Here is a 230686-nt window from a genome sequence, read left to right on the forward strand (position 1 = left end):
GTGGGAATAGGGAGCAGCTTGATACGATTTTCATAGGCATTCGCTAACTCTTTTATCAGCTCAGTGGTAGAGACATCATCATCATCCGAGACCAAAAATGTCTGATTGGCTGCTGAAGGGTGCTCAAGACAACAACAAATAATATCAATCAAATTTTCAAGGGAGATAAGGCTTCGCTGATTATCGATCGCCCCGAATGGCAAAGGTAGAGCAGTTTGACTCAATTTCATTAAAGCAGCAAAGTTCGCTTTGACTCCGGATCCATAGACCAAAGGTGGGCGTATGATAACAATTTCCATACCGGTATCTTCCGCAAGTCCTGCTAGCGCAACCTCTGCTTCATACTTACTAATCGCGTATGGGTCAATAGGAGACCTGACAACAAACTCCGTCATCGGGTGTCCTAGCTCACTGCGTTCGCCATTCACTTTAGCAGTGCTGATGAATATGAATCGCTTTACACCTGCGGCTGCGGCTTGTTGAGCCAGTCTAATTGTCGCATGTGTGTTCACTTCCCTATATTCGTTTATCGGACTCTGAGCCGCATCATTCAGAATATGTGCACGAGCAGCGCAATGAACAAGCACTTCTACTTGTTGTGCACGTAAAGCTTTCGCTACTTCAAACGAGGTTGATAGATCAATTTCGATTGTATCGTTAGCACAACCCTTTCGTATCATTGGTACTGGAGTATACTTAGGAGATTGCTTTAACGTCCTCACCAGAGCTTTGCCCAGAAAGCCAGAAGCTCCAGTAACCGCGATGTTATTCACACTTATTACGCTCATTGTCTACTTTGCTGTGTATTATGCCTCAAAACCACAAAATTGCTTAGCTAAGTCCTCACTCAAATGAACCTAATTGTATTTGTGAACCACTCGTCCTCCTTTTTAGCTGACTCCCTAGCAGCTCTCATCTAGCTAGTTTAACTAACAACAGGTAGAATATAGAAAAACATCATAATACACTCTTTCGCGGTCAGGTTTATCATGCTATCTCACACGCCTTTCAATTTCCTTCTCACGGCAGACAGAAAACTAAAGCGAGCAATAACAATAACATACGATATTATTGCTATTGCATTTTCTTTGTATCTGGCGATTGCGCTTCGCCTTAACGTGTACGTTTTTGAGTTACATACTCCTGAAGTTCTGAGTCTTGTTAGTACTATCATTGTTACCATCGTCTGCTTCATAAATTTAGGCATGTACCGCGCGGTATTACGCTATATGATGTTACCGGCTCTAAGTACCATTTTCTTTGCTGTTTTTCTCTCAGCAATGACGCTCGCCCTCTCTGGTTTCTTTTTTCATACCTTTATTCCAAGAAGTGTTCCTTTTATCTACGCTGGCTTGGCTATTTTGACGCTTGGCGGGCCGCGTGTTCTTATTCGCTCCGTGTACTATCAAGTCTACAAACGTAAAAAGCCCAACGTGTTCATTTATGGTGCAGGCTCAGCTGGTCGAGACCTCGCGAGTGCCCTCATCCAAGGCGCAGAGTTTCATCCTGTTGCCCTCCTTGATGATGACCCTGAAAAAGTTGGACAAATACTTTATGGTATTCGTGTTTATCACAGCTCTGAATTCGATGAACTGAAAGGATTATATAGTCCCGTAAAAGTGTTATTGGCCGTCAATAACTTAGGGAAAGGGGAACGTTTAAGGTTACTTGAGAAGGTATCGCATTGGCCGGTAGAGATATTATCCGTTCCATCGGTGGAAGATATAGCCATGGGGAAAGCAGACTCGACAGAAGTTAAGGATTTGGATATCGCAGATCTTCTTGGTCGTGAAGCCGTTGCACCTGACATGACACTAATGGCAAAAAACATTGAGGAAGCAAGTGTCATGGTAACGGGAGCTGGTGGTTCGATTGGCTCGGAACTTTGCCGGCAAATTCTTCGCCTTAAACCACGCTTATTGGTTATATTTGAGCTCAATGAATACAACTTGTATAAAATTGATCAAGAGCTCAATAGTATCAAAGAACGTTTAAATCTCGATGTAACTATCGTTTCGGTCTTAGGCTCAGTCCAGCGTCAGAATCGTTTGGAAAAAGCCATGTTAGTTAACCAAGTAAATACGGTTTTTCACGCGGCTGCATACAAGCATGTACCTTTAGTAGAAAGTAATATCGTTGAAGGAATACGCAACAATGTATTCGGTACCCTATATTGCGCACAAGCAGCCATCAACTGTAATGTCGAGCACTTTACCTTAATTTCCACAGATAAAGCAGTGCGACCAACTAATATTATGGGTGCGACAAAACGAATGGCCGAGTTAGTGTTGCAAGCTCTCGCTGACAAACAAAGTACCACTAATTTTACGATGGTGCGTTTTGGTAACGTGCTAGGTTCTTCAGGATCCGTAGTGCCACTTTTCAAAAGGCAGATTCGTGAAGGCGGTCCAGTCACTGTAACCCATCCTGATATCATTAGATATTTCATGCTTATTCCTGAAGCTGCTCAGCTTGTAATCCAAGCTGGTGCGATGGGAAATAATGGTCAAGTTTTTGTGCTCGATATGGGAGAACCAGTTAAAATACTAGAGTTGGCGCGGCGGATGATTCACCTAATGGGCATGAAAGAGCATATTGTAGAATGTGGGCAAGAAGGGGATATAGAGGTCAAATTTACGGGTTTGAGGCCTGGAGAAAAGCTTTACGAAGAATTACTAATTGGTGATAACGTAGAAGGTAGTGGTCATCAAAAAATAATGACGGCCAAAGAGAATATGTTGACATGGGAAGAAATGGATATTCTTTTGGAAAAACTAGATGAATGCTGTCATGATTTTAATGAAGATTGTATAAAACGCATACTACTGGCAGCTCCTACTGGTTACCAATCTCCTGAAAAATCATGAGCACCTAGGTCAATAAAGGCGCTAGCACCTTCAAAAGAAACTGAGAGCGCAGCGCACTCATCACTCTTTTATGTTTAATGCTCGTTTTCAAAATTGTTTCATTCTTCAGAGTGTTTAAACATATTTTTCTAATCATTGTGAAGCTTTCTGTACTCTCATCTGTTCGTTTTCGACAAGTATTTTAACCAAATGTTGTATCTAGAGACCAATACTTCGATTCAACTAACCGATATGAATACGTTACGCCTGACAGACATTTAACACTCAAACCCGTATTCGTTAGTTTCTTGTCTACCACATGCCTTTTCCTATGTGCTGTAAGAATCATTATTATCGTTTTGTAACATACTTATATTAAATAATTATCGAACGCTTGTTCCAAATAGCCTTAATTGACTTTTACCGCCAACAAATAATCAGCGTTTTTGTCTGCCCCATGGTATCAATAGCCACCAAACTACTTTATACCAAAGAGTTCGATCGACTCTGGAATGGTAGTGATTTCATTGCTTTTTCCGTAATCCCTGTGCTCTCCAATGCTCACTCCATTTACTGTCTCAAAAACCTTCACCAAATGGATATCACACAGACCGCAAGAGTCACCAGGAGAGCCCCTGACTATTTTACCGCTAATGACAATGGCTCAACCTATAGTTAGCTCACTGCCATCCTTCATTCAATGAAACATTTTGTGTTCGAGTCCACACTAACCATATCTATCGCTCTGGTAATCGTCGACATCAAAGTAACGCCTTAACTAAAATCACCAAATCGCTTAAATAAGCCCAACTTAGATTCACCATAAAGGCTAATCACTTTCCCGTCATCTTGATCAGAAAGTACAACACAGATTACTAACAGAATGATGCCGTTAACTTAGTACTCGACTTTACCTTGCTGTCAATAGTCTGGAATGACATCGCAATACATAAATGAGTGCTAGTTACTCATCGTTGAACCTCCAGTTTGCAAATGGAGGCATTAGAAACACATTGAAAATGTTCTACAAATCGATCATCAAACAATTAGTTGTTATGTAATAACGCGAACTTGTGAAGCTCAAAGACTGAGGAATCAATACATCACGAACCATTTAAATATAGACATGTATGTGATTTCCCTCTGATATTTAGGTACATTTATCTCGTCATTTAACAATGATGAAGCCTCTGAATGATTACTCAATGGCCAAATATGGATCAAGTGCGCTGCATTACATAGTTTCTGTCAAAGGAGCTTGGTGCCCCCCTTACAACAATTCTTGGCTTAGCGAAACGCATGATTCATCTGATTGAAATTAGAGAGTACGCTGTAGATGGAGAGTAAGTTGGCGGTAAACACCCGATTGCAATACAAAACGGAAGGTGATTAGCCTTCCACTACTTTGTTACTTAGCGGGTTTTAAGCCCTCAATGTTCCACGGCATCAATGCTTCTAAGTTATCAGGTTCGACCGCCAGTCGCTCAAAGCAATGGGTTAGAGACTTTGCTGGCACTAACCCATTCGCCTTGGCGGTCTCAACTAAGCTATACAAAATGCAGCTGCTACATGTGCCACACTCACTTTTAGCAAATAACCACTCATAAACGGACGAATTGTTCGCTCGCCTATGTTGTTATCGATACTAAGTCGACTATCGTCAATATGGCCCATCAGTTTATCCCACTGACCCAATGTGTAATGGACCACTTTCCCTAAGGGACCTTGCTTGAAGAAACGAAGTACCGTTTTGTCCAACCACTTTTGAACTTTTTGAGCTCAACTATTGAGCTGGTTTAACGTTTGTTGTATTGCACTGCCATTGAGCTATTACGCTCTTTGAACAGAGCTTCTGTGCGATAGAGTTTTTGATTTGAGTTAACGCAACACGCCCCCACCACCTTCGTCATTATCTGGCACTTTTTTGGCATCGATAAATTTACGGCATGCGTGAGCCTAGCAGCCCGAGAGAATGCCATCAGTATCACTGATAATCTTTGTAACCATCAACATGTAGTTACCACTTATATCCATTAAGAAAATTGGATATATGTTAACCAGAGCGGCACATTTGATGGTCGCACAAAACTATGTTACCAGCGTTTTCAGGCTCTGGACTATCAGCGCCCGAGCAATATAACCACATGTAGGCTTTGCTCTTGTCACTACCTAGCACTCTGACGGGCGTTTTTCCTGCATTGAGAGCGCTTGCTTTAAGCAGATGGCTTCGAAGGTGTATCCAAACGAACTCTAATATCTCCGCCCCCTGAACATCCTAGTCAGTCACCGTTTCGACGACTGATATAGATACCCCAAACACTAAATAGCTGCGCAATACGAGTTAACGGTAAGCCATATTGGAACTTCATTGCTATGACCTAGGCAATGAAACTTGGTTTTGCAAAACTTTTTGGGAAGACTGTTGCTAGCATAGAGGCTCGATAGACGACGGTTGTTTCACTTTGTTGTTTGCTATGGCGGCAGACACACTTAGGTCGAACGTATTGCTCAATCTCCACCTTTGCTGGACTAGAATAAACCTCTCAGAGGTGCCTTCCTCAATGGTATGGAGCTCACCACCACAATCGGACAATCTGTTTACTCTGGATCATGGCGAATCATGACTCTGGGTAAGTCTTTAGATAAGGGAGCGTTTGGGACTACGACTGTTTCTGATGAATGTTCAGTGGTTGATTCAGCTTCAACAAGTTCTTCTTCAATATTAAAAAGTTCACCTTGACCGGTATCGACCTCAGAGCTTGCGTCAAAACAATGTGTCGATCTAGACGCAGCTCTTCAAGCACTTGATAGTAAAATTCGTCCCACTCTAAGGCAAGGTGCTGCATTCATCATCTCTGGCTCGTAAAGAGTATACTGAGATTCTAAGTGTTCAGTGAGAGGATTACTCATCGTTTTCATGGGATCGATCACACCATAAAATCAACCATTAACTGGTTAGTTCTGTTGGGCTTTACCGCTTATTCCACACAAGGCTTTCAACGAGCACCTCGCAGTGGACCAATGCGTTCAGCTTATGATTCGCTAAAAAATCGTTTTTGTGCCTTTTGTCCACCAATAAAACCTGTCACGGCCTAAACGTTTATACCACAATGCGAAGCCAGTTCTATTCCGGTACAACGCTTTCACTTTATAATTAAACTTATTGCATAAGGCGAAAAGCACGGACTGGAATGGGTCAAGCGTTATCGTTTGCTCGGCTAGGTAGGCTAGCCATCGATGGATTTACGAAAATCAACGGATATTGGGTATAGGTAAAGTTAGTCAAATTCAGAGAAGGCCTTCACGCGTTTACCTCTCGAATAAGCTGCGTAACTCACAGAGATGAAGTTCAACCTCAAAAACTGATGCTAATGTGGACAATCGTCAAAGAAATGGATAACGTTCTATCGATAAGGATTGATAGAACATTATGTGGAGCTTCATGACTTGCATTGACCTTAACAAATTCTTCAACGTCTTCTTGTAAGGTTTTCAGTTCATGCGATTACGATGTAGATAGAATGCTTGTTGATTAATTGTGTTCTGACGACGAAATTTCACGCTGGGTTCGAATCATCGTTGCCCACTCTTCATCAGTTCTATTAGGATAGGTTTGGCATTGCTCACCCCTTTTTAGATATTGGAAGCAATGAGCATATCGAATTTGGAATAGGATTATTAGATAGGGTTTACCGCCAGCTTACGATGGAGAACATGAAGGTAATATTATAATTCAGGTCACCGTTCCTGGAGCTTGATGGGAAATTGTATTAAACGAGTCCTTTTAAACTCACCTACAGGGTTTAAGTCTGTCAATGAAAATGCTCCAGAACTAGCAAGGTTTTAATAGGAATCTAGCTATCAAGCTATCAAGCTATCAAGCTATCAAGCTATCAAGCTATCAAGCTATCAAGCTATCAAGCTATCAAGCTATCAAGCTATAGTCTTGCCCAAACTAATCGACGTAACAAGTATTTACAACAATGAAACAATGCAGAATATAGATTAGGCTTACCAAAACGCCTAAACGTGTCCACATATGCTTTTGCTTGCATTAAATCGAACTTACTCCTTGACACGTTACTCTGTACATAGGTCATTAAGCACTGTTCTACGCCAAGTATTGAATACCCGTCTTTAAGAATACTCAGCCACAGATTGTAGTCCTCTAATCTAACATCTGAGAACATATACTTCGTTACTAGGTCTTTCTCAATGATAACTGTCGAACAACCAATTTTATTGAGTGCTAGCGTTTCACAAAAATTAGAAGTCCGAGGTACACGCCTTGTATGTTCTGCACCATTAACAGCTTTGACAATATAGTTTGTGCAACTAAAAGGGGACGCTGCATCAATCATTTCCCTTAGTTGTATTTCTAGCTTGTTTGGCTCCCAATAATCATCACTATCCAAAAACGCAATGTATTTACCTGTCGCCCTTGATATACCCTCGTTTCTTGGCTGTGCTGGTGAGCCAGTATTATTAGGGAGTGCATAGATGTGGAGGCGTGGATCATTGTACGAGTTAAGTATATCTAGCGTGTGATCTTGAGAACCATCATCGATAACCCATAGTTCAATATCTTGATATGTTTGATTCAATACAGAGTCGACACTCCGACGAATCACGCATTCAGAATTAAAGCTTGGTATCACAATACTTATTAATCGACTCTGCATAAACAACTTACTAACCGTCTAACTACAAGTAAAAAGTACTTTCTTAACTAACAGGAGAGTTTGATAAACCGCATCAAACTTCTACGCTTACAAATCCAAATATTGAAGAATTTTTTTTGTTGAGGTGCCATCGCATTGATTCAAATACTTATTCTTGTACGAATTAAAGTCACAACCTTCACTTGTCATGACGATAGTTTCCAATAAATGCGTCTCGTCTTTAACAACATTGCTTGTCACTTCTTCCAGTTCGATGTAAAAGCCGATTTCTTTTGTATATCTATCTACATCGGGAGTGAAAAGAATGAGCCGACCATTAGGGTTTGCAATCATATATTCCATGGCAAGCGAGCTGTAGTCTGTAACCAATATATCCACAAGATGGAGTATCGCCGAAAGAGTATGCTTTAAGGGAAAAGAGTTATTATTTATAGCCTCGTGTGGGTGCGGAACTACGAAAGGTAAATAACCTTCTCCTAATTTATCAAAAACTCGGTTAACAGAGGGGATAGGGCTAGGGTCGACATTAAATGGCTGTCCTCTATATGTTGGAGCATAAACAACTATTTTTTTGTCATCTATATCGGGGTAGTCACTCCTAAAGTTAACTTCCGCCGTTATCTTCCTGTATTCGTCAAAGTAATAATCTGTTCTACTTAGTCCCAGAGCTTTAACCGTCTCACAAGCAATTCCCATAAAATTAGAAATCACCTGAACGCAGTTTTCTGCACTTACAGTAACTAAGTCATAGTTCTTATAATTAGACTTACTTATCAAACGAGAAAACTGTGAGTTACATATGTCCAAACCCGTTCGCTTGAATAACCCACAGCTATGCCAAAGCTGAATTACACTAGCACTAGAAAACCAATTTCCTTTGATACAAAATGATACTGGTAAAAAGGTATCATCCAGGAAAACAAAATCAGCCTTTCTGTATTGACAAAAGAAATGATAAATATTTTCTATTTTCTTTCTAGCACTTAACTGGCTATAATTCACTAGGTGATAGTCTAATATTAAACCCTTGCTCTCTAATTCAGGAATCAAACTAATAAACGAAGTTGTAGAGTGACTACAACGAGAATTAACCAACAAAGCAATTTTCTTGTGCTGTCCAACCTCCTTTGATGAAGAAAACCAAGAAAATACTTGTATAACTGGTACCAGAATTTTTGCTAGAGCAAACTTTATAAGTGGATACAAATAATTATAGTTACTACGACCTTGCATCTGATATTAAATCTACCATGTGTTGAGTAATTCTACGGCTAGCATTTCCATTTTCTACGCAACCTCTTGCTTCTAAAAATACTTCGCGCTTCTCTTGATATATACTATCATCAAAAGTTGCTATATTACCTAATAACTCTTCTATACTAGACGCTATCGGAAAAGGAGTACTTTCAAATGGGAAATAAAGTCCACGCTCATAGTCCACAAACTTCTTGTCTTGATGCAGAATAAAACCGGGCTTACCCGTAAATAAATAATCAAATATCCAAGAAGAAAAATCTGTTATACCAGCATCAGCTATTAAAAGTAAATCCTGCATATCACAGACTGAAGTTACGTTAATAACTTCTTCCGATATATTGATTTTACTATTCATCTTAGAGGACATATATCTAGGATGTAATCGAAATAGTACAATCCACTCACCTCCAAACCTTTTTTTGAACGCTGAAATAATACTTGAAAAATTATAGTCTACAACAGGATCACTCTTGCCATCATAGTGGCTTGGAGCCATTAGAATAGTACTTTTACCCTCTATCCCTAGTCTCCTCTTTAGCTTTTCCGTTTTTTGAATAGCTTCACTTGTTCCAATAGAAAAAAGGATATCGTTTCGAGCATGTCCGTAGGGCAAAATTTCCACAGTTGGCCAATAGGCTGATTTGAAAACATCTGTTTCGAACTGACTATTTGAAATACAATAGTCTGTTTCTTTATTTGCTAACCAGCGTCTTATCTTCCATTTATATCCATTAACAACTGGACCATCTAAACGTTTAATTCCTAATGAGCCATGCCACGTTTGGTAGATAACTTGGGATTTCTTTTTTCGATAAAGCAAACGTTGCAAGCCAATTGTATTTTCAACGATTATTTTTGATGAGGCTAAATAATAGAAAAACTCAAAAGTACCAGCATAAACGGACTTTACTCCTTTTGGTATATCATTCTCCTCCCTAGGACGTATCACCCATATAATTTCAGGGCTTGCTTTATCATTCTCTAAGAAATTTTCAGTAATACCTTTTGGGTTACAGCAATAAACCCCCTGAAAAGTATTGAATAGTATTCTATTTGGTTGAACCCGTACAAAGCGGGTCCAAACATTAACAACTATAAATCCAATACTTTTACTCAATAGAGACAATACAGTATAACTCAAGCGCTGAATACCCTTAAGTAATAGCTTATCTAGCTTACCTTGAGAAATAAAAGCAATGATTGCACTTGCTCTGCTTATTATTAGTTGTTTCATAGCGTTCTATATCTGTTGAATAAAGTTCTGTAGCTCTCTTTTTGTACTACACTTTAGTGCATTTCGGGCTTCAACATTGTATGCAAAATCTTTTGAATTAATTAACTTTGATACCATTAGATCAATATCAATTTCGTTCTCTTTAAAATACATTTCACGCTGCTTTGTTAGTTCAGCGAGACGAGTCGTCTTTTCATTCCAAATCAGCCCTACTACCGGAATATCTAAAGCATAGGCTGAAATACAGGCGTGCATTCTCGCACCAAATATGATATCGAAGTTACTCACCATTTCAACCAATTCTCGCGGAGATTTTGGCACTGGAAGCAAATTATCTTTGATTGGCATACCTAATTCAGTAAGAATTTGGCGCCCAAATACTTGGTCTGCTTTCATCCCGTTGGAAAATAGTATCCACCTTACTCCTTTTCCATCAAGTTTAAGAATTAGTTTCTTGTAGATTTCTTTCAACTCATCAAAAGTAAGGTTATTTCCGTAGTCGCGGTAAATATTTCCTCGGATTACGTTTATACCTATTACAGGCTCTTTATTAATTTTTTTCTCAATACCATAACACTCAGGAACCCAGAAGGCTGGGTCACCTACCTGAGCTCTGTGCACAGTTAAATCCTTAAGATAGTCATTTTCGAGTATCTCTATAAAGTCACGGGTTGTTACTGACTTGATACATTTGCTAGCAAGGCTAGCTTTTAGCTTGACGCAACGAGTATCATTTAGATCAAACCCCTCTATTCCTACACCACAAAACATAACGGGTATATCCTTACGTTCACAAATCTCAACAATCTGTTCAACATAGTAGTTCAAGCCCTGATTCTTAAACTTTAAAAACCCTCCACCAGTAAATACAATTGCATCGAGATCTTCTAATACCCTTTCGTAATAAGAAGCAAGTCTTAACCTCCATGCTATATTTTCTGCGTGATAACGAAACCTAGTACCATTAAAAAGCTTAAATAGTTTCGGATACAAGTATCTAATTAGAAATACAGATACCATATACTTCAGACCATCTATTCCTTTATAGGATTCCTTTTTCCTCGGAACAGCATCCACTTCAACAATATCTAAATTATTATTATTTTCATCAAGAATATGTCTAGTTGTCTCACATATCAAAGGGTCTCCCATATTTTTAATACTGTAAAGACCTACTAAACCGATTTTTTTACTCATATTCATTCTCTATAATAGATTTTTTTGCGTTATTAATTGATGTATTAAGTGATGTATTCAACTTTAAACCAGCAGCTTTAGCTTTAGTTGTATCTAATACATATTTCGCGCTTGCGGGGTAGCCATTAATCAAGTTAGGCGTTTCTCCCTCTATAATAACCTCGATACTATCATTAGCAACAGTTTCTTTTATTCTGTAAGCCAGTTCTTTAATTGTCGATGTGCTGTTCTCATTACACACATTGAAGACTTCTAAGCCCTTTTGTCTCGACGCAAACCAAAGTAGTGCGTAAGCACAATCGCTGATATCACAAAAATTGGAAATCGACATTCCGTCAGTTTTTATCTTAAGATCCTTGTTTTGAATAGCATTTTTTATAAATTGGGCAAATACTCTATTTTCGGATTTCAAAATACCTGAACCAAATGTTTGAGCTAACCTAATCACCGAGATATCTATGCCGTATTGGGAATGGTAAGCAGCACACAAACTTTCGGCCAACAACTTACCTTGTGGATAACAATTTCTGACGATTAAAGGATTAATTACTCCCACTTGTTCTTCAGATACTTTCGTTAACTCCTTATAACCATTGTAGACCTCCATCGACGAAAGGTAGATCAGCTTCTCGACATTGTTATTAACACTGAAATCTAAGATATTTTGTGTCCCATTAACAATGCTTCTTATACTATCAACCGGAACATTAACCAACTCCTTAGAGGTGGTTGGTGATGCAAGGTGCATTACAATATCAATATTATAATTACAAATATCAATTCTATTCGAAACATCTAATTCAACGAAATCAATATGTTTTCTAAATTTCTTAGGATAGTTTTCATTTATCTTATTGACATTTCTATATCCCGCCAGAACTGAGCCATTAAAATACCCTTGCTCTTTTGAATATGCTAAAAACTTACAAACCCAACTACCTATGTATCCTGTTGCTCCAGTAACAAGGATTGTTTTATTATTTAGCCTTGAGAAGTCCACTCTCTTAATTAAATCTGAATAGTCATCAATTAACACTGAGCTAGTCATTATGATAAGTTCCTTCTAGCAGGTTTTTCGCCATAAGATAGTCATCAAATGTCGTAATTTTAATATTTGAGTGATGTCCTTCAACAAACTTCGCACTAATACCGTACGCTTCCATTAATGAGTAAGTATCAACAAACTCTAACTTGCTTTCATAAGCAGCTTCTGCAAATGGAAGCACTTCATTAATTCTGAAACACTGCGGAGCTCTAGCAATAATACATCGATTACGGTCTAGCGCACTATAGCCATTTTTTTCTTCGCTAGTTTGATATAATATAGTTTCTTTGCAAGAAACAACTGTAACGGAACTACCATATTCTTTAGTAGTGCTAATATTATTCGAAATCAGCTCATCATCAATAATTGGCCTAACACCATCATGTATAAGAATAGTGTTATTTTCTTCATTAATTTCCTTCAGTTTTCTCAGTCCAATTAATATAGACTCTTGAGCTGTTTTTCCTCCAGGGAGGATATCGACAACTTTTCTAACATTACTTTTTTGTAATTGAGATTTTAGTCTTTCTATGTGCTCTTCAACGCAAACAATCAAAACCCCATCAATATCATTGTGATCGGAGAATTTTTCTGTCGTTAAAACAATGATAGACTTACCTTGTATCTCTAGAAACTGTTTAGGTACGTCGCCATAGTTCATCCTTGAGCCAACACCACCAGCAAATATAAGTGCGTAATTCAATTAATACCTCGTCCACTTAAGTTAAAAATTTGTTGTATTTAAGCACATGTCACAATTCTATTGTCCGTGTACACACTCTTTGAATCTGTTTGGCATTATGAGATACGAAAAGCACACTTTTATCACTGCCTGTCATTTTTTCAACTATACATCGCTCAGCCTTTTTTTTGAACGCTGCATCTCCGACGGCAAGTACCTCATCTATCATCAAAAGGTCTACCTCTGATATAATTCCAGCAGAAAATCCGAGTCTCGATTTCATTCCCGAGGAATACGTTTTAATTGGCTGTTCGAAAAAGTCACCAAGCTCAGAAAACTCCTTAATGTTGTCGGCGATTTCTTCAGCATCTTTCATAGAAATACCATTGAACATGCAACTCAATATAGCATTGTCTCTTCCTGTAAGTTCGTTGTTAAACCCAAGTCCTATTGAGAGAAGTGAGCGAGTAGTACCTGTTGGCATCCAAACGCTACCAGAATCCGGCTCCATGACGCCTGATAGAATTCTCAACAATGTGGATTTCCCCGCACCATTTTTTCCGACTAACCCAACAACTTCCCCTTGAAAAACATCAAAACTAACATCATTCAATGCTTGATGGCTGAAGCTGGATAGTATACCAGTTCTCGTGCGATATTCGAGACTTATATTTCTTACCTTTAGTAACAACTCACTCATGAAAATAGTGCTCTCGATATACTGTTGTTATATTTAGAAATAAACCACAAACTAAAACCAATTAAGAGACAACTTATGAATAATGAAGGTAGCATTAACATGTAACTAGGTTCTACCTGATGCATCAACACATCCCGAAAAGCATCTATTATCATCGACAATGGATTGTAAAGTAACAATATTTCTCGAGTGTGCTCGTCTTCTATAGATTTTATGTCCCAGAAAACACCTGACATAAACATCATTCCCATCATACTAATTCTAATTAGGTTCATAAAATCCCGCGCGAAACTAACAAGCAACGAGCCAACAAAGCTTAGAGCGCAGATCAATAAAGTCATTAATAAACTGAGAGGAATTAAATGAATATAAGAAACTGTGGGAGGAAAACCATTAAGCCATAGCATTATAAAAAGTACTGCAAACGAAATACTGGTCTTATAATAAGACTCTAGTATATTGACTATTGGAAATATCCATTTTGGAATATCACGCTGACTAATTATATTTTTATTTTCTATCATCCCTTTTGAAGCTGAAATTATAGTTTTTGAGAACCAAAGGTATACTGTCTTGCCAATTACTAGAAAAGAAAAATAATCTTCACCACCTCGCTTAAGCAAATATTCAAAGACGACATAGAACATTAATACAAAAAGTAAAGGTTCAAGCACCCACCAAAGATAGCTTAAAGTCAATTTGTTCGATTGAGACTTTAACTTCATTCGAGCTTGTAGATTGGCGAGCCGAATGTAATGGGCTACTCCAAAGTCTCTTTTTATGTTGTCGATGTTCATAAATTAACTAGCAATAGTAACAGCTTTTTTCTAAAAATAGGAGGCAGACTTTAATGCATATCGCTTCAAAAGACAAGATTTTCACCCACGGAAAAATCATGAGCACCTAGGTCAATAAAGGCGCTAGCACCTTCAAAAGAAACTGAGAGCGCAGCGCACTCATCACTCTTTTATGTTTAATGCTCGTTTTCAAAATTGTTTCATTCTTCAGAGTGTTTAAACATATTTTTCTAATCATTGTGAAGCTTTCTGTACTCTCATCTGTTCGTTTTCGACAAGTATTTTAACCAAATGTTGTATCTAGAGACCAATACTTCGATTCAACTAACCGATATGAATACGTTACGCCTGACAGACATTTAACACTCAAACCCGTATTCGTTAGTTTCTTGTCTACCACATGCCTTTTCCTATGTGCTGTAAGAATCATTATTATCGTTTTGTAACATACTTATATTAAATAATTATCGAACGCTTGTTCCAAATAGCCTTAATTGACTTTTACCGCCAACAAATAATCAGCGTTTTTGTCTGCCCCATGGTATCAATAGCCACCAAACTACTTTATACCAAAGAGTTCGATCGACTCTGGAATGGTAGTGATTTCATTGCTTTTTCCGTAATCCCTGTGCTCTCCAATGCTCACTCCATTTACTGTCTCAAAAACCTTCACCAAATGGATATCACACAGACCGCAAGAGTCACCAGGAGAGCCCCTGACTATTTTACCGCTAATGACAATGGCTCAACCTATAGTTAGCTCACTGCCATCCTTCATTCAATGAAACATTTTGTGTTCGAGTCCACACTAACCATATCTATCGCTCTGGTAATCGTCGACATCAAAGTAACGCCTTAACTAAAATCACCAAATCGCTTAAATAAGCCCAACTTAGATTCACCATAAAGGCTAATCACTTTCCCGTCATCTTGATCAGAAAGTACAACACGGATTACTAACAGAATGATGCCGTTAACTTAGTACTCGACTTTACCTTGCTGTCAGTAGTCTGGAATGACATCGCAATACATAAATGAGTGCTAGTTACTCATCGTTGAACCTCCAGTTTGTAAATGGAGGTATTAGAAACACATTGAAAATGTTCTACAAATCGATCATCAAACAATTAGTTGTTATGTGATAACGCGAACTTGTGAAACTCAAAGACTAAGGAATCAATACATCACGAACCATTTAAATATAGACATGTATGTGATTTCCCTTGACGCTACCGCCCTTGAGTAAAGCCCTCAAAAGCTTGGATTTCTATGTTGTGAGCCTTGACTATGTGGGTATCACAAAGTTAATTTGCGAAGATTATATAGGAAACCACGTTGATTCGCGATAGGTCAAACATTAAACCGTAGATAAGAAAACCAGACTCAGATAAACACTATTAACTGCTAATCAATAACTGTCGAATGCAGGGATGAGCGAATTTCGCAACTAATTAGCATCATTTCAAGTTCAAAAGCTACTATCCGTTCAAGTTCACTCTAACGCTAGATTTTGTCTTCATAGCAATTGGCGGTATGCTCTTTTCGCCCTCAAATTTCCATCGCTGCGAATATTATTCATTAGAAATACTAATATAAATCTCTCTATATAAACTAGCTTTATGACAGCATGAGGTAATTCAAATTTACACACTTATGACATTGAAGCTCGAACTCCACATACCTCTCAACGCTGATGAAGGCTAAATCAAGAGCCTGAACTATAAGTGACGTTCATTTCACTACTTCCACATTTACTAATTCTTTTTTGAACGACCTCGCAAAAATCCACCTTGACTATACTCTCTCTATAAACTGGGTGTAATTGTTTTGAGTACTTCGTACCACCTTTTACAAGGATATTGTCAACGTGTGCTGAGTAACCTGACATTGTATGAATCGTTACATTAGGTGCTAGTGCTATCTATCCAAACTTGTTTCTTGCCCATTTGAATATCGCGACTTACGTCTCATTCGCTTGATAACCTCAGAACTCCTTATCTGTTCATCAATCTGACAATATAGCTCTTAGATAATCAACTGTTTTACCTCCTTGGCACATACCAGATGCCAAAATGACAAGCATAACTTCTTGTATTGACGCTAATTGATTCATCACGCAACAATGTTCTTGATGACTTTTATTAACAACACACTACAAGAAATTCAAACGTTGGCGACCTTGTTGAATCTTCAACTCAGCTTCTTTAGACCACAACTTACGATAACATCATGGAACCAAGCAAGCCGTTGCATGGACAGGGTAGATAGACTCACGAACCCCTGCGGCAAACAACCACGGTAACCTGCCAATATGACCGATGTGGGCATGCGTCAGAATCAAAGCACGCACATGCTTTAAGCTGAAATCGATCTTCAGAGCCTGATTGTAAGAATCCGCTCCTTGAAAAAGCCCACAATCAATCAGCACAGATTCACCATTTATTGCCAATTCATGGCAGGAGCCTGTCCCCGTGTCTTTGCCTCCATGATGTGTTACTTCTACATTTGGTGCTAACTGCATACCTATCTCCAGTGTCATGCCTATAAACATAGACCTACTGTAGGCCGCTAGCGAACGTCAACGCTCTAGTTCATAACATTCTAACTTCTGTCGCATAGAACCAAACAATTGTCAGTCTCAGAGTAGAACCTGCGTCAACATGCTTTGGAAAAGCATTAATTTCTACTCTGGTACTTCCTGAGAACTTAGTTCCCTTGCTTTGAAGCTACGTGGAAATCTTATATACTCAACTGAATTATCCTATTCAAATGGAACCGTTTTATGATCATTGTAACTGGCGGTGCTGGCATGATTGGCAGCAACATTATCAAAGCGCTTAACGAAGCAGGCTTAAATGATATTCTGGTAGTCGACAACCTTAAAAATGGACGTAAGTTCAAAAACTTGGTTGACCTTGATATTACAGACTATATGGATCGCGATGACTTTTTAACGCAAGTTATGGCTGGCGATGATTTTGGACCTATCGAAGCGGTATTCCACGAAGGAGCATGTTCAGCTACGACAGAGTGGGATGGTAAGTATGTGATGTTGAATAACTATGAGTATTCAAAAGAGTTACTTCACTACTGTCTAGAGCGTGAAATTCCGTTCCTTTATGCCTCTTCTGCGGCAACTTATGGTGAGACGACTGTATTTAAGGAAGAGCGCCAGTATGAAGGTGCACTAAACGTTTACGGTTACTCTAAACAACAGTTCGATAACTATGTCCGTCGTCTAACTGCTGACGCGGAAGCACACGGCGAAAAACTGTCACAAATTACTGGATTCCGTTACTTCAACGTTTATGGCCCACGTGAGCAGCACAAAGGCAGCATGGCTTCTGTGGCATTCCATTTGAATAACCAAATGAATGCTGGAGAGAATCCAAAACTATTTGAAGGTAGCGCCCAGTTTAAGCGCGACTTCGTTTATGTTGGTGACGTAGCTAAAGTAAATCTATGGTTTATGGAAAATGGCGTTTCGGGCATTTTTAACTGCGGTACCGGCAATGCAGAGACATTTGAGGCTATTGCAGAAGCGGCGATCAAGCATCATGGTAAAGGGGAAATTGAAAACATCCCATTCCCTGACCATTTAAAAGGTGCATACCAGAAATTTACCGAGGCTGATTTAACCAACCTGCGCGCTGCGGGTTGCGATGTGGAGTTTAAAACTGTAGCTGAAGGTGTTGCTGAGTATTTGGCGATTGTGAACGGTAAGTAGCAGGGTCATATCGTTAAGCGATGTGCAATGACCACTCTCTACGTCATTCCCTTGAAAAAGGGAATCTCATAAAGCGCGCAGTGAAGTAATATGACCTTGCGTGATTCAGTCTTATTCAATAAATTCACTTGCTGTGGGAGATCCTCGCATTCACGAGGATGACGCAAACGTTAACAACATAGAAGATATTTATTAATGAACATTCTGATGGCCCTTTCTCAACTTGAGGTGACTGGAGCTGAGGTTTATGCGACAACAGTCGGAAACGAGTTAACCGCTCGGGGTCATAATGTGTTTTATGTCTCTGATACGCTAACGAAGCCCCATGATGGGCCCTTTTTCTCATTGCGATTTAACAAACGTAGTGTGCCGCGTCGTTTTTGGCATGTGGGTTATCTCATATACCTAATCAAAAAACATAATATTCAGTTAGTCCATGCTCACTCTCGTGCATCAAGCTGGAGCTGCCATGTGGCCTGTAAGCTAACTGGTACCCCTATGGTAACAACTGTGCATGGTCGTCAACCTGTGCATGCATCGCGTAAGAAGTTTCATGCTATGGGTGATAGAGCGCTACCCGTTTGTGAGGCGATTCGTGATCAACTACACAACGATTTAGCGGTACCTTTAGAGCAGATGGAGGTGAGTCGCAATGGTATTGAGACTGACAACTTCAAATGGGTTGAAGCACCTGACAACGCAAAACCCGTGATTACTATTGTGGGTCGTTTGACGGGGCCGAAAGGTGACTTATGTTATCGTCTGCTTGATGAGTGTTTAAACGCTGACGAATACGACATTCGTGTGGTCACTGGCTCTAAGTTTGAAACAAGATTCGAAAAGTTTAAATCAACCGTCAATTTTGTTGGTTATACCAATGATGTACCGACAATGCTAAGTGAAGCAGACTTAGTGATTGGAGCTGGACGCGTTGCGATGGAATCCTTGCTTTGTGGCCGCCCTACTCTGGCTATCGGTGAAGCGAAGTGCATTGGTATGGTCGACGAAACAAATGTTTCAGAGGCGATGGCCACAAACTTTGGCGATATAGGGCCAAAAGATCTCGATATCGACTTTGGCTCGATTTCTTCCTTTGTAGAGCAAGGACTCACGACTGCACATTGCTCAACGGCCACCAGCGATACTATACGCGAACACTATACTCTCTCTTCGATTGTTGACCAAATAGAGAGCATTTATCAAGACGTCTATGTCACTACACTAAAGCGTGAAATGCCTGTAATCATGTATCACCGCTTTATTAAAGATGACAGTGGCAAAGGCGTTCACGGTACCTACCTGCATATCGATATGTTTGATAAGCATATGGCTCTATTGAAAAGGATGGGATTTGAAACACTGACGTTTGAGGATCTTCAGGATGGGCGTTTAATTCGCAGGCTCGAAGCGGGTAAACGTTACATCATGTTGACGGTCGACGATGGCTATGTTGATAACTTAGATCTAATGCTTCCTGTTTTACAAAAGTACGACTTCAAAGCTGTAGTTTATGTGGTGACGGGTGAAACTTTTAACCGCTGGGATGTTGAAAACCCAAGTAATCCTGAGAAGTCTGTGCCATTAATGAATAGCGAGCAAGTATTACAGCTCGCAAAATCTGGCCATATTGAAATTGGCGGACACACACTTTCACACCCAAAACTTGATACGCTGAGCGAGCAACAGCAACAACACGAGATTGTTGAGAATAAGCAAGCGCTAGAATCCATCTTAGGTAAAACCCTAACCTCTTTTGCCTATCCATTTGGTGAGCATAATCAAGCCTCAAAAGATATTGCTAAAGAAGCCGGTTATCAATATGCGGTTGCGACCAATTCGGGGCCACTGCAGTTTCATAAAGACCCTTACCAAATCCGCCGTATTGCTATTTTTCCAAAAACTGATGTGTTTGGGTTATGGCGTAAAGTTCGTGGAAACTATCTATTTAGAAAGGTAAAGCAATAATATGAGAAAGCTTATCTCTCGCTTACAGCTTTTAAGAGATCAAATTCGACACCATTTAGGGGTGATGTTGTTTGATAAAACACGACAAACTTCGGCTGTACAGCCGGATTCCTTCAAGCACATTGTTTTTTTGCGTACCGATGCCAAGCTAGGCGATGCTTTTGTCTCCTCCTTTGTGTTTAGAGACATCAAAGCTCACAACCCCAATATCAAGCTCACCGTCGTAACAACACCCAATATGCGTTCGCTTTTTCAAGAACATCTAGGCGCCGATAACGTTGTAGAGCTAAAAAAGCGACCAAGTTATAGCGAGATAACCAAAGCCTGTATTGCAATTGGGTCTTGCGACTTGTTGGTTTCACTCAACCTAAATCCAAAAATGAAGGATCTGTTCTTTCTTAGCCAATGTAAGGCAAAGCATATTGCAGGGCTAGATGACTCACTACAAATAGTGGACATAAAGCTTGGAGAAAAGACTCGTGACTTACATTTTGCTGAACGATTTGCAACGCTACTTAAAGAAATTGGTATTGAAGCACATCATCAGAACTATATTATTCCACAAACGACTGAGTCTAAACAAACCGCACAGAATTTCATCGAAAGGCATGAGTTAACAAATTTTGTTGTCATTAATGCTTATGGCAGTGGCAACTCTCGAAAACTGAATGCTCAGTCTATCAAGAGACTTGTTGGCATAATTCATAAACATGCCCCTGAGCTTACTATTGTTTTACTATCATCGCCAGAAACGTATCAGCAGACTGAACAGGCAATCGAGAACCATAAGTTAATAGCCATCCACTATGATACGAGTAAAAACATCTTTGATGTAGTAAGTTTGGTTGCTCGTGCGAAGTTTACTGTTTCAGTGGATACTGCCATAGTTCACATGGCCGCAGGGTTGAAGGTACTACAGCTAGCCTTATATAATCCAGATCCTGAAAACTTCACACAATGGCATCCAAATTCTGTTCAAGCTTTGACGAGTAAAGCAAACCACAGTTCAGTGCCTGATATTAATAGGCTAAACTGGCCAGATGTAGAGCAAAAGCTATTGCAGCTCATCCAAGAGAAATAAGATTTATAACTATGAAAATCCTTGTTATAGGCCCTTCCTGGGTAGGCGATATGGTAATGTCGCAAAGTCTCTACAAAGAGATCAAACATCGCCATCCAAATGCAGTTATAGATGTTCTTGCCCCAGCTTGGTGTGAGCCTATCCTTTCTCGAATGCCCGAAGTTAATCGCTCGCTAGAAATGCCAATTGGTCATGGTGCCTTTGATCTAAAAGGTCGCTGGAAGATAGGTCGAGAACTTAAGTCTGAAGGCTATACTCATGCCTATGTCTTACCTAACTCAGCAAAATCTGCCTTGATCCCGCTGTTCGCCGGTATACCTAACCGTATTGGCTGGAAAGGCGAGATGCGATATGGTTTACTGACTGATCTGCGCCCTGATAAGCACTTATTTCAATTCTATGTTGAACGATTTGTAGCTCTGGCGAGCAGCAAAGAAAAGATGAAGAAAGATGTGCAGTTCAAGAATTGTCCTCGCCCTAGCTTGACAGTCGACCCCAACGAACAAAATAGGACACGCGAAAAATTTCAACTCAACATCTTACGCAAAGTCATAGGCATGTGTCCCGGTGCAGAGTTTGGTCCAGCGAAGCGCTGGCCTGACACACACTATGCTAAAGTTGCCCAACATGCTATCGAACAAGGTTGTCAAGTGTGGCTGTTTGGATCGACAAAAGACCGGGAAGTGACCGAGAAAATTCGCTCACAGCTTAACGATGGTGCGCAACAACACTGCTATAATATGGCTGGTTCCACATCGTTAACCGAAGCTGTGGATTTGCTAGCAGCTTGTAATACAGTGATCAGTAATGACTCTGGGCTTATGCATATTGCGGCAGCTGTTGGCTGCAACGTTATTGCCATCTATGGTTCGAGCTCACCGGATTACACCCCGCCACTCACTGATAACTTACACACAGTACATACCAATATCGAATGCCGTCCTTGTTTCAAGAGAGAATGTCCATTAGGTCACTTGGACTGTTTAAAAAAACTTAGTGCGCAAAGTATTATTGACTGTATTGATTAGAGAACCTTGATGATAAGTAGCCAACTATATTCACGCTTAACCTGTTTCACCGTGAGCTTCACCTTTTTAACCTTATTCACCTCAAAGGCCGGTGTAAATATTGCGTTCGGGCTCATTCTCGTGACTGCCGTCATAGGGGCTACCAGCAAGCAGCCATTACTTTCTGAAAACACAGAACTACGTAAAGCCTCTTACTTGAGCTTTGGACTGTATGCGTTAGGGCTAATTGTAACCTTTATCACCCCACTAGGGCTGACTGATCTGGCTTGGTTTGCTAGAAAGGGGGCGTTTTTTCTCCTATTGCCATTCTTGTTTCCGATGCTCGAAAAGCATGACCGCATTGCCATGAAAGCTTTACTGTTAGGTGCTGTCGTCGCAATGGGGTACGCTCTATACCTATATATGACAAAACAAGTTGCAGGCCGGATTAGTAGTTTTTGGGATATCGGTCGCTGGGGCGAGATTCTCGCGTACCTCTGGGCATTATTACTTCCTACTTTTTATTTGTATTCTTTCGAGAAAAGAGGTCAATATTTAGCATTAGGACTCATCGGAGCTAGTACTATCATTGCATTAGTAGCAAGTGGCTCCAGAGGACCAATGCTATTCGCTGCTTGCTCAACCCTACTGTTTCTCCTATTTACTAGCCGACAACTGTTTTTAGGCCTTATTTTTGTTGGCGTTATTTCGTTGTTCCTGATGAAAGACTCTGCCTACTTTCATTCTACATATGAGCGAATTGCAAGTATTGCAGCAAGTGACAATAACTCTAACAACGCTAGATTGGCCATGTGGCGCTACGGATTGGGGATGACGTGGGAACATATCACTTCTAACCCTCTTCTGTTTTTATTCGGTACAGGGGACAGTGAGTTACCGAATATTTTCACTCACTATTTGTCCACTGTCGGTTCAATAGAAGAAATACAACGCTCTGTAGGAAACCAAATATCTTACAGTGATCTTCATAGTCTCTATGTTGACAACCTAGTCCGAATGGGGCTGATTTACAGTTTCTCGTATCTAGCTTTCATCGCTTTTTTGCTCTGCAGAGCTATCAAATTACTCAGACAGGGCTCCTCATTGGCCTGGGGTATGATTAATCTAATTACCACTTACTTGGGCATCGGCTTGGTTTATAGCAATAATCTGGAATTCCAAACATCTATATTCTTGTTTATGCTGAGCTTAGCTTGGGTACAAGGTATAAAAAAGAAAGAACAAAGAGGTTAACTATGACTTACAATATTGAGGTCATCATGGCCGCATACAACAACGTCAAAGATATGAAATTGGTATTAGATGGTTACTTGCGCCAAACCGACAGTGCCTTTAATGTATGTATTGCTGATGACGGGTCGACTAGAGAAGTAGCAGATCTAGCGCGTTTATATACCAATCTAGGACTGTCCATTAGACACATCTGGCAGGAAGATAATGGCTTTCGAAGAGCTGAAATAGTAAATAAAGCAGTTGCAAGCTCAGAAGCTAGCCAAATAATTCTAACAGATAATGATTGCATTCCCTCTCGGCATTTTATTGGTGACTATAAGAAAGTCTTCTCTGAAGGCCCTGATAAAATTATCTTAGGACGTCGAGTTGACATGTATGACGGCTCAAGTGCCTTGCTTCGAAGTGGTGCTGTATCTTTTGAAAGTCTAGAAAACCCGTTTTGGCTCCTATCACAAGCGGCAAAGAAAGGATTAAAACGGCCAGAGATGGCAATTCGCTTCCCTGAATGGATCTGTAATATTTGGAATAAAAAGAAGCGAGGTGCTATTGGGGCTAACATGGGCATGCCCAAAGAAGCCCTAATGAAAGTAAACGGCTTTGACGCAGATTTTCAAGGCTATGGTATGGAAGAGACCGATTTGCTTAGAAGACTTAATGCTGCTGGATACCAAAATCGTACGGTATTGGGTCGATGTGCTTTATATCATCTCTACCACATCGAGAAAATGCAAAGCCAGGAAGCTTGTGTCATGTACGAAAAGAAAAAAGCACTGAGTAATATTGTATGTACTAATGGCATAATCAAGCTCAATAAAATCGAGTGATAAGATTACTGCACTTGTTGTTCAACTCTCCGCTACACTATGTTTGAATGGCACGAAAAACTGTAAAAGAGGACTTTTTTCAAGGCAGAAGGTATCATTTGTATCCCATTAAATAACTGACAAAGTAATTAGTATTGCAAAAAGAGTGTATTTGTAAATGATTCAGCCTACTGCTAATAACATCCAGAGGATGCGGATTTTTGTCATAAGCCTCCCACACGCTGCAGAGCGACGTGAACGCGTAAAGAGCATATTCGAAGCAACAGATTACGAGTTCAGTTTTTTTGATGCCGTCGATGGTAAGGAAGGCTTACCTGAACGACTGGAAAACAGAATCAATGATAGATACCGTATGATTTTTCGAAGTCGGCCTCTATCACGAGGAGAAAGAGGCTGCTTTGCTAGCCACTTCTTACTCTGGGAAAAGTGCGTCGAGTTAGACCAGCCGATCATTATATTGGAAGATGACTTCGTCCCAACAAAGCACTTTGTTCATGCGCTCAATCATTTGAGCGAACTCATCGACGGTTTAGACTATCTGAAATTGGAGAGGCGCCGAGCGAAATGGTTGATGTTAGATAAGGTTGCTGGCTTTGAACGTCGATTTGTTTACGACAATTCATGCGGTGCTACTGGCTACATTCTTACTCCCAATGGTGCAAAAAAACTACTTAGTCATTGTGAACAGTGGCTTTGTGCAGTTGATAATTATATATCTGAATGCTTCCGACATAGCATGCCAAGTTATAACATCAATCCAGGGGCGATACAGGCACTTCACGACATGCCTAGCTTCATTCAAGTGGATAGTAAGACTTCAGTACCGATATACTTCAAACTAACTAGAGAGCTTAACCGCTTCTATCGTTTTTTAAGAATGACTGTAAGTAACCAGCGTATCATTAACGGCATTAAAAAAACTCAGCCTCAAAAGATGAATCATAACTCCTAAAATAGTTTGAAGTTATGAGTATCTGGCTATGTAAGCAATGGTGCTATAAACCAAACAGTAAACAACACTCTGATCTACAACCCCAAACAGCTTGACTAAGGATTTCCTGTGTACAAAAAACTAAAGGCTATTGTTGAAACCTTTAAAGGAGAAGCTTCTAGGCTCGCTTTTCTTGTAGCTAAACCATTTTTGAAACAGGAACGAGTTTGGCTGTTCTCTGAAAGTGAAAATCAAGCACAAGAGAATGGCTATACTCTTTATCAATGGGTAAAAAAACATCACCCAGAGATTAAGTCTATGTATGTTTTAGGAAAAAACTCTCCCGTGAGAAGTAAGTTCAATGGAGATAGCAACCTCTTGACCTATGCAACACTCCGTCAATATTTCTATGTTTTTAAAGCGGAGCGAATCATAAGCACGCATGGTTTATGGATGATTCCTGACGGCATTGGGCTGCAAAAAAAGATAAACCGCAAACATCTAAAGGCAAAAAAAGTGATGCTTAATCACGGTATTGGTTTTTTGAAAAATGGAATCGACTTCTATCATAAAAGTCGTTTCCCACTTAATGACTTTATTATGTCACTGTCAACCAAGCATCAAGACATATTTACTCAAGTATATGGCTATAATAAAAGTGAAGTTCCTATTGTTGGCTATCCACGTTTTGACAATATGATCGACAAGTCAAAAAGCGTTGGAATGTCAGAAATTTTACTAATGCCTACATTTAGAGACAAGCTACAAAAAATGGGGGGAAAGTTCTCTGAAACAGAACTTTTTCAAAGAATAGTTGACCTAGTCGTCGACGAAAGAATGAAGAAACTACTCGAAAACAGTAACTCGAGATTAATCATTTACCTTCATCAAGAGAACCAAGATAGCTCCTTTTGCTTTGACGAATATGTTTGCAAACATATTGCCATATGCACCCAAAAAGATTTTTCTGTAACCGAGCTTCTCACTCGTTCTAAATTGTTGATTACCGATTATTCTAGCGTGCTATTTGACTTTGTTTACATGAAGAAGCCTTTTATTTCTTATCAGTATGATAGAGAGAATTTTTTAAACACTAGAAGACATAAGCCTATGATAAACATAAAAAACGACCTACCAGGCGAAGTCGTCGATACACATGAAGAGCTCATTAACTGCATTGAAAATACAGTTAATCGCCACTTTACACTTCGCAAGGAAGATGCTGACGCCATCAGTAACTTTTTTCAGTACACTGATAGAAATAACTGTCAGAGAGTTTTTCAATTTATCAATGAGATTTAACTAGGACATACTATGAAAAAAATAGGCTATACTACTGGCGTATTCGATCTATTTCATATAGGGCACCTTAACCTGCTTAGACGAGCTAAACTAGAGTGTGATTACCTTATAGTTGGCGTAACTACTGATGAGCTTAGTTTAAATGGCAAAGGTAAACAACCAGTCATTCCGTTTGTAGAGCGTTTCGAGATTGTTGAATCGGTTAAGTTTGTCGACCAAGTTTTACCTCAAGACTCTTATAATAAGCTCCAAGCTTGGGAGAACATAAAGTTTGATAAAATGTTTGTTGGTGATGACTGGAAAGGCTCTAAAAAATGGAATCAGCTCGAAAAAGAGTTTGCCGATAGAGGAGTAGAAATCGTCTATTTCCCATACACTACTCATACTTCTAGCACACTGTTAAAAAGTGTTCTAGAAAGCCTGTCCGGTTAGAGTAGCCATAACTTATGATTCTATCAGGTACCTGAGTGATAATGAGTTTTAGCAGCAAGGCGTCAACATGTTAACCAAAAATACAAATAACAATCCAACCATTTCCATAGTTTGCCCTTGCTATAACGAGCAAGAGGTTTTAGGGAGCTTTATGAAGCGTATCAGCCAAGTCCTAGCTGATACTAGCTACTCGTACGAGGTAATACTAATTAATGATGGTAGTAAAGATAGTACCCTAAAGGTCATGAAGCAGCTTCATGAACAGTACCCACAAGTTAGGGTTATTAACTTATCAAGAAATTTCGGTAAAGAGGCTGCACTGACAGCTGGAATAGACGTCGCTCGCGGCGAAGTGTTGATTCCAATTGATGCAGATTTACAAGACCCGCCGGAGTTGATACATAAATTCTTGCAAGAGTGGGAAAAAGGGTTTGACGTTGTGGTAGCTAAGCGAGTTGATAGAAGTACCGATTCGTGGGCAAAAAAGCTAACTGCTGAGCTGTTTTATAAATTTCACAATGCCGTAGCACAAGTTGAAATTCCAGAAAATGTAGGGGATTTTCGTCTTATCAACCGTCGAGTGGTCAATGCGATTCAATTGCTACCCGAGAACCAGCGTTTTATGAAGGGCATCTTCTCATGGGTTGGATTTAAAACATCAGTAATCGAATACAAGCGTGAGGCTCGCGAGGCAGGTGAGACTAGTTTTAACGGTTGGAAGTTATGGAACTTCGCCTTAGACGGCATCACTAGTTTTAGTACAGCGCCTTTGCGAATCTGGCTTTACATTGGTTCGTTAATTTCCGCTCTTGCATTTATTTATGGGAGCTTTACCATAATTAAAACATTGATGTATGGGATTGATGCACCGGGTTATGCATCGACGATCACTATAGTGCTATTCCTTGGTGGCGTGCAATTAATTGGCATAGGTGTCATGGGAGAATATATAGGTCGCCTGTACATGGAATCAAAGCGTAGGCCAACTTATATCATCGAAGAAGACAGCTACCTCAATAGTACGCCAACCAATAAAAATAGCAAAAAATGATGTCCACTCTGATTGAGCGTCTATTACAGTATAGGCTTGTCCGGTTCGCATTGACCGGTGGCTTAGCGACTGCTATTCATGTTGGCGTTGCTTTTATGTATTTGCACCTCATGCAAGATAACGTATTTGTCGCGAATGTCTTTGGGTTCAGTTTAGCATTTGTTTTTTCGTATTTTTCGCAAACTCTACTGGTCTTCAAAAATCGCGTAAACTTTGGAAACGCACTACGCTTCTTCATAGTTCAATTTGGTGCATTACTAGTGGCTCAAGGAATCAGTGAACTGTTCTCTGACCTCAATAGTTATCTGAGAGTAATTATGGTTGTGTTTATCCTACCAATCGTAACCTACATCATCCATAAGGTTTGGACATTTTCAGACAACCAGCCTTCACAACACACTAAATAAGTGAGAACAATCGAATGTCGTTAAACTCAAAAGTCGATCGCGCTTTTACTTGGCTTTATGCATTAGGATTTTCTCTAGGTCTGCTTTTTTGCTTTATGTACGCTCAAAACCAGATCATTACGGGCGACCAAACCCAGATGCTCTACAAGGGCTATTTGGGCGTCTACCAAGGCACCTGGCTAAACTTTGGCAATGCAGCAAGCGCTGTAGGGAACGTTCCAGGTTCACTATCTACTTGGTTAATTGGAGGTCCATTATTATTGTGGGATTCACCATGGTCGCCTATGTTCCTCTTAATAGCTTTACGCGTTGTTTCTTTGATATTGCTTGATAGTGTTATTAAAAATACGTTTGCCGGTAAACATTGTCAGCTTGCCCGACTAATATTTCTGGCCTTATACTGGTTAAACCCTTGGTTTCTTTACGATAGTATACTTTATAACCCTTCATACCTCTGCTTATTTGCTGCCATGCATTTATGGTCAGCTTCCAAAATGAGGATAACCAGATCTTTTGGTTATACATTCATACACGTCCTCTCTATCGGCCTTGCAATGCAGCTCCACTATTCTTGGCCAATCTTAGCAGTGATATCGGGTTATCTTCTGTATCGTGATATGGGAAAAGTCTCTTGGTTTGGCGCTATTGCAGCAGTTCTTACAATTGCAGCATCACTGATACCCTACTTACAAGAAATTGCGAATCAGAGTTCCACCTCTCATGAAAGTGACCGCTATATCGGTTATGGCCTAGTGCATGTTTACCCCGTCCTTAAAGCTATACTCTATTGGCTACGTTATGGTTCAATGCTGTTTTCTAACAAAGTAATTGCTTATAGTGAGTTTGATTGGTTGACACAGATTGAACTCCTCAAACTGACCGCCTTAACTTTGTGGAAAGCATTTATATTCTTGGTCGGCGGCATCAGTGTAATTGTTTCAGCTCGATTAAATTGGCTTTGGTGGAAACGGATCAAACCAATTATTCTACGTTCGAAAGATGACATCACCTCGATCGCTTGGCTAGAGCTTTATGCCTTTGGGGCAATAGTTGGGGTCATTATAAGCGCAGCGCTATCTCCAATCACTTTCTCATACTGGCATCTAATTCTTGTTTACCCATTTGCGATTATTCCTATTTCGAGTGGCGTTTTCAGATTTCTAACCCAGCAAAAGCGAGCAAACATAAAAAAAGTTTACTCTGACTCGAAGTTCTCACGTTGGGTTGAGCGGTACAGGTTTACTAGAGCAATTCGAGACACTTTCTCAAGTGATAAAAAGCTGCGAATTATGCTAATAGCAAGCTTCGGCTACTTACTAGCACTTAACGTGCTAGCCTCTCAAGATAGCCTAAAGTATTCATATAAGAGTGACTATGTGTCTCAGGTAAACAATTACTTGCTCAAAGAACGGTTATTACCTAACAGGAAGTAATATATGCTACGTTTTATATATACCGTACTGTTAACTTTGGTCTCTCCTTTTTTCTTATTTAGTTTATTTAAGAAAAAGCACGGCAGGCCGAGTGTAGGAAAAAGGTGGCGTGAGCATTTTGGCCTAACGCCACCATTGACAAACAAATCGTTTCAGCCCGTAGTTTGGTTTCATGCTGTCTCGGTTGGGGAAGTTTTAGCTGTTACTCCTTTAGTGCGCCAATACGCTTCCGAGAATCCAGAACATAAGATCCTCGTGACTACAACAACCCCAACAGGCGCAGAACAAGCGCTCAAACTTTCATCCATTGCAGAACATCGTTATATGCCGCTCGATTTTGGTTTTGCTATTCGTCGTTTCTTGAGAGTAGTAAAACCGACTAAATTGGTGATTATTGAGACAGAACTTTGGCCAAATACACTCACCGAAGTGAGCAAAGCCGATATTCCTATTATTGTGATAAACGCAAGGCTTTCCGAGCGTTCATATCGAAGCTATAGCAAAGTTCGCCCTTTCTTCTGGTTAGCCGCTCAGCACATTACTCGATTGTGTTGCCAGTTCAAGGAGGACGCTGAAAGATTCCGGCGCTTAGGAGTGACATCAGACAAAGTATCTATCACCGGTTCAATTAAATTTGATATAAAAGTCAATGAACACACGCTTTATCAAGGAAAAGAACTACGTACAATTTTGGGTTCCGATAGACCAGTTTGGATTGCAGCAAGTACCCATGAAGGTGAAGATATTCAAGTGCTGGCCGCTCACAAAAAGATACTAGAAACAAATCCTAATATATTGCTTGTTTTAGTACCCCGCCACCCTGAAAGATTTAATGACGTTGAGCAACTTTGTAAGAAGCAAAATCTCTCAGTAGTACGACGCAGTCAACACCTACATAAACTTCCAGAACACGCTCATGTGTTTTTGGGTGATACCATGGGTGACATGATGATGTATCTCGCTGCAAGCGATGTATGCTTCATGGGAGGAAGCTTATTGGGTAATAAAGTAGGAGGACATAATCTCCTTGAGCCCGCAGCAATCGGAGTTGCCACTGTTACTGGGCCTAGTTACTTCAACTTCTCTCAGATAGTAAAAATGTTATTGGAAGTTGATGCTCTAGAGGTCATCAATGATGAACATGAGCTAGCGGAGAGTGTTGAGAAACTGCTCAATGATGATAGCCTCCGTCTAGGGCGAGTAAACGCAGCAAATAAAGTTGTAGAAGAAAGTGTCGGCGCACTTAACAGTACCTTGTCATACATTAGAGAAATGCCCTAACTTGCGGTAAATGATACAGAGCTACTTTTCAGTCCTGTATCATTGCATTTCTTTAAGTAGCACAGAAAAACAATCCGGAGCAAAGTGTATACTTTCCCTAGCCACTTCCTTATCAAAGGAACGACGTAATCTTCTCAAGTTATCCTGCTTCCAGGTATTACCTGATTGTTGGCGACATTTATCAAAGTCAATAATCCAAATTCTCCCCTGATCATCAATTAAGATATTATGAATATTGAGATCTGTGTGATTCACCTGTGCTTGATGCATCTTACGAATTTCTTTACCAATCTTACGATACATTGACTCTGGTAACGCCTGCTCCCGCAAAATAGAAACAAGATCTCGAGCATTGGGGATTTTTTCACTCAGCAAATCAGCTTTGTAATAAAAGCCTATTTTAGTTGCCTGCGCAGCGATCGGCCTTGGCACATTGACCCCTCCTTTAATCAAGGTTTGAAGCAATTGAAACTCTTGATAGCTGCGAGTTTTGTCCCAGCTCGAAAACCAATACTGGTCTTTCACCAATTTACCGAACAAGCCTCCACGGCGATAATGACGTAGTGCCCCCTCGATAGTTTGTGTTTCTACAAACCACGTTGTTCCGCGCCCTTGAGCGCTACCAATGACTCGGTTATTGTCTTGCCAATATTGGGGGTCAAACACCTTTTCGATCGGCTCCTTCAGCAAGCTTTCATCAAACCAGTAAGTTGTGTTGTTGTTTTTAACTGTTTTCAATTTCTTGCTCCAATATAAGGGGGCTGCATGAAGATAGAGAGTCATTTTCCATCCATCTGATTTTACATTCATTCCGCCCCCCTGCATAATCTTTACATCTGTCTCTAGCTTTGCGATTTTATGGCACTTTTTGATACCCCACCTCAATCCATATGTATTTTGCGCCTGTCTGCCATTGGTGATGTCTGCAATACCATTGCAGCCGTGCAAGCCATTCAGACCTCTTGGCCCGAGACTAAAATCACTTGGATTACCGGTAAACTTGAAGCTCAGTTACTAGAGAGCATTACTGGTATCAAGGTTGTTGTATTTGATAAAAAAGCTGGTTGGCAAGGCTACAAGCAGCTTTGGCAGCAATTGAAAGGACAGCAATTTGACGCTCTTTTACACATGCAATACGCATTTCGCGCTAGCATTGCGACATTAGGCATCAAGGCAAAATATAAGCTTGGTTTTGATGGAGAGCGTGCGCAAGACTTTCAAGGGCTATTTACTAATGTAAAAGTTCCTTCCCCGAGAAAAATGCACGTTCTTGATGGGCTAATGGCTTTTACCGAAACGCTGGGAATACTAGCCACAGAACCTACATGGCAACTTCAATACTCTGAAGAAGATCATGCCTGGGCTAAGCAATATGTTGCCGATAAGCGCAATTTGGTCATCGTGCCCGCGGCAAGTAAAGGCTATAAGAACTGGACCGCCGACGGCTATGTGGATGTGATTGAACATGCGATACAGCTAGGCTGGAATATACTACTCGCGGGAAGCCCTGCTCAGATCGAAATTGAGCTTAGTGAAAAGATTGAGAAAAGTCTCTCATCGCCTATTACTAATCTGGTTGGTAAAAGTAGCTTGCTCCAAATGCTTGCCCTTCTTGATCTAGCCGATTTAGTTATTGCACCAGACACTGGTCCTACTCATATGGCTAACGCCATGGGAACTCCAGTTATTGGCCTGTATGCTCACCATAACCCTAAGCGCACCGGGCCGTATAATTATCAGGATTATGTAGTGTCTGTATATGAAGAGGCGATTTTAGCTGAGACGGGAAAACCTAGTGCAGAACTGAGTTGGCGCGCTCGAGTTAAGGATAAGAAAGCAATGCAGCGAATTTCGTCAGATAACGTGATTGAAATGTTCGATCGGGTTATCGAGGCGGAAAGATTAGGTTAATCCAAGGAGTAAACCCACTGTCATGCCCTTGAAAAAGGGGAGCTCATGAAGCGCGCTGTGGAGTTGAGTACGTTTTAATTACTATGCCGTTAATCACGTCGTCGCTCGCTTTGGGAGATCCTCACTTTCGTGAGTATGACGAGATAATTGGGGACGGCGAAAATTTACGAATTACATTATCCCTCTATAATAACCGGGGGTACAAACCAAGGACCATTACCGTGACCAAACCAACACTTGCTGTCGCAATGATTGTAAAAAACGAATCCAAGCACCTACGTGCCTGTCTCGAGTCTGTGCAAGGCTGGGTGGATGAAATCGTCATTATGGATTCTGGTAGTACTGATGATACCGCGGAAATAGCAGCGGAGTTCGGTGCGAAGTTTCATGCAAACCCTGAGTGGCCGGGGTTTGGACCACAACGACGCTTGGCACAAAGTCATGTAGAGTCAGACTTTGTATTCTGGCTTGATGCCGATGAGCGAGTTACTCCTGAACTTAAGCACAGTATTGTAGAGACTGTAGAAAAGAACCTACCTTCCACTATCTACCAATTTGCCCGCCTTAGTTGGGTATTTGGGCGCTTTATTAAGCATTGCGGTTGGTATCCTGACAAAGTATTGCGTCTTTATCCAACCAAACTAACTCAATACGATGATTCTTTGGTTCACGAAAAAGTTGAAACGAATGGCGACATGCAAGTTGAGACGTTGAAAGGTGACTTAATCCACTACACCTACGATGATATCCATCATTATTTAGTCAAATCTGCTGGCTACGCAAAAGCTTGGGCAGAACAACGAGAGAAACGTGGAAAACGCTCAAGTATCTCTCAAGGGATCATTCATGCTATTGCTTGCTTTGTAAAAATGTACATTATTAAAGCTGGATTCTTGGATGGTAAGCAGGGCTTTTTGTTATCAATTTTGTCAGCGCACTCCACCTTTGTGAAATACGCTGACTTGTGGGTTAGGACAAGTACTCAGCCGCCCAAGGATTAAGCTCCGCTGCTACCTGAACTAAATCAATGCGAGTCATATTCTCTTGGCTCGCTTTGTCCTCAGCTTTTGGTGGACAGAAAGCAATGTGCCTGCCATCTGAATTCAAAGGCTTCCAACGCAGCGGTGTTGCTGAACGCTTAGCGGGGAAAAAACCAACAGTTGGAACATCTAAAGCCGCCGCGATATGTAATGGACCTGTCGAACCAGCAACAAACAAGCTTGCACATGCGAGTGAGCATGAAAAATCCACCAGCCCGTCATTCTTATCATAAACCACACTGCGAATATCGTTGCTCGCAAGCAGTTGTTGTAGCACTCTTGCCTTGTCTTGTTCTCCGGGCCCAGCAGTCAGCACGATTTCAGCACTGTGTTTGATACCTGCAATCAACTCGCAATATTGTTCTAAAGATAGATTATTGGCTGAGCCACCACTTCCAGCATGTACGTAGATCCATGGTTTAGCTTTATTTAGTTCTAGTTGAGAAGAGAGTTTTTCTTTTTGCTTAGCTAACGTATCAAGGGAGAAAGAGAAATATGGTGCGCGAGGCTCGACAATATCGATTTTTTGGTCTTTTAAAAATGCTCGAATTAGATCTAGGTTATATTCGTATTCTGGCTTAGCACTTTGCGAGCGCTTTTGTTTGATGCGTTTGTTGTAGAAGATTTGCGCTAACTTAGTTGCAGGGGCGAGTCGGTATGGGATTTTTGCTTTCCAAACCAATAAAGCGTTATATGTCGTTGAGAATAAATTAATCGATGCATCGAATTTCCCACCTTTTAAGGTATTTACGAGTGTTGCCTGAGTGTGTTTATCCGCCTTTTCTCCACAATCAATAATCACTTCATCAATCCACGGACATGCTTTCGCTAAAGCGACAGTATAACTGGGTACAAGCGCAGTAATGCGGCATTCCGGCATAGACGCTTTTAGCATAGCGAAGCTCGGCCAAGCCAACATAAAATCACCGATTTTATCGTTTCGAACTACCAGAATGTTTTTCATGTGATCTTTCTCTTTTATCTCGTATACCTAGCAACTCAGGATAATAGCAAGTCATTGGATTAATGATAACTGTTGCGTGCCTGTTTGTTCGCATCTATAAAATGTTACACTGAACAAAATTTCTTACTAGAGCAAACATTGTGACCCAAAAGCGTTTATCTCGAGTTATCTACCCGGGTACATTTGACCCTATCACCAATGGCCACCTTGATCTTATTGAACGAGCGGCCACTATGTTTGATGAAGTGATCATAGCGATTGCAGCAAGTCCAAGTAAGAACACCATGTTTACGCTGGATGAACGTGTAGAATTCGCTCGCGAGGTCACCAAGCATTTAGAAAATGTTTCAGCCAAAGGGTTTTCTGGACTACTGGTGAATTTTGCTGAAGAACAGAAGGCCAATGTACTTATTCGTGGTTTACGAACCACTGTCGATTTTGAGTATGAATTCGGGTTGACTAATATGTACCGACGTTTGCTACCCGGTTTAGAGAGTGTGTTTCTAACTCCGGCAGAAGAGCATGCCTTTATTTCTTCAACCTTAGTTCGAGAAGTCGCCATCCATGGCGGTGATGTTAGTCAGTTTGTACCACCTTTAATTGAAAAGGCACTTCAAACTAAAAAAGTCGTCTAACTGTGGAACTTTGTTTATAAAATTACACTCCCTAACAATAGATTGATTGCCAATTTATTGACCTACACTTAAAGAATGTGTGAGACTTCGTGAGTTTTTATTTGGCAGGATGATATAGCTATCATCCTGTTTTGGTTTGTAACAGAGACCCTGTTATCTGTTTTGGCGACAAGTTGGAGCTAACAAAATGATTAATAAAGAGCGAACGCTGTGGACCTTGCTGATTGGTGCGTTGCTCATCCGCCTACTTTCTCTTGGACTTTATCCACTTATGGATACGACCGAGTCACGTTATGGAGAAATGGCGCGAATGATGGTGGAAACCGGAAACTGGTTAACACCTCTGTTTGATTATGGAGTGCCTTTCTGGGGCAAACCACCGCTATTCACTTGGATGAGTGCGGCAAGTGTCGAACTGTTTGGCCTATCTGAGTTTACGTTACGTCTTCCACATTGGCTGGCTGGGGTCATAGTAGTGTGGGCAGCGGCATGGTTCGCGAAAAAGAATGGTTATAACCCGCTTGTTGCAGCTGTTGTGTTATCTACGACGCTCGTGTTCTCCATTTCTGCCGGTGCAGTAATGACGGATATGGCGCTTACTGTAGGTTTAACGCTAGCGATGATTGGCTTCTATCAATGCTGGCGTGGTGAGACTCTCTGGGGCTACGTTGGCTTTGCGGGTCTCGCGATTGGCTTGCTGGCTAAAGGACCAGTGGCCATCGTCTTATTTGGTCTGGCGATCTTCCCGTGGATGGTAGTTCAACATGGCATTATTGGTGCGTTTGTTGAACTGTGGCGTCGCTTCCCGCTCATCAAAGGTACATTGTTAATGCTTGCCATCGCTTTGCCTTGGTACATCATGGCTGAACGCGCTACACCAGGCTTTATCGACTACTTTATCGTTGGCGAACACTATAAGCGTTTTGTTGAGCCGGGTTGGACAGGTGATCTATACGGGTCTGGTCATGAGGAGCCTAAAGGAAAAATCTGGTTCTTCTGGCTATTGGCGGTACTACCATGGTCAATCATTCTGCCTATTTTAATGCTAGTTCGCGCCAAATTTGGTTGGGAGCAAGCAAAGCAGAATCACGGTTTTACCAGTTTTGCAATTTGGTGGGCGTTGTCTCCGTTGATTCTATTTACTATGTCGAGCAATATCTTGCCAACCTATGTTCTCCCAGGCACACCAGCTATCGGTATTTTGTTGGCCATTTTCTGGAGGAAGAAGGACACCATTTGGTTGGCCATTGCATCACTGATTGTTCCAGTGGCGCTGATTGCAGCAACTTATATGCTCGCTACAGGTAAGATTGCTGATAACAGTGATAAGGCGATCTTTGAAACTATCGATCCTAATGTCCGTACTTTCTACGTCTACCCTAGATCATACTCAGGCCAGTACTACAGTAACGGTCAAGCTAAGGTGTTTGAGTCGGATGACCAAGTGAAAGGGTTAAACGAGTTCTACATCATCTCGTACAAAGATAGACAGCGTGACTTTATTCCATTTAAGGAAAAGTACGACTGTAGCAAGCAAGCTGTAGCCGAGAGTCACGATAGAATGGCGTTACTTTGTAAAATAAAGCCAAGTAACTAAAAAATAAAAGGGTCGGTATGCAAGCATACCGACCCTTTTTTAACTTTGCTAATAGTTAGATACCGTACTCTGCACGATACGCTTTCACTGCCTCTAAGTGCTCAGCGTTATCACCTTTCTCTTCAAGGAAAGTTACAAGGTCAGTTAAGCTTACAATCGAAATGACCGCACAGCCGAAATCACGTTCTACTTCTTGAATCGCTGATAGCTGGCCTTTACCCTTTTCTTGACGATCAATAGCAACAAGTACGCCAGCTAGATCAGCGCCATTGGCTTTAATGATTTCCATCGACTCGCGAATTGCTGTACCAGCGGTAATCACATCATCAACCAACATAATACGGCCTTCTAATGGGCTACCAACCAAGTTACCACCCTCACCATGGTCTTTTGCTTCTTTACGGTTGAAGCAGTAAGGAGTGTCCACATCGTGGTGGTCAGCCAGCGCAACTGCTGTCGTTGTCGCAATAGGGATGCCTTTATATGCAGGGCCAAACAGCACGTCATAGTCAATGCCAGAATCTGCTAACGCTGCTGCATAGAAACGACCTAAACGTGCAAGGTCACGGCCAGTATTGAAAAGCCCAGCGTTAAAAAAATAAGGGCTTTTACGACCAGATTTAAGGGTAAATTCGCCAAATTTTAGAACTTCTTTTTCTAGTGCAAATTCAATAAATTCACGCTGGTATGCTTTCATTTTTTCTCTCTCGGTTGTTGTGTTTAGGTATGCCATTGTCATACCTGATTTAGACAAAGGTCTCGTCAAAGTTATCGCTCGCTTTGAGTAGATTCCCATCTTCGTGGGAATGACGTCCGACGTTAGCCTGTATCTTACTCAAAAAAATAGCCCCCTTACGGGAGCTATCAATCAATCTTCTAATGCCAGCTTCTGAGCTGCAACGATCTCGGCAATGCCTTTATTTGCTGACTCCAGCAATGCCATTAATTCTTTGTGAGTGAACGGTTCGCCTTCAGCGGTCCCCTGAACCTCAATCATTCGGCCGTCTTCAGTCATTACCACGTTCATATCGGTATCCGCAGCTGAGTCTTCGGTGTACTCAAGATCGCATAGGATGTCTTCGCCTAAAATGCCGACAGATACTGCAGCAACGTGGCCTTTCATTGGGTTCGCTTTTAGTTTGCCTTTCGCAACTAAGTGAGCGAACGCATCCGCCATTGCCACACTTGCACCTGAAATAGACGCCGTACGTGTGCCACCGTCCGCTTGAATCACATCACAATCGACAGTGACCATGATTTCACCCATTGCTTCCAAATCAACAACAGCGCGAAGGCTGCGGGCGATTAGGCGTTGGATTTCCATAGTACGTCCGCCTTGCTTACCACTCGAAGCTTCACGGCGCATTCTTGAATGTGTTGAGCGTGGTAGCATGCCGTATTCTGCCGTTACCCAGCCTTTACCTTGGCCTTTTAGCCAACGAGGGACATTTTCCTCTACCGTTGCATTACACAACACTTTGGTATTGCCGAACTCGACTAATACAGAACCTTCTGCATAAGCGGTATAGTTGCGAGTAATTTTTATTGGGCGCACTTGGTCTGCTGCGCGATCATTTGGACGCATGGACATTACCTTTGTTGGGGAAGAGGATTTGGTTGGGCGAGGATTATAGCGAAGATGGCTTTACGGGTCTAGCATCCTAAGTGCTAGAGACAATTCAATACATCCACCATTGGATATCTCATCGTGTATGACTTAGCGCACCTCACTATGCTAACATGAAGACAGTTTGAACAATTTATCAATCCAAGGAAATCAATCCATGATCTACAGCATGACCGCATACGCGCGTAAAGAAGTCAAAGGTGACTGGGGTAGCGCAGTATGGGAAATCCGCTCAGTAAACCAACGTTATCTAGAAACTTACTTCCGTCTTCCTGAGCAGTTTCGTGGTCTAGAACCTGTACTTCGTGAACGTTTCCGCAAACGCCTAGCACGCGGTAAAGTCGAATGCCACTTGCGCTTCGAAGCAAACCCTGCTGCAAAAGGTGAGTTAAGCATCAACGAGACACTGGCTCAGCAAGTAATTGGTGCAGCAAAGCAAGTTATGACAATGACAGGTGAAGATAGCCGCCTAAATCCATTCCAAGTGATGCAATGGCCTGGTGTAATGGAAACACCTGAACAGGATATGGATACCATCAATAAAGCATTGCTTGAGGGTTTCGAACAAGGTCTTAGCGACTTCATCGATGCTCGTGCTAGCGAAGGTGAAAATATGAAGGCGCTTATTGTTCAGCGTCTTGAAGCGATCACTGCTGAAGTAATCAAAGTACGTGCTCGCATGCCAGAAATTCTTGAGTGGCAACGTGAGCGCCTACTAAGCAAGTTTGAAGAAGCAAAAATCGAGCTTGATGCCTCACGCGTAGAGCAAGAACTCATTCTACTGGCACAGAAATCAGACGTTGCTGAAGAACTGGACCGCTTAGACTCTCACGTAAAAGAAACAACCAGCATCTTGAAGAAAGGTGGCTCTGTAGGTCGTCGTCTTGATTTCATGATGCAAGAGTTCAACCGTGAGTCAAACACACTGGCGTCTAAGTCTATTAGCACCGATATCACAACTTCTGGCGTAGAATTAAAGGTTCTTATTGAGCAAATGCGCGAGCAGATCCAGAATATTGAGTAAATCTGTTGAATGATAAAAAAGCAGGCCTCGGCCTGCTTTTTTATTGTTTGAATATCACAAGTTGGGAGTTAAATTGACCGTCACCATTGCGCAGGTAGGGGTATACTCAACACGCGCACTAAGCCCAAAAAGATTCTTGCGGGCACAGATGCACGGCTCATGAAATAACATTGCTGTGAGGAGCTCTGCCAACTAAAGTAATTACAGCAGCGCTAAATACGCCATAAACACCACAGACAGCACATAAATCACAGGATGCACCTGTTTCCCTTTCCCTGCCACAACCATACTAAATGCATAACTGATAAAGCCCATCGCCATACCATTTGCTGGTGAGAAGCTTAATACGGTAAACATAATGGTGAAGAAGGCAGCGATGCGAGACTCTTTCTTTTCCCATTTAATATCGCCTAAGCGACCAATCATATAGATACCAACCACGACCATAGCTGGCGCTACCATTGCCGCAGAGAATAGCGAGAACAACGGGTATAGGAAGAGTGATAGTAGGAATAGTCCCGCTACGACGACTGCAGCTAAGCCAGTTTTTGCACCTTGCGATGAGGCAATACCAGACTCTGAGAATGCCGTGACTGATGTGGTACCGAACACTGAACCCATTACTGTACCGCCTGCATCTGCAATCAGCGCTGAGCGTGCGTTAGGCACCTTACCATCTTTATCAATGATACCGGCATCACGACCTACCCCTACGATAGTACTGAGCCCATCGAAGAAATCGACAATCAAAAAGATGATCATAATAAACAGCAGATCAAACATCTTCTCTGCGGTAATCCCTGAGAAATCGAAGATGGCACCAAAGCTGCTCGCCATGCTTGGTGGCATTGCCACGAGTTGTTCTGGGATTGGCGCATTGTTGGTTCCCATGAAGGTATCAGCCAGAATCGTAAGCACGATGGCGGACACAAAAGAGATAAATGTCGCCAACTTAATATCGCGAACCATACAGCCTAATGCGATAAAGATACTGATATAAGCGATGATGACTTTCGGGTCAGAAATATCGCCCATACTCACGAGAATAATTGGGTTGGATACGATAATACCCGCATTCTTAAGACCAAGAAACGCAATAAATAAACCAAGAGATACGGTAATAGCGAGTTTCAAATCTTCTGGAATCGACTCAATCATCGCTTTGCGTATTTTAGTTAGCGATAAAATAAGATAGATAACACCCGAGAAGAAGATGCCAAGCAGCGCTTCATGCCAAACTAATGCCACTGAGCCACTTAGTAGCATACCTTTAAAGAAACCATTCATGCTCATGCCGGGGGCTAGCATCACTGGGTAGTTTCCAAAAATACCCATGATTAGCGTAGCGAAGGCCGCAGCCAAAGCCGTTGCTGTAAATACAGCGCCACGGTCCATTCCAGGAATGTCCCCCAAAATGGCTGGGTTTACCGCCAAAATGTAGCTCATAGCGAGGAAAGTGATAAAGCCAGCATATACTTCAGTACCGATAGTGGACTTACGCTCACTCACTTTGAAGGTGGATTCAATGATAGTAGGGCTAGCTTGGCGTTGCCCGGTTAGTTCTGCACTCACAGTAGGACCTATAGCGATAAAATGGGAGACGCAAACGTATGCGCGATAGAAATATTGGCGCGAATTCTAATCAGACTCAGGAATAAATCAATGCTTTTGTGAGTTATTTTTATCTCTTTAAAAACAAAATGTTGATATTTAAGCAAACGTTTGCTTTCAGGCAAAAAGAACAACTGGCTTCTGCGGTGTTTTTGCTCCCTTTTAAAATGCAACCACACGTTCCCTGAGCACTCACCGGATGACTTGTCGAGCTCCTAGCAAACATGATACTCTTCGCCTCCATTTTTCTGGCCGATTTTTAAACGCTTTGGTCAGTGAACGTATAGAATAGAAGTATCAAATAACGATATTCTCTACCCCTTCAACCAAGATGTGGACTCTGAAAAATGATAGGTAAAGGTACGCTTTATATCGTGTCAGCACCAAGCGGTGCTGGTAAATCGAGCTTAATTTCAGCAATGTTGGAAAAAAACCCGACATACGCAATGAAAGTATCAGTGTCTCACACGACTCGTGGTATGCGTCCTGGTGAAGAAGATGGCGTTCATTATCACTTTGTTGAGAAAACCGATTTTGAATCGTTGATCGAACAAGGTGCGTTTTTGGAATACGCCGAAGTCTTCGGAAACTACTACGGTACTTCTCGTCTATGGATTGAAGAGACGCTAGAAAAAGGCATCGATGTATTCTTGGATATCGACTGGCAAGGCGCTCGTCAAATCCGCGAACAAATGCCAGAAGCGAAAAGTGTCTTTATTTTGCCACCATCTAACAGTGAGTTAGAGCGTCGCTTGAACGTACGTGGCCAAGACAGTGATGAAGTGATCGCCAAGCGCATGAGCGAAGCGAAGTCAGAAATGTCTCACTACAATGAGTACGATTACGTCATTGTCAACGACGACTTCGACGGCGCACTTGTTGATTTTAAAGCTATTTTGCGTGCTGAGCGTCTTAAACAAGACAAACAAGCGGTGAAATACAAAGGTATGTTAGACGCCCTACTCGCCGAGTAAGGTAGATTTTAACCACTTCCTTGCAAAGTGAGGCTCCAAATAGGGTCTCACCCTAAGCAAATAATGCAATAAACCAGAAGTAACAGTAGCTAATAGGATCATTTGTGATCTAGAATCTAAACGTAATAGCCTGTATACTTTCTCGTCATCAAAAATTTAGTTAACTATTGGAGTTCTTATGGCACGCGTAACTGTTCAAGACGCTGTTGAAAAAGTTGGTAACCGTTTCGACCTAGTTCTTATTTCGGCTCGCCGCGCACGTCAGATGCAAATCGGTGGTAAAGATGCATTAGTGCCAGAAGAAAATGATAAGCCAACGGTTATCGCACTTCGCGAAATCGAAGAAGGCTTGATCACGAAAGAAGTACTAGATGCACGTGAACGTCAAGAGCAGCAAGAGCAAGAAGCTGCAGAACTAGCGGCAGTAAGCAGCATTGCTCACAACCGTTAATTCCTAGTACCTAATCAGAGTTCCATCGACTTTCGGGCCTAAAATTTGTACCTATTCGATAGCCTTAAAGACGTTGCCCAAGAATACCTAACAGAGCCTCAAATTGAGGCTCTGCGTCAATCTTATGTGGTAGCAAGAGATGCCCATGAAGGGCAGACCCGCTCTAGCGGTGAACCATACATCATCCACCCTGTTGCTGTAGCTCGTATCCTCGCGGAAATGCGTCTGGATATTGAAACGCTACAAGCAGCACTGCTGCATGATGTTATTGAAGATACGGAAGTCACCAAAGAAGAGCTAGAAGAACAATTTGGTACGACGGTGGCGGAACTCGTCGACGGCGTATCTAAGCTCGATAAGCTTAAATTCCGCGATCGTAAAGAAGCCCAAGCAGAGAACTTCCGTAAAATGGTTCTCGCTATGGTGCAGGACATTCGCGTTATTCTTATAAAGCTGAGTGACCGTACCCACAACATGCGCACGCTTGGGGCTCTTCGTCCTGACAAAAAGCGACGCATTGCTCGTGAAACCCTTGAAATCTATGCGCCACTTGCGCACCGATTAGGTATTCACAACATCAAAACCGAGCTTGAAGAGCTTGGCTTTGAAGCACTTTACCCAAACCGTTATCGCGTACTAAAAGAAGTAGTGAAATCGGCACGTGGTAATCGTAAAGAGATGATTCAGCGAATCCATAGCGAGATCGAAGGACGACTTAATGAAGTTGGCCTCAACGTTCGCGTATTGGGACGTGAGAAAAACCTCTTCTCTATCTACAACAAGATGAAAACCAAAGAGCAGCGATTCCATACCATCATGGATATCTATGCTTTCCGCGTCATCGTAGATACTGCAGACACTTGTTATCGAGTCCTTGGTCAAGTCCACAGTCTGTATAAGCCACGCCCTGGTCGCATGAAAGATTACATCGCGGTACCAAAAGCGAACGGCTATCAATCCTTGCACACCTCAATGGTGGGCCCTCATGGCGTTCCAGTAGAAGTACAAATTCGTACTGAAGACATGGATCAAATGGCGGACAAAGGTGTTGCAGCGCACTGGGCATACAAGGGTAATGGCGACCGTACTGGCACCACTGCACAAATTAAAGCGCAGCGCTGGATGCAAAGCCTACTTGAACTACAACAAAGTGCTGGTAACTCCTTTGAATTCATTGAAAACGTAAAATCGGATCTGTTCCCAGACGAAATTTACGTGTTCACACCAAAAGGTCGTATTGTTGAACTGCCGCTTGGCGCAACCGCAGTAGACTTTGCTTACGCTGTCCATACCGATGTGGGTAACACCTGTGTGGGTGCGCGAGTGGATCGTAATCCATACCCACTTAGCAAAGCACTGAAAAACGGCCAAACCGTCGAAATCATCAGCGCACCAGGTGCAAGACCTAATGCCGCATGGCTTAACTATGTGGTGACTTCACGTGCCCGCACTAAGATCCGTCAGGTTCTGAAGACAATGCGCCGTGAAGAATCTGTAGTTTTAGGACGCCGCCTGCTGAACCATGCTCTAGGCCGTCACTCTGTTGATACTATCTACCCAGAAAACATCAACGAAGTGCTAACCGATCTCAAGCTGGGCAGTATTGATGACCTGCTAGCCGCTATCGGCCTTGGTGAGTTGATGAGTATCGTTATTGCTCGTCGTCTACTTGGCGATACCGATGAACTGACGCAAACCAGTTCAGTGCCAACGTCGGGTAAACGCTTACCGATCCGTGGTGCAGAAGGTATCTTGCTGACGTTTGCGAACTGCTGTCACCCTATTCCAGATGATCACATCATCGCACACGTTTCTCCGGGCCGCGGTTTGGTGGTACACAGAGAAACTTGTCCGAATGTTCGTGGTCACCAGAAAGAGCCAGATAAGTACATGGCGGTTGAATGGAGTGACGATTACGAGCAAGAGTTTACTGCTGAGCTAAAAGTTGACCTGCAGAATCACCAAGGCGCGCTCGCAGAGCTGACCAATGTGATTGCCAAGACAGGCTCAAACATTCACGGTATCTCTACAGAAGAACGCGATGGCCGTTTGTACACAGTCACTGTACTACTAACAACCAAAGATCGTGTTCACCTAGCTGGTATTATGAAGCGCATTCGTGTAATGCCACATGCACTGCGTGTTAGACGCCGTAAGAACTAACACAACTGCTTGATCTAATACGGGTTCGATAATTATCGAGCCCGTTTTATTTGGAACCTATTGATGAACTTAGAACGCTACACTCGTATCCAAGAAGTGCTTAAGGCACGCCAACCTGACCTGACTTTACTGCTAGAACAAGTCCACAAGCCCAATAATGTCTCAGCGGTCATTCGTACTGCCGATGCTGCTGGGGTACATAAAGTTCATGCAGTTTGGCCGGATGAGAAAATGCGTACTTTAAGTCACACCTCCGCAGGCGCTAGAAACTGGGTTGAGGTTGAAACTCACGATACTGTAGCTGATGCCGTTCGCACGTTAAAATCTCAAGGTATGCAAGTATTGGCCACTAACCTTTCCGAAAACGCTGTCGACTTTCGTGATATCGACTACACCAAGCCAACCGCGATTATTCTTGGTGGCGAGAAGCACGGCATCACCCAAGATGCACTCACCGAAGCAGATCAGGACATCATTATTCCTATGGTAGGCATGGTGCAGTCCTTAAACGTCTCAGTCGCCAGCGCACTGATTTTGTTTGAAGCTCAAAGACAACGCCAGAATGCCGGCCTGTACGATCGCGATGTCAGTGCTCTGCCCGAAGAAACCATCCATCGAATCCTATTCGAACGCGGCCACCCCGTACTGGCGAAAGTTGCCAAGAAAAAACGCCTCCCTTATCCGCCACTCGATGACCAAGGCCAAATTGTAGCGACAGAAGAGTGGTGGCAGGAAATGCAGAAAAAATAGAACTGAGTATGGTTTAAGGCTGGTTTATAGTTCCTTTGAAGCGCTTCGGCAATCACACACCAGACCTCGCTAAAAACTGTACAAAAAGACAGTAAAATGCTTGAATATCTGCATATAACATTTTGATGGATGGTAAATATGGCTCAGCTGTTATCGGCAATTTCTCTTTCTTCGCTTTCTGGCGTAGGAGCTAAAGTCGCTGAAAAACTGGCGAAAGTCGGCTTACACTCGGTTCAAGATTTACTGTTTCACTTACCTCACCGTTATGAAGATCGTACTCGTATCTATCCGATCGTTCGTTTGCATCCTGGCCTTTGGGGATCGGTGCAAGGGAAAGTCATGAGTAGTGATGTGGCTTTCGGGCGTCGCAAGATGTTGACGGTTAAAGTGAGCGATGGCAACGGTACTATTACACTACGCTTCTTCAATTTTACCGCAGCGATGAAGAACAACTTCTCTGAAGGTCGCCTTATTGTCGCTTATGGTGAAGTAAAGCGTGGTAACCATGGTCTTGAGATCATCCATCCAGAATACAAATTTCAAACCGAAGGTAAAGCGCCAAAGCTAGAGCAAACCTTAACCCCTGTTTACCCAACCACGGAAGGATTAAGGCAGCTCACACTGCGTAATCTCACAGACCAAGCGCTTGAGCTCATGGACAAAGCAGCAGTAGACGAATTGCTTCCAAGCGGTCTGTATAACCAACAAATTACCCTCGCCGAGGCGCTACACACTATCCATCGTCCACCACCAACGATTAACTTGGACGACTTTGATGAAGGTAAGCACCCAGCTCAGCAGCGACTGATTATTGAAGAGCTGATGGCACAAAACCTTTCTATGCTTGCGGTACGCCATAAAGGTCAACAAGATGCAGCCATTGGCTTAGCGCCTGTTGAAAAGCTAAAAAATCAGCTACTTGAGCAACTGCCTTTTTCCCCTACAGGTGCGCAATCAAGAGTGGTGCAAGAAATCGAAACTGATCTTGCTAAACCTATTCCTATGATGCGCCTAGTTCAGGGTGATGTGGGTTCTGGTAAAACCTTGGTAGCCGCGCTCGCTGCTGTTCGTGCGATAGAACATGGCTATCAAGTGGCTATGATGGCACCGACCGAATTACTTGCAGAGCAGCATGCCATCAACTTTGCAGGTTGGTTTGAAGCCATGGGGATACAAGTTGGTTGGTTATCAGGAAAACAGAAAGGCAAAGCTAAGGAAGCGGAGTTGGCACGTATTGCCAGCGGTGAAGCTCAAATGGTCGTAGGGACGCACGCCCTATTCCAGGAGTCGGTTGATTTTCACAACCTTGCGCTGGTTATTATTGATGAGCAACACCGTTTTGGTGTCCACCAGCGCTTAGAGCTGCGTGAAAAAGGTGCTAAACAAGGTTTCTACCCTCATCAGTTAATTATGACTGCCACGCCAATCCCAAGAACCTTAGCCATGACGGCATATGCCGACTTGGAGACCTCGGTAATCGACGAACTGCCACCAGGAAGAACCCCGATTCAAACCGTTGCCATTCCTGATACAAAACGCGACGACATCATTGAGCGTGTCAAAAATGCTTGCTTACACGAGGGCAAACAAGCGTATTGGGTTTGTACATTAATCGATGAATCAGAGGTATTAGAAGCACAAGCAGCAGCTGAGACCGCCGAAGATCTGCAACGTAAACTGCCTGATCTTAAAATAGGTTTAGTTCATGGTCGAATGAAGCCGGCTGAAAAACAACAAGTGATGAAGCAGTTTAAAAATAACGAGCTGCACCTTCTGGTTGCAACCACCGTCATTGAGGTCGGTGTGGATGTCCCTAACTCCAGTTTAATGATCATCGAAAACCCAGAGCGCCTTGGTCTAGCTCAATTGCATCAGTTACGGGGCCGTGTTGGCCGTGGTAGCGTGGCAAGTCATTGTGTGCTGTTGTATCACTCCCCACTCTCTAAAACCGCTCAGAAGCGCTTAGGCGTACTGAGGGAAAGTAATGACGGCTTTGTTATTGCCCAAAAAGATCTAGAGATTCGTGGCCCTGGTGAGCTACTTGGCACCAAACAAACTGGACTGGCTGACTTTAAGATTGCTGATTTAGTGCGGGACCAAAGATTAGTACCGGAAGTTCAACGAATTGCGCGACATGTGCACGAACAGTACCCCGAGAATGCCAAGAAAATTATAGATCGCTGGTTAGGAGACAGAGAGTTTTACGCCAAAGCATAAGACGCCTGCTCTCTATATCATCGCCACTCTACAAAATAACGCCGTCATCCCCTTGAAAAAGGGGATCTTCTTCAGCACGCCGCTTACGTAAAGCAAACCTTCTGCACAACCTAGAAGTCCTCTACCTCAAACCATTCTTAGCTACAGGGAAACTTACTTGTGCCTTCAGTCCACCAGCACTGCGATTCGAAATACTCACTGAGCCGTGATGCTGACTAATAATCCGCTTCACAATCGCCAGCCCTAGACCTGTCCCTTCACTGCCTCGTGCGGTATCACCTCGTGTGAAAGGTTCGAATAGACGACCTATTTGGCTCTCTTCGATACCAGGACCATTATCTTCAATAGTGACCCAAGCCAGTTTGTTGTCCGCCGTCATACCTGTGGTTACTTTCACCCAACCATTGCCGTAACGAACCGCATTAACCACCAAGTTGGTAATAGCACGTTTAATCGCAATTGGACTGCCTTCAATATCTTTGATAGTTGCCATTGGGGCATATTCTATCTGGATCTCATATCCGCCTTCCGATGAGACAATATCAGAAGAAATGTCATTCAGGCTCATCGGTTCAAATGACTGAGTATTAACCGGTTTTAGGTAATCCATAAACTGGCCAATGATTTCATTACACTCTTCAGTGTCGCTGATGATGCCCTCTGCTAAGTAGCTATCTTCGGGCGACATCATTTCTGTCGCAAGGCGAATTCGCGTTAATGGGGTGCGAATATCATGGCTGATGCCCGCCATTAATAAGGTACGGTCTTGCTCAAGCTCTTGAATACCTTTTGCCATTTGGTTAAAGGCACGCGTAACCGAGCGAATCTCAGACGCCCCCTTCTCAGGTAAAGGTGGCGGGATTTCCCCTTTACCCACCAAATTGGCTGCATTTTCGAGTGCGGTAAGTGGCCGGTTTTGCAAGCGAATGAATAGCCAACCACCCGCAATCACCAATAGCGCCATAATCAAACTGTTTCTAAACAGCGGCGCAAAGTCTTCTTCCTGCAACTCTGACAGCGGAATGCGTATCAACGAGTTGGGCAGTGCGTCTATCTTCATCCAGAGGATGTAGCTTTCAGCTCCCAGAATCAGCCTAACTTCAGTTTTTGAATCCAGCTCATCACTCATCTCCTCGCTCATCAGGTCGATAGGCATCGCATGGTTAAACTCGTTCGCCATCGCACTGTCATCAGCATGAATAGTGACACCCAACTGCTCCAATACACGTCGGCGTAAAGGAGCATCCATTTCAAGCTGCTCATCAATCGCTTCATTGTCTTCCAAGAAAAACGATAGCTCATGCGCCAGTATCTTATTGAACTGCTGCAAACTAGGTACAAGAGCGTAGTTGTACACGGCGTAATAAGAAAAAACTTGGCTAGCAATCAAGAGTGTAAAAAATAGCAGAATGGATTGCGTGAAGGAGCTACGAAATCGCATAGGTTTTCCTTAGAGGGCGAAGATGAGAAGAATCCGAGGTAGATAATAAACAAAAGGCCCTGAATCCATCCAGAGCCTTATCGACATTTCTGATTATGCTTCTTTGCCGTCCGGCACAAACACATAACCTAGACCCCACACAGTTTGAATGTAGCGAGGTTTGCTTGGGTCGATTTCCAGCATACGACGCAGACGAGAAATCTGTACGTCGATAGAACGTTCCATTGCCGAGTACTCACGACCACGAGCCATGTTCATCAGCTTATCACGGGACATCGGCTCACGTGCGTTGGTCACCAAGGCTTTTAGTACTGCAAATTCACCAGATGTTAGAGGCATTGCCTCTTCACCACGGAACATTTCACGTGTACCAAGGTTCAAACGGAAATCACCGAACTCAACCACTGACTCTTCTTGGCTTGGCGCGCCAGGAGCTTCAATAGTTTGACGACGTAATACCGCTTTAATGCGAGCAAGTAGCTCACGAGGATTAAATGGTTTCGGTAGATAGTCATCCGCACCGACCTCTAGGCCGACAATACGGTCAACTTCATCACCTTTGGCTGTCAGCATCAGAATCGGCAACATGTTGTTGGCGTTACGTAAACGACGACAAATCGACAGGCCATCTTCACCTGGTAGCATTAAATCCAATACCATAAGGTGAAAGTTTTCACGGGTTAACAGGCGGTCCATCTGCTCACTGTTAGCAACACTGCGTACTTGGAATCCTTGCTCTGATAAGTAACGCTCTAGTAATGCACGTAGACGTGCATCATCATCAACAACTAAAATCTTGTGATTTTCTTGCATATTCGATTCCACCACTAAAAAGCAATTTACCGACCCCTCCGTCAACAAAAAGTGTGTCAGAAGAGTATCTGCACTAAATGTAACATTTCATGGCCAATAATTGCGCAGAGAATTGTTAACGTTTATTAATTATGGCTCATATCAGACACATTCGTCACTGCTCTAAGTGATATAAGTGATGTATATCTAATGTTGCCTAATTTTACTTGCTGCAACTTCGTTAACCTGCACGCTAACTATTCAACGTCTACTAACCCTTTGTAACGTTTTAAAATATGCTTTTGTGCGCCCCACCAAGCCCATGTCATATAACCTAAGTAAACTATCACTAGTTTATCGAACTCAAGGAGAGATTATGACATTTGAAGCACAATCGGAGAGTCCGTTTTCACGCGATAACTTCGCACAAGCACTGAAGTATTGGCGCAATTTTAATGGCATGTCTCAATTGGAACTGGTTGAAGCGCTGAGCTTATCCCATCGAGCATTTCAAGGGATAAACCAGCCAATGCTCAGTAAGTGGGAGCATGGCAACGGACAGCCTTCATTGATGCGCCGAATCGGGGTCGCCACGTTTTTCCAGCAAAGTTACCATTATTCAGAAGATGAACGTCGCATCATTCAAGGGGTCGAAAAATATGATGACTTCTTTAGAGGGTTTGACACGCTCTACCCTTATACGATTGATACTTATGAAAGCTATCGTTGGGATAATCTGCCAGAGATCTATCGAGAGCAAATCGTCTACGCACAAGAGCACTATCGTTTTATCACGTTTCAAGAGCTGATAGACGTCATGTCCATTCAAGAAATCAACGTGGTTCTTGCTAAGCACCGGGACGCGGTGGTTGGTCATATTGTGCATGGTAAGGATATTAACGGGCAGAACTGCCTACTTAGCTATGTGGCGCTTAATAAAGACTTGCATCGATTAGTGCATAACTACGCGTGTGAGTTGTTTGAAGGTAAAACCTTACTCATCACCGCGATCAAGCCTTACGCTAAAACTCTGATCTCGGATATCTATATTCCTGAAAAGTACCAAAGCGGACATATTACTGTGTATGAATGCCAAGTCGACACGCTAGCCGCCAATCCGTTTTTCGACCAAATTCACGATGAAGGGCGAATCCTAACGTTACTGAGCCATCATCAGAAGATTCAACGTAACCGCCGCTCAGCTCCCACACACAAAACGGACGAGTTAGCTCTGTCATAAATCACAGCACGCAATTTGAGCTCTCAAGGACATACCACTTTAGGAGCTCAAATCGCTCTATTTATTCAGAGTGCTGTTGGTAAGTGATGGAGTTAATAAACCACTCCTTATCTCCTTGAGGGGTCTTCACCACTACCTCATCATCCACTTGTTTTTTTAGCAGCGCCCTCGCCATAGGAGAATCAATCGATATATAACCTTTTGCATCACCGTAAATCTCTTCGGGACCAACAATCCGGAAATGCATGGTTTCACCTTCTTCATTCTCAATCTCCACCCAGGCACCGAAAAAGACCTTACCTTCTTGTTGAGGTGAATAATCAACGATGGTGACCTCAGGTAAGAACTTGCGCAGAAAGCGAACACGGCGATCGATTTGGCGAAGCAAACGCTTATTGAAGGTATAGTCGGCGTTTTCAGAGCGATCACCTAGACTCGCCGCCCACGTCACTATCTTAGTGACTTCAGGACGTCGCTCATTCCAGAGGTAATCATGTTCTTGTTTCAGTTTGTTGTAGCCTTCACGCGTGATCAATTTGGTCTTCATTTTGCTCTCTATTAATAGCAACTGCTGCTGAGAGATTATAACGAACTATTTGACTTTGTATGAACCCAAAATCCTCCCACCTTGTACACCAACGAATTGCTGAAATGATAGTAAACCGTCAAAACACCGTTTTAAACTACCTAATTATCAACATGGTTACCCAATGATTTATATCGTTTTTATTTTTTATTAGGACTTATTCTTTTACTTACCCCCTTAACTAATACCAATAATGAATTCTCAACGCATCACTTTCGAACATTCACTGTTAAGGAAAACATCATGTTTAGAAATAAAGCCTCTTTTCTACCTCCACTTAAACTTACCAAAAGAGATCTTCAATTAGAGGATATGGAGCAATTAGGCGTACATTTTGTTCATGGCACTAATTCAAGCGCTTTAGAAGGGTTGGTAAAATTCCGAGCGTTATTATCGGCTGAGGATATAGACTGTACCCCTTGGTTCCATCGAGCCGACGGACTAAAATCTGGAGAAAGGGGGAATACATTTAACAACTTGTATCGCAATCAACCCATAAGCCAAGGGGTTAGCCTTCATTACACTCGCAACTACCACGAATGTCTTAATCATTATGCCAAACTCGGATTACTCAGCGAGGACAACTATGAAGTACTAATCGGTTTAGACTCATTTGTCCCGCTGCGTGCTAAGTTTACCTCACATCCCGTTAGTATCGGTGGTATTAGCATAATGCGAATCTGCGCAATTTATGTTCCTGCACAATATGTTTCAGACGTAAGAGAGATGTTCCAAACAATTCCCTCTTTAGTCACCAAAGTACGAAGTTTTAGATAGTTGACCAACATTTTCGTGAAGATAAACCCCATAGAGTGCTGAAGATATCACTTCGCTTGGCACTCTTTCTTAAAAGGTGTTGACTTCTTTTTATTTATCAACTTTAGAAGCATATTTCAAATAAATCCGCCAACCAACAACTAATCCAATTGTTGAAAAACCTCCCATATCAAACCACAAACTAATACCAAATTCTAATATTTGACTTTCAGTAGTTTCTCTCTCAAGTTTGTTTATTTTAGTGCAATAGGCTCTACAGCTGGCGAAAAGCTCAACATCAACAAGAATTGGTACTGTATAAAAATACAGTACCAATTATAAATAACTGATATAGCTAACATTTTACTTTTTATAATCATTTATTAGTTAACTGGGTTCCAAAAAAACAATAAATTTCGTCTCGAATCAGAACACACTGACATTCATATTTAACCTTACTCAAGCAACAAACTATTTAATTTGGAAAATAACTCATGACTCTTAACCTAACAAAACAAACTCTAGCTAGTAGCATTGGCCTTATATTAGCGCTAAGCACATCATCAGTGATAGCTTCAGAGCAAGCTCTTCCATATGGCAACTTCTATCACTCTTTTGACAACGTAAAAGACCGAAACACGGAAGAGAAAGGTTTCATAATAGACATCAAAGGGAAATTGGTTTATGACGGACCTATTTGTTCATTTGATTTTAATACTAATCATATTTTCAACGTTAATTTTGAGGAAATACAACTAACCAACGAACAAAATTTTACTACCGCAACAGAAAGCATAGAATTAAATTTAAATGGCAATGGCTGTGACATGGCATTTTTTAATATTACCACAGGAGGGAGAAAAGCACATAAAGGGCCCACTGACGATAAAGGGCCCGCTCACGATCTTTGGATTGACCAGTATGGTCATAATTGGTTTACACTAGGAGGCGATCATGGCGTTATCTTTGCCACTGTGCTCAATAAGCAAGATCAAAAGGTTACAGCAGACGTAGTAGATCAAAATACTGGAGACATCAAAATCTCTAATGCTCACAGAATTGAAACGGCCAATGCAGAAGCCGACTGGCTCCGAGTGAAAGAATTTGCTACAAATAATGCTCTTACATTAACAACGATTATGAAGGTTGACCATAGAAAATTTTCCATTTGGAATCACACTGAAGATTTCGAATTTACTGATAAAGCGATGACTTTTACTACTAAGATTCTATAACTCTTATTTCAAACCTGTCTTTGGAGTAACCATATACTCCAAAGACATAAAGATGTAAACATATAAAGATGTACAAAATGAAAACGTGTATATTACTAATACTAATTCTATCAAACACTTGTTATGCCGTTGCTATTCCTGGTTCTAGAGTCGTTTATATTGAAGGGAGTAAATTTTTTCAAGGGGATCTCGTTAATAACTCAGAGTCTAATACGCTGGTACAGCTTTCCATATTAAATGACAGCTTTGAAAAAGAGACGCTACCGATAATAACTCCGAATATCATTCTATCTAAAGCGGATAGTCGCTCAGGATTCAGAATCTATAATTTAGAATCAGTAATGGACTCTAATGAGGTAGAAACATATCGGACTCTTAGTGCTGTCTCTATAAAAGAGCAGTCAGATACTCCATCAGATGTCGTTGCTAGCATGGATATGCATTACAAGTTATTTATCAGACCAAAGTCCATTGCAACAGTAACCATGGAAGACGCTGTAAAGAAACTCGTTATTAGCAAACAAGGTGATGATTTCAATGTAAAAAATGAATCTCCATTACACATCACGCTCATCTCTATTGAACAAGGAAAAGAAAAGACGATGGTAGTAGAAATGATTGCCCCTTATCAGGAGATCACATTTACTAAAAGTAGTAACTTTAACCCCAAACGTTCTTTTGAATTGAATTACATCAACGACATTGGATTACTTGCTAAAGATAAACGCTCACTATAGAAATATTACCCATGTTACGCTCCCTAATTCTGTTCTTTCTGACGACTCCTTTACTATCTTTTGCAGGAGGCTTTGATCTTTCTCTCCTTAATGGCATCTCTAAAGATGCCTCCTTCGGCAGCTTGGTTAATCACATCCCTGATGGCAACTATGACTTTAAAATTACCGTCAATAAAAGGCGAACGTATTTTGAATCCATTCGCTTCTACAGCAATGAGCAAGGAGAAAGCAGGCCATGCTTCTCAGAACAGCAATTAAGTGAGTTCGGCATTAAACCGGATATCAACTTAAAACAGGGCTCGTGTGTGCTAAGCAGCGAAATTGGCTTGGATATTGATTTTGGCAGTTTCGAAATAACCATGAACATTCCTTCCAGATTTTTGCTGTCAGAAAAGCAGTATGCTCTGGCTCATTATGATGATGGTGTCACAGCATTAATGTTACCGTATTCGGCTGGAATGACGACTAGGTTTGACGATAACTACCAAGCGTACGGTTCAGCAAGCCCACAATTCAATGTGGGACGGTTTCGCTTCAAGAGTAGCCTCTCGGCTTCTATGATGAATCAAAAGACGACAATGTCCAATGGATATCTCTATGGATATACCAACATTCCTTCACTGCGCAGCAAGTTTATGTTTGGTGAGCTTAGTCAAAGCACAGCAGTCATGGGGTCGGTCGATATGCAAGGCGTTAGCTTGAGCAGTAATAGCCGTTTGTATCAATCAGGGCAAATGACGGACACCACGACCATTCGTGCCAATGCGGAAACGAATGCCGAAGTGCGTGTTTATCAAGACAACGAACTGATTCACACCGAATACGTGGCGGCCGGCGAATTTACTATTAACGATATGAACATTCGCTCCAATAGTGATTTCGTGGTCAGCATTAAAGAAGAAGATGGACGTGAAGCGGTTTTTTCAGTTCCTAGTCAATTGGTACTCAGTGTCCTAAAGCAAGGCACTAGCGAACATAGCTTATTTACAGGGCTGCAACGAACCAACTCACACGCCTTTTTAGGAGGAGAATTGATCTATGGCCTAACGGATACTCAATCTTTAACTACTGGGCTTTTTGTCGAGCGCGACTATAGTAACCTATCTGTGGCTAGTACGATGAATTTCGACCTATTAGGTGGTGTTCGCTTATCGGCTGCACATTCTACTTACCTACCAACGGGTCAGTCGGGGACTAAAATCAATTCAAGCTTAACCAAAAGCTTGCCATTCTGGTCGCTGAATTTTCAGACCTCTCTGAGTCATTTTTTGGGAAATGGGTACCGAGATATCAATAGTAGCCATATTGCCGATACGGTTAGAAAAGGCTATCAGTTCTCTACATCAGCGAGTAGCGACCTGCCCTTTCAACTTGGAAGCGTCAGTCTGTTTCAGTCTCTGGGAGGATCAGACAAAGCACAATTCCAAAGCTTTGGCTTAGGGTACTCATTTGGTAATGAATACTATCGATACTCCGTTAGCGCGCTAAAGGCCTATTCTAAAGAGAGTAACCAGAATAACTTTGCCGTCGACAATCGACTCTCAATGAATTTTTCGATGCCGCTCAACTGGGGAAAATCGCGTGTAAGCCTATCTCGCTCACACAGCAGTGGTCGCCCTGCGAGTACCTCGTTGTCTAGTGGTATGAGGTTCGGCGACAGTAGCTCCGTATCAGGCTCTCTGCGTCTCGATGATAAGAAGGGCATTGTTGGGCATGGGTTGTCTTTATCAAGCAATAGTGAATATAACAATTATTCTCTGCAATACTCCAACTCTCAATCGGGCTCACAGGTTAGAGGCACCGTGAAAGGTGGCTTGGTCGTTGCGGAAAATACCGTGCTTCCCACTCGGCGTCTATCTGACACCAATATATTAGTCAGAGTTGACGATGTGGAAGGGTTAAAAATAAGAAATGCCGGTAAAACAAACGCGGATGGCTTTGCGCTCATCCCTTCAGCCTCTGCGTACAGTCAAAATCGAGTTTCAGTCGAATCCAAGTCGATTCCTGATGGAGTCTACCTTGACAATACCGTCGCAAATACGATTCCAAGTGAAGGCGCTCTCACCTTAGTCACTTATCACGTTAAAAAAGGGCGCGACACCATGCTTAAGCTGAGGCAAGAGGTTTCATTAGGAACTAAGCTTTATAGTAATGATGCCCCGATTAGTAGCTACTTTGACAGTGATGGCCGTGTATTTATTGCGGCATTTGACAAAAATGAGGAACACCTAAGTGTTCCTATGCTCAGCTGTGACGTAAACATTATTGAAGACAGCTATATCGATATGTCGGGCTTAGATTATTATGAAGCCGAGTGCCTGTCCCCAAGTAAAAGAAGCTAAATCATGACACCAACCACAAATATAACCTTGAACCCGAATAATGGTCACCTGGCGGAAGATGGGCTTACTATCGCCAAATTAAACAACAGTGAGCGACTTATCCTAGAAGCTCTTTGCAATGCTCAAGGGCACCCATTAACCAAGCAACAGTTATTGGACGTTGGCTGGCCTGGCAAGATTGTAGTCGCTAATTCGCTCAATGTCGCCATCCGAAATATTCGGACAGCGTTGGATAAAGTTGGCTTAGTGATGTGCTTAGAAACCGTTCCAACTATTGGTTTTCGGTTAGACCCTAATGTCATTTTGATCACAAATGACGTGCCTTTTGTCAGCGTGAACGTAAGTTCAGCCAGCGCTAGTGACAATGACGCCAGCTCTTCTGAACTAGCCGCTCAGCCAGTCGAAGAATGCCCTTCACCCAACGACACAGTTGCGACACCAACTCGGTTTGGTTTAGTCAAAAAGGTGCCCTTAATGGCACTTTATGCCGCCTTGTTGTTTTGTGCTTTAGTGATTTTTTACGTGTCATCGATAAAGCCAAGTATGCACACCTATCAGCGTGGCAACACCACTTTGGTCGGCTCATTCTCTCTGCCAGATAACACGGTACACGCCCTCTCTAAAGAGACGGAGGGTCATGTGGTGTATTTTCGGGATACTTCTGATGAAGATGGCATTATTCGCTTGGTCCCAATAGAACACTGAACCGAGATTTTAGCTTCGAATAGTAAGGAATACTGAATGCGCTCTACCAATGCTATGGCCAACCTGCGAACAATAGCGACATCAAAATGCTTCGTTGCTTTGCTGCTAATGGTTTCTGTTGTTTGGCTATTGTACCCCTTCGTTAATGGCTTGGGATGTAGCTATAGGTTTACTCATGATGGTGAGCTCAACTTGCAAAAAGGCAAATGCCGCTCGGGCGTGTTGTCTGTGTATATTGAAAATAAAGCCAGCGGGAGGGTCATTAATAAGACCATGCTTTGGGGTAAACGAGGGTCGGAGATTTACACGCTATTTATTAGTCAGAGAGAGGTAAAACCTGCAGTGGCCACCGATAATCAAGCACTGTATGCCGATACGTTTTATGATAATCAGCTGTTAATTGTTGGGCTGTTGCTCGAGACAAAACAGCCTAATCAGTACATCTCTGTGTTTGATTACCCTTTTGATATCGGCTACGACATCACCTTGTTTGGCAAGACCAGTTTTTTTGATTAATACGAGAAGGTATTGAGTTTAGTTTGGTCGTTCTCAGGCGGGTCGTGGAAAACTTACCTGAGAACGTACTTTTCTATCCTGAAGGCGTACGCTAGATACTTACACCAATGTTACTGACTCCCTCTTCCTTAAGCTCAAGGCGAAGATCTTTAATCAGCTCTATATCACGCTCAGTGCAATCACGTAGTGGACGGAAAATAGCCCACTGAACATCCCATTCTTCACACACAGCTTCGTTTTCTTTTTGGTTCTCATTGGTGATTTCCACACCGGTTTCTGCTTGCTCAAGCTGAGCCACAGTCGCGACAGACTGTTGACTGATCTTAAGCGTTGATTCCAGTAAGTAATCACGATCGAGCAAACCATGCAGTAAAGTCGATAAGGCAAAACACGCATCAATCGCTGGATAGACGCCGTAGATATCAAAATCTTCTGAGTTCGGAATGACCTCTTCTAGCTTTTCTAGCTGCTTTTCGAAGTTGATTTTGGCGGTTTTCACCGTCAGCAGTTCCCATACAGCATCCAAAATATTGCGGTACACGCGCGCTTCAGCAAACTCGGTTTGCTCACAGAACATAGCGAAGTTGGGGTACATACGCTCGCACAAACAGGTCATAAAAGTGATATGCTGCCAAGGCTCAAATTTTTCGATACGTACCTGAATAGGGTTCTTTAACATGGTCGCTCTGCCGTAGTGAATATAGTCTGCGGAAGTGTAACCAAACGGATAGGGAATAGCCAGAAATGACGACGCAAAAGCATCGCTTAGCACTTGTGACGGACAACAATCAACACTACCTGCCACTGCTTGAAGCAAAACAACTGCCTGATTTGGAGATTATCTCTGAGTTGAGTAATGCCACTATTGTACTGGCAGCGCCGCCAAAGCTTGCTTCCGAACTCGATAGTGCTGAGCAGTTACAGTGGGTTCAATCTACCTATGCTGGCATTGATGCCTTACTTGGCGAATCTCTGCGTAAAGACTACAAACTCACTAACGTAAAAGGCATTTTTGGTCAGCAGATCAGTGAGTATGTGCTGGGTTACACCATCAATTACTTCCGTCATTTCGATCTCTATAAACAACAGCAGCAAAAACGTGACTGGCAGCCACACAGCTATCAATCGCTGATTGGCAAACGTATGGTGATTTTTGGTACGGGTGCGATTGGTAGTCATCTGGCGAATACCGTCAAGGTACTGGGTATTGTGCCTATCGGTGTCAATCGCACCGGCATTCCTCCTCGCCAAAGTGCGTTTGCAGAAACTTTTCATATCAACGAAGCAGAAAAAGCGCTTGAGCACGCAGATATTATCGTCAATACCTTGCCCAACACCCCGACGACAGATGGACTGTTCAACGAACCACTCTTTGCGGCCTGTCGTCATGCTTTGTTCTTCAATGTAGGTAGAGGCCAAACCGTTGATAGTAATGCCCTACTTAGTGCGCTGGATAAAGGTCACTTGGTCCATGCTTTCTTGGACGTATTTATCAACGAGCCTATTTCTCAAGAGTGCCCTTACTGGCACAACCCAAATGTCACCGTAACCCCACATATTGCTGCCATCAGTTTTCCTGAGCAAGTGGTCGAGATTTTTGCGGAGAACTATTTGCGCTGGCGTGATGGGTTTCAGTTGCAGAATTTGGTGGATTTTGAGCGTGGGTATTAAAGGGGGATGCTATAGCGTTATCAGGCATAACTCTCAAAAAAGTTGTCACTCCTGCGAAGGCAGGAGTCCTCTCAACGCACGCACTAAGCCTCAAATAGATTCCAGCCTTCGCTGGAATGACGTGAGTTGTGAATCAGTCATACTAAAGAACAGTCACACCACTCGCAGCTAGTGGAATGACGTAAGCTGTTGGTCCATCAGACTCAAAATAGTCGTCACTCCTGCGAAGACAGGAGTCTTCTCAATGCACACACCAAGCCTCAAGCAGATTCCAGCCTTCGCTGGAATGACGTGAGTTGAGAATTAGTCACACTAAAAAATCGTCACAACACTCACAGCTAGTGGAATGACATAAGCTGTTGGTTCATCACACTCAAGATAGTCGTCACTCCTGCGTAGGCAGGAGTCTTCTCAATGCGCGCACCAAGCCTCAAACAGATTCCAGCCTTCGCTGGAATGACGTGAGTTGTGAATCAGTCATACTAAAGAACAGTCACACCACTCGCAGCTAGTGGAATGACGTAAGCTGTTGGTTTATCACACTCAAGATAGTCGTCACTCATGCGAAGGCAGGAGTCTTCTCAATGCACACACCAAGCCTCAAGCAGATTCCAGCCTTCGCTGGAATGACGTGAGTTGAGAATTAGTCACACTAAAAAATCGTCACAACACTCACAGCTAGTGGAATGACATAAGCTGTTGGTTCATCACACTCAAGATAGTCGTCACTCCTGCGTAGGCAGGAGTCTTCTCAATGCGCGCACCAAGCCTCAAATAGATTCCAGCCTTCGCCGGAATGACGTGAGTTGAGAATTAGTCACACTAAAAAATCGTCACAACACTCACAGCTAGTGGAATGACATAAGCTGTTGGTCCATCAGACTCAAAATAGTCGTCACTCCTGCGAAGGCAGGAGTCTTCTCAACGGACGCACCAAACCTCAAATAGATTCCAGCCTTCGCTGGAATGACGTGAGTTGAGAATTAGTGATACTAAAAAATCGTTACAACACTCACAGCTAGTGGAATGACATAAGCTGTTGGTCCATCAGACTCAGAATAGTCGTCACTCCTGCGAAGGCAGGAGTCTTCTCAAAGCACACACCAAGCCTCAAACAGATTCCAGCCTTCGCTGGAATGACGTGAGTTCTGAATCAGTCATACTAAAAAATCGTCACAACACTCACAGCTAGTGGAATGACGTAAGCTGTTGGTTCATCACACTCAAGATAGTCGTCACTCCTGCGTCGGCAGGAGTCTTCTCAACGGACGCACCAAGCCTCAAATAGATTCCAACCTTCGCTGGAATGACGTGAGTTGAGAATTAGTCATACTAAAAAATCGTCACAACACTCACAGCTAGTGGAATGACATAAGCTGTTGGTCCATCAGACTCAAAATAGTCGTCACTCCTGCGAGGCAAGAGTCTTCTCAAAGCACGCACCAAGCCTCAAACAGATTCCAGCCTTCGCCGGAATGACGTGAGTTGAGAATTAGTCACACTAAAAAATCGTCACAACACTCACAGCTAGTGGAATGACATAAGCTGTTGGTTCATCACACTCAAGATAGTCGTCACTCCTGCGTAGGCAGGAGTCTTCTCAACGGACGCACCAAGCCTTAAATAGATTCCAGCCTTCGCTGGAATGACGTGAGTTGTGAATCAGTCATACTAAAAAACAGTCACACCACTCGCAGCCAGTGGAATGACGTATGTAGTAAGCCACCTGACACAGATAAACTATTTTGTAGGGTATTCTTCAAACATCTTGTGCACCTGCTCTTGCACAAACACATCTCTATCTGCGGGCTCCATGGTTTCAGTCAATTGGCGCTGTGACACCGAGCGCCATACCACATCATTCGATTTGGCATCAATAAGCTCAACGCTTAGTTTACCGAACTTCTTCTCTTTCACTCGAGTTGGCGTCCTAACCCCTACTCCATAAGCACTGTTGTATCCACCTGACCCGATACCGAAACCAAAACTTGGCCCGTCCGCCAACAACTCTGTACCTTCTAGGATGTCATAATACACCAGCACATCGGCATCTTTATCCACCAGCGTCAGTCCTCGCAATGCCATTTCATTGTCGACCGCTTTTTTGATGCGGGCTCCATCAAGGCTAACAGGATCTGCACTGTTTTCTTGATATTGATAGGTTTTGAATGCTGAGAAGTTAGTACTTGAGTCGTAATCCGTCGCCACATCAGAGGCGCAACCAATGAGAAAGAGCAGCGAAGTAAGGAATGGGGTGACCACTTTAAACATAATCAGTCCTCTTAACGAGTGCCTCTGTTTAGCTTAGTCAAAAAAAGAAAAAAAGCCGTCATCTGCTTAAGATGACGGCTTTAAAAAAACATTAACTTGATTTACTTGTGATACGGTTTAGATAACTCGTGCACCGCTTCAACAAATACACCTGCATTTTCAGGTGGCACATCTAGATGAATACCATGGCCTAAGTTGAAGACGTGACCAGTGCCACCATCACCGAAGCCTTCCAGAATGGTCGCAACTTCTTCACGAATGCGCTCTGGCTGAGCGTAAAGCATTGATGGGTCCATGTTACCTTGCAGTGCTACTTTGTCGCCGATACGCGCTTTAGCGTCCGCGATGTTAATCGTCCAGTCTAGACCCACTGCATCACAGCCTGTCGCTGCGATTTGTTCAAGCCACATGCCGCCATTCTTAGTAAATAGTGTCACTGGAACACGACGACCGTCGTTTTCACGAATAAGACCATCAACAATCTTGTGCATGTACTGAAGTGAGAACAAGTTGTAATCACGAGGTGTCAATACGCCGCCCCATGTATCAAATACCATAACCGATTGGGCACCTGCTTTAATTTGCGCATTAAGGTACTCAATAACACTGTCCGCTAACTTATCCAGTAGTGCGTGCAGAATTTGTGGCTCTGCGTACATCATCTTTTTGATCTTAGTGAAGGCTTTCGAACTGCCTCCTTCAACCATGTATGTCGCCAGCGTCCAAGGGCTGCCAGAGAAACCGATAAGTGGTACATCGCCATTCAAGTCTTTACGAATTTGACGTACTGCATTCATTACATATTGCAGCTCACCTTCTGGATCAGGTAAACCAATTTTGTCGACGTCTGCTTTGCAAGTAATAGGACGTTCAAACTTAGGACCTTCACCCGCTTCAAAGTGTAAACCTAAGCCCATCGCATCTGGAATAGTCAGGATGTCAGAAAACAGAATGGCAGCGTCGAGTGGGAAACGACGAAGCGGCTGTAGCGTCACTTCAGATGCTAACTCGGCGTTCTTACACAAAGACATAAAGTCACCAGCCACAGCACGTGTTTCGCGATACTCAGGCAGGTAACGTCCTGCTTGGCGCATCATCCATACTGGTGTGTAATCTACAGGTTGCTTTAACAACGCTCGAAGATAGCGATCGTTCTTTAATTCCGTCATTCTTTTTTCTCCAATTCGAAAGGCGTTAGTTTAACGCTAATCGTTGACCGTGTGCAGCCATAGATAACAATTCTTTTACCAAAATTTGAGGGCTATCCGGTCTTATGCTTGAACGCTCAAAAAAGAGTCACTTTGCAAGCCAGATCATATTATTAATGACCAATCTAATAGCGAATTTGCAACCCATTAATAGGAATGTTAAAAGTTTGTTTGCTAGCGAAAATTACAATAATACAACTGAGTATCGCACTCAGCATCTCATAACGACATCTTACTTACCCCCTCCGCTTGCGGAGGGTTTTTTTTATCCTACTTAACTTGCTCTACCGTGGCATTGATCAATGCTCGGGCAATGGTCCCTTCTGGTGCCACTAGAGGCAGTGCATTGGTTTCAAACCACTGCGCATCTTTCAGCTCAGAGAAGTCTGGTTTAATTTCACCACTCTCATAATCAGCCAAAAACGCCATCATCATGCTTGATGGAAACGCCCAAGGTTGGCTGCCGAAATAGCGAATGTTCCCCACCTTAATGCCCGTTTCCTCTTCCACTTCGCGTGCGACACATGTTTCTAGGGTTTCGCCCACTTCTAAAAACCCAGCAATCACGGTATACATGCCGCCTGCATGGCGATTATGCTGAGCTAATAGAATCTGCGACCCTTTGCGGACGGCCACAATAATGCATGGGAAAATTCGTGGATAATGTAGCGTTCGGCAATCTTGGCATTGCATCGCCAGTTGATTGTGATTGAGATGATTTCGTCCACCACATTGAGGGCAAAAGCGCATCGACTGACTCATGTAGCCATATTGGATAGCTTTGGATAACTGGTAGAAAAGCGCCTCTGGTAAATGCAGTAACTCACGTAAAGAAGTAAGTGGTCGCTCACCGTCTAGGTCTGAATCATTGAGCCACATTACCGGTGTACCTTCAAACTCTCCAACCTGAATAGCCTGCGCCGCTGGGAGTTGAAATTGCTCCGCCGAACCTTGCGGCACCTCACCGTCTACAAGCCATAGTTCGTTCCCTGACACCACACACCAATAAGCTTGATGAATGTGGTTTTCACTTTTTTTTAACATCATGAATCCTCATTGCTTGCAGTTCGACCATTTTACTGGCAATCTAAATTCATACCAGCTAGAAAAACGAAATTCTAATTCTGGTACCATGAGAAACGACTTCTCAGTAACTCTTTGTCATTACAAAGCTAGAGACTGCCTATTGCGGTCCCGATCATGAGGACATGGTCATGTTAAATAAATTCAAACAAGTACAAGAACAATGGGGTGGCTCCAGCGAAGTCATCGACCACTGGCTAGAAACTCGCCAAGCGCTTATCGTCGAATACTGTAAGCTTGGTTCTCTGCAACCTTCTCAAGCTCAATCCAACGTCGTCGAGCTGCCTTCTCCTAAAGACATCGGTTCCTTTTGCGACCATCTTGTCGACTATATCTCTGAAGGTCATTTTAAGATCTACGATATGGTCATGGATAAGTGGAAAGCGACTGGATTCAAGACCAACGATGAGATTGATGCCGCTTACGCTAAGATTGTCCTGACCACTGACCCACTGCTTGAATTCAACGATAAGTACAAGAAAGTGGATGATGAGATGCCTAGTTTCGAACAGGACATGTCAAAAGTTGGGGAGATCTTAGAGTTACGCTTTGCGGTAGAAGATAAGCTGATCCAACTGATTGCTGATAGTTTAGCGATTCCACCAGGGGCGTAGAGGACGCGATTGTTAGCAACAATAGGCTTATAGCTTTGACAGGCCCGCAGTGAGGGTCTGTTCTGTTGCGTCTTCGCCTTCTATACCATCATCACCCTAGACTTTCGTCACCCTTGCGAAGGCAGGGGGCTACTCAACGTGGGTCTCTAGGCCTCAGCTAGATTCCTGTCTACACCGGAATGACGGTAGCTATGAATTAGCCTATTTAAAAATTATCGCACCTGAAACCATCGTCCCCCGAAACCATTGTCATCTAAGACTATCGTCACCCCTGCGAAGGCAGGGGTCTACTCATAAACTAATACCAAGTCTCAGCTAGATTCCTGTCCGCACAGGAATGACGGTAGCTATGAGCTAGCCTATTTAAAAAATATCGTACCTGAAACCATCGTCACCCCTGCGAAGGCAGGGGTCTCACCAAACCTCAGCCAGATTCCTGTCTGCACCGCAATGGCAATAGAGCAAAATTCAGATACAAAAAAGGCGCCTTTCGGCGCCTTTTGTCATTTCTTTCTACGATTACTCGTCAGAAGAGAAACCTGCGTTTAGTAGCGCAGCTAGGTTATCCGTCGCTTGTTCAGCTGATGGACCTTCCTGAGCTTCGTCACGCTTAGCTTGACGGTCTTGGTGATACGCAAAACCAGTACCAGCTGGGATCAGACGACCCACGATAACGTTCTCTTTCAGACCACGTAGGTCATCACGCTTACCAGATACCGCAGCCTCTGTTAGTACGCGCGTCGTTTCTTGGAACGATGCCGCAGAGATGAACGATTCTGTCGCTAGAGATGCCTTAGTGATACCTAGTAGGTCACGCTCAAAACGTACAAGTTCTTTGCCTTCAGCTTCTAGCTGACGGTTTGCGATCTTAACGCTTGAGTATTCAACCTGCTCGCCTGGTAGGAACTCAGAGTCACCTGCATGCGTGATTGTACACTTACGTAGCATTTGACGAACGATAGTCTCGATGTGCTTATCGTTAATCTTAACACCCTGTAGACGGTATACTTCTTGAACTTCATTCGCGATGTATGCTGTTACAGCGTGAATACCACGTAGACGTAGAATGTCATGCGGAGTTTCTGGACCATCAGCGATTACGTCACCACGCTCAACGCGCTCACCTTCGAACACGTTTAGCTGACGATGCTTAGGAATCATCTCTTCGTAGTTATCGCCACCATCACGAGTGATGATTAGACGACGCTTACCTTTCGTCTCTTTACCGAATGAAACGGTACCAGAGTGCTCAGCAAGAATTGCTGGCTCTTTTGGTTTACGAGCTTCGAATAGGTCCGCAACGCGAGGTAGACCACCGGTGATATCTTTGTTACCGCCAGATTTTTGTGGGATACGTGCTAACGTGTCACCCACACCTACTTCTGCGCCATCTTCGATGTTCACAATCGCTTTACCTGGTAGGAAGTAAAGTGCTGGCATTTCTGTGCCTGCGATCATTACGTCTTTACCATGCTCATCAACAAGTTTGATAGCTGGACGCATATCTTTACCTGCTGCTGGACGAGCGGCTGCTTCTGTTACTTCGCTTGAAGATAGACCTGTTAGGTCATCTGTTTGACGAGAAACAGTTACGCCATCGATCATGTCTACGAATTGGATACGACCCGCTACTTCAGTAATGATTGGCAGCGTGTGCGCTTCCCAGTTCGCTACTGTTTCACCAGCTTGAACTGCATCGCCATCACCTTTAGTTAGCAATGAACCGTAAGGAAGTTTGTGCTTCTCTTTAGTACGGCCAAACTCATCGATAATCGTCATTTCTGACGCACGAGAGGTGATAACCAGTTTCTTATCTTTGTTGATAACAAACTTAGCGTTGTGAAGCTTCACAGAACCTGTGTTCTTCGCCTGGATGCTGTTCTCTGCAGCTGCAGTAGATGCCGCACCACCGATGTGGAACGTACGCATCGTAAGCTGTGTACCCGGCTCACCGATAGACTGAGCAGCGATAACGCCCACTGCTTCACCTTGGTTCACTAGGTGACCACGTGCTAGGTCACGACCGTAACACTGTGCACAACAACCGAAGTCTGCATCACAGGTAACTACTGAGCGCACTTTCATGCTATCTACAGAGTTATCTTCCATGATCTGACACCACTTCTCATCAATTAGAGTGTTACGTGGAATCAGAACATCTTCAGTACCTGGCTTAAGAACGTCTTCAGCAACTACACGACCAAGCGCTAGCTCAGAAAGTGCAACTTTAACGTCACCACCTTCGATATGAGGCATCATATCGATACCTTCGTGCGTACCACAGTCGTGCTCGTGAACAACTACATCCTGAGCAACGTCTACTAGACGACGAGTTAGGTAACCCGAGTTCGCTGTCTTCAGTGCCGTATCCGCAAGACCCTTACGAGCACCGTGCGTTGAGATAAAGTACTGAAGTACGTTTAGACCTTCTTTAAAGTTCGCAGTGATCGGTGTTTCGATGATTGAGCCATCTGGACGAGCCATCAGACCACGCATACCAGCTAGCTGACGAATCTGAGCTGCAGAACCACGAGCGCCCGAGTCAGCCATCATATAGATGCTGTTGAATGACTCTTGTTGCTCTTCCGCACCTTCACGGTTAATTACCGTTTCAGATGAAAGGTTGTCCATCATCGCTTTCGCTACGCGATCGTTGGTCGATGCCCAAATATCGATCACTTTGTTGTAGCGCTCACCCGCAGTTACAAGACCAGATTGGAACTGTTCTTGAATTTCGCGAACTTCTTCTTCCGCTGATTCGATTTCGTCGTACTTCGCTTGAGGTACAACCATGTCATCGATACCAACTGATACACCAGAAAGTGCAGCGTATGCAAAACCTGCGTACATCACTTGGTCAGCAAAGATTACTGTATCTTTCAGACCCAGCTTACGGTAAGCCTCGTTAAGTAGGTTAGAGATTTGCTTCTTACCTAGCTTTTGGTTTACCAAGCTGTATGGAAGACCTGCAGGAACGATTTGCCACAGCATTGCACGACCGATAGTCGTATCGACCATCTTCGTTTCTGTTGTGCTGTTGCCATCTTCGTCCACTACCGTTTCAGTGATACGTACTTTAACGCGAGCGTGTAGCTCTGCGCTCTTAGTACGGTATGCCTTCTCAGCCTCTTCAGGGCCAGCAAGGTACATACCTTCACCTTTCACGTTGATCTTTTCACGAGTCATGTAGTAAAGACCCAATACAACGTCCTGAGAAGGTACGATGATCGGATCACCTGACGCTGGCGACAGAATGTTGTTTGTCGACATCATCAGTGTACGAGCTTCAAGCTGTGCTTCTAGAGTTAGAGGCACGTGAACCGCCATTTGGTCACCATCGAAGTCCGCGTTATACGCCGCACACACTAGTGGGTGTAGCTGAATCGCTTTACCTTCGATTAGTACTGGTTCGAACGCCTGGATACCAAGACGGTGAAGTGTTGGTGCACGGTTCAATAGTACTGGGTGCTCGCGGATTACTTCGTCTAGGATATCCCAAACGATCGCTTCTTCGCGCTCTACCATCTTCTTAGCTGCTTTGATTGTCGTCGCCATGCCACGAGTTTCTAGCTTGCTGTAGATAAATGGTTTAAATAGCTCTAGTGCCATCTTCTTAGGAAGACCACACTGGTGCAGACGAAGGTATGGACCTACTGTGATTACAGAACGGCCAGAGTAGTCTACACGCTTACCAAGTAGGTTCTGACGGAAACGACCTTGTTTACCCTTGATCATATCAGCAAGAGATTTCAGAGGACGCTTGTTCGAACCTGTAATTGCACGACCGCGACGACCGTTATCTAGAAGGGCATCAACAGACTCTTGCAGCATACGCTTTTCGTTACGTACGATGATGTCTGGAGCCGCTAGCTCTAGAAGACGCTTCAAACGGTTGTTACGGTTGATTACGCGACGGTATAGATCGTTCAGATCAGACGTTGCAAAACGACCGCCATCTAGTGGTACTAGAGGACGTAGATCTGGCGGAAGAACCGGAAGCACAGTTAGGATCATCCACTCAGGATTGTTACCTGATGCGATGAACGCTTCAACTAGCTTCAGACGCTTAGTGATCTTCTTACGCTTAGTTTCTGAGTTAGTAGACTCAAGTTCTTCGCGCATCATCTCTGCTTCAGCGTGCATGTCCATAGTGGCAAGCAGATCTTTGATCGCTTCTGCACCCATCTTAGCAGTGAATTCGTCACCCCATTCTTCTAGACGATCAAGATACTCTTCTTCAGTTAGCATCTGACCTTTTTCTAGATCCGTCATACCTGGTTCAGTTACTACGTACATTTCGAAGTAAAGAACACGCTCGATATCACGTAGCGGGATGTCCATTAGCAAACCGATACGAGATGGTAGCGATTTTAGGAACCAGATGTGAGCGACAGGAGACGCAAGCTCGATGTGGCCCATACGGTCACGACGAACTTTAGTTTGCGTTACTTCAACGCCACACTTCTCACAGATAACACCACGGTGTTTCAGACGCTTGTATTTGCCACAAAGACATTCGTAGTCTTTAACTGGACCAAAAATACGCGCACAGAACAGACCATCGCGTTCAGGTTTGAACGTACGATAGTTGATCGTCTCAGGTTTTTTAACTTCACCAAAAGACCATGAACGAATCATGTCTGGTGAAGATAGACCGATTTTGATTGCATCAAATTCTTCGGTCTTATGCTGTGCTTTTAGAAAGTTTAATAAGTCTTTCACAATCAGCTCCTGTAAGGAGTTTAAAAAGGTGCTCGCTTGGTCAGCAAACCTGCGCGAGCCCCTTTTCTACCAGATAATCCTGATGGATTATTCGTCTTCTAGCTCGATGTTGATACCTAGCGAGCGGATCTCTTTCAACAGTACGTTGAACGATTCTGGCATGCCAGGTTCCATGCTGTGGTTACCATCGACGATGTTCTTATACATCTTCGTACGGCCGTTAACGTCATCAGACTTAACCGTTAGCATTTCTTGAAGCGTATATGCTGCACCGTATGCTTCTAGTGCCCATACTTCCATCTCACCGAAACGCTGACCACCGAACTGAGCTTTACCACCAAGTGGTTGCTGAGTTACTAGGCTGTACGAACCAGTTGAACGAGCGTGCATCTTGTCATCAACAAGGTGGTTCAGTTTCAGCATGTACATGTAACCTACAGTTACAGGACGCTCAAACGCATCACCAGTACGACCATCAAACAGAGTTAGCTGACCAGATTCTGGTAGGTCACCCAGTTTTAGAAGTTCTTTAATAGACTTCTCAGACGCACCGTCAAAGACAGGTGTAGCAATCGGTAGACCGCCACGTAGGTTCTTAACCAGAGTACGTACTTCGTCATCAGACAGTGATGCAATATCAACGTTCTGACGAGTACCACCTAGATCGTAAACCTTCTGCAGGAATTCGCGGAATTTCGCTAGCTCTTGCTGCTCTTTAACCATCTGGTTGATCTTGTCACCGATACCTTTCGCTGCCAGACCTAAGTGAACCTCAAGGATCTGACCGATGTTCATACGCGAAGGTACACCCAGTGGGTTAAGTACGATGTCGACAGGTTGACCCTTCTCATCGTAAGGCATGTCTTCAACAGGGTTGATCTTAGAGATAACACCCTTGTTACCGTGACGACCCGCCATCTTATCACCAGGCTGGATACGACGTTTAACCGCTAGGTAAACTTTAACAATCTTAAGAACGCCAGGCGCTAGGTCATCACCTTGAGTGATCTTACGACGCTTAGTTTCAAACTTCTTATCAAAGTCTGCACGTAGCTCGTCGTACTGCTCTGCAAGTTGCTCAAGCTGAGATTGCAGTGCATCGTCTTCTAGCGTTAGTTCTAGCCACTTCTTACGATCGATAGTATCTAGTTTAGCGTCAGAGTAACCACCTTGAAGTAATACAGCTTTCACACGGTTTAGAAGGCCACCCTCAAGAATCTGGAATTCTTCAGTTAGGTCTTTCTTCGCTTCTTTCAGCTGCATTTGCTCAATTTCTAGAGCACGCTTGTCTTTCTCTACGCCATCGCGAGTGAAGACTTGAACGTCAATGATGGTACCTGAAACAGAGTTAGGTACACGTAGTGAAGTATCTTTAACGTCAGATGCTTTTTCACCGAAGATCGCGCGTAGTAGCTTCTCTTCAGGAGTTAGCTGAGTTTCACCTTTAGGCGTTACTTTACCAACTAGGATGTCACCACCCTTAACTTCAGCACCGATGTAAACGATACCTGACTCGTCTAGTTTAGACAGAGCAGACTCACCTACGTTTGGAATATCCGCTGTGATCTCTTCAGAACCCAGCTTAGTATCACGTGCCACACAAGAAAGCTCTTGGATGTGGATAGTCGTGAAGCGGTCTTCTTGAACTACGCGCTCAGATACTAAGATCGAGTCTTCGAAGTTGTAACCGTTCCAAGGCATGAACGCGATACGCATGTTTTGACCAAGCGCTAGTTCACCAAGGTCTGTTGAAGGACCATCAGCAAGAACGTCACCACGTGCTACTGGTTCACCAGGTAGTACAGTTGGGCGCTGGTTAATACAAGTGTTCTGGTTAGAACGCGTGTACTTAGTTAGGTTGTAAATGTCGATACCTGCTTCGCCAGGGATCAGCTCGTCTTCGTTAACTTTGATAACGATACGAGAAGCATCTACAGACTGAACTGTACCGCCACGTTTAGCTACTGCTGTAACACCAGAGTCAACCGCTACATTGCGCTCGATACCAGTACCAACTAGAGGCTTGTCAGCCTTAAGCGTTGGAACAGCCTGACGTTGCATGTTCGCACCCATCAATGCACGGTTCGCATCATCGTGTTCTAGGAACGGGATAAGCGATGCAGCGATAGATACTACTTGGTTTGTCGCAACGTCCATGTAGTTAACATGGTCGCGTGGGTGAAGACCAGATTCACCTTTTTGACGTGCAGTGATTAGCTCGTCAGCAAAAGTACCTTCTTCAGTTAGCGCAGCGTTAGCCTGTGCGATAACGAATTGGCCCTCTTCGATTGCTGATAGGTAATCAACTTCGTCAGTTACTACACCATCTACAACGCGACGGTATGGAGTTTCTAGGAAGCCGTACTCGTTACAACGCGCAAACGCAGATAGAGAGTTAATTAGACCGATGTTCGGACCTTCAGGTGTTTCGATAGGACATAGACGACCGTAGTGAGTTACGTGTACGTCACGTACTTCGAAGCCAGCACGCTCACGAGTAAGACCACCAGGACCCAATGCAGAAATACGACGCTTGTGCGTTACTTCTGAAAGCGGGTTATTCTGGTCCATAAACTGAGAAAGCTGTGAAGAACCGAAGAATTCTTTAACTGCCGCAGAAATAGGCTTAGCGTTGATTAGGTCTTGAGGCATGATTGCATCAAGGTCACCTAGACTCAAACGCTCTTTTACTGCACGTTCAACACGTACAAGACCAACACGGAATTGGTTCTCAGCCATTTCACCTACAGAACGGATACGACGGTTACCTAGGTGGTCGATATCATCAACTTCACCAATACCGTTACGGATCGCGATAAGCTTCTTCATCACTTCGATGATGTCTTGCTCATCAAGCGTACCCTGTTCTAGGCCATCTTCACGACCGATAGAGCTGTTAAACTTCATACGACCAACAGTCGATAGATCATAACGCTCTTCAGAGAAGAATAGGCTTTCGAATAGTGCTTCTGCAGCTTCTTTTGTTGGCGGCTCACCAGGGCGCATCATGCGGTAGATTTCTACCAACGCAGAGATGCGGTCTACCGTGCTGTCGACACGTAGTGTGTCAGACATGAACGGACCGTGGTCTAGATCGTTCGTAAATAGAACTTCTAGTTTCTTAACGCCTGCCTGAGATAGGTTCGCTAATGCTTCTAGGCTGATCTCTTGGTTTGCACCAACGATGATCTCACCTGTCGCTTCATTGATGTAGTCTTTAGAAGCTACTTTACCTACGATGTACTCGACAGGTACTTCAATGAACTCAACGCCATCTTTTTCAAGTTGACGGATGTGACGAGCAGTAACACGACGACCAGTCTCAACATAAGTCTTGCCATTGGCTTCGATATCGAATGAAGCAGTCTCACCACGTAGACGCTCAGGTACCAACTCCATAAGTAGAGTTTGGTCTTTCACTTCGAAGTTTACTTTTTCGAAGAAGATATCGAGGATTTCTTCCGACGTCTTACCTAGTGCACGAAGAATGATCGATGCTGGTAGTTTACGACGACGGTCAATACGTACGTATAGGTTATCTTTCGGGTCAAACTCGAAGTCGAGCCATGAACCACGGTAAGGAATAACACGTGCGTTATAAAGAACTTTACCTGAAGAGTGAGTCTTACCCTTATCGCTGTCGAAGAACACGCCTGGGCTTCGGTGCAGCTGGGATACGATAACCCTCTCGGTACCATTGATAACGAAGGTACCATTGTCAGTCATAAGCGGAATTTCGCCCATGTAGACTTCTTGTTCTTTAATGTCTTTTACAGTACCTGCCGGTGCGTCTCTATCAAAGATAACTAGGCGCAGTTTTACGCGTAGTGGTTTTGAATAGGTAACGCCACGAATTTGACATTCTTTAACGTCAAATACTGGCTCACCAAGACGGTAGCTAACGTATTGCAGCTCAGAATTGCCGTTATAGCTCTGAATCGGAAATACAGAACGAAAAGCAGCTTCAAGTCCATATTGTCCTTCAGGATCCTGTTCGATAAATTTGTCGAACGAATCGAGCTGGATCGATAGCAGGTATGGAATGTCCAAAACTTGTGGACGAGTACCAAAGTCCTTACGGATGCGCTTTTTCTCGGTATAAGAGTAAACCATGGGGTTCCTCAGCTCGCTGATAAGTGACCCAAACTGCCCGTCCATCCTAGTTACTTAAGGTGGAGTATGGGGCAGTGACTAACAACTGTTTACTGTAGTGACGTTAACTCAAGCGTCGAGCAACGTTTTTTGCATGGTGCGTAGATGCTTAAACAGCAGGAAAATTCATCTACGCCCTACAGCGCAAAAAGGCCGGTGGTCAATAAACCACCAGCCATTAGCCTGTTAGGCTAAGAAATTAAGTAATAATTACTTAACTTCAACAGAAGCACCAGCTTCTTCTAGCTGAGCTTTAAGAGCTTCAGCTTCAGCTTTGTCAACGCCTTCTTTTAGAGGTGCTGGAGCTGAGTCTACAAGACCTTTAGCTTCTTTAAGGCCTAGACCTGTTGCGCCACGTACCGCTTTGATAACAGCAACTTTGTTACCGCCAGCAGCAGTTAGGATTACGTCGAATTCAGTTTGCTCAGCAGCAGCTTCGCCACCAGCAGCACCGCCAGCTACAACAGCAGCTGCAGCAGATACGCCAAATTTCTCTTCCATAGCTTCGATAAGCTCAACAACTTGCATTACAGACATTTCTGCAACTGCGTCTAGGATTTGCTCGTTAGTAATAGACATAACAATTCTCTTTTAAGTCAACAATAAGTTTATTTTGCAACCAGTAAAAAGCAAGCTGATTAAGCAGCTTCTTCTTGCTTCTGGTCGCGTAGTGCAGCGATAGTACGTACCAGCTTGCCTGCAGAAGCTTCTTTCATGCACATCATTAGGCGTGCAATTGCTTCGTCGTAAGTTGGTAGTGTCGCTAGTACTTCAGCATCAGTAACCGCGCCTTCAAATGCAGCAGCTTTGATCTCGAATTCTTTGTTCTCTTTAGCGAAGTCTTTGAAAAGACGCGCTGCAGCACCTGGGTGCTCGTTAGAGAATGCAAGTAGAGTTGGACCAGTGAAAGTGTCAGTTAGACACTCATACTCAGTACCTTCTACTGCACGGCGTGCTAGAGTGTTACGAACAACTCTCATGTAAACACCCGCTTCACGCGCTTGTTTACGTAGAGAAGTCATCGCGCCTACTTCAACGCCACGAGAGTCAGCTACAACTGCAGAAAGTGCACCACTGGCTGCTTCGTTGACTTCAGCAACAATTGCTTTTTTGTCTTGAAGGTTTAAAGCCATCTTGGATTTACTCCTGGTTGTTTTTACACCACCCGAAATCTTCACGATTTTGGGAGTTCATACGGTGCTTTTTCCAGAAGAAAGATAAACGTTAAGTTCAACTTCCTTTCAGTCTGGCACCATCTACGTAGGTATGATTAAGTTCTTTTCAGAACGCCTACGGTCTTGGACGGAGGCTAAATTCCCTAAGGAGTTTCAGCCCCAACCACAAATTTGATAGGCGCAAAATTATACATAATTTCTGCGCCTATGCAAGCAATTAAGCTTGAGTGTTTAGTGTAGATTGATCTACAGAAACACCAGCACCCATAGTAGTAGAGATGCTTACTTTCTTCAGGAAAGTACCTTTCGCTGAAGACGGCTTCGCTTTCTTAAGCGCAACTAGTAGAGCTTCTAGGTTCTCTTGTAGTTGGTTCGCTTCGAAATTCACTTTACCGATAGTAGTGTGAATGATGCCGTTTTTGTCGTTACGGTAACGAACCTGACCAGCTTTAGCGTTCTTAACAGCTTCAGCAACGTTAGGAGTTACAGTACCAACTTTAGGGTTTGGCATAAGACCGCGAGGACCTAGGATAGTACCTAGTTGACCAACAACACGCATTGCATCTGGAGAAGCAACAACTACGTCGAAGTTCATTTCGCCTTTCTTAACTTGCTCAGCAAGATCTTCCATACCAACGATGTCTGCGCCAGCTTCTTTAGCTGCTTCAGCGTTTGCACCTTGAGTGAACACTGCAACGCGGATTTCGCGGCCAGTACCGTGAGGTAGTACAGTTGCACCACGTACGTTCTGGTCAGATTTACGAGCATCGATGCCTAGGTTAACAGCAACGTCTACAGACTCAACGAATTTAGCAGTTGCTAGTTCTTTAAGAAGAGCTACAGCTTCGTTGATTTCGTATTCTTTAGTTACTTCAACTTTTTCGCGGATAACGCGCATACGCTTAGTAAGTTTTGCCATGATCTTAACCCTCTACCACTAGGCCCATTGAACGAGCAGTACCCGCAATAGAACGCTTCATCGCTTCAATGTCAGCACCAGTCATATCAGCAGCTTTAGTTTCTGCGATTTCTTGGATTTGAGCGTCAGTCACTGTACCCACTTTTTCAGTGTTAGGACGACCTGAACCAGACTTAACGCCAGCAGCTTTCTTAAGAAGAACAGCAGCAGGTGGAGTCTTAGTTACGAACGTGAAAGAACGATCGTTGTAAACAGTGATAACTACTGGAGTCGGTAGACCTTTCTCAATAGATTCTGTTTTTGCGTTGAACGCTTTACAGAATTCCATGATGTTCACACCGTGTTGACCTAGAGCAGGACCAACCGGTGGACTTGGGTTTGCCATACCAGCTGCAACTTGCAGTTTGATATAAGCTTCAACTTTCTTAGCCATGATATTTCCTAATTTTGGGTTCAAACGCTATCCGAGTGGAAAGCTCCCCGTGTTTTGATAAAACTTTCTACAGCCAGTGCTGTAAAAAGGCGCGAAATTATAAGCATAATTCGCGCCCTATTCAACCCTAAAAAGGTGATTTTTTATACTCTTTAAAATCGAGTATTAGTCAAGCTTATCCACTTGACCGAATTCAAGCTCAACTGGTGTTGCACGACCAAAGATCGATACAGACACTTTTACGCGGCTCTTATCGTAATCCACTTCTTCAACAGTACCGTTGAAGTCAGCAAATGGACCTTCATTGACACGTACCACTTCACCCGCTTCGAACATTGTTCTTGGACGAGGCGCTTCACTAGCCTTCTCTAGACGATTTAGGATAGCGTCAGCTTCTTTATCAGTGATAGGTGCAGGACGGTCAGAGGTACCACCAATGAAGCCCATGACACGTGGCACACTGCGTACTAAGTGCCAAGACTCATCGTTCATGATCATCTGAACAAGAACGTAGCCTGGGAAGAACTTACGCTCGCTTTTACGGCGTTGGCCTGCGCGCATTTCCACAACTTCTTCAGTCGGTACTAGCACTTCGCCAAAGTACTCTTCCATTGCGTGCATTTTAATATGTTCGCGAAGAGACTGAGCCACACGTCCTTCAAAACCAGAAAAGGCTTGAACTACGTACCAGCGTTTTTTCGGAGCTTCACTCATGAATTAACACCCTCTATAACCCGGTTATGAATGCAACAAGACGAACCATAATGCCGTCGATACCCCATAACGCAAGCGCCATTACAATACTTACTGCAAGGACAATCAGCGTAGTTTGCATTGTTTCTTGGCGTGTAGGCCAAACTACTTTGCGAACTTCTACGCGAGCTTCACGTGCGAACGTGATCGCTGCCTTACCTTTTGTTGTTGTAGCTGCTACACCAAGTGCCGCAGCAATCAATACAACTACACCTGCAGCGCGAAGAACTACAGAAAGTTCTCCATACAGGTAATTACCCACAACAGCGGCGGCTAGCAGAGCAAAAGCGACAATCCACTTCATTACATCTGCTGCATTTGAGCTATCAGGAGTTTCAGCGTTTGCTTTCATAAAACCAACCTGTGACAAGTCTAACTAGACGACAACAACCCCGCTGCTGCAGGGCTTATTCCTTTAATGTTGATTAAATTTGAGTCAAACCAACATTTTAGCCAAAGGCTCAGGTAGAAATTACTTTCCAACTCAACCCTTAAAATCCTTTCTAAATTCATACAATGAGCAGTCACTGAATGAATTTTGCGCCTCTATATATAGTAGCGCAGAAAAAGGGCATCAAATGATGCCCTTTTTAGCATTGCTTAGTCAAATCTTATTCAAAGATTTTCCCAGAGCTTGCGACAATTCGAAGAATTAGTCGAAGATCTTAGCAACAACACCAGCACCTACTGTACGGCCACCTTCACGGATAGCGAAACGTAGACCTTCGTCCATTGCGATTGGAGCGATTAGCTCAACTTGCATTTGGATGTTGTCACCTGGCATTACCATTTCTACGCCTTCTGGTAGAGAGATGTCACCAGTTACGTCAGTTGTACGGAAGTAGAACTGTGGACGGTAGCCTTTGAAGAACGGAGTATGACGGCCGCCTTCGTCTTTAGAAAGTACGTATACTTCTGACTCGAACTTAGTGTGTGGGTTGATTGAGCCAGGAGCTGCAAGAACTTGACCACGTTCAACTTCGTCACGCTTAGTACCACGTAGAAGTGCACCAACGTTCTCACCAGCACGACCTTCGTCAAGAAGCTTACGGAACATCTCAACACCAGTACAAGTAGTAGTTGTAGTCTCTTTGATACCTACGATTTCTACTTCGTCACCTACGCGTAGGATACCGCGCTCGATACGACCAGTTACAACTGTACCACGACCTTGGATCGAGAATACGTCTTCGATTGGTAGTAGGAACGGTTGGTCTACTGCACGCTCTGGCTCTGGGATGTAAGAGTCTAGTGCTTCTGCAAGCTCAACGATTTTCGCTTCCCACTGCTCTTCGCCGTTTAGTGCGCCTAGTGCAGAACCTTGGATAACTGGTAGGTCATCACCTGGGAAATCGTACTCAGATAGAAGTTCACGAACTTCCATTTCAACTAGCTCTAGAAGCTCTTCATCATCAACCATGTCACACTTGTTCATGAATACGATGATGTAAGGGATACCAACCTGACGGCCTAGTAGGATGTGCTCACGAGTTTGAGGCATTGGACCATCAGTAGCAGCAACTACAAGGATACCGCCGTCCATTTGCGCAGCACCAGTGATCATGTTTTTAACATAATCCGCGTGTCCTGGGCAGTCTACGTGTGCGTAGTGACGAGTTGGAGTATCGTACTCAACGTGAGAAGTTGCGATTGTGATACCGCGCTCACGCTCTTCTGGAGCGTTATCGATAGATGCGAAGTCTTTCGCTTCACCGCCGTACACTTTTGCAAGAGTAGTACAGATTGCAGCTGTTAGAGTTGTTTTACCGTGGTCAACGTGGCCGATAGTACCAACGTTTACGTGCGGTTTCGTACGTTCAAATTTTTCTTTAGACATGAGTTGTCCCTCTAGGTACGGATTTAGGTGGCTTTGAAGACCACGCAACCAAAAAATCTTGGTAATAAAGCTTCTCTTAGCCTCTAAACATAGTTGAGGCAAAAGAAAGTATCAAAAGGAAATATTGCTTTGAGAGCTGGTGCTGATAGGCAGACTCGAACTGCCGACCTCATCCTTACCAAGGATGCGCTCTACCACCTGAGCTATATCAGCACTCTAAATGAGTTGGAGCGGGCAGCGGGAATCGAACCCGCATCATCAGCTTGGAAGGCTGAGGTAATAGCCATTATACGATGCCCGCAACACGTAACTCTGAGAGCTATTCCCTAAAGAATATGGTGGGGGGGGACGGATTCGAACCATCGAAGGCAGTGCCGGCAGATTTACAGTCTGCTCCCTTTGGCCACTCGGGAACCCCCCCAAATTTTACTTACCATTTTCGTCATCATTGCCCTAGGCAAAGTGAAAATGGTGCCGACTACCGGAATCGAACTGGTGACCTACTGATTACAAGTCAGTTGCTCTACCTACTGAGCTAAGTCGGCATAAGTGGAGCGCATTCTATTGAATGAATCTTGCTGATGCAACCGTTAAATCAAAAAAAATTTCGTTTTTTCACACATTCTTCCTTTTTGATGACTTTTTGTACACATTTCGGGGAATTACGCACGCAGTGTCGCATGAAATATTTGATTTATCCCTTTGTTCAGGTATGTTCAGCACTCTACGTGTATGGAAACCTTAAGTTAGGTGAGTTATGAGCCCTTTTATGTCATTTAGTCGCGAGCAGTGGTCTGCACTTCGCAACGCTGTCCCTATGACATTAACAGAAGATGATCTGAAAGAGCTTCAGGGTATTAATGAAAACCTGACGATACAGGAAGCCACTGATGTTTACTTGCCTCTTTCTCGTCTGCTTAACCTGTACGTTGCCGCGAGACAGAGTCGCAACTCCGTTCTTCAAGAGTTCTTGGGACAAAGTGACCATACGCCACCATTCATTATTGGTATTGCCGGTAGTGTTGCGGTCGGGAAAAGTACTACGGCTCGCTTGCTAAAAGCCTTGCTCAGTCGCTGGGAAAACCATCCTAAGGTAGAGCTTATTACGACTGACGGTTTTCTTCATCCTAATAAGGTACTGTTAGAAAAAGGGTTAATGGCGAAAAAGGGCTTTCCCGAGTCCTATGATATGCGTCGCTTGGTGCAGTTTGTTTCCGATGTCAAAGCGTGTAAGCGTAACGTTGTCGCTCCCGTCTATTCACACTTAACTTACGATATTACTGATGAGCAGAAAGTCGTCGACCTACCTGACGTGCTAATCATCGAAGGTCTCAATGTCCTGCAAAGTGGCATGGACTACCCTCACGATCCACATCGCGTGTTTATCTCTGATTTTCTCGATTTTTCTTTGTATGTCGATGCAGACAGTGAACGCATTGAAAACTGGTATGTGCAGCGCTTTATGAAATTCCGCCAAGGCGCCTTTACTAAGCCTGGCTCTTACTTCAGCCACTATACCCAGTTAAATGAACAAGAAGCAAAAACTAAAGCGAAGAATATTTGGGCATCGATTAATGGGATCAACTTAGTGCAGAATATCTTGCCAACCAAAGAGCGAGCTCAATTGATTTTACAGAAAGGTAAAGATCATAATGTTGAGACGGTTTATTTGAGGAAGTAGGCTGTTTTGATGAGGGGTTATGTGCGCCAAAGGTAGATCCCTGCCTACGCAGGGATGACAACATGCGGTGTGGTGACAATATCTAGTGTGGTAACAATATTTGATGCAGTAAGTGAAGTTGCTAAATTAGTGATAAGTTAAGCCACATCAGTTCAGTTTGCGCAGAGAGATCTCACCACCAATAAATGGTTGAATACCCGCTTCTGTTTCCAGCAAAACGGCGCCAGTGGCATCAATGCCGCGCACAATACCTTGAATGTCTCGATTGCCCATCACCAGACGAACTTCTCGATCCAAAAAGTTATCATGACGATTCCAACGTTCAACAAAACCGTGTAAGCCACACATTTCGTAATCTTCTAGAGCGTTCTGCCAAGCCTTGATAAAGGCTACCACCAAATCGTTACGGCTAAATGGTTGGTCTGCCACTTCATTGAGCGAGGTCCAAGGCTGATCGATGCCTTCTACTTGTTCACTCATATTTAGATTCATACCCATACCCATGACTAGGTTTGCCGCGCCACCAGCTTGGCCTGACATTTCAACCAAAATGCCGGCTAACTTCTTGTCATTAAAATACAGGTCATTCGGCCATTTAAGTTTTACACCATCAATCCCAAGTTGTTCTAAGGCTTCGACTATCGCCACGCCAATCACCAGACTCAACCCCATCGCCGCTGCCATTCCTGCTTCTAACTTCCAATACATGGAGAGATAAAGGTTACTACCGAATGGTGATACCCATTGGCGGCCACGGCGGCCACGGCCTTTAGACTGGTACTCAGAAATGCACACCGCACCCGACTCTAAGCTGTTTTGTTTGTCGAGTAAGTATTGATTGGTAGAGTCGATAATAGGAATCAACTCAAATGGTGAGGTAACAGTTCGCGATAGTTTCTCTTTGGACAACAGTTCCATAGGAGCCGCTAGTTGATAGCCTTTCCCCTGAACGCGAAAGATATCAACCCCCCAATCACGAATGCCTTTAATGTGCTTACTTACAGCGGCACGAGAAATACCTAGCTGCTCACCCAACATCTCACCCGAATGAAATCCGCCTTGAGAAAGCTGCTCTAAAATCGCCAATTTCACATGATGCTCTCTCATAGCAGGTCCTTTAAATACACTTCTTGTTGAGCGCCCATAAAGCGTACCTCATGCTCAAGCTCTACATTAAATTTCTTCAGCACACAGTCGCGGACATAAGCGGCAAGGTTAACAATATCCTCCGCCTTGGCATTATTGGCATTCACCAATACAAGAGCCTGTTTAGGATGCACCATGGCCCCCCCCTGAGTATGCCCTTTCAGACCACACTGATCGATAAGCCAACCAGCAGCCAACTTCATCTTGTCACTCGATGGATAAGCCACTAGCGCTGGGTATTGCGCTTTGAGCGTTTCATACTGTTCGATACTGACAATCGGGTTTTTAAAGAAACTCCCAGCATTACCAGTCACAGTAGGATCAGGCAGTTTCTCTTTTCTCACTTTTACGACCACATCAAACACTTCTTTTGGCGTGGTCGTATCTGGGTCAAGAGACTGTAACGGACCATAACTTAATATAGGCTGCCATGTTTTATTTAGCTTAAGGCCAATGGCGGTCACGAGCGCCTTATCTTTCAGCTCGTGCTTAAAAATGGAGTCACGATAACCAAAACGACATTGATTATTAGACAGCCGCTTTATGGTATAGCTGTCTAAACAAAGGTACTCCACATAATCACATACTTGCTGAAGCTCTATGCCATAAGCACCAATATTCTGAATAGGTGCGCTACCAGCACAGCCAGGGATTAAAGCCAAATTTTCAACGCCAGCGTACCCCTGCTCTACACACCATTCAACCAAACTCGGCCAGTCTTCACCCCCTGATACATGCAAAAGGTGTTCAGTCTCAGAGCTGGAGTACGAAATACCTTGCAATCGATTAATGATAACAACGCCCTGATAAGGCTCCGTAAATAACATGTTGCTGCCCTTACCTAACATTAGTTTAGGTAGCGCTTGCCAGTCTGGGTTTTGGTAAATCGCAATTAGGTCGTCGACCGATTCAGCTTCTACTAGCACCTGACACTGCTGTGAGATACCAAAGGTGTGAAATGGGCGAAGTTGGGCATTGTTTTCAGTTTGCATGGGCGTTCATTGATGGCTTACACTGCCGCTATTCTATCCTTTTGAGACGAGCATTGGCTATGGATACGTTAAAATTCGGTATGCTAGACCCCATTAAACTGCCGATTGCCAAAAAACTGTATAAAGCACACTACCCAGCTGGCAAACCAAAAAGTGATGAACGTATTCTCACTCTTAGCCAAGGCCACAGCCTCTGTGCCCTCGTACGATTTCGCACCATCGAGCAGTATCGATTGATGACCGGCATGCTGGTTCTTCCAGACTTCCGCCAACAAGGTGTCGGTCATCATTTCATGGCACAACTGCGACAAAATGAGCTGACCAACAACGATTTTTGTTTTGCGCTAGAACATTTACAGGGATTTTATGGGCAACATGGCTTTAAAGTGATTGCCCAAGAAGAGCTACCAGGTCCTCTTAAGCAACTGTTTTCTCGTTATATTCACGGCGGAAAAGCACTGGCAGCTATGCGATACATTGATCCCCGTTAAACTTATCAACGCTTTACTACCCATTTAGGGCAAGAGTTTGGTAAAATTCTAGGTTCGCAATTTTGCAATGACCAAAGGTACAGTCCCTCATATGATGGCTCTTAGGAACTCTTTTGAACAGCTTCCCTCAATCGCGCAGGATCCCAATGCATTGGATGTATTGTATTCCGCCAAAGATTATCGCGAGTATTTAATTCAAGCGATACGCGAAGCACAATCAAGAATCTACCTAGTCGCTTTGTATTTAGAAGATGATGACGCTGGACGCCAAATCCTGACTGAACTTTATCAAGCAAAGCAAAAGAATCCGGCTCTCGATATTGCCGTTTGTGTTGACTGGCACCGTGCACAACGTGGTCTGATTGGCGCAGACCAGTCTGATGGCAACGCAGTGATGTATCGCGAGTTTAGACAAAATCACGAGCATGCCGTTCCTGTTTACGGTATTCCAGTGCGTGGCAGAGAAGTATTTGGGGTCTTGCACCTTAAAGGCTTTATTATCGATGATAAAGTGATATACAGCGGCGCTAGTCTTAACAACATCTACTTAAATTACGATGAGCGTTACCGATTCGACCGCTACCATGTTCTGAACAACTCTGAACTAGCAAATAGTATGGCTCAGTTTGTTGCAAACGAACTGATTGCCAATCCTGCCGTCAACGACCTGTCATTGCCAGAAAAGCCAACGACAAAAGATATTAAGGCAGAAATCCGGCAGCTACGTGGTTCACTGTCTCAGGCACGTTATCAATTTAACGCTCAGCCGAGTAATGAGCACCAAGTAGCAGTGACACCTATTGTTGGTATTGGTAAGCGTCGTAACAAGCTTAACCAAAGCATCAATCAGCTATTAGCTAGTGCTAAAGACGAGATTTTTATTTGTACCCCTTATTTCAACTTCCCTAAGTCGGTAGCAAAAGAAATCAAGCGTGCCCTGAAACGCGGTGTTAAAGTGAAAATCGTGGTGGGTGATAAGACGGCGAACGACTTCTACATTTCTCCAGAGGAAGACTTCAAAACCATTGGTGGTTTGCCTTACCTCTATGAAATGAATCTGCGTCGCTTTGCTAAAGCTAACGAAGCACATATCGCGAGTCGCAATCTGTGCATTCGCCTATGGAAACATGATGACAACAGCTTCCACCTAAAAGGCATTTGGGTCGATAAGCGTTATATGCTGATTACAGGCAACAACCTAAATCCACGAGCTTGGAGCTTGGATTTAGAGAATGCCATTTTGATTCAGGACCATTACTCGCATCTTGTCGACAAGTTTGAGGCAGAGGTGGAAAACATCCTTGAACACACCCAGTTAATCTGTACCTATAAGCAGTTGGAAAAAGTGGAAAACTATCCAGCGCCTGTACAAAAACTGCTAAAGAAAATTACTCGAGTTCAAGCTGATAGAGTATTGAAACAGTTACTTTAAGTTATTCAACCTGTAACGTCTTCGAAAAAGCAAACACAAAAAAACCAGCCTCGCGGCTGGTTTTTTTACATCTCATCTAAATCAATTAAGACTTAGCTTCGCGACTTGCACGCTTACGATCGCTTTCCGAAAGGAACTTCTTACGGATACGGATGCTTTCAGGTGTTACTTCTACTAGCTCGTCATCATCGATGAACTCAAGTGCTTGCTCTAGAGTCATAATGATTGGCGGAGTAAGAACCTGTGCGTCATCAGTACCAGAAGCACGAACGTTAGTTAACTGCTTACCTTTAAGCGGGTTAACCGTTAGGTCGTTGTCACGGCTATGGATACCGATAACCATGCCCTCGTAAACCTCAATACCATGACCGATAAACATACGGCCGCGCTCTTGTAGGTTAAATAGTGCGTTCGTTAACGCTTTACCAGCACCGTTCGAGATAAGTACACCGTTTACACGCTGACCAATCTCACCGCCCTTGAATGGACCGTAGTGATCGAACGTGTGGTATAGAAGACCAGAACCAGACGTTAGTGTCATGAATTCAGTTTGGAAACCGATTAGACCACGAGATGGCATCATGAAGTCCATACGAATACGACCTTTACCATCTGGAGCCATGTCCGTTAGCTCACCTTTACGTAAGCCGATAGCTTCCATGATGCTGCCTTGGTGCTCTTCCATTACGTCGATAGTTACAGTTTCGTATGGTTCTTGCTTCTGACCATCTTCTTCTTTGATGATAACTTCAGGACGAGAAACCGCTAGCTCAAAGCCTTCACGACGCATGTTTTCGATCAGGATAGATAGGTGTAGTTCACCACGACCAGATACACGGAACTTATCTGGATCATCCAGTTGCTCAACGCGTAGTGCTACGTTGTGTACCAGTTCCTTCTCTAGGCGCTCAAGGATGTTACGTGAAGTCACGAACTTACCTTCTTTACCTGCGAATGGAGACGTGTTTACTTGGAATGTCATGGTTACCGTTGGTTCGTCAACAGACAGCGCTGGTAGCGCCTCCACTTCACCCTGTGCACAGATAGTGTCAGAGATTTTTAGCTCGCCAAGACCAGTGATTGCGATGATGTCGCCTGCAGTTGCTTGCTGAACTTCGTGACGCTCAAGGCCTAGGTAACCTAAAACCGTACCTACTTTACCGTTACGAGTCTTACCATCAGCACCGATAACCGTTACTTGTTGGTTCGGCTTAACCGTACCACGAGTCACACGGCCTACACCGATAACACCAACGTAAGAGCTATAGTCTAGCTGAGAGATCTGCATTTGCAGTGCACCCTCTGGGTCAACAGCAGGTGCTTCAACGTTATCAACGATAGCTTGGAACAATGGTTCCATGTTCTCGCCTTCTTCGCCCTCTTCCAACGTTGCCCAGCCGTTTAGCGCTGATGCGTAAACTACTTGGAAGTCTAATTGTTCGTCAGATGCACCTAGGTTGTCGAACAAGTCAAATACTTGGTCCATAACCCAATCAGGGCGAGCACCTGGGCGGTCGATTTTGTTGATAACAACAATAGGCTTAAGGCCATGTGCAAATGCTTTTTGCGTTACAAAGCGAGTTTGCGGCATCGGACCATCTACAGCGTCAACGATAAGCAGTACAGAGTCTACCATCGACATAATACGCTCAACTTCACCACCGAAGTCCGCGTGTCCCGGAGTATCTACGATGTTGATGCGGTGATCATTCCAGTTGATCGCTGTGTTTTTAGCAAGGATCGTGATACCACGTTCCTTTTCGATATCATTCGAGTCCATAACTCGCTCTTCAGTTTCACCGCGAGACTCTAGAGTACCGGATTGCTGAAGTAGCTTGTCAACAAGGGTAGTTTTACCGTGGTCAACGTGCGCGATAATCGCAATGTTTCTTAACTTATCAATCTGTGGAGTTGACATAGATTTCTTTCACTCAGTCAAGAGTCGCCGCACGATAGCCGCTGACTCGATTAAAAAAACGCCCGCAATATACCAGAAATTACGAGAGTTGTGATCTTCTTCGTTGAAATCTTGCTTAAACATAGTCGGTTTAAGCTAGTTTTGCCGTAAATATCGGGAGCTAGCGCCAAATTCACTATTTTAGCGCAGCCGATCTGCTCATCGTAGGATTACAGTTGACACCGATTCAAAAACCATGCTGAATGTATGGCATCATTGATTCAACTTGGTGCAGAAATTTAACATTGCACCATAAGAGTGCGCGCAATGATCATTTTGGTGCATCATCTTGCTCCATTATGATGAGTAATTTTGTAACACTATGAAAAATAATGGATTTATTTTTTGGCACGGTTTTAGCTTTAGTAAAATCAGCATCGATTAACGCACTTCAATAAGCAGACGTTAATCAATGCCGATTAACACTAATCGAGTACTTAACCGCTTTAATAACACTGGAGGTTTTCCAAGATGTCAGTAGAAAATGTTCTATCGCTGATCCAAGAGAACGAAGTTAAATTCGTAGATCTACGCTTTACAGACACTAAGGGTAAAGAGCAGCACGTTTCTATCCCTGCACACCAAGTAGATGCAGACTTCTTTGAAGAAGGCAAAATGTTCGACGGTTCATCAGTTGCTGGCTGGAAAGGCATCAACGAATCAGACATGGTAATGATGCCTGACGCGGCAAGCGCAGTTCTAGACCCATTCACTGAAGATGCAACTCTGAACATTCGTTGTGACATCCTTGAGCCTGCAACAATGCAAGGCTACGACCGTGACCCACGTTCAATCGCTAAGCGCGCAGAAGACTACCTACGTTCTACTGGCATTGCAGATACTGTACTTGTTGGTCCAGAGCCAGAGTTCTTCCTATTTGACGATGTTAAATTCGCAACAGACATGTCTGGTTCATTCTTCAAGATTGACGACGTAGAAGCGGCTTGGAACACAGGCACTGACTTCGAAGGTGGTAACAAAGGTCACCGTCCAGGCGTTAAAGGTGGTTACTTCCCAGTAGCTCCAGTTGACTCTTCTCAAGACATCCGTTCTGCAATGTGTCTAGTTCTAGAAGAAATGGGTCAAGTTGTTGAAGCTCACCACCACGAAGTAGCAACAGCGGGTCAGAACGAAATCGCTACTCGTTTCAACACGCTAACGGCTAAAGCGGACGAAATCCAAGTTTACAAGTACGTTGTACACAACGTTGCTCACGCATTTGGTAAGACAGCGACATTCATGCCTAAGCCTCTAGTAGGTGATAACGGTTCTGGTATGCACGTTCACCAATCTCTAGCGAAAGACGGTGTTAACCTATTCGCTGGCGACAAGTACGGCGGCCTATCTGAAATGGCGCTTTACTACATCGGTGGTGTTATCAAGCACGCTAAAGCAATCAACGCATTTGCCAACGCATCAACTAACTCGTACAAGCGTCTTGTACCAGGCTTCGAAGCACCAGTTATGCTTGCTTACTCTGCACGTAACCGTTCTGCTTCTATCCGTATCCCAGTGGTACCAAGCCCGAAAGCGCGTCGTATCGAGCTACGTTTCGGTGACCCATCAGCAAACCCATACCTATGCTTTGCTGCAATGCTTATGGCTGGTCTTGACGGTATCAAGAACAAGATCCACCCAGGTGAAGCAATGGACAAAGACCTTTACGATCTACCAGCTGAAGAAGCTGCAGAGATCCCAACAGTGGCTTACTCACTAAAAGAAGCGCTAGAGTGTCTAGACGCTGACCGTGAGTTCCTAACTTCTGGCGGTGTATTCTCTGATGACTTTATCGATTCTTACATCGATCTTAAGTCTCAAGACGTAGAGAAAGTAAACATGACAACTCACCCACTTGAGTTCGAACTATACTACTCAGTATAATTCAAAGGTTTACAACCAATTATTAGGCTCGCCTCGCAGGCGGGCCTTTTTTATGTCCGTGTTATTTCTTGCAGCATTACCATCAGGACTCTTAAGTAAAGCAAGGTTCCGCTAACATGAAATCTGCCCTGATATTGATACTGTGTATCTTGAGTCCCCTATCTTGGAGTATAGAGATCTACACCTGGGTCGATGAAAAAGGTGTGCAGCACTTCAGTGATCATCCTACTAACCCGCAATCGTCATTAATTGTGTTGCCTGAGCCTCCCGTCCCTTACTCCAGCAATGACGTTTCCCCAGCAACAAATTCTTTCTCAGAAACGCCAACCCCCAAGCCTATCAGGCTAAAAGTCAGCATCCGCAATCCCACTCACGATGCCACCATTCGCAACAACGCTGGTAATTTCGATGTTATTGGTCACATAGATGGTAAGCTTCACGTCGCAGCCAAGCTGCAACTTCTTCTCGATGGCAAGGCATATGGTGCACCGAAAACTACTCCTCATTGGTCATTAACCGCCATTGACCGAGGAACTCACACCTTAACCATTCAAGCACAACAAAACGGCAAGGTTATTGCATCGTCCAATACGATAACAGTGCATTTACATCGTGCATCGGTGCAATCGCCATAGCCATCAGCGTTTACGCTTTTACTCTATAAAAAATTGCGCCATACTTGGAATTATCAATGCACCATTTTAGTGCATAAACAAAAGACATTGCGTGCAGCGCACCATCATAGAGCAACGCAATGCAAAATCGATTAAGGATAGCGTGTGGCAAACTGTGAACTCACCAGTGCAATACTCAATAATGTGGTAACGGCGACCTTGATGCTCAATGAGGGATTAACAGTTCAATACGCTAACCCTGCCGCAGAGCAATTGTTCTCGCAAAGTTCCAAGAGACTGCTTAATTGCCACCTTTCTCAATTTATTCAACACGCTTCTCTAGACTTGGCTTTACTTACTCAGCCTCTACAAAGTGGCCAAAGTATTACCGATAGTGATGTCACTTTAGTTGTTGATGGCAAACCGCTGTTATTAGAGGTGACTGTTAGCCCCTTATCTTGGAATAAGGAACTGATGCTTTTGGTGGAAATGCGTAAGATTGGTCAGCAAAAAAGGCTGACTCAGGAGCTCAACCAGCATGCTCAACAACAAGCTGCAAAGTTGCTGGTAAGAGGCCTCGCTCATGAGATAAAGAACCCGCTTGGTGGCCTGCGAGGTGCGGCACAACTTTTATCAAAGATGCTGCCTGATCCCTCACTTAATGAGTACACCAATATCATCATTGAACAAGCAGACCGATTAAGAGCGCTGGTCGATAGGCTTCTTGGGCCACAACGTCCAGGAACGAAAAAAGAAGAAAATCTGCACCTCATTTTAGAAAAGGTACGTCAGTTGGTAGAGCTTGATGCAGGAACCAGCCTGACCATAGAACGAGACTATGACCCTAGTCTACCGGCGATCTTGATGGATACCGACCAAATCGAACAAGCGTTATTGAACATTACCAGTAATGCCGCGCAAATATTAAAACAACAAGATAATGGGCAAATCACCTTGCGCACGCGCACTGTGCATCAAGCCAATATTCATGGACAGCGCCATAAACTCGCTGCTCGGATAGAGATTATTGACAATGGCCCCGGCATTCCGGCCGAACTCCAAGATACGCTGTTCTACCCCATGGTAAGTGGCAGAGAAGGCGGAACGGGTCTTGGGCTGTCCATTTCGCAAAATTTGATCGACCAACATAATGGAAAAATAGATGTAGAAAGTTGGCCAGGTCGCACCATTTTTACTATTTATCTGCCTATTTAACCTCAAGGAGAAAGAGGACTTAATATGGCTTGCTGTAAGGAAGTTTGGCTATGAGTAAAGGATATGTATGGGTCGTCGACGACGACAGCTCAATACGATGGGTAATGGATAAAACCCTTTCATCAGCAAATATCAAATGCGAGACATTTGCCGATGCAGAAAGCGTGCTAATGGCATTGGAGCGGGAAACACCGGATGTATTGGTGTCCGATATCCGTATGCCCGGTATTGACGGCATTGAACTGCTAAATCGAGTTCAAGAAAGCGCCCCAGATTTACCAGTCATCATAATGACCGCACACTCTGATCTCGATGCGGCGGTAAACGCATACCAAAAAGGCGCCTTTGAGTACCTACCTAAGCCTTTTGATATCGATGAGACCCTCACTCTGGTCGAGCGCGCTATTACTCACAGCCTAGAGCAGAAAAGTGCTCTTTCACAGGAAGAGGTGATCGCAGCTGATGCACCGGAAATTATTGGTGAAGCGCCCGCTATGCAAGAAGTGTTTCGAGCAATTGGCCGTTTATCTCGTTCCTCCATTTCTGTACTCATTAATGGTGAATCAGGTACGGGTAAAGAGCTTGTCGCGCACGCCTTACATCGCCATAGTCCTCGCTCTAGCAAACCTTTTATCGCACTCAATATGGCGGCAATTCCCAAAGACCTTATCGAGTCAGAGCTATTTGGCCATGAGAAAGGTGCATTTACTGGTGCAAATAGCGTGCGCCAAGGACGTTTTGAACAAGCCAACGGTGGGACCTTATTCTTAGATGAGATTGGTGACATGCCATTGGATATTCAGACTCGATTGCTGCGCGTCTTAGCCGATGGACAGTTCTATCGTGTCGGTGGGCACTCTGCAGTCAAAGTGGATGTACGTATCGTCGCCGCGACTCACCAAAACCTCGAAAAGCTGGTGACCGAAGGCGAATTCCGTGAGGATTTATTCCATCGCCTTAACGTCATTCGTATCCATATCCCATCTCTTCGAGAACGCAAACAGGATATTGAAAAGCTGACATTGCATTTCTTGTCTTTAGCAGCAGAAGAACTCGGTGTGGAGACCAAGTCTCTTAATCCGGACACAGTGGATATCTTAAATAAGCTCGACTGGCCGGGAAATGTGCGCCAGCTTGAGAATACCTGTCGATGGCTCACGGTAATGGCCAGCGGCAGTGAAATTCTACCAAGTGATTTGCCTACCGAGTTATTAGAAGAGCCAAGACGCATTACTGATATCGGTGCTGGGGATTGGCAGTCACTACTCTCTTCATGGGCTCAGCAGGCCCTTGAGTCTGGTGAGACAGAAATACTTAACCATGCACAACCGCAATTCGAGCGTATATTGCTTGAAGCAGCTCTTAGCCACACCAATGGCCATAAGCAAGATGCAGCGAAAGTGCTCGGCTGGGGACGGAATACTCTTACTAGAAAGCTAAAAGAACTCTACTAACAAAGTTCTTATTAGATCATCGACTTGCCTAACGCACCGCCATTATTTAGGTCATTTAGTCTCAAATGACCTAAATAATTCTATCAATCGGCCGATTTATAACTATTGATTATTAATACGTTACGGCAAAGCCTCAGGCCTATCTGCGAGCTCGTTGCCACACAACATCAGAGCATATGCCAGGTTTACTGAAAATCTCCTTCAAGAAAGCCCTAATCACACCATTTATTTTGGTGTTTCTGTGCTCGATCGGCACCATTTTGTGGCTACAGAAAGAGCACTACGACGACCTTGCGTTGGAGATAAGTGAAAAGCAGCTTACTAGCTTAAGCTACAACGTGATTCAGAGCTTAGATATCTATCTTGAAAGGCCGATGGCAGTGGCCGACGCATTAGCTCATGCGATTGAATACCATCAGCTGTATTCCGCCAATGATGCCCTAGCTATCGAAGATTATTTGCTGTCCAGTTTTAAATCCCTTCATACTGAGTTTTCGCAAATTGACTTATTGGGTTTTGGCGGCGAGTTAGGTGAATTCCTTGCCATACGAGATGCAAAGTCCATTCATACCCCAAACGGTTACTCTTTGATGGTAAAGGACGCGAATACTGGTGAGCAGCTTAATATCTACCAAGGTGAAAACCGACAGTCTCAAGTCATCGATACCATAAAACCTTATGACCCAAGATTGCGCCCTTGGTACCAGCCGGTCAAAGAAAACCCCGTGGCTATGTGGTCAAAGCTGTATGCCAACGCCGACGCGGAACAAGAAGTGACAATTTCTGCTCTCGCTCCGGTATTTAGCTCAGACGGAGACATTCGAACCTTCGTTGGAGTGGCTGCTGTTGATGTACAGATCGATACTTTTAGTCTCTTTCTCAATGAATTAAAACACGCCCATAACGCGCAAGTCTTTATTATTGATAACCAGCGTCAGCTCATCGCACAAGCCGATGATGAATCGATTCTCGATGCTAACGGGCAAAGGCTATCAATGGCTGACAGCTTGCATCCTGCTTTGACCTTTCTTGATCAAACTTTAGATAATACCGAACTGACTGAACCTCACTTATTCGCCTTTCCTTACCGGGGAGACACCCATTATGTGATGGTTAGTCATTATCAAACTAATACCAATTTAAGTTGGTACGTTGTGGTGTCTATCTCCAATCACGCTCTGCTTGGCGATATACCCATGATTAGTAACCAAACGCTAATCGCGGGCTTGATTTTAGGCGTGCTGGGGTTACTTGTTGGTATCGTCATCATCAACCGACTGATTCTGCCTATGTCTGAAACCGCTGAGGCGGCAAAACAGATTTCTAATGGCTCTTGGGACTACCCATTACCCAAAAACAATCGTATCAAAGAGATCTCGCTGCTCGTAGAAAGCTTCTCCGCCATGCGCTCACACTTGCAAGCATCGTTTCATACTTTGCGAGAACAGCTCACCCGTGACAGCTTGACCAAGCTGTATAGCCGACAAGGCTTTATTGAGACCTGCAATGCAATGAAAAGCAACAGCGGCTGTATGATGCTGCTCGGTATTAATCAATTTAGAGATATCAATGACAGCTTAGGTCACCATCAAGGTGATATTTTACTCTCCGTCATTGCAGAGAGACTCAAAGCGTGGGTGTTGCTTGAAAATGGTGTGCTAGGGCGAGTTGCCGGTGACGAGTTTGCCATCTACCTACCTGATGTGAAGCCACAGCAACAGATGTGTTATCAACATCGAATTAGACAGATATTCAGCGCCCCCTTCGTGATGCAAGGTGAGCCATTAATGTTACAGGTCTCTATTGGTATCGCACCTATTACCGGAGAGGACACAACAGACACAACGCTGCGAAATGCAGGCATTGCCCATAGCCACGCAAAGTTTGATTGTCAGCGCTGCTGCATTTATACCCCCGACATGGCAGAGAGTTCGAAAAAGAAAACGCGCTTGTTAGCGACATTACGTCATGCCATTGATAACAATAAGTTTGAGGTGCATTTCCAACCCATAATTGAACTCGACAATGGCCAAACTTTAGGTGCTGAAGCTCTACTGCGACTTCGTGATGATGAAGGACAATTCATTTCTCCTTTGGATTTCATTCCTATTGCTGAAGGTTCGGGACTGATTAGCAGTATTGGTCGGATTATGGCAGAGAAAAGCCTCGAAACCGTTGTCAAAGCTATCAAACAACAACAGTTACCTGCGCACTTTCAATTGCACATTAATGTCTCAGTCATTGAATTAGCGAGCGCAAGCTATGTGGATGAATTGTCAGGACTGCTCAAACGAGCAGGTTTTCCGGCAAGTCAGCTTACTGTCGAAGTGACGGAATCGCGACTGGCTGACAATGATCCAATCACCCTTGGCAACCTCAGCAAAATTAGAGCGCTTGGCGTTAATATTGCTATCGACGATTTTGGTACTGGCTATTCTTCCCTCGCCTATCTCCACAAGCTGCCATTTAATAGCCTGAAGGTCGATAAAGCCTTTGTAGATAGACTGACTCCAGACAATGCTGAGCAGAGTGTTGTTGCAGCAATCACTAAGCTATCAAGCAGCTTTGGGTTTACGCTCGTGGCTGAAGGGATTGAAACACCACTGCAAGCTAAGCTCGTTCATGACCTTGGCTGTCATCATGCACAGGGGTATTTGTATGGTCGACCGACACCGTTAGAACAATGGCCGCAGCAGGCTGCTACGACCAAAATGAAAAATCCGGTAGGTATTAAATAACGCGGGAGAACTGTTGCTGACGCGCTTTTTGACGTAGATATTTGTCAAAACACATACAGATATTACGAATCAATAAACGACCACGCAGTGTCACTTCAATCGAATCGTCTGACACTGCAACTAATTCATCATCAATAAACGTTTGCAGCAATTTCATATCTTCAGCGAAATAGCTTGAGAAGCCAATGCCAAAGGTCTTTTCTATAAATGTTTTGTCGAGCTTGAAGTTACAGATAAGCTGCTTGATCACTTCACGGCGAATCAAGTCATCTTTATCAAGGACCACACCTTTCCACAGTGCATGTCTCAAATCATTCACTTGAGCGTAGTACTTTTTCAGCTCTTTCTGGTTTTGTGCGTAGCTGTCGCCAATCATAGAAATCGCAGAAACACCAAAGCCAACTAGGTCGCAATCACCTTGCGTCGTGTAACCTTGGAAGTTTCGATGCAGCTCACCCGCACGCTGTGCAACCGCTAGTTCATCTTCAGGAAGAGCGAAGTGGTCCATACCGATAAACTGATAGCCTGCGCCTGTCAACGTCGCAATAGTATCTTGCAAGATCGCCATTTTTTCTTCAGCTTGAGGAAGATCCTCGTCTTTAATTTTACGCTGCGCGGCAAATAAGTTTGGCATGTGAGCATAGTTAAACACCGATAAACGTCCTGGACGCATGGTCAGAACCTGCTCAAGTGTCTCGGCAAAACGCTGTTTCGTTTGCTTCGGTAAACCATAGATAAGGTCGAGGTTGGTTGAACGGAAACCTAGTTGTTTGGCGCGCTCAGCCATGGCAAAGATAAACTCTTCATCTTGCTCACGATTCACCAGCTTTTGCACTTCTTTATTGAAGTCTTGAACGCCGATACTCAGGCGGTTAAAGCCTTCTGAGCGCAGATGGTCCAACATATCCAACTCAATTTCACGCGGATCAACTTCGATACTAATCTCAGCACCTTCTTGGAAGAAGAACTCACCACGAAGAATTGCCATCAATCGACTGATCTGGCTTTTGGTTAGGAAGGTTGGCGTACCGCCACCAAAATGCAACTGAGTCACTTTACGACCCTGAAGCAATGATGCACGCTGACGAATTTCGTGTTCGATAACATCGAGATACTCATCGGCTTTGTGTGCATGACGGGTAATCACTTTATTACAGCCACAGTAATAGCAAAGCTTATGGCAGAACGGAATATGAACGTACAGCGATAGTGGACGTTCTGGATATTGAGTACACGCCATGTCGTAATCAGAGATGGTATAAGCTTCGTGGAACTCGACAGCGGTCGGATATGAGGTATAACGAGGACCCGAGTAGTTATACTTATCGAGAATCGCTTGATCCCAGACTATCTGTTGCTTAGTTTCTGATTGACTTTGAGACATGGTAATACTTCCAATAAACATGTGTTTCTTGACGCCCCAATCACAACCTAACAAACGCAGATTGGCGGTACGTCAACTAGGCGCTATTTTGCCACAGGAATATGACAGCGAGCGCCGTTAACTGCATTTTTGCTCAAATCGTCAACAAAAATGCTAGCTTGATCACTAGTCATGACCAACGAAACGAAAAGGCTATCCTACAAGCTTAATATCAATGGCATTGTTCAGTGGCTTAACCTTCTGCTGAAGGTCTTTGAGCTCTTCGATAATTGCGTCATTCAAACGCGCTTCTGCCTTCTGACGTGTAAGGTTATCCCGCATTCGGTCTTGCTTTTTCATCTCTTGTCGCGCATCACCGCGTGGCATATCTTTAACGATATGATATAGCTCAGAAGTCGCAGGGTAGCTCTCATCAAAATCGACACGGTCATTACCTTGAACGTAGTCCATGATGTTGTAGAGTCTAATCGCCGCTTCTGATACATCACATTGCCCTTGAATCGTCGCTAAACAAATCGTATCGACGCTTTCAAAAATGTTGGCATTTCGCTTTTGGATAGCCAAGTCGCGATGCTGCTGTTGCAACTCCTTTTGCTTTTTAAGTTGCAGTAGCAAATAGCCCGCATAACTAGCCAAGCCGACAATAATGATGGCACCAGCAATAGCTAACAGTGTGAAGGTATTCATCTACTCTACCCTTATTAATCCTTGAATTGGTCGATGTCTAGCTCTTCAAATTGAGACAACAAATCAGCATCGCTGCTTGCTTTGCCCTTTGTCTGACGAGGTTCTTCAGCCATAGATGATTCAAACTCATCTTCGATCTCTGGCTCCATTAGGCCAAGACGGTTCATCAGTACTTCAATTCGGTCAAGTTTCTCGTCAACGTATTTTTGCAGACCTGCACCCAAGTTTTCACCGCTTTCAATACGATCAAGCAATACGTTAAGCTGTGCATCATTTTCGAGCATTTCAAGTTCTTGCTCAGCAGATAAACGACGCTCTTGTTTACTTGGCTTTTTCTTATCATCAACGATAAGTGGGATTTTTTTCTTGCTACCTAAACGCGGGTCTAGCTTTGCTGCGCTGCCTGCCTGTTTGGTTTTTGAAACTTCTGAATGACGACTGCCAGACTTCTGGCCTTTGCGCTTTTTCAAACGCTTGCGTAAGCGACCTTCCACATCCGATTCAGTGCGGTTGCGTGTAACAATTACAGGCTCTGGATTCGCGCCTGGCTTTCTCGATTTTTTCTTACGACTCATTACGTAAGCTTCCTCAGTAAAATGACATCATTACCAATGAATTCTAACTCCAGCCCATCTCTTTGTGCCAAATACACAAAGGTGGCTCGACTAAAGAATACAACGTGGGTTTGGTCGTTCTTGTAGTGCCATTTGGCAAAGGCATCCACATCAACCACCATTTTAGTCATTAAGCCTAACCATCCCGCAGGCTTAATGAGCGATAACCATTGTTGCCAAACTAAGTCTGGCTCATACAAGTGCTCAATAACTTCCGTTGCTGTGACGAAGTCATAGCTATTATCTAATACCGAACTCTCTGGATAATAGTACAAATCATACAGCGACATGTCATAGCCTTGCTCTTCGAACATCAAAGACAAGGTTGGGCCCGGGCCACAGCCAAAATCGAGACCTTTTGAGCCTTGTGATAATCGTTCTTGTAGTGGTGAGACTAGTCGAGATAAAAAACGTCGATAGCCAGCATCACTAGGATCATTGATATGAAGGTCATAAATCGCTTTTTCCGCGCTCGCATCAAGTCGTTGCTGCCTTGGTACAAACACCAACTGACAGGAACCACATTGCAAGTAATCTCGCTTCTTATCGCTGTGATAATGGTGTACAGAAAGTCCCGCACACAGTGGGCAAGCTTCCACAATTTATCTCCTGAACGATACAAGGGTGCGAAACATACCAGAAAGTGAGCACGGTGGGGAGTGGAGACGGGTATTTTTTCTACAATTTCATCAAAAACGCGTAGAATTTAAGGCAGAGAAGTCGTTTGCTTATCTGCCTTAGTGCTATTACATCCAATCAGTGTTGCGAATAATACCAACCGCAACCCCTTCAATAGCAAGGTGCTGAGCAGTTAGATCGACTTCAATCGGAGAAAACTCTTCGTTTTCTGCATGCAGCAATACGGTCGCGCCTTTGCGCTCGAGTCGTTTTACCGTCACATCGTCATCGACACGTGCAACCACCACTTGTCCATCACGAACATCCTGCGTTTTATGTACTGCAAGTAGGTCGCCGTCCATAATACCGATGTCCTTCATACTTTCGCCATTAACACGCAGCAGAAAATCAGCTTGTGGTTTAAACATGCTCGGATCAACTTGGTAGTGTGCTTCAACATGCTCTTGCGCCAAAATAGGCTCACCCGCAGCAACTTGACCAATCAATGGCAGGCCGGCGTCTTCGTTCGCTGCATCTTCAAGCAGAATACGAATGCCTCGAGATGCACCAGGGATAATTTCAATGGCTTTTTTACGTGCTAGAGCTTTTAGGTGTTCTTCTGCCGCATTCGCAGAGCGGAAACCCAACTCTTTCGCGATCTCGGCACGAGTAGGTGGCATACCTACATCGTCTATTTTGCTTTTGATTAAATCAAAAACTTGCTGTTGTCGTGGCGTTAGCGGCTTCATAATTCACCTGTCTGTTTATACAGTTAACTGTGAGTATATCCAGTAATGGTTTAATTGCAAAGACAATTGGTTGTTTTTTTAGCGGATTAACACCATATCTAACTCAGACAGAGCAAAAAACACCGAATTAGGATGTAACGAGTTTTTTCATTAAAAGGTAAGACCAGTTTCTGGTATGCTTGCACCGCTCTAAATATAGTGCCTAGGATTAACACACTACAATTCATAGTATGTGTGCTTCTCAGGCATTGTTTCTTTCGAACAAATTGAGGCTGTGAACCTTTATGTCTTCAGGACAATCACTGTTCCGTTCCTTTCTTAAACTGCCAATGTCGGTATTGGTAAAAGGGACGGCGATTCCATCTAACCCTATCGAAGACCACAATATCGATGCAACGAAACCTGTGGTGTACGCCCTTCCGTTTAGCTCCAATGTCGATCTGCTCGCATTACAAGAGCAAGCCTTGGCCGTTGGGTTACCGGATCCATTAGAGCCTATCGTGCTCAATGGAGAAGAGCGTAGTCGCTTTGTCTTCATCGCCTCAAGACCAACTCTCATTAGTAGCGACCAGAACGTTCCGAACGAATCCATCGCACTGTTTTCTGACTTACTTAAAGAGCACGAGAAAGACCGTGAACTTGATGTTCAGGTTATTCCGACCACCGTTCTTTGGGGCCGTAAACCTGGTAAAGAAGAAACACCAAAGCCTTACCTGCAACCGATGAACGGTCTGCAAAAAGCCTTCGCGGTTATTGCTTCAGGTCGGGACTGCATGGTGCGCTTTAGCCCAGTAGTGTCGCTACGCTATATGGCAGATTCACATGGCACGGATGAATCTATCGCTCACAAACTGGCGCGTGTTGCGCGTATCCACTTCTCAAGACAGAAGTTCGCTGCCTCTGGCCCTAACCTGCCAAACCGCCAAGTACTATTCCATCGTTTACTCAACTCCCAAGTGATTGAGCAAGCGATCACAGACTACGCGCAAGCTAACGATATTAGTGAACAAAAAGCACGCAAAGAAGCTCATCAAATCATGGATGAAATTGCTGCTGACTTCTCATATAAGCTGATAAAAAGTGGCGACCATATCCTTCATTGGCTGTGGAACAAACTCTATCAAGGCATCAACGTCAATAACGCTTCTACCGTGCGCCGTTTAGCGCAAGACGGTCATGAAATTGTTTATGTACCTTGTCACCGTAGTCATATGGACTATCTATTATTGTCCTATGTTCTTTACCGTGAAGGCATGGTACCACCGCACATTGCTGCGGGTATTAACCTCAATTTCTTCCCAGCAGGGCCTATTTTCCGTCGTGGTGGCGCGTTCTTTATTCGCCGCAGTTTCAAGGGAAATAAGCTTTATTCGACGATTTTCCGCGAATATTTGGCAGAGTTATTTGCCAAAGGCTATTCCGTTGAATATTTCAGCGAAGGCGGTCGTTCACGTACTGGCCGTTTACTGCAAGCAAAAACCGGCATGCTGGCAATGACGATTCAAGCAATGTTGCGCGGCCTCAACCGCCCTGTCACTCTAGTTCCCGTGTACATTGGTTATGAACATGTGATGGAAGTGAGCACCTACGCCAAAGAGCTACGTGGTAAGCGCAAAGAAAAAGAGAATGCAGGCCAAGTAATCAAGACCATTCGTAAACTGCGCAACTTTGGTCAAGGCTATGTGAACTTTGGTGAGCCAATTCCACTCAATCAATATCTCAATGAAGCCGCGCCAAACTGGACGCAAGACATTGATCCAATGGGCACCAGTAAACCACAGTGGTTGGTACCTGCAGTAAACGATCTTGCGACCAAGATGATGACTAACATTAACGATGCTGCGGCAACTAATGCATTAACGCTGTGTGCCACAGCCTTGCTTGCCTCACGTCAACGGGCGTTATCTCGTGACAGCTTGGTGTCACAGATTGATTGTTATCTGTCGCTGCTTAAGCATGTTCCTTATTCACAAACTAGCACGCTGCCTAACGATTCAGCAGAAGAATTGGTAGCTCACGCCGAGTCATTGGACAAGTTTGTCATTGAATCTGATACCTTAGGTGACATTATTTCCCTAGATCGTCACCAGTCGATTCTGATGACCTACTATCGCAACAACATCATCCACTTGTTTGCATTGCCATCTTTGATCGCACAAATGTTGATTCGCCAACATAAATTGTCACTTGAAGCTATCAAGTACAATGTGGAAAAGCTTTATCCTTTCCTCAAGAAAGAGCTGTTCTTGAATCTAGACCAGGCAGAGTTGGAACAGGCCGTCGACGGCATCGTTGCAGAACTTGAGCGCCAGCAACTGGTCGTGGTGGAACAAGGTTTTGTCTCAATGAACCAATCCAAAACTCAAACCTTGATGTTACTAGGTAGAACGATTTCCGAGACGCTTCAACGTTATGCGATTTCACTTAATCTACTGGCCAGCTACCCTGAACTAGGCAAGAGTGACTTGGAACAGAAGAGCCAAGAAATTGCCCAGCGTCTTGGTCGTCTTCATGGCATTAATGCTCCGGAGTTCTTTGATAAAGGAGCCTTTGCAGCTCTGTTCAGCACCCTGAAAGAACAAGGCTACCTTGATGTAGAAGGTAACTGTGATAGCGCCGCTACCGAAACGTTAGCTAGCCTACTATACAGCTTGCTCTACCCTGAGGTGAGATTAACTATTCAGGAGAGTGTGCATCAAAGCGATGTAGAAAATGCTATAGAAGAAGCACCTACTTCTGAGTAAATCCCATAAATAACAAAGGCGCTATTCAATAGCGCCTTTGTTTTATTCTCTATCTTGCTACGGCCAAAATGCTACTAGCAAACCGATCGTCACCACCATGCCTACATAGTTGTTATTGAGGAAAGCTTGGAAGCACGGCATTCGCTCACGCTGTCTAATGAGCCATTGTTGATAAACAAACAATGCCCCAGCCACCAGCAAGCTCCAATAATAACTCGCACCGAGTTCATACCATCCACCCAATGTGTACAGCATAAGTAACGTGGCAAACTGCAATAAACCAATGATGAGTTTGTCACGGCGACCAAACAAGATTGCCGTCGATTTGATCCCTACTTTTAAGTCATCGTCACGATCAACCATGGCGTATTGAGTATCATAGCCAATGGTCCAAAGGGCATTAATCACAAAGACAAACCAAACCATAGGTGGTAGCTCATTTGCTTGTGCAGCCCACGCCATCGGAATCGACCAACTGAAAGCCAGTCCTAAAAACAATTGCGGTAGATGGGTATAGCGCTTCATAAATGGATAAATAAACGCTAAAAATAGTCCAACAAACGACAGCTGTATCGTCAGAGTATTCATCGTCAATACAAGGATAAACGACGCAATAGCGAGGAAAAGGAACAGCGCTATGGCTTCTCTTGATGACACCAAACCTGCTGGAAGCGGTCTAAGTTTGGTGCGTTCTACATGACCATCCACCTTGCGATCTGCAAAGTCGTTAATCACACAACCTGCACTTCGCATCATGATCACCCCCAATGAGAAGACCACTAATACATGCAAATCTGGTATCCCTTCGGCTGCAAGAATCAGCGCCCAAAGTGTTGGCCAGAGCAGCAGTAACGAGCCGATGGGTTTGTCCATTCGCATTAACTGCCAATAGGCTTTTGCCTTTGCCGAGGTCATTATTCACTCTCCATGTTATAGACCGGCGAGTCGGGAAGAAAAAGCTCCGCGACCAATATTGGATGTCCTGAGACCCACAAACGAGAACGACGAGCAAACAAGTCCCCTTGCGGAGTCGAGATCATAGCCACTTGCAGTGCATCACGCTTAGTATCTGAACTTGAAAACACGGTGACCCCAATAGGTACAGTTCCTTGTTGTGAAATGTCGTATTGGCTTCTATCCATGGCATCGAGCGACATCAATGTGCGACCGATGACCCAAGGCACATCATCGCCTGATAGCACCACCTCTCGTAGCCAGCAGGCTTCGTGATCAAGTAACTCCACTTCTTCATGTGACATGCATTGTGGAGTACTGGCTTCGTTGCGCACAACTTCTACTGCGAAGTGATCACAATGAGCACTTAATTTATGTGACAAAGAGCCCTGCTCTGTTAACCATTGCAAGACATTATCATTGGTAAATCGAAACTGTTCTGGAGATTGCCATTGAGCGTGGCTTAATACTTTCAGATAATCGAAAACTGAATCATTCATTTTGCTATTCAATAACACGCGCTTAAGGCGTACAATCATTATTCTTCTGAATGGCGTATTGTACCACTCGAAGAGGCCATAAACTCTAGTTGTATCGTGCTATTGTAACAAAATTAGGCTTATGGAATATCGGCTAAATGGAGTTAGAAAGAGAGAAATATGCGTAAACGTTACCTAAGCCAGTTTTTCCTTATCATGGGCTTGACTGTCACATTCCCTGCTCTTTCGGCAGATTCTACTGCTCCTAGCCTCGCTTATTTTACTTTAGAACCAGAGTTGACGACGAACTTTTATACTGAGGGCAATCGACTCGGTTATGTTCAAGTACGAATCGACGTTATGGTCGCAGATGCCAGCGACCTTGTTATTATTGAACATCATCAACCACTTATTCGTGATGCGGTTGTAGAGCTACTCGGTCGTCAAAATGCGGATGTCATCAAATCTCTGGCTGGTCGAGAAGAAATTCGTCACGCCTTAGTTGAGAATCTCAATAACCTACTGTTAGCAGAAACCGGTAAGGCCGTCATCGCCGACCTTTTATTTACCAAATACTTATACCAATAGGAAGCGCAACCTAACGCGCTTTCAAACGCTGGCTGTCCACCAATCCTAATACGATACCGCTTACTAGACCAGTTAAGTGCGCCATATTGGCAATCGCCAAGAAAGGTTGGAAGAAACCGAGAATAAGCCAAACTAACATAAAGCCTACGATCGGCTTTTGAATGATGAGACCAAGCTCAGGTCGTTTCCAAGTGAGCATCCAAAGATATCCCACCAACGCATAAACTACGCCTGACAGACCGCCAAAGTTTGCTCCCTCAACCCAGTATTGTCCGGTTCCAGACACCGCAGCCGATATCAAAAATATCTCAATAAGCTTCACAGAGCCAAGACGTTTCTCAATATCGCCTCCGAGCTGCCACCACCACAATAAGTTAAAGATGATATGTAATGCCGAGAAATGCAGCAGTGCGTGAGTAAACCAACGCCAGATTTGCCATTGCTGTCCGTCGAGAGCAGGGAAATGCAAAGATGCAAAGATCGCTTCCCCCCAACCAAGCTGCTGCAAGATAAAAATCACTGAACAGATGAGCATGATACTCAAAGTCGCCACGCCGGCTTTTGCCTTAAGCAATGACATAAAGCTGGGTGTCTGATAATGGAATTTATTCTGACGCGTCTCTGCCATGTCCCAAGAAGAGGCTTGGTACTTCGGATGATTAGGTTCGGTCAGGAATTGCTTGAGTTCGGCCTCCGCCTCGACTTGGTCTTCACTATGTATCAGCCACAAGGCAAATTGACCACTTCCTTCAGGCATCATTTGTACATCAATCTTTCTCGATGCCATATAATCGATAAATGCCTGACCCATTCTCGGGTTTTGAATCGTGATCAATCTAATCATAGTTATTTCTCTATTGGTAATTCGGCGCGCTGCCAAGCCTCAAAGCCACCATCAACACTATATACCTGCTCAAAACCTTGGTTTAGCAAATATTGCGCCGCACCTTGGCTACTGATGCCGTGATAGCACATAACCAACACTGGCGACTCAAACTCCACTTGCTGCATGAAATCAACAATGCTGTCGTTGGTAAGATGAAATGCACCCGAGGCATGCGCCACGGTAAATGCCTGAATATCACGAATGTCCACCAATCGTGCTTCTGAGTCACTGCTCAGTAGTTGATGTGCGTTGACCACATCGATGTGTTGAAACTGCTCCATAGAGTCTAAACCTTCACTTTCTTTGTGCACCAATCAATATCAAATTTAGTTTGGATTCGATGCTTTTTATACGTTGTTATTTCACGTCTGATAGTATCACTATTCAGTGTTGTCAAAGTACCGATAATCAATAAGGTTATCCACTTAAGCTTAAAAAACCACCATCTGTGTGTAACTCTGTGGATTGCGTTGATAAGGTGCTTTTAGATCCAACGATCCACAACATCTAGGTATGATCTTGATCTATCTGTGTGTAAAGCAAAAGGTATCCCCAGTACCAAAAGCGCTTCAATCGACCGTTTGTCGCTGCTTTCTGACAGTTGGTAAATAATTTTGTCACAGACTTATCCACAGACCACAAGTGAAAAATGTGATCACATAATTCGATCGTTTTGATTCTCAGATCAAAAGTAAAAAGGCCGAGATCTCTCGATCTCGGCCTTAATCATTTATTCTGCTTTAAATTAAGCTTAAAACTCGCCGACGGCTGCCTTAAGTTTCTTCATTGCGTTCTTTTCTAACTGGCGAATACGCTCCGCAGACACACCGTAGGTATCGGCTAAATCTTGCAACGTAGATTTGTTGTCATCCAACCAACGAGAACGCACGATATGTTGGCTACGCTCATCAAGCGTCGCAAGCGCGTGGCCTAAACGGTTATTGGTGTGAGTTTCCCAGTTCTGAGCTTCAAAGTCTTCTGCGAGATCTGAGCTCTTATCTTCAAGATAAAGCGCAGGTGCAGTGTATGAACCGGTATCGTCATCATCGTTTTGCATTTCAAACGTTGAATCTTGAGCCGCGAGACGTGATTCCATCTCTCTGACTTCTGATGGCTCGACTCCCAGCTCTTTTGCTACCGTTTCTACTTCACCATTGTTGAACCAACCTAAGCGTTTTTTCGACTTACGTAGGTTAAAAAACAGTTTGCGCTGAGCTTTAGTCGTCGCAATCTTCACGATACGCCAGTTACGTAATACGTATTCATGGATTTCCGCTTTAATCCAATGCACCGCGAAAGATACCAGTCTTACCCCTACTTCAGGGTTGAAGCGCTTCACAGCTTTCATCAGACCAATATTGCCTTCTTGAACTAAGTCAGCCATAGGAAGCCCATAGCCAGAATAGCCACGAGCAACATGAACAACAAATCGTAGATGAGACAAAATCAGCCCTTTCGCTGCCTCTATTTCACCATCATAGTGTAATCGCTCTGCTAGTTCACGCTCCTCATCAGCCGTCAGCATTGGGTAGCTGTTGACTGAGCGGATGTAGCCATCAAGGCTATCTTGTGTCACTAATGCCATTGGATACGCTTGGTTTGCCATTCACTTCCTCATTCGTGTCGAGTGGGATTAACGCCTTCTCAATCCATCAATACTGAACCTTAATAGGCTGAGATTCAAGAAGGGGTTAGTAATTATGCATAATCAATTGGTCTAAACAAGGGTAAATGCCGATTAAATTTCATTCATTAATAGGTATTTTCTGCCCAGATGGGACTGAGCTCCCACTATCTCACTGAATAACTACATAATTATTAATAGTCACGTACAAGCGAACAATTGTTACACTCTGCGTCAGGATTGAGCAGCTTTGCCGCTCAATCAATATTCTGACCTGAGTTTTCTAGACCGGTTCAATTTCTTTTAAGTGACGCTTAGCTGAAATTCTTGCTGCGCCTGTCCCCAAGAATAGTCCGAGCATCAGGATTAGCAAGGTCTCGTCCCAGCCGAGGCCAAGGAGTCGGAAATCACTATCATACAGAGTAGCAAGGTCGGTCACAGCGCTATTGAGTAGGACAGTAATCAACGCCGTCAACAACCAAGCAACAACCGCACCTAACAACCCAAACCACATACCTGAATAGAGATACGGCCTCAAAATATAAGCATCTGTCGCACCAATCAATTTCATGGTTTGAATGGCTTCTTTATTGGCTAATACGTTAAAGCGCAATGTATTGCCCACAATCAAAAATACAGAAACCAACATCAGCACCGATAACGTCACGACTAATGTTGAGGCTAAGGTTTTGATTGCATCAAATCGACTCAACCAATCTTCATCGCGGCGAATATCGGTAATCTCTTCTTGAGTACGCAGTTTAGCTACTAAGTCTCGGTCAGTCTGTACGTCGGCATTCACTGGAATAATGGTAAGCACCCCAGGAAGCGCATAACCGTCAAGCAAACTCAGAGCCTGATCCAGACCAGAGTGCTCACTGAGATCAGCTAAACCCTCTTGCGGCGTAATGTACTTAACCGAACTGACCTCTTCCCAACCTTCAATTGCGTCTTTAAGTACCAACACTCTTGCATCTGGCACACCGACGGAAATAAACGCGGTGACTTGCGATTGGCTCGCCACGTTAGAGGTCACTGCCACAACATTCTTACCTAGCAGGTAAAGACAAGCTGGCATGGTTAGCGCCATAGAAATAACCGCCAGAGTTAGAATGTTACCCAATGGACGCTGCCACATCTCTACTAAAGACGCTTTTGCCTGCTTCCAATGCACAGTAAAGAAATTATCCGACTTTAAACGATGCTTTTTTGGCTTGCTACTTTTACGTTTAAACACCATCACTGACCTCACTTAAGAATCCTTGGTTCAGTTCAAGGTAACGATATTGAGGTCTAGAGCGAACCAAATGGATATCGTGTGTCGCCAACAAAATGGATACGCCTGCGCGGTTAAACTCTTCAAACAGCTTTAACACTTTGTTGGACAATTCAGGGTCTAAGTTACCGGTAGGCTCATCTGCTAATAGCATAGTAGGTCGGTTCACAACTGCTCGAGCAATACCCACGCGCTGCTGCTCACCACCAGACAACTGACTCGGTAGACATTTGGCCTTATCCAGTAAACCCGTTTTATCTAGTGCTGCGGAAACTCGACGCTTGATTTCATTTTCAGAGATAGATTCGATACGCATTGGCAGCGCCACGTTATCAAATACACTGCGATCCATTAGTAATCGATGGTCTTGAAATACGATACCAATGTTACGACGAAGGAAAGGGATATCCTTTGATGGCAAACGGCTGATGTCGTGATCGTTAAAAAGGATACGACCATCGGTTGGTCGTTCAATTGCACAGATCAGTTTTAACAGCGTACTTTTACCTGCGCCAGAGTGGCCACCTAAAAACGCCATTTCGCCGCGTCGAAGGTGAAAATCCACTTTTTGCAACGCTTGTCTACCACCGCGGTAAGCCTTGCTCACTTGCTCAAATTTGATCACCGAATCATTCCCCTGATTGGATGCCTATTTTTGACAAGGGATGCTGCGCATCCCTTGAGTTTTACTTAGTCTTCTCGGCTAAACAGTGCGTCGATAAAGTCTTGTGTTTCAAATGGTCTCAAATCGTCAATACCTTCGCCCACACCAATATAGCGGATTGGGATTTGGAACTGGTCAGCTAAGGCAAAGATAACCCCACCTTTCGCGGTTCCGTCTAGCTTCGTCAGCGTAATGCCCGTCAGCGGTGCTACGTCGCTAAACAGTTTCGCCTGGCTAATCGCATTTTGACCGGTGCCAGCATCTAGCGTTAGCATGATTTCATGCGGTGCCGACTCGTCAATCTTCTTCATAACACGGACGATCTTGCGCAGTTCTTCCATTAGGTTGGCTTTGTTTTGTAAGCGACCTGCGGTGTCAGCAATCACAACGTCAACGCCGCGCGCCTTTGCTGCTTCAATGGCATCATAAATAACTGACGCACTATCTGCGCCAGTATGCTGAGCAATAACCGGTACGTCATTGCGTTCGCCCCATACTTGAAGCTGCTCAACAGCTGCAGCACGGAAGGTATCACCCGCAGCCAGCATGACTTTCTTACCTTGGGCTTGATACTGCTTAGCAAGCTTACCAATGGTGGTTGTTTTGCCAACACCATTAACCCCTACCATCAGTATAACGAAAGGCATCTTAGTACTATCAACTTCCAGAGGCTTCTCAACATGGCTTAGAATCTCTGCCATTTCCTCTTTAAGCAGACCATACAGAGCTTCACCGTCTTTAAGATCAGCGCGAGAGGCTTTTTCAGTTAAGCTATCAATAATCTTAACCGTGGTGTTCATACCAACGTCAGCAATTAACAGCTGCTCTTCAAGCTCTTCAAACAGCTCATCGTCGATCTCTTTGCCTTTGAATAAGCCAAAGAAACCTGCACCAATATTGGCTTTTGTACGACTTAGGCTACGCTTTAGGCGCGCAAAGAAACTCTCAGTTGGCTTCTCTTGCTCTTGAACTCGAGCAATCACTTCTGCTTCTGCTTCTGCTTCTGCTTCTGCTTCTGCTTCTGCTTCTGCTTCTGCTTCTGCTTCTGCTTCTGCTTCTGCTTCTGCTTCTGCTTCTGCTTCTGCTTCTGCTTCTGCTTCTGCTCTTTCAGTGTTGATTTCCGCTTCAGGTATTGCAACCTCTTCCGCAGTTGTTGGTTCCTGCTCTACCGTTTCAGGTGCTGTTTCTGCGGTGACCTCAACATCACTACTTTCTTGCTGCGGTTGTTCGGCTTCAACGTCAGCAGATGTCTCTTGTTGTTTTTGCGGTGCTTGCTCTTCATCACCAAAGCCAAGCCACGAGAGTAACCCGCGTTTTTTCTTTTCTGTCATCTGAAACTATCCTGAATACTGTCTTTTCAAATGGTCTTAAATTCGGATTTGCTTAAAACGCTATCTATTTACGACAAGCGATGCAAAAAATAATTGCGACAAAGCAGTGAAAACTTTTGTCAGAGATTGGTACACTTCGTCACTTATCCAATTAAGCTCTTTAATGAGCCCGTTATAGTAACACTTAATTGTCGGTCAAAAAATCTATGGTTAGACGTCGCAAGCAAACTCCATCACAAAAACCGTCCCAGAAGACGACATCTCGTTCAGGCGCCACTCGCGGGGGTAAGGCACCAATGGGGAGTGTGCGCATTATTAGCGGACTGTGGCGCGGACGAAAACTGCCGGTTCACGATGCAGAAGGACTCCGTCCAACCACCGATCGAGTCAAAGAAACGGTGTTTAACTGGTTAGCGCAAGATATTCCACACGCTAAGGTATTAGATCTATTCGCTGGCTCAGGCAGCTTAGGATTTGAAGCGGCTTCTCGGCAAGCTGCGCAAGTCACTATGATTGAGCTCAACGACAAAGCTCACCAACAGATTATCAGTAATGTAGCGCTTGTTAAGGCAGACAATATCGTCACCCATCACGGCAATGCACTAAGCTTTTTAGACCAACCAGGACAACCACACGATGTGGTGTTTATTGATCCTCCATTTCGTCAAGGCTTGCTACCAGAAGTGATTCAAAAACTTGAAGATAATGGTTGGCTTGCCGACAATGCGTTAATCTATATTGAAACGGAAAAAGAATTACAACTCGACGTCATCCCTGAGCACTGGGATCCATTAAAAGAAAAAACGGCAGGTCAGGTTTGTTATCGATTATTTGAGAGGGAAACAAAATGAAAGCACTGTTAATGCTGGCGAAGATCGCCTTTGGATTTGTTTGGTTTGTATTGATACTGAATATTTTCCATCCATTCCCAGGAAAAGGTGCGATAGCGCTGTATATCATGACAGCCTTTCTGTTCTTAATGCATGGTGTGCAGATGGCCATTTTCCTTGGCGCCTTTGGTGACAAGCTCAAGCTAGGCACATGGGAAAAATACTCTATTCTAGCGTTCGGTATTTTCGCTCTGCTCGATATTAGACAAAAACACATGATGGGACCTGCTCCCGATAAAGCAGAAGGTACTGAAAACAAATAAGAGAAAAGCCGCGAATGTTATATATAGTAACTTAAAAGGTGTATATTGTGTATTAAGGCAGAGAAATCTGCCTTTTTATTGCACAATCAACATTGTAGGTATACAGTCAATTATGTGTATTATATGTATAAGGAAAGCATTATTTGTCATCAGTAAAAGTCAGAGCGACGATTGTAGAGGACAATACGGGCATCAAAAGCCAACTGCCTATCTTGCTAACTGAGCAAGGAGAGTTAAGTACGGTCACGGACTACCTACTCAAGCTAGAGGCGGACGGTGTGAGTAACTCCGTCATGAATGGATTTCTTCAAGCGGTGTCCTTGTTGCTGGATTATATGGAAGCTAACAGAGGGTTGTTTGACGATCCGAAGTTACTCTTTCAGACGTTTGCTAAGCGCTTATATACAGGAACGATTGGTGAAGATGGACTTGACCCATCAGGTTTGTATTGGGTGCCAAGCTCAACCGATAACGTGAATAAGCATATTCATCGATTGACGGCATTTACCGACTGGTTGGCAAACAAGCACAGCACTGCGTCCATGAATCCCTTGCGTGATGCTACCCCGCATGAGCAGCGATTGAATTACGCCGCATGGTATCGCAAAAACCAAAATGATTTCCTCGGTCACATCGAAGATAAGACTGTGAACAAAACCATCCGTAAGGCGCGAACCATCAAGGGGCGCACTCCTCTCACTAAAACCGAAGATGACGCTATCGCCTTTCCTGAAAAGCATTGGGAAGACTTTTATATTAATGGCATCGGTGGCGCGAGCGATCCGCGAGTGGCACTCAGGGATAAGTTAATACTCCTGCTTATGCACGGTGGAGGGTTACGCGAAAGTGAAGCTTTAACGCTTTGGGTGACAGATGTACTTGAAGACCCATACACCTCTGATAGTGCTATCGTTCGGATTTACGACGAAATCGATGGTAAAGCGCCAAGTGACCCTGAAGTGCGTTCTAAAAAACAGAATAGAGAAACGTACTTAAAAGAAAAGTATGCGCGTATCCCTCGCCAACGCATGAAAGGCACAGCGCATCTTGGTTGGAAGAACCGTGTGGTTGACCATAAAGATAACTATATACAGGTTCAATGGTTTCCCACCGACTATGGCAAAGTGTTTATGTCACTTTGGAAAAATTATCAAAAGTACCGCGCCAGCATCGACTGTCACCATCCTTATGCGTTCATTTCGTTTCATCACAGCGCGTTAGGCAACCCTTACACCATCAACGCTTTCCATGATAACTACGCCAACGGCTTAAAGCGTATTGGTTTAGAGCCGAGTAAGGCAGAAGGCAAAGACCCTCACGGGCACCGACATAATTACGGCAGACGACTAGAGCGTTCTGGTCTGAACCCTTTGGTGATTCGACGCTGTATGCACCATAAGTCCCTAGACTCACAAATCCCCTACACAGGCAAAGGTCAGCAGGAAATCTCTGACGAACTGACCCAAGCCACACAGCAACTGGCGAACCCTAACTCCAAAGTTAACGCGCTCGACTGGAAAGCACTGGTTGAACACGGTTTTGACGACATCGATCCACAGGGCTACTTCACTGGCAAACATCCAAAATTGAGAGGTAAGTAATGGCGAAAAAAAGAAAACGTGACGGACGTTCATCGGATTTAACCTTCTCATGGATGTTGACCACACTTGGTGCAGAGTGGCAACAATGGCAGGAATTGGCCGCAGAGTGGATGGTGACACAAAAAACTGGTACTCAACACAAGCAGAAGGCGTTAACCCGCTTCTTTGAGTCTTATGTTGCTGAATATGTGACTTATGCGGTTGCCGATATAGATTTGTTTTTTAAGGGCTACAAAGGACATCAATGCTCCAGTGAAGAGTTGGAGAAACTAGCAAAAGCTCGATTTACAGATGCGTATGAAATTTCAGCGAGCGTCAATATCCCTTGCGACTTCATCGACTTTGTTATTGAAAAAGTGTTCTCCGAGGAAGATGATAATGGCAACCTTGTGCCACTGGTTCAAAATCCTCTCACCAAAATCAAGCGGCAAGATAGTAGGACGGAAACCGTCCGCAATCCCTTGCCGTATCGATACATTCAGGACTTGCGTCAAATCCTCTGTCCGTTACCTGACAAAACTGAACTCACCGTCATTGAGCAAAATCTCAAGGACAATGAACCCATGCTTCCAGCTTATCACTACCGTCATTTCAAGCACTGGACATGGGCGCAGCAGCAGACAGGACAAGGACAAACTCAAAGCGGTGACTGGTTTGAAGTGGAGCCTGAGCTGATTGACAAGTCCGACCCCGACTGTGTGTGGCGCAGCAAAGAAGTGACTCGCAAAGGTAATAAAATCACCATTCATCAACTCTGGTCGCCTGTCAAAGCGATGGTGATTTTTATGAAGCTTCACCTACCACTGCGTACCTATCAGGTGCGTATGCTGGACAGCGGGGAAGCGGATACATGGCGCTATGAAAACGTTCAATGGGTAGTAAACACCCAACATGATTTTGCCGTTGGCAGTGAAAAACGTCCATTTGGCAAAGGCATTTTCCGCCGTATTCACGACACCATGACAGGGCTGTATTCCACAGGCTTGTATATCAATACCAACAAAACCGCTGACCAAAATAAAGACGAACTGGAACGTGGCTACATCATTCCTTGGCAAAATGAGGAAGTGCTTTACTGGCTGGAAAAATTGCGTAACTGGCAAGAAAAATACAACCCCATTGCAAAGCCCATCGACTGTACTACATTGTTGAAAAAGCACACTCATGATAAGAAATCGGACAAACAGCTAGAAAGCATGGGTGAAATTGCGTTTCTGTTTCGCGATGCATCAGCAAAAGGTGAAGATAAGCACAAGCCAATAGTGTTTAGTGGAATTCCAACTTTCTGGTATCAACTCCTATTGACACTGGAAAACCAACTGGCAGAGCAAGGAAATACATTGGATAACGGCGAACGCTTAAAACTGGTTGTGGATTACCCAGAAGGTACTGTTGAAAGACGCAAGGTTGCCACACTCTTTCCATTGCACAGTTTACGTGTCTCACTCATCACGGCTTACACAATGGATACACAATTGCCATTGCCTGTAATTTCTAAACTATTGGCGGGTCATACACGCCTGTTGATGACCATCTACTACAACAAAATCACCCCGTCGGTGATGGCAGAAAAAATGGATGAAGGACATGGTGAGCTGGATGCGAAATCCAAACAATCGGTACGCAATTTCCTTAAAGATGCCTCAATGGAGCAAATACAGTGCAAGATGGTGTATCACAATGATGACAGTATTCAGGCAGCACTGGTCAATCGTAATCCGATTGGATGGGAAGAACGTTCGTGTGGTCTGTGTTTGGTTGGTGGTAACACCGTCAAATCGGATGAAATCAGTACCCTTGGTGGTTGCTGGAACGGTGGTGCGTTGACTAATGATGCAAAAAGCGCTGCCAACCGTATTTACGGCAGCGTACCTCATGGCCCCGAAAACTGTCCTCGCTGCCGCTGGTTTATTACTGAAGCTTATTATCTTAAGCCACTCAATGCCCAGTTCAATCAACTGAGTTACAAAGCGCATCAGGCGGCTAACCTGTCTGTAGAAATTGAGGGTGAGCTGGAAGCCCTCAAAGACGAGCAGTTCTTTTGTGAAAAGCAAGGTAAGCCATTTATCAAGCACGATGAACTGCAAGCCCTACAGCGCCGCTATGAAAAACAGCAAATCGAAACCGATGAATACACAAAAGACCTGGTAGCTTGCTTTGAACTCATTATCAAAATTATGCGGGTCGAAGAAGCCAGAAATGACGATGACACCAAAGATAAACTGATTGCGGTTGGCTCTGAGCAAGATGTCAGCCATGCCTTGAAGTTTGTTGAAACCGACTCTGAGTTGCTGCATCTATCCCTGATTTGTGATGACGCGGAGTTCTACCCTGATTTGCAGGACGAACTGCGTAAAACGCCTGCGATAGAAAAACGCTCTCGCCAACTTAGTCGTGTGCTAATGAAAAAAGGCTTTGAGCCGATTTTTATGGAAATGGACGACAAACAACAACTCATCGCTGCCAATGCCATGCTGCGCCAAATGGCGAAAATCGCTGACCCTGATGATAAGCTCGAAGGCTACCGCAAGGTAGCGAACTACATCGAAGCGGGTGAATACCTAAACGACAATAAGCTGTTGTCTGGCGGTATTCATGCTCTGAGCAATAAAGTCATCAACCTAGATGGCATCGCACTACAGAAGTTATTGGAGGACTAATGGAACTCGATATTGATGTCATTCTGGCGGACTTAAAAGAAGGTAAAGTGCCTCGCACTCGGCAAAACCTCGATAAGCTCAATGACACGCTGAAAGCCTATGCAGAATCAGGTCAGCGTGACTTCTCCATCACGCAAATTGGACGGGTGTCTGCCGAAAATGGCGGATTGGCGTATGAGGCTTTGCGTGCTACCCGTAACAAGCACTACCGAACACTCATTGAAGCATGGGCGGCAAAGTACAATACCAATACCAAAAAACCGCTATCCAACACCTCACGGTCTAAATCCATCCCTGCGGATAATAAACTGTTGGAGCGCATCCCAGACCCTGCGGTACGCGCCTTGTTTGGTCAAATTATTGCCGAGCGAAACCGTTACCGAAAAGAGGTGAATTTACTCAAGCAACACGCCAATATTACCATCGACAAACGCCCTGTGCGCCAGTTTGACACCACCGCAGAACCAAGCGTGGAAGTGCTGCCATCCCTATCAGGCGTACTCACCGAATCAGAGAAAAAAGCCTTAGCGTACGCCATTTCTGACGAGTGCATGGAAAAGAACGACTGGCAAACTACTCAGGCGGGTCAGGTAAAAGACATGGAATACAACAGCGAAGTATTCCCTAGAGGCTTTGTCACAGGACTTCGCAAGCTCTTGGGTGAGGTAGATGACTAATGGCAAGTGGGCAGCAGAAAGCGCAACGAAACCTTGAGGCATTTGAGGTCTGGAAAGCCACGCAGACGGACGATGAGTTTAAACAAATCGTATTCAGGGGGCAGCTTAATAAAATCGAAGTGGCAAAGGGCATTGGTTGTGGCAAATCGGCGTTAAACCAAAATCCTGCCCTTAAAAAAGCACTCAAAGCCTTAGAAGATGAACTGCGCAGTAAAGGTGTCCTGCCACCGTTGACTGACGCTGCCAAGAAGAATGAGGGCAAACCTCAAGCCTACGATAACACTGCAAATCGAAAGCTTCTCGATACAAAGCGGGTGTCGTCACTAGAAGCTGAGAACATTGAATTGAAAGCTAAGGTCAGGGAGCTTGAAAAGCGACTTGAGCGCTTTGGTGAACTATCTGAAACCTTATCCGAAATGGGGTTGATGCCACGATGAATACCGCTTTGCATGAAGACCAAATGCGTGTAACCAGTATCCCTTATCGCTCGACCAAGATGGTGATATTCAGCGGTGTACCGCTGGCGAAAGACTCTTACAAAACCAATAGTGGGAAGTATTACGTCACCATCAAAGCCGACCCCGATAGCATCCCTGTGCTTCCAACGCTGGGTCAGCATTGGTCAGTCAAAGGCGCTCGCCAGATAGAAAATATGGAGATGGGTGATTATGTAATGCAGCAGCACACTTATGAATCACCCAAGCATATTAAATGCACTTTACCCGAAACAGGGGAGCAACTGATTCGCTTTATCGCCAGAGAAAGTGACTTCAAGGGTATTGGCGAAAGCAAAGCTAGGGCGCTCTGGCAGCTCTTAGGTAAAGACTTTCATGCCACACTGAAAAATGACACCCCAGAGTCCAGAAAGCGTCTGGCATCTGTTCTGAGTGAAGATTCAGTGGGGGCGCTCTATAGAGGGTACGCCAAATACAAAAATTTGGCGTATTGCAACTGGATGAGTGAGCACAACATCCCCGCCAGTGTGCAGCAACGGCTGCTCAAGCATCACGGTGAAGCCTCCATCGATGTTATCAAGGATAATCCTTATGCTCTGATGGGCTTTGGTCTTTCGTTCAGTGCCATTGAAGACATTATCAAGGTAACGGATTTTAAGAGCGATGTTGCGAAGGATGACCCAAGAAGGCTCAGCGCTGCTATGGAAATGGCGATTCGCAAGGAGATTGAAAAAGGTCACACCTATACCACTCATGCCAATGTGCGCCCTTACCTCAACAAGCTACTGAAAGACAAAGCACTGGTCACTCAGGCGTTCCAATCAGGTCATGATAAAGCTCAGTACATTTTAAAACCCGACACAGGAACCTACCATCCAACGGCGCAACTTCTGATGGAAAGTGTCGTTGCCAAGCGCTTAAAAACACTGATTAAGCGAAATGACTTGTTTGATGAAAACGCCAATGCTGCGTATTGCTCTGCAGTTGCGGAGCTTCCCTACGAATTAACTCCTAAACAAATCGAAGCCGTCACAACGTGTCTGGATAATTCGGTAAGCTGTATTACGGGCGGTGCAGGTACAGGCAAGACAACGGTACTCAGAACGGCTCTCAGGGCATATCATCAACTTGGATTTGAAATACACGCCGTTGCGCTCAGCGGTCGTGCTGCAATGAGACTTCATGAGTCCATCGGTTTTGTTACCTCAACCATTGCCAAATTGCTGCGTGAAGACCCCATAGAACCCAGTGTAGAGAAAACAAATCACCTACTGGTGATTGATGAGGCAAGCATGATTGACTTGCCAACCATGTATCGTCTTGTGAATCACATTCACCCCTCTGTACGATTAATATTCACTGGCGACCCCGACCAACTTCCACCAATCGGCTGCGGCAAGGTGTTGGCAGACATCGTTGAAGCAAAAGCGGTGGCTAATACGATGTTAGATATCGTCAAGAGACAGGAAGGTTCAACGGGTATCCCCGAATACTCAAAGCTCATCAATCAAGGTGTGATGCCTGATCGATTAAGTACGGGAGCAATACACTTTCACGAAACCAGTAAAACAGACATTGCCAAAGTCTGTTGTGAGCTTTACCAACAGTGTCCTGAAAACAGTCGTGTCATGGCTCCAACCAAGGCACTCGTATCAGAAATCAATAAACTCACCCAACAAGCCGTTAACCCAGATAGCACTAGCCTTGAGTTCGAAATCAATGGTGATAAGTTCTTTTTGCCACTTCGCATAAATGATGCGGTGTTATTTACGCAGAACCATTATGACAAAGGCATTCAGAACGGCTCACTAGGTATGCTAACCAACGCCAAACCTTCTGGTGATAGTTACGGTGAAGTGACGCTAGATACAGGTGAAAAGGTCGAGATAACACAATCCGTTCTCGACTGCATGGAGTTGGGTTACGCAATCACCCTACATAAAGCTCAAGGGTCACAGTTTCCACGCATCATCATCGCTCTGCAAAACGGAAGAATAGTAGATAGAGCATGGCTCTATACGGCAATCACGAGAGCTGAAAGTGAAATCCATATCGTTGGTAGTCGTGATGATATGAAGCAGATCACCGAGGCACCTAGTCACTCTCATAAGCGGAATAGCTACCTAAAGAAACTGTTGAGTTAGCAATTTCAAACTCGTTTATGCCCCAAACCTTCTTAGAACCTGCTTACTTTTAGATAAGAAAGAGTAATGTTCTTGGTTGCAATCAAATTGGGCTACAGCTTGTTGCCCAATTTGAAAGTAGTCTAATGCAGCAAATGTCCAACAGCCTGTTGGACAAACTCCGATCCCAATTTTGCAACAGCCTGCTGCAAAAATCACTATGAAGCACTTCTGCTCCATTCAGCGTTACAAATCCATCACACACAGTGCGTGATGCAGCTTGAGTGATGAACTCAGTTTTGCCCCATTCCGTTTTGGCAACTAGGAAGGATTTCTTCTCAGTTGCTTTCCAATCCACAAGTATTCCTCGCAGTTGAACAGTTGCCAAATTTGCAACAGTTGCCTGAGTTGTGAAATCGTTCAGTTGTTGCAGATTATGCAACAACTTCCGCCGGATCCAATTGTGCAACAGCTTGTTGCACAAATCAGCCTTAGGTACTTCCCAAAAACATGTTGAGATAGCAGTAGGTCTTCGTAAGACTAATTTGGTCAACAGGATGTTGGACAAACTCTAGTGTTCAATTATGCAAGAGGGTCTTGCACAATTGCGAAACAAGTTGTTTCGTAAGTCATCTCTGCCCCAAAGTTTGCTAGCTTAACTTGGGGCCGATAAATCCAGTCAGGAATTCCCGAACTTTTTCTAATACCTAACGAGAAGAAAGGCATGCTCGTTCTAGGGCGACAATCATCAACTTTGCACCAAAGCAATGCATTGATTGTAAGCTGTCTAGCTAGACAACTTGCTATAAAATGGCATATAGCAATATGAAATATTAAGGTGTCTATTTTGTTTAAAATCGAATATAAAATTTTCTTTTTGTCCCTTGAACTCACTTTTCGTTGTCCCTATTTTCCTAATCGGGAGAGTACTACATAGCTCTACCCATCACCATTATGTCTTTTATGTTTAACAATTGTAGGAGGCTAACCTCATGAATATTCGTCCTTTAAATGATCGGCTGATAGTCGAAAGACTCGAAGCAGAATCCCTATCTGAAGGAGGAATTGTCCTTACGTCTCAGTCAGTACAAAAATCAAATCGAGCGAAAGTCGTCGCTGTTGGTCTAGGTCAACGACTGGAAAATGGAGATCGGGTTTCTATGGACGTTAAAGTCGATGACATTGTCATTTTTAATGACGGCTATGGTGTCAAAACAGAAAAAATCGATGGTTCAGAGTACCTTATTCTCTCCGAATCTGATGTGTTAGCAATCGTTGAGTAATTGAGTTTTCATTATTTTTTGAGGAGATAATCATGACTGCAAAAGAAGTTATATTTGCTGATGAATCGCGTCAAAAGATGCTTAATGGGGTAAACCTGCTGGCTGACGCCGTTAAGGTTACTTTAGGTCCTAAAGGTCGAAATGTTGTACTAGATAAGTCATTTGGAGCTCCAACCATCACAAAAGATGGGGTCTCTGTCGCGAAAGAAATCGAGCTTGAAGATAAGTTCGAGAACATGGGCGCACAAATGGTAAAGCAAGTCGCATCGAAAGCGAATGATGAAGCTGGTGATGGAACAACAACCGCAACGGTGTTGGCGCAATCTTTGATCAATGAGGGATTAAAGGCCGTCGCGTCGGGCATGAATCCAATGGATTTAAAGCGAGGTATAGATAAAGCAACGGAAGCTGCTGTAGAGAAACTTCGTGAGATATCTCAGCCTTGCAGTGACAAAGAGTCGATTACTCAAGTTGGCAGCATTTCAGCAAACAGCGACAGATCGATTGGTGACATTATAGCGGAAGCGATGGAGAAGGTTGGTCGCAATGGTGTCATCACGGTTGAAGAAGGTCAGGGCTTAGACAATGAGCTTGCGGTAGTTGAGGGTATGCAGTTTGATCGCGGGTATCTTTCTCCGTACTTCATCACCAATCAGGAGAGTGGCTCTGTAGAACTGGATAATCCTTATGTGCTTTTGGTGGATAAAAAGGTAAGCAATATTCGTGAGTTACTACCTGTACTAGAAGAAGTCGCCAAACAGTCTAGATCGCTGCTTATTTTGGCTGAAGATATTGAAGGTGAAGCTTTAGCAACACTCGTCGTCAACAATATGCGTGGTATTGTCCGAACTGTTGCGGTCAAAGCCCCAGGGTTTGGTGATAACCGCAAAGCAATGATGGAAGATATTGCAGTCCTAACCGGTGGTACTCTGATTTGCGAAGACCTAGGTCATGAGCTTGAAAAGACTACGCTAGAGCAATTGGGTAGCGCAAAGAAAGTCACGATAACAAAAGATACAACCACAATTGTCGGTGGTGTAGCGAATGAACAGGTTATCAAAGACCGAGTTAGAACGATAGAAAATCAAATCGCATCATCCACTTCTCAATATGACAAAGAAAAGCTTCAACAGCGAATAGCGAAACTCTCAGGAGGTGTTGCAGTGATTAAAATTGGTGCTGCGACAGAAGTTGAAATGAAGGAGAAGAAAGATCGTGTCGATGATGCATTGCACGCCACAAGAGCTGCTGTGGAAGAAGGTATCGTTGCCGGGGGAGGCGTCGCTCTTGCTAAGATCAGCAAAGAGTTGGTTGACCTTGCTGGAGACAACGAAGACCAAAATGTCGGTATTCGAGTAGCGTTACGGGCGATGGAGGAACCCCTTCGTCAAATTGCCACCAATGCGGGTGATGAAGCGTCTGTCGTCGCGAACAATGTCAAAGCAGGTGATGTGAACCACGGCTTTAACGCGGCTACAGGAAAATACGGTGACATGTTTGAAATGGGTATTCTTGATCCGACAAAAGTTACGCGCTCGGCACTTCAATATGCGGCGTCTATAGCTGGGTTAATGATTACAACTGAAGCTATGATTTCCGAACAAGTAAAAGATAAACAACCAATGAATCATATTTAGTAAAGAAACTAAGCGGGCAAGGAAGTCCGCTTAATTATTAGGTATAGATAATATAAACTCAAAGCTTTCTTATTATTAAATGATCTTTCAATCATGCCAGTTATAAGGAGGTTTTATAAATTACAGCTTGAAAAAGGATTTATAAAATACTATAAAGTCATTGTAAAAGTTGTCTAGATAGAAACTTTTATATCTATTGTTTTTATTTTGTATTGCTTCTTATGGAGGATATATTATGAACTCAATCGACCTCACTCCACTATATCGAAATAGTGTAGGATTTGACCGCTTAGCATCACTGCTAGACCATGCGTTAACTAGTGAAACAACTGTTGGCGGTTACCCCCCATACAACATAGAAGTTCTTAGCGAAAACCGTTACGCCATTACATTGGCTGTAGCTGGTTTTGTGCAAGAAGAACTTGATATTCAAGTTGAGAAAGGCGTACTGACTGTGCGCGGCAATAAGAGCTCTGAACCGGAAAGCAAATATCTTTATCAAGGTATAGCCAACCGTACATTTGAGCGTAAATTTAACTTAGCAGATTATGTTGAAGTTACCGACGCTGATCTCTCTCATGGTTTATTAACTATTACTTTGGTTAAAGAAATTCCTGAAGAAATGAAGCCTAAATCTATCGCCATTAATCAGGGTGGTAATATTCTAGAGCATAAATCTGAAGGTGATGATGACCGTAAAGTTAATAAAAAATAACTAAATAGAGGGTGTGTAGCGCACCCTCTGTATTATTGGTTATGAATATTGCCTAAATTGGGAGGGTATTTTATGAACATTGAAAAACTAAATCCATGGAATTGGTTTAAACATAAAGAAGATTCAAGTAACCAAATCCCACTATTTCAGAATGAAGCATTTTCTGAAGCTCGTACTAGTGGCACTACTTTAGTATCACCACAGCAAAGATCGCCTCTCCAACTACACGAAGAAATGGACCGTTTGTTTGATGACATATGGCAGTCACTAAGGATGCCAAGTTCCTCACACTTGTCCCGCGCCAGCTCATTGCTCATCAGTAACCCGTTGAGCGATAGATTACTCTTTGCAAATCGATCAAAACTTGATGTATCCGTCAGCGAGAATGAATATAAAATTTCAGTTGAGCTCCCTGGACTTTCAGAAAACGATATTCAAATTGAATTGGGTCCGAATACATTAATTGTGAAAGGACAAATGAAGCAGGATAAAGAGTCTAAAGGTAAACAGTATTACTGCGTTGAACGTAGTATGGGTGCATTTCAACGTACTTTGTCTCTACCTGAAGATGTAGATCAAGATGCAATCTCAGCAACGATGAAAAACGGTCTTCTGGTCATTAAACTCCCAAGAAAAACAACTGCAAGGAACAGCATCAAGCGTGTCTCTATTTCGTCTTGAATAAGCTTGGAGGCAAGTCCTTTTCGTCAATTAACCCAGTAAACTAGGGCAACGCGTGGTTAGTTTACATATGATCTGATATACATCTGAGCCACTACTATTTCATCCTCGGGAAGGAGGGCCATGACCAATCACAGTTGCAATAACAAATTGCTGAACAACGTTCTTCTAATTTGTAAAACAAGTACAAGTACTGAAGGTTTCGCTAGGCTGTTCGACAGCTATAATTTTTCCGTGGACATTCGTCATGATAACCTGAAGGATATTGATTTTGGTCAGTATGGTGCGGTTGTACACATTACTAACTCCTCTGACTCCCTGACAGAGCTACTAGGCCGCAGAATCGAGTCAATAAAAGATGAGGAATGGATACTAATTTCAGGTGATGATGAAGACTTGCATTGTAATGTTCAGTTGACTGTGCTCGCGTCTGAGGAACTGAAACTATACGTAAGAACGCTTTGGGCCAAGTTCAATATCACGTAAGTTTGTTATACCTCAACTTAGTTCTCCTCAGCAGGTTATTCTATATATCGTGCTCTATTAAGGGTACTCAATAGGATGACGTTACCTTATTTGTTTAAATTTTCTAACGGTATCTTCTTCAGGCACTGTTGTGAGCCTTGCCTGATTAAGTTTTGCAATACTAAAAGTTATTTGAAGGGCTGCTCGTTGCCCTAGCACCAACTCACTTCTGTCCAAAGTCGTGTCAGGCCAACTATTTCTGGCACGAGCTTGCCCCATTGTGTGCTATCGCTAAACTCACCCAAATTTCAATCATCGCAATTTGGATTAGTTCTACTTATGGTATAGAACTATACTGCGTTACCACTTTCACCGCACCATTGCTATAAACCATTTGCGTTTAATCTATGCAAAGTAACTACTCTTTCAAGTGGTCCCAGTGACCGATAAGGCACTACAAAATTAGTTTGCGACTGAGTTTTGCGTTGACAACACAATGCCGTTCCAAATAGTCTTTTTGCACGTTAGCGAAGGAAATTGGTATGTAACTTTATGCTAGGAAAGAGCTTTCTACAGTGACGCAAAGGTCGACAAACTAGATAACGGCTATGTAACACTAATTCTCAAATTATACTTCAGTGGTCGTATCAAACCTGACCCATGGATATCACCTCTGCATTCAATGCAAATTGTTCATACTAACGTTGGAGAGTCCCAATGAAACTAGCACCGTTCAAGAGTGTTGGTCTATACACAGTTAGTATCCTTTCCCACTAAAGCTACAAGTTTATCGGAGAGTTACGATGCATTTCTCATTTCTACAAGTGACCACATAATATTCATAGTCTACTTGATGCTCTTTGACTTTAAAGTAAATAGTGCTCTTTTTTAAACCATCTTGAAAAGCATAGATAAATTCAGCGTCACTTATGCTCAAATCTTCTTTTTTGAGATGCTCTGCTATCGAAAGTCTCGCCAACTCAATAATTCTTTCATCCTGCAATGGACTGAGCGACGCCAGCGCGAATACGGGGATGAGTGCGAAAATAAGGATATGAATTGTCTTCATCTAAGGCCTCAATCAAGTTGGCATAATCACCACAATAAATATCGGGAGAGAGGGAGTTTATAACCAAACAGCAGTGACTCGTAGAAATGGTTACAACTGTGGGATGAGGTTATTCTTAAAAGATCCTGTTGGGCTGTACGTTGGGATATTTGCCCATTTTTATGAGGTTGCATCATGGTTAATATTTCTAGGTACATAGAAATAGTCCTTACTCATAGGTACCTCGGTCGTAAAATCAGAAGGAGCACTATATGTTGCAACTCTCAATCCACTGCTAGGATATCTTTTTAATTCTTCTCTCAACTAAATAATTCATCAGAGCGTCCTCAAAGTCTCTTTTTATCAGTGGTTTGGCTATCACAGTGTCTACACCGCTGTCCACGAATTCTTCTCTACTCTCACTAATAACATCAGCGGTCCAACCAAATATAAGTATCTGCTCTCCATAACGTTTCCTTAACTCTGATGCCGTCGTCGGTCCATTCATTACTGGCATATGGTTGTCTAGAATAACCAAATTGAATCGTGCAGGATTAAACATCTCAAGACACTCCGCACCATTTGAGCAGCTCTCTACTTTGATACCCAACGATTGACAAAATTTCGCTGCAACTATCCTGTTTATAGCGTTGTCATCAACGAGTAGAACACGATAAGGGGAAAAGTCGACGTGTGCGACCTCATAGGCTTCCTCATTATTCTTTTCGTTAACAATGGAGGGGAGTGGGAGCAAAACTGTGAATGTCGAACCTCGTCCTACTTTACTGTCAACCAGAATTTCACCTCCCATAAGTTCGACGAGGCTTCTGACAATCGATAGTCCCAAGCCTGTCCCTCCGAATTGGCGCGTAGTAGACGCTTCAGCTTGTTCAAACTTCTCAAAAACACTATCTAATCGATCTGGTGTAATACCAATGCCTGTATCTTTTACTTCGAACTGACACATCCCACCGTCAGTGACTTCAACGTTTATAACGATACTTCCTTTTTGTGTGAACTTTAAAGCGTTACCTACCAAGTTGAGCAGAATTTGTCTCAACCTTACTTCGTCACCGATGAACTGAGTATTTGGAGGTGTATTGTCGATGACTTCAAATAGTAGTCCTTTTTCAGAGCAGAGACTTTGGTACGTATTGTTAACTGGCGATAGAACCTCTGTCATTTTGAACGGAGATCGCTCTAGTGTGAGAGCCTCATTCTCGATCTTAGAAATATCGAGTATATCGTTTAAAATGGAAACTAGGTGATTGCCTGAGCTCAAGATTAACTGTAGAACCTCTCGATGGTTAGGGTCTGTAATTTCTTTCTCTAGAATTTGAGTAAGTCCCAAAACGCCGTTCATTGGCGTCCTTATTTCATGACTCATGGTTGCTAGGAAAACGGACTTAGCCTCATTAGCTGCATTAGCATCTCTGGCCGTATTTGTAAGCTCACTCTCAAGCTTCTTATACTCTGTTACATCTCGTTCAATAGCAATAAAACGGTCAAGGTCACCGTTTTCATCAGAAATAGGAGTGATATCGATGTCAACCCAATACTCTTTACCTTGTGAATCATAGTTTAAAATCTCAGCTTTAATTGGTATGCCTTTAGCCAATGATTTAGCAATCCTTTGTCTAGTCGACTCTTCGGTTTTTTCTCCTTGGAGAAAGTGCCCCGGCTTTTTACCTTGAACACTTTCTAGTGCGTAGCCTGTCATTTCCTCAAATGCACGGTTTACCCACTCTATAGTTCCCTTTTTGTCTGTTATAACAATGGCATCTCGTGCAGCTTTTACAACGGTAGCGAGTAACTTGCTCTCTCGTTCTCTTTCCATTAATTCAGCGTTTTTTTGTGCAAGTTGCTTTTGAGATGTTTCTAGTTCTCGGTGTGGATTTACGAGAACTTTATTACCGGCAAACAGCACTAATACAAAGCTGACTCCAATCACGATCGCTATTGCCTCATAGATGCGAGTCATAAAGTTATCGACTTGTAATTTGATGAAAGCTGGATTGAGACCTTGCATTAGAGTTAAACCAGCGGTGGCGATTTTCACATCGTTCACAAGCCAAGACTCAAGAGCATTTTGGTGTACGTAGTCTGAAACGGAACCTTGTGTCAGCGCGTACCAGCGCTCCTTGGGATCAATGAGTTCCCCAAAAAGCTCGTCATAATCAACAGGAGTCTCACCAAATACCATCCCGATAAATTCGCCACCTTTCATTACGGGCATGAATATTTTAATGCAGATATGCTCAGTATCATTGTGTAATAAGTAGACCGGTGGAGGATTCAATAAACCAGACGCTTGAGTTTTCATTTTATTAAAAATGTCAATTTCGTTGGCTCGAGAGGGGTGTCGAAACTTGTCTTCATAAAGCACTTTTCGGTCTTTGTTAAAGACTGCGAACAGAACTGATCGGTTGTCACCCTCATAGCGATGTAGCGTTGCATCTAAGTTTATCTCTTTGTCCTTGCTGAGAAGAGAAATAATATCTTTATTGCTAGATGCTAATTGAACACGAGCTTTGGCGTTATCAAGGTACTCTTCTACAAACAGTTTAGCTGCGTGCAGTTCTAATCTGATTCCATTATTCTGGAGAGAGCTAATAGCGCTCTGTGCCTCACGACCTAAAATGCCAATGGATGTAATGGTAAAGACGCATATCACAAAGATTGTGTAGATTAGTACAAGAGTCTTTCCACTTAGTCCTTTGAGCGCCATCACGTTACTCACCTTTTTTCGAGCTTACTGACTTTAATTTAGGATATTTGAAGTGAGAAGCAATAACTTCTGATTGGGATAGGCTGCAGGTAGTCACCTTACGCGAAGTAATCCACATATATCTAAATTAGCAGTTTCACTGACACGGAAATGTCCAGAAACGTTTTTCAGCGGGTGGTCAAGACAGCGGGTGGTCAAGAAAAATCATAAATGCCTAGCGAGTAGTGAGCTGTGCGAGCGTAAGGAGTGGCTTTATTATTTTACTTTACCATCACTTCCCTTAAATACCCTTTTGGCAGGGTGATGGTTTCACGCAGTGATGCCATCGCCTTGCTAAGCCTTCAGGGATAAAAAAGCGTACACACCAAATACATAGTATGTACGCTTTACATATCAACAAGAAGTATTGTCAGTAAAGGGCTGTCACTCACTCACACGCAAATAGACATGGTTTTTACTGTATACTCCTTGCGCGGCTTTTCTTTATTAACTTCCCAAGTAGCTCTTTATCCCATCTAAGAACATCTGTGTCGAAATCATAACGAGCAGTAAGCCCATCAATCGCTCGACCGCTTTCAGACCTCTTTCTCCTAACAACTTATGGAAGAAGCTATAGAACATCAAAATAAAGAAAGTAGCGCCCCAAGCGATGAGAACTGCAAACGACAGGTCCGTCAGACTGTCGGGGTTTTGTGTTGATAACAACAGAATGGAGGCGATCACTGAAGGCCCAGCAATCATCGGGATAGCCATAGGAACAATAAACGGTTCGTCACCCGCCGCCAAGCCAGCCACACTACCCGCCTGTGGGAAGATCATTCTTATCGCAATGATAAATAGAATGATACCACCAGAGATACTCAGCGTTTCTGGTTTAACATGAAGGAAAGTCAGTATGCTCTGCCCCGCAAAAAGGAACAACATCAGAATGAGTAGAGCGAAGCATAACTCGCGTACTAGAACTTTCCGTCTTCGTTTCGGATCTAGGTGTTTTAAGATGGAAAGAATAATAGGGAGATTGCCGAGCGGGTCCATGATGAGGAACAACATGGTCGCCGCGGAGAGTATATCCATGAATACAGCCTGCTAACGATAGATTTTCGTGAAGTATAGCAGGCTTAGTTGTCGTCTTTTAGTCGAAACAATCTCGTCTAATGAGAACAAACTCTCTCTATGTTTAGCTCCCATACTCCCTGATTCTCAATCACTTTCTGCTTTTCAACAAAAAAGGCCAACAGCGAATCAAGGTCAAAGCCTTCACGGCTGCAAGTGCGGAAACGAGCTTCAGTTCCAAATTGCTCGATAACGGTTTGTTCTAACTGTTCGCGTGTCATTGGTTGTTCACGTAACAGATTAAGCACTTTATGAGCATGGATAGCAGCGGTCATTTGGTAATCCTCATTAAATCAACGATTGAATATTAACGTTAAAGTGGTCCCTTCCGTGATGATCTACCTCAATCGCACACTTTTTTGTGCTAGCTAATCGCAGAAGCCACGATTAACGCATGAGCTAAATAATAGCTGCCAGAGATGGCATAGCGCGCACGGCGCGAGTGAAAACGATATGTATCTAACGCCAATAACATGGCAGATAGGGCCATGGTGAGCGCTCCCAAGAAGCCTAATAAAGATGACATGCCACTTTGTGCTAACCAGGCTTCACCTGCTGCACACACTAAATGCACTAAAGAAATGCCCATCACGGTCACTGGAACCAGAAATGAGTCAAGGCGAGGCAACAGTAGAAAAAAGGTGACTATAGCGATACATAGCATCAAAGCGGGCAACCACAGCACAAATTGGCTATTCACCTGTCCCCACATCGCCCAGCCATAGAGAGATTGAGCAATTAGATACCCAACAAAACTAAGCTTGGCAAACCGAGTGTATTGACCAGAAGCATCACTAAATAAGAAGACAACTAACCCCAGTAGCACCAAAAGCTCATACTTGGTTTCTAAACCTGAAGTCGCCAACAGCACAATTAGTAAACTATGAGTCAAAGCGCTAAAAAGCACACTTCGAGACTTATCGCCTTTTTCTACAGCAAAAATAAACAGCAAACACGATAAAGCTATCGCCAGCCAACTCCACATACACACACCTAATTCTTGTTATCCACGCCAGTGTATGGAGCTCACTTTTGCTGTCCAGTAGTAAGGTTGAAAAGTTGGACTTGCTTTAAATTAAATAAGATTGCCGTTGACAGTGGGCCAGATCATCGAAAATGAACTGACTCTTGTTAATCATTAGCTAAAAAACAAAAGCAAACGTTTTCCCTTTAACATAGAGATCGGAAGTCAGTTTCCACTAATGAACTAAAATCAGCGAAGAGAACTACGAAACAAAAAGTCACTAATATCTTTATATTTCAATACTTAAAAGATGACAACCAAGAGTCCACTGCACTTAGACTATAGTTCAAATTGCAACTTTTCTTCTCTTATTACTAAGAATTTTTTGCCCCTCACTCTCACTGAACAAGATTTTCTTCAACATCCTGACCACTTACCAACACAAATCTCACTTAGACCAAACAAAGCGATCGAAGACAATATAATCCAAAGCTTTAATAATAATCAATTTTGTGATCTATATTTTTTCTTTAATATCATTAAGTTAAAAACAACAAACCATCAAAAACACAACATTGAACAGATTTAAAGCTACGAAAATACACTGTTTTATTGACCATTAATCGCTAGTTAATGGAAAGAAAACTGCAAAAAATAGAATATATTCACTTTCTAACTTGCCAAACATTAAAAAACAGTGCTATTCTGTTTAACAAGATAGGAATTCAAGAAAGGAGCAGTGTTATGATTTCATCTTCTCAGAAGCAGGGTCTAGTGATGATAGCCGTCGTGGTTGGATTAATGACACTGCCGATTCTTTACTAGCCAACGCTAGAAAGACAAAAAAAGGGACGCTTTCGCGTCCCTTTTTCATTTTAACTATTTACTTAGATAAGATATGGAGCACTTTTTCCCAGTGCACATAGTAAAAGCCCATCGCAAGCAATGTGATCAGTGCCATCAGCCACATGGCTGTGCGCCAAATGAATCGGCTGCTCCTCGGGGTTAACTCCTGTTCACACTCATCACAAGCTCTCATGAAACCAGATTTATCGTCTAGCTCATAATCATCTTCATGGACTATTTTATTGCGGATAGTGGCAATATATCTCAGTTTGCTAATGACATCATGCGGCAGCCGTTCTTCGCAGCTTGAGACAAGTTGATGCAAACCTTTTCCATCAGCACGATATTGCTGCCTCAATAACTTCTCTAAGCGTCTCGTTCGCAACACTACACTTTCAATGTCAGACATAAGCATCCCTCCCACAACCAGCAAAAATGTGAAAATAGGTGCGCTGGCTACTATCCAAAGATTTCATTCACTCCATTGTTAACTATCTGTATTAAGAATTCGACAATTGTTAGGTAAATTCAAGTAAAGATTTAAGCCTAAAAATGCGATTTTTTGTGTGATATGACCCTAAAATTGACTCGATGGTCGGGAGTTGCAGATTATTTTCTTCTGAATATGTGCGATCTTAGTTCCAGGCCACTTAGACATACGAGGTATACATGCCTATATCACTGGTTATTATTCTCATCGTTTTGATCATCCTTGCTGGCTATCTTTTTGTTTATGTACAAAAAAAGCACACTGTGGGTGTTAATGCTCCAGAGAGAAAAGCGGCAGTCACTATCTTAGATAAACAAATCGTCGTTACCGACGATCCTACCCAAGAAGATGAATATTGGATTTACATCCAGAAAGGAACATTTGGTCCTAAACGCGAATTTCAAATTGGTGTTCATTACTATCACCACCTCAACCCAGGTGATAAAGGAGAGTTAACCTATCAAGGGGACAAATTCCTACACTTCTCACTAACTCGCTAATTTATTTAGCTTTGCTAGTAAGACTCATGCTAGCTTTAATTATCTAACTAAACATGGAAGTGACTCATGGATCTGCGAGTAAAGCTAGGTCAGCATTTATCTGTTGCGCTTATCACCATTTTGTCGGCTGGTTGCAGCGCAGCCTATCAAGGAAGAGTCAACGACGCTGAAGTCCATCTTGTCGACTACTTTCAGCGTTCAGAAGGCGCTCAAGCTCTGATAGATAACATGGATAAGCTAAATATCGAACACGCCTATGTTATGGGGCTACCTGTTATTAAGAAGTGGGATGCTTCTGCTCCTAAAGCACCGCGTTTTGTCTATGGCGATGATACCCCGGTCTACTATTATTCGCACACAGACGAATTGATTGCCCGCGAAGTTGAAGCGTTACCCGCGGTAAGCCAAGCCAGATTACATCCTTTCCTGAGCGGCTTTAATACTACCGATCTCAATGCCGCAGAGCTTATTGAAAAGGAACTCAAGTATCGACCTGGTTTCTGGCAAGGTATTGGCGAAGTGATTACTAGACATGATCATTTAACAGCTTTGACTGCCGACGAGAAACCGCGCGCTAATCACCCTGCGTTGCAAAAAGTGTATCAGCTCGCCGCACAATACGACTTGCCCGTGCTGTTGCACACCAATATCACGTCGCAAAGAGAAGATAATCCACTTTATTTACAAGAACTCGAGCAAGCATTGAGCACCAATCCAGACACCCGCTTTCTATGGGCTCACGCAGGTACCACGTCCACTCTTACTCGCACTATTAAAATGAAGTTTCTCTATGAAACCGTCTCAGATTTACTCAGCGAGCATGATAATCTCTATATTTTGGCGTCGTGGACTCTGATCGACGTCATGATGCCTGAGGGCAAATTGGATCGACGCTGGCTAGCACTTATTGAGGCTTACCCTGATCGATTTATGGTTGGCAGCGACGTAGTTGGAGCATTTGGTTATCAGCAAACCGCATTAAGCACTTGGCATCCCATTTTGTCAGCGCTGCCTAAGAACATCGCAGACAAAATGGCCTACCAAAATATGTTGGACGTACTTCCCAAGACTCGCTAGCTAAGCGATTGCATTTTTTGACTCCAGCGCTGCGCATCTGCCAGCGCTGAGAACACCTCATTTTGCGACAAGCCTAAATGCGCTCGATGACGCTCCACACCTTGCCAATCTGCCATTTCAAAGCACTCTCCTAGAGACAATAAACAGCCATACGGACCTTCACGCTCCAGAAGTGCGCCTTTAATCTCATTAGAGAGAGGAAGCTGATGCAGCAACTTATCTAAGGAGAGGTCCATCAAAGCATCTAAGATAGAAAACAAACCAATCATAAAGGCTTGATCCCGGTGCTGTTTGAATTGAGGATGTTTGGTCATCAAACGGCAAAATTGAGCTCGTTGCAATGAAAGTTCATACAGTGCCTTCGGCTTATTACTAGAAATAAAGGATGCAACCGTAAGAGAGACAAACAATTTAAGCTTCTCTTGACCGAGATAAATAAGTGCCTGGCGAAAAGAGGAAATTTCAGAATCTAAGCGAGGACTGAGCGTATTCACAAATTGCAGCAGCTTATAAGAGAGCGTCACGTCTTTGGAAACAATTTGCTCAACCTTATCAAAGTCGACTTCAGGTACACACACTTGCTGGAAAAGCTCCATGGCCACCAACTGCTCAGAGCTGATGTAAACTTGCTTCTCCATAATAGGCTTACTAAAAAAGAAACCTTGGAAAAACTTAAAGCCCGCTTGTTTAGTCTGTAGAAACTCTTCTTCAGTCTCAACACGTTCAGCAAGGTAGTGACGAGGGCTTCCTTTCGCCTTTTGTTGTATAACAAAAGCACACGCTTTCTCTACACCCATCGCCATAATGTCGAGCTTTACAATCTGCACAAACGGCAAGAATCGCTCCCAAGCCTCTCTGTAGACAAAATCATCAAGCGCTATCATATAGCCCAATTGATGAAGTTCTTTGACAACCTGATAGAGCTCGTCGTTAGGCTGGCAAGTCTCTAGGATCTCAATCACCACGTTCTGCTTGGGCAAAATTAACGGCAAGCGACGTATAAGGCTCTGGTGTGGAAAGTTAATAAAACATCGCGACGCAGTGATGCTAGGGTTGGTCCCTAATGACAGATAGTTCTCTGCTATCAATCGATAGGTAGCCCTATTCGCTTCAACGTGTGCAGGAAACGCGTTTTTTTCGCCATCTCGAAAAAGAAGCTCGTAGCCTAGTGTATGACGACGAGCATTAAAAATGGGTTGGCGAGCAACGTAAGTAGCGTACATATCTAAGCCAATCAGGCTATGATTTTGCGGCGGCCAGCAGCGCACCACAACCGACAAACATCGAACCAAACACCTTGTTTATCTTCGCCATGATACGGTCAGAACGAATAAAGCGTCCCATTTGTGACGCTAGAGTGGTATAGCCAAGCATGACCATTGCATCAATCGCCACCGTGGTCACACCCAGAATGGCCAGCTGTGTTACTTGATCGCCATTCGGATCAATAAACTGAGGAAATAACGCCACCAGAAACACGATAGATTTGGGATTAGTCAGGTTGATAAAAACCGCACTGCGCATCAAGTTCCATGCACTGCGATTGTCCTGTTCCGCCATTGCGGTAACCGACGATGTATCACGCCATTTTTGAATACCCAACCAAATCAAGTAGACCACGCCAATCCATTTAATCACGCTAAAAGCAATTGCCGATTGAGCCACTAATGCCCCAATGCCTGCACCAACGAGCACGATATGTATCGCTAAGCCTATCTGCAGTCCAGCAATCGCGGCTAACGATTTACGCGTCCCATAACTGATACCATTGCTAATCGAGTTCACCGTGCCAGAACCCGGCGCTAAACTAAAAACAATCGCAGTTACGACGTACGCTAACCAAACATGATAATCCATTGTATTTCCTTACCACTGATTTACTCGTATCCTAGTAATGAGGATAGTGGGCAAAAAGCATTCTATTCGATTCAAAAATATCGAAAAAACAGCATATTACACATAATGCACCAGATAGGCTAATTTATGAGCAAATTAAACGCTACCGATGTCACTTATACTCAAGAGCCACAATTTGAGCAAGTTATAAACTCACAAATTGCTCAATTATGGGAGAATCGACAAGAAGGTACGCTAAAAGCAAAAGACGGCACCAAGCTCTTTTGGTGTAAGTTAACTCGCCCGGAACATCAAAAAGCACTTGTTGTTGTGAATGGCCGCATTGAATCGGCTTGGAAATACCAGGAGCTGTTCTACGACTTCTTTCAGCAAGGCTATGACATCTATTCCTTTGACCATCGTGGACAAGGACTCTCAACTCACCTAGCGCCTAACCCTGAAATGGGCCACGTCCATGAGTTTGATGACTATCTTGACGATATGCAGATGATATTGGATACGTTCGAACTTGAGCGCTATCAGCAACGCCACCTACTTGCCCATTCAATGGGCGGAAACATTGCCACACGTTTTATTCAAACTCGCCCTCATCATTCATTCGATAAAATAGCGCTTAGCGCTCCTATGTATGGCGTGAGTGTGCCATGGTACCTCAAGCCCATTGCGACCCTAGTTGCGCAGATTATGACCGCTATCTACCCGAAACCAACGTTTGCACCAGGATATCAAGGTTATGTCGCTAAACCCTTCGATATCAACCCTCTTTCACAAAGTGAAGTACGCTATCACTGGTTCCGAGACCTGTACGAGAAAATGCCAGAACTGAAAATTGGTGGACCAAGCACTCGCTGGGTTTGGCAGGGGTTAATGGCTGCAAAACAGTGCATTCAACAAACTCGACAAGTGAAAATACCGCTTCTCCTCGTGCAAGCAGGCGCGGATCAAATTGTTAGCAATCAAGACCAAAGCAAGTTCATCAATAAGCTTTCACGTACTAATCACCAAGCTCAAATGATCACAGTTCAAGGGGCTAAACACGAAGTACTGTTTGAAAAAGATGAGTATCGCAATCAAGCAATGGATGCAATTTTCCATTTCTTTAGCGCCGAGAAGTGCTAACGCAACTGGTAACAGTTTGGGTAAATGAGGAAATATTTCTGTAACCCATTTACCCTCTTTTTCTGGTTTAATATCCCCTACAATAGAGCCATTCCACAATGCTGCGAATTCACCCTATCCTCCAATGACAAAGAGAGAACTATGACCCTTAACCGCGATTCCATTAAAATTGTTGCTTCTGATTTAGACGGTACACTACTGGCAACGAACCACCAGCTTAGTGATAACTCCAAACAAACACTTAAGGAACTTCACGCGAAGGGATATACGTTTATTTTTGCCACTGGTCGTCACCATGTTGATGTGGCTGGGATTCGAGAATCAGTGGGTATTCCTGCTTACATGATCACATCAAATGGTGCACGTGTTCACGACCAAAACGATCAATTGCTGTACAGCCAAAACGTGCCTGAGGAACTGGTACAACCGATTGTTGGCGTGCTAAGTACAGACAGCGAACTATTTGTTCATATGTATCAGGATGAAAAGTGGCTACTCAATCAGGAAGATGAATACTTACGTAAATTCCATACTGAAACTGGATTTACTTACCACCTATTCGATGCGACCCAAGCACCGACTTCTGGTATTGCAAAAATCTTCATTACTCATCCAAAGCAAGACCATGAACATTTAGTGGAATTTGAAGATGCTTTACGCGCCAAGTTTGGTGATTCCCTAAACATCGCGTTCTCCACACCTTGGTGTTTAGAAGTCATGGCAAAAGAGGTGTCGAAAGGTGACGCTCTGCAAGCCGTGGCAGAAAAACTTGGGTTTGGCTTAGAAAACTGCATCGCTTTTGGTGATGGGATGAACGATGTGGAAATGCTAACCATGGCAGGCCATGGTTACATTATGGAAAATGCGCACGACAAAGTGAAACGTGCTCTACCTAACAATGAAGTCATTGGTAGTAACGCCGATGATGCCGTCGCTGAGTTTTTAAAACAAAACCTTATCTAACGCGACGATTTCAACCGTCAAATACTCCCATTCTCGTCCCTATGTAGCGCATATCCTAGCTATCGAGAATGGGAGTTTTGTTATCTGGCGACTCGGCTTAAGATAGCTTGCCATTCAGATTCAGTAACGGGCATCACTGAAAGTCGATTGCCTCTTTTCACCAAAGGCATCTCCATTAACTCCGGCATAGTTTTAAGTACGCTCAACGGCAACACGCGCTTAAACTTTTCGCCAAACTCAATGTCTACCATTAACCAGCGAGGATTTTCGGGATCAGACTTCGCATCGTAATAATCGCTTTCAATATCAAACTGAAAATGATCGACATAAGCCTCTTTGGTGATCGTCGCTAAACCAGCTACACCAATTTGCTTACATGAAGAGTGATAGATCAATACCAAATCACCCACCTTCATCTCATCACGAATCATGTTTCGAGCTTGATAGTTGCGAACGCCCTCCCAACAGGCTGTACCTTTGACACGTAATGTATCAATCGAAAATTCGTCCGGCTCTGTTTTAAATAACCAATATGCCATAATGGTCCTTGTATCTGTGTTTCTTGTAACTTTGACTGACTAAGGAAGAGATTAATGAAAATGTCGCGTTTACCGCTCGCATTTGCTCCACTCATATTGCTTCAAGCGTGTTCTTCTTTCAACACTACTGATTCAAGCAAGGACAGTCAGGTTCCTCAAGCTGAACTGTCTCGCCCAGAAACTATCACACCGCAAACCTATGTGATGCGTGGCCAAGCGGTTATCGGGCACGAAACTCGCACTATTCAGCCGTGTGGTAGCCAACATCAATATTGGCTTCAATTACCGAAAGAAGTGCGAGAACAAGCAGAAAAACTCACACAAAGGCCCTACCAACCAGTTTATGCTGAAGTCATTGGTTATTTAGAACCACCAAGTCATCGTGGGTTTGATTCTGATTACACGGGTCGTTTTGTCGTGAAACAGGTCAATATGATCACTGCAGAAAACCCAAAACGCTGCGAGCAGCCACTTCGTTCCACGCAAGTGTTAGGGAACGAACCATTTTGGTCACTAAAGTTTGATAATGCGCAACAAGCCAGCTTCACCTTATTAGGTGAAGATAAGCAAACCCTAAAGCTGAAAGACACCGCCATTACTCAAACCACACGTCGCTATGAATTTGATAATGCTAATCTGCAAATGAGCAGTAAGCCGTGCAGCGATACCATGAGTGACACCATCTATGGATGGAGTGCGGCGCTCACCATGGGTGAAGAGACAAGACAAGGCTGTGGCACCTTATCGAATAGTGACAACACCCTTAAATGGACAGGCGAGTATCTTGCGCAATCCACAGAGACCGCTGGTTTTACAGTCTCTATGACGCTACTTCCTGATCATACAGCCATTACCCGCTATGAATACCCAGACAACTCACCCGCAACGGAAGAACGCGGATTTTGGCAGCAACTCAACAACCAACAGGTTCAAGTCATCATGACTCGCCACCAACAGCAGTACCTTGTGTCACAGCGAATTTTCACGCTGTCAGATAACCAGTTAACAGCAACTCAAGAAAAAGTTGGTGATGTACTCTATCCGATCGCTAATGGCGGCTTAGTGTTGTTCAAGAGTAATTAACCATGACGCAAGTGTGCACAACTTGTGGCTTTATCCACAATTGCTACTGTGAAGCGATCCCGACGATCGCTTCTGATCTTTGTTTTACCCTACTAACTCATCCTAATGAATTGCAGCGAGAAACTAATACCGGCAAGCTTGTTGGGCGGGTAATCAAACAGGTCAATATCCGCGAATGGCAGCGTAAGCAGCCGGACCCATACTGCCTACCTGAAAGCAGCGTATTAACACCAGTCTTGGTGTTTCCTGATCAAGACAGCATGCCACTGACACAGTGGCAAACGCAGCATCCCTCAGCAAGTAATTTCATCGTACTGGACGGAACGTGGCAAGAAGCGAAGAAAATGTTGAATCGCAGCCAGTGGCTACAAAACTTACCTAAAGTTCATCTTGAAGCGACGCAAAGCTCTCAATATCAACTAAGACGTAATCAGGAAGTGGGTAATCTGTGCACGTTTGAAGTGTGTGCACAAATGGTCAGAGAGCTAGAAAGCAGTGATGACTCCAACGCAATGCTGACGTTCTTTGAACAGTATTTGCAGTGGTTTCAAGCAGAGCGCAGTGGGCACGCTCTGTCTAGTAGTTCTCAATAAAGCACGTTATAACTTAAGCTCAATTAACTGTTGGATATGATTAATTTCAATATCTGGCAGTTGCTTGAGACGCACCGTCTGCCTTGGCGATTTTGCTTTGTCGTTAAACCAGCAAGCACTGAAGCCATTACGTATCGCTCCAGCAACATCAGTGATCACATGATCTCCAACATGCAGGATATGACGACGTGGCATGGCTAGGTGTTGTGCCGCTTTATCAAACATATCGGGGTAAGGCTTAGCTCGTCCATCGGGACCCGCTTTAAGGATCAGATCGAAGTACTGACTGAGCCCTATCTTCTCCACGTCTACATTACCATTGGTGATAGCTACTAATGGGATCTGTTTACTCAACGCGGACAGCACGTCATGTGTTTCATGTGGAACATCGAAATCGCTACGCCAAATCAATACCTTTTCTATCAGCGTTTGTGCAGCCTTGGTTGCTTTTAGATCATCGTAACCCAAATGCTCCAAACCCTGTTTAATCTGCTGATATCGCCATTGGGTCACGTCGTGTTTTAACGCAGGATTCGCTTTAACCAATGCCATCTTAAACTCATGCCACTGCTTTTTATCCCAACGCTGACTAATTGGGTGCTGTTGATATAACCATTGTGCCGCTTGCTGTTCTACGCGGATTATCACCGGGAAGTTATCGTAAAGCGTATCATCAAGATCGAATGTCATGGCCTCGATAGGGGCAAAGCTACGATAAAAACGCATTTACTCGTCCTCTTTCTTTTTGGGCGTACCATTCTTGTGGGCACGAGGGTGTGCCTGATCATAAGCTTGAGCCAAATGTTGAAAGTCGAGGTGAGTATAAATCTGAGTGGTCGAGATATTTTCGTGGCCAAGCAGTTCTTGCACTGCTCTCAGGTTATTACTCGACTCGAGCATGTGCGTAGCAAATGAGTGACGCAGTTTATGTGGACTAACATGGCTAGCAAGAGACTGCTTCTGCCCCCATTCCGCCATACGCTTTTGCACACTGCGATGAGAGATCCTAGTACCAAGCTTAGACACAAATAACGCTACCTCACCTGGCTTGGCTAGTTCTCCACGAACTTTGAGCCATTTCTTCGCCCACTCAGTGGCGTAGCCTGAAAATGGCACCTTGCGTTCTTTGTTACCCTTACCAATAACGCGAAGCTCGCCGCTGGATAAGTTCAGGTGTTTGACATCAATACTGACCATTTCTGCCAAACGCAGTCCAGCACCGTACATCATTTCCATCATGGCGCGATCACGTACCGCCAGTGGATCATCTTCATCAACCTCAAGCAGTTGGTTCACTTCATCAACATCGAGGTTTTTCGGCAATGGACGTTGCTTACGCGGTGCACTTACACCCTTCGCTGGGTTTGCTGTGAGCTCGCCACGTAAAATCAGAAAATCAAAGAAGCTTCGCAGCGATGAAAGCCTCGTGGCGATGCTGCTGGCTTTCATGCCCTCACGCATGCCTTTACCCGCAAGCTGCCTTACCCAGCCTGCATCGACTTGCGTCCACGCACCAATACCCATTTCATGCAAGTGCATGCCCATGGTTTCTAACTGTTGACGGTAGTTACGTTGCGTGTGGAGACTTAACCCTTTCTCACTACGAAGGTACTCGTAGAAACGCTCTAGCGGCTTTTGCAACCCGCTAGGCAGTACTTGGTCTGACATCGTCTTCCTCTTGCGCCTGCCACTCTAAACTTTCACAAAGATAGGAGACGACCAGCGCTAAGTGTCTTAAAAATAAGGTATCCATCTCCGGCTGAAAATGACCGCCATCCTCGCTAGAAAAAATCAATAAACCTTGGGCGAATTGACGCTTTAATGGCAATACTACATACGAACCGAGTTCAGGAACTTTTCCGTTGGCAATCTGCTGCTCAGTAAACAGCATGGTTCTATCGGCTTGACGAAGACGACCTAGATAAGCGTCTTTTCCATTGAGATGATTGGTAGTAAAACGCTGCCAACTTTCCATAGAAAGCGGGTCGGCGCTTTGTTCATCAATTAGCTTCAAGTAACCATTTAGGTTAAGCCCTTGAGCCGTTTGCTTAATCGCATTTACAACACTTTGCAGATCTCGGCACTTAAGCAGATTCTCTTGCAGTGACATAAACTCATAAAAGGTTTTGTCATTGCGAGCGGCCAGAGACATCAAGGCCGTAATTTCTTCTTCCAGCGCTTCAATACGTTCGCGCTGTCGTTGTAATTGGATACCTACGAGAGAAACAGCACCTTGCTGTTGGTGCGGTAGGGAAAGGGATTCAACTAGCGACTCTCTACCCCTAAAAAAATCTGGATGATCAGAAAGATATTGTGCTACCACTTCTGCTGTAAGGTGGTTCGCTTCAAACTCAGACAAAATGTTTCCCTTTATTCCCTGTCAGTAGATAAAAAATGGCGGGCCTATTTCTAGGACCCGCCATTAGTATATACCCAAGTGACCTCAAGGTGCATTGACTAGCAAGAAATCTGCCCATCAAACACGTGAGTTGCAGGTCCCGTCATAGTTAACGGGTAGCCTTCACCTTTCCAGCTAATCTTTAAGTCGCCACCCGGCAGGTGCACTGTGACATTCTCATCCAGTAACCCTTGGACAATACCAACTGCGACAGCACCACAAGCGCCACTACCGCAAGCTTGAGTTTCTCCCGCTCCACGCTCGTACACACGAAGGTTCACTTCATGGCGGCTCAGTATCTGCATGAAGCCTGCGTTAACGCGTTCAGGGAAACGTTCATGCGACTCAAGCAATGGACCGAGTCTATCAACATCAGCTTCTTCAGTGCTATCGACCACCGTTACAACATGTGGATTACCCATACTCACCGCACCACAGAACAGCGTATGCTCCCCAGCGCGTAAGATATAGGTTTTCTCTTTTTGCTTCGCTTTGAAAGGAATCTTGTTTGGCTCAAACTCAGGTTGTCCCATGTTCACAGTCACTAAGTCGTTCTCTTCCAACTTCAAGACCATTTTGCCTTTCTTGGTGCTAACACTCACGCTGTACTTATTGGTCAAACCCTTCATCTGCACGAAACGCGCAAAGCAACGCGCACCATTTCCACACTGCTCAACTTCACTGCCATCGGCATTAAAAATGCGATAGTGGAAGTCAGTTTCTGGATCATACGGCGCTTCAACAATCAAAAGCTGATCGAAACCCACACCAGTATGCCTATCCGCCAAGCGACGAATGAGATCGGGTGAGAAAAATACGTTCTGGGTAATACAATCAACAACCATAAAGTCGTTACCCAAACCGTGCATTTTAGAAAAGTGGAAATGCATAGTGGTTCTATTACTCCGGTAAGATGCTTTCTAATTCCCAAAGACTTTGCAGAGATTCGCGCTGACGCACGACATGCGCCTTATCTCCATCGACAATGATTTCTGCAACACGTGGACGCGTGTTGTAGTTCGAAGACATAACGAATCCATAAGCACCTGCTGAGCGAACGGCGAGTAAGTCGTTTTGCTCTAAGACCAAAGAACGGTCTTTACCGATAAAGTCACCCGTTTCGCAAATAGGGCCAACGAGGTCGTACGTTATCGCTTCACCCTCTCGTGGTGAAACCGGAATAATGTCTTGCCACGCTTGATACAATGCAGGTCGCATCAAGTCATTCATCGCCGCATCAACAATCGCAAAGTTCTTATGTTCGGTATGTTTTAGGAACTCAACTTTGGTCAACAGCACACCAGCATTCGCCGCTATAGCGCGACCTGGTTCGAAGATAAGCTCAAGCTCTGGGTGATTCTCTAATCGAGCTAATAGCGCTTTCGCATAATCTGAAGGCTGTGGCGGTAATTCATCACGATAAACCACACCTAGGCCACCACCAACATCAAGGTGCTTAATATTGACACCATCAGCACGCAACTGGTCAATAAGAGCAAGCAGACGATCTGTCGCATCAATAAACGGTTCAATATCAGTAAGCTGTGAACCGATATGACAATCGATACCATGGACTGCAAGGTTTGGCAGGCTTTGAGCAAACTTGTACACTGCTGGAGCGCGATCAAATGCGATACCAAACTTATTGTCACGCAGACCCGTCGAGATATAAGGGTGCGTGTTAGCATCTACATCCGGGTTAATTCGCAATGAAATCGGCGCAACTACACCCATTTCACCGGCGACTTGATTAAGTCGTTCTAATTCAGGTTCAGATTCAACGTTAAAACACTTAATGCCTAGCTCTAGAGCACGGCGCATCTCTTGTGCCGTTTTGCCCACACCAGAGAATACTACTTTGCTTGGCTCACCACCTGCTGCCACAACGCGTTCTAGCTCACCGCCAGAAACGATATCAAAGCCAGAACCAAGACGTGCTAGCGTATTTAACACACCTATATTGGAGTTCGCTTTTACCGCGTAGCACACGAGATGTGGGTGGTCGCCCACCGATTTATCAAACGCATTCCAGTGACGTTCTAGCGTCGCTCGTGAATAGACGTATAGCGGAGTGCCGTATTGCTCGGCAAGTTGCGTAAGTGACGTTTCCTCGGCCCAAAGCTGGCCATCGTCCTGATAGTTGAAATAATCCAAATCCTGTATCCCTTTACACTGTATCGATGGCGGTGATTATTGAGCTTGCTCGTTTGCTGGTGCGTCATCAGCAGGAAGGTAAAGTGGTCCCGTTTGGCCACATCCCGCTAATGTCACTACGACGAGCATAAAAAATGCGGTAATCGTCTTTTTCATTTTGCATATCGTGATTATTGAATCAATGCCCCCTATAATCGCACCACGAATTAGAAAAGCAATAGGATTACAAAATGAACGACACGGAATTTCACCAATTAGTCGATGAGCAGATGCAAAACATCGAAGAAGCAATTGATGATTCAGGTGCAGATATCGACTATGAAGTGTCTGGCAATGTCATGACTTTGGAATTTGAAGACCGTAGCCAGATCATCATTAACCGCCAAGAGCCGATGCACGAGATTTGGCTCGCGTCTAAATCCGGTGGATTTCATTTCAAACTGATTGATGGCGCTTGGACCTGTTCAAAAACCAATGTTGAACTTATGGACATGGTCAAAGCCGAGTGTGTGAAACATGCCGGCGAAGACATTGATTGGGTTTAAGCGTTCACCGCTTTAGACGTTTTAGAGTTTGGAGAGCCATCATTACGATAAGGAATGATATAAGGTTCTCCCTCTTCAGGATGAATCAGTTGGTAATACTGCGGTAAGTTGAAGTTAATTAACTTCGATGACATTTCACTATCAACGTTAGACGTGTAGAAGCTGTTTACACTCGCAATCATCTCATCTTTGCTACCACGCATCTGATGATACACTTCTACCTGGTTAGATTCGTCAAGCACGTAGATGTTGAAACCATTATCGGTATCTTCAAAGAAGAACTGAATCAAGCCTTCACTCGCAAAGCCATCCACTACATCGGGTAGTTGGAACTCTTCTTCACGATCCAGCATAAGAAGTGGTGAGCCCTGCAATTTGTTGGTCGAGATACTACGATAGAAATCTACTGAGTTTTCCAGTTTTTGTACTGACACGCCGCGACGCTCAAAGAACAAGCCATACATTTGGTTCGCCACTTTAATCGCTTTAAAACGACGACGTTTCTCTTGATCAACAGGTTTTAAGCGTAGCTCAATACACTCTGCAAGTAGTTGATAGACGGTATTTCGTAGGACACCACGCAAGTTTTTGCTGTAGCAGAACACATCCACAGACTCAGGTGGTAACGCATCTTGGTGCATCTTACCTAACACTGTTTTTAATGCGTCAAGCATCGCCGTTTCCCCTTCAAAATGAAGAGTACGAACTTCATGCCACGAATTACGGTAAACCAGATCTACTGAACCGATAAGACTTTTTCCTTCCTGTCCAAAACTCAATATATCAACGTTTTTCAGGTCGACTTTGGACGTTTTGGCGGACAGTTCAGAGGTTGGGTCGTTTTCAAAATTGATAAACATCGCCAACTGGCTGATTTCACAAGGACTACCAAGCGCTTGCATACTTGGACGACGTTTACGTAATGAGAAAGTATTACGCAGATCACTCACCATCTGATAGAACTTATCGATGTCGATATGCGCTTCACGCACCACAGAGTTGAGGTGAGTCGATTCGGTAATCAAGCCGTTGAAAAACGCCCACGCCACCAACTTACTCAGGTATTCATTATGCTCAAGAGCAGGTTGCCCTAAGATTCGATGCGGAATGAGTGGTTGCTTATAAAGGTACCAGCCGGACTTGTAGCTCTTGCCCTCTTTAACCTCGATAAAGGTCAAATCTGGTTCGTGCAAATCAGGAGAAATCTGGGGATTGAGCAGTGTCACCTTACCAGGCAGAACCTCAAAAGCAGCGTAAAGCTTACGCGCTAGAATACTGATGTCTTGAGGACTGATGGCAGAGGTAATGTCGTTACGACGAGCGAACTGAATCAAATTACGGTAACTGAGCATTAAGGCATCTAGCAATGCATTGTGCACCACCATCACTTGCTCTACCTTCCAGTTACGGCGACTGTCTAGCTCCTGCAATACTTCTTGAGACCACTGCCATTGAGCAGTCATTTCACTTAACGCTTCACGACGCCATGGCACTGAGCCTATACCAGGCTCACGAGATAGCTTCTCATGGGTTTTAAGGTAGAAACAACGACGCACTAAATCTAGGCGTGTCGTGTCACCAATACGTTCTAGATAACGCGTCACCTTTTCAAGCATCAGGTAATACGCATCCATACCATATAGGTCGGGCGCATCGGCAAAGAAACGTCGCTTAGTATCGATACTGAGTAACTGAGTATGTGGATATTCCCACGAGTATGCCTCTAACAGAATCGCTTTTAATACCGATTTGTAAGGCGAATCGATACTCTTGTACAGCTGCCATAAGCTTGAGCCAAAGTACTCTTCTGCAGGAATTCGATTGAGTCGACCGAAATCAATCCACTCATCACAATTGATGTATCCATTTTGGCAAAGCTGCTCGACATAATCTTCGTAGCACTCTTCCATTTCCGGTGGCACGATTTGCCACAACAATCTTTGACCACCTAAACGCACGGCTGAACGGTAGAACTCATCCAGCAACAATAAGTGCTGCGATGAACCACAGTTATCACCGGTCATTTCTTCGGAAATATTGCTGCGAAAGCGCTCTTCATCCATTAGGAAGAAATTTGCTTCAACACCCAAGCCTTTGGCCCAATCGGTGATCAACAAGCACTTATTGCTCAGCTTTTCACGAGCTTCGGTCGGCATCTCTGGAGAGATACAAACCCAAATATCCAAATCACTTGATGTACTTTGGCCGATCGACGAAGTGCTGCCCATGGTGTAAAGGCCTAGAATATCGCGTTGACGCGGCTCTGGCAGCGGTTGCCCCAAAGCTAATGCAATATCATCAAGGAACTGACGTTGAACGTCATTTGCTTCAAAACCGTAAAGACCACTTGGGCTGTCAGTTTCAAAGAAGCCGGGAATAATAGGATGGTTGAAGTGGAAAAGCGCTGGAATCAGTTGGAAAACACGTTGTCCTTGCATATCCATAAGCGCCAGCGCGCGTTCAATTCGCTGCTGGTTGAGATTATCAAGTCTCTGGATAAGGGTATGAGTGTATGCCTGCAAGGGTGATTCCTAGGTCTAATCTAACTGCTATATTGCGTAGGTTTTAAACAAACAAGCGTTCAAAACGTGATCAATGTATCATTTTTATTATAGGCGGTAAAGCAATACTCGGCACTACAGCCCCTCACAGCACAACATCGAGGATTTGGTTTTGCCTTCCAAATCATAGCGGACAATTCTAACAGTAGTCGCAATAACAAATGCGATTAACCTCACACTATTAACAATATTTGTGACAAGCAAAGTTGTCGTTTGGGAGAGCCCTAGGGAAATCACTAAGCTTTTCATAGAGACAGTGTTAGGATTGTGCCACGACCAAAAACAAAGAAATGCTTACGAGAACGATATGACGCAAACTCAGCCAATCCGAATCGCTACCCGAAAAAGTCCTCTTGCCCTGTGGCAGGCTCATTATGTCAAAGATGCCCTTATTGCAGCGCACCCAGGACTGGAAGTTGAGTTAGTCACTATGGTCACCAAAGGCGATATCATTTTAGATACCCCGTTGGCGAAAGTGGGCGGTAAAGGCTTATTTGTTAAGGAGCTGGAAGTCGCCATGCTTGAAGGGCGCGCCGATCTTGCTGTGCACTCAATGAAAGACGTTCCTGTAGACTTTCCAGAAGGCCTAGGCCTTGTCACCATTTGCGAACGTGAAGACCCTCGTGACGCTTTCGTTTCCAATACTTACACTAACATTAGCGAACTGCCTCAAGGCGCTGTGGTAGGTACTTGTAGTCTTCGCAGACAATGTCAGTTAAAAGAACAGCGCCCTGACTTAGTCATTAAAGAGCTTCGAGGCAATGTAGGGACTCGTTTAGGAAAACTGGATAACGGTGAGTATGACGCCATTATCCTTGCTGCCGCAGGCCTGAAACGTCTAGAACTTGAATCACGTATTCGCAGCTTTATCGAACCTGAAGAATCCTTGCCTGCAGTTGGTCAAGGTGCGGTTGGCATTGAGTGTCGCCTTGATGATGAACGATTGATTAAATTACTCGAACCTCTTAATCACGCTAATACGGCCGATCGTGTTCTGTGCGAGCGAGCCATGAACTTAACGTTAGAAGGCGGCTGCCAAGTGCCGATTGGTAGCTACTCACTGATCGATGGCGACGAGATTTGGTTACGAGCTCTTGTCGGTGAACCAGATGGTTCAAAAATCGTTCGTGGTGAAATTCGTGGTAAACGAGCGGATGCAGAAGCCTTAGGCGTCCAATTAGCGAATCAACTGCTGGATGATGGCGCAAAAGAAATCCTAGAAAAGCTCTATCAAGAGCACGAGTAATGACTGATGAGAGTATTGGTTACACGCCCTGAAAATCAAGGCGCAGAACTTTGCAATCTCATAGAAAAAATGGGGGGCATTGCCCTCCATCAACCACTTATTGATATTCAGGACAATCTGCAGCTTTGTTTAGATGACGACCAACTGCAACGTTCGGATATCATCATTGCCGTCAGCCAATACGCCGTCTATGCCTTCCATCATATTCTCTCTCATCAGCAACTCTCGTTACCTGACTCCTGTATTTATCTAGGGGTTGGTCAAAAAACAGCACATGAATTAAGCAAACTCAGCCAACAAAACGTAAACTATCCGACGGTAAGTGATAGTGAACACCTACTGGCATTACCAGAGTTGGCGAATGTGTCAGGAAAACATGTCATCATTCTTCGAGGCAACGGCGGCCGAGAACTCATTTATGATCAGCTCTGTGCACTTGGTGCAGATGTTCAATACCTAGAAACCTACCAACGCAGATATCTGCCACTAAAAATAGACGCGATAAAACAATGGCGCTCAATGGGTATCGACACTCTGGTCGTTACCAGTGGTGAACAACTTGAGTTTTTATTGTCTCAAGTATCAGAACCAGAATTGAACTGGTTAACACAACAACAGCTATTGGTTCCGAGTGAACGAATTGCTACTTTAGCGATGACAAAGGGATTTAATAACGTTACCAATACCCAAGGTGCATCGAACTCTACAATATTTGCTGCTCTCCAGCGTCTAGAAATAGGACTTAACAATGACCAACAAAAATAAAGACGAGCAAATCCAGTCTGAAGAACAACAAGACGTTAAGGCTTTAGCCCCAGAAGCTGATACATCGAAAGCTAAACAAGAAACTTCTCAACACGAACAAGCTAAACCACCAACGACTGCACCGGAATTCGAAGAAAAACAGGGCAAACGTGGTGTTAAGCTTGGTGCGGTAGCCATTGTTTTAGCAGTTATTTTTGGTGGTGGTCTCAGCTACCAAATGCAAAAGCAGGCCAGCGATTATGAAGCTCGCATCGCCAAGTTAGAGTCACAACTGAAAGCGACAACAAGTAGCTTAAGCAGCGAAATGCAGCAAGTGCAGTCGGACACACTTAAACAAGCAAAAACAGTGACACACAAAGCCGAAGTCGTGTTAGGCCAGCAACAAAAAAGTATTGAAAGCCTGCAACTTGCGGTTGCCGACGTTAAAGGTCGTCGCCCTAATGATTGGCTTCTGGCTGAGGCCGACTATTTGGTTAAACTCGCGGGTCGCAAACTGTTCTTGGAGCACGATGTGGTAAGTGCGACACGTTTGATGGAGAGTGCTGACCAGCGTATCGCTGCACTCAACGATCCAAGCTTAGTATCTCTGCGCCAGTCAATGGCAAATGACATCACCAAGCTACGTACTGTTCCACTTATTGACCGTGACGGACTCGTACTGCGACTAACTTCGCTACAACAAGAGGTTGATAAGCTACCTCTTGCCAACGCCATCCTTCCTGATGCACCTGCTGTCGAGAAACGCCAAGTTTCACAAGACATCTACGATTGGCAAGATAACCTTATGACGTCGTTAAAAGACTTCTCAGAAAACTTTATTACTTTCCGTACTCGCGATGGCAATGTAATCCCACTGCTTTCACCTGAGCAGCACTTCTATCTCAAAGAAAACATCAAATCTAAGATAGAAACTGCGATTCGTGCGGTATACAAAGAACAAGGCGAGATCTATAAGATGTCGTTAGAAACCGCAGAGAAATGGTCAGAATCGTTTTTTGATATGGACAACAATAGCGTTAAAGAGTTTAACGCTGCGCTAGGCAAACTGAGCCAACAAAATATTCAAGTTAACTATCCAGTCAAATTGGAAACTCAAGCTCAACTATCCGATGTCATCAACGAACGTCTGCGCCGTGAAGTCACCACCATCATCACGGAGGAGAAATAATGATTCGATTAATCTTTCTCTTCGTCGTACTTGGTGCGGGTCTATTTGTTGGTACCCAGTTTTCGGGCCAGCAAGGTTATGTACTGATCTCAATTGCCAATAAAACCATCGAGATGAGCGTTACAACCCTAGTCGTGTTTGTTATTGCAGCTTTGTCGGGGCTGTTTCTGCTCGAATACATCATCAAGAAAGTGCTTTACACCAGCGTCACGACATTTAATTACTTCAGCGTTCGTAAAATGCGTCGTTCACGCCGCTATACCAATGAGGGTATCGTTAAGCTGCTAGAAGGTGATTGGAAACTTGCAGAGAAAAAGGTAACACGTTGGGCTAACTATCACGATATGCCGCTTTTATGTTATCTCGTCGCTTCTGAAGCTGCCTTAGGGCAAGGTGACAAAGCGAAGCGTGACCATTATCTAGCGCTGGCCGCTAAACAAGAAAACTCCAATCTTGCCGTTCAGCTAACCAGAGCGAAACAAGCGGTTCGAGAAGAGGAATGGGAAGTTGCCGCGAGTACTTTAGAAACTCTCAAAGCAGAACACCCAAACAACTCCATTGTTTTGAGCTTGCAAAAAACAACCTATCGAGAACTTGGCGAGTGGCAAGCCTTAATTGATTTACTGCCTAAACTCCATAAGGCAAAGCTCATCGATGAACTAGAGCAAAATGAACTGAACGAACGCGCTCAATGTGGATTGCTAGAAGATATTGCTAGTCAGCAAGGCAGTGAAGGTTTAATCAATCATTGGAATAAGTTGCCACGTAAAACACGCCAAAGCACCCACTTAGTGGGCTGTTTTGGTAAACAGCTTATCGCTAGAAAGGCTGATGCAGAAGCGTTTACTGTAATTAAAGAAACGTTGAAAAAACAGGGTCATGATGACTTGTATAAGGTATTACCAGAACTAAACCTTGCAGATACACACCCTGTTGTTGTGCTACTTGAAGATGTTGTTAAAAAGCAACCGGATACACCTGAAGCACAAAGTGCACTAGCGCAATTCTACTTCCGAGAAGAAAAGTGGCCAGAAGCGCAACGTCATTTCGAGCGTGCCCTATCGCTTCGTCCTGATGTTTCTGACTATGCCTATCTAGCTGATACTTTAGAAAAACAGAATTTATCTAAAGCAGCAAGTGAAGTGTCGAGAAAAGCGTTGACACTTATTGAGAGTAAGTAGGCACTATTGCTGTTAAAAAGCTCCTAACGGAGCTTTTTTTATAACTGAAAATCATCTAATGCTTGTTGAGTAAACTTGCTGGTAAATGCATTAATTCTACTGTGATCTGGACTCCAGCCTAGCAAGAAACGTTGATAGTCAGCCCAGGCCAATCCAAATAGTGCGCGCCACTCCTCGCAAACACGGTTAGCATTAATTTCCGGTTTAAAATGTTCTATCGCTGAGTGCAGCTGTATGAAGTAATAGTCAAGGTAACCCGCTACGTTTAAGTCAGCCGTTGAAAAGTCTAATGTTGTGGTAAAGAACAAAGCGACATCTTTAACCCCTACACCACCCCCTACGTATTGAAAATCTACCGCAGATACAGCATTGCCTTGTTTATTGAAACAGAAGTTAGCCAGCTTTGCATCCCCATGTACCAGCGTTTGGTATGGACACGCGTTTAACTTATCATCAATGATGTGCGCGGCTTGTTTAAAGCGTTCATCTTGCATTGCTTGCCATTCGTCAGGACGAGTCGCTAAGTGCCAGTAAGTACCTTGTTTCCAAAGCCCATTCGTATTCGCTCCAAGCCAAAAAGCATGAAACTGAGCAAGCCATTTTAGAACGCTTTTTATCTCCATCTCTGTTGCGGTTTTCACTACTCTAGCGCACTCTAATGACTTCAGGTCCTCAAGAATGAGCTCAAGGTGAGATTGATACTTATGAGCAGAGAAACACTGTGGAGCCCAGCCTGAGGGCATTGTCGATACGAACTCCTGATACCAAGAAAATTCTACTTGATACGACTGGAGCTTTCTTTGATGTGAAAGTTGAGTATTCCACCCTTTAGGGTGGCTAGCTGGTACTTCATCTGGTAATTGAATCGCTTTGACAATAACACTAGATAAATGGGATTGTGCGAGCTCAAGTCTAACTAAATGCCCATAGCCACTCCATAGAGTCTGAATAAGCTCACAGGAGAAAACCTGAGCCTCATTACCAATAACTTCTCGAAGGGTTGGAGTGACCGTAAAGTCAGATAATATCAAAGTAGACTTCCTAGGTTGGCTGCCATAAAACGGACTCTTACTTTGACAGAGTTAGTGATGAAACGAAAGATCAGCGTTTCTCAAGATGTAAAAAAGCCCGCTGATTGCTCAGCGGGCTTTTTAATGTGGCGGAGAGATAGGGATTTGAACCCTAGATACGCTATTAACGTATGCCGGTTTTCAAGACCGGTGCTTTCAACCACTCAGCCATCTCTCCACAATATGTAATCGTCCTAAAGTCTTACTTTAATTGCTTTAGTTCGATGTTGTTCAAAGCCTGGCGATGTCCTACTCTCACATGGGGAAGCCCCACACTACCATCGGCGCTATTGCGTTTCACTTCTGAGTTCGGCATGGAGTCAGGTGGGTCCACAACGCTATGGTCGCCAAGCAAATTCTTAATTCGGAAAACTGATTTAAAAGTCTAAATACACATTCAAAGTTCTTGCTTTGAGTCCATCAAAACCCTTTGGGTGTTGTATGGTTAAGCCTCACGGGCAATTAGTACAGGTTAGCTCAACGCCTCACAACGCTTACACACCCTGCCTATCAACGTTCTAGTCTCGAACAACCCTTTAGGACGCTTTAAGCGCCAGGGAAGACTCATCTCAGGGCTCGCTTCCCGCTTAGATGCTTTCAGCGGTTATCGATTCCGAACTTAGCTACCGGGCAATGCGTCTGGCGACACAACCCGAACACCAGAGGTTCGTCCACTCCGGTCCTCTCGTACTAGGAGCAGCCCCCTTCAATCTTCCAACGCCCACGGCAGATAGGGACCGAACTGTCTCACGACGTTCTAAACCCAGCTCGCGTACCACTTTAAATGGCGAACAGCCATACCCTTGGGACCGACTTCAGCCCCAGGATGTGATGAGCCGACATCGAGGTGCCAAACACCGCCGTCGATATGAACTCTTGGGCGGTATCAGCCTGTTATCCCCGGAGTACCTTTTATCCGTTGAGCGATGGCCCTTCCATTCAGAACCACCGGATCACTATGACCTGCTTTCGCACCTGCTCGAATTGTCATTCTCGCAGTCAAGCGGGCTTATGCCATTGCACTAACCTCACGATGTCCAACCGTGATTAGCCCACCTTCGTGCTCCTCCGTTACTCTTTGGGAGGAGACCGCCCCAGTCAAACTACCCACCAGGCACTGTCCTCATTCCCGATTAGGGAACCAAGTTAGAACATCAAACATACAAGGGTGGTATTTCAAGATTGCCTCCACGAATACTGGCGTACTCGCTTCAAAGGCTCCCACCTATCCTACACATGTAGGCTCAATGTTCAGTGCCAAGCTGTAGTAAAGGTTCACGGGGTCTTTCCGTCTAGCCGCGGGTACACTGCATCTTCACAGCGATTTCAATTTCACTGAGTCTCGGGTGGAGACAGCGTGGCCATCATTACGCCATTCGTGCAGGTCGGAACTTACCCGACAAGGAATTTCGCTACCTTAGGACCGTTATAGTTACGGCCGCCGTTTACCGGGGCTTCGATCAAGAGCTTCGTCCGAAAACTAACCCCATCAATTAACCTTCCGGCACCGGGCAGGCGTCACACCGTATACGTCATCTTGCGATTTTGCACAGTGCTGTGTTTTTAATAAACAGTTGCAGCCACCTGGTATCTGCGACTCTCGGTAGCTCCATCCGCAAGGGACTTCACCACTAAGAGCGTACCTTCTCCCGAAGTTACGGTACCATTTTGCCTAGTTCCTTCACCCGAGTTCTCTCAAGCGCCTTGGTATTCTCTACCCGACCACCTGTGTCGGTTTGGGGTACGATTCCTTACAATCTGAAGCTTAGAGGCTTTTCCTGGAAGCATGGCATCAATGACTTCACTACCGTAGTAGCTCGACATCGTGTCTCAGCCTTAAAAGGTCCGGATTTACCTAAACCTTAAGCCTACGCACTTGAACCTGGACAACCGTCGCCAGGCCCACCTAGCCTTCTCCGTCCCCCCATCGCAATTGTAAGAAGTACGGGAATATTAACCCGTTTCCCATCGACTACGCCTTTCGGCCTCGCCTTAGGGGTCGACTTACCCTGCCCCGATTAACGTTGGACAGGAACCCTTGGTCTTCCGGCGAGGAGGTTTTTCACCCCCTTTATCGTTACTCATGTCAGCATTCGCACTTCTGATACCTCCAGCAGACTTTACAGTCCACCTTCAACGGCTTACAGAACGCTCCCCTACCCAATGTGTAAACACATTGCCGCAGCTTCGGTGTATAGCTTAGCCCCGTTACATCTTCCGCGCAGGCCGACTCGACTAGTGAGCTATTACGCTTTCTTTAAATGATGGCTGCTTCTAAGCCAACATCCTAGCTGTCTAAGCCTTCCCACATCGTTTCCCACTTAGCTATACTTTGGGACCTTAGCTGGCGGTCTGGGTTGTTTCCCTCTCCACGACGGACGTTAGCACCCGCCGTGTGTCTCCCGGATAGTACTTACTGGTATTCGGAGTTTGCAAAGGGTTGGTAAGTCGGGATGACCCCCTAGCCTTAACAGTGCTCTACCCCCAGTAGTATTCGTCCGAGGCTCTACCTAAATAGATTTCGGGGAGAACCAGCTATCTCCAGGTTTGATTGGCCTTTCACCCCTAGCCACAAGTCATCCGCTAATTTTTCAACATTAGTCGGTTCGGTCCTCCAGTTGATGTTACTCAACCTTCAACCTGCCCATGGCTAGATCACCTGGTTTCGGGTCTATATCCAGAGACTGAACGCCCAGTTAAGACTCGGTTTCCCTACGGCTCCCCTAAACGGTTAACCTTGCCACTGAATATAAGTCGCTGACCCATTATACAAAAGGTACGCAGTCACACCACGAAGGTGCTCCTACTGCTTGTACGTACACGGTTTCAGGTTCTATTTCACTCCCCTCACAGGGGTTCTTTTCGCCTTTCCCTCACGGTACTGGTTCACTATCGGTCAGTCAGTAGTATTTAGCCTTGGAGGATGGTCCCCCCATATTCAGACAGGATATCACGTGTCCCGCCCTACTCGATTTCACTGATGATGAGATGTCGGTTACGGGGCTATCACCCTGTATCGCGGCACTTTCCAGAGCCTTCACCTGTCTCATTAAAAGCTTAAGGGCTAATCCAATTTCGCTCGCCGCTACTTTCGGAATCTCGGTTGATTTCTCTTCCTCGGGGTACTTAGATGTTTCAGTTCCCCCGGTTCGCCTCGCTGAGCTATGTATTCACTCAGCGATAACTGCTTATGCAGTTGGGTTTCCCCATTCAGGGATCTCAGACTCACAGGTTTTTACTACCTAATCTGAGCTTATCGCAAGTTAATACGCCTTTCATCGCCTCTGACTGCCAAGGCATCCACCGTGTACGCTTAGTCACTTAACCATACAACCCCAAAGGGTCTTTGTTACGTAACCAAAGTTGTCTGCATTTTTATACATGTGCAGACTCGATTTTGCCGGACTCAAATATGAATTACTTTCGTAATTCCCAAGAACACTTGAATGTGTGTTGGTACCTAATCTTTCGATTAGGATTTGAGAACTTTTAAATGAATAACATTAATCAAATGTTATTCGTCAGCTTTCCAAATTGTTAAAGAACGAGATTTCTTTCGAAACCATTTTTAAGAACACTTAAGCAAATGCGCTTAAAGATGGTGGAGCTAAGCAGGATCGAACTGCTGACCTCCTGCGTGCAAGGCAGGCGCTCTCCCAGCTGAGCTATAGCCCCATCAGTGTTGATGCTTACCGCCAATCATCTGGGAGGAAGATTGGTGGGTCTGAGTGGACTTGAACCACCGACCTCTCGCTTATCAGGCGAACGCTCTAACCACCTGAGCTACAGACCCAAGCATCGTCTTTAATCTAAACCTAATCAATCTGTGTGAACACTCATCGCAATAATCTATTCGTATAAGGAGGTGATCCAGCCCCAGGTTCCCCTAGGGCTACCTTGTTACGACTTCACCCCAGTCATGAACCACAAAGTGGTGAGCGTCCTCCCGAAGGTTAAACTACCCACTTCTTTTGCAGCCCACTCCCATGGTGTGACGGGCGGTGTGTACAAGGCCCGGGAACGTATTCACCGTAGCATTCTGATCTACGATTACTAGCGATTCCGACTTCATGGAGTCGAGTTGCAGACTCCAATCCGGACTACGACGCACTTTTTGGGATTCGCTCACTTTCGCAAGTTGGCTGCCCTCTGTATGCGCCATTGTAGCACGTGTGTAGCCCTACTCGTAAGGGCCATGATGACTTGACGTCGTCCCCACCTTCCTCCGGTTTATCACCGGCAGTCTCCCTGGAGTTCCCGACATTACTCGCTGGCAAACAAGGATAAGGGTTGCGCTCGTTGCGGGACTTAACCCAACATTTCACAACACGAGCTGACGACAGCCATGCAGCACCTGTCTCAGAGCTCCCGAAGGCACACCTGCGTCTCCGCTGGCTTCTCTGGATGTCAAGAGTAGGTAAGGTTCTTCGCGTTGCATCGAATTAAACCACATGCTCCACCGCTTGTGCGGGCCCCCGTCAATTCATTTGAGTTTTAATCTTGCGACCGTACTCCCCAGGCGGTCTACTTAACGCGTTAGCTCCGAAAGCCACGGCTCAAGGCCACAACCTCCAAGTAGACATCGTTTACGGCGTGGACTACCAGGGTATCTAATCCTGTTTGCTCCCCACGCTTTCGCATCTGAGTGTCAGTATCTGTCCAGGGGGCCGCCTTCGCCACCGGTATTCCTTCAGATCTCTACGCATTTCACCGCTACACCTGAAATTCTACCCCCCTCTACAGTACTCTAGTCCGCCAGTTTCAAATGCAGTTCCGAGGTTGAGCCCCGGGCTTTCACATCTGACTTAACGAACCACCTGCATGCGCTTTACGCCCAGTAATTCCGATTAACGCTCGCACCCTCCGTATTACCGCGGCTGCTGGCACGGAGTTAGCCGGTGCTTCTTCTGCAGCTAACGTCAAACGAATACGCTATTAACGTACCCGCCTTCCTCACTGCTGAAAGTGCTTTACAACCCGAAGGCCTTCTTCACACACGCGGCATGGCTGCATCAGGCTTGCGCCCATTGTGCAATATTCCCCACTGCTGCCTCCCGTAGGAGTCTGGACCGTGTCTCAGTTCCAGTGTGGCTGATCATCCTCTCAGACCAGCTAGGGATCGTCGCCTTGGTGAGCCATTACCTCACCAACTAGCTAATCCCACCTGGGCATATCCTGACGCGAGAGGCCCGAAGGTCCCCCTCTTTGGCCCGAAGGCATTATGCGGTATTAGCCATCGTTTCCAATGGTTATCCCCCACATCAGGGCAATTTCCCAGGCATTACTCACCCGTCCGCCGCTCGACGCCGTTAACGTCACCCGAAGGGTCAGTTAACTCGTTTCCGCTCGACTTGCATGTGTTAGGCCTGCCGCCAGCGTTCAATCTGAGCCATGATCAAACTCTTCAATTTAAGATTTTGTTCGGCTCAATGAATACTGACTTTAAACTACCTTAGTAATCTAAAGCTATTATCGTTCCAACAGAACGATAATGAATTGACTGTGCCAAGTCTTTTGACTTGATTGGTCACTCAGTTCATTGAAAACCTAATTTGAAACCGAAGTTTCTAATTTGATTATCATCAACGAGTGCCCACACAGATTGATAGGTTTATATTGTTAAAGAACAGTACTTCAATGGACTAAACTATTATTTTTAAGCTTTTCAGCTTTCCGTTGAAGTGGGCGGCCATTTTAACTAGATAACTTGTCGTGTCAACCACTTTTTCAAATTATTTTCGTTAAGGCTTTTGCCCTTCCAGACCTTTCAGGCTCTTGCTTTGCTGCCTTCCCGTCTGGTGGTGCGCATTATAGGGAGTTCCACTTTTGGCGCAACCCCTTTTTTAATATTTTTTGGAAAAAAAGCGCTTTTGCTGAAAATTGCATCATAAAAGCAAAAGGAGAGTATAAAAACTCTCCTTTTGGCCACAAAACTCTAACATTTAGATAAATGCGTAAGCATCACCAAACATATGATCAGACTTTGCTTGCTTGGATTGCGTGAACTGCTCACGAGCGGCACCAGCCATTTCAAATCGGCCTGCTATATAGATATCAAAATCCGCTAACGTCTCAAAATCTTCACTCACAGCTTGCAACACATTACCTTTTTTCCCAGACCACTCCACTGACACATCTTCAATAACCGGAATGAACTGAATACGTTGATGCTGCTTAGCAATTTCCATCAGCTCTTTTTTGGCATAGAGCTGAGCTTCATCGCGACCGCCCCAGTAGAGGTGGATCGGCTGTTCGATATTTTGGCTGATGCAGTGATCAAGAATCGAGCGCACATAGCTAAACCCAGTACCGCCAGCAATCAATAGTATAGGTCGCTGGTTATCTTCACGAATCCAAGCCTCACCATGAGGTGCATCAATAGTGATGTCACCACCGTTCGCTAGCGCTTGTTTCATTGATTCGACGACTTCGATAGCGTAAGCATTATGCTCAGCCGCACCAATATGGAGTTCGATCTCGCCTTCGTGACGACAAGGGCTACTAGCAATAGAGAATGGGCGCTTATCTGCTTCTCCCATTACTACCATTAAATACTGACCAGCTTTAAAGCTCACTGGTTGCTCCGGGTGCAGCAAGATTTGATAGGTGTTTGCTGCTAAAGGCTCAATCGACTTTACTTTACATTTTACTGTCATGTTTTATCTCTTTTATTCGTCACTGAAAGTAATCACCAGATCGCTTTCAGCATAAGCAAGGCAAGAGAACATCCAACCTTGCTGTTTTTCTTTTTCAGTTAACATTGGCTCTAAGTCATAACTGACTTGTCCTGACTCTATTCGACATAAGCAAGAAGCACAGGCCCCGACTCGGCATCGATGTGGAAACGCGAGGTTTTGGTTGAGCGCTGCCTCTAAGATGGTTTCCCCATCACTCACCGTAAATTCAAGATTCTGAGGCTTTAGCCTTACATGCTTGGTCATAAGATATTAAGCTGATCCCAAATAGCGTCTATCTTCTCGACCAATTGCGGATCTTTCTTTATTGGAATACCCCACTCCCGCTCAACTTCTGTTTCCAGCTTGTTGGTGGCGTCTAATAGTGCTCGAGAACTCACATCGTTGGTCATGACAGTATCACGAGCAGGATCCATTCTTGTAGTAATTGCCCAGATTACGTCATTCCAGTCTCTAACATTGACGTCTTCATCACACGCTACCATAAACTTAACGTCAAAGTAGCAAGCAACCGATTCAGCAATACCCTTCATTACTTCCACTGCCTGACCTGCGCGTTGCTTATTTAATGTTAGTAACACCATACGACTTGTACCTGTTCCAGGCGCAACATACAAATCTATAACTACAGGATACTGAGCAACTATCTCGCTTTTCAATGCATTTTCATCAAATGCATGAGCTGTTTCGATGGTACCTGAAGGTCCAAACTTATTCTCACCAAGAGCAACTTCTGCATCCCACTTTATCGTCGCATCCAATCCCATCTTGGAACCAAGCCCAACAACCGGAGAGGCAAAGTCCAACGAGTCAATGGGAGTGCTTTCAATCATCAACGTATCTCGACCTGGCAACATATGCTCATTCATGGCCTGAGTGACATCAGTCCAATTACGAGCATTAACACTCTCATCGCACACAATGACAAACTTGGTATACATAAATTGTCGCAGGAATGACCACACTCCCATCATTACTCGTTTAGCATGACCGGGATATTGTTTCTTTATAGTCACCACTGCCATACGGTACGAGCAACCTTCCGGTGGAAGATAAAAATCTTCTATTTCAGGAAATTGCTTTTGTAAAATTGGCACAAAAACTTCATTAAGCGCCACACCCAATACAGCAGGCTCATCAGGTGGACGTCCAGTATACGTGCTGTGATAGATAGGATTCTGACGCATAGTAACGTGAGTAATGGTAAACACATGGTGTTTTTCTACTTCGTTGTAGTAACCCGTGTGATCACCATAAGGTCCCTCATCCGCAAACTCATTAGGGTCAATGTAGCCTTCAAGAACGATCTCCGCACTCGCTGGAACCTCTAAATCGTTACTAATGGATTTGACCACTTCGGTTTTTTCACCCCGTAATAAACCAGCAAACGCGTACTCTGACAACGTATCTGGTACAGGAGTTACCGCCCCTAAGATAGTGGCGGGGTCAGCACCGAAAGCAACCGATACTGGAAAAGGTTTACCTGGATTGGTTTCCATCCAATCACGCAGGTCCAACGCTCCACCTCGGTGAGCAAGCCAACGCATGATGATTTTATTCTTGGCAATCTTTTGTTGACGATAAATGCCCAAGTTTTGTCGTTTCTTATTTGGCCCTTTGGTTACGGTCAGCCCCCAAGTGAGTAATGGCGCAACATCGTCTGGCCAGCAGCTCATTACTGGAATTTTGTCAAGATCGACCTCTTCACCTTGCCAAACTATTTCTTGGCACTTTGCCTTGCGTAGTCTTTTAACTGGCATATTGAGGACTTGTTTAAAGACAGGAATCTTATCGATCGCATCTTTAAAACCTCTCGGTGGCTCAGGCTCTTTTAGGTAAGCCAATAACTTACCTACTTCACGAAGCTCCGAGACTTGCTGGCGCCCCATCCCAATGGCTACTCGTTCAGAAGTACCAAATAAATTTGTTAGCACAGGAACATCATAGCCAATGGGGTTTTCGAACAACAATGCCGGCCCCCCCGCTCGTAATGTGCGGTCACTGATCTCAGTCATTTCATAGTCTGGGTCGACAGGGTGAGAAATGCGTTTAAGTAGCCCTTGGCTTTCCAAGTGCTGAATAAAGTCTCGTAAATCCTTAAAATTCATAGGGGTAACATCGCCTTGAAAGATGCACGCATTATATACGCAAACCCACCTATGAGTGAAATTTGCGCTTCAAACACTGGACGAAACTAGTTGGACAACGCCTGCAGAATTAAGCTAGCTTTTACTTGGCTATTTGACGAAGCGACATCTCTAACCCAACCACTATGACCATTTTGCGCTAATTGAGTGGCAACGAAACTGGCATCATCAACACTTGTCATACGGGCGACAAGAAAATTCTTTACGTTTTCAGGCAATGGATTAATGCTTGCCAATTCTGTAATGGCTTGTTGTTTTAAGCTAGGGTTACGGGATGCTAACATGATCTGATGCATCGCAAATGGAGACTTCACTTGAGCCAAACGTTCAAGCTCAGCTTGGCTATGGTAGTCCGCACGCATTTTCCACAGCAGTTCATACAACTTTTCATCCTGATTGACCTGCGCCATACGCACTAATACTCGAGTTGAAGGTAGCCATTCTGTAATCGTCGCTTCAGTCAGTTGCTTGGTCAAATAGGCGTTGGCTTCTGGTGACAAACTATCAAACTCACGAACCAATAGATCTTCACGAATTTGTCTATCGTAATCCGTCCCTTCAGATAACCAGTCTCGCAAAACAAGCTCTTCTCGCTCGACTTGTAGTATGAACTCCAAAGTTTTTTGGTCGCTATTCCAGCTTTTGATCAGACGGGCAGAGATGGCAGGATAATTAAAGGCGGGTATCGAAAACTCGTAACTATCGCCACGCTCCAGCATAGTATAGGTCGTAGGAAGAGATTTCTGACTTTTTACGAAAATAGCCATTTTAGGCGTCAAGATGATGCTGCGCTGCTCGATTTCTTGCAACAGCACATACCGAGCTACCTCTTGTTGAGGTAGAGCTAAGCGATTGAGAGCAAACTTTAATCCGTCAATATCGTCCTTCATCACCAGATCCATATATTCAGTGACTTTCTGCTGAACAATAGGATTGCTGATCCATTGATTGACTTCTTGTTGCGTCATCTCCTTCGACGCGAATGCTGGCTGCGACAACAACGCAGCAAATACTAGGAGAAGAGACGCTAACCATCCTTGTAGCATATTAACCTCCTGTTAACACTTTTGATATTGTGCGCTGGAAAGAGGTTAAGTGCAAACAAAAACGCCACCCATATTGGGTGACGTTTAAAATCTGAGATTTGCTGTCAGCTTAAAATGTATTACTGACGACGCATCGCATCAAAGAACTCATCGTTCGTCTTCGTCATTGCTAACTTATCAATGAGGAACTCCATTGCGTCTGTTTCGCCCATAGGGTGAACAATCTTACGTAGAATCCACATTTTCTGTAGCTCATCCGACTTAGTCAGTAGCTCTTCGCGACGTGTACCTGAACGGTTGAAATCGATCGCAGGGAAAACACGTTTTTCAGCAATCTTACGGTTTAGGTGCAGTTCCATGTTACCTGTACCTTTAAACTCTTCGTAGATAACTTCATCCATCTTAGAACCAGTATCAACCAGTGCCGTTGCGATGATAGTTAGGCTTCCGCCTTCTTCTACATTACGAGCCGCGCCGAAGAAACGCTTTGGACGATGCAATGCGTTAGCATCAACACCACCAGTAAGGACCTTACCAGAAGAAGGTACTACTGTGTTGTATGCACGCGCTAGACGAGTGATAGAGTCTAGTAGGATAACCACATCTTTCTTGTGTTCAACAAGACGCTTCGCTTTCTCAATCACCATCTCAGCAACTTGAACGTGACGAGACGCTGGCTCATCAAACGTCGATGCAACAACTTCACCTTTAACTAGGCGCTGCATCTCTGTTACTTCCTCTGGACGCTCATCGATAAGTAGAACCATCAATTCACATTCAGGGTGGTTGTGAGCGATGCTCTGAGCGATGTTCTGAAGCAACATTGTCTTACCCGCTTTTGGCGGAGCAACAATCAGACCACGCTGACCTTTGCCAATTGGTGATGCAAGGTCAAGAACACGAGCGGTAATATCTTCTGTTGAACCGTTACCACGCTCCATTGTCATGCGCTCATTCGCATGCAGAGGTGTTAGGTTTTCAAATAGAATCTTATTACGTGCGTTATCAGGTTTGTCGTCATTAACCGTGTTAACTTTTAGCAGAGCAAAATAGCGCTCACCGTCTTTTGGTGGACGAATTTTACCAGCGATTGAGTCACCTGTGCGAAGGTTAAAACGACGAATCTGACTTGGAGAAACATAAATGTCGTCTGGACCCGCAAGGTACGAGCTGTCTGCGCTACGCAGGAAACCAAAACCGTCTTGAAGAATCTCTAAGACCCCGTCACCAAAGATATCTTCACCACTTTTCGCATGGGCTTTTAAGATGGCGAAAATGATGTCTTGCTTACGCAGACGAGCTAAATTTTCCAGACCAAGAGATTCGCCAAGTTTAACGAGCTCAGAAACAGGTCTGTTCTTCAATTCTGTTAAGTTCATTGTGGTGGATGTTTGTTTAGTCAAAATAGGATCTGTTTTGTTGTTAAGAAGGATTTGGTCTCAGGATCGACCAAGAAGTGAACACTTGTTTATTTAACGTGCGATAAATTATCACTAAAACTGAGTCTAGTCTAGCTTTGAAAAAAACAAAACCGTGTATTTGTTAAGATACACGGTTTTCGTTACTTTTCATTATAGATTCGCATCCAAGAACTCTTTAAGTTGAGTCTTTGATAGCGCACCAACTTTCGTTGCTGCTACGCCACCATCTTTGAAAAGAAGTAGCGTTGGGATACCGCGAATACCAAACTTAGGTGGAGTACCTGCGTTTTGGTCAATGTTAAGTTTACCGATAGTGAGTTTGCCTTCGTACTCATCTGCGATTTCATCGAGGATTGGGGCAATCATTTTACAAGGACCACACCACTCCGCCCAGAAGTCAACAAGAACCGGGCCTGCAGCGTTAATTACGTCAGTTTCAAAACCGTCATCCGTCAGCTGCAAAATCTTTTCACTCATCTTTCACTCCGATATTTTTTGTATTGATGAGATAATCACCAACAATTAGATCTCCTATTGGAATGTATTTACCTTCGTATTGCAAGCTTAAGCTGATATTCTATACCGATGAAAAAGACGCATATCACAGAGCAAAAGTTCGCCGAATTAGATTTGCAGCCGCAAATCATTGAAGGATTGGAAAAAAAAGGGTTCGAATATTGTACCCCTATCCAAGCCTTGGCGTTGCCGGTACTGCTCGCCGGCCGAGATATTGCAGGACAGGCCCAAACCGGGACTGGAAAAACGCTCGCGTTTTTAACTGCTACCTTTAATCACCTACTAACAACGCCAGAACATGATGGCCGCAAGCCAAACCAGCCGCGTGCGATTATCATGGCTCCAACTCGCGAACTTGCTATCCAGATCCAAAACGATGCCAAGCCGTTAATTGAGAGTACAGGGTTAAAGACTGCACTCGCCTATGGCGGCGACAGCTACGATAAACAGCTGGCTAAACTCGAAGAAGGCGTCGATATCCTTATCGGTACCTGTGGTCGTATTATCGATTTCTACAAACAGCGTGTTTTCAATCTCAACAACATTCAAGCAGTGGTATTGGATGAAGCCGACCGCATGTTCGATCTTGGTTTCATTAAAGACATTCGCTTTTTGTTCCGTCGCATGCCTGAGCCAAAAGACCGTTTGAACATGCTGTTCTCTGCAACATTATCTTATCGCGTTCAAGAACTGGCATTCGAACACATGCACAACCCTGAGCACGTCGTTGTCGAGCCAGAGCAAAAAACTGGTCACCGAATTAAAGAAGAGCTGTTCTACCCATCGAACAATGAAAAAATGGCTCTGCTACAGACACTCGTGGAAGAAGAGTGGCCAGACCGCGCTATCATCTTTGCTAACACTAAACACAAGTGTGAGAAGGTTTGGGGGCACCTAGCTGCCGACGGCCACCGTGTCGGCCTGCTGACTGGCGATGTTCCTCAGAAGAAACGTGAGAAAATTCTAGAGCAATTTACTCGTGGTGATGTCGATATTCTGGTTGCGACCGATGTGGCAGCTCGTGGTCTGCATATTCCTCAAGTAACTCACGTATTCAATTACGACTTGCCTGACGATTGTGAAGATTACGTTCACCGTATTGGCCGTACTGGCCGTGCTGGTGCAAGTGGTCACTCCATCAGCTTTGCTTGTGAAGAATACGCGATCAATTTGCCAGCAATTGAAGAGTACATTGAGCACCAAATCCCCGTCTCAGACTACGATTCCAGTGCACTACTTACAGAACTGCCTGCGCCACTAGTTCTGAAAAGCCGTAACTCAGGTCAGCGCCGTACCAACACTGGTGGCTCAAGACCGTCAAACAGAAAGCCTCAAAGAAGGCCAAGAGCGCAACGATCTTAACAGGAAGTAAGCAGTATTTATGAGTCTCGCAGTGAATTCTTCGCCACTCTACGCTGCCATTGATTTAGGCTCCAACAGTTTCCATATGTTGGTGGTTCGTCATATTGATGGCAGTGTTCAAACGATGGCTAAAATTAAACGGAAAGTTCGTTTAGCCGCTGGTCTAGATGCCGAGTTAGCGCTTAGCCAAGAAGCGATGCAACGCGGTTGGGAATGTTTAAGCCTCTTTGCGGAAAGGCTACAAGACATCCCGAAAGAAAATATCCGTATCGTTGGGACCGCGACTCTTAGAACCGCGACTAATGTGGATGTTTTCTTAGAGAAAGCCAATGACATTCTTGGTTATCCAATACAAGTCATCTGTGGTGAAGAAGAAGCTGCAACCATCTACAAAGGTGTCGCCCATACCTCGGGCGGGACTGGCCGTAGATTGGTGGTCGATATTGGTGGCGCAAGCACAGAGCTTATTATTGGTGAAGGTTTTGAGCCTAAAGCTCTCACCAGTCTAAAAATGGGCTGCGTGACTTGGCTTGAGCATTACTTCAAAGACCGACAGCTTAATAAAGCTAACTTTGAACGTGCCATTGAAGGAGCTAAGCAAGCACTCGCACCGATTCTCGACAATTACCAGCGTATTGGTTGGGATGTTTGTGTTGGCGCTAGTGGTACCGTGCAAGCTCTACAAGAGATCATGCTGGCTCAAGGTATGGATGAAGTCATCACTCATGCCAAACTAAAGCGTCTTCAAAAACAAGCCATGCAAGCCGATCATTTGGAAGAGCTGGATATCGACGGCCTAACTCTAGAACGCGCACTAGTATTCCCTAGTGGTTTGTCCATTCTGATTGCCATCTTTGAACTTCTTAACATTGACTCTATGACACTGGCCGGAGGCGCACTGCGCGAAGGCATGGTGTATGACATGGTCGAAGAGTTGCAACAAGATGACATCCGTGCTCGAACCATCAATAGCGTTCAATCGCGCTGTCAGTTAGATGTGGAATATGGCGAACAGGTCGCAACTACGGCTCTGCAACTGCTCAAAGATTGTGGTGGTGATACCTGGCTCGAGGAGCCACAAGCACCAGCTTTGCTTGAATGTGCATCCAAGCTTCATGAAATTGGTCTTACTCTTGATTTCAAAAAGGCTGGCGAACATAGTGCGTACTTACTAACCAACTTAGATTTACCGGGTTTTACTCGTGCACAAAAACACCTGTTAGCGGAAGTTGTACGTCGATATAAGGATCAGCTTAGTCCTTTGCCAGCACAACATGCGCTGTCAAATAAAAGTGCCGAGCGTGTACTACGACTATTACGTTTAGCGGTAATTATCACTCATAGACGTAAGCGAGAATTACAGCCGAATATCTCAGTAGCATGCAAAGATAATCGACTTACCCTTTCGATAGATAAACTGTGGCTAGAGCAAAACCCATTGTCTGCAGCAGAATTAGAAATTGAATCGAACCGTCAGTCCGACATGGGTTGGCCGCTCGACATTCAAGCGCTATAACAGATAGTACGAAGATTAAAAAAAATCCCGAACATCACAGGTTCGGGATTTTTTTATTTGTCTGCCGATTAGGCGTTCACACCAGTAACCGAAATATTCGGGTTTACAGCGGTTAACTTCTTCACTAAGAAGTTCAATAGCACACCATACATAGGCACAAATAAGCCAAGACTGATCACTAACTTAAAGCCGTAGTCGACTAAGGCGATTTCTGTCCAATGTTCAGCCATAAATGGATCTGGACTCTGGTAAAACGCGATAGCAAAGAAGGCTAAGGTATCAAGCGCATTACCAAATAGTGTCGAACAGGTCGGTGCCACCCACCATTGCTTCATTTGACGTAAGCGGTTGAATACATGAACATCAAGAATCTGTCCTAATAGATATGCCATAAAACTTGCCGCCGCAATACGCGCGACAAACAAGTTAAACTCTCCCAGATGACTCAATCCTTGAAACTGACCTTCAAAGAACAGTACCGATAGCGCATACGACACCGCTAAAGCTGGCAGCATAACTAGGAAAATGATTCTACGCGCTAACCCAGCACCGAAAATACGGACAGTCAAGTCGGTCGCTAAGAAGATAAAAGGAAAAGTAAAAGCGCCCCAAGTGGTGTGGAAACCAAAAATAGTAAAGGGTAGCTGCACTAGATAATTACTGGACGCAATAATCACTAAGTGAAAGAGAACTAAAAATGTTAGGGCTTTGCGCTGTTGCGCAGGAGAAAACGGGCTCATATTGTACCTTTTTCGTTTTGCTTGGGGTTGAGGGAACCCAAGGTGAGGCACAGCCTCTGGTTACTAAAATTAAATGTTTGTTGGCTACTTAAGTAGCGGCGGGCGATTATACATTAATCAATTTTAGGTGCAATAGTTCGATATAGAGCAAACGTTTACTGATGAAAATAGACTAAAATCCGCGTCGAAATATACTCGCAAGAAAATCAAATTCGTCTTTGCTACCAGTAACATCTAGCGCCTCAAACCACATGAGTTCACTGTAATGCTCGCCCTTTAATAACATTCGGCAGCCTTCAAAATCCACCAGCCACGTGTGAATATCCGCATCCCATTGTTTCTCAACCACAGTGGCAGATAACTGAGCGACTAAAGAACTGGCTATGGTATCAAAATTGTCAAAATCAAAGCTTGGTGTAACAAGCACCAACTTCCCTTCCGCCTCGATATAATCTCGCAAACCAAAATCAGCCATGTTGGGTCAAATGCTCCTGTATTAGATCAAGGAAAGGGTCAGCATACTTCTCTAATTTACGTTCACCAACGCCGTTCACTGCCAGCATTTCACCGTAAGAGGTGGGCAGTATTTCTGCCATATCAATCAGGGTTGCATCACTGAAGACGACATAAGGAGGTAAACCATCTTCGTCGGCAATCGACTTACGTAGCTTACGCAGTTTGGCAAACAGCTTCTTATCGTAATGCTTAGAAGCAAGTTTGTCAGATTTGGCACTTCGTGCAGCCGTATCCAATCGAGGCACTGCCAACTCTAGGCTGTTTTCTCCACGTAACAGAGGGCGAGCCTCTTCGGTCAGCTGCAATGTCGAGTTTCGGGTGATATTTTGGCTAAGCAAACCTTTGTGTATTAGCTGCCTAAATATGCTCACCCAGTAATCATGACTATGATCACGTCCAATGCCATAAGTCGTCAGCTTGTCGTGTCCATGTTCACGAATACGAATGTTCGACATACCACGCAACACTTCAACCACATAGCTAATACCAAAGCTCTGGTTGACACGATAGACACAAGACAACGCTTTTTGCGCTTCTTGCGTCGCATCAAAATGTTTCGGAGGGTCGAGACATATATCGCAGTTGCCGCATGGCTTCTCACTATACTCACCGAAATAATTCAACAGCACTTGGCGTCGGCATGTCTGTGCTTCGGCAAACGCATTCATGGCGTTGAGCTTATGACTTTCTACCTGCTTTTGTGGCCCTTCTTCTTTTTCATCCAACATACGGCGCAGCCAACCAATGTCGGCAGGGTCATAGAGCATCATTGCTTCTGCTGGCAATCCATCACGCCCCGCTCGCCCAGTTTCTTGGTAGTAAGACTCAATATTACGAGGAATATCAAAATGCGCGACGAAACGCACATTGGGTTTGTTAATCCCCATACCAAAGGCGACTGTCGCAACAACTACTTGAATATCATCACGTTGAAACGCGTCTTGGACATAGGCTCTTTCATCCATATCCATGCCAGCATGATAGCCTGCAGCACGCACATGGTTGGCGCACAGCTTCTCGGTCAACATCTCGACTTTCTTACGGCTGCCGCAATAGATGATGCCACTGCCTCCTTTATTCTCCCCTAAGAAGCGCACTATCTGAGAAACTGGCTTATGTTTCTCCACTAGCGTATAGCGGATATTAGGACGGTCAAAACTGCCAAGATATTCATGGGGATTATTGAGATTAAGACGGTGGATAATGTCTTTACGAGTTGCATCATCTGCAGTGGCAGTCAGCGCCACCATAGGAACAAAAGGGAACCACTCCTTTAAACGGCCCAAGGCTGCATATTCTGGCCTAAAGTCATGTCCCCATTGAGAAATACAGTGCGCTTCATCGACCGCTATCATCGACAACTCAAGATGCTCTAGACGTTCAATGAAGTCGTGCATTAACACTCGTTCTGGCGATACGTAAATCAGCTTCAGTTGACCGTTGTTCATACGGCGGTAGATATCAATCAGGGTTTCTTTAGATTGGGTTGAGTTAATGCACTCAGCAGCAACGCCATCAGCCTTTAACTGATCCACTTGGTCTTTCATCAGCGAAATAAGTGGAGAGATCACCAGCGTAATACCACTGCGAACTAAGGCCGGAATCTGATAACACAGAGATTTACCACCACCCGTGGGCATAATGACTAGGCCATCATTGCCCTCAATGGCGCTATCGATAACTTCCTGCTGTCCAGGACGAAATTCTTGATAGCCGAACACCGATTCCAAAACAGACTGTGAACTTGGTTGAGATTCAGATTGTTCAGCAAGTAACACAGCGGTCATGCAATATCCCGAGAAAATGGTAGGTCGAAAACGCTACATTGTAGAGATGTTCCTATGGGAAAGAAACTCATAATCATGGCCAACACTAATAAAAAACGTCCGCTAAACGCGCAATAATTAGTCCAATGGATGACAACACGTTATACTCAAGACCTTTCCTCCCTTTATGGCCTTCATGGCCCGCTCTTGAGAAAATTTGCATGTCACTAGAAGAACAACAAAAAGCCAAACAAGGCGTACTATTAGCGATCGGTGCCTATACCATGTGGGGTATTGCCCCTATTTACTTCAAAGCGCTGTCTGAAGTATCGCCGCTAGAGATTTTAAGTCACCGTGTTATTTGGTCGTTCTTTTTATTGACTGCACTACTGCATTTTGGCCGTCGTTGGCGCAGTGTGAGAGACGTATTTCGTTCTAAAAAAAAGATGGGCTATTTGATCACAACCGCTTTGCTCGTCGGTGTGAATTGGCTGATTTTTATTTGGGCGGTAAATGCAAACCACATGCTTGATGCTAGCCTTGGTTATTACATCAATCCATTGATTAATGTGATTCTAGGGATGTTGTTCTTAGGAGAGCGACTAAGAAAGCTACAGTGGTTTGCGGTCGCTCTGGCAACCATCGGAGTACTGATTCAACTTATTGCCTTTGGCTCGGTACCTATTGTTGCCCTTGCGCTAGCGATGAGCTTTGGTTTGTATGGTTTATTAAGGAAGAAGGTCAGTTTGGATGCACAGACGGGACTGTTTATCGAGACCTTAGTCATGCTGCCAGCTGCCGCAATTTATGTGTTGTTCATTGCCAGCACCCCAACCTCAAACATGTTGGCAAATCCAGCCACACTGAACATACTGTTGATTTCTGCCGGTATTGTGACCACACTGCCTTTGTTGTGTTTCACGGGTGCGGCGACACGTCTGAAGCTATCGACACTCGGCTTTTTCCAATACATCGGCCCTAGCTTGATGTTCTTGCTAGCCGTGCTGGTTTACGGTGAAGCGTTCACTTTAGACAAGGCGCTGACGTTCGGCTTTATTTGGGGTGCACTGGTCGTGTTCAGTTTTGATGGCATTAAAACCAGCCGAACCAACAAAAGAATTAACGCTCAGTAATCCTATAGGGTGTCCGTTTTTTACAAGACGCCTTATGTCTCTGAACGATAAACTGACACCATTGGATTGATATTAGGAGGTTATTTTGCAGCAGATTAGTTACCTGTCTTCGCCAATCCCTGATATCAATTTAATCAGTGGTTGTTACAAAGAGTTTGCGTTTCAGAAACACTATCATCTCGATTATCATTTTGGCTTGATCGTCAATGGCCAACAGCAATTTCATTTAAAAGGTCAAAGCTATACCAGTGGACCTGGAGACTTGGTATTGATGCCACCGGATGAATTGCACGATGGCCAAGCTCGCTTTGATGAAGGCTATGAAGTCAAAGTACTTGCTGTATCACCACACTGGTTATCACAACTCAAGCCCAGCAACCACCAAGGTCAATTGGGCTTTCACAGTCCAATTGTTCAAGAGCCAGTGCTGTTTCGTGCCTTACTTAACACCCACTTAGCGTTGAGTGATGAAAACATCAGCGCTCTCGCGCGTGATTGTTTACCGCATGAAAGCTTTGAGCAACTGCTTAATAGGCACGCTAAGCCTACTTGTGCTTATGTACAACCTATTGGTACTAAACAGCTAACGCAAGTTCGTGACTATGTGATGAGTCATCTTGACCAACCAATCCGTTTGGAGCAGTTGGCTAAAATGTGCGACCTCAGTGAAAGGCAATTCCAGCGCCTTTTTAAGCAAGCGACTGGTATGTCTCCACACGCTTGGTTAACTCGCCTTCGCTTAGAAAAAAGTATGGCGTTAGTTAAAGCTGGTCAGCCCTCCGCTCAAGTTGCATTGCAAACTGGCTTTTATGACCAAGCGCACTTTAGTAAGGCTTTTCGTAGCGTCTACGGCATTTCACCTTCCCATATCAACTAACAAGCTATATCCAACATGAACGAAATCACAATCCTGATGACACTGGCAACAGTTCATTTCATTGCCCTCATGAGTCCTGGCCCCGACTTTGCTTTAGTGGTACAAAATGCCACGCGGTTTGGTCGTCAGACTGGCTTCTACATCGCTTTGGGCTTGTCATTTGGCATCTTATTGCATTCCATCTTAAGTTTAACTGGTGTGAGCTATGTCGTTCACCAACACCCAACACTGTTTGCCATGGTCCAAATCGCAGGTGGTAGCTATCTGCTCTATCTGGGAATCGGTGCATTACGCTCTGTTGTCTCACGCTGGGGATTGCGCCACCAGCCAGCGGAGTTAGCTAACGATCCGAGTTTATTGCTATCGAGTCGACGACAAGCTTTCTCTCGAGGCTTTACAACCAATATCCTCAACCCTAAAGCCTTGGTGTTTTTTATTAGTTTGATGTCGACGTTGGTGCCATCTTCTATGTCGGTTCCAGGTAAATTGATGGCGTTAGCCATTCTATGGTCATTATCTCTTGCGTGGTTTTCGTTTTTAGCTTGGGCACTTTCGACAAAACGTATGCAACGTAAGTTAGGATCCGCCTCAATCTACATTGATGCTTTGTGTGGATTACTCTTTTCTGGCATTGGTTTGACGATCTTATTGCAGGTTCTGCTGTCGCTGTAAGAGCAACTTACTCCATTCGACACTCTTCGTGTAAGAGATCTCTCACAAAGCGGTAGGTCATTATCGCTTTGTACTCCAAGACTTAGACCAAGATTAACAATAAGTTATTGATTTTGAATAATTGTCGATTTTTCTCATTGATAAGATACGGGACTTTTTCGCCTCAACGCGATTGCTCTAAAGCGAGTATCATTTAATATTAACCATGTCGGAAGGAATCTGACACGGAACAGGAAACGCTCAGGGATTTGGGCATCTTCAGGAAGAAGATACGGTTATTCAGGATGAATGGTCGGCACGGAAAGCAAATTGGACATTGAATGGACGCAATAGTAACTAGGATAGTTACTACTAAGGAAAGACAATGGACACCTCTGGATGAGGCAAGGACTTAACATCAGGAAGATGTCAGGGACACCGCTCAGGGATCAAGTGAAGTGCGCTAACGAGGATTGTTAGCAGGTCAGGATAAGACCAATGGACACCGCTAGGAAGGCGACGAAAGGAATACGCTGAAGGAATACAGCACACTATCAAGGATTAGATGCATGGAGCACCTATAGTAGCCGGATTGCTGCGAGTAAGACCATAACCCCGCAGGGCGTAAGCCCTCGGGGTTTTTCTTTATCTGTATCCCAGATTAGAACTGAACTCGTAAAGCACGAATAAAAAAACAGCCTGAGCTGCTTTTTTAGTATTTGGATCATGGGGAACCTAAAGCTGTTCAAGCTTCGCATATTGAGTAACCAACCACTTAATCCCTTCGCCATTGAAGGCTACTTGAACTCGACTTTGCGGCCCACTACCTTCGAAGTTAATAATCGTTCCTTCGCCGAATTTCGGGTGCTTCACTCGCGCTCCTAAATTAAATCCGGTTTCATTGAAGTTGTTCTTCACCTCAGTTTGACTGAATCGCCCCGAGCTTGTTGGTCTGCTGACCTGTGCTTTCATTCGTACTTCTTGCAGACATGTTTCCGGCAGTTCACGAATAAATCGCGATGGCTTGTGGTATTTGTCTTGACCGTACAGGCGACGCATTTCTGCATAGGTTATAAAGAGTTTTTCCATCGCACGCGTCATGCCTACGTAACACAAGCGGCGCTCTTCCTCTAACCTGCCCGCTTCTTCTGCTGACATCTGACTTGGGAACATGCCTTCCTCTACCCCAACCATAAATACCATTGGGAACTCTAACCCTTTAGCACTGTGGAGCGTCATTAATTGCACTGCATCATCAAACTCATCTGCCTGACCTTCACCCGCTTCGAGGGCGGCGTGGGTTAGGAATGCGGTCAGTAATGTCATATCTTCAGCCTCTTCCGGCTTTTCGAATTGACGAGTTGCGGTAACCAGTTCCTCCAAGTTTTCAATACGTGCCTTGGATTTCTCACCTTTTTCCTGCTCATACATCAAGAACAAACCTGAGGTTTTGATAACATGGTCGGTTTGCTCATGCAGTGCCGATTCAAAGGTATCGTCTTCTAATGCATTAATAAGTTCGATGAAACGCGATAACGCTCCTGCTGCGCGCCCGGCAAATACCTTCTCTTCCAGCAATGCATTACTCGCTTCCCATAATGTCGCACCGCGATCTCGCGCAGCGAAACGAATGGTATCCAGCGTTTTATCTCCAAGGCCACGAGTTGGGGTATTTACGATACGTTCAAACGCTGCATCATCATTGCGGTTGGCAATCAATCGTAGGTAACCAAGTGCATCCTTGATTTCTTGACGCTCGAAGAATCGCATACCACCGTAAATTCGATACGGCAGTTGAGCTTGAATAAGCGCTTCTTCTAAAACACGAGACTGGGCGTTATTTCGATATAGCATCGCGCAGTCCGTTAGACTACCGCCTGTTTCCTGCCATTCTTTGATTTTATTGACCGCAAAACGCGCTTCATCTAGCTCATTGTAAGCAGAGTAAACGGAGATTTTTTCGCCTTCATTACCGTCCGTCCACAGCTCTTTACCCATACGCTCTGTGTTATTGGCGATCAGTTCATTGGCAGCTTCGAGAATGGTCTTAGTTGAGCGATAATTCTGCTCGAGACGAATGGTTGTCGCGCCCAAATATTCATCGAGGAATTTCTGGATGTTCTCGACTTTAGCGCCGCGCCAGCCATAAATAGATTGGTCATCATCACCAACAATCATCACCTTACAATCAGGGCCCGTCATCATTCGTAGCCAAGCATATTGAATGTTGTTGGTGTCTTGGAACTCATCCACCAAAATGTGTTTAAAGCGAGCTTGATAGTGCTCGCGAACAAACTTGTTGTCACGTAGTAGCTCATGAGCGCGCAGCAAGATTTCGGCAAAATCCACCAGCCCTGCTCGGTCGCACGCTTCTTGATAGGCGGTATATATTTGCAAATAGGTCTTCGTTACAGGATCTTGATAGCTATCAATGTGTTGAGGCCTCAAACCTTCATCTTTCTTACCATTAATCCACCATGCAGCCTGACGTGCTGGCCACTGTTTCTCATCTAGATTCTGAGCTTTTATCAATCGCTTCAGTAGGCGTTGCTGGTCATCAGAGTCTAGAATTTGAAAATCTTCTGGCAGCTTCGCATCAAGATAATGAGCGCGCAGTATACGATGGCAAATACCATGGAAAGTACCATTCCACATCCCCGACGAACTGCCCATCATCAACTCTTCGATTCGCCCTCTCATCTCTGCAGCAGCTTTATTGGTGAAGGTCACTGACATGATGGAGAACGGAGAGGCATTTTCCACCGACATTAACCAAGCGATACGGTGAACAAGTACGCGTGTTTTGCCACTACCAGCACCAGCTAGCACCAACATATGCTCTAAAGGAGCTGCAACAGCTTCACGTTGTTTGTCATTAAGGCCGTCGAGAAGAAGAGATGGATCCATGATACTTAGCTACTGGTTATTTATACATATCGATTGATTATAACTCAAACAGTGTTCTGGTTTCAGAAAAATATCAGTTTTTTTATTTTGATTTAAATTCTTTAAAATCAAGTAAATAAAATAATATTTAACACTTTTTTAAATATTTTGTGAATAAATTGAAAGATTTTCGAAGCCCTTCCTATCCTATTGAATAAGCAAGTCGCAACTAAGCGCTTGTGAAAAGAAACCACAAGGATCAAGTCTCGAGGAAGTTACTATGAAAACTACAAATCTAGCTATCACTGCTGCAGTTACCGGTCTAATCGCTCTAGGTGGCACTATGCTTACTGCCGCTCCAGCTCATGCTGCAGAAAAAGAGAAATGCTACGGCGTATCAAAGGCAGGTAAAAATGACTGTGCTACAAAAACAAGCTCATGTGCTGGTACAGCCAAAGAAGATAATCAAAAAGACGCGTTTGTCGTGGTACCAAAAGGGCTATGTGGCAAGCTTACAGGTGGTAGTACTGAATCTGCATAGAAAGCCTCCAAAGCCGAAAGCAATACTGCTTGCAGCTTAGCTTATTTGTAACTTTGTTTGTTCATCCATTTTCAAGTTACAAGCTACACGAAGGGGCGTCATCGAGCGCCCTTTCACTTTTCTACAGCTTACTCACAATACGCAACAGATCAGGGAGATCACAATGGATCGAAGTCAGGCATTTCAATTAGTCGGTGTGGGTCTACGTACACCTCACCTCGACTACTTCGAACACAATGCTAATCAAGTTGGTTGGTTAGAGATTCATAGTGAGAATTACTTCCAAACAAACAGCACGGAGTATCAGCAGTTATTGGCAATTCGAGAACAGGTAGAGATAAGCTGTCATGGTATTGGCTTGTCACTCGGCTCTACCAGTAAAGTTAACCAATCGCATTTACTGTCACTCCAACAATTAATCCGTGAAATCCAGCCGTTCGTTGTTTCCGATCATCTAAGTTGGAGTGAGCATGGTGGTCACTATTTCAATGACCTATTACCTCTGCCTTACACTGAAGAAGCATTACAACTTTTTTGTCGTAATGTACAGCAGGTTCAAGACGCCATTCAACGCCCACTGTTAATTGAGAATCCGTCTAGTTATCTTCGTTTCAATCATTCGACGATTCCCGAGTGGGAATTTCTGGCGGAAGTACAGCGGCAAACAGATTGTCGTTTATTACTCGATCTAAACAATGTGCACGTCTCCTGCTTCAACCATCAGTACGATACTAATCAGTACTTGGCGGCCATTGACCCTGCCACTGTCGACGAAATTCATCTAGCCGGATTTACTCGTAAGCAATTAGAACAAGGAGAGATTTGGATTGACACACACAGCGCCCGAGTATCCGATGAGGTTTGGCAGCTCTATAAAGACTGGAATCGTATTAATACACCAGTTCCAACCTTGATCGAATGGGATTTAGACATCCCTGCTCCGCAAGTTCTATTAGAAGAAGCCAATAAAGCCATCGACATCTTACTTGAAGTTCCCCTTACTCAAACGCTAAGGAGTGCATAACAATGACGCTTAACGAGCTCCAACAGCGATTCAGTCAGGCACTCCTCTATCAAAGCACCGGAGAGGACTGTGACATTTTATCCGATCATTTTACCGCGATTGATCGAGTCCAGATCTACCGAAATAACTTTGTTGTTAGCTTATCTGAGGTACTAGCAGCTTGCTATCCTATAACACGCCAACTGGTTGGTGATGAGTGTTTTGATTCGATGGCAAAGCACCATATTACTCAACATCCTCCGCGCTCCGGTAATGTTATGAGTTATGGAGCCGGGTTTGCTGACTCTGTGAGCCAACTTGAAAACATCACGCTTGCTGTGCCATATCTGCTGGATGTGATGGCGATTGAATGGTCATTAGACGAACAGCAAAGAGCACAAGACGTTACTTTAAAAGAAGGTCTGGAACCTATCATCAATTTGGCGTCCGTGCCAGAAAGTCAACATTCAGACTTAGTGTTTCATGTGAAACCTTCTAGTCACTTAATCCACTCGAATTATGCCATCGGTAGTCTTTTCCAAGCAGTAAAAGACAACGAATTCGATAACTTAGACATTAACCAAGCCGAAACGCTACTCATGGTTAAACGAGGTTCTGCTCAACCAACGCTGCACATTCTGAATGATCAACTTCAACAGCTATGGGTCGAGATAAGCCATGGCAATCCATTAAAGCGAATAAATCCCGCTCTACTATCTGAACTACCAAACTTGCTTACGTGGGACGTTGTAGCCGGGTTCACTCTATTCAACGAAAGCAATCCAAGGAGTATGTTATGAATACGAAAGTAACACACTGGCTCACGACTTATGACAACCTTATCGACGCGCTACAACGCGGTTTTGTTCCCTTACTATTAGTATTTTGTCGGCTTTGGGTATCATGGGTGTTTTTTAATTCGGGACTCACCAAGATTGCTTCCTGGGACAGTACTCTCTACTTGTTTGAGTATGAGTATCAAGTTCCCCTTATTCCTTGGGAGCTAGCGGCTTATATGGGAACAGCAGCAGAATTGGTGTTACCTGTCTTCATGGTTCTCGGTTTGTTTACCCGCCCAATGGCAGCAATATTATTTGTGTTTAATATCATTGCGGTTGTTTCTTACCCGCTACTTTGGGAAAAAGGCTTTTATGATCATCAATTATGGGGACTAATGACCTTGATAGTTGTCGTTTGGGGACCGGGACCAATATCTGCAGATAAACTTATCCGCTCTAAATTCAATTAGCATTAATAAGAATGGAAAAAATAACCCCGCTTAGATAAGCGGGGTTATTTGAGATGTGATTTATTTATTCGCCAGAAACTCTTTAAGTTCTTCTGCGGAAATACCTTGGTCAGAAAGTTCTTTCGCTAATAACTGAACTTGTTCACCTTTGCGAGACTCAATGACTCTCTGAAATTGATACACGATATCACGCAACATGTGGATTGGTACTTGTTTAGCGGCACTGCGGATGCGCTCTTCGCTCTGATTGCCTAGTTCATTAAGCAATTTACCAAACATGATTTTTTCTGGAGACTCTTCCATCTGCTCGAGAATGCGAGCCATTTCGTAAGTTGTCAAAGACATTACTGCGTTTATCCAGTTAATAATTAATACGGTGTGTTTATTGCTAAATATACACCTGTTTCTTTAATTGGAAAACAAAATCGTTTTTTAATTAGCCGATTTTTACAGTTTGATGCCAACCTTTGCCAACTTTCGATCTTAGGATAAATAACGCAGGCAACACTAACCACATTTGCATTGCGATCATATACGGCGCATCAAGACCAGCTCTTTGCATCGTCCCCACGAGTAATCCAGAGCCACTCATTTGAAACAGCCCCAACAATGCTGCAGCTGTACCTGCTTTATCTCCAAATGGTGCCAACGCTTTACCTGCGGAAGCTCCTAGAATCAACGCGAAGCCAATTGACGACATAATCACAGGAAGCATAAATGATGCAGGTGTTGCAAAACGTGCACCCCACGCCATTAACCCACCAGCAACTAATAGTGTGGTAATACCTAATTGTAGTGTTTTGTGAGTACCTATATTATCCATAATCTTAGGCGCTAGCATACATGCCGCAATGTTAAAGACCGCATTCAGACCAAACCAGTAGGTAAACTCATTCATCGTTAGTCCCATCTTGTCCATCAGAACCACTGGGGCTGAGGTGACATAAGCTAAGATAACACCCATGGCTAATAAGCATAACGACGCATGGAAAACGAACGTCGGAGTTCGCAGTACATCGATGTAGCGCGACAGCGCAAAGTACTGCTGTCCTTCTTGTTTAGGGTTGGTCTCCCGCATGTTGAATAGCACTAAAACACCAACGAACAGCGCGAAGCCGGCCATAAAGCTAAAGTTAGCACGCCAGCCATATTGTTGGGTTAGGTAACTGCCCAAGATCGGTGCTAACGCAGGAATAAAGCAGATAGCGCCATTAAGATAACTGATCACCTTGCCGCTTTTCTCTGGCCCATACATGTCGCGAACGGTTGCAAAGGCTGCCACAGATGTCGCGCACGCACCTAAGCCTTGCAGCAACCTAGCAGCAAGCATCCAATCAATTGATTGAGCCGCCCACGCCAAGCAAGCACTCAATCCATAGATAGCTATACCGCCGAGAGCAACCGTTCGACGTCCAAGTTTATCCGCAAGCGGACCTGCAAACACTTGTCCTACACCCATAGCAAATAGGAACCACGTAATCGTATCTTGCGCTAACGTATGCTCTACATCGAAAGCCGTAGAGATTTGTGTTAGCGCTGGAAGATAAATATCGATAGCCAGTGGGCTAAAGAATACCAGCATAACTAACGCTGCGATTTGGATTTTTGACGGTGCCGTTTGCAAGGTATTTGCCTCTTACAGATAAGATAACTTTAGATTGTTTGCGCAGAGTTTAGTCTTGTTATGATATGAACAGAAATGGTTTATACTCATTAGTATTATTCCCAATAGGAATGTCTTAACATGAACCTCGAAAAGCTGAGCCGAATTGATCTTAACTTATTGTTGTGTCTGAATGTGTTGCTTGAAGAATGTAACGTGACTCGCGCTGCGAACCGCTTATGCCTAAGTCAATCGGCCGTTAGTAAATCACTTGCCAAACTCAGAGTGCTTTTCGACGACCCATTATTTACTCGCCATGCACATGGTCTGGTACCTACACCACGGGCATTGCAGCTCAAACCTAAGCTCGAAGTTCTAGTGACTCATATGCAATCGATAACTGAACCACCCGAATTCTCGCCCACTACCAGTGAATATCGATTCCATATTGCGGCGGTAGAAAGCGTTTATCCGCTTATTATGCCGCACTTCTTACCAGCTATTTTTGGACAAGGACCAAACCTCAGCATTAGCACCCACTCTTGGACTGAGCTGACGTTTGAGAGAATGCAAAAAGGTGAACTTGATTTAGGGATTACAGGTAAAGACATCGATATTAGAGATGCAGTTCGAACCATGTATCCACCTGATGATATCCAAGAGCTTGAAGTGTATCGTGACAACCAAATGTGTTTAGTCCGCGCAAATCACCCTGTGCTGTCTAAGACTTGGAATTTGGAAACCTATTTGTCGCTTCGCCATGTACAAGTTCGTTGTGATGGAAGTGATCGATGGTTATTAGACTACAAACTCTCAGATATGGGCAGAGAGCGCGATATCGCCATCACCGTTCCTGACTTCAATAATGCCGCAGCACTTTGTAGTTACACCGACTTCGTTTTTACCGCACCTCGACACTTCGTACACCTAGTCGCGGAACAGATGGGGCTTACCGTGCTTCCTTTACCTTTAGAGTTTCCTCCGATGGCGTACACACTCTTTTGGCATAAGGACAGAAATCGCGATCCCGCGTTAACTTGGCTGATTGATATTATCCGTCAGAAGACATTACACCTGAGATAACCCGTATAACCTTTAACGTCGGGTTGCGATTGTTGGAACCTTATTTCGCGGCCATCGGAATCGATTGTATATGGGCGCCAAAAGCGCTAGCTTATAGGGCAAATACTACCAGGTGACTTGTTTCGCCATGATGAAGGAATAACAGATGCAGGAACAAATTTCTCGCCGAGTTGAGCTGGTTCAAGCTTGGCTCGTTGCAAACGATCTTGATGCGTTTATCGTCGCACACGAAGACGAGTACTTGGGCGAATATGTACCCGCTCATAATGAGCGTCTACATTGGCTAACACAGTTTACTGGTTCAGCAGGCGCTGCTGTTGTGACTCGCGAAAATGCGGCCATTTTTGTCGATGGCCGTTATACGGTGCAAGTAAGAAAACAAGTACCTGATGGTATTTTTGAATACTGCCACCTCATTGAGCAACCACCAACTAAATGGGTAACCGAGACACTTCCTGTCGGTTCTCGTATTGGTATAGACCCACGCATGCACCGTGGCAGCTGGTATCAAGGTGCCTTAGTTCAATTGGGTAGTAAGTTCGAACTGGTCGCAACAGAACAAAACCCAATCGACATTAATTGGAGCGATCGTCCAAAACCTCAGCTAAGCCAAGTTCGTTTAATGCCTATTGAGAAAGTAGGACAAAGTAGTCAAGACAAGCGTACAGCTCTAGGGCAATCACTAGTGGCCTCTGACGCTGATGCCGCTATCATTACTGAATTGGATTCGATTTGCTGGCTTCTGAACGTACGTGGGCTTGATGTATCTCGTCTGCCAGTCTTACTGGCGCATGCCATCCTCTACTCCGATGGCTCAACAAAGTTCTTCATTGATGAGTCACGAATTGACGACCGTGCGGCATTCGACGTTCACGTAGGCAACGGAGTTGAAGTATGTAGCCCTAGCGATTTAGAGCGAGCTCTTGAGGCTCTATCTGGCAAAAAAGTCACCTTGGACCCAGCAACCAGTAATGCTTGGTTCCAACTAAAGCTTGAGGCTTTCGGAGCGAAACAGTTACAACTTGCCGACCCTTGTCTAATGCCAAAAGCGGCTAAAAATGATGTAGAAATCGAAGGAATGAAAGCTTGTCACATCCGAGATGGTGCTGCGATGGTTAAGTTCCTCTCTTGGTTGGACAAAGAAGTGGCTAGCGGAAATCTCTATGATGAAGCTATTCTCTCCGATAAGTTAGAATCATTCCGTCAACTCGATAGCTCACTCGTAGACCTTAGCTTTGACACGATTTCCGCCTCTGCAGGAAATGCAGCGATGTGTCACTACAACCATGAAAATCAAGAAGTCCCTGGTGCGATTATTAAAGATACTCTATATCTGGTTGACTCAGGTGGCCAGTATCTTGATGGTACTACCGATATCACAAGAACAATCGCTATTGGTTCGCCTTCAGAAGAAATGAAGCGCCAGTTTACATTGGTGCTGAAAGGTCATATTGCTCTTGCATCCGCCCTATTCCCCAACGGCACCTGTGGTCACCAGTTAGATGTTTTAGCTCGTCAGCATTTGTGGGCAAATGGTTTTGACTATGATCACGGCACTGGCCATGGTGTTGGACATTTCTTAAGTGTTCATGAAGGACCACAACGCATTGCTAAAGCAGTGAATAACACTCCACTCATTGCCGGTATGGTACTGTCAAACGAACCTGGGTACTATCGCGCTGATGAGTTTGGCATCCGTATTGAGAATTTGGAACTGGTTATCGAGAAGTCGACACAAGGTGATGCTAGCATGCTTGGTTTTGATTCGTTGACTCGTTGCCCTATCGATAAGCGAAATATCGTTAGCTCATTGTTAACGGATGAAGAAATCAACTGGCTGGATTCGTATCACCGTAAAGTGTTTGATGAGGTAGCGCCACTTGTTGAAGGTGAGCCGCTTGATTGGTTAGAGCAAGCCTGCGCACCGCTTGTTCGCTAGCTTACCCGAGAGATTAAAAAGGAGCTGTTTAACAGCTCCTTTTTTTGTTTCACGTGAAACACTTCATAGACTATACCGGTTTATCCTGAATAGGATTGGTGCCAATCTTTCCAAACCGGTTCCATTCCAACTTGCTTGACAGACTCAGCAACAAGACGAGCGCTACGTTCATCACTAATAGCAAACTGTTCAAGCTCTTCTTCTTCATTAGCGTAACCACCAGGCTGTGTTTTTGATGCCGCACTGATACTGGTGATTCCTAGTGGATAAACATGGTCTCGAAAAGTTGGAGATTCACGTGTAGACAGAGAAAGTTCAACTTCATTGTTAAACAATCTATAAGCACATATTAGTTGCACTAACTGTTTATCTGTCATTACAGATTTTGGTTGCAACGCACCTTCACAGGGTCTTAGTCTTGGAAAAGAGATAGAGTAACGAGACTTCCAATAACGGCCTTCTAGGTACTGTAAGTGCGCTGCTACAAAAAAGCAGTCCGTGCGCCACTCTTCTAAGCCGATCAACGAGCCAATACCAATCTTATCGATACCTGCTTTCGCTAATCTATCAGGTGTATCTAACCGATAATCAAAATCCATCTTGTTGCCACGCAAATGATGTTCGGCATAGGTTCTGCGATTATAGGTTTCTTGATACACCATAACCGCATCCAAACCACTATGCTTTAGCTCAGCATACTCATTTTGGTCCAAAGGTTGAACTTCCATTGCTAGGTAGCTGAAGTGCTTTTTGATTGCTGGAAGAACTTGCTTGAAATACTTCATCCCTACTTTGTTTTCATGCTCTCCCGTTACCAATAGAATATTGTCAAATCCCATAGATTTAATCACATTGCATTCAGCATTGATTTCCTCTTCAGAGAGTGTCTTACGTTTGATACGGTTTTCCATTGAGAAACCGCAATAGGTACAAGCATTGGCACAGAGATTAGACAGGTACAATGGAATGTACATCGACATGGTATGTCCAAAACGCTTACGAGTGAGCGCAAAAGAGCGCTGCGCTAATTGCTCTAAGTACGGCTCTGCCGCCGGAGAAACTAACGCCTTAAAGTCTTCAAGATCTAACTTGGTTTTACTCAAAGCACGCTGAACGTCTCTTTCTGTTTTCGAGTATATTGATAGACGAACGTCGTCCCAGTTGTACTTAGCGTGTTCCTCAACAAAACTCATCGTTTCACCTTTATCTATCAAGCTCACATTGAATCAAGAAAAGCGGTTAGCGGGCTGGATGCCACCGCGTGGTTTACCGTTCCTGCTAGGCCACTTTCATAGGCCAAGCGCCCAGATTCGACTGCGAGCTTAAATGCACGAGCCATTTGAACTGGATCTGCCGCCGCGGCAATCGCTGTATTCACCAACACAGCGTCTGCGCCCATTTCCATTGCCAACGCAGCATGAGAAGGCGCGCCGATTCCGGCATCAACTACCACTGGTACGTTAGCCTGCTCGATTATAATTTCTAAGAAATCACGACTTACCAAACCTTTGTTACTACCAATGGGTGCTCCCAAAGGCATCACCGCGGCACAACCCACTTCTTCTAGATGCTTGCATAACGTAGGATCTGAGTGGCAGTAAGGAAGCACAACAAACCCGTCTTTTACTAATTGCTCCGCCGCCTTCAAGGTCTCAATAGGATCTGGTAGCAAGTATTTTGGGTCTGGATGAATTTCAAGTTTCAGCCAATTTGTGCCTAACGCTTCGCGCGCTAAGTGCGCAGCAAAGACGGCATCTTTTGCGTTCTTCGCCCCAGATGTATTAGGTAATAGGTTTACATTATTACCAATAAGTGGACTTAGGATGTCGTCATCTTGTTGGTTTAGGTCAACACGTTTAAGTGCCATGGTTGCCAACTCTGACTGACTTTCAGCAATAGCTGCAATCATGAGTGACTTATCGGCGAACTTTCCCGTTCCAGTAAACAAACGTGAGTTAAAGGTCTTTCCTGCGATAGTGAGCATATTAGCCTCCTGCGATAGCTTGGAAAATATTGATGGACATGTTGGATTTGACTGTGAAATCCGACCATTTGGCTCTTGGTATAATTTCATCGTCTACTGCTACCGCGCAGCCTTGCGTTTCAATATCTAGCTCTTTAAGTACGCTAATGAGGTTAAGCTCGTGAGAGGTTTCTTTCGGTACGTTATTTACGGTAAATTGGATCATTTTTGATTCCTGTTGTTATCTTCGAATCACGGCAAACCGAACACGTCTCATCATGAGAAATCTTAAGAGACTGCCACTGTCCAGTTAAGCCATCAAATAGCTTCAATTCAGGGTGACTGCTGTTACCTAAGTCTGTAATGACCTTTAGCGCCTCTAAAGCTTGATAGACGCCCATCATCCCCACTACTGGTCCCATTACACTCGACTCAGAACATTTCATTGCCCTATCAAGTTCTTCGAATGGATAGAGGCAGTGATAACAAGGTGTGGCTAGTTTAGAGAACTGAAATACCGCCAATTGACCGCTCCAACCTATCGCGGCGGCAGTCACTAGAGCTTTGCGATTCTCAACACAGGCTTTGTTTATTGCCTGCCGAGTTTCTATATTGTCAGTACAGTCAATCACAACATCTGCCAAGGACACCTCGAGCGCTAATTGGCTACCGTGCAAACGGCGCTTAATGGTCCTAACATTAATGTCTGAGTTTTGTGCCTTGAGAAAATCAGCCAGAGTTTTTACTTTGGATTGCCCAACCTCATTTGAACGATAGGTAATTTGTCTCGGTAAGTTCGACAGCTCGATATCATCATCATCAGCGATAACGATTCTTCCTACTCCCGCTCCAGCTATATACATGCTTGCTGCTGTTCCTAATCCACCACACCCAACAATTAGTACATGACTTTCACAAATCGCCGCTTGGCCGTTTTCACCGACATTGGGCAAGCTCAACTGCCTTAGATATTGTTGAAACTGTTTATCGGAGACCATCACGCTCTCCTGCCATTATTAGTGAGAACTCATCGATAACGTGCTGAGTATCAGCCGCTAATGTTAACGCTCTCACTACCGCTAGGCTGGTAACGCCACAATCCCAAACAGGTTTAGCGGTTTGCAGATCAATACCGCCAATAGCAACTGTCGGGTAACCAAGCTTCTCTCCATATTGAATAGAGTCGATCAATTGCTGATACAGAGCGAGTCGTACCAACCCCTGAGGTCTTGATGGCATGACTTTAGTGGTTGTCGGAAAGATGTGACCTAATGCGATGTAGCTGGGATGAATTTGGACCACTCGAAGCAGTTCATAATAGCCATGGGTAGAAAGACCAAGCGCGATATTGTTGGATGCCAACAAGGTAAGGTCTGCAGTCTCTATATCTTCTTGACCTAGATGTACACCAAAGGCGCCATACTCAATAGCCAATTGCCAGTAGTCATTGATAAATACTTGCGCGTCATACTGCTCACCCAATTGAATAGCTTTCTGAATCTGCTGAGCAAGATTAGGGTAATCAGGGTCTTTGATTCTTAATTGAATCGTCTTTATACCTTGTTTCAGTAAGCGCTCAATCCGCTCTACGTTATCAACAACCGGGTACAGCCCAAGACTGCTTTTAGATAACGTCGGAAATACGGATGTGGAGGCTCTCACTGCCCATCCCACTTTAATAGCTAGATGAGAGTTTTCTATCACCGGAGTGAAGAACTGCTCCCTTGTTGATGGCCATGTTTCACGTGAAACACTTCCTGCTCTAGCTAACATAACAGCATCTTCAAGAGGAAAATCCAACACAATAGAGACAATAAACCAAGCAAAGTGCTCTTGAGCATCAGTTAACGATAGCGCTCCCGATGACGCCTTAATCACCTCTTCACGACAAGACCATATATCCTTGCGTTCAAACTCCGAATGAACATCAATATAAACGTCTCCAAGCGTCATTGACTGTATCACCTTGGGGAAATCGCTTTCTACAAAACCATGGTGATAGTGAAGTCGATAGTCCGCCTCATTATTCATTTGCACTGATAGCAGATCAGAACTGATGATTTGGCGACGTTCAGAGTCATCAATGTGAATAACATCCGACTCTTTGACTTCTGATATCTGAATATCGTCAATATCAAAGCCTACACTCTGCGCTAACAACAGAACATGACGAACGCGTTCAATAAGATCTTGATGATTAGATGGGATTAAAAGTGTCAACGGAAGCTCCTTCGCTTACTCTTCAGTTACGGCTGGATGATAAAGTTCGGCGCCCGTAGCTCTGAACTCTTTAGATTTTTGACGCATACCTTCCAATGGATCATCAATCAATTTGATGTCGATGCTCTCAACCCCTTGCTGCTCTTTGGCGTATTCTCTAACTTCTTGAGATATTTTCATTGAGCAGAATTTAGGTCCGCACATAGAACAAAAGTGAGCGACTTTTCCGGACTCCTGAGGGAGAGTCTCATCGTGAAATTGACGCGCGGTATCAGGGTCTAATGACAAGTTAAACTGGTCTTCCCAACGGAACTCAAAACGAGCCTTTGACAAAGCGTTGTCTCGAATTTGTGCACCAGGATGCCCTTTAGCTAAGTCGGCAGCGTGAGCGGCGAGCTTATAGGTGATAAGCCCCGTTTTTACATCGTCTTTGTTTGGTAGACCGAGGTGTTCTTTGGGAGTGACGTAGCACAGCATAGCGCACCCGTACCAGCCAATCATAGCCGCACCAATACCTGACGTAATGTGGTCATATCCTGGTGCAATATCTGTTGTGAGTGGACCCAACGTGTAGAATGGTGCTTCGTGACAATGCTCCAGTTGCTCTTCCATATTCTCTTTGATCATATGCATTGGAACATGGCCTGGACCTTCAATAATTACTTGTACATCGTGTTCCCAAGCAATTTTAGTGAGTTTCCCAAGTGTGCGTAATTCGGCAAACTGAGCTTCATCATTGGCATCCGCAATAGAGCCAGGGCGTAAGCCATCTCCTAAGGAAAGAGCCACGTCATAGCGTGCACATATCTCACAGATTTCTTTGAAGTTGGTATAGAGGAAACTCTCCTCGTGGTGGGCAAGACACCACTTAGCAATAATGGATCCGCCGCGAGATACGATTCCAGTAACACGTTTAGCAGTCATCGGAATATGACTCAGAAGTAAGCCAGCATGTATAGTAAAGTAGTCAACGCCCTGCTCTGCTTGCTCGATAAGCGTATCACGCATAACTTCCCAAGTAAGATTTTCAGCAACCCCATTCACCTTCTCTAAGGCTTGATACATAGGAACCGTACCAATTGGCACTGGGCTATTTCTTAATATCCACTCTCTGGTTTCGTGGATATTACGGCCCGTCGACAAATCCATTACCGTATCGGCTCCCCAACGAGTACCCCAAACAAGTTTTTCTACTTCTTCTTCAATCGATGAAGTTACTGATGAATTGCCGATATTGGCATTAACCTTCACCAAGAAATTGCGTCCAATGATCATTGGCTCTGACTCGGGGTGGTTAATATTGGAAGGAATGATCGCGCGCCCTTCAGCGACCTCTTTTCGAACGAATTCTGGCGTAATCTCTTTAGGTAGGTTAGCACCAAAGTGCTGACCCGGATGCTGCTGGGTGAGCATTTCATCATTGAGTTTTTGACGTCCCATATTCTCGCGTATCGCGATGTATTCCATTTCAGGGGTAATGATGCCTTTCCTAGCATAATGGAGCTGAGTAACACATGCGCCCTCTACACCTCGTCGGATACGGGGAAGCTGGCCATAGCGAAGCTCATCAAGCGTCTCATCCTCAAGTCTCTCTTTGGCAAATTCAGAGCTCACACCGGCTAATACTTCCGTATCAGAACGTTCATCAATCCATTGTTCTCTTAACTTTGGTAGGCCTGAATAGAGGTCAATATGGTGGTTTGGATCGGTATAAACACCGGACGTGTCATAGACATGAATAGGTTCGTTGGGAACATAGATAGGATTATCTTGACTGCCTCCTATTAGGCTATCGGCCAACGATATCTCGCGCATAGGGACTTGTATGTCACTGCGGCTACCTTGAATATAGGTCTTCTGAGAGTTTGGATAGGGAGTCACCGATAGCGTATCGATGAAGTTTTTTGCTTCCAGTCTGCTTTGCTTACGTGTCGACATAGCATTTCCTTATATATCATATAGTTATAAAAGATAAATGCTTGACGGATGTATGAGTACAAGAGGTATCAACCACAATAGCTTGCGCTATTTGATAAATAAAAGAGGGAGGGTTTCCATTTTATTTCTCCTGTTCCCTTCGCTGGTACTAACCAGATCAGGTTCAACGGATCCCGAATTAACGGTCTCAGCCCTAAGGCACTCCGACAAGTATTGAAGCGATTATAGAATAATTAGTTCCGATTTTTCAACCAAACTATGTATCTTTTTGTTTAACTTTTGATCAGCAACTGAAACCCTATCCAGCATGCAGAGATACTTAGAACCACATTGAGTAGAACATTAAGTCCCATTTTCAAAAATGCTCCCTGTTGCATCAAGAGTACATTGTCCATGGAAAACGTAGAAAAGGTAGTTAAAGCGCCAAGAAACCCAAGACCTATTATTTGACGCCATGGTTCTGGGGCAAGTACCTCAGTCTCAAAAGCGGCTATGAGTAACCCCATAATAAACGAACCAACTACGTTAACGGTAAGTGTCCCATAAGGGAACCCTCGACCAAAAAGTACAATACATAATTCTGAAACTAAGTAGCGTGAGCATGCACCAAAAGCACCACCTATCGCTATAAAACCTAAAACTGCAAACTGACCCATCATCGAGTACCTAAAATTAAATGCCTATAGAGCTAATAGTATACGAACACTTGATGATTTCGACAGAAGTCAGCGAAAATTATGTTTTCATAAGACACAGATAGTCTATCGTTTGTAGTCAAAATTTAAAACGTTACAGGAGTCACTTTTAACTCACTTTGACGTATCCCATTAGTCCTGTCTTCATATGTTCAATAACATGACAGTGATACATCCAGCTTCCAGGGTTATCTGCAACAAATGCAACTTTTGCTCTGCCGTTTTTTCCAAGTAACACAGTGTCGGTATGAAATGGCTCGACCTCTTTGTCATCCAGCTCAAGCACTGTAAAAGTATGACCATGTAGATGAATAGGATGGTGATACTGTGTGACATTTCTGAGATCGAAAATATAAGTACGGCCCAACTCCAACTCTGCAATAGGATCTGGTATTTTATCTTCACTCATGCCTTCCCAAGCTCTTTTGTTCATTAACCAGAACTTAGGTATAGCTTTACCGTCTTTACTTGCTGGAGTAACAGCCCCTTCCCACTCGAAGACAAAGTCCTTGGTGATGGCATTCGATAGGTCAGGCTTTGGAATTGGGTTTAATGGTAAGGATGGTATCTTTTGTTCCTTAGCAACGCCCTCACCTTTGACTGAGAAAGAACAAAGAGGAAATGGGAAGTTACCCTTTAGGTGGCGAACATAAACTGTAGAACCATCTTGCTTAGGGGCAACTATGGCCAAATCAAGACGCATACCTGGGCCCATTTTATGGTCAGTAAGCTTATACGGAGTGGATATTGGGTTTCCATCGATAGCAATTACCCAAGCTGTCGCACCTTCTACAGCGATCTTATAAGTTAAGGTATTATCAACATTTACCACACGCGCTCTAATAAGCCCGTTAGGACGAACTTTGTAATTAGGTTCATTGGTACCATTAACTGTTCCCCACTCACCAGGAGTACCCATACGAGCGCTATATCGGGGAATCATTAGCTGCTTCCAATTACCTTTTTTGTCTATGTGCCAATTTTTTAATACTAATTCCATATCATGATCGAATTCTAAAGGCTCGCTCTCTTCAACAATAAGCGCTCCAACCAGTCCCTTGCCGAGTTGAACCACGCTATTCATATGAGGGTGATACCAAAAGGTTCCGGCATCTGGCGGCGTAAATTCATAGATAAAGGTTTCATTAGGCATTATCGGGGGCTGACTTAGGAAAGGTACGCCATCCATCTCGATAGGTATTCGAAGTCCGTGCCAGTGAATCGTCGTGGGTTCGTCTAGCTTGTTAGTGAAACGAATGACTACCTTCTGTCCTTGCTTGCAGCGAATTGTGGGCGCAGGAATTTGGCCGTTAAAGCCCAAGACCTCGGTTTGATATCCTGGAACAAGTTCTGCAGTCGTAGGTTGCGCCGTCAGATCATAAACGATGCGATCTTGTGACTCAGAGACTTTTGTTAATGAGCACCCAGGGATAGCAGCTATAGCAGAAAATGATAATGAGCTTTTTAAGAAAGTACGACGAGATAGATTCATTCTAATAGTCCTTTTTTTGACCTATTAGATAATGATTCTCAATTACTTGCAATCAACTTAATTGATAGATGTGAATGCAGACTTGAATGGCTATATGAAAACTATGATAAATATCAGACTGTTACGAATTGAGGTAAAAATCCGTTTAAGTCGATAATAACAGCACCAGGGAAGTTAATTACTAAACTTTAGATAATAAAAAACCCGACGCTTTCGCATCGGGTTTTCTAATAAGTGGCGGAGTGGACGGGACTCGAACCCGCGACCCCCGGCGTGACAGGCCGGTATTCTAACCAACTGAACTACCACTCCGCAGTGGTCTATTTAAAGTCTTATCTAAATCGTGCTTTAAACAGATGTTGTTCAAAGCCTGGCGATGTCCTACTCTCACATGGGGAAGCCCCACACTACCATCGGCGCTATTGCGTTTCACTTCTGAGTTCGGCATGGAGTCAGGTGGGTCCACAACGCTATGGTCGCCAAGCAAATTCTTAATTCGGAAAACTGATTTAAAAGTCTAAATACACATTCAAAGTTCTTGCTTTGAGTCCATCAAAACCCTTTGGGTGTTGTATGGTTAAGCCTCACGGGCAATTAGTACAGGTTAGCTCAACGCCTCACAACGCTTACACACCCTGCCTATCAACGTTCTAGTCTCGAACAACCCTTTAGGACGCTTTAAGCGCCAGGGAAGACTCATCTCAGGGCTCGCTTCCCGCTTAGATGCTTTCAGCGGTTATCGATTCCGAACTTAGCTACCGGGCAATGCGTCTGGCGACACAACCCGAACACCAGAGGTTCGTCCACTCCGGTCCTCTCGTACTAGGAGCAGCCCCCTTCAATCTTCCAACGCCCACGGCAGATAGGGACCGAACTGTCTCACGACGTTCTAAACCCAGCTCGCGTACCACTTTAAATGGCGAACAGCCATACCCTTGGGACCGACTTCAGCCCCAGGATGTGATGAGCCGACATCGAGGTGCCAAACACCGCCGTCGATATGAACTCTTGGGCGGTATCAGCCTGTTATCCCCGGAGTACCTTTTATCCGTTGAGCGATGGCCCTTCCATTCAGAACCACCGGATCACTATGACCTGCTTTCGCACCTGCTCGAATTGTCATTCTCGCAGTCAAGCGGGCTTATGCCATTGCACTAACCTCACGATGTCCAACCGTGATTAGCCCACCTTCGTGCTCCTCCGTTACTCTTTGGGAGGAGACCGCCCCAGTCAAACTACCCACCAGGCACTGTCCTCATTCCCGATTAGGGAACCAAGTTAGAACATCAAACATACAAGGGTGGTATTTCAAGATTGCCTCCACGAATACTGGCGTACTCGCTTCAAAGGCTCCCACCTATCCTACACATGTAGGCTCAATGTTCAGTGCCAAGCTGTAGTAAAGGTTCACGGGGTCTTTCCGTCTAGCCGCGGGTACACTGCATCTTCACAGCGATTTCAATTTCACTGAGTCTCGGGTGGAGACAGCGTGGCCATCATTACGCCATTCGTGCAGGTCGGAACTTACCCGACAAGGAATTTCGCTACCTTAGGACCGTTATAGTTACGGCCGCCGTTTACCGGGGCTTCGATCAAGAGCTTCGTCCGAAAACTAACCCCATCAATTAACCTTCCGGCACCGGGCAGGCGTCACACCGTATACGTCATCTTGCGATTTTGCACAGTGCTGTGTTTTTAATAAACAGTTGCAGCCACCTGGTATCTGCGACTCTCGGTAGCTCCATCCGCAAGGGACTTCACCACTAAGAGCGTACCTTCTCCCGAAGTTACGGTACCATTTTGCCTAGTTCCTTCACCCGAGTTCTCTCAAGCGCCTTGGTATTCTCTACCCGACCACCTGTGTCGGTTTGGGGTACGATTCCTTACAATCTGAAGCTTAGAGGCTTTTCCTGGAAGCATGGCATCAATGACTTCACTACCGTAGTAGCTCGACATCGTGTCTCAGCCTTAAAAAGGTCCGGATTTACCTAAACCTTAAGCCTACGCACTTGAACCTGGACAACCGTCGCCAGGCCCACCTAGCCTTCTCCGTCCCCCCATCGCAATTGTAAGAAGTACGGGAATATTAACCCGTTTCCCATCGACTACGCCTTTCGGCCTCGCCTTAGGGGTCGACTTACCCTGCCCCGATTAACGTTGGACAGGAACCCTTGGTCTTCCGGCGAGGAGGTTTTTCACCCCCTTTATCGTTACTCATGTCAGCATTCGCACTTCTGATACCTCCAGCAGACCTTACAATCCACCTTCAACGGCTTACAGAACGCTCCCCTACCCAATACATAAATGCATTGCCGCAGCTTCGGTGTATAGCTTAGCCCCGTTACATCTTCCGCGCAGGCCGACTCGACTAGTGAGCTATTACGCTTTCTTTAAATGATGGCTGCTTCTAAGCCAACATCCTAGCTGTCTAAGCCTTCCCACATCGTTTCCCACTTAGCTATACTTTGGGACCTTAGCTGGCGGTCTGGGTTGTTTCCCTCTCCACGACGGACGTTAGCACCCGCCGTGTGTCTCCCGGATAGTACTTACTGGTATTCGGAGTTTGCAAAGGGTTGGTAAGTCGGGATGACCCCCTAGCCTTAACAGTGCTCTACCCCCAGTAGTATTCATCCGAGGCTCTACCTAAATAGATTTCGGGGAGAACCAGCTATCTCCAGGTTTGATTGGCCTTTCACCCCTAGCCACAAGTCATCCGCTAATTTTTCAACATTAGTCGGTTCGGTCCTCCAGTTGATGTTACTCAACCTTCAACCTGCCCATGGCTAGATCACCTGGTTTCGGGTCTATATCCAGAGACTGAACGCCCAGTTAAGACTCGGTTTCCCTACGGCTCCCCTAAACGGTTAACCTTGCCACTGAATATAAGTCGCTGACCCATTATACAAAAGGTACGCAGTCACACCACGAAGGTGCTCCTACTGCTTGTACGTACACGGTTTCAGGTTCTATTTCACTCCCCTCACAGGGGTTCTTTTCGCCTTTCCCTCACGGTACTGGTTCACTATCGGTCAGTCAGTAGTATTTAGCCTTGGAGGATGGTCCCCCCATATTCAGACAGGATATCACGTGTCCCGCCCTACTCGATTTCACTGATGATGAGATGTCGGTTACGGGGCTATCACCCTGTATCGCGGCACTTTCCAGAGCCTTCACCTGTCTCATTAAAAGCTTAAGGGCTAATCCAATTTCGCTCGCCGCTACTTTCGGAATCTCGGTTGATTTCTCTTCCTCGGGGTACTTAGATGTTTCAGTTCCCCCGGTTCGCCTCGCTGAGCTATGTATTCACTCAGCGATAACTGCTTATGCAGTTGGGTTTCCCCATTCAGGGATCTCAGACTCACAGGTTTTTACTACCTAATCTGAGCTTATCGCAAGTTAATACGCCTTTCATCGCCTCTGACTGCCAAGGCATCCACCGTGTACGCTTAGTCACTTAACCATACAACCCCAAAGGGTCTTTGTTACGTAACCAAAGTTGTCTGCATTTTTATACATGTGCAGACTCGATTTTGCCGGACTCAAATATGAATTACTTTCGTAATTCCCAAGAACACTTGAATGTGTGTTGGTACCTACATCTTTCGATATAGGATTTGAGAACTTTTAAATGAATAACATTAATCAAATGTTATTCGTCAGCTTTCCAAATTGTTAAAGAACGAGACTTCTACAGCAATAAAGCTTTCGAAACCATTTTTAAGAACACTTAAGAAAATGTGCTTAAAGATGGTGGGCGATACCGGGCTCGAACCAGTGACCCCCTCCTTGTAAGGGAGGTGCTCTCCCAACTGAGCTAATCGCCCACGAAAGTCATTCCGTGGAATGTTCAAGAATGGTGGAGCTAAGCAGGATCGAACTGCTGACCTCCTGCGTGCAAGGCAGGCGCTCTCCCAGCTGAGCTATAGCCCCATTTCTTGAGAGTTCCTTCAAAGAAGGAATGGTGGGTCGTGCAGGATTCGAACCTGCGACCAATTGATTAAAAGTCAACTGCTCTACCAACTGAGCTAACGACCCAATGGTATCCCGTAGGGGAGTCGAACCCCTGTTACCGCCGTGAAAGGGCGGTGTCCTAGGCCTCTAGACGAACGGGACACTAAGCAGTAAGTGTTGGGCACTTACTATTTTCTGCTTTCGCTTTTCAGCAAAAACAAAATCTCTTTATCTTTACAAACCTAATCAATCTGTGTGAACACTCATCGCAATAATCTTTCGTATAAGGAGGTGATCCAGCCCCAGGTTCCCCTAGGGCTACCTTGTTACGACTTCACCCCAGTCATGAACCACAAAGTGGTGAGCGTCCTCCCGAAGGTTAAACTACCCACTTCTTTTGCAGCCCACTCCCATGGTGTGACGGGCGGTGTGTACAAGGCCCGGGAACGTATTCACCGTAGCATTCTGATCTACGATTACTAGCGATTCCGACTTCATGGAGTCGAGTTGCAGACTCCAATCCGGACTACGACGCACTTTTTGGGATTCGCTCACTTTCGCAAGTTGGCTGCCCTCTGTATGCGCCATTGTAGCACGTGTGTAGCCCTACTCGTAAGGGCCATGATGACTTGACGTCGTCCCCACCTTCCTCCGGTTTATCACCGGCAGTCTCCCTGGAGTTCCCGACATTACTCGCTGGCAAACAAGGATAAGGGTTGCGCTCGTTGCGGGACTTAACCCAACATTTCACAACACGAGCTGACGACAGCCATGCAGCACCTGTCTCAGAGCTCCCGAAGGCACACCTGCGTCTCCGCTGGCTTCTCTGGATGTCAAGAGTAGGTAAGGTTCTTCGCGTTGCATCGAATTAAACCACATGCTCCACCGCTTGTGCGGGCCCCCGTCAATTCATTTGAGTTTTAATCTTGCGACCGTACTCCCCAGGCGGTCTACTTAACGCGTTAGCTCCGAAAGCCACGGCTCAAGGCCACAACCTCCAAGTAGACATCGTTTACGGCGTGGACTACCAGGGTATCTAATCCTGTTTGCTCCCCACGCTTTCGCATCTGAGTGTCAGTATCTGTCCAGGGGGCCGCCTTCGCCACCGGTATTCCTTCAGATCTCTACGCATTTCACCGCTACACCTGAAATTCTACCCCCCTCTACAGTACTCTAGTCCGCCAGTTTCAAATGCAGTTCCGAGGTTGAGCCCCGGGCTTTCACATCTGACTTAACGAACCACCTGCATGCGCTTTACGCCCAGTAATTCCGATTAACGCTCGCACCCTCCGTATTACCGCGGCTGCTGGCACGGAGTTAGCCGGTGCTTCTTCTGCAGCTAACGTCAAACGAGCACGCTATTAACGTACCCGCCTTCCTCACTGCTGAAAGTGCTTTACAACCCGAAGGCCTTCTTCACACACGCGGCATGGCTGCATCAGGCTTGCGCCCATTGTGCAATATTCCCCACTGCTGCCTCCCGTAGGAGTCTGGACCGTGTCTCAGTTCCAGTGTGGCTGATCATCCTCTCAGACCAGCTAGGGATCGTCGCCTTGGTGAGCCATTACCTCACCAACTAGCTAATCCCACCTGGGCATATCCTGACGCGAGAGGCCCGAAGGTCCCCCTCTTTGGCCCGAAGGCATTATGCGGTATTAGCCATCGTTTCCAATGGTTATCCCCCACATCAGGGCAATTTCCCAGGCATTACTCACCCGTCCGCCGCTCGACGCCGTTAACGTCACCCGAAGGGTCAGTTAACTCGTTTCCGCTCGACTTGCATGTGTTAGGCCTGCCGCCAGCGTTCAATCTGAGCCATGATCAAACTCTTCAATTTAAGATTTTGTTCGGCTCAATGAATACTGAACATTACATAAGTAATGTTTGAATTGACTGTGCTGAATCTTTCGATTCAATGGTCACTTCGTTTCATTGAAACCTAATTTGATACCGAAGTATCTAATTTGATTATCATCAACGAGTGCCCACACAGATTGATAGGTTTATATTGTTAAAGAGCTTGTTTTGAGCTTTGCTCAAAACGGACGGCCATTTTAGCGAGATAAGTTGTCGTGTCAACCACTTTTTTCAACTTATTTTGCTAAGCTTCTTAGAAGCTTGAGACCTTCTGACCGGATGCGAACTTTCGTCTGCGTTCCCGTGTCAGCGAGGGGGCATTATAGAGATCGAAATCTTCTTGGCAATACCCAAAATGCATTTTTTTCTGTTTTTTTGTTTGGATGATTATATTTTGCTCTTTAGCCCTATAAATAGCCTTAAATTAGCGCCAAACTAACTAACAAATATCGACTTAGGGAACACTATGACTTCAATACGCAGCTATAAAGGCATCTCTCCTCAACTTGATGACTCGGTCTATATAGATAAGACGAGCGTGATTGTTGGAGATGTACGTTTAGGAAAAGACGCCAGTATCTGGCCTTTAGTTTCTGCTAGGGGTGATGTGAATCATATCGTTATTGGGGAGCGCACCAATATCCAAGATAACAGTGTTCTTCATGTTACTCACAAGAACAGCGATAACCCAGAGGGTTATCCGTTACTCATAGGTAATGATGTAACCATTGGTCATAAAGTAATGCTTCATGGCTGTATTATTGAAGATCGCGTTTTGGTAGGTATGGGGGCTATTATTCTCGATGGTGCAATCGTTGAGTCTGAGGTAATGATTGGTGCCGGAAGTTTGGTACCACCAAATAAGAGACTCGAAAGTGGTTATCTATATGTAGGGAGCCCGGTAAAACAAGCACGACCTCTTACGGATAAGGAACGTGCTTTTTTACAGAAATCAGCTGATAACTATGTTCAGAATAAGAACGACTATATGCACAAGGTGCATTCCATTCGTTAACGAATGACTATCTTACCTTGCTCATCAAAGCTCTCATCTTCTATGAGAGCTTCTGCTATTTCTTCTATATCAAAGCGAACAGAGTCAAACATTGGTATAGCTTCTTGTTTAGAGACCTCTTTCTGGTAGGCGAGTTGAGCTAGCTTTTCTAAACTCACCAAACAAACAATAAGCATACCCGACTGGTGTGCATGAAACTCAACCATTCCAGTTGCTTCATCCCACGTCACTTGGTCGGAGAATAGAATAGATTGATTCATTACTTAAGCCTCGAGGTTCTTTCTTAGCTCTCTAAGAATTTGTTTCGTCCCAGGTCTTAGTCCACGCCACAACAAAAAGCTTTCTGCAGCCTGTCCCACCAACATACCTAATCCATCATAAACACATCGAGCACCGGACGTTTTGGCCCACTGGTTAAATGTCGTCAGTCCCTGACCATAAGCCATATCATAGCTGACAGTATTGGCACCGAAGATCGAATCACTAATATCTGGTACTTGCTTATATAAACTAGCAGATGTCGAATTGATTACCACATCATAGGCACAGCCAACACTGTTTATTTCCGCTGCTTGTATAGTTCCAAAAGGCGAAAACAATTCGGCCAGTTGTTGAGCTTTTTCATAAGTACGATTAGTAATGGTTATGGAGCTTGGCTGTTGATCAAGTAACGGCTTAAGTACACCTCGAGCTGCGCCGCCAGCCCCTATAACTAAAATTGAAGCGCCCGCTAATTGCACTTGATGCTGCAACAAGTCTTGAACCAACCCTTCTCCGTCAGTGTTATCACCAATGATTTCACCATCATCCAGTTTCTTGAGTGTGTTGACCGCTCCGGCTAGTTCAGCACGCTCGGTTAATCGACTAGCGAACTGGAAGGCATCTTCTTTAAATGGCGCAGTAATATTGCAGCCTCGACCACCATCAGCAAAAAACTGACTAGCAGCTTGAGTGAACTCTCCCTCCTCTGGCTGCAAGCGCCCATATTCAATATGTTGAGAAGTTTGACGTGCGAAGAGTGTATGTATGTAAGGAGACTTGCTTTGTGAAATGGGGTTTCCAAAAACGACGTACTGATCGGGCTTGCTCATGTCCTTGCCTGCTGCGTGCCAAAGTGAATAGTTCGACACTATCACTTCGACACTCATTCGCCAAGCTATGCCTGTCGCTTTACCAGTCTCGCGGCTGAAGGTAGTGCGCGTAAAGCTCGTTTTCTGGTGAGCCTTCTTCTGGTTGATAACTATATTCCCAGCGAGCTAGTGGTGGCATCGACATTAAAATAGACTCCGTGCGACCACCACTTTGCAAACCAAACAATGTACCTCGGTCATAGACCAAGTTAAATTCGACATAGCGACCACGTCGATAAAGTTGGAACTGACGCTCTCTCTCTCCGAATTCTGTATGCTTTCGTTTCTGTACTATCGGTAAATACGCATCGGTATAACTAGAACCAACGGCTTTCATATAGGCAAAGCTGCGCTCGAAACCCCATTGGTTGAGATCGTCAAAAAACAAACCACCGACACCACGAGTTTCGTTACGATGAGGAAGGAAGAAGTACTCATCACACCATTTCTTGTGTTCGCTATAGACTTGCTCTCCAAATGGCGCACAAATATCCTTGGCCACTTGGTGCCAGTGTTGACAATCTTCTTCAAATGGATAATACGGCGTAAGGTCAAAGCCACCACCAAACCACCAGATAGGTGCCTCACCCTCTTTTTCAGCAATAAAGAAACGTACGTTGGCATGGGATGTTGGAATGTAAGGGTTTTTAGGATGAATAACTAAAGACACGCCCATTGCTTCAAATTTTCGACCCGCTAATTCAGGTCGGTGAGCTGTCGCGGAAGCTGGCATTTTGTCTCCAAAGACATGAGAAAAGTTAACACCACCTTGCTCGAAGACCACACCATCTTTTAATACTCGACTACGACCACCGCCACCTTGCTCACGCAGCCATTCATCCTGCTGAAATGTTGCACCACCATCTTCATGTTCAAGCTTTTGGCAAATATCATCCTGGAGCTGTAATAAAAAAGCTTTGACCTGATGTTTATCCACTTGTTGCATCTAGTTACCCTCAGCCTTGTCTCAATACTTTTAACGTTCTTGCATCTCGAATTTCACTCGGTTTATTACGACCGCCAGTTTCACCATCAAGAATTTCCGCCAATCGATCACCTAGCTGCGATTTGACTTCTTCGGTTGTCATGCAGGAAGGCATTCCTGACAAGTTGGCACTGGTCGAGGTAATCGGCTTACCATAAGAAAGGCAAAGTTGCTGCACTAACTCGTGATCGGTAACTCGAACCGCAATCGTATCGAATGCACCACTAAGCCATGATGAGACTCTGTCACTCGCTGGCATAATCCAGGTATAAGGTCCTGGCCAAGTATTTTGTACACTTTCGAGCTGCGTCGCTGTCAACTTAGTCTCGTCAACATAAGGTCGAAGCTGTTCATAGTTGGCAGCGATTAGGATCAGTCCTTTCTCTACTGGACGTTGTTTCACTGCCAGTAGTTTTTCAATGGCACTAACATCATCAGGATCACAACCGACACCAAATACTCCTTCAGTCGGATAAGCAATCACTTCACCAGATTTAAGTGCGGCAACTGTACTTTGAAAATTATCCACCGAGCCTTCCTTTTATTAAAACCTAAACAATTAATTTACATTTCAACGGCACTATGCGGAAAAGCGACATGAGAATCCAGAAAAAAACACAAAAATCACTCACGCAAACGTTTTCCTTAGAAAAAAATCCTCGTATAATGCGCGCAAATTAGTCCATTTGCACACGCCTTGAAGGAGCTTCGGATGAAAGTCGGCATTATTATGGGTTCAAAATCAGATTGGCCAACCATGAAACTAGCAGCAGAGATGCTTGATCAGTTTGGTGTAGATTATGAAACCAAGGTTGTTTCTGCGCACCGTACGCCTCAACTATTAGCAGACTATGCAACGACTGCAAAAGAGCGTGGCATCAAAGTTATTATTGCGGGAGCAGGCGGTGCGGCGCACCTTCCGGGCATGGCGGCAGCATTTACCAGTGTTCCTGTCCTCGGAGTTCCTGTACAGAGCCGAGCACTAAAAGGCATGGATTCTTTGCTGTCTATTGTGCAAATGCCAAAAGGCATTGCTGTTGGCACACTCGCTATTGGTGAAGCCGGCGCAGCAAATGCGGGAATCTTAGCAGCGCAAATCATTGGTGTTCATAATGATGCCGTGATGGAGAAAGTCGAAGCATTCCGCAGCCAACAGACCGAAACCGTTCTTGCTAACCCAGATCCGTCTGAGGACTAATAATGAAACACGTATTGGTACTTGGTGCAGGTCAGTTAGCACGAATGATGTCGCTGGCTGGCGCGCCTCTCAACATCAAGATATCTGCCTTTGATGTGCGCAGCGAAAACATTGTGCACCCCCTGACTCTGGAAGTGCTTGGGCAAGGTCTACAACAAGCCATATCGCAAGCTGACGTTATTACCGCTGAATTTGAACATATTCCTCTCGATGTTTTGGCAATCTGCGAAGCAAGTGGGAAGTTTTTGCCATCGACAGAAGCGATTAAAGCCGGTGGTGATAGACGAATTGAAAAAGCGCTGCTTGATAATGCTGGGGTTAAGAACGCGACCTATGCGGTTATTACCGAACGTAGCGATCTTGATACCGCTGTCGCCACCGTAGGTTTGCCTATGGTACTTAAGAGTGCGTTAGGCGGCTATGACGGCAAAGGACAATGGCGACTCAAAACATTAGAAAATATAGAGCAAATCTGGACTGAAATGGCTCAGTGCATTGCGGATTCAGATAATCAAGCCATCGTGGCTGAAGAATTTGTGCCGTTCCAACGTGAAGTATCGCTTGTGGGTGCTCGCAACCAACACGGTGATATTGCGATTTATCCACTGGCAGAAAATGTACACACTGACGGAGTACTTACTCTGTCTACTGCTATCGATGAGCCTGAGCTACAAGCACAAGCTGCGCAAATGTTTACCGCTGTCGCCGAGTCTCTCGAATATGTCGGTGTATTGGCACTGGAGTTTTTCGATGTAAACGGCCAACTTCTCGTTAATGAAATTGCGCCGCGCGTACACAACTCAGGACACTGGACTCAGCAAGGTGCCGATACGTGTCAGTTCGAAAACCACCTACGTGCAGTTTGCGACATGCCTCTTGGTTCCACGGAAGCCGTTAGAGCCACCTCTATGGTTAATATCCTTGGTGAAGACTCCGTTCCAGATGCTGTTTACGCTCTAGCTGGATGTCATGTTCATTGGTATGGCAAAGAAAAACGTGCTGGACGCAAAATGGGGCATATTAATGTGTCGGCAACGAGTCAACGCGAGCTAAAAGCAACACTCGTTCAGCTTGCAGACTTACTGGATGAGTCAGCCTACCCTGCTCTCAAACCCGCAGCGCTTGCGCTGTAAGTATTAGCTAGCCTAAATACAAAAAAACGGCTCCAATTAGGAGCCGTTTTTTATTCTTGTACTTTCTGGCATCGTCTCGATGCACATTCCAACACCGTTCCTGCTGCGCGTTTTTTCTCAACCAGCAACGTGTAGCCACAATACTGACACACTCCGGGAACCGGAACATGATTCACGGCAAACTTGCACTTAGGGTAACTGTCGCACGCAAAAAACACTTTTCCAAAACGTGATTTACGCTCTTTTAGCGCCCCTTTGCTGCACTCTGGACAGCTAACGGAGTCTTTTGCTTCTTGCTCTGGCTCATCTTGTTTATTTGGCGACTGAATGAAATGGCAGTCTGGGTAATTGCTACACCCAATAAACATACCAAAGCGTCCTTGACGTAACAGCAATTCTGAACCGCAATCGGGACAAGCGACACCAAGCTCTTTGATAATATGCCCATCATTTTGATGCAAAGGTTTAATATAATCGCAGCTTGGATACTGATCGCAGCCTAGAAACGGACCGTGTTTGCCATTCTTAAGTAGCAACTTGCCTGAATGACACTGTGGACAAGGCTCATGATCCAACGCATGTTCATGAGCCGAGAAAAGTTGGTTATCGATTTTACCACTCATGGGTGTCTCTTAACTTATCGCCAAATTTGGCTTAGCTTAGTGGACTACACCCCTCTCTGCGGTGTAGATCAGTTCTTCCATGAGAGTGTACGCGTTTTCGTTGCCAGGAACATTGAACAAAACCATCAAAATGATCCATTTTAGGTCGTCCAATTCAAAATCATTGGTTTCCAGTCCCATAACACGATCAATAACCATTTCACGAGTTTCAGCTGTCAACACACCTATCTGCTCCAAGAACAACAGCAAGCCACGGCTTTTCACATCCATACGTGACATTTCTTGCGCCGTATAAATGCGTGTCGATGTCGCGGCGCTGGTTGCAATGGCCGATTGATTATCCGCATTTTGCAGTTCGGCTAAATCCTCTAGCCATTCTAACGCTTTATAAATATCTTTTTGCTTAAAGCCTGCTCGCAGCAGTTCATCCTCAAGTTCGTCTTGGTCTACCTGCAGATCTGCATCACTATGCACGTAGGTTTCGAACAGGTACATCAGTATGTCCATCATCATAGCTAGCCTCTCCCCTTAAGAATATAACCACCGTTAACTGCAACAACATGCCCTAATAACTCGAGCTCTAGTAGCTGTTGCATGACCTCTTGCACAGGAATATGGGTCTTTTGCGCTAAAATATCAACTGGTGTTGCCTCTATTCCTACGTTAGCCAACAGATCGGGAAATGGCAATTCTTCTTTATCAATAACTTGGTCAAAAAGTGTCGGTTGTACTTTTTTAGACCAGTTGGTGAGAGATTCTATTTCACTAAGAAGATCATTAGGAGACTGCACCAAACAAGCTCCCAATTTGATCAACGAGTGACAACCACTATGGAAAGGGTGGCGAATTGAACCAGGAATGGCAAAAACATCTCGCCCTTGCTCAGCCGCGTATTTAGCAGTAATCAACGAACCACTTTTCTCTGTCGCTTCAACCACCAATACAGCTAAAGACAGTCCACTTACGATTCGGTTACGACGCGGGAAGTGCTCAGCCCTAGGTTTTACCGAAGGTAAATGTTCACTGACTAACGCACCTTGCTCTGCAATGCGAGAGGCCAATGACTTATGACGTGCCGGATAGATTTGCGATAAACCAGAACCCAATACGGCAATAGTAGGACCTTGTGCATCCAGCGCTCCTTGATGAGCGTGACCGTCAATGCCCAAAGCTAAACCACTCGTCACGCAGTAATCATGCTTTGCAAATGTACTGGCATAGCTGCGAGCAATCTCTAGCCCTTCCAAAGTAGCATTGCGACTTCCCACCATGGCAATTTGAGGTGCCGCAAGTAAGGATAACTGCCCCTCAACAAATAAAACCGGCGGCGCTCCCTTGGTTTCACTCAATAGTGGCGGATACGCCTTATCGCCACTGGTCACAATGTAGCGACGCTCTCCCGACGCCCAAGCGAGAGCCTGTTCAGCAAGCGCTATCGATTGATGATGGATAAACGCCACTTGATGCGACTTCAAACCAATAGAGGCCAGTTCCTGTGGTGAATAGCTAACAATGTTGAGCGGACTATCTATCGCTCGTAACTTTTCGAACGTGACAGCACCGATGCCGGGGCACAGAGAAAGCCGCAGCCAAGCTAGAGTGCGAGCGTCACTCACGATACACCCTATCGCTGCTTGGTGGCACAATAATGGTCTGCTTGGTGATAGGCTCTAGAGACTCAGTAACCAGTGCGACACTGAAACGTTGATAACTGTGAATCACCATCAAGCGCCCTATGTCTATTAATGGAAACTGAGACATAGCTACATGAGACTCGTCACGACCACTTAAACCATGCTGACCACCGGAATAAACAAATGTTTCACTGGGCCTTTTTAGTATGTAGCTACTGCCTTCAACAACAGAAGCGTCTTGCCCTGCATTCAACACTACCGTATGTCCTTGAACCGCAAAATGCAGAGAATTGAACATTCCTACGATGCGAAGATCTTCTACATTAGGTCCTGCTTTTGGCTCAAAAAGCGTTGATGATTCATCTCGAGCTAGCTCGGAGATAGGAATAGCAATGTCTCCTCGCTTGAGCTCATGATTAAAATCCGTCAACTGCAAAACAGCAATATCATTTACCTGTTTCATCAAACGGGCTATCGCCAGTCGTTTAATTTCTCTCATAGTAAAGTGCTCATCATCGTTGCGATAGAGCTTCCCCACTCGATAAATGACCCAGTTTTGCTCATGGCCTTGATAATCAATGTAGACCTCATCTTGATTGGAAATGTAATCCAAGCCACGACTAGAGCCTACTATCTTAGGATAAGTGGCTAACTCACTCGCAAGTATCAATCTCTCTTGTTCTCTATAACGAGCAATGGCATGAGGATTTAACCAACTTGACGGCTGTTTTGGCGTAACGTCCGTCACTGGAGAAAGGCGCCTTAGCGCTTTCTTTATCAATTGCGGTTGCCCTGCTACCCAGACTAATAACAGCGTATCTCCCGGGTAAATTTTATGAGGATTAGCTATATGAGAGTTGTGTAGCCAAAGCTCTGGCCAGCGCCAAGGAGAGGATAAGTATCGCCCTGAAACTGCCCATAAAGTATCGCCAGACTTAACAACATAATGTCGAGGCGCATCTGGTTTGAGGAAGTCGCTTACGCTAGCGTGAGATTGAAACGCCCATAAGGTGATAGAAAAAAGAGATGAAAGAGTCAATAGCAGACATATTCCCTGCTTCATACACCGCAATCCTTCGCTTTGTTTCAAGGGATGCTGTCATTTAGGTGCGAAAATGTCTAGAATTGAACCAACGAAGTCCATGCCTATTCGGCACAGTTCAACATTTTGAGTGTATATGTCTGTATTACAAGTATTAACTTTCCCGGATGATCGCCTAAGAACGGTAGCTAAGCCCGTTGAAGCCGTAACGCCGGAAATCCAAAAAGTCGTCGATGACATGATTGAAACCATGTACGACGAAGAAGGAATTGGCCTTGCAGCAACGCAAGTTGACTTTCATCAGCGAATTGTTGTGATTGATATTTCAGATACTCGCGACCAACCGATGGTACTTATCAACCCAGAAATTACCGAAAAGCGCGGTGAAGATGGTATTGAAGAAGGCTGCCTTTCGGTCCCTGGTGCTCGCGCACTAGTGCCACGCGCCGCTGAAGTGAGTGTCAAAGCGCTGAACCGCGATGGTGAAGAGTTTACGTTTGATGCAGATGACCTATTGGCTATCTGTGTACAGCATGAGCTTGACCACTTAGAGGGTAAACTGTTTGTTGATTATCTTTCTCCTCTAAAGCGTAAACGCATCAAAGACAAACTCGAGAAAATTAAGCGCTTCAACGCTAAACAATAATATTAAGTGAGGTTTCCGTGAGCCAATCATTACGTATTGTGTTTGCCGGTACTCCAGACTTCGCCGCCCGTCACTTGGCGGCGTTATTGTCTTCGGAGCACGAGGTTATCGCTGTTTACACCCAGCCTGACAGACCAGCAGGCCGAGGCAAAAAGCTAACGGCTAGTCCGGTCAAAAATATTGCCCTTGAGCATGATATTCCGGTTTATCAACCCGTCAATTTCAAGTCTGACGAAGCTAAGCAAGAGCTCAAAGACCTCAATGCCGATATCATGGTGGTTGTCGCTTATGGCCTGTTGTTGCCACAAGCAGTTCTTGATACACCAAAGCTAGGTTGTATCAATGTTCATGGTTCAATCCTGCCTCGCTGGCGTGGTGCTGCACCTATTCAACGCTCTATTTGGGCTGGGGATGCACAAACCGGTGTGACAATTATGCAGATGGATATTGGCCTAGATACCGGTGATATGCTGAAAATTGCCACACTACCTATTGAAGCAACAGATACCAGTGCGACCATGTACGATAAGCTGGCAGAGCTTGGCCCACAAGCTTTAGTCGAATGTCTTGCTGATATTGCCTCAGGCAATGCTGCGCCGGAAAAGCAAAATGACGATGAAGCAAACTACGCCAGCAAGCTAAGCAAAGATGAAGCGAAGATCGATTGGAATCAGCCAGCAGAATTCATTGAACGCTGCGTGCGTGCTTTCAACCCATGGCCTATGAGCTTCTTCTCTGTAGAAGAGAACAACATCAAAGTTTGGCAATCGCGGGTAGAAGACAATGCGACAGAATCAGTAGCTGGGACTATTCTTAAGGCTGATAAAACAGGAATTTACGTCGCAACCGGTCAAGGTACTTTGGTGTTAGAACAAATTCAAATACCGGGCAAAAAAGCCATGCCAGTGAGCGATGTATTGAATTCTAAAGCCAGCTGGTTTGAAGTGAGTAGCGTTCTGAGCTAAAGACGCAAATGCTCAATGATAGTTAGGGCCAGCACGTTGAGTGCGGGCCTTATTTTATTTTTAATGTCGATAAAAATTTAGGTAACCAACATGAATGTTCGCGCTGCTGCGGCCAATATCCTTTTCCAAGTGGTTGATAAAGGTCAATCTCTATCGAGCGCCCTTCCATTAGGCCAGCAACAAGTAAAACCTAGAGATCAAGCCTTATTACAAGAGATTTGCTTTGGTGCGCTGCGCATATTGCCTCGTTTGGAGTCCGTTGCATCCGAGCTAATGGATAAGCCATTAAAAGGCAAACAACGTGTATTTCATCACCTGATTTTGGTCGGCATCTATCAAATTGGCCACATGCGAATTCCTGCTCATGCAGCGGTGGGGGAGACCGTAGAAGCAACCAAAACGCTGAAAGGTCCGAGACTGCGCGGCCTTATCAATGCAGTACTACGCAACTACCAACGCAACCAAGAGCAGCTAGATGAGATTTCCGTCAGCCACAATGCTGGAAAATACGGCCACCCTAGTTGGTTACTGAAGCTACTGCAAGAAAGCTACCCACAACAATGGGAAACGATTGTAGAGGCTAATAACACCAAAGCACCTATGTGGCTGCGCGTGAACCACCAGCACCTCAATCGTGACGATTATCAAGCACTACTCAAAAATGAAGGCATAGATTCCACCGCTCACTCTGAAGCCTTGGATGCTCTAAAATTGGCCGCCCCTTGCGATGTCAACAACCTTCCCGGTTTCGATAAAGGTTGGGTATCGGTACAAGATGCCGCAGCACAACTTTCTATCAACTACTTAGAGCCTAAAGATGGAGAGTTGATTTTGGATTGTTGCGCCGCTCCCGGAGGCAAGACTGCACATATCCTGGAGCGTACTAAAGACAGCCAAGTGGTAGCTATTGATTGTGATGAGACCAGATTGAAGCGTGTTCATGACAACCTTAAGCGCCTACAGCTACAGGCTAAAGTAGTATGTGGCGATGCAAGAACACCAAGTGAGTGGTGGCAAGGTGAACAATTTGACCGCATTCTATTAGATGCGCCATGTTCTGCAACCGGGGTGATTCGTAGACACCCTGATATCAAATGGTTGCGCCGCGCCGATGACATTGAAGCACTCGCAGAGCTACAACGTGAGATCTTCGACGCTATGTGGCAGCAATTAAAAGTAGGTGGAACATTGGTGTACGCCACTTGTTCAATCACACCACAAGAAAACAAAGAGCAGGTAAAAGCATTCCTTGCTCGCACAGACAACGCACAGCTTATTGATTCAGACATCGATAACCCAGGACGTCAGATTCTTCCTGGAGAAGAAGATATGGATGGTTTCTATTACGCTGTGCTAAAAAAGGCGTAGAATGCTAACTTATTGATAGCTATGCTAGTGACTCGTTAAGTCGAATTTATCAAAAGAGCGCAATGTTATGAAAATCATCATTCTTGGAGCAGGTCAAGTTGGTGGCACACTCGCAGAGAACCTTGTGGGTGAAAACAACGATATCACCATCGTCGATCGCAACGGTGACCGTCTAAGGGAGCTGCAAGATAAATACGATTTGCGAGTCGTTAATGGCTACGCTAGCCATCCTGATGTATTGCGTGAAGCTGGCGCACAAGATGCTGACATGCTAGTGGCGGTGACCAATATGGACGAAACCAACATGGCTGCATGCCAAGTTGCGTTCTCTTTATTCAATACGCCAAACCGTGTCGCTCGAATTCGTTCTCGTGAATACCTGATTGAAAAAGAAAGTCTGTTCAACTCAGGTGCCATCCCTGTTGACCACCTGATCGCTCCAGAAGAGTTGGTGACCAGCTATATAGAACGATTGATCCAATACCCCGGGGCATTGCAAGTCGTCAGCTTTGCGGATGAACGCGTAAGCTTAGTCGCGGTCAAAGCCTATTATGGTGGTCCGCTCGTAGGGAATGCACTGTCGACTTTGCGTGAGCATATGCCTCACATTGATACCCGAGTAGCGGCTATTTTCCGTCAAGGACGTCCGATTCGACCACAAGGCACCACTATTATCGAAGCGGACGACGAAGTCTTCTTCGTAGCAGCAAGTAATCACATTCGTTCTGTAATGAGTGAATTGCAACGACTCGAAAAGCCATACCGCCGCATCATGATTGTTGGTGGTGGTAATATCGGTGCTAGTCTTGCTAAGCGTCTAGAGCAAACTTACAGCGTGAAGCTTATCGAGCGCAGTTATAAGCGTGCCGAAAAGCTGTCGGAAGAGCTAGAGAACACCATCGTCTTTTGTGGTGATGCTGCGGATCAAGAGCTGTTAACCGAAGAGAACATCGACCAAGTAGACGTATTTATTGCACTCACCAATGAAGATGAAACCAACATCATGTCAGCGATGCTGGCGAAGAAAATGGGCGCAAAAAAGGTCATGGTACTGATTCAGCGTGGGGCTTATGTTGACCTTGTGCAGGGCGGCACCATAGACGTGGCGATTTCACCTCAGCAAGCGACTATTTCCGCTCTACTTACCCACGTTCGTCGTGCCGATATTGTAAACGTCTCATCACTGCGCCGCGGAGCCGCAGAGGCGATCGAAGCAGTTGCTCATGGTGACGAAACCACATCTAAAGTGGTTGGCAAAGCCATTGGTGACATAAAACTACCACCAGGTACCACAATTGGCGCTATTGTACGTGGTGAAGAAGTACTTATTGCCCATGATCGCACCGTGATTGAGCAAGATGATCACGTAGTGATGTTCCTCGTGGACAAAAAATACGTGCCTGACGTTGAGGCATTGTTCCAACCAAGTGCATTCTTCCTGTAAGGCACTCCAATGGTTAACGCCCGTCCTGTTTCCTTTGTTATAGGGTTAGTGCTCTCTAAGCTAGCCCTATTTATGTACGTCCCAACATTGGTTGCTTTCTTTACTGGTACCGATGGTTTCCTTGATTTTGGCTTAGCGGTTGTCATTACCCATTTTGCCGCCTTTGTTTGCCTCTCACTTGGACGCACAAAAAACTTCAAACTCAGTGTGCGTGATATGTTCCTAATCACTAGCTTGGTTTGGACTATTGCCAGTGCCTTTGCCGCGCTCCCTTTTGTTTTTATCAACCATATCAGCTTCACCGATGCTTACTTCGAGACCATGTCTGGCATTACGACAACAGGGTCGACGGTACTTAGCGGATTAGACAACATGGCTCCCAGTATTTTACTGTGGCGTTCTATTTTGCAATGGTTAGGTGGTATCGGATTTATTGTTATGGCGGTTGCCGTTCTGCCAATGCTTAATGTCGGTGGTATGCGTCTATTCCAGACTGAATCTTCAGATTGGTCAGATAAAAGCAGCCCGAGAGCCAAAACGGTCGCCAAAAACATTGTACTGGTTTATCTAGTATTAACTGGGCTTTGTCTACTGGGCTATATAGTGACAGGAATGGATCTGTTCGATGCAATTAATCACTCATTCACTACACTTTCAACGGGCGGCTATTCCACTTCCGATGGCTCTATGAACCATTTCTCGGAAGGCGCACACTGGGTCGGTACCATCTTTATGTTCTTAGGCGGGCTACCTTTCCTACTGTTTGTTGCTGCGTTAACAAAACGCGATCCGAGAATATTGCTTAGGGACGCTCAGGTTCGAGGCTTTGGGTATCTGTTTTTAGTATCGAGCACCGTTGTGGCGTTGTGGCTATTTTGGGAAGATGGCTATGCACTAAATGATGCATTCCGAGTATCCATGTTCAACATCGTATCTGTTGTAACAACAACGGGCTTTGGACTGGAAGACTTTACGGCTTGGGGGCCGCTACCTTCGGTTATTTTTGCGTTTATGATGATGGTAGGAGCGTGTTCAGGTTCAACCTCGGGCGGCATCAAAATATTCCGCTTTCAGATAGCTGTTACCTTGCTTAATAAGCAAATGATGAAGCTTATTCATCCGTCAGGCGTTTTTGTTCAACGCTACAATAACCGTCCAGTCAATGACGATATCGTGCGCTCAGTTGTCGCATTTGTATTGATGTTCTTTGTGACTATTATCGTTATCGCCGCAGGATTGAGTGCTATGGGGTTGGACCCCGTTACCAGTATCTCCGGCTCTATCACCGCAGTCGCGAACGTAGGGCCTGGGATGGGCGATATCATTGGCCCAACAGGTAACTTTGCGCCACTTCCCGACGCCGCTAAGTGGCTGCTTAGCTTTGGTATGTTAATGGGCCGTTTGGAAATCCTGACCCTGTTAGTACTCTTCTTCCCTGCATTTTGGCGCCGCTAAACCGGCGTTACATACCAGTACACGGCAAAAAAGTGACAAGCTGCTCCTGCAAGCACAAAAAGATGCCAAATAGCATGGTTATAGGGTATCCGCTTATTGGCATAGAACACGACACCCAAGGTGTAAATCGCACCACCCAATGCCAATAGTATTAAGCCTGAAGGCTCTAAATGCTTAGCCAATTGATAGATGACTATCACCGATAACCACCCCATGACAAGATAGGTAATCAATGAAGCACGTTTAAAGCGATAAACGAAGAACAACTTCATAATGATACCAATGACAGCCAGCGCCCAAATAACAACCATTAAGCCAATTGCTAGTGGTGTTCTCAGACTCACCAGCATAAACGGTGTATAGCTACCCGCTATTAACAAGAAAATAGCGCAATGGTCGAAAGTTTTCAGCCAGCGTTTACTGTTAGGGTTAGCAATAGAGTGATACAAGGTTGAGGCCAGAAATAGCGTGATCATGCTAGCGCCATAAAGACTCATACTAGTAATCGTGAGAACATCGGCATGCGCACCAAGCGCTTTTTGCAGCAGTAGTATCAAGCCTACAATGGACAGCAGCACTCCAATACCATGAGAGATGCTGTTCGCCCACTCTTCACGAGCGCTGTAATTGGAAGTAGTTGCTGAGGACATTAAGGCATACTCTAAAAGGATAGTGATTAAAGAGTATGCCATATTCAGCTAACATGCGTTAGCTGAAATTAGGTTGTTTGCTCTAAGTAAGCCAGAACTTGCTGACCCGCTTCTTCACCAGACAGTGAACTTGGGATCTGCATTTCTCGTTTCAGTTGCCCTAAACCAATGAGACTTGAGAGCATGCCTTTTACTCCCTCTTTATTTCTATCGATTTCAAACCATAACTTGAGTTCATCTTCACTACGGTAAGCAATGATCTCAAGCTCACGCCAGCGACCATGGTAAGGCCCTGTGGTTGGAACAAACTCAAACTCTTGAACAAACGGCATAACAAAGCCCTTTGCCGCTTCGCACTCAACCTGACGAATACGTAACCCTTGCTCTTCCAAAGCAGAGAATATGCCGTCCACTAATGGGTCTGGCCTCACTGTCAGCATATCTTTATCTGTTGGATCAGCTGCTAGCGCGATATCCAATCCAGTTTCCAACCATACTTTAGAATCACCAATTGTCACTGGAGTATTCCAAGGCACGTCAAGCTCAACCTCAAAGTCTCTTGTTTCTCCTGGTTCAATGGTAAATGCGTAAGGCAGCTTCCATGTTTGCAGCTCAAAGGTTTTCGATACTCTTTTTTTCGGTGCGCCCGGTTGATTGCTATTGTCGTGGTTACTACGTGCTACCTCATCAATATAGCGACAACAAAGCCTCATATTGATGTTATCCACCGTCTGGGCAGTGTTACCACCGTAGACGTGAATCGTAACTTTCGCTGTCTCGCCGGGATAGAGATATTCTTGGTGAAGAACAGAATCCACTCGCGCGGCGCCGATACCAAAACTTGCTAAGGTTTTCTTAAAAAAAGACATACGCACATCCATTTATATCCCAAGATAGTGTTACCGTTTTATCGCAAAATGATAGAGAAAACAAATATCCAACACACAAATCTATTGTGGAAAAAATAACCAACAATTCACTGCAAACTATCGTATCCACACAAACTTGGTGGTATTCTATGCGTGATATGCATGCATATCATTATTCCTGATTGCTTATTTGGAGTGGCATAAGTCAAAAAAGAGTGACATTGAGAGTTATTTCGGTGTTCTCATAAGTAATCAGGCCATTAGATTGGCAATGGAATTGCCTGACTTGTTAGGTAAAACAATGCGCCCAACACCCGTCAGGTTTTCGTACTCAAATCGTGGTGCGTCGCGTCGTCGCAGTGGTTTCGTTTCTGCGCCTGTCGCAAAAAAAGTCGCTCCTTCAATGACGCTCGTTGAACAAAGTGTTCGTATGGCACCAGCTCCAACCAGAGTTGTTAAAGCGGCATAATAAAAAGCGCAGTTATCCTGCGCTTTTTTTTTGTGTCCAATTCCTTCACTTATTGGTATTAGCCTCGATTTTTGGTACTTTTACTCAAAAATACTTATAAAAATTGTGGAGAAAGTTATGAAGTGTCACCGCGTTAACGAACTCATTGAGTTGATACATCCAGAATGGCAGAAAGAACCTGACCTTAACTTACTGGAATTTATTATAAAACTGTCCAATGAAGCTGGATACGAAGGTAAGCTTGAAGATCTCACTGATGATGTTCTTATCTACCATCTAAAAATGCGTAATAGCCAGAAAGACGAAATGATTCCAGGATTGGCGAAAGACCAAGAGGATGACTTCAAAACCGCACTCTTAAAGGCTCGCGGCATCATCAAATAACCAAATGTTATAAAAACGACCCTCTAAGGGTCGTTTTTTATATGAGCCGACGCTAATTTTGTTGTTAAAGGTTGATAGCCTTAAAGAAATGAAATTGTTATCAAGGTTATAATCGCTGGGTTTTAATACTGCGTACTGATTAGTAAGTGACTTACCAGTCGTAGCAATGTCGGAATAGATAGAGTGCGTCAAAACGCACCGTCAGCCCAAGAAGGACAGCCTCAGCATGAGTCAGGATAAAATTGACGTAAAGGATGTAACACCCAAAACGTTCAACCCCAAAACCCACAAAGGCAACGGAGATCGATTTAACCCAAGCAATCGCATCTACGTTCGTGAAAGTAAAGGAACCTTTCAAAAGCTTAGACGCTACGGCGGCTGGTTTTTACTCCTATTGTTCGCACTGGTACCTTGGATACCTTATGGCGAGAGACAAGCGGTATTGCTTGATATTGGTAATCAGCAATTTAACTTTTTTGGCACCACACTTTATCCGCAAGATCTCACCCTACTCGCGTTACTATTTATGGTGGCCGCATTTGGCCTGTTTTTTATCACCACGTTTTTAGGTCGAGTATGGTGTGGCTACTTATGCCCACAAACCGTCTGGACCTTTATGTACATTTGGTTTGAAGAAAAACTAGAAGGCAGCGCCAACAAACGACGCAAGCAAGACAGTGGAAAACTCAGTCCAAACCTCATTATGCGTAAAGGTCTCAAACATGTCGCTTGGTTAGCTATCGCGTTAGCGACTGGCTTTACCTTTACCGGTTATTTTGTGCCAATTGGCGCGCTCGTTAGTGATTTTTTCACCTTTAATGCCAGTTTCTGGCCCGTATTCTGGGTGTTGTTTTTTGCCGGTTGTACATACGCAAATGCAGGGTGGATGCGCTCCATCATGTGTATCCATATGTGCCCTTACGCTCGCTTCCAGTCAGCCATGTTTGATAAGGACACCTTTATTGTTGGTTACAACAGTCAACGAGGTGAAACTCGCGGCCCTCGCTCTCGTAAAGCAGACCCGAAAAAACTGGGCTTAGGTGACTGCATTGACTGTGACCTTTGTGTACAAGTATGCCCGACAGGCATTGATATCCGAGATGGCTTGCAGTACGAATGCATCAACTGCGGCGCTTGTATTGATGCGTGTGACAAGACTATGGACAGAATGGGCTATGAGAAAGGTCTCATCAGCTACACCACGGAGCACCGTCTCTCAGGTAAACACACCAAAGTCATGCGACCAAAGCTGCTAGGTTATGGCTCGGTATTACTAGTGATGATTGCCCTGTTCTTTGTGCAGATTTCGGCCGTCGATCCCGCGGGGCTGAGTGTTCTTAGGGATCGTAACCAACTGTTCCGAGTTAACAGTGATGGTCTGGTGGAGAATACCTACACCTTGAAGGTCATCAATAAAACACAACAAGAGCAACAATATACGCTCAGTGTTTCTGGACTAGAAAATGCAACTTGGTATGGACGACAAACCATTTCCGTTGAACCAGGTGAAGTCTATAACTTGCCGATCAGTTTAGGTGCTGATCCAGAGCAACTCAGTTCACCTGTATCGACAATTCAGTTTATACTGAGCGACAGTAATGACTTCTCAACAGAAGTAGAAAGTCGATTTATTAAGAAGCTCTAACCGACGTGTTAGCTACCTATTATAGGAAAAGGGCTCAGCAATGAGCCCTTTTATTTTATACATGACAGATAAAGCCTTTAACTTTGATGCCCTCACTCCTGATTTCATGTGGTATGCCTTAGAAAGCATCGGTGTTCGAGCAGAATCCGGCTTGCTTGCTCTTAACAGTTACGAAAACCGCGTCTATCAATTTACTGATGAAGATAGAAAACGCTTTGTGGTCAAGTTCTATAGACCGCAACGTTGGAGCCGTGAGCAAATCCAAGAAGAGCACGACTTTTCCAATGAATTGGTGGAAAACGAAGTACCTATTGCAGCGCCTCTATCGATTAACGGAGAGACTATTCATGAGTATCAAGGTTATCTGTTCACTCTGTTTAATAGTGAAGGTGGTCGCCAGTTCGAGGTTGATAATCTAGAGCAACTAGAATGGGTGGGTCGATTTATGGGCCGTATCCATCAGGTAGGAGCTCAAAAGAACTTCATCCATCGTCCGACAATTGGTCTGGAAGAGTACGTATATCAGCCAAGAAAGCTGCTTCAGTCATCTACATTCATCCCTGCGCACTTAGAAAATGCATTTTTCAGCGACTTAGATTTACTGATCTCGCAAATTGAAGCGCATTGGCAACCGAGTGAAACCATTCGTCTGCATGGCGACTGCCACCCGGGCAACATTCTTTGGCGTGACGGTCCGATGTTTGTGGACCTAGACGATGCTCGTAATGGGCCTGCTATTCAGGATTTATGGATGTTGCTCAATGGCGATCGACAAGACAAAATGATGCAACTTGATGTTCTGTTGGAGGGATATCAAGAATTTGGTGACCTGCCTAACGATCAATTGAAACTAATTGAGCCTTTACGTGGTCTACGTATGGTGCACTACATGGCCTGGTTGGCAAAACGCTGGCATGATCCTGCATTCCCACAAGCCTTTCCCTGGTTCAATGATGCCAAATACTGGGAAGGACAAGTGCTCGGTTTTAAAGAACAGATTGCCGCGCTGAATGAAAAGCCACTTTCATTACAACCGCAGTGGTGACAAACTATCCCCATTCCTGATAAGGATTTGGTTTTACACATGGAGAAAATAATGAAAAAAATCATCGCATTATTTGCGACGCTTCTAGTCAGCCTGGGAGTAAGTGCAGCACAATTTCAAGAAGGTACTCACTATAAAGTTCTAGACTTAGAAAAATCCTCTAAGCCTGTGGTAACAGAGTTCTTCTCGTTCTACTGCCCACACTGCAACAGTTTCGAGCCTATCATTGCACAGCTTAAGAAAAAGATTCCAGCAGACGCTAAGTTCCAGAAGAACCACGTTTCTTTTATGGGTGGCAACATGGGCCTTTCAATGAGCAAAGCCTACGCGACTATGGTGGCGTTAAAGATTGAAGACAAGATGGTTCCTGTGATGTTTAACCGTATCCATAACATGAACAAACCGCCTCGCAATGACGAAGAACTACGTCAAATCTTCTTAGATGAAGGTGTGGACGCGAAGAAATTTGATGCCGCATTTAACGGCTTTGCTGTTGACTCTATGGTGCGTCGTTTTGATAAGCAGTTTAAAGACAGCGGACTTTCTGGTGTCCCTGCTGTCATCGTCAATAACAAGTACCTAGTCGAAGCTGGTGGCATTCAGTCATTGGATGAGTACTTTGAGCTGGTAAACTTCCTATTGAAGAAATAAGCCGCTCTAAAATGTAAAAAACCGAGCCCATATGAGCTCGGTTTTTTTATTTGGTGTGGATATCATCGAGTACTTGGTCCTTGTCCTTCCAAACCTCACCTAACCACTTTTGGAACTCTCGCTTGTAAGGCTTATCGTTGAAGTAATCACCTAGAATTTTCTCATCTACAGGCAAAATACGAACCTTTACAACGATTTTTTTCATATCACCCTTTAATACCGCTTTAAAAGGCTCATCCGTATTTTCCGGATACGCCAGAGTGACATCAATAATATTCTCAAACTGGTCACCCATCGCAGCCAATGTATAAGCAATGCCACCGGATTTAGGTTGTAATAGATAGTTGTAACCCGCGCTACTTTTCTTCTGCTTATCGGCAGTAAAGCGCGTTCCTTCTACATAATTCACCACTGTCGTTGGGGTATCTTTAAACTTTGCACATGAACGGCGAGTCGTCGCGAGATCTTGTCCTCGCTTTTCTGGGTGACGAAGCAAATACTCACGTGAATAACGCTTCATAAACGGCATATCTAGCGCCCAACAAGCCATGCCGACAAAAGGGACATACAAAAGCTGTTGTTTCAGAAAAAACTTAGGCATTGGAATGCGATCTTTAAACACGCTGCAGAGCACAACAATGTCAGTCCAGCTTAGGTGGTTACTGATCATCAAATACCAACCATCTTTTCGCAGTGATTCTAGCCCTTCAATGTCCCATACCACCTTGGGATTGACCAAATGAAGAATACCGTGATTCACCGTCGCCCATAACCACATAAAGCGATTAGCTAAAGACGTACACAATCGCTGTAGAGACTTGATCGGAATTAGAAATTTGATCAATCCAAACCCAAGTATAGGAATCGAACAAAATGCCGTATTAATGATGACCAGAGAGGCACTAATAATAAAAAGTAGGTATCCAAGCATAACCAACTATCTATGATTCGTTTGTGACAATTTTATGGCGGTTAATTGTACAAGGCGTACTGCCTTGTGCAATGATTTTATCATTGGTCTGATTTGTGTTGTAACTCAAAAAAAACGAGCTTATTCTGAACTAATAACATAGCATAAACATATAATTACAATCGTTACCAAAATAATCAGAACATGATAAGGATCAGTTATGAAACAGGCATGGAGTGTCTTGGCAGTGTCCCTTGGTCTTGTCTCGCAGGTAGCAGTGGCTAAGTTGGGAGAAAGCAATGGTTTTAGCGGTGAAGTTGCATTAAACGCGGCTTACGCAAGCAAAACATCGAATCTTACTAATACCGACGATGAATTTCGCAACTACACTGGTAGTCAACAAGAAGACAGCGGCGCATTAGTACTTCCCCTCGGTAGTCTTCAATATACCTTTGGAGCGCAATCAAACCATCAATTGTTTTTAGGTACATCACGAGCCGATATTGCCGTTGGTACGGTAGCACTTGAGGCGGGTTACAAATACCTATTTCGCGATAAAACCAAAGTGAGTGTTTCTTTCTTGCCAACCATTCTAGAGGGTGAAGTCTGGCAAGATCCCTATACGACAGATACTCGCAATACTACCAAAGAAAAAGGCAACGCGTACCGTCTACAACTAGACAATATTGCCGGATCGTTATTCAGCTTGGACCTTGCCTATGGCAAACGTGAACTGGATGAGGAGCGCTCTGGTACAGGAGTACCTGCCTTATCTCCACAGGAAGCACAACTCCTAAGTCGTAATGCTGATATCCTCTATGGTAAGTTCAAAATGATGTTACCTGTGAGCCAACAAGTATTACTCTATCCCGCTCTGATTTACACCCAGCAGGATGCGGATGGCAATGCAATGAAACACAATACTTATGGTGCAGAGTTATCCTCTTTCATGTCGTTTGGAAATCACAAATTAGCACTGACGTTAGGCTATTTAAAACGTGATTACGATGCAGCAAATCCAATCTATGACAAAACTCGTGGCGATGATGAATGGAAGGCTTTCCTAGCATATGAGTATCCGGGAATTTTCTACTCCGATAACTTATCGCTTGTTGCCTTTGCCGGTGCGACTAATAGCGATTCCAACATCGACTTCTACGATGAAAAAGACTGGATCACCGCAGTTGGCCTAAACTGGAAATTCTAATAGGTCATAGGCACACCCATTACCTTCCATTATACGTGGCTTAGCGAAGCATTTTGCTAAGCCATTTTTTATCGCTACAGTACCCGCCAAGTTTATAAGGAAATAACCTCTTTACCCACAACCTACTGATTTATGGATATGTCATGGCTATTCGATACTTCTTGCTTTCGCTTATAGCATTTACTGCGACCTACAGCTCTCTATCTGTCGCTTCACTAGCTCAGAGTAAAGGCTTTAGTGGTGAAATATCAATCAGCAATACACTGGTAGGAGAAAAATCCAATTTGGTCGCCAGTACCGATCCCAAAATCAGCGCCTCTCAAGAAACATACGATGAGTTTTGGATGCCATTAGGTGTAGTCAATTACACGTTTGGATCGCAAAGCAATAAACAATGGTTCATTGGAACTTCCCGTAACGATATTGCCGTCGGAACCTTTGTATTAGAAGGCGGTTATAGACAACAACAAAACGATGGTTCTATATGGAGTATTTCTTACTTACCGACCGTCCTCGGAGAACCGATTTGGAACAATCCATACGTCGGCGCCGAACAACTGCAAGCAGCGGAAGCAACAGGCGATGCTTATCGTTTTCAAATGGAGAACATCGCAGGCTCACTGTTTACCCTAGATTTGGCATACGGTACCCGAGTTGTTGATGAAGAGCTTTCGGCAAAAAACCTTAATCTTGACTCAGATTATGATAGGAATAGCCATCTCTACTATGCAAAAGGCTCCTACACGTTAGCGGTTAATAATCACTGGCTGTTGTTTCCATCGGTGATTTATGTGGTTGATGATGCTAAAGGTCAAGCCGTCAGAAACCAAGGGGCTGGCAGTGAACTTACTGCCCTATTCACCTACCAGCAACACAGCATTGCCGCGACCATGAGCTATATGAATCATGAATATCGTGGCGAGAATGTCATTTTCGATCAGAATCATCGTATCGATGAAAAATACAGTGCATTTCTGGCTTATGAATACCTCTCTTTATGGAATATTGATGCATTATCTTTAATATCCCTATCAGGATACAACGCGACAGATTCTTCCATCGCCTTTTATGAGTCCGCCGATTGGATAACCTCCGTCGGTATGAACTTCGCCTTCTAAACCGCTTGCGCAGTCAATTGTTTTAGTAACCTATCTATAGCGCGATATCCTAACGCTTCAGCTAAATGTTCTCTTTGAATATCATCCTCACCGCCAAGATCAGCAATAGTACGTGCTACTTTGATAATTCGATGATAGGCGCGAACAGAGAGCCCTAAACGGTGTAGAGCATTCTCAAGAAACTCTGCATCTGTTTTCTTTAAGCGACAATAGTCCTCGATTTCACCGCTGTGAAGGAGTGCATTCACCTTACCATTGCGACTTAACATCACATCACGCGCTCGATGAACACGCTGACGCACGACTTGAGTTGACTCCCCTCGCTCTCCCCCTTCAGACAATGTGCCTTTGGGTAATGAAGGTATTTCAATCGACATATCAAATCGGTCGAGCAAAGGCCCCGATAATCGACTGAGGTAGCGTAGAATTAGCTGAGGATTGGTACGTGACTGATTGCCTTCATAGTACCCAGTAGGACTCGGGTTCAATGCGCCGACGAGTTGGAATCGAGCTGGAAAACGGGTTTTCCCTTGGGCTCGAGAAATAATAATTTCGCCTGACTCAAGCGGCTCTCGAAGTGAGTCCAAGACTTTTCTTTCAAATTCAGGCATTTCGTCGAGGAATAGTAACCCATTATGTGCCAGAGAAATTTCTCCTGGTCTTGGTATCGAACCTCCGCCAACTAATGCAGCCATAGAACTCGAATGATGAGGGGCACGAAAAGGCCGCGTTTTCCAATTGTCTTCATTGATTTCTTGCTGCGTCAACGACGCGACCGAGGCAGTTTCCATCGCTTCTTGTTCGCTCATTTCAGGTAATAGGTCGCAAAGCCGTGAGGCCAACATGGTTTTTCCGGTTCCAGGAGGACCGAGAAAGAGTAGGTTGTGATTTCCGGCTGCGGCAATCTCTAAAGCTCGCTTTCCCTGTTGTTGGCCGATGATATCCTGTAAATCGCGTGTTTTCGGCACCATCTTTATCTGTTTAGTGTCGGTATATAGGGATAAAGCTTGTTGGCCCATCAAATACGCACAGACATCGAGTAGACCTGATGCTGATCTATGGTGCTCTCGGCCAACCAACGCCGCCTGATTACCATTACCTTCTGGCACCACTAAGCATCGACGGCTTTTGTTAGCGGCGAGTGCAGCAGGTAAAACACCTTTGACGACTCTTAGCTCTCCAGAAAGCGCTAGCTCGCCAACAAATTCATGTGAGAGTAGCTTATCGTGAGGTAACTGATCAGACGCCGCCAAAATACCTAACGCAATAGGAAGATCAAATCGCCCCCCCTCTTTAGGCAGATCCGCAGGAGCGAGGTTCACCGTGATTCTCTTCGCCGGAAACTCAAATCGTGAATTGATGATGGCACTACGTACTCGATCTTTAGATTCCTTAACTGTCGTCTCTGGAAGTCCTACCAGTGTAAAACCGGGCATACCATTACTGATGTGGACTTCAACCGTAACCAAAGGAGCTTCAACACCAACGCTCGCTCGACTATAAATAATCGATAATCCCATGAAATCCCTTTTTCCTTCCAATTTCTCTCACTTAGATGGTTAAAATCCAGAGTTTTATATATACCCCATGTTATACAGCCATATTTAATGCTGAGTAAATGTGAAAAAAGTATGATTTTTTGCTTGTCAGGTAACAGAAATTTGTGATACCACTAGTGACGCAAACATTTTCGTTAGAAACAACACAACGATTTAGAAACAAGATAATGACTTTTAACGCTCACTCTCACACTCTGATTAGCCTGATTATTGTGGTCCTGATTGGTACCGCACGGGGGCATGTGGGCGGAAAATAACCACGAGATTCAAAAAACCCCCGCACTGAAAAGTCCGGGGGTTTTTTTACAAACTCAAAATATAAATTTGATAGTGATCACTCATAGAAACCCTCTCGGTGGATATGACAGGAAGAAATGGAGCACACAATGTGCAATCGAACGACAAACAGTCACGACAGCAAGCGTGACACCCAAGGAGGCTATAATGACAGGTGCTGAATTAGTTGTAGCCGCATTGAGACAGCAAGGCATTGAAACGGTATTTGGCTATCCTGGTGGAGCCATCATGCCAATCTACGATGCTCTGTATGATGGTGGTGTAGAACATATCCTCTGCCGACACGAACAAGGCGCTGCAATGGCAGCCATCGGACTGGCAAGAGCCACCAAAGACGTTGCTGTTTGTATGGCCACCTCCGGCCCCGGCGCCACCAATCTCGTAACCGGCCTCGCCGACGCTTTTCTCGATTCGATCCCTCTCGTAGCTATCACTGGTCAAGTTGCCAGCTCCCATATCGGTACTGATGCATTCCAAGAAATGGATGTGATTGGTATGTCTCTCTCATGCACGAAACATAGCTATCTGGTCACGGATATTGAAGAGTTAGCTCCAATTCTTGCCGAGGCATTTGAAGTTGCTAAAACAGGCAGACCTGGCCCTGTTATTGTCGATATTGCTAAAGATGTCCAACTTGCTAATGCTCCGGTTGATGTCCTTCCCCCGTTTACGCCACCAGCGATCCCTGTTGCTTCGTCAGAGCAAGTCCAGTTAGCACAGCAACTGCTTGATCAAAGCTCTCGCCCAGTTTTGTATGTAGGTGGTGGTGTGCAACTTGCCGATGCCACAGAGTCTGTACGTGAGTTTTTACGCCTCAACCCTATGCCAAGTGTCAGCACACTAAAAGGCTTAGGTACTATTGAGAGACATGACCCACACTACTTGGGAATGTTGGGCATGCACGGTACCAAGGCCGCAAACTTAGTCGTTCAAGAATGTGACCTTTTAATCGTGGTTGGTGCTCGTTTTGATGACCGCGTGACCGGAAAACTGGATACCTTTGCTCCTCATGCAAAAGTGATTCATATCGATATTGATGCTGCGGAATTTAACAAGCTCAGACAAGCTCATGCTGCATTACGTGGTGACATAAACGTCATCTTGCCACAGCTTGAACTGTCAAAAGATATTGCTCCTTGGGTACATCACAGCGAGAGCTTACGCAGTGGTTTTAAATGGCGCTATGACCATCCAGGAGATTTAATTTTTGCTCCACTGCTCCTTAAACAGCTATCAGACATGATGCCTGAGTCTTCGATTATCTCAACGGACGTTGGCCAACACCAGATGTGGGCAGCACAACATATCCAGCCTAGATTGCCTGAGAATTTTATTACTTCGGCTGGTCTCGGCACTATGGGCTTTGGTCTTCCAGCAGCAATGGGAGCAGCAGTTGGTCGCCCTGACGACCAATCAATTCTAATTACTGGTGACGGTTCATTCATGATGAATGTTCAAGAACTAGGCACACTGAAGCGCCGTCAAATACCCGTCAAAATTGTGCTGTTAAATAACCAACGTCTTGGTATGGTTAGACAGTGGCAATCACTGTTTTTTGATGGTCGACACAGTGAAACGATTTTGGATGATAATCCTGACTTTGTCATGCTTGCTAAAGCATTCGATATCCCAGGCAAAACCATTACTCGTAAAGAAGAAGTCGAGCCTGCGCTCAAAGAAATGCTAGAGAGCAAGACCTCGTACATGCTTCACGTGTTGATAGATGAAGAAGAAAATGTATGGCCTTTGGTTCCGCCAGGTGCCTCAAATAGTGACATGTTGGAGAATACCTAATGGACAGATACTTATTAGACATCAAAGCCGATGACAAACCTGTCTTGCTAGAGCGCGTGTTACGCGTTATTCGCCACCGTGGCTTTATCATTAAACAAGTGGCTGCAACACAAAACCATGAAAGTAAGATTGCCAGTGTTGAGATCATTGTTGATAGCGATCGCCCTATCACGACCTTGATCAATCAGATTGAGAAGCTTTGGGATATTCGTACCATCGAGGTGACAGAGCTTAAACACAACGAACTGACCAATCACAACCTACAAGAACAAAGTGCATAAGGAAGGAATGCTAAATGGCTAAAAGTACAGCAGATTTTATTTGGTTTAATGGTGAGATGGTTCCATGGGCTGAGGCGAACGTTCACGTCTTAACTCACGCAATGCATTATGGTACTTCTGTTTTTGAAGGGGTTCGTTGTTATAACACACCTAACGGTCCTGTGGTTTTCCGTCACCCTGAGCACGCCAAGCGTCTTAAAGATTCCGCTAAGATTTATCGCTTCCCAATTCCTTATACTGAGGAAGAAATCATGGAAGCAACCCGTGAGACACTACGCCAAAATAAGCTTGAATCCGCTTATATTCGTCCATTAGGTTTTGTCGGTAACGTTGGTCTAGGTGTTTGCCCTCCAGAAGGCACGCAAATGGAGCTCATCATTGCTGCTTTCCCTTGGGGTTCTTACCTAGGTGAAGAAGCACTAGCAAACGGTGTAGACGCAATGATATCAAGTTGGAACCGCGCCGCGCCAAATACCATTCCAACTGCAGCAAAAGCTGGTGGTAACTATCTTTCTTCATTGCTTGTTGGCGGTGAAGCACGTCGTCACGGTTATGACGAAGGTATTGCTCTCAGTGTCGATGGTTATCTATCAGAAGGCGCTGGTGAGAACATTTTCGTAGTCAAAGATGGCGTCATCACGACACCACCAGCAACCAGCGCGATCCTACCAGGTATCACTCGCGACTCAATAATGACGATTGCGAAAGATATGGGCTACGACGTTCGTGAAGCTAACATTGCTCGTGAAGCACTTTACCTAGCAGACGAAGTATTTATGACCGGTACCGCTGCTGAAATCGTTCCGGTACGCAGCATTGATAAAATCGATGTTGGTACAGGTAAACGCGGTCCAATTACCAAAGTTATGCAAGATGCGTATTTTGGCCTATTCAATGGCACCACTGAAGATAAGTGGGGCTGGCTAGATTACGTATACCCAGAACAGAAACCAGCATCAGCAAAATAAGGAAGAAGTACAATGCCTAAATACAGATCAGCCACCACAACTCATGGTCGCAACATGGCTGGTGCTCGTGCACTTTGGCGTGCAACTGGAGTCAAAGAAGAAGACTTCGGTAAGCCAATTATTGCTGTTGTAAACTCGTTTACTCAATTTGTACCGGGACACGTTCACCTTAAAGACCTTGGCCAACTAGTCGCCAAAGAAATTGAAGAAGCGGGCGGTATTGCCAAAGAATTCAATACCATTGCTGTTGATGATGGCATCGCAATGGGTCACGGCGGTATGTTGTACTCACTGCCTTCACGTGAGCTCATTGCCGACTCTGTAGAGTATATGGTCAACGCTCACTGTGCAGACGCCATGGTGTGTATCTCCAACTGCGATAAGATCACTCCGGGAATGCTGATGGCTTCAATGCGCCTAAATATTCCAGTGATCTTCGTTTCTGGTGGCCCAATGGAGGCTGGTAAAACTAAGCTTTCTGATCAGATCATCAAACTCGATCTGGTTGATGCCATGATCCAAGGTGCCGATCCTACGGTTTCTGACGAACAAAGCGAGCAAGTTGAACGTTCAGCATGTCCAACTTGTGGATCTTGCTCGGGCATGTTCACTGCTAACTCGATGAACTGTTTAACAGAAGCTTTAGGTCTTTCGCAACCAGGTAATGGTTCACTACTTGCAACTCACGCAGACCGTGAGGTGCTGTTCAAAAATGCTGGTAAACGTATCGTTGACCTAACTAAGCGCTACTACGAGCAAGATGACGCGACAGCCCTTCCACGCAACATCGCCACCAAAGATGCTTTTGAGAACGCGATGGCGCTTGATATCGCTATGGGGGGCTCAACCAATACAGTGCTTCACCTATTAGCAGCCGCTCAAGAAGGTGAAGTGGATTTCGATATGGAAGATATCGACCAAATGTCTCGCCGCGTCCCTAACCTGTGTAAAGTGGCACCTTCCACACCTAAGTATCACATGGAAGATGTACACCGTGCTGGTGGGGTTATCGGTATTCTGGGTGAACTAAATCGCGCAGGCTTGCTTAATAGCCAAACTAAGACTGTTCTTGGCCTTACGATGGAAGAACAACTCAATCAATACGACATCATGTTGACGGATTCCGAGGAAATTAAGTCGTTCTATCGCGCAGGTCCTGCTGGTATTCGCACCACTCAAGCGTTCTCTCAAGATTGTCGCTGGGATACCTTAGATGATGATCGTGAGAATGGCTGTATTCGCACAAAAGACAACGCCTATAGCCAAGATGGTGGTCTCGCAGTGCTGAAAGGTAATATTGCTCTAGATGGCTGTATTGTTAAAACAGCTGGTGTAGATGAAGGCAGCCTAGTATTCCAAGGCCCTGCTGTTGTTTTTGAAAGCCAAGAAGATGCGGTTGATGGCATTTTGGGTGGTAAAGTAAAAGCAGGCGATGTTGTGGTTATTCGCTACGAAGGACCAAAAGGCGGTCCGGGTATGCAAGAAATGTTGTACCCAACCACATACCTAAAATCGATGGGCCTTGGTAAAGAGTGTGCACTTCTTACTGACGGTCGATTCTCTGGCGGTACTTCTGGCCTATCTATCGGTCACGCCTCTCCGGAAGCGGCAAATGGCGGTACTATTGGACTTGTCAAAGACGGCGACACTATTAGCATTGATATCCCGTCACGCAGCATCACATTGGATGTCGCTGAATCTGAGCTTGCTACTCGACGCGCAGAGCAAGACCAGTTGGGCTGGAAACCTGCTGATCGCGAACGTACGGTCTCTTTAGCACTTAAAGCTTACGCTAACCTTGCAACCAGTGCAGACAAAGGTGCGGTGCGCGATAAGTCGAAACTCGAGGGCTAACAACAATGAGTGCAGCAGATAATCATCCTGAGTCTGGCGCAGATTATCTGCGCCAGATACTCAGAGCACCAGTTTATGAAGTGGCGACCGTAACGCCACTTCAAGAAATGCCAAGATTGGCAGCACGCATCGGCAACCAGGTTCAAATCAAGCGTGAAGATCGCCAGCCTGTGCACTCGTTCAAGTTGCGCGGCGCCTACAACATGGTGGCTAATCTAACTGATGAGCAAAAACGTGCAGGTGTGATTGCCGCCTCAGCGGGTAACCATGCTCAAGGCATGGCACTATCTGGCACGAAACTGGGCATCAATACCACCATTGTGATGCCTAAAACCACCCCTGATATCAAGGTTGAAGCGGTTCGTAGCTTTGGTGGTAACGTCGTTCTGCATGGCAGTAATTTTGATGAAGCCAAAGCCGAAGCACAGCGTCTGTCAGAAGAACATGGCTACACCTTTGTGCCGCCTTTCGATCATCCATTGGTGATTGCGGGGCAAGGCACCATTGGTATGGAAATGCTGCAGCAAAATGGTCACCTCGACTATATTTTCGTTCCTGTTGGCGGTGGTGGTCTAGCTGCGGGTGTTGCGGTCTTGGTCAAACAACTGATGCCTGAGATAAAAGTCATTGCTGTTGAACCGGAAGATTCTGCCTGTCTTAAAGCTGCGATGGATGCTGGAGAACCTGTAGTACTCGATCAGGTCAGTATGTTTGCAGACGGTGTTGCGGTTAAAATCATTGGTAATGAAACCTTCCGACTGTGCCAGAAATATATTGATGGCCACATTACGGTTTCTAGCGATGAAATCTGTGCCGCAGTGAAAGACATCTTTGAAGATACTCGCGCTATTGCCGAGCCATCAGGTGCACTGGCACTTGCTGGTCTGAAAAAGTTTGCTGAGCAAAATCACTTGCAAGGTAAGCATCTAGGCACAGTGCTTTCGGGTGCTAATACCAATTTCCATGGCTTACGTTATGTCTCTGAACGTTGTGAACTCGGTGAAAAACGTGAGGGTATACTAGCGGTGACCATTCCAGAGCGCCAAGGCGCCTTCTTCGAGTTCTGCAATATTATTGGTGGCCGAGCGGTTACTGAGTTTAACTACCGATACAACGATGACAAATTGGCCAACATTTTCGTCGGTGTGCGTCTCGTAGGTGGTCAAGAAGAATTGGATGGCATCATTAGTGATCTCAGAGCGAGTGGCTACCCTGTGGTTGACCTCTCTGACGATGAAATGGCAAAACTGCACATTCGCTATATGATTGGTGGCAGACCGTCAAAACAGCTTAAAGAACGCCTATATAGTTTTGAATTCCCAGAGTATCCAGGAGCGCTACTTAAGTTCTTAAGCACGTTAGGGACGCATTGGAATATCAGCTTATTCAATTATCGTAACCAAGGCGCAGATTACGGTCGAGTTTTATGTGGTTTTGAATTAGAAGACAGTGATTTGAATGAGTTCTCGGCTCATCTGAGAGAACTGGGCTACCAGTGCAAAGACGAGACCGATAATCCATCTTATAAGTTCTTTTTATCTTAATCAGAAAATGGGAAGTGGCTGCTTCCCATTTTTATTTCAACCAATCGCGATACAGCTGAGCTTCATCCCCTAAGTACTCTACCATCCAATCCAATAGATTATGATTATCGTGCTTTCTCCACACCAAGCAACACTCACTTGGCGCTTGAGCATCTTCGAGAGTTCGCTCCACCAGCATGCCGTAGTCGATAAGTGGCTGAGCAATGTGCCTTGGCATGTAACCAATGCCTACGTTCTTTTTCAAACACTCGATGGCAGTAAACCAATTAGGTAGCAATAACCGCCGCTGTTGCGGGTAGTGCTCATTGTGACGCTTAGGTAATACTCGCGACGTGTCATCAATACAAATGGCGGTAAATTGACTGACAAAATCTTCATCCAATTGCGCCTGATGAGCACATGGATGCGAGGGCGACATAACCAAAGCCCAGTCTAGGCTGCCTATTTTCTTAACGCCGTATTCACCACTGACAGGAATCGCACTCGTCGCGCCAATCACAATGTCCGCTCGTTGCTGGGAAATAGCTTCCCAAGAGCCGTTATAGACCTCCATATTGATCTGCAGCTCAGCAAACTCAAACTCTTGATAGAAATCTTCAATCAGGTCAGACAGCTTATCTACTCTAACCACATTATCTAAGGTCAGCTTTAAGCTACTTTGCCACCCTAGAGCTGTACGTCGTGCCTGGTGAGTAAGTTCATCCATTTTGCGCAGCATTTGCCGAGCTTCCACCATGAAGACTTCACCGGCCGAGGTTAACTCAACCTTTCTTGGTAGCCGAGTAAACAGTTTTACCCCGAGTTCTTGTTCAATCTGTCGCACACTGTAGCTAATCGCAGAAGGCACTTTATGCAATACCTCAGCGGCAGCGCTAAAGCTTCCTAATCGAGCAACCACATCTAGCATTTCTAATGATGAGCGAGAATACATACTTTAGCTTTCAAATTTTTTGATAGATAACTACAAAATATAGCGTTTTATTTTTCTAAGATCCAAAAATAGAATACACACCATCAGCAGTATGAGCTGGCGCCAATTCATTCCTGTGAAAATATTTCAAGGAATAACAATGAAAATAACTAAACTACAACTCATCTATCTTGCGACCTTATCCATGTTGGGCTTCATAGCTACCGATATGTATTTGCCTGCGTTTAAACTCATTGAGCAAGATTTTGCGACTGGACCAGAACAGATTGCTCTGTCATTGACGGTCTTTTTAGTCGGTATGGGGCTGGGTCAGTTCCTATGGGGACTAGCCAGTGACCGTTTTGGACACCGTAAAACCCTATTTGCAGGACTCGTTATCTTTACGATTGCCTCGGTAGGCTTAGCTTGGAGCCAAGAAGTATGGCACCTGCTGGCACTGCGCATGCTACAAGCTATTGGTGTCTGTGCGCCAGCTGTGATTTGGCAGTCTATGGTGATCGACAAATTCGATAAAAAAACAAGCCAGCAGATATTTGCCACTATTATGCCTCTCGTCGCCCTGTCTCCGGCACTAGCGCCTCAACTTGGCGTGTTATTAACTGAATTATGGGGATGGCATAGTATCTTTGTCGTACTGGCGATCACTGGCGCTCTACTAGCCATGATCACCTTATCGATGAAAGATCATAAAAAAGCAGAGCATAAACAATCATCTGTTGGTGCTGATCTTAAGAGTCTATTGGGGTCACGTGAGTATGTGGGCAACGTGATGTTGTTCTCAGTCGCTTCTGCAGCGTTCTTCGCCTACCTAACTGGTATGCCAGAGATTATGAGCCAGCTGGGCTATTCGGCAAAAGACATTGGTTTGAGCTTCATTCCACAAACCATCGCATTTATGCTCGGTGGCTACATGGGCAAGAAATTGGTGGCTAAATTAGGTGATGACGCGGTTCTGAAACAGCTACTAGGACTAGAGACGGTCGCTATACTGTTGGTATTTGCTGCGTGTCAGTGGGAGCTAACCAGCGTATGGCCAATTCTAGCGCCATTCTGCTTACTTGCAGTCGCTAATGGGGCACTGTATCCAATTGTGGTTAACCGTGCACTATCAAGCGCACCACATTGTTCAGCAACTGCGGCAGGTCTGCAAAATAGCTTACAGATTGGTATTAGTAGTCTAGCCAGTGCGCTAGTTGCAGCATTTGCCGTTGTCGCTCAATCAGCGGTAGGCTATGTGATTCTTGGTTGTTTAGCATTAATGTGGATCGGTTACCTGATCGCAACACCAGCACTAACCGAAGAACTGACAATACCGGATAACTCACGCGTAGTGAGCGACGAGTAATCAATAATGGGTGACTGAGTCACCCATTTTTCTAAATATTAAAGACTTTTCAGCCCCCACTTTTTCGCAGTTTCTTCAAAGAAACCCTGTGTTTTTTTCAGCTCTACCCAATGATTCACATAGTTAATCCAAACTTGGTCACTTTGTGGTAACAGCATCGAAATCGGTGTCGGCTTGCGAGGCTTCTTAACAGGTACAATGGCAAGTTGCTTGAACTTGGTTACTAACGTTGCCGCTTCCACATTTGACGTCACTGACACATCGGCACGACGCGCGAGTAATTCTTGGAAATCACGAGCTGGTGCTTCAATAACAATGTGCTCAGCATCTGGAAAAAAGTCTTTCACCATTTTCTCTTGCACGGTACCGAGCGTGGCAGCCACTTTGACATCAGGTTTGTTAAAATCGGCCCAATCAGAAAATTTCTCCAGGTCTTTCTTTTGAACCACGGGGACAAATGCCAGATAAAAATAGGGCTGGCTATATCCCGCCACTTTAGCGCGAGACATATTAAGCGACGCACTGCCCGTCATATCGTATTTGTTAGCAGTAATACCGTTTACTAACGTTTTCCAATCCGTTGCCACGTACTCCACTTTAACACCAAGATCTTTGGCAAGTTCTGTCGTCACGTCAATATCGAAACCACGATACGAATTGGTCGCAGGATCTTTCATGGTCATCGGGTTCCAGTCACCCGTAGTGCCTACACGCAATACACCTGAATCCAAGATCTTCTGCAGACGACTGGTTTCAGCCTCTACCTGACCGATAGAA

Annotated in this window: 198 protein-coding genes, 12 tRNA genes, 6 rRNA genes, 2 pseudogenes and 1 riboswitch (2 of these 219 running past the window's edge); of the genes and pseudogenes, 98 read left to right on the forward strand and 120 right to left on the reverse strand. The window is 44.5% G+C overall.

From position 1 onward, the window contains the following. Window positions 1-788: the 5' portion of an NAD-dependent epimerase/dehydratase family protein gene (locus JKJ11_RS15635; RefSeq protein WP_124940373.1), read on the reverse strand. It extends 172 nt beyond the left edge of the window; only the first 788 of its 960 coding nucleotides appear in the window; it begins with the start codon at window positions 786-788; its stop codon lies off the left edge, out of view. Window positions 789-989: 201 nt separating this feature from the next. Here JKJ11_RS15635 and JKJ11_RS15640 point away from each other — a divergent pair, with 201 nt between their 5' ends. Next, entirely contained in the window at window positions 990-2867 is a 1878-nt protein-coding gene (locus JKJ11_RS15640; protein WP_252038483.1) for a nucleoside-diphosphate sugar epimerase/dehydratase, read from the forward strand. Window positions 2868-4254: 1387 nt separating this feature from the next. Here JKJ11_RS15640 and JKJ11_RS26110 read toward each other — a convergent pair. The 13 genes and pseudogenes from JKJ11_RS26110 to JKJ11_RS15680 all read right to left on the reverse strand — a co-directional run. Further along, window positions 4255-4362 carry a hypothetical protein gene (locus JKJ11_RS26110; protein WP_353505905.1) on the reverse strand — a complete coding sequence of 36 codons (108 nt, stop codon included), beginning with the start codon at window positions 4360-4362 and terminating at the stop codon, window positions 4255-4257. Window positions 4363-4388: 26 nt separating this feature from the next. Beyond that, window positions 4389-4604, reverse strand: a complete 216-nt coding sequence (locus JKJ11_RS15645) for an IS66 family transposase (protein WP_252038485.1) — start codon at window positions 4602-4604, stop codon at window positions 4389-4391. Window positions 4605-4899: 295 nt separating this feature from the next. Further along, entirely contained in the window at window positions 4900-5103 is a 204-nt protein-coding gene (locus tag JKJ11_RS26115; RefSeq protein ID WP_353505906.1) for an IS66 family transposase, read from the reverse strand. A 785-nt stretch (window positions 5104-5888) separates the two neighbouring features. Continuing rightward, a complete protein-coding gene (tnpB, locus tag JKJ11_RS26120; protein WP_353505901.1) occupies window positions 5889-6029 on the reverse strand; it encodes an IS66 family insertion sequence element accessory protein TnpB in 141 nt (46 codons plus the stop codon). Between the two features lie 755 nt (window positions 6030-6784). Continuing rightward, complete coding sequence (locus JKJ11_RS26125; RefSeq protein WP_353505902.1) at window positions 6785-7528, reverse strand: glycosyltransferase family 2 protein; 744 nt, start codon at window positions 7526-7528, stop codon at window positions 6785-6787. A gap of 87 nt (window positions 7529-7615) precedes the next feature. Beyond that, on the reverse strand, window positions 7616-8761 hold the full coding sequence (locus tag JKJ11_RS15650) for a CDP-glycerol glycerophosphotransferase family protein (RefSeq protein ID WP_252038486.1): 1146 nt from the start codon (window positions 8759-8761) through the stop codon (window positions 7616-7618). After that, window positions 8748-10019 carry a CDP-glycerol glycerophosphotransferase family protein gene (locus tag JKJ11_RS15655; protein ID WP_252038487.1) on the reverse strand — a complete coding sequence of 424 codons (1272 nt, stop codon included), beginning with the start codon at window positions 10017-10019 and terminating at the stop codon, window positions 8748-8750. Before JKJ11_RS15655 ends, JKJ11_RS15650 begins: the two co-directional genes overlap by 14 nt. 6 nt (window positions 10020-10025) lie before the next feature. Beyond that, window positions 10026-11216 carry a polysaccharide pyruvyl transferase family protein gene (locus JKJ11_RS15660; RefSeq protein ID WP_252038488.1) on the reverse strand — a complete coding sequence of 397 codons (1191 nt, stop codon included), beginning with the start codon at window positions 11214-11216 and terminating at the stop codon, window positions 10026-10028. Continuing rightward, entirely contained in the window at window positions 11209-12264 is a 1056-nt protein-coding gene (locus tag JKJ11_RS15665) for an NAD-dependent epimerase/dehydratase family protein (protein ID WP_252038489.1), read from the reverse strand. The genes JKJ11_RS15660 and JKJ11_RS15665 overlap by 8 nt, the downstream gene beginning before the upstream one ends. Beyond that, window positions 12257-12964 (reverse strand): IspD/TarI family cytidylyltransferase, encoded by a 708-nt coding sequence (locus JKJ11_RS15670; protein ID WP_252038490.1) that lies wholly within the window; start codon window positions 12962-12964, stop codon window positions 12257-12259. The genes JKJ11_RS15665 and JKJ11_RS15670 overlap by 8 nt, the downstream gene beginning before the upstream one ends. 49 nt (window positions 12965-13013) lie before the next feature. Further along, window positions 13014-13505: pseudogene (locus JKJ11_RS15675) on the reverse strand (ABC transporter ATP-binding protein); the annotation flags it as partial. A 134-nt stretch (window positions 13506-13639) separates the two neighbouring features. Next, window positions 13640-14440: an ABC transporter permease gene (locus JKJ11_RS26130; RefSeq protein ID WP_353505903.1), complete on the reverse strand. Its 801-nt coding sequence runs from the start codon at window positions 14438-14440 to the stop codon at window positions 13640-13642. Window positions 14441-16670: 2230 nt separating this feature from the next. Then, a pseudogene (locus JKJ11_RS15680) lies at window positions 16671-16961 on the reverse strand (MBL fold metallo-hydrolase); the annotation flags it as partial. Window positions 16962-17222: 261 nt separating this feature from the next. Between JKJ11_RS15680 and rfaD the strand changes: the two are divergent. The 13 genes from rfaD (at window position 17223) to waaA (ending at window position 31135) form a co-directional block, all read left to right on the forward strand. After that, window positions 17223-18167, forward strand: a complete 945-nt coding sequence (gene rfaD, locus JKJ11_RS15685; RefSeq protein WP_252038493.1) for an ADP-glyceromanno-heptose 6-epimerase — start codon at window positions 17223-17225, stop codon at window positions 18165-18167. Window positions 18168-18362: 195 nt separating this feature from the next. After that, a complete protein-coding gene (locus tag JKJ11_RS15690) occupies window positions 18363-20132 on the forward strand; it encodes a bifunctional glycosyltransferase family 4 protein/polysaccharide deacetylase (RefSeq protein ID WP_124940395.1) in 1770 nt (589 codons plus the stop codon). A 1-nt stretch (window position 20133) separates the two neighbouring features. After that, window positions 20134-21213: a glycosyltransferase family 9 protein gene (locus JKJ11_RS15695; RefSeq protein WP_006071228.1), complete on the forward strand. Its 1080-nt coding sequence runs from the start codon at window positions 20134-20136 to the stop codon at window positions 21211-21213. A gap of 11 nt (window positions 21214-21224) precedes the next feature. Next, complete coding sequence (gene waaF, locus JKJ11_RS15700; protein ID WP_252038495.1) at window positions 21225-22241, forward strand: lipopolysaccharide heptosyltransferase II; 1017 nt, start codon at window positions 21225-21227, stop codon at window positions 22239-22241. A 9-nt stretch (window positions 22242-22250) separates the two neighbouring features. After that, window positions 22251-23474 carry an O-antigen ligase family protein gene (locus JKJ11_RS15705; RefSeq protein WP_252038497.1) on the forward strand — a complete coding sequence of 408 codons (1224 nt, stop codon included), beginning with the start codon at window positions 22251-22253 and terminating at the stop codon, window positions 23472-23474. Between the two features lie 2 nt (window positions 23475-23476). Next, the gene (locus tag JKJ11_RS15710) at window positions 23477-24298 is read left to right on the forward strand and encodes a glycosyltransferase (protein ID WP_252038498.1); all 822 of its coding nucleotides are present in this window, start codon (window positions 23477-23479) and stop codon (window positions 24296-24298) included. A 157-nt stretch (window positions 24299-24455) separates the two neighbouring features. Next, window positions 24456-25250 carry a glycosyltransferase family 25 protein gene (locus JKJ11_RS15715; RefSeq protein ID WP_252038500.1) on the forward strand — a complete coding sequence of 265 codons (795 nt, stop codon included), beginning with the start codon at window positions 24456-24458 and terminating at the stop codon, window positions 25248-25250. Between the two features lie 108 nt (window positions 25251-25358). Continuing rightward, a complete protein-coding gene (locus JKJ11_RS15720) occupies window positions 25359-26531 on the forward strand; it encodes a CDP-glycerol glycerophosphotransferase family protein (RefSeq protein WP_252038502.1) in 1173 nt (390 codons plus the stop codon). Between the two features lie 12 nt (window positions 26532-26543). Next, on the forward strand, window positions 26544-26963 hold the full coding sequence (locus JKJ11_RS15725; RefSeq protein ID WP_252038503.1) for an FAD synthase family protein: 420 nt from the start codon (window positions 26544-26546) through the stop codon (window positions 26961-26963). Between the two features lie 67 nt (window positions 26964-27030). After that, window positions 27031-28014 carry a glycosyltransferase family 2 protein gene (locus JKJ11_RS15730; RefSeq protein WP_252038505.1) on the forward strand — a complete coding sequence of 328 codons (984 nt, stop codon included), beginning with the start codon at window positions 27031-27033 and terminating at the stop codon, window positions 28012-28014. Continuing rightward, window positions 28011-28421: a GtrA family protein gene (locus tag JKJ11_RS15735; RefSeq protein ID WP_252038507.1), complete on the forward strand. Its 411-nt coding sequence runs from the start codon at window positions 28011-28013 to the stop codon at window positions 28419-28421. The genes JKJ11_RS15730 and JKJ11_RS15735 overlap by 4 nt, the downstream gene beginning before the upstream one ends. A gap of 14 nt (window positions 28422-28435) precedes the next feature. Continuing rightward, window positions 28436-29854: a 3-deoxy-D-manno-octulosonic acid transferase gene (locus tag JKJ11_RS15740; RefSeq protein ID WP_252038509.1), complete on the forward strand. Its 1419-nt coding sequence runs from the start codon at window positions 28436-28438 to the stop codon at window positions 29852-29854. Window positions 29855-29857: 3 nt separating this feature from the next. Continuing rightward, entirely contained in the window at window positions 29858-31135 is a 1278-nt protein-coding gene (waaA, locus tag JKJ11_RS15745) for a lipid IV(A) 3-deoxy-D-manno-octulosonic acid transferase (protein WP_252038510.1), read from the forward strand. A 39-nt stretch (window positions 31136-31174) separates the two neighbouring features. Here waaA and JKJ11_RS15750 read toward each other — a convergent pair whose 3' ends face one another. Beyond that, complete coding sequence (locus JKJ11_RS15750) at window positions 31175-31918, reverse strand: 3-deoxy-D-manno-octulosonic acid kinase (protein WP_252039132.1); 744 nt, start codon at window positions 31916-31918, stop codon at window positions 31175-31177. Window positions 31919-31993: 75 nt separating this feature from the next. Between JKJ11_RS15750 and JKJ11_RS15755 the strand changes: the two genes are divergently transcribed. Beyond that, a complete protein-coding gene (locus tag JKJ11_RS15755) occupies window positions 31994-33046 on the forward strand; it encodes a glycosyltransferase family 9 protein (RefSeq protein ID WP_252038511.1) in 1053 nt (350 codons plus the stop codon). Window positions 33047-33261: 215 nt separating this feature from the next. Next, window positions 33262-34047 carry a glycosyltransferase family 2 protein gene (locus JKJ11_RS15760; protein ID WP_252039133.1) on the forward strand — a complete coding sequence of 262 codons (786 nt, stop codon included), beginning with the start codon at window positions 33262-33264 and terminating at the stop codon, window positions 34045-34047. Here JKJ11_RS15760 and JKJ11_RS15765 read toward each other — a convergent pair. Further along, entirely contained in the window at window positions 34016-35050 is a 1035-nt protein-coding gene (locus JKJ11_RS15765) for a glycosyltransferase family 9 protein (protein ID WP_252038512.1), read from the reverse strand. The two genes, JKJ11_RS15760 and JKJ11_RS15765, sit on opposite strands and share 32 nt — an antisense overlap. Before the next feature lie 140 nt (window positions 35051-35190). On the opposite strand from JKJ11_RS15765, the gene coaD reads away from it, so the two are divergent. Both coaD and JKJ11_RS15775 read left to right on the forward strand, forming a co-directional pair. Beyond that, on the forward strand, window positions 35191-35685 hold the full coding sequence (coaD, locus tag JKJ11_RS15770) for a pantetheine-phosphate adenylyltransferase (protein ID WP_124940402.1): 495 nt from the start codon (window positions 35191-35193) through the stop codon (window positions 35683-35685). A 190-nt stretch (window positions 35686-35875) separates the two neighbouring features. Further along, window positions 35876-37282 carry an ArnT family glycosyltransferase gene (locus JKJ11_RS15775; protein ID WP_252039134.1) on the forward strand — a complete coding sequence of 469 codons (1407 nt, stop codon included), beginning with the start codon at window positions 35876-35878 and terminating at the stop codon, window positions 37280-37282. 55 nt (window positions 37283-37337) lie between these two features. On the opposite strand, the gene pyrE is transcribed toward JKJ11_RS15775, so the two are convergent. Further along, window positions 37338-37979: an orotate phosphoribosyltransferase gene (gene pyrE, locus JKJ11_RS15780; RefSeq protein ID WP_031493548.1), complete on the reverse strand. Its 642-nt coding sequence runs from the start codon at window positions 37977-37979 to the stop codon at window positions 37338-37340. A gap of 171 nt (window positions 37980-38150) precedes the next feature. Next, window positions 38151-38867 (reverse strand): ribonuclease PH, encoded by a 717-nt coding sequence (gene rph, locus JKJ11_RS15785; protein WP_252038513.1) that lies wholly within the window; start codon window positions 38865-38867, stop codon window positions 38151-38153. A gap of 199 nt (window positions 38868-39066) precedes the next feature. On the opposite strand from rph, the gene JKJ11_RS15790 reads away from it, so the two are divergent. Further along, window positions 39067-39933: a YicC/YloC family endoribonuclease gene (locus tag JKJ11_RS15790; protein WP_252038514.1), complete on the forward strand. Its 867-nt coding sequence runs from the start codon at window positions 39067-39069 to the stop codon at window positions 39931-39933. A 201-nt stretch (window positions 39934-40134) separates the two neighbouring features. On the opposite strand, the gene JKJ11_RS15795 is transcribed toward JKJ11_RS15790, so the two are convergent. After that, complete coding sequence (locus tag JKJ11_RS15795) at window positions 40135-41505, reverse strand: NCS2 family permease (RefSeq protein WP_240207254.1); 1371 nt, start codon at window positions 41503-41505, stop codon at window positions 40135-40137. 389 nt (window positions 41506-41894) lie between these two features. Between JKJ11_RS15795 and gmk the strand changes: the two genes are divergently transcribed. From gmk to recG, 5 genes are all read left to right on the forward strand, one after another. Continuing rightward, window positions 41895-42518 carry a guanylate kinase gene (gene gmk / locus JKJ11_RS15800; protein WP_031494034.1) on the forward strand — a complete coding sequence of 208 codons (624 nt, stop codon included), beginning with the start codon at window positions 41895-41897 and terminating at the stop codon, window positions 42516-42518. A 178-nt stretch (window positions 42519-42696) separates the two neighbouring features. Continuing rightward, window positions 42697-42969: a DNA-directed RNA polymerase subunit omega gene (gene rpoZ / locus JKJ11_RS15805; protein WP_006071268.1), complete on the forward strand. Its 273-nt coding sequence runs from the start codon at window positions 42697-42699 to the stop codon at window positions 42967-42969. 45 nt (window positions 42970-43014) lie between these two features. After that, window positions 43015-45132 carry a bifunctional GTP diphosphokinase/guanosine-3',5'-bis pyrophosphate 3'-pyrophosphohydrolase gene (spoT, locus tag JKJ11_RS15810; protein WP_006071270.1) on the forward strand — a complete coding sequence of 706 codons (2118 nt, stop codon included), beginning with the start codon at window positions 43015-43017 and terminating at the stop codon, window positions 45130-45132. Between the two features lie 63 nt (window positions 45133-45195). Continuing rightward, window positions 45196-45882 (forward strand): tRNA (guanosine(18)-2'-O)-methyltransferase TrmH, encoded by a 687-nt coding sequence (gene trmH / locus JKJ11_RS15815; protein ID WP_006071272.1) that lies wholly within the window; start codon window positions 45196-45198, stop codon window positions 45880-45882. Window positions 45883-46020: 138 nt separating this feature from the next. Then, window positions 46021-48099 (forward strand): ATP-dependent DNA helicase RecG, encoded by a 2079-nt coding sequence (gene recG / locus JKJ11_RS15820; RefSeq protein ID WP_038231049.1) that lies wholly within the window; start codon window positions 46021-46023, stop codon window positions 48097-48099. 121 nt (window positions 48100-48220) lie between these two features. Here recG and envZ read toward each other — a convergent pair whose 3' ends face one another. Both envZ and ompR read right to left on the reverse strand, forming a co-directional pair. After that, on the reverse strand, window positions 48221-49540 hold the full coding sequence (envZ, locus tag JKJ11_RS15825; protein WP_006071275.1) for a two-component system sensor histidine kinase EnvZ: 1320 nt from the start codon (window positions 49538-49540) through the stop codon (window positions 48221-48223). A gap of 93 nt (window positions 49541-49633) precedes the next feature. Further along, window positions 49634-50353, reverse strand: a complete 720-nt coding sequence (gene ompR, locus JKJ11_RS15830; RefSeq protein ID WP_006071277.1) for an osmolarity response regulator transcription factor OmpR — start codon at window positions 50351-50353, stop codon at window positions 49634-49636. 355 nt (window positions 50354-50708) lie between these two features. On the opposite strand from ompR, the gene JKJ11_RS15835 reads away from it, so the two are divergent. After that, window positions 50709-51572: a helix-turn-helix domain-containing protein gene (locus JKJ11_RS15835; RefSeq protein WP_006071279.1), complete on the forward strand. Its 864-nt coding sequence runs from the start codon at window positions 50709-50711 to the stop codon at window positions 51570-51572. Window positions 51573-51633: 61 nt separating this feature from the next. Here the strand turns inward: JKJ11_RS15835 and greB are convergent, their stop codons facing one another. After that, window positions 51634-52119, reverse strand: coding sequence for a transcription elongation factor GreB (greB, locus tag JKJ11_RS15840; RefSeq protein WP_006071280.1), 486 nt, complete (start codon window positions 52117-52119; stop codon window positions 51634-51636). Window positions 52120-52401: 282 nt separating this feature from the next. Between greB and JKJ11_RS15845 the strand changes: the two genes are divergently transcribed. The 6 genes from JKJ11_RS15845 to JKJ11_RS15870 all read left to right on the forward strand — a co-directional run bounded on the left by JKJ11_RS15845 (window position 52402) and on the right by JKJ11_RS15870 (window position 58449). Next, on the forward strand, window positions 52402-52935 hold the full coding sequence (locus JKJ11_RS15845; protein ID WP_096443025.1) for a hypothetical protein: 534 nt from the start codon (window positions 52402-52404) through the stop codon (window positions 52933-52935). Window positions 52936-53408: 473 nt separating this feature from the next. After that, window positions 53409-54149, forward strand: coding sequence for a hypothetical protein (locus tag JKJ11_RS15850; RefSeq protein ID WP_252038515.1), 741 nt, complete (start codon window positions 53409-53411; stop codon window positions 54147-54149). Between the two features lie 77 nt (window positions 54150-54226). Then, entirely contained in the window at window positions 54227-54886 is a 660-nt protein-coding gene (locus JKJ11_RS15855; protein WP_172427875.1) for a fimbrial biogenesis chaperone, read from the forward strand. Between the two features lie 11 nt (window positions 54887-54897). Further along, a complete protein-coding gene (locus tag JKJ11_RS15860) occupies window positions 54898-57228 on the forward strand; it encodes a fimbria/pilus outer membrane usher protein (protein ID WP_096443031.1) in 2331 nt (776 codons plus the stop codon). A gap of 3 nt (window positions 57229-57231) precedes the next feature. Then, window positions 57232-57933, forward strand: a complete 702-nt coding sequence (locus JKJ11_RS15865) for a winged helix-turn-helix domain-containing protein (RefSeq protein ID WP_252038516.1) — start codon at window positions 57232-57234, stop codon at window positions 57931-57933. Between the two features lie 36 nt (window positions 57934-57969). Then, the gene (locus tag JKJ11_RS15870) at window positions 57970-58449 is read left to right on the forward strand and encodes a hypothetical protein (protein ID WP_031493333.1); all 480 of its coding nucleotides are present in this window, start codon (window positions 57970-57972) and stop codon (window positions 58447-58449) included. A 91-nt stretch (window positions 58450-58540) separates the two neighbouring features. On the opposite strand, the gene JKJ11_RS15875 is transcribed toward JKJ11_RS15870, so the two are convergent. Beyond that, window positions 58541-59128, reverse strand: coding sequence for a YjaG family protein (locus JKJ11_RS15875; protein ID WP_006071293.1), 588 nt, complete (start codon window positions 59126-59128; stop codon window positions 58541-58543). Between the two features lie 65 nt (window positions 59129-59193). Between JKJ11_RS15875 and JKJ11_RS15880 the strand changes: the two genes are divergently transcribed. Beyond that, window positions 59194-60120 carry a D-2-hydroxyacid dehydrogenase gene (locus JKJ11_RS15880; protein ID WP_252038517.1) on the forward strand — a complete coding sequence of 309 codons (927 nt, stop codon included), beginning with the start codon at window positions 59194-59196 and terminating at the stop codon, window positions 60118-60120. A 1740-nt stretch (window positions 60121-61860) separates the two neighbouring features. Here JKJ11_RS15880 and JKJ11_RS15885 read toward each other — a convergent pair. The 3 genes from JKJ11_RS15885 to nudC form a co-directional block, all read right to left on the reverse strand. Next, a complete protein-coding gene (locus JKJ11_RS15885) occupies window positions 61861-62391 on the reverse strand; it encodes a DUF4136 domain-containing protein (RefSeq protein WP_096444373.1) in 531 nt (176 codons plus the stop codon). A 101-nt stretch (window positions 62392-62492) separates the two neighbouring features. Continuing rightward, window positions 62493-63560, reverse strand: coding sequence for a uroporphyrinogen decarboxylase (gene hemE, locus JKJ11_RS15890; RefSeq protein ID WP_006071299.1), 1068 nt, complete (start codon window positions 63558-63560; stop codon window positions 62493-62495). Window positions 63561-63869: 309 nt separating this feature from the next. Beyond that, a complete protein-coding gene (nudC, locus tag JKJ11_RS15895; RefSeq protein WP_062463887.1) occupies window positions 63870-64643 on the reverse strand; it encodes an NAD(+) diphosphatase in 774 nt (257 codons plus the stop codon). A 164-nt stretch (window positions 64644-64807) separates the two neighbouring features. On the opposite strand from nudC, the gene JKJ11_RS15900 reads away from it, so the two are divergent. Next, a complete protein-coding gene (locus tag JKJ11_RS15900; RefSeq protein ID WP_031493852.1) occupies window positions 64808-65296 on the forward strand; it encodes an Rsd/AlgQ family anti-sigma factor in 489 nt (162 codons plus the stop codon). 519 nt (window positions 65297-65815) lie between these two features. On the opposite strand, the gene rpoC is transcribed toward JKJ11_RS15900, so the two are convergent. From rpoC to JKJ11_RS15965, 13 genes are all read right to left on the reverse strand, one after another. Next, entirely contained in the window at window positions 65816-70018 is a 4203-nt protein-coding gene (rpoC, locus tag JKJ11_RS15905) for a DNA-directed RNA polymerase subunit beta' (RefSeq protein ID WP_038231057.1), read from the reverse strand. Between the two features lie 87 nt (window positions 70019-70105). After that, window positions 70106-74131 carry a DNA-directed RNA polymerase subunit beta gene (gene rpoB, locus JKJ11_RS15910; RefSeq protein ID WP_006071304.1) on the reverse strand — a complete coding sequence of 1342 codons (4026 nt, stop codon included), beginning with the start codon at window positions 74129-74131 and terminating at the stop codon, window positions 70106-70108. A 249-nt stretch (window positions 74132-74380) separates the two neighbouring features. After that, complete coding sequence (gene rplL / locus JKJ11_RS15915) at window positions 74381-74749, reverse strand: 50S ribosomal protein L7/L12 (RefSeq protein ID WP_031493851.1); 369 nt, start codon at window positions 74747-74749, stop codon at window positions 74381-74383. 59 nt (window positions 74750-74808) lie between these two features. Continuing rightward, the gene (gene rplJ, locus JKJ11_RS15920) at window positions 74809-75303 is read right to left on the reverse strand and encodes a 50S ribosomal protein L10 (protein WP_038231063.1); all 495 of its coding nucleotides are present in this window, start codon (window positions 75301-75303) and stop codon (window positions 74809-74811) included. A gap of 259 nt (window positions 75304-75562) precedes the next feature. Then, window positions 75563-76264 carry a 50S ribosomal protein L1 gene (gene rplA / locus JKJ11_RS15925; protein WP_031496662.1) on the reverse strand — a complete coding sequence of 234 codons (702 nt, stop codon included), beginning with the start codon at window positions 76262-76264 and terminating at the stop codon, window positions 75563-75565. A gap of 4 nt (window positions 76265-76268) precedes the next feature. Continuing rightward, window positions 76269-76697, reverse strand: coding sequence for a 50S ribosomal protein L11 (gene rplK / locus JKJ11_RS15930; RefSeq protein WP_008078231.1), 429 nt, complete (start codon window positions 76695-76697; stop codon window positions 76269-76271). Between the two features lie 165 nt (window positions 76698-76862). Further along, window positions 76863-77411, reverse strand: a complete 549-nt coding sequence (gene nusG / locus JKJ11_RS15935) for a transcription termination/antitermination protein NusG (protein WP_031496663.1) — start codon at window positions 77409-77411, stop codon at window positions 76863-76865. A gap of 13 nt (window positions 77412-77424) precedes the next feature. Continuing rightward, complete coding sequence (gene secE / locus JKJ11_RS15940) at window positions 77425-77802, reverse strand: preprotein translocase subunit SecE (protein ID WP_031496664.1); 378 nt, start codon at window positions 77800-77802, stop codon at window positions 77425-77427. Between the two features lie 300 nt (window positions 77803-78102). Next, entirely contained in the window at window positions 78103-79287 is a 1185-nt protein-coding gene (gene tuf / locus JKJ11_RS15945; RefSeq protein ID WP_062462317.1) for an elongation factor Tu, read from the reverse strand. Window positions 79288-79424: 137 nt separating this feature from the next. Continuing rightward, window positions 79425-79500: transfer RNA gene (locus tag JKJ11_RS15950), tRNA-Thr, on the reverse strand. Between the two features lie 13 nt (window positions 79501-79513). Next, window positions 79514-79588: transfer RNA gene (locus JKJ11_RS15955), tRNA-Gly, on the reverse strand. Between the two features lie 35 nt (window positions 79589-79623). After that, window positions 79624-79708 (reverse strand) — tRNA-Tyr (locus JKJ11_RS15960). A gap of 48 nt (window positions 79709-79756) precedes the next feature. Beyond that, a tRNA-Thr gene (locus JKJ11_RS15965) sits at window positions 79757-79832 on the reverse strand. Between the two features lie 212 nt (window positions 79833-80044). On the opposite strand from JKJ11_RS15965, the gene coaA reads away from it, so the two are divergent. Beyond that, window positions 80045-80968, forward strand: a complete 924-nt coding sequence (gene coaA / locus JKJ11_RS15970; RefSeq protein WP_006074988.1) for a type I pantothenate kinase — start codon at window positions 80045-80047, stop codon at window positions 80966-80968. Between the two features lie 147 nt (window positions 80969-81115). On the opposite strand, the gene birA is transcribed toward coaA, so the two are convergent. Beyond that, entirely contained in the window at window positions 81116-82075 is a 960-nt protein-coding gene (gene birA / locus JKJ11_RS15975) for a bifunctional biotin--[acetyl-CoA-carboxylase] ligase/biotin operon repressor BirA (protein ID WP_239942170.1), read from the reverse strand. Further along, window positions 82072-83106: a UDP-N-acetylmuramate dehydrogenase gene (gene murB / locus JKJ11_RS15980; protein WP_239914404.1), complete on the reverse strand. Its 1035-nt coding sequence runs from the start codon at window positions 83104-83106 to the stop codon at window positions 82072-82074. The genes birA and murB overlap by 4 nt, the downstream gene beginning before the upstream one ends. Before the next feature lie 59 nt (window positions 83107-83165). Between murB and JKJ11_RS15985 the strand changes: the two genes are divergently transcribed. Further along, window positions 83166-83597 (forward strand): GNAT family N-acetyltransferase, encoded by a 432-nt coding sequence (locus JKJ11_RS15985; protein ID WP_038231146.1) that lies wholly within the window; start codon window positions 83166-83168, stop codon window positions 83595-83597. A 91-nt stretch (window positions 83598-83688) separates the two neighbouring features. Next, window positions 83689-85029, forward strand: coding sequence for a CDP-diacylglycerol--serine O-phosphatidyltransferase (gene pssA / locus JKJ11_RS15990; protein ID WP_062463241.1), 1341 nt, complete (start codon window positions 83689-83691; stop codon window positions 85027-85029). 85 nt (window positions 85030-85114) lie between these two features. Here the strand turns inward: pssA and typA are convergent, their stop codons facing one another. Further along, the gene (gene typA, locus JKJ11_RS15995) at window positions 85115-86947 is read right to left on the reverse strand and encodes a translational GTPase TypA (RefSeq protein WP_038231142.1); all 1833 of its coding nucleotides are present in this window, start codon (window positions 86945-86947) and stop codon (window positions 85115-85117) included. A 510-nt stretch (window positions 86948-87457) separates the two neighbouring features. Here typA and glnA point away from each other — a divergent pair. The 5 genes from glnA to JKJ11_RS16020 all read left to right on the forward strand — a co-directional run bounded on the left by glnA (window position 87458) and on the right by JKJ11_RS16020 (window position 94888). Continuing rightward, window positions 87458-88867, forward strand: a complete 1410-nt coding sequence (gene glnA, locus JKJ11_RS16000) for a glutamate--ammonia ligase (protein ID WP_006074981.1) — start codon at window positions 87458-87460, stop codon at window positions 88865-88867. A 116-nt stretch (window positions 88868-88983) separates the two neighbouring features. Beyond that, entirely contained in the window at window positions 88984-89502 is a 519-nt protein-coding gene (locus tag JKJ11_RS16005; RefSeq protein WP_252038519.1) for a DUF4124 domain-containing protein, read from the forward strand. 144 nt (window positions 89503-89646) lie between these two features. Then, window positions 89647-90696 carry a nitrogen regulation protein NR(II) gene (glnL, locus tag JKJ11_RS16010; protein ID WP_031494559.1) on the forward strand — a complete coding sequence of 350 codons (1050 nt, stop codon included), beginning with the start codon at window positions 89647-89649 and terminating at the stop codon, window positions 90694-90696. Between the two features lie 50 nt (window positions 90697-90746). Beyond that, on the forward strand, window positions 90747-92150 hold the full coding sequence (glnG, locus tag JKJ11_RS16015) for a nitrogen regulation protein NR(I) (protein WP_062463177.1): 1404 nt from the start codon (window positions 90747-90749) through the stop codon (window positions 92148-92150). Window positions 92151-92326: 176 nt separating this feature from the next. After that, complete coding sequence (locus tag JKJ11_RS16020) at window positions 92327-94888, forward strand: bifunctional diguanylate cyclase/phosphodiesterase (RefSeq protein WP_252038520.1); 2562 nt, start codon at window positions 92327-92329, stop codon at window positions 94886-94888. Here the strand turns inward: JKJ11_RS16020 and hemN are convergent. The 5 genes from hemN to lexA all read right to left on the reverse strand — a co-directional run bounded on the left by hemN (window position 94881) and on the right by lexA (window position 98940). Beyond that, the gene (gene hemN / locus JKJ11_RS16025) at window positions 94881-96272 is read right to left on the reverse strand and encodes an oxygen-independent coproporphyrinogen III oxidase (RefSeq protein ID WP_038223144.1); all 1392 of its coding nucleotides are present in this window, start codon (window positions 96270-96272) and stop codon (window positions 94881-94883) included. The two genes, JKJ11_RS16020 and hemN, sit on opposite strands and share 8 nt — an antisense overlap. A 192-nt stretch (window positions 96273-96464) precedes the next feature. Beyond that, complete coding sequence (locus JKJ11_RS16030; RefSeq protein ID WP_006074975.1) at window positions 96465-96959, reverse strand: DUF2489 domain-containing protein; 495 nt, start codon at window positions 96957-96959, stop codon at window positions 96465-96467. A gap of 14 nt (window positions 96960-96973) precedes the next feature. Next, a complete protein-coding gene (yihI, locus tag JKJ11_RS16035; protein ID WP_252038522.1) occupies window positions 96974-97534 on the reverse strand; it encodes a Der GTPase-activating protein YihI in 561 nt (186 codons plus the stop codon). Beyond that, a complete protein-coding gene (locus tag JKJ11_RS16040) occupies window positions 97534-98172 on the reverse strand; it encodes a class I SAM-dependent methyltransferase (protein WP_031493661.1) in 639 nt (212 codons plus the stop codon). Before JKJ11_RS16040 ends, yihI begins: the two co-directional genes overlap by 1 nt. Window positions 98173-98319: 147 nt before the next feature. Further along, window positions 98320-98940, reverse strand: coding sequence for a transcriptional repressor LexA (gene lexA, locus JKJ11_RS16045; RefSeq protein ID WP_006074971.1), 621 nt, complete (start codon window positions 98938-98940; stop codon window positions 98320-98322). A 284-nt stretch (window positions 98941-99224) separates the two neighbouring features. On the opposite strand from lexA, the gene plsB reads away from it, so the two are divergent. Then, window positions 99225-101684, forward strand: coding sequence for a glycerol-3-phosphate 1-O-acyltransferase PlsB (gene plsB / locus JKJ11_RS16050; RefSeq protein ID WP_252038524.1), 2460 nt, complete (start codon window positions 99225-99227; stop codon window positions 101682-101684). A 57-nt stretch (window positions 101685-101741) separates the two neighbouring features. Here the strand turns inward: plsB and ubiA are convergent, their stop codons facing one another. Both ubiA and JKJ11_RS16060 read right to left on the reverse strand, forming a co-directional pair. Beyond that, the gene (ubiA, locus tag JKJ11_RS16055) at window positions 101742-102599 is read right to left on the reverse strand and encodes a 4-hydroxybenzoate octaprenyltransferase (RefSeq protein ID WP_006074968.1); all 858 of its coding nucleotides are present in this window, start codon (window positions 102597-102599) and stop codon (window positions 101742-101744) included. Next, a complete protein-coding gene (locus JKJ11_RS16060) occupies window positions 102599-103138 on the reverse strand; it encodes a chorismate lyase (protein ID WP_031494467.1) in 540 nt (179 codons plus the stop codon). The genes ubiA and JKJ11_RS16060 overlap by 1 nt, the downstream gene beginning before the upstream one ends. A 159-nt stretch (window positions 103139-103297) precedes the next feature. Between JKJ11_RS16060 and JKJ11_RS16065 the strand changes: the two genes are divergently transcribed. Further along, on the forward strand, window positions 103298-103705 hold the full coding sequence (locus JKJ11_RS16065; protein WP_252038526.1) for a flagellar basal body-associated protein FliL: 408 nt from the start codon (window positions 103298-103300) through the stop codon (window positions 103703-103705). A gap of 10 nt (window positions 103706-103715) precedes the next feature. Here JKJ11_RS16065 and glpG read toward each other — a convergent pair whose 3' ends face one another. From glpG to ftsY, 6 genes are all read right to left on the reverse strand, one after another. Next, window positions 103716-104549, reverse strand: a complete 834-nt coding sequence (gene glpG / locus JKJ11_RS16070; RefSeq protein ID WP_062463195.1) for a rhomboid family intramembrane serine protease GlpG — start codon at window positions 104547-104549, stop codon at window positions 103716-103718. 2 nt (window positions 104550-104551) lie between these two features. Next, window positions 104552-104872 (reverse strand): thiosulfate sulfurtransferase GlpE, encoded by a 321-nt coding sequence (glpE, locus tag JKJ11_RS16075; RefSeq protein WP_006074964.1) that lies wholly within the window; start codon window positions 104870-104872, stop codon window positions 104552-104554. Window positions 104873-105342: 470 nt separating this feature from the next. Next, complete coding sequence (gene rpoH / locus JKJ11_RS16080; RefSeq protein ID WP_038231119.1) at window positions 105343-106197, reverse strand: RNA polymerase sigma factor RpoH; 855 nt, start codon at window positions 106195-106197, stop codon at window positions 105343-105345. Window positions 106198-106498: 301 nt separating this feature from the next. After that, entirely contained in the window at window positions 106499-107455 is a 957-nt protein-coding gene (gene ftsX, locus JKJ11_RS16085) for a permease-like cell division protein FtsX (RefSeq protein WP_252039135.1), read from the reverse strand. Further along, complete coding sequence (gene ftsE, locus JKJ11_RS16090) at window positions 107445-108116, reverse strand: cell division ATP-binding protein FtsE (protein WP_038231118.1); 672 nt, start codon at window positions 108114-108116, stop codon at window positions 107445-107447. Before ftsE ends, ftsX begins: the two co-directional genes overlap by 11 nt. A gap of 65 nt (window positions 108117-108181) precedes the next feature. Beyond that, a complete protein-coding gene (gene ftsY / locus JKJ11_RS16095; protein ID WP_252038528.1) occupies window positions 108182-109486 on the reverse strand; it encodes a signal recognition particle-docking protein FtsY in 1305 nt (434 codons plus the stop codon). A 206-nt stretch (window positions 109487-109692) separates the two neighbouring features. On the opposite strand from ftsY, the gene rsmD reads away from it, so the two are divergent. From rsmD to JKJ11_RS16155, 12 genes are all read left to right on the forward strand, one after another. Continuing rightward, window positions 109693-110337, forward strand: coding sequence for a 16S rRNA (guanine(966)-N(2))-methyltransferase RsmD (gene rsmD, locus JKJ11_RS16100; RefSeq protein ID WP_252038530.1), 645 nt, complete (start codon window positions 109693-109695; stop codon window positions 110335-110337). Continuing rightward, window positions 110334-110639: a DUF1145 domain-containing protein gene (locus JKJ11_RS16105; protein WP_252038531.1), complete on the forward strand. Its 306-nt coding sequence runs from the start codon at window positions 110334-110336 to the stop codon at window positions 110637-110639. Before rsmD ends, JKJ11_RS16105 begins: the two co-directional genes overlap by 4 nt. A 143-nt stretch (window positions 110640-110782) precedes the next feature. Continuing rightward, the gene (gmtY, locus tag JKJ11_RS16110; protein ID WP_252038532.1) at window positions 110783-112240 is read left to right on the forward strand and encodes a gamma-mobile-trio recombinase GmtY; all 1458 of its coding nucleotides are present in this window, start codon (window positions 110783-110785) and stop codon (window positions 112238-112240) included. Continuing rightward, on the forward strand, window positions 112240-114900 hold the full coding sequence (gene gmtZ, locus JKJ11_RS16115; RefSeq protein WP_252038533.1) for a gamma-mobile-trio integrase GmtZ: 2661 nt from the start codon (window positions 112240-112242) through the stop codon (window positions 114898-114900). Before gmtY ends, gmtZ begins: the two co-directional genes overlap by 1 nt. Next, a complete protein-coding gene (gene gmtX / locus JKJ11_RS16120; RefSeq protein ID WP_252038534.1) occupies window positions 114900-115577 on the forward strand; it encodes a gamma-mobile-trio protein GmtX in 678 nt (225 codons plus the stop codon). Before gmtZ ends, gmtX begins: the two co-directional genes overlap by 1 nt. Next, window positions 115577-116014 carry a VPA1267 family protein gene (locus JKJ11_RS16125; RefSeq protein ID WP_252038535.1) on the forward strand — a complete coding sequence of 146 codons (438 nt, stop codon included), beginning with the start codon at window positions 115577-115579 and terminating at the stop codon, window positions 116012-116014. The genes gmtX and JKJ11_RS16125 overlap by 1 nt, the downstream gene beginning before the upstream one ends. After that, on the forward strand, window positions 116011-118176 hold the full coding sequence (locus tag JKJ11_RS16130; protein WP_252038536.1) for an AAA family ATPase: 2166 nt from the start codon (window positions 116011-116013) through the stop codon (window positions 118174-118176). Before JKJ11_RS16125 ends, JKJ11_RS16130 begins: the two co-directional genes overlap by 4 nt. 971 nt (window positions 118177-119147) lie before the next feature. Next, window positions 119148-119438, forward strand: coding sequence for a co-chaperone GroES (locus JKJ11_RS16135; RefSeq protein ID WP_049537218.1), 291 nt, complete (start codon window positions 119148-119150; stop codon window positions 119436-119438). A gap of 32 nt (window positions 119439-119470) precedes the next feature. After that, on the forward strand, window positions 119471-121075 hold the full coding sequence (gene groL, locus JKJ11_RS16140) for a chaperonin GroEL (RefSeq protein WP_252038537.1): 1605 nt from the start codon (window positions 119471-119473) through the stop codon (window positions 121073-121075). Window positions 121076-121310: 235 nt separating this feature from the next. Beyond that, window positions 121311-121790 (forward strand): Hsp20 family protein, encoded by a 480-nt coding sequence (locus tag JKJ11_RS16145; protein ID WP_049537222.1) that lies wholly within the window; start codon window positions 121311-121313, stop codon window positions 121788-121790. Between the two features lie 72 nt (window positions 121791-121862). After that, window positions 121863-122471, forward strand: coding sequence for an Hsp20/alpha crystallin family protein (locus JKJ11_RS16150; RefSeq protein WP_049537223.1), 609 nt, complete (start codon window positions 121863-121865; stop codon window positions 122469-122471). Between the two features lie 123 nt (window positions 122472-122594). Continuing rightward, complete coding sequence (locus JKJ11_RS16155; RefSeq protein ID WP_049537225.1) at window positions 122595-122957, forward strand: hypothetical protein; 363 nt, start codon at window positions 122595-122597, stop codon at window positions 122955-122957. 766 nt (window positions 122958-123723) lie between these two features. Here the strand turns inward: JKJ11_RS16155 and JKJ11_RS16160 are convergent. The 6 genes from JKJ11_RS16160 to JKJ11_RS16185 all read right to left on the reverse strand — a co-directional run bounded on the left by JKJ11_RS16160 (window position 123724) and on the right by JKJ11_RS16185 (window position 130044). Continuing rightward, window positions 123724-124005: a hypothetical protein gene (locus JKJ11_RS16160; protein WP_252038538.1), complete on the reverse strand. Its 282-nt coding sequence runs from the start codon at window positions 124003-124005 to the stop codon at window positions 123724-123726. A 274-nt stretch (window positions 124006-124279) separates the two neighbouring features. Next, on the reverse strand, window positions 124280-126712 hold the full coding sequence (locus JKJ11_RS16165; RefSeq protein WP_252039136.1) for an ATP-binding protein: 2433 nt from the start codon (window positions 126710-126712) through the stop codon (window positions 124280-124282). Between the two features lie 486 nt (window positions 126713-127198). Then, window positions 127199-127786: a YhgN family NAAT transporter gene (locus tag JKJ11_RS16170; protein WP_006074717.1), complete on the reverse strand. Its 588-nt coding sequence runs from the start codon at window positions 127784-127786 to the stop codon at window positions 127199-127201. Between the two features lie 77 nt (window positions 127787-127863). Continuing rightward, window positions 127864-128100: a YecH family metal-binding protein gene (locus tag JKJ11_RS16175; RefSeq protein ID WP_038231115.1), complete on the reverse strand. Its 237-nt coding sequence runs from the start codon at window positions 128098-128100 to the stop codon at window positions 127864-127866. Between the two features lie 89 nt (window positions 128101-128189). Continuing rightward, window positions 128190-128810 (reverse strand): lysoplasmalogenase, encoded by a 621-nt coding sequence (locus JKJ11_RS16180; protein ID WP_252038539.1) that lies wholly within the window; start codon window positions 128808-128810, stop codon window positions 128190-128192. An 862-nt stretch (window positions 128811-129672) separates the two neighbouring features. Next, window positions 129673-130044 (reverse strand): hypothetical protein, encoded by a 372-nt coding sequence (locus JKJ11_RS16185; protein ID WP_006074713.1) that lies wholly within the window; start codon window positions 130042-130044, stop codon window positions 129673-129675. Window positions 130045-130304: 260 nt separating this feature from the next. On the opposite strand from JKJ11_RS16185, the gene JKJ11_RS16190 reads away from it, so the two are divergent. Continuing rightward, on the forward strand, window positions 130305-130625 hold the full coding sequence (locus tag JKJ11_RS16190) for a DUF2500 domain-containing protein (RefSeq protein WP_124940427.1): 321 nt from the start codon (window positions 130305-130307) through the stop codon (window positions 130623-130625). Between the two features lie 66 nt (window positions 130626-130691). Further along, on the forward strand, window positions 130692-131702 hold the full coding sequence (locus JKJ11_RS16195) for an amidohydrolase family protein (protein ID WP_252038541.1): 1011 nt from the start codon (window positions 130692-130694) through the stop codon (window positions 131700-131702). Here JKJ11_RS16195 and JKJ11_RS16200 read toward each other — a convergent pair. Then, window positions 131699-132925 carry an EAL and HDOD domain-containing protein gene (locus JKJ11_RS16200; RefSeq protein ID WP_006074710.1) on the reverse strand — a complete coding sequence of 409 codons (1227 nt, stop codon included), beginning with the start codon at window positions 132923-132925 and terminating at the stop codon, window positions 131699-131701. The two genes, JKJ11_RS16195 and JKJ11_RS16200, sit on opposite strands and share 4 nt — an antisense overlap. 16 nt (window positions 132926-132941) lie before the next feature. Then, entirely contained in the window at window positions 132942-133559 is a 618-nt protein-coding gene (gene rhtB, locus JKJ11_RS16205; RefSeq protein ID WP_124940429.1) for a homoserine/homoserine lactone efflux protein, read from the reverse strand. A gap of 126 nt (window positions 133560-133685) precedes the next feature. Here rhtB and JKJ11_RS16210 point away from each other — a divergent pair, with 126 nt between their 5' ends. Continuing rightward, window positions 133686-134678, forward strand: coding sequence for an alpha/beta fold hydrolase (locus tag JKJ11_RS16210; protein WP_252038542.1), 993 nt, complete (start codon window positions 133686-133688; stop codon window positions 134676-134678). A 141-nt stretch (window positions 134679-134819) separates the two neighbouring features. Continuing rightward, a complete protein-coding gene (locus JKJ11_RS16215) occupies window positions 134820-135641 on the forward strand; it encodes a Cof-type HAD-IIB family hydrolase (RefSeq protein ID WP_252038544.1) in 822 nt (273 codons plus the stop codon). A gap of 80 nt (window positions 135642-135721) precedes the next feature. On the opposite strand, the gene JKJ11_RS16220 is transcribed toward JKJ11_RS16215, so the two are convergent. Next, window positions 135722-136180, reverse strand: coding sequence for an EVE domain-containing protein (locus JKJ11_RS16220; RefSeq protein ID WP_031494386.1), 459 nt, complete (start codon window positions 136178-136180; stop codon window positions 135722-135724). 54 nt (window positions 136181-136234) lie between these two features. Here JKJ11_RS16220 and JKJ11_RS16225 point away from each other — a divergent pair, with 54 nt between their 5' ends. Together JKJ11_RS16225 and JKJ11_RS16230 are read left to right on the forward strand one after the other, a co-directional pair. Further along, window positions 136235-137263, forward strand: a complete 1029-nt coding sequence (locus tag JKJ11_RS16225) for a COG3650 family protein (RefSeq protein WP_006074705.1) — start codon at window positions 136235-136237, stop codon at window positions 137261-137263. 2 nt (window positions 137264-137265) lie between these two features. Beyond that, on the forward strand, window positions 137266-137856 hold the full coding sequence (locus tag JKJ11_RS16230) for a tRNA-uridine aminocarboxypropyltransferase (protein ID WP_252038546.1): 591 nt from the start codon (window positions 137266-137268) through the stop codon (window positions 137854-137856). A 6-nt stretch (window positions 137857-137862) separates the two neighbouring features. On the opposite strand, the gene yigB is transcribed toward JKJ11_RS16230, so the two are convergent. The 6 genes from yigB to lptM all read right to left on the reverse strand — a co-directional run bounded on the left by yigB (window position 137863) and on the right by lptM (window position 142564). Continuing rightward, window positions 137863-138582, reverse strand: coding sequence for a 5-amino-6-(5-phospho-D-ribitylamino)uracil phosphatase YigB (gene yigB, locus JKJ11_RS16235; RefSeq protein WP_252038547.1), 720 nt, complete (start codon window positions 138580-138582; stop codon window positions 137863-137865). Further along, a complete protein-coding gene (gene xerC, locus JKJ11_RS16240) occupies window positions 138583-139524 on the reverse strand; it encodes a tyrosine recombinase XerC (RefSeq protein ID WP_006074702.1) in 942 nt (313 codons plus the stop codon). It lies immediately after the preceding gene. Further along, a complete protein-coding gene (locus JKJ11_RS16245) occupies window positions 139502-140215 on the reverse strand; it encodes a DUF484 family protein (RefSeq protein WP_239922274.1) in 714 nt (237 codons plus the stop codon). The genes xerC and JKJ11_RS16245 overlap by 23 nt, the downstream gene beginning before the upstream one ends. Before the next feature lie 98 nt (window positions 140216-140313). Further along, complete coding sequence (dapF, locus tag JKJ11_RS16250; protein ID WP_252038548.1) at window positions 140314-141144, reverse strand: diaminopimelate epimerase; 831 nt, start codon at window positions 141142-141144, stop codon at window positions 140314-140316. A gap of 10 nt (window positions 141145-141154) precedes the next feature. Continuing rightward, the gene (gene lysA / locus JKJ11_RS16255) at window positions 141155-142408 is read right to left on the reverse strand and encodes a diaminopimelate decarboxylase (protein WP_006074699.1); all 1254 of its coding nucleotides are present in this window, start codon (window positions 142406-142408) and stop codon (window positions 141155-141157) included. 36 nt (window positions 142409-142444) lie between these two features. Continuing rightward, window positions 142445-142564 (reverse strand): LPS translocon maturation chaperone LptM, encoded by a 120-nt coding sequence (gene lptM, locus JKJ11_RS26185; protein WP_006074698.1) that lies wholly within the window; start codon window positions 142562-142564, stop codon window positions 142445-142447. Between the two features lie 74 nt (window positions 142565-142638). Here lptM and cyaY point away from each other — a divergent pair, with 74 nt between their 5' ends. Then, window positions 142639-142953, forward strand: a complete 315-nt coding sequence (cyaY, locus tag JKJ11_RS16265) for an iron donor protein CyaY (RefSeq protein ID WP_006074697.1) — start codon at window positions 142639-142641, stop codon at window positions 142951-142953. Here the strand turns inward: cyaY and JKJ11_RS16270 are convergent. Beyond that, window positions 142950-145475, reverse strand: a complete 2526-nt coding sequence (locus tag JKJ11_RS16270; RefSeq protein ID WP_124940433.1) for a class I adenylate cyclase — start codon at window positions 145473-145475, stop codon at window positions 142950-142952. The genes cyaY and JKJ11_RS16270 overlap by 4 nt on opposite strands. 346 nt (window positions 145476-145821) lie before the next feature. Here JKJ11_RS16270 and hemC point away from each other — a divergent pair, with 346 nt between their 5' ends. Genes hemC through JKJ11_RS16290 form a run of 4 tightly spaced genes read left to right on the forward strand, consistent with a single transcriptional unit; the run spans window position 145822 to window position 149874 of the window. Beyond that, entirely contained in the window at window positions 145822-146760 is a 939-nt protein-coding gene (gene hemC, locus JKJ11_RS16275; protein WP_062463229.1) for a hydroxymethylbilane synthase, read from the forward strand. Between the two features lie 6 nt (window positions 146761-146766). Next, window positions 146767-147525 (forward strand): uroporphyrinogen-III synthase, encoded by a 759-nt coding sequence (locus tag JKJ11_RS16280; RefSeq protein ID WP_124940434.1) that lies wholly within the window; start codon window positions 146767-146769, stop codon window positions 147523-147525. Further along, window positions 147509-148693, forward strand: coding sequence for a uroporphyrinogen-III C-methyltransferase (locus tag JKJ11_RS16285; protein WP_252038549.1), 1185 nt, complete (start codon window positions 147509-147511; stop codon window positions 148691-148693). The genes JKJ11_RS16280 and JKJ11_RS16285 overlap by 17 nt, the downstream gene beginning before the upstream one ends. After that, on the forward strand, window positions 148693-149874 hold the full coding sequence (locus JKJ11_RS16290) for a heme biosynthesis protein HemY (protein WP_252038550.1): 1182 nt from the start codon (window positions 148693-148695) through the stop codon (window positions 149872-149874). Before JKJ11_RS16285 ends, JKJ11_RS16290 begins: the two co-directional genes overlap by 1 nt. A 38-nt stretch (window positions 149875-149912) precedes the next feature. On the opposite strand, the gene JKJ11_RS16295 is transcribed toward JKJ11_RS16290, so the two are convergent. From JKJ11_RS16295 to trxA, 13 genes are all read right to left on the reverse strand, one after another. Then, entirely contained in the window at window positions 149913-150905 is a 993-nt protein-coding gene (locus tag JKJ11_RS16295) for a phosphotransferase (protein ID WP_252038551.1), read from the reverse strand. 126 nt (window positions 150906-151031) lie between these two features. Beyond that, window positions 151032-151122: transfer RNA gene (locus JKJ11_RS16300), tRNA-Ser, on the reverse strand. Between the two features lie 58 nt (window positions 151123-151180). Next, a 5S ribosomal RNA gene (gene rrf / locus JKJ11_RS16305) occupies window positions 151181-151296 on the reverse strand. A gap of 89 nt (window positions 151297-151385) precedes the next feature. Next, window positions 151386-154271 (reverse strand): 23S ribosomal RNA (locus JKJ11_RS16310). Window positions 154272-154543: 272 nt separating this feature from the next. Then, a tRNA-Ala gene (locus JKJ11_RS16315) sits at window positions 154544-154619 on the reverse strand. Window positions 154620-154660: 41 nt separating this feature from the next. Beyond that, window positions 154661-154737, reverse strand: a tRNA-Ile gene (locus JKJ11_RS16320). A 65-nt stretch (window positions 154738-154802) separates the two neighbouring features. Beyond that, window positions 154803-156355: ribosomal RNA gene (locus JKJ11_RS16325) — 16S ribosomal RNA — on the reverse strand. Together the 16S, 23S and 5S rRNA genes with 3 tRNA genes alongside form the textbook arrangement of a ribosomal RNA operon. 531 nt (window positions 156356-156886) lie before the next feature. After that, window positions 156887-157600, reverse strand: a complete 714-nt coding sequence (fre, locus tag JKJ11_RS16330) for an NAD(P)H-flavin reductase (protein ID WP_006074568.1) — start codon at window positions 157598-157600, stop codon at window positions 156887-156889. Between the two features lie 12 nt (window positions 157601-157612). Next, entirely contained in the window at window positions 157613-157885 is a 273-nt protein-coding gene (locus JKJ11_RS16335; RefSeq protein ID WP_006074569.1) for a 2Fe-2S iron-sulfur cluster-binding protein, read from the reverse strand. Continuing rightward, window positions 157882-159747, reverse strand: coding sequence for a 4-hydroxy-3-polyprenylbenzoate decarboxylase (gene ubiD, locus JKJ11_RS16340; protein ID WP_124940436.1), 1866 nt, complete (start codon window positions 159745-159747; stop codon window positions 157882-157884). Before ubiD ends, JKJ11_RS16335 begins: the two co-directional genes overlap by 4 nt. A gap of 86 nt (window positions 159748-159833) precedes the next feature. Beyond that, window positions 159834-160832 (reverse strand): hypothetical protein, encoded by a 999-nt coding sequence (locus JKJ11_RS16345; protein ID WP_124940437.1) that lies wholly within the window; start codon window positions 160830-160832, stop codon window positions 159834-159836. A gap of 119 nt (window positions 160833-160951) precedes the next feature. After that, the gene (gene rho / locus JKJ11_RS16350; protein WP_006074575.1) at window positions 160952-162211 is read right to left on the reverse strand and encodes a transcription termination factor Rho; all 1260 of its coding nucleotides are present in this window, start codon (window positions 162209-162211) and stop codon (window positions 160952-160954) included. A 192-nt stretch (window positions 162212-162403) separates the two neighbouring features. After that, window positions 162404-162730 carry a thioredoxin TrxA gene (trxA, locus tag JKJ11_RS16355; protein ID WP_006074576.1) on the reverse strand — a complete coding sequence of 109 codons (327 nt, stop codon included), beginning with the start codon at window positions 162728-162730 and terminating at the stop codon, window positions 162404-162406. A 108-nt stretch (window positions 162731-162838) separates the two neighbouring features. On the opposite strand from trxA, the gene rhlB reads away from it, so the two are divergent. Then, on the forward strand, window positions 162839-164131 hold the full coding sequence (gene rhlB / locus JKJ11_RS16360; protein WP_006074578.1) for an ATP-dependent RNA helicase RhlB: 1293 nt from the start codon (window positions 162839-162841) through the stop codon (window positions 164129-164131). 19 nt (window positions 164132-164150) lie between these two features. Beyond that, the gene (gene gppA / locus JKJ11_RS16365; protein ID WP_006074579.1) at window positions 164151-165647 is read left to right on the forward strand and encodes a guanosine-5'-triphosphate,3'-diphosphate diphosphatase; all 1497 of its coding nucleotides are present in this window, start codon (window positions 164151-164153) and stop codon (window positions 165645-165647) included. Window positions 165648-165715: 68 nt separating this feature from the next. On the opposite strand, the gene JKJ11_RS16370 is transcribed toward gppA, so the two are convergent. From JKJ11_RS16370 to recQ, 3 genes are all read right to left on the reverse strand, one after another. After that, on the reverse strand, window positions 165716-166387 hold the full coding sequence (locus JKJ11_RS16370; RefSeq protein WP_006074581.1) for a 7-cyano-7-deazaguanine/7-aminomethyl-7-deazaguanine transporter: 672 nt from the start codon (window positions 166385-166387) through the stop codon (window positions 165716-165718). 172 nt (window positions 166388-166559) lie between these two features. Beyond that, a complete protein-coding gene (locus JKJ11_RS16375; protein ID WP_252038553.1) occupies window positions 166560-166862 on the reverse strand; it encodes a DUF3630 family protein in 303 nt (100 codons plus the stop codon). Next, window positions 166855-168690: an ATP-dependent DNA helicase RecQ gene (gene recQ, locus JKJ11_RS16380; RefSeq protein WP_006074583.1), complete on the reverse strand. Its 1836-nt coding sequence runs from the start codon at window positions 168688-168690 to the stop codon at window positions 166855-166857. Before recQ ends, JKJ11_RS16375 begins: the two co-directional genes overlap by 8 nt. Window positions 168691-168890: 200 nt before the next feature. On the opposite strand from recQ, the gene rarD reads away from it, so the two are divergent. From rarD to JKJ11_RS16395, 3 genes are all read left to right on the forward strand, one after another. Further along, window positions 168891-169802 carry an EamA family transporter RarD gene (rarD, locus tag JKJ11_RS16385; RefSeq protein ID WP_006074586.1) on the forward strand — a complete coding sequence of 304 codons (912 nt, stop codon included), beginning with the start codon at window positions 168891-168893 and terminating at the stop codon, window positions 169800-169802. Between the two features lie 85 nt (window positions 169803-169887). Continuing rightward, window positions 169888-170679, forward strand: a complete 792-nt coding sequence (locus JKJ11_RS16390; RefSeq protein ID WP_252038554.1) for an AraC family transcriptional regulator — start codon at window positions 169888-169890, stop codon at window positions 170677-170679. A gap of 15 nt (window positions 170680-170694) precedes the next feature. Further along, complete coding sequence (locus tag JKJ11_RS16395; RefSeq protein WP_006074589.1) at window positions 170695-171351, forward strand: LysE family translocator; 657 nt, start codon at window positions 170695-170697, stop codon at window positions 171349-171351. Between the two features lie 714 nt (window positions 171352-172065). Here the strand turns inward: JKJ11_RS16395 and uvrD are convergent. Then, entirely contained in the window at window positions 172066-174240 is a 2175-nt protein-coding gene (gene uvrD, locus JKJ11_RS16400; RefSeq protein WP_086027642.1) for a DNA helicase II, read from the reverse strand. A 256-nt stretch (window positions 174241-174496) separates the two neighbouring features. Here uvrD and JKJ11_RS16405 point away from each other — a divergent pair, with 256 nt between their 5' ends. The 4 genes from JKJ11_RS16405 to JKJ11_RS16420 all read left to right on the forward strand — a co-directional run bounded on the left by JKJ11_RS16405 (window position 174497) and on the right by JKJ11_RS16420 (window position 177009). Continuing rightward, complete coding sequence (locus tag JKJ11_RS16405) at window positions 174497-174757, forward strand: BufA1 family periplasmic bufferin-type metallophore (RefSeq protein ID WP_006074592.1); 261 nt, start codon at window positions 174497-174499, stop codon at window positions 174755-174757. Between the two features lie 163 nt (window positions 174758-174920). After that, window positions 174921-175781 (forward strand): MNIO family bufferin maturase, encoded by an 861-nt coding sequence (bufB, locus tag JKJ11_RS16410; RefSeq protein WP_062463576.1) that lies wholly within the window; start codon window positions 174921-174923, stop codon window positions 175779-175781. Between the two features lie 2 nt (window positions 175782-175783). Beyond that, window positions 175784-176560, forward strand: coding sequence for an HvfC/BufC N-terminal domain-containing protein (locus JKJ11_RS16415; protein ID WP_252038556.1), 777 nt, complete (start codon window positions 175784-175786; stop codon window positions 176558-176560). Further along, window positions 176557-177009, forward strand: a complete 453-nt coding sequence (locus JKJ11_RS16420; RefSeq protein WP_252038558.1) for a DoxX family protein — start codon at window positions 176557-176559, stop codon at window positions 177007-177009. The genes JKJ11_RS16415 and JKJ11_RS16420 overlap by 4 nt, the downstream gene beginning before the upstream one ends. A 60-nt stretch (window positions 177010-177069) precedes the next feature. Here JKJ11_RS16420 and tsrA read toward each other — a convergent pair whose 3' ends face one another. Both tsrA and JKJ11_RS16430 read right to left on the reverse strand, forming a co-directional pair. Then, window positions 177070-177354 carry an H-NS-like global regulator TsrA gene (gene tsrA / locus JKJ11_RS16425; protein WP_006074597.1) on the reverse strand — a complete coding sequence of 95 codons (285 nt, stop codon included), beginning with the start codon at window positions 177352-177354 and terminating at the stop codon, window positions 177070-177072. A 91-nt stretch (window positions 177355-177445) separates the two neighbouring features. Beyond that, window positions 177446-178591, reverse strand: coding sequence for a multidrug effflux MFS transporter (locus JKJ11_RS16430; protein ID WP_252039137.1), 1146 nt, complete (start codon window positions 178589-178591; stop codon window positions 177446-177448). Window positions 178592-178753: 162 nt separating this feature from the next. On the opposite strand from JKJ11_RS16430, the gene JKJ11_RS16435 reads away from it, so the two are divergent. Together JKJ11_RS16435 and JKJ11_RS16440 are read left to right on the forward strand one after the other, a co-directional pair. Further along, on the forward strand, window positions 178754-179695 hold the full coding sequence (locus tag JKJ11_RS16435; protein ID WP_252038559.1) for a LysR family transcriptional regulator: 942 nt from the start codon (window positions 178754-178756) through the stop codon (window positions 179693-179695). Window positions 179696-179840: 145 nt separating this feature from the next. Then, on the forward strand, window positions 179841-181634 hold the full coding sequence (locus JKJ11_RS16440) for an aminopeptidase P family protein (protein WP_252038563.1): 1794 nt from the start codon (window positions 179841-179843) through the stop codon (window positions 181632-181634). An 80-nt stretch (window positions 181635-181714) separates the two neighbouring features. On the opposite strand, the gene thiH is transcribed toward JKJ11_RS16440, so the two are convergent. The 16 genes from thiH to JKJ11_RS16520 all read right to left on the reverse strand — a co-directional run bounded on the left by thiH (window position 181715) and on the right by JKJ11_RS16520 (window position 195730). Continuing rightward, window positions 181715-182827 carry a 2-iminoacetate synthase ThiH gene (thiH, locus tag JKJ11_RS16445; RefSeq protein ID WP_236111949.1) on the reverse strand — a complete coding sequence of 371 codons (1113 nt, stop codon included), beginning with the start codon at window positions 182825-182827 and terminating at the stop codon, window positions 181715-181717. Window positions 182828-182850: 23 nt separating this feature from the next. After that, on the reverse strand, window positions 182851-183618 hold the full coding sequence (locus JKJ11_RS16450; RefSeq protein WP_107307584.1) for a thiazole synthase: 768 nt from the start codon (window positions 183616-183618) through the stop codon (window positions 182851-182853). A gap of 1 nt (window position 183619) precedes the next feature. After that, window positions 183620-183823 (reverse strand): sulfur carrier protein ThiS, encoded by a 204-nt coding sequence (thiS, locus tag JKJ11_RS16455; RefSeq protein WP_252038564.1) that lies wholly within the window; start codon window positions 183821-183823, stop codon window positions 183620-183622. Beyond that, window positions 183801-184595: a HesA/MoeB/ThiF family protein gene (locus JKJ11_RS16460; protein WP_006074606.1), complete on the reverse strand. Its 795-nt coding sequence runs from the start codon at window positions 184593-184595 to the stop codon at window positions 183801-183803. The genes thiS and JKJ11_RS16460 overlap by 23 nt, the downstream gene beginning before the upstream one ends. Further along, window positions 184582-185817, reverse strand: a complete 1236-nt coding sequence (locus JKJ11_RS16465) for a thiamine phosphate synthase (RefSeq protein WP_252038565.1) — start codon at window positions 185815-185817, stop codon at window positions 184582-184584. Before JKJ11_RS16465 ends, JKJ11_RS16460 begins: the two co-directional genes overlap by 14 nt. A gap of 15 nt (window positions 185818-185832) precedes the next feature. After that, on the reverse strand, window positions 185833-187755 hold the full coding sequence (gene thiC / locus JKJ11_RS16470; protein ID WP_124940448.1) for a phosphomethylpyrimidine synthase ThiC: 1923 nt from the start codon (window positions 187753-187755) through the stop codon (window positions 185833-185835). Between the two features lie 117 nt (window positions 187756-187872). Beyond that, window positions 187873-187971, reverse strand: a riboswitch (TPP riboswitch). Window positions 187972-188027: 56 nt separating this feature from the next. After that, a complete protein-coding gene (gene crcB / locus JKJ11_RS16475; RefSeq protein ID WP_006074609.1) occupies window positions 188028-188411 on the reverse strand; it encodes a fluoride efflux transporter CrcB in 384 nt (127 codons plus the stop codon). Between the two features lie 148 nt (window positions 188412-188559). Beyond that, window positions 188560-189942 carry a multicopper oxidase family protein gene (locus JKJ11_RS16480; protein WP_124940449.1) on the reverse strand — a complete coding sequence of 461 codons (1383 nt, stop codon included), beginning with the start codon at window positions 189940-189942 and terminating at the stop codon, window positions 188560-188562. A 235-nt stretch (window positions 189943-190177) separates the two neighbouring features. Next, window positions 190178-190254, reverse strand: a tRNA-Asp gene (locus JKJ11_RS16485). 56 nt (window positions 190255-190310) lie between these two features. Then, window positions 190311-190426: ribosomal RNA gene (gene rrf / locus JKJ11_RS16490) — 5S ribosomal RNA — on the reverse strand. An 89-nt stretch (window positions 190427-190515) separates the two neighbouring features. Next, window positions 190516-193402 (reverse strand): 23S ribosomal RNA (locus JKJ11_RS16495). Between the two features lie 288 nt (window positions 193403-193690). After that, window positions 193691-193766 (reverse strand) — tRNA-Val (locus JKJ11_RS16500). Between the two features lie 30 nt (window positions 193767-193796). Beyond that, a tRNA-Ala gene (locus tag JKJ11_RS16505) sits at window positions 193797-193872 on the reverse strand. A gap of 29 nt (window positions 193873-193901) precedes the next feature. Next, a tRNA-Lys gene (locus JKJ11_RS16510) sits at window positions 193902-193977 on the reverse strand. A gap of 2 nt (window positions 193978-193979) precedes the next feature. Further along, a tRNA-Glu gene (locus tag JKJ11_RS16515) sits at window positions 193980-194055 on the reverse strand. Between the two features lie 122 nt (window positions 194056-194177). Next, window positions 194178-195730, reverse strand: a 16S ribosomal RNA gene (locus JKJ11_RS16520). A gap of 486 nt (window positions 195731-196216) precedes the next feature. On the opposite strand from JKJ11_RS16520, the gene JKJ11_RS16525 reads away from it, so the two are divergent. Next, on the forward strand, window positions 196217-196765 hold the full coding sequence (locus JKJ11_RS16525) for a gamma carbonic anhydrase family protein (protein ID WP_124940450.1): 549 nt from the start codon (window positions 196217-196219) through the stop codon (window positions 196763-196765). Here the strand turns inward: JKJ11_RS16525 and JKJ11_RS16530 are convergent. The 4 genes from JKJ11_RS16530 to tsaC form a co-directional block, all read right to left on the reverse strand. Beyond that, on the reverse strand, window positions 196762-197025 hold the full coding sequence (locus JKJ11_RS16530) for a DUF1488 family protein (RefSeq protein WP_038224116.1): 264 nt from the start codon (window positions 197023-197025) through the stop codon (window positions 196762-196764). The two genes, JKJ11_RS16525 and JKJ11_RS16530, sit on opposite strands and share 4 nt — an antisense overlap. 3 nt (window positions 197026-197028) lie before the next feature. After that, complete coding sequence (gene aroE, locus JKJ11_RS16535) at window positions 197029-197856, reverse strand: shikimate dehydrogenase (protein WP_124941202.1); 828 nt, start codon at window positions 197854-197856, stop codon at window positions 197029-197031. A 79-nt stretch (window positions 197857-197935) separates the two neighbouring features. Then, window positions 197936-198841: an oxygen-dependent coproporphyrinogen oxidase gene (hemF, locus tag JKJ11_RS16540; RefSeq protein WP_252038567.1), complete on the reverse strand. Its 906-nt coding sequence runs from the start codon at window positions 198839-198841 to the stop codon at window positions 197936-197938. 10 nt (window positions 198842-198851) lie between these two features. After that, window positions 198852-199409: an L-threonylcarbamoyladenylate synthase type 1 TsaC gene (tsaC, locus tag JKJ11_RS16545; RefSeq protein WP_006072995.1), complete on the reverse strand. Its 558-nt coding sequence runs from the start codon at window positions 199407-199409 to the stop codon at window positions 198852-198854. 183 nt (window positions 199410-199592) lie between these two features. Between tsaC and purE the strand changes: the two genes are divergently transcribed. Next, window positions 199593-200078, forward strand: coding sequence for a 5-(carboxyamino)imidazole ribonucleotide mutase (gene purE / locus JKJ11_RS16550; RefSeq protein ID WP_006072996.1), 486 nt, complete (start codon window positions 199593-199595; stop codon window positions 200076-200078). 2 nt (window positions 200079-200080) lie between these two features. Then, window positions 200081-201211 (forward strand): 5-(carboxyamino)imidazole ribonucleotide synthase, encoded by a 1131-nt coding sequence (locus tag JKJ11_RS16555; RefSeq protein WP_252038568.1) that lies wholly within the window; start codon window positions 200081-200083, stop codon window positions 201209-201211. Between the two features lie 50 nt (window positions 201212-201261). On the opposite strand, the gene JKJ11_RS16560 is transcribed toward JKJ11_RS16555, so the two are convergent. The 4 genes from JKJ11_RS16560 to JKJ11_RS16575 are packed head-to-tail and all read right to left on the reverse strand — an operon-like array spanning window position 201262 to window position 204531. Then, window positions 201262-201834 carry a DNA topoisomerase family protein gene (locus JKJ11_RS16560; protein WP_063604586.1) on the reverse strand — a complete coding sequence of 191 codons (573 nt, stop codon included), beginning with the start codon at window positions 201832-201834 and terminating at the stop codon, window positions 201262-201264. 36 nt (window positions 201835-201870) lie between these two features. Beyond that, entirely contained in the window at window positions 201871-202347 is a 477-nt protein-coding gene (locus JKJ11_RS16565; RefSeq protein ID WP_006072999.1) for a DUF494 family protein, read from the reverse strand. Between the two features lie 2 nt (window positions 202348-202349). Next, on the reverse strand, window positions 202350-203450 hold the full coding sequence (gene dprA / locus JKJ11_RS16570) for a DNA-processing protein DprA (RefSeq protein WP_252038569.1): 1101 nt from the start codon (window positions 203448-203450) through the stop codon (window positions 202350-202352). After that, window positions 203443-204531: a LysM peptidoglycan-binding domain-containing protein gene (locus JKJ11_RS16575; RefSeq protein ID WP_252038570.1), complete on the reverse strand. Its 1089-nt coding sequence runs from the start codon at window positions 204529-204531 to the stop codon at window positions 203443-203445. Before JKJ11_RS16575 ends, dprA begins: the two co-directional genes overlap by 8 nt. Before the next feature lie 115 nt (window positions 204532-204646). Between JKJ11_RS16575 and def the strand changes: the two genes are divergently transcribed. The 5 genes from def to JKJ11_RS16600 all read left to right on the forward strand — a co-directional run bounded on the left by def (window position 204647) and on the right by JKJ11_RS16600 (window position 210388). Next, window positions 204647-205156 (forward strand): peptide deformylase, encoded by a 510-nt coding sequence (def, locus tag JKJ11_RS16580; RefSeq protein ID WP_006073002.1) that lies wholly within the window; start codon window positions 204647-204649, stop codon window positions 205154-205156. 17 nt (window positions 205157-205173) lie between these two features. After that, a complete protein-coding gene (fmt, locus tag JKJ11_RS16585; RefSeq protein ID WP_006073003.1) occupies window positions 205174-206121 on the forward strand; it encodes a methionyl-tRNA formyltransferase in 948 nt (315 codons plus the stop codon). 90 nt (window positions 206122-206211) lie between these two features. After that, window positions 206212-207489 (forward strand): 16S rRNA (cytosine(967)-C(5))-methyltransferase RsmB, encoded by a 1278-nt coding sequence (gene rsmB, locus JKJ11_RS16590; RefSeq protein ID WP_062463686.1) that lies wholly within the window; start codon window positions 206212-206214, stop codon window positions 207487-207489. A gap of 67 nt (window positions 207490-207556) precedes the next feature. After that, window positions 207557-208933: a Trk system potassium transporter TrkA gene (trkA, locus tag JKJ11_RS16595; protein WP_006073005.1), complete on the forward strand. Its 1377-nt coding sequence runs from the start codon at window positions 207557-207559 to the stop codon at window positions 208931-208933. Between the two features lie 9 nt (window positions 208934-208942). Beyond that, window positions 208943-210388 (forward strand): TrkH family potassium uptake protein, encoded by a 1446-nt coding sequence (locus JKJ11_RS16600; protein ID WP_063604580.1) that lies wholly within the window; start codon window positions 208943-208945, stop codon window positions 210386-210388. Here JKJ11_RS16600 and trhA read toward each other — a convergent pair. Further along, window positions 210385-211038: a PAQR family membrane homeostasis protein TrhA gene (gene trhA, locus JKJ11_RS16605; RefSeq protein ID WP_252038571.1), complete on the reverse strand. Its 654-nt coding sequence runs from the start codon at window positions 211036-211038 to the stop codon at window positions 210385-210387. The two genes, JKJ11_RS16600 and trhA, sit on opposite strands and share 4 nt — an antisense overlap. A 68-nt stretch (window positions 211039-211106) precedes the next feature. Beyond that, window positions 211107-211907, reverse strand: a complete 801-nt coding sequence (locus tag JKJ11_RS16610) for a sporulation protein (protein ID WP_031495732.1) — start codon at window positions 211905-211907, stop codon at window positions 211107-211109. Window positions 211908-212178: 271 nt separating this feature from the next. Here JKJ11_RS16610 and JKJ11_RS16615 point away from each other — a divergent pair, with 271 nt between their 5' ends. The 5 genes from JKJ11_RS16615 (at window position 212179) to JKJ11_RS16635 (ending at window position 216101) form a co-directional block, all read left to right on the forward strand. After that, complete coding sequence (locus JKJ11_RS16615) at window positions 212179-212376, forward strand: hypothetical protein (protein ID WP_006073009.1); 198 nt, start codon at window positions 212179-212181, stop codon at window positions 212374-212376. 117 nt (window positions 212377-212493) lie between these two features. Beyond that, entirely contained in the window at window positions 212494-212760 is a 267-nt protein-coding gene (locus JKJ11_RS16620; protein WP_006073010.1) for a YihD family protein, read from the forward strand. A gap of 226 nt (window positions 212761-212986) precedes the next feature. Then, window positions 212987-214405 carry a cytochrome c oxidase accessory protein CcoG gene (gene ccoG, locus JKJ11_RS16625; RefSeq protein WP_006073011.1) on the forward strand — a complete coding sequence of 473 codons (1419 nt, stop codon included), beginning with the start codon at window positions 212987-212989 and terminating at the stop codon, window positions 214403-214405. Window positions 214406-214466: 61 nt separating this feature from the next. Continuing rightward, a complete protein-coding gene (locus tag JKJ11_RS16630; RefSeq protein ID WP_198558518.1) occupies window positions 214467-215450 on the forward strand; it encodes a serine/threonine protein kinase in 984 nt (327 codons plus the stop codon). A 51-nt stretch (window positions 215451-215501) separates the two neighbouring features. Continuing rightward, a complete protein-coding gene (locus tag JKJ11_RS16635; protein ID WP_031493306.1) occupies window positions 215502-216101 on the forward strand; it encodes a thiol:disulfide interchange protein DsbA/DsbL in 600 nt (199 codons plus the stop codon). 46 nt (window positions 216102-216147) lie between these two features. On the opposite strand, the gene yihG is transcribed toward JKJ11_RS16635, so the two are convergent. Then, on the reverse strand, window positions 216148-217032 hold the full coding sequence (gene yihG / locus JKJ11_RS16640; RefSeq protein WP_006073014.1) for a 1-acylglycerol-3-phosphate O-acyltransferase, YihG family: 885 nt from the start codon (window positions 217030-217032) through the stop codon (window positions 216148-216150). Window positions 217033-217231: 199 nt separating this feature from the next. Between yihG and JKJ11_RS16645 the strand changes: the two genes are divergently transcribed. After that, window positions 217232-218218 (forward strand): DUF2860 domain-containing protein, encoded by a 987-nt coding sequence (locus tag JKJ11_RS16645; RefSeq protein WP_252038575.1) that lies wholly within the window; start codon window positions 217232-217234, stop codon window positions 218216-218218. Between the two features lie 143 nt (window positions 218219-218361). Further along, entirely contained in the window at window positions 218362-219336 is a 975-nt protein-coding gene (locus JKJ11_RS16650) for a DUF2860 family protein (RefSeq protein WP_252038576.1), read from the forward strand. Here the strand turns inward: JKJ11_RS16650 and JKJ11_RS16655 are convergent. Beyond that, window positions 219333-220856 (reverse strand): YifB family Mg chelatase-like AAA ATPase, encoded by a 1524-nt coding sequence (locus JKJ11_RS16655; RefSeq protein WP_252038578.1) that lies wholly within the window; start codon window positions 220854-220856, stop codon window positions 219333-219335. The two genes, JKJ11_RS16650 and JKJ11_RS16655, sit on opposite strands and share 4 nt — an antisense overlap. Before the next feature lie 483 nt (window positions 220857-221339). On the opposite strand from JKJ11_RS16655, the gene ilvG reads away from it, so the two are divergent. From ilvG to ilvA, 5 genes are read left to right on the forward strand one after another with little or no spacing between them, the layout of a single operon-like run. Beyond that, window positions 221340-222986, forward strand: a complete 1647-nt coding sequence (gene ilvG / locus JKJ11_RS16660; RefSeq protein WP_252038580.1) for an acetolactate synthase 2 catalytic subunit — start codon at window positions 221340-221342, stop codon at window positions 222984-222986. Continuing rightward, window positions 222986-223267, forward strand: coding sequence for an acetolactate synthase 2 small subunit (gene ilvM, locus JKJ11_RS16665; RefSeq protein ID WP_006073039.1), 282 nt, complete (start codon window positions 222986-222988; stop codon window positions 223265-223267). The genes ilvG and ilvM overlap by 1 nt, the downstream gene beginning before the upstream one ends. A gap of 14 nt (window positions 223268-223281) precedes the next feature. Next, window positions 223282-224235, forward strand: coding sequence for a branched-chain amino acid transaminase (locus JKJ11_RS16670; protein ID WP_006073040.1), 954 nt, complete (start codon window positions 223282-223284; stop codon window positions 224233-224235). Between the two features lie 12 nt (window positions 224236-224247). Continuing rightward, entirely contained in the window at window positions 224248-226089 is a 1842-nt protein-coding gene (gene ilvD, locus JKJ11_RS16675; RefSeq protein WP_198558507.1) for a dihydroxy-acid dehydratase, read from the forward strand. Between the two features lie 5 nt (window positions 226090-226094). Then, window positions 226095-227633 (forward strand): threonine ammonia-lyase, biosynthetic, encoded by a 1539-nt coding sequence (gene ilvA / locus JKJ11_RS16680; RefSeq protein ID WP_252038582.1) that lies wholly within the window; start codon window positions 226095-226097, stop codon window positions 227631-227633. A gap of 31 nt (window positions 227634-227664) precedes the next feature. On the opposite strand, the gene punR is transcribed toward ilvA, so the two are convergent. After that, window positions 227665-228564, reverse strand: a complete 900-nt coding sequence (gene punR, locus JKJ11_RS16685) for a DNA-binding transcriptional activator PunR (RefSeq protein WP_252038583.1) — start codon at window positions 228562-228564, stop codon at window positions 227665-227667. Between the two features lie 91 nt (window positions 228565-228655). Between punR and punC the strand changes: the two genes are divergently transcribed. Beyond that, window positions 228656-229909, forward strand: a complete 1254-nt coding sequence (gene punC, locus JKJ11_RS16690) for a purine nucleoside transporter PunC (RefSeq protein WP_252038585.1) — start codon at window positions 228656-228658, stop codon at window positions 229907-229909. A gap of 38 nt (window positions 229910-229947) precedes the next feature. Here the strand turns inward: punC and JKJ11_RS16695 are convergent, their stop codons facing one another. Further along, window positions 229948-230686, reverse strand: the 3' portion of a protein-coding gene (locus JKJ11_RS16695; protein WP_252038586.1) for a transporter substrate-binding domain-containing protein. 38 nt of this gene lie beyond the right edge of the window; only the last 739 of its 777 coding nucleotides appear in the window; its start codon lies beyond the right edge, outside the window — the gene reads right to left on this strand; it ends in the stop codon at window positions 229948-229950.

It is taken from the genome of Vibrio sp. SCSIO 43133, from assembly GCF_023716845.1.
Classification (GTDB): Bacteria; Pseudomonadota; Gammaproteobacteria; order Enterobacterales; family Vibrionaceae; genus Vibrio; species Vibrio mediterranei.

Coding starts and splice junctions, on each gene's coding strand:
- JKJ11_RS15640 (WP_252038483.1), top strand. CDS start 990: ATGCTATCTCACACGCCTTTCAATTTCCTTCTCACGGCAGACAGAAAA.
- JKJ11_RS26125 (WP_353505902.1), bottom strand. CDS start 7,528: ATGCAGAGTCGATTAATAAGTATTGTGATACCAAGCTTTAATTCTGAA.
- JKJ11_RS15650 (WP_252038486.1), bottom strand. CDS start 8,761: ATGCAAGGTCGTAGTAACTATAATTATTTGTATCCACTTATAAAGTTT.
- JKJ11_RS15655 (WP_252038487.1), bottom strand. CDS start 10,019: ATGAAACAACTAATAATAAGCAGAGCAAGTGCAATCATTGCTTTTATT.
- JKJ11_RS15660 (WP_252038488.1), bottom strand. CDS start 11,216: ATGAGTAAAAAAATCGGTTTAGTAGGTCTTTACAGTATTAAAAATATG.
- JKJ11_RS15665 (WP_252038489.1), bottom strand. CDS start 12,264: ATGACTAGCTCAGTGTTAATTGATGACTATTCAGATTTAATTAAGAGA.
- JKJ11_RS26130 (WP_353505903.1), bottom strand. CDS start 14,440: ATGAACATCGACAACATAAAAAGAGACTTTGGAGTAGCCCATTACATT.
- rfaD (WP_252038493.1), top strand. CDS start 17,223: ATGATCATTGTAACTGGCGGTGCTGGCATGATTGGCAGCAACATTATC.
- JKJ11_RS15690 (WP_124940395.1), top strand. CDS start 18,363: ATGAACATTCTGATGGCCCTTTCTCAACTTGAGGTGACTGGAGCTGAG.
- JKJ11_RS15695 (WP_006071228.1), top strand. CDS start 20,134: ATGAGAAAGCTTATCTCTCGCTTACAGCTTTTAAGAGATCAAATTCGA.
- waaF (WP_252038495.1), top strand. CDS start 21,225: ATGAAAATCCTTGTTATAGGCCCTTCCTGGGTAGGCGATATGGTAATG.
- JKJ11_RS15705 (WP_252038497.1), top strand. CDS start 22,251: ATGATAAGTAGCCAACTATATTCACGCTTAACCTGTTTCACCGTGAGC.
- JKJ11_RS15710 (WP_252038498.1), top strand. CDS start 23,477: ATGACTTACAATATTGAGGTCATCATGGCCGCATACAACAACGTCAAA.
- JKJ11_RS15715 (WP_252038500.1), top strand. CDS start 24,456: ATGATTCAGCCTACTGCTAATAACATCCAGAGGATGCGGATTTTTGTC.
- JKJ11_RS15725 (WP_252038503.1), top strand. CDS start 26,544: ATGAAAAAAATAGGCTATACTACTGGCGTATTCGATCTATTTCATATA.
- JKJ11_RS15730 (WP_252038505.1), top strand. CDS start 27,031: ATGTTAACCAAAAATACAAATAACAATCCAACCATTTCCATAGTTTGC.
- JKJ11_RS15735 (WP_252038507.1), top strand. CDS start 28,011: ATGATGTCCACTCTGATTGAGCGTCTATTACAGTATAGGCTTGTCCGG.
- JKJ11_RS15740 (WP_252038509.1), top strand. CDS start 28,436: ATGTCGTTAAACTCAAAAGTCGATCGCGCTTTTACTTGGCTTTATGCA.
- waaA (WP_252038510.1), top strand. CDS start 29,858: ATGCTACGTTTTATATATACCGTACTGTTAACTTTGGTCTCTCCTTTT.
- JKJ11_RS15750 (WP_252039132.1), bottom strand. CDS start 31,918: ATGACTCTCTATCTTCATGCAGCCCCCTTATATTGGAGCAAGAAATTG.
- JKJ11_RS15755 (WP_252038511.1), top strand. CDS start 31,994: ATGGCACTTTTTGATACCCCACCTCAATCCATATGTATTTTGCGCCTG.
- JKJ11_RS15765 (WP_252038512.1), bottom strand. CDS start 35,050: ATGAAAAACATTCTGGTAGTTCGAAACGATAAAATCGGTGATTTTATG.
- pyrE (WP_031493548.1), bottom strand. CDS start 37,979: ATGAAAGCATACCAGCGTGAATTTATTGAATTTGCACTAGAAAAAGAA.
- rph (WP_252038513.1), bottom strand. CDS start 38,867: ATGCGTCCAAATGATCGCGCAGCAGACCAAGTGCGCCCAATAAAAATT.
- JKJ11_RS15790 (WP_252038514.1), top strand. CDS start 39,067: ATGATCTACAGCATGACCGCATACGCGCGTAAAGAAGTCAAAGGTGAC.
- rpoZ (WP_006071268.1), top strand. CDS start 42,697: ATGGCACGCGTAACTGTTCAAGACGCTGTTGAAAAAGTTGGTAACCGT.
- trmH (WP_006071272.1), top strand. CDS start 45,196: ATGAACTTAGAACGCTACACTCGTATCCAAGAAGTGCTTAAGGCACGC.
- recG (WP_038231049.1), top strand. CDS start 46,021: ATGGCTCAGCTGTTATCGGCAATTTCTCTTTCTTCGCTTTCTGGCGTA.
- envZ (WP_006071275.1), bottom strand. CDS start 49,540: ATGCGATTTCGTAGCTCCTTCACGCAATCCATTCTGCTATTTTTTACA.
- ompR (WP_006071277.1), bottom strand. CDS start 50,353: ATGCAAGAAAATCACAAGATTTTAGTTGTTGATGATGATGCACGTCTA.
- JKJ11_RS15835 (WP_006071279.1), top strand. CDS start 50,709: ATGACATTTGAAGCACAATCGGAGAGTCCGTTTTCACGCGATAACTTC.
- greB (WP_006071280.1), bottom strand. CDS start 52,119: ATGAAGACCAAATTGATCACGCGTGAAGGCTACAACAAACTGAAACAA.
- JKJ11_RS15845 (WP_096443025.1), top strand. CDS start 52,402: ATGTTTAGAAATAAAGCCTCTTTTCTACCTCCACTTAAACTTACCAAA.
- JKJ11_RS15850 (WP_252038515.1), top strand. CDS start 53,409: ATGACTCTTAACCTAACAAAACAAACTCTAGCTAGTAGCATTGGCCTT.
- JKJ11_RS15855 (WP_172427875.1), top strand. CDS start 54,227: ATGAAAACGTGTATATTACTAATACTAATTCTATCAAACACTTGTTAT.
- JKJ11_RS15860 (WP_096443031.1), top strand. CDS start 54,898: ATGTTACGCTCCCTAATTCTGTTCTTTCTGACGACTCCTTTACTATCT.
- JKJ11_RS15865 (WP_252038516.1), top strand. CDS start 57,232: ATGACACCAACCACAAATATAACCTTGAACCCGAATAATGGTCACCTG.
- JKJ11_RS15870 (WP_031493333.1), top strand. CDS start 57,970: ATGCGCTCTACCAATGCTATGGCCAACCTGCGAACAATAGCGACATCA.
- JKJ11_RS15875 (WP_006071293.1), bottom strand. CDS start 59,128: ATGTTAAAGAACCCTATTCAGGTACGTATCGAAAAATTTGAGCCTTGG.
- JKJ11_RS15880 (WP_252038517.1), top strand. CDS start 59,194: ATGACGACGCAAAAGCATCGCTTAGCACTTGTGACGGACAACAATCAA.
- JKJ11_RS15885 (WP_096444373.1), bottom strand. CDS start 62,391: ATGTTTAAAGTGGTCACCCCATTCCTTACTTCGCTGCTCTTTCTCATT.
- hemE (WP_006071299.1), bottom strand. CDS start 63,560: ATGACGGAATTAAAGAACGATCGCTATCTTCGAGCGTTGTTAAAGCAA.
- nudC (WP_062463887.1), bottom strand. CDS start 64,643: ATGTTAAAAAAAAGTGAAAACCACATTCATCAAGCTTATTGGTGTGTG.
- JKJ11_RS15900 (WP_031493852.1), top strand. CDS start 64,808: ATGGTCATGTTAAATAAATTCAAACAAGTACAAGAACAATGGGGTGGC.
- rpoB (WP_006071304.1), bottom strand. CDS start 74,131: ATGGTTTACTCTTATACCGAGAAAAAGCGCATCCGTAAGGACTTTGGT.
- rplL (WP_031493851.1), bottom strand. CDS start 74,749: ATGTCTATTACTAACGAGCAAATCCTAGACGCAGTTGCAGAAATGTCT.
- rplJ (WP_038231063.1), bottom strand. CDS start 75,303: ATGGCTTTAAACCTTCAAGACAAAAAAGCAATTGTTGCTGAAGTCAAC.
- rplA (WP_031496662.1), bottom strand. CDS start 76,264: ATGGCAAAACTTACTAAGCGTATGCGCGTTATCCGCGAAAAAGTTGAA.
- rplK (WP_008078231.1), bottom strand. CDS start 76,697: ATGGCTAAGAAAGTTGAAGCTTATATCAAACTGCAAGTTGCAGCTGGT.
- nusG (WP_031496663.1), bottom strand. CDS start 77,411: ATGAGTGAAGCTCCGAAAAAACGCTGGTACGTAGTTCAAGCCTTTTCT.
- secE (WP_031496664.1), bottom strand. CDS start 77,802: ATGAAAGCAAACGCTGAAACTCCTGATAGCTCAAATGCAGCAGATGTA.
- tuf (WP_062462317.1), bottom strand. CDS start 79,287: ATGTCTAAAGAAAAATTTGAACGTACGAAACCGCACGTAAACGTTGGT.
- coaA (WP_006074988.1), top strand. CDS start 80,045: ATGAGCCCTTTTATGTCATTTAGTCGCGAGCAGTGGTCTGCACTTCGC.
- birA (WP_239942170.1), bottom strand. CDS start 82,075: ATGAGAGAGCATCATGTGAAATTGGCGATTTTAGAGCAGCTTTCTCAA.
- murB (WP_239914404.1), bottom strand. CDS start 83,106: ATGCAAACTGAAAACAATGCCCAACTTCGCCCATTTCACACCTTTGGT.
- JKJ11_RS15985 (WP_038231146.1), top strand. CDS start 83,166: ATGGATACGTTAAAATTCGGTATGCTAGACCCCATTAAACTGCCGATT.
- pssA (WP_062463241.1), top strand. CDS start 83,689: ATGATGGCTCTTAGGAACTCTTTTGAACAGCTTCCCTCAATCGCGCAG.
- typA (WP_038231142.1), bottom strand. CDS start 86,947: ATGTCAACTCCACAGATTGATAAGTTAAGAAACATTGCGATTATCGCG.
- glnA (WP_006074981.1), top strand. CDS start 87,458: ATGTCAGTAGAAAATGTTCTATCGCTGATCCAAGAGAACGAAGTTAAA.
- JKJ11_RS16005 (WP_252038519.1), top strand. CDS start 88,984: ATGAAATCTGCCCTGATATTGATACTGTGTATCTTGAGTCCCCTATCT.
- glnG (WP_062463177.1), top strand. CDS start 90,747: ATGAGTAAAGGATATGTATGGGTCGTCGACGACGACAGCTCAATACGA.
- JKJ11_RS16020 (WP_252038520.1), top strand. CDS start 92,327: ATGCCAGGTTTACTGAAAATCTCCTTCAAGAAAGCCCTAATCACACCA.
- hemN (WP_038223144.1), bottom strand. CDS start 96,272: ATGTCTCAAAGTCAATCAGAAACTAAGCAACAGATAGTCTGGGATCAA.
- JKJ11_RS16030 (WP_006074975.1), bottom strand. CDS start 96,959: ATGAATACCTTCACACTGTTAGCTATTGCTGGTGCCATCATTATTGTC.
- yihI (WP_252038522.1), bottom strand. CDS start 97,534: ATGAGTCGTAAGAAAAAATCGAGAAAGCCAGGCGCGAATCCAGAGCCT.
- lexA (WP_006074971.1), bottom strand. CDS start 98,940: ATGAAGCCGCTAACGCCACGACAACAGCAAGTTTTTGATTTAATCAAA.
- plsB (WP_252038524.1), top strand. CDS start 99,225: ATGTCTTCAGGACAATCACTGTTCCGTTCCTTTCTTAAACTGCCAATG.
- ubiA (WP_006074968.1), bottom strand. CDS start 102,599: ATGACCTCGGCAAAGGCAAAAGCCTATTGGCAGTTAATGCGAATGGAC.
- JKJ11_RS16060 (WP_031494467.1), bottom strand. CDS start 103,138: ATGAATGATTCAGTTTTCGATTATCTGAAAGTATTAAGCCACGCTCAA.
- JKJ11_RS16065 (WP_252038526.1), top strand. CDS start 103,298: ATGCGTAAACGTTACCTAAGCCAGTTTTTCCTTATCATGGGCTTGACT.
- glpG (WP_062463195.1), bottom strand. CDS start 104,549: ATGATTAGATTGATCACGATTCAAAACCCGAGAATGGGTCAGGCATTT.
- glpE (WP_006074964.1), bottom strand. CDS start 104,872: ATGGAGCAGTTTCAACACATCGATGTGGTCAACGCACATCAACTACTG.
- rpoH (WP_038231119.1), bottom strand. CDS start 106,197: ATGGCAAACCAAGCGTATCCAATGGCATTAGTGACACAAGATAGCCTT.
- ftsX (WP_252039135.1), bottom strand. CDS start 107,455: ATGGTGTTTAAACGTAAAAGTAGCAAGCCAAAAAAGCATCGTTTAAAG.
- ftsY (WP_252038528.1), bottom strand. CDS start 109,486: ATGACAGAAAAGAAAAAACGCGGGTTACTCTCGTGGCTTGGCTTTGGT.
- rsmD (WP_252038530.1), top strand. CDS start 109,693: ATGGTTAGACGTCGCAAGCAAACTCCATCACAAAAACCGTCCCAGAAG.
- JKJ11_RS16105 (WP_252038531.1), top strand. CDS start 110,334: ATGAAAGCACTGTTAATGCTGGCGAAGATCGCCTTTGGATTTGTTTGG.
- gmtZ (WP_252038533.1), top strand. CDS start 112,240: ATGGCGAAAAAAAGAAAACGTGACGGACGTTCATCGGATTTAACCTTC.
- gmtX (WP_252038534.1), top strand. CDS start 114,900: ATGGAACTCGATATTGATGTCATTCTGGCGGACTTAAAAGAAGGTAAA.
- JKJ11_RS16125 (WP_252038535.1), top strand. CDS start 115,577: ATGGCAAGTGGGCAGCAGAAAGCGCAACGAAACCTTGAGGCATTTGAG.
- JKJ11_RS16130 (WP_252038536.1), top strand. CDS start 116,011: ATGAATACCGCTTTGCATGAAGACCAAATGCGTGTAACCAGTATCCCT.
- JKJ11_RS16135 (WP_049537218.1), top strand. CDS start 119,148: ATGAATATTCGTCCTTTAAATGATCGGCTGATAGTCGAAAGACTCGAA.
- groL (WP_252038537.1), top strand. CDS start 119,471: ATGACTGCAAAAGAAGTTATATTTGCTGATGAATCGCGTCAAAAGATG.
- JKJ11_RS16145 (WP_049537222.1), top strand. CDS start 121,311: ATGAACTCAATCGACCTCACTCCACTATATCGAAATAGTGTAGGATTT.
- JKJ11_RS16150 (WP_049537223.1), top strand. CDS start 121,863: ATGAACATTGAAAAACTAAATCCATGGAATTGGTTTAAACATAAAGAA.
- JKJ11_RS16155 (WP_049537225.1), top strand. CDS start 122,595: ATGACCAATCACAGTTGCAATAACAAATTGCTGAACAACGTTCTTCTA.
- JKJ11_RS16160 (WP_252038538.1), bottom strand. CDS start 124,005: ATGAAGACAATTCATATCCTTATTTTCGCACTCATCCCCGTATTCGCG.
- JKJ11_RS16165 (WP_252039136.1), bottom strand. CDS start 126,712: ATGGCGCTCAAAGGACTAAGTGGAAAGACTCTTGTACTAATCTACACA.
- JKJ11_RS16170 (WP_006074717.1), bottom strand. CDS start 127,786: ATGGATATACTCTCCGCGGCGACCATGTTGTTCCTCATCATGGACCCG.
- JKJ11_RS16175 (WP_038231115.1), bottom strand. CDS start 128,100: ATGACCGCTGCTATCCATGCTCATAAAGTGCTTAATCTGTTACGTGAA.
- JKJ11_RS16180 (WP_252038539.1), bottom strand. CDS start 128,810: ATGTGGAGTTGGCTGGCGATAGCTTTATCGTGTTTGCTGTTTATTTTT.
- JKJ11_RS16185 (WP_006074713.1), bottom strand. CDS start 130,044: ATGTCTGACATTGAAAGTGTAGTGTTGCGAACGAGACGCTTAGAGAAG.
- JKJ11_RS16190 (WP_124940427.1), top strand. CDS start 130,305: ATGCCTATATCACTGGTTATTATTCTCATCGTTTTGATCATCCTTGCT.
- JKJ11_RS16195 (WP_252038541.1), top strand. CDS start 130,692: ATGGATCTGCGAGTAAAGCTAGGTCAGCATTTATCTGTTGCGCTTATC.
- JKJ11_RS16200 (WP_006074710.1), bottom strand. CDS start 132,925: ATGTACGCTACTTACGTTGCTCGCCAACCCATTTTTAATGCTCGTCGT.
- rhtB (WP_124940429.1), bottom strand. CDS start 133,559: ATGGATTATCATGTTTGGTTAGCGTACGTCGTAACTGCGATTGTTTTT.
- JKJ11_RS16210 (WP_252038542.1), top strand. CDS start 133,686: ATGAGCAAATTAAACGCTACCGATGTCACTTATACTCAAGAGCCACAA.
- JKJ11_RS16215 (WP_252038544.1), top strand. CDS start 134,820: ATGACCCTTAACCGCGATTCCATTAAAATTGTTGCTTCTGATTTAGAC.
- JKJ11_RS16220 (WP_031494386.1), bottom strand. CDS start 136,180: ATGGCATATTGGTTATTTAAAACAGAGCCGGACGAATTTTCGATTGAT.
- JKJ11_RS16225 (WP_006074705.1), top strand. CDS start 136,235: ATGAAAATGTCGCGTTTACCGCTCGCATTTGCTCCACTCATATTGCTT.
- JKJ11_RS16230 (WP_252038546.1), top strand. CDS start 137,266: ATGACGCAAGTGTGCACAACTTGTGGCTTTATCCACAATTGCTACTGT.
- yigB (WP_252038547.1), bottom strand. CDS start 138,582: ATGCGTTTTTATCGTAGCTTTGCCCCTATCGAGGCCATGACATTCGAT.
- xerC (WP_006074702.1), bottom strand. CDS start 139,524: ATGTCAGACCAAGTACTGCCTAGCGGGTTGCAAAAGCCGCTAGAGCGT.
- dapF (WP_252038548.1), bottom strand. CDS start 141,144: ATGCATTTCCACTTTTCTAAAATGCACGGTTTGGGTAACGACTTTATG.
- lptM (WP_006074698.1), bottom strand. CDS start 142,564: ATGAAAAAGACGATTACCGCATTTTTTATGCTCGTCGTAGTGACATTA.
- cyaY (WP_006074697.1), top strand. CDS start 142,639: ATGAACGACACGGAATTTCACCAATTAGTCGATGAGCAGATGCAAAAC.
- hemC (WP_062463229.1), top strand. CDS start 145,822: ATGACGCAAACTCAGCCAATCCGAATCGCTACCCGAAAAAGTCCTCTT.
- JKJ11_RS16280 (WP_124940434.1), top strand. CDS start 146,767: ATGAGAGTATTGGTTACACGCCCTGAAAATCAAGGCGCAGAACTTTGC.
- JKJ11_RS16285 (WP_252038549.1), top strand. CDS start 147,509: ATGACCAACAAAAATAAAGACGAGCAAATCCAGTCTGAAGAACAACAA.
- JKJ11_RS16290 (WP_252038550.1), top strand. CDS start 148,693: ATGATTCGATTAATCTTTCTCTTCGTCGTACTTGGTGCGGGTCTATTT.
- fre (WP_006074568.1), bottom strand. CDS start 157,600: ATGACAGTAAAATGTAAAGTAAAGTCGATTGAGCCTTTAGCAGCAAAC.
- JKJ11_RS16335 (WP_006074569.1), bottom strand. CDS start 157,885: ATGACCAAGCATGTAAGGCTAAAGCCTCAGAATCTTGAATTTACGGTG.
- ubiD (WP_124940436.1), bottom strand. CDS start 159,747: ATGAATTTTAAGGATTTACGAGACTTTATTCAGCACTTGGAAAGCCAA.
- JKJ11_RS16345 (WP_124940437.1), bottom strand. CDS start 160,832: ATGCTACAAGGATGGTTAGCGTCTCTTCTCCTAGTATTTGCTGCGTTG.
- rho (WP_006074575.1), bottom strand. CDS start 162,211: ATGAACTTAACAGAATTGAAGAACAGACCTGTTTCTGAGCTCGTTAAA.
- trxA (WP_006074576.1), bottom strand. CDS start 162,730: ATGAGTGAAAAGATTTTGCAGCTGACGGATGACGGTTTTGAAACTGAC.
- rhlB (WP_006074578.1), top strand. CDS start 162,839: ATGAAAAAGACGCATATCACAGAGCAAAAGTTCGCCGAATTAGATTTG.
- gppA (WP_006074579.1), top strand. CDS start 164,151: ATGAGTCTCGCAGTGAATTCTTCGCCACTCTACGCTGCCATTGATTTA.
- JKJ11_RS16370 (WP_006074581.1), bottom strand. CDS start 166,387: ATGAGCCCGTTTTCTCCTGCGCAACAGCGCAAAGCCCTAACATTTTTA.
- JKJ11_RS16375 (WP_252038553.1), bottom strand. CDS start 166,862: ATGGCTGATTTTGGTTTGCGAGATTATATCGAGGCGGAAGGGAAGTTG.
- recQ (WP_006074583.1), bottom strand. CDS start 168,690: ATGACCGCTGTGTTACTTGCTGAACAATCTGAATCTCAACCAAGTTCA.
- rarD (WP_006074586.1), top strand. CDS start 168,891: ATGTCACTAGAAGAACAACAAAAAGCCAAACAAGGCGTACTATTAGCG.
- JKJ11_RS16395 (WP_006074589.1), top strand. CDS start 170,695: ATGAACGAAATCACAATCCTGATGACACTGGCAACAGTTCATTTCATT.
- JKJ11_RS16405 (WP_006074592.1), top strand. CDS start 174,497: ATGAAAACTACAAATCTAGCTATCACTGCTGCAGTTACCGGTCTAATC.
- bufB (WP_062463576.1), top strand. CDS start 174,921: ATGGATCGAAGTCAGGCATTTCAATTAGTCGGTGTGGGTCTACGTACA.
- JKJ11_RS16415 (WP_252038556.1), top strand. CDS start 175,784: ATGACGCTTAACGAGCTCCAACAGCGATTCAGTCAGGCACTCCTCTAT.
- JKJ11_RS16420 (WP_252038558.1), top strand. CDS start 176,557: ATGAATACGAAAGTAACACACTGGCTCACGACTTATGACAACCTTATC.
- tsrA (WP_006074597.1), bottom strand. CDS start 177,354: ATGTCTTTGACAACTTACGAAATGGCTCGCATTCTCGAGCAGATGGAA.
- JKJ11_RS16430 (WP_252039137.1), bottom strand. CDS start 178,591: ATGCTGGTATTCTTTAGCCCACTGGCTATCGATATTTATCTTCCAGCG.
- JKJ11_RS16435 (WP_252038559.1), top strand. CDS start 178,754: ATGAACCTCGAAAAGCTGAGCCGAATTGATCTTAACTTATTGTTGTGT.
- JKJ11_RS16440 (WP_252038563.1), top strand. CDS start 179,841: ATGCAGGAACAAATTTCTCGCCGAGTTGAGCTGGTTCAAGCTTGGCTC.
- thiH (WP_236111949.1), bottom strand. CDS start 182,827: ATGAGTTTTGTTGAGGAACACGCTAAGTACAACTGGGACGACGTTCGT.
- JKJ11_RS16450 (WP_107307584.1), bottom strand. CDS start 183,618: ATGCTCACTATCGCAGGAAAGACCTTTAACTCACGTTTGTTTACTGGA.
- thiS (WP_252038564.1), bottom strand. CDS start 183,823: ATGATCCAATTTACCGTAAATAACGTACCGAAAGAAACCTCTCACGAG.
- JKJ11_RS16460 (WP_006074606.1), bottom strand. CDS start 184,595: ATGGTCTCCGATAAACAGTTTCAACAATATCTAAGGCAGTTGAGCTTG.
- thiC (WP_124940448.1), bottom strand. CDS start 187,755: ATGTCGACACGTAAGCAAAGCAGACTGGAAGCAAAAAACTTCATCGAT.
- crcB (WP_006074609.1), bottom strand. CDS start 188,411: ATGGGTCAGTTTGCAGTTTTAGGTTTTATAGCGATAGGTGGTGCTTTT.
- JKJ11_RS16480 (WP_124940449.1), bottom strand. CDS start 189,942: ATGAATCTATCTCGTCGTACTTTCTTAAAAAGCTCATTATCATTTTCT.
- JKJ11_RS16525 (WP_124940450.1), top strand. CDS start 196,217: ATGACTTCAATACGCAGCTATAAAGGCATCTCTCCTCAACTTGATGAC.
- JKJ11_RS16530 (WP_038224116.1), bottom strand. CDS start 197,025: ATGAATCAATCTATTCTATTCTCCGACCAAGTGACGTGGGATGAAGCA.
- aroE (WP_124941202.1), bottom strand. CDS start 197,856: ATGAGCAAGCCCGATCAGTACGTCGTTTTTGGAAACCCCATTTCACAA.
- hemF (WP_252038567.1), bottom strand. CDS start 198,841: ATGCAACAAGTGGATAAACATCAGGTCAAAGCTTTTTTATTACAGCTC.
- purE (WP_006072996.1), top strand. CDS start 199,593: ATGAAAGTCGGCATTATTATGGGTTCAAAATCAGATTGGCCAACCATG.
- JKJ11_RS16555 (WP_252038568.1), top strand. CDS start 200,081: ATGAAACACGTATTGGTACTTGGTGCAGGTCAGTTAGCACGAATGATG.
- JKJ11_RS16560 (WP_063604586.1), bottom strand. CDS start 201,834: ATGAGTGGTAAAATCGATAACCAACTTTTCTCGGCTCATGAACATGCG.
- JKJ11_RS16565 (WP_006072999.1), bottom strand. CDS start 202,347: ATGATGATGGACATACTGATGTACCTGTTCGAAACCTACGTGCATAGT.
- JKJ11_RS16575 (WP_252038570.1), bottom strand. CDS start 204,531: ATGAAGCAGGGAATATGTCTGCTATTGACTCTTTCATCTCTTTTTTCT.
- def (WP_006073002.1), top strand. CDS start 204,647: ATGTCTGTATTACAAGTATTAACTTTCCCGGATGATCGCCTAAGAACG.
- rsmB (WP_062463686.1), top strand. CDS start 206,212: ATGAATGTTCGCGCTGCTGCGGCCAATATCCTTTTCCAAGTGGTTGAT.
- trkA (WP_006073005.1), top strand. CDS start 207,557: ATGAAAATCATCATTCTTGGAGCAGGTCAAGTTGGTGGCACACTCGCA.
- JKJ11_RS16600 (WP_063604580.1), top strand. CDS start 208,943: ATGGTTAACGCCCGTCCTGTTTCCTTTGTTATAGGGTTAGTGCTCTCT.
- trhA (WP_252038571.1), bottom strand. CDS start 211,038: ATGTCCTCAGCAACTACTTCCAATTACAGCGCTCGTGAAGAGTGGGCG.
- JKJ11_RS16610 (WP_031495732.1), bottom strand. CDS start 211,907: ATGTCTTTTTTTAAGAAAACCTTAGCAAGTTTTGGTATCGGCGCCGCG.
- JKJ11_RS16615 (WP_006073009.1), top strand. CDS start 212,179: ATGGAATTGCCTGACTTGTTAGGTAAAACAATGCGCCCAACACCCGTC.
- JKJ11_RS16620 (WP_006073010.1), top strand. CDS start 212,494: ATGAAGTGTCACCGCGTTAACGAACTCATTGAGTTGATACATCCAGAA.
- ccoG (WP_006073011.1), top strand. CDS start 212,987: ATGAGTCAGGATAAAATTGACGTAAAGGATGTAACACCCAAAACGTTC.
- JKJ11_RS16630 (WP_198558518.1), top strand. CDS start 214,467: ATGACAGATAAAGCCTTTAACTTTGATGCCCTCACTCCTGATTTCATG.
- JKJ11_RS16635 (WP_031493306.1), top strand. CDS start 215,502: ATGAAAAAAATCATCGCATTATTTGCGACGCTTCTAGTCAGCCTGGGA.
- yihG (WP_006073014.1), bottom strand. CDS start 217,032: ATGCTTGGATACCTACTTTTTATTATTAGTGCCTCTCTGGTCATCATT.
- JKJ11_RS16645 (WP_252038575.1), top strand. CDS start 217,232: ATGAAACAGGCATGGAGTGTCTTGGCAGTGTCCCTTGGTCTTGTCTCG.
- JKJ11_RS16650 (WP_252038576.1), top strand. CDS start 218,362: ATGGCTATTCGATACTTCTTGCTTTCGCTTATAGCATTTACTGCGACC.
- JKJ11_RS16655 (WP_252038578.1), bottom strand. CDS start 220,856: ATGGGATTATCGATTATTTATAGTCGAGCGAGCGTTGGTGTTGAAGCT.
- ilvG (WP_252038580.1), top strand. CDS start 221,340: ATGACAGGTGCTGAATTAGTTGTAGCCGCATTGAGACAGCAAGGCATT.
- ilvM (WP_006073039.1), top strand. CDS start 222,986: ATGGACAGATACTTATTAGACATCAAAGCCGATGACAAACCTGTCTTG.
- JKJ11_RS16670 (WP_006073040.1), top strand. CDS start 223,282: ATGGCTAAAAGTACAGCAGATTTTATTTGGTTTAATGGTGAGATGGTT.
- ilvD (WP_198558507.1), top strand. CDS start 224,248: ATGCCTAAATACAGATCAGCCACCACAACTCATGGTCGCAACATGGCT.
- ilvA (WP_252038582.1), top strand. CDS start 226,095: ATGAGTGCAGCAGATAATCATCCTGAGTCTGGCGCAGATTATCTGCGC.
- punR (WP_252038583.1), bottom strand. CDS start 228,564: ATGTATTCTCGCTCATCATTAGAAATGCTAGATGTGGTTGCTCGATTA.
- punC (WP_252038585.1), top strand. CDS start 228,656: ATGAGCTGGCGCCAATTCATTCCTGTGAAAATATTTCAAGGAATAACA.